The organism is Mesorhizobium sp. 1B3 (genome assembly GCF_050958605.1).
GTDB lineage: Bacteria > Pseudomonadota > Alphaproteobacteria > Rhizobiales > Rhizobiaceae.
The window spans coordinates 54415-284437 of record NZ_JBJHDO010000007.1; the positions used below are offsets into that span (position 1 = coordinate 54415).

Here is a 230023-nt window from a genome sequence, read left to right on the forward strand (position 1 = left end):
AGCAGGTGCTAGCCCCACGGCCCGCGCTGCTGTGCAGTTCGGCGACGCGGCCAAATGCCAGAATGCATCCCCGATAGAGCTGATGCGAACCGACTGAAGCGGCTTCCAGAGGATCAGCGCCACCACCGAGATCATAGCAACCGCAAAGCCGAAACGGGAGAGCGGACGCTTTAGGTGGCTCCATCGCTCCGCCCACCGACGGTGACGACGACGGCGCGCCGCAGCCTCGATGTTCAGTATGTGCGCGCCGCCGCCGGCAGCTTTACCCCTCACCATCCCGCCAGCATTGCATGCAGGCGGAAAGCACGGGTTTATTGATTCCTGAGGACTTTACGCAATCGCCGATGGAAAACTGCGCCGCCTTGAGCCGACGAGCGAACGACAGGGCTTTAAGCGCTAGGTGCTCTGCCTCTCTACCGGAATCTCACAAATCAATTCTCGAGTCGATTTAGATTGATTAGAATATCTAAGTCTTTCTCGAAATGATCTATAATAATAATCCTCTCGATCTTCATAGATCGGATTTGGATGCACGCCATGCCTGACACGGAACAATTAAAGGGCAATCGATTAGAAAAAGCACAGCATTATTTAGATAATGATTTGCACAACCAACGCAGTTGGTATTCCGCGCGATCATCGTCATACAAGTTCAGAACACAGGTGCTCGCCTTCTCGATAATCGCGGCGGGAAGCGCGACGACTTTTGCGCAGTTATTCAAGGACTCGCCATGGGTACCCATTATCACGGCTGCCCTAGGGGCCTATATCGCTTTGGCTGAGGGCTGGCAGCGCATATCCCGTTATGGAGAAACTTGGCTCACCTATCGAATGGCTGCGGAAAAGATAAAACGCGAACAGCGTCTTTACATAAACGCAGCTGGCGCATACCGGGGACTGAACGATGAAGATGCCTTCGTTCATTTTGTGGAAGGCGTAGAGAGCATTGTTGCCGAAGAGCAGCAGATATACTGGCAAAGTCGCCACCTTCCGAATTCAGCTGTTCACATTGCAAGTATCCAGTCATGAGCGCACTGGATCGCGCCGTTATACATGGGGTTGAGTGCACGAGCACGGAGCTAAATCCAAGCAGCCGGCGGCAAGTCGGCACCGAAAAGTTCCGCATATTTCTCTCCTATTCCCGCAAAGACATCACTTTTGCCGATCAGCTGGCAACAGCGCTAGAAGCATTCACCTATGACGTATCGATCGATCGCAAGAGTATTCATGGGGCTGAGAATTGGCGCGAGCGCTTGGGCTCAATGATTCTTGAAGCCGATAGCGTCGTCTTCCTACTGACGCCGAACTCGGCCGGGTCCGATGTATGTAGATGGGAGATCGATAGAGCGCTCGAACTTAACAAACGGATTGTTCCCGCCCTCCTTGCGCCCTTGGGGAGTTCGAAGCTTCATCCCGCTCTGCAGCAGCTGAACTATGTTCGATTCTTTGCTGATCCAGCCGCGCCCGGATCTGGTTGGGGCTCAGGGTTGGCACAGCTCAACGCCGCGCTCTCTGTGGACGTTGATTGGATACGCGAGCACACGAGAGTGGCTGGCTTGGCAAGCCGATGGGAGAAAAGCGACTGTCACCCGGATCTCCTAGTGCGGGGATCAGAGCTGGTGGCACTGCGCCAATGGCGCAATACCATCCCATTGAAGGCGCCGGCCCTCACCCCTCTGCAGTCCGCATTTCTTGAGGCCAGCGAAACCGCAGAGGTAGCTCAGCAGAATTCCGAGCGCGAGCGATTGGCGGAAGTGAAAATCGCTCAAGACGCTCGAGCGGCGGCGTTGCGAGAGAAAGAGACAGCCTTGGAACAAGCAGCGGACGCCCATCGCAGGCGCGCACGATGGAGAAATCTCCTGTTTGCGGTGGTAACGGTAGCCGCGGCACTTACCGGATGGCTGTTCTTGCAGGCGCTGGATGAGAGAAGAGAAGCTGAAGCCTACTTTCAAAGGGCAACAGCAGCCGAGCTTGCAGCCCGTCGGGCCGAAGCCGAAGCTACGAAATCTGCCCTTCAGGCCGTGACTAATGAATTTATGACGAGCGTGGCGCTGCTGAACGCCGAGCCTTTTAACATCGCAAACCGGGACAACTATTTAGAGACTGGAGTTAGGCTCGGATTCGCGCTGATCCGGAACAATCGAAACACTGAAGCACTCCAGCAGTTTGAGACAGTACGAAGGAAGCTCGACGAACATTTCATCCGTGTCGATAAAGATTCCGAATCCTACTATTCTGCGCTAGTGAAGGTCGGTGCGGCGGCGGCCAAAATCAACCAGCAACCGCCAACTTCCACTGGTCGTGCATCGATCAACGACGAACTGTCCGGTGCACTAGCACTGATTAATAGTGTTGTTGGCAAACCAGATCTGGAAGCAAAGTGGGCTGAAGACCTGTTTCGCGCCTACTTTTACGTGATCAATTTCCAACTTGCTTCCGGCAACTACTCTGCGGCGTCTGTTCTTGCATCTGACATCGATGCTCGAATCTCTTTAAGCGCACCCATTCCCCGCCTTAAAGCAAGATCAAAAGGGCTTTTGGCTTGGTGCGCCATCCTTTCAAAAAACAAAGAGGAGGCAATGACTTCATCGTTAGACGTAATAAGATTTACTGACGAGCACAAAATGCATGACCTGTCCACCCTCCGATTGAACTACGCTCATGCACTACTTATTAATGGCGACGAAACGCAAGCAAGATTAGAATACATGAAATATCGGCCTGACGACGTCAAATCTGACTTTGAGCAAATGTTAAAAGCTGGTCTATGCTATCCTTTATTCAAAGAGTATTCCGAAATATCGCCAGCGTGCAAATGATGCTCTGGAACAAATGACGCAGTGAGGAACCATGATGCTTAATATTGAGAGAACCCTTTCTAGGTGTCGAAGGGCGAGCTTTGTGTTTTCAGTAGGTGTGCTGCTCGGGGGCCTCACTGAAACCGGACATGCCGAAACAAGATGCCGTATCGCCGACCCACGTGATCCAACTTTGAATGTCCGCGATGCACCTGGCGGCACAGTGATAAACAGACTCAAGAATGGACGCGTGGTTCGAGTCGACCAAGTCGAACAGGATTCGCGCGGTCGTAGCTGGGCCTTTGTGTCGGGCAGCTACAATGGCGAATGGCGAAATTGGGGGTGGGTTTTTCAAAAATCATTGCGCTGCAATTTGGACAACGCGCCTAGAGAAATAGTCTCCGTTAGAACTCTCCGTTCAGCTGGTCTCTCGCCTCAGAGCGCTTTCAGCTACACGCCATTCCCTATTAGCTGCGATATAGTGCCGAATGGCTGGGGCGTTACGATAAGTAAAAAACTGTACAATTACTACAGAAACAGAGGTTTTTCAGAACGCGCACTTTGTCTTGCGTTGGGGTCGAACGAAGTGCATTTCGATCCTGAAACGGGTGAGCCGTTGCCTCTCTATCAACTATCTGGCGATTGGTTAAAGCAGTGGTACCCTATGCATCTTCCAGATTGCTACAGGACGGTTGAAATTGTTCAAAGCGGACTGCCGGCCTACATCGTGGGTTGGAGACCAACTGGCTGTCGCATGCGCTACCACCCAGCGACTGGCGAGAAAATTAGTAATTCTCGCGTCGTCCAGCTTATGTCGGGTGGCGAGGCGGGCCCTGGAACTGACGAGGACAACCAAAGCAGCTCTGTATCTGAGGAGCGCCTCCAGGAGCTATTGCTTGGAAGGTAAGTCTGCGCCAGACAAACTTTAGCCGTCAGCTTCGCTATCTACTGGTTTCCCGTGTCGGCTTCTATGGCGGCGTCCGTCCGGTGAGTACCCGCCGCAGCTACAGCAGCTGAGATCAGTGCCAGCAGCTAACATGGATCGAGGCCGGAGCCGTTTGATCCCAGTTCATTCTAAGGCATAAGCCCCAGGACCAACTGCAAGCTGGGCACCAGCGCCTTCAACGTGGCGGGCTGGAATCGGGCGCAATAGCTCGGAGCAGAGCGTTTCAGAAGCGGCTTATTTGACGGATATTTGACGCTTTCGCGTCAGCCCAACGTAAGTGCATGAAAAGGTTGGTACGCCCAAGGGGAATCGAACCCCTGTTTGCGCCGTGAGAGGGCGCCGTCCTGACCGCTAGACGATGGGCGCGTTGGAAGCCGCTACATAGAGTGGGCTTTTTGAAAAAGCAACTCCCCGCAAGCGAGTTTCTTTCGATCCCCATGAATGTGGCGCGGCAGACGAAAATCGCACTGTTCAGAAGCTCTTCGCAGGTTCCAGCAGATCCCAGAGATTGCCGTAGAGATCGGCAAAGACCGCGACCGTGCCGTAGGCTTCGGTGCGGGGCTCCTCGCGGAAGCTCACGCCGCGCGCGAGCATCGCCTGGTGGTCGCGCTGGAAATCGTCGGTCTCGAGAAACAGGAAGACGCGGCCGCCGGTCTGGTTGCCGATGCGGGAGGATTGTTCCGCCCCCACCGCGCGCGCCAGCAGAAGCCTGGCGCCATGCCCTGAATCCCGGGAGGGCATCATCGTGACCCAGCGCTTGCCGTCGCCGAGATCGATATCCTGTTCTGGTACGAAGCCAAGCTTGTCCCCGTACCAGGCGATCGCCTCGTCATAGTCGCGCACGACAAGCGCAACGGTCGCCACCCTTCGCTTACCGGCGCCGCTCACTGCGCCTTCACCGGAAAGCGGCCGATGAGGCGGCTTTCCGCGATGTCGAAGAGGAGGATCGCCTGGCTGCCGTCGGAAAGTTCGGTCAGCAGCGAGATGCGGTTGCCGGAGAGCGATTGCGACAGGAGCTTCGCGCCGGCGGGCAGCAGAATGTCGCCCTGGAGCGTCCCGCCGGAAGCCGGCGCCTGGATCTCCGATATTTCACTGCGTGGTGCCTCGGCGGCGGGCGTGCGCGATTTGTAGACAATCGCCAACGCCACGGCCATAAGGGCGAGGAACAGCAAGCCGAGATTGATGCCGACGAAACGGACGAGCTTTCGCCTGACACGCTCGACGGCGGGGTCGAGCGGCTTTTCGTCCTTGTCGTCTTCGAATGCCGGTTTGGCCATGATCCCCTTGCCCGGAAAGAATGATGCGCGACCCTGATAACGAAGCGGACGGCCGAATGAAAGTGTTGCAGGCCGGACCCGACGCCGCAGGCGCACGGCTGGACCAATGGCTCGCCTCCGCCCTCGGACCCGACTTCTCGCGCAATCGCGTCCAGGCGCTGATCCGCGACGGCATGGTGGCGGTCGCGGGCGGGGCGGCGACCGAGCCCAAGCGCAGGCTCCTCGGCGGCGAGACGGTCGAGGTCGCGCTGCCAGAGCCGGAGGCCCCGGAACCCCTGGGGGAGGACATCCCGCTGGACATCCTTTTCGAGGACGCCTCGCTCATCGTCGTCAACAAGCCGGCCGGCCTGGTCGTCCATCCCGGCGCCGGCAACTGGACCGGCACCCTTGTCAACGCTCTCGTCCATCATTGCGGAGACAGCCTTTCCGGCATCGGCGGCGTCAGGCGCCCCGGCATCGTGCATCGCCTCGACAAGGATACGAGCGGGGTCATGGTCGTCGCCAAGACCGACAAGGCGCATCGCGCCCTCTCCGAAGCCTTCGCCGACCATGGCGTGACGGGCGACCTCCGGCGCGCCTATGCCGCCCTCGCCTGGGGCGTGCCGGCACGGATGACAGGCACGATCGACGCGCCGCTCGGCCGCGCCGCCGACCGCGTCCGTCGCGCGGTTGTGCCGGCCGGACGCGGCGACGCCCGCCACGCGGTGACGCATTTCGAGGTACAGGAACGTTTTGGCGAAATGGCCTCTCTGGTGGAATGTCGGCTGGAAACCGGGCGCACCCATCAGATCCGCGTGCACATGGCTCATATCGGCCATCCGCTCGTCGGCGACCGCGACTACGGCCAGGCGTTCCGCACCAAGGCCAACCGCCTGCCCGAGCCGCTCCAGACAGCCGTGAAGGCGTTTTCGCGCCAGGCTCTCCATGCCCGGCTGCTTGAATTCCGGCACCCCGAAACCCATATCATGATGCGGTTCGAAGCCCCGCTGCCGAGGGATATGGAGGCGCTGGTGGAGGGGTTCCGCAAGCTTTGAAGCGACGTCGAGGCCCGCCATCACGGTCGTTCACTTCGACGTGACACACTGTTTCGTGTTGAACGAATCTGTGTCTTTTCCTGTTTTGTTCCTATATAAAGAGATTGGCGCGAAGGTCGCTCGAGGGCTCGCGCCTTATGCCCGCCGGATTTCGGGGGCACATCAGAGAGAGGAGGGTGCTTTATGGCCCAGTCACTACCCAGTATCGTTTCAGGCGAAGGCGGCCTTGCCCGCTATCTTGAAGAAATCCGCCGTTTTCCCATGCTTCAGCCGCAGGAAGAGTACATGCTCGCCAAGCGGTATCAGGAGCATCAGGACACCAATGCGGCCCACAAGCTCGTCACCAGCCATCTGAGGCTCGTCGCCAAGATCGCCATGGGCTATCGCGGCTACGGCCTGCCGATCGGCGAGGTGATCTCGGAAGGCAATGTCGGGCTGATGCAGGCGGTGAAGAAATTCGAGCCGGAGCGCGGCTTCCGGCTGGCCACCTATGCCATGTGGTGGATCAAGGCGTCGATCCAGGAATATATCCTGCGCTCATGGAGCCTGGTGAAGATGGGCACCACGGCCAATCAGAAGCGTCTGTTCTTCAACCTGCGCAAGGTGAAGGGCAAGATCCAGGCGCTCGACGAAGGCGACCTGAAGCCGGAGCAGATCAAGGAGATCGCGACCCGGCTGAATGTCTCCGAGGAAGAAGTCGTGTCGATGAACCGGCGCCTCTCGGGTGACGCATCGCTCAACGCGCCGATCCGCGCCACCGAAGGAGAGTCCGGCGAATGGCAGGACTGGCTCGTCGACGACCATGACAGCCAGGAAGAGATGCTGATCGAGCAGGACGAACTCGAGAACCGGCGCGGCATGCTCGCCGGGGCCATGTCGGTCCTGAACGACCGCGAACGCCGCATCTTCGAGGCCCGGCGCCTGTCGGAAGAGCCGATGACGCTCGAGGAGCTCTCGACCGAGTTCGACATCAGCCGCGAGCGCGTGCGCCAGATCGAGGTGCGCGCCTTCGAGAAGGTGCAGGACGCGGTGAAGGCAGCCGCCAAGCGGCAGGCCCAGGCGCTGCGCACGATCGAGGCACAGCCGGCCGCGTAAGACCGGCCTACAGCGGACATAGCGAAGGGCGCTCCGAGAGGGGCGCCCTTTTCTGTTCGGAGAAACGTCTGAACTAAAGCGTGTCGCTGGTAATCGGATTCGGGTGACACGCTTTAGGTCTTTGTTTTTGCCGCATTCCCGCTACGCCGACCGAATCCGGTCGGCTGCGAAATGCTCTAGTGGGCTCCCGGCATCGGCGAGACTCAGTCGATCCGGGGATCAAGCTCGCTTCGCTGGGGTCGGAATGCGACTTCGTCCGTGCTGGCGCCGACCGTCAACCGAGTCGATCGGGTCAGGCCTCATCGCTTCGTCAGGCCGGCTCGAAAGTGTTTCGAGCCGGCCTGAATCGCTATTGATCCTCCCTGCGCGCTTCGTCGCCGGCCGCGCCCCGGCGCCAATAGGCGGCCACGAGATGGCGGTCGCGTGGCATCGCACGTTCCTGACGCAGGTAGCGCCTGATCGCGACGAAATCCCGGTGTTCGCATCCCGCCCAGGCGAAGACGGAGCGCTCGTCGCGCGGCCATTCCACCGAACGCACGGCATCCGCCAGTCCACAGGCGCCGCCAGCGGCGTTCCGGCAGAGCCATTGCAGGTCCAGGCTGGCCTTCGAACGGAGCGGCTGGATCTCGTCCCGATCCGCGATCTGGATACGCACCGCCGCATGGGCTGGAGGCGGCAATTCCTCCAGCATTCGCGCGATGGCCGGCAGAGCGGTCTCGTCGCCCGCGAGCAGATACCAGTCGGCGGCGGGCACGACGCCGCCGCCAGGGCCGGTCATGCCTACGACATCGCCCGGCCGTGCCTCGGCGGCGAACCGGGCCCCCGGCATGTCCGAGCCGTCATGCAGGACGAAGTCGATGTCGACCTCGCCCCTGTCGGCATCGACCCGGCGAAGCGTGTAGATGCGCACATCCGGGCGCTTGTCCAGGGATGGCCAGCACGGGCGGCCATCCTCGCCCATGACGGGCCAGGAGGGCGGAGCGGACCGGTCTTTGGGAATGAGCAGCCGCACGTGAAGCCCGCCCGAGTGAAAACGATGCAGATCCTCTCCCTGCAGCGTGAGGCGGCGCATGAGCGGCGTGAGGCTTGTCGCCGATTTGACCCGCATTTCGCGAAAATAGGGAAGAGGCGCCCCGGCCGCACCGTCGCCCTGCCAGACGATCGCGGGAGAACCATCGGCGAAATTCAGGACATGCTCGGCAAGGGCAAGCTTCACATAGGCGAGCGCAACCTCGTCCTTGCCTGTCGCGCATATCCTCAGGCACTTGCCGCAATCCTCCACGTCGGCGATGCCGAAACCCGTGTCGATGCGGCAGCAGCCTTGGCGCAGCTCGACTTCGCCATATTCGCTGAAATGGGCGCATAGCCGTTCCATCACATGCTGCGGCGATGGCAGAAGCACCTCGGTCGAGGCAGTGAAGATGCCCGATAGAGCATTCCCGCGGAAATGCTCTATCTCTTTGTCTTTACGCAATTCCGGACGCAAAGCCGCTTCACGCTCTTGCTGGGATTGCTTGATTTCAGACATTGCGCTGCACGCCTTTGGCAAGAAGGTAGATGAGATAGGGTCCGCCCAGCAGCGAAGCGAACAGCCCTACCGGAAGCTGGTAGGGAAACGCCGCCATGCGGGCCAGCCAATCGGAAACGATCATCAGCAAGGCTCCGAGAAGCACGGCGCCGATCAGATGCTGGCTTGCCCTTGTCAGCCCGAGCAGCCTTGCAAGGTGAGGCGCTATCAGCCCGACGAAGCTCAACGGTCCGACGAACAGCGCCGCCAGCGCCGTCAGGAGAGCGGAGGCGAGGATGAGCATAAGCCGCGCGCGTCGGACATCGACGCCGAGCGCCTGGGCGGCGGTCGCTCCCAAGGGGAAGATGTCCAGCCAGCGGCCAGCAAGGAGCAGCGGCGCCGTCAGGACAGCCAGGCCGGCGACGGCGACCCAGCCGTCCAGCATGGTGACCGAGCTGGTCGATCCGCTCAACCATCGCAACAGCATGTAGGACTGCTGGTTGCCGAGCGCGATGACGGCGGTCAGAACCGAGCTGCAAAGCGCATTGACGGCGATGCCGGCAAAGAGCAGTCGCTCCGGTCCCAGGCCACCCCGCGCCGCCAGCGCGAGGATGGCGAAGAGGGCGAAAAGAGCGCCGATGGCAGAGCCCGCCAGATGTCCGGCCAGGCTGGCCTGCGGATCGATCAGCAGGATCGCCGCGAGCCCCGCGCCGGCGGCCGTCCCGACGCCCAGTATTTCGGGGCTGGCGAGCGGGTTTCCCGAAATGCGTTGAATGATCACGCCGGCGGCGCCCAGCATGGCGCCGGCGCATGCCGCCACGATGAGCCGCGGCACGCGCAGGTCGAGCAAGGGCGCCAGCACGTCGCCGCTGGCAATGGTCCAGCCGTCCTGCCCCTTCCCGAGGACGAGCGCGGCGACCATCGCCAAGCAGGCGCAGACGGCGATCCAGGCCGATAGCCGCCAGGGATATTCAGCGCGCCGCGAAGCCGTCGTCGCCTCCTTGAAGGATGGCCATTCGAACAGGCGCAACCGCGGCAACAGCCAGATGAGAAGCGGTCCGCCCAGCAAGGCGGTCGCCGCTCCCGTCGGGATGCGCTCGCCGCCGGGGCCGGACAGGAATTGCACCAGCCCGTCGGTCAGCCACAGAAGAACCGCGCCGATCAGCGGCGCCGCGACCAGCCTTTGCCGCGGAGAACGCGCCCCCGAAAACGCCGCGAGCGCCGGGGCGGCAAGACCCACGAAGCCTATGACCCCGACCTCGGCGACGACCGTGGTGGCCATCCAGACGGCGATCGCGACGATCAGAAGCCTGCCCGCATGTGTCGCCATGCCGAGGCTGCGGGCGGCGGCATCATCGAGGCCCAGCAAGGCAAGCGGCCGCAACAGAAGCACGGATGCAGCGATGCCGATCAGAAGCCGCACGCCGATGGAGACGCTCGGTGCCCAGCTCTGCTGGACCAGCGAGCCGCCGCCCCAGATGAAGAGCGAAAAAAGGTACTCGCCATTCGCCAGGATGAGCGTCGCGCTCGCCGCGTTCGCAATGAGCGCGATCATCATGCCGGCGAGCACGACCGAAACCGGCTCGAGGCCGCGCCGCCAGGTCAGCGCCAGAACGAGTGCGACAGCCGCCACGCCGCCGAGAAAAGCGACGGCCGCGACGGAGTACTCCATCGCAGCCGGCGCATGGAGCGCGGCGACCGCCATTGCGAGCTGCGCGCCTGCCGAGATGCCGAGAGTGGACGGCTCCGCCAGGGGATTGCGCAGCACGCGCTGCAGCAGGAATCCCGACAGACCGAGCGTCGCGCCGGCCAGCAATGCCACGGCGGCACGCGGCAGAACGCTGTAGGTCAGGATGATGCGATCGAGGCCCAGCCCCGCCCCGTCTTCAAGGGACCAATAGGCCGCGATCTGCGTCGCGAAAAGCACGGCAGCCACAACGGCCCCACCGAACCACGCGAGGGCTGGATAGACCGACCGCTCAGCCATCGCCGGTTCCGAAGCCATGATGGAGCAGCCGCGCAAAACGACGGGCGGAGGGCAGCCCGCCGAAATGGTTGATCGGCTCCAGCATCGCCACCCGCCCCTCCCGCACCGCCGGCAGCGCGTTCCACAGCGCATTGCCGGGCAGTGCCCGCTTCACCTCCGGAGGAATCGGGCCGACGACGGCGATCGACGCATCGGGCACGCGCGCGAGCGCTTCGAGCCCGACCGGCGCAGCGGCGCTGTAACTCGTCGGGTCGGTCCATGCGTTGGAAAGGCCGATCCGCCCGATCACGTCGCCGAACATGGAGTCGGCGCCGAAGGCCCGGAAATGACGGGAATCTCCGAGGCTGATGACGAAGATCGGGTGCTTGCGCAGCCACGCCAGCCGACGGCTCGCGTCTTCCAGCTCCAGGGCCGTGTCTTCGATGTATCGCGTGGCCTCGGCCTGGCGTCCCAGCCTTTCGCCAAGCGTCTTTGTGGAGAACGAAGCCAGCTCATATGGCGGCCGTCCGGCTTCATAGATCGGCAGCGCAAGCACTGGCGCAATGCTCTCCAGTTGGGCCCGCTGATATTCGTAGAAGCCGGAAATCAGGATCAGCTCCGGCGCGAGTATCCGAAGCAGCTCGATATTCGGCGTTCCCCTGAGCCCGAGGTCCACGACGCCGTCCGGAACCTCCGGCTCGACCACGATCTTTCGGAACTGGATGAGCTCTGTCGCGGCTGCCGGCACGATGCCGATGGCAAGGCACGTTTCGAACAGGCCCCAATCGATCACCGCCAGGCCTCCGCTTCGTGCGAAGGCAGGCCTGGGCGCCAGAACGGCGGCGCAACCTCCGACGATGAGGCCGCGGCGATTGATGCTGGCGGTCATGACGTTTGACCGATCGCGTTGCCCCTCATCGGCCTGCCGGCCACTTCTCCCCGTAAGAAACGGGGAGAAGGACGCTGTCATATCCGATTTCGCCAGTCGCCAGCGTTTCGCGATTGGCGAAACCCGAGCGGCAAGCGTCTCTCTCCCCGCATCTTTTCTGCGGGGAGAGATGTCCGGCAGGACAGTGAGGGGCCGGCGCAAGCTGTCGATCATTGGGACTATCGGTCGGCCTTCACCAAGTCACATGCGCCTTCAGCTTGAAAGAACGTCCCTCGCCGTAGCTGCACACATCGACCCCTTGGCAACCCGACACGTAGGTCTTGTCGAAAAGATTGGTGACATTGAGGTCGACGCCCCAATTGTCCTTCTCGTAGCCGAGCCTCAGATCCGCCAGCGTGACGGCGGGAACCTTCAGCGTGTTCTGGTTGTCGGCCCATGAAGAGCCGACATAGCGCAGGCCGCCGCCGATTGTGATGCCGTCATACCAGCCGCCCCGGAAGGTATAGTCGGCCCAGGCCGAAGCCATCACCTCGGGAATGAGGAAAGGTGTCTTGCCGACCACCGTGGGGTCGGTGTCCTCGGTGGTCTCCAGGTCGAGCGCAGTGAACGCGGCCGTGAGCCTGAAATCCTCGGTCACGTTCACCTTGCCCTCCAATTCGATGCCCCGCGACCGCACCTCGCCTGTCTGGATCTGCGCGAAGGGATCGTTGGGATCGGCAACCGCGACATTCTCGCGGGTCAGGTCGAAAAGAGCGACCGTGAAGAGGCCATCGACAAAGGTTGGGCGATACTTCACGCCGATTTCGTATTGCGTACCCTTTTCCGGCTCGAACAGTTCGCCGTTGGCGAGCGTGCCGATCGCCGGGTTGAAGAAGGTCGCGACGCTGGCATAGGGCGTGACGCCGTTCGCGAATTCGTAGGCGATGCCGGCACGACCCGAGAAGCTTCCGTCGTCGCGCGACCTGGCTGTCGTCGCATCCGTGAATGCCGTCGGGCCGTCGGTGGTCTCGAGCGTCGACCAGTCGTAGCGGCCGTTGAGCGTCACCAGCCAGCCATTGCCGAAGCGAAGCTGGTCCTGTGCGTAGAGCCCCAGGCTTTGCAGCGTCATGTCCTGGTTGAGGTAGGTATCCCGCGGCGTGAGCGGCCTCCCATAGACGGGGTCGAAGGGATTGATGGTCGGCGTGGAGCCGAAGGGGGCCGATGCCTGCTCCTGGTCGATGTTGTAATATTTGTAGTCGAGGCCGGCGAGGATGGTGTGCTCGACCGCACCGGTCTCGACTTTCCCTTCGATCTGATTGTCGGCCAGGAAGGTCGAGACATGGGAGTCGTGGGCGAAGTCGATGCGGGTCAGTTCATTGGCCGATGCCCAGCCGAACGGATAGACGGTGACCTCCTTGATGTCGGCTGCGCCGTAGCGGGCATGGGATCGCACCGTCCACTGATTGTCGAATGTGTGTTCGAACTCGTAGCCGATCGATCCCTGTTGGCGCTCGTAGAGATCGACACTCGGCTCGGTCGGATTGAAATCGCGGCGGATGCGCCCGTAATTCACGCCGCCCGCGACACGGTCGACCACGGTGCCCTCGTAAGGGAGAAAGCTGCCGCCATTGTGGTTCTCGTCGATATGGCTGTAGTTGGCGAGAATGGTCAGACTTGTCTGCTCATCGGGCTTCCAGGTGATGGACGGAGACAGGAAGCCGCGCCAGCCGTTCTGGAAATCGCTATAGGTGTCGCCGCCCGCGATCCGCCCTGTCATCCGATAGCTGAGCGTTTCGTTGGCGACGTCGCCGATATCGAAGCCGAAATAGGCGTTGCCCGCATCGTTGACGCCGGATTCGACATAGCGCCTGCGCTCGAAGGTCGGCCGCTTGCTGACATAGTTGATCAAGCCGCCGGGATTGGTGCCGCCATAGAGCACGGAGGCCGCGCCCTTGAGGACCTCGATGCGCTCCAGGCCGAACGTATCGACATAGAAGCCGCCAAAGGCGTGGCTGTAAAGCTGCAGCCCGTCCATGTAGGTTCCCGTTGCGCTTGCCTGGAAGCCGCGGATGAATACCCAGTTCGTGTCGCTGTCCGCCCCGAATGGCTGCGCGAAGACGCCAGACGTGTAGCGCAGTGCTTCGTCGGCCTTCTGGGCACCCTGCTCGTCCATCTCCTCACGGCCGATCACGGAGACCGCCTGCGGTATCTCGGTGATATCGGTCGCCGTCTTGGCGCCCGTGAGCGTCTCCCTGGCGACCACGCCGTTTACTGGGCCCGTGGCAGCGTCTTGGGAACCGGCGGTATCCTGGACCACGATCGCCTCGAGTTGCGTGGCCCGCTCTTGCGCGGCCGCCCAATCCGGCGCAAAAGACGCCATCGCCGAGACAGTGCCTGCCAACAATGGTAAGCGAGAGGAGAGAATCGGCATGCATACCCCCGGGTAATGCGGCCTCGCCCCTCGGGCCGCCAATACATGACCGATTATATCAAGTTTTCTCTCGACGCTTGTACGATCTTGGCGCGATTTGTCTTATCTTGGTCCTTTGTACCAGCGGGCATGATGGATGGCTGCTCGCGCAGACCATCGATCGTCACGGCCCCGGCCGCGCGTTGCGCCGCCATTCGGCCGGCGTGATGCCGACCACACGCTTGAACATACGCGTGAGGTGCGCCTGATCGGCAAATCCCGCGGTGGCGGCTATCTCCGGCAGCGGGGTCGTGCCGTGGCTCAGCAGTTCCTTTACCCTGCCGATCCGCGCATTCATCTGCCATCGTAGCGGGGGTATGCCGGTCGACGCCTTGAAGGCGTGGCTGAAATAGGTCTCGGAAAGCCCCAGACGCGAAGCCAGTTCGTGCAGGCGGATGGTTTCGAAGCAGTGGTCTTCGATGTAATCGACGCTCTGGCGAAGCTGGCCGCGCGACAGGCTCGGACGGGACTTGCGGTGCTCCCTGCGCGTCTGGAACAGCGCGCTCAAAAGCGCGTCGATCAGGCCTTCGCCATATCGATCGTGGAGCGGATCCTTATTGACGCATTCCTCGGCCAGCAACAGTGCTATTGCCGCTACCCGGGCGTCCTCGAACTGAAGCCGCAGGCAGTTGACGCGATCGAGGTCAAGCGATCTGCCGAACTTTCGGGTGAGAGCCGCTTCCGGAATATGGAGATCGAGATGCTTCAGCCGGCCGAGGCCGATTGCCCGACTGCGGATGGCGACGCCGGCAGGAATGTAGGCAATCGACAGGCGCTTCTCATGACGGGCCGTGGAAGCGCGATCGACCGTGCTCAGCTCGAGGACACCCCCGTCGGCAATGTCGAGGACCATGAAGAGCCGCGGATCCGGAGAGAGATACCACCCTCCCGCATCGGCGGCGCAATCCACATGCCACAGATCGGCGACCAGCCCGCCCCAGCCGCGCCAGCTCAACTCGTCCACGATCGTGAAGCCGTACGGCTCGCTTTGCATTCGCGGGACGAAGGCGGCGCCAGTGTTCATGCCGGTGCCCGCAAGACCCCTATCCCGCGCTGGCGTTTTGCCAGGCCTTCATGGCCTCCTCGAAGACCTTCCCGCCGGGGATGCCCTTTTCCAGGGTGATGAGCGCGCGGCGGCCGTTCTTGTAGGTGACCGGCACGTCGATCCAGTCCTCGTTGCGCATCAGGTTCAGGTTCGCATCCATGTCGGCCTTGGATTCATTGAGCGCGACGAGAAAGAAACCATCTGCGATCTTGGCCGGAATGCCCCTCAGCGCACTTCCAGGCGCCTCTTCCGTGCCTTTCAGCGCGAAGCGCAGGATGTTGTCGATGCCGCCGCCGCCGAAACCGTCGGGCGTGAGGAAGATCAGCTCGATGATATGGCTGGCAGGCAAGGTCTGGTCGGCGTTGCGGCGGATGGTCATGCGCAGTTGCAGGTCCTTGCTCGGAATCGTCGCCTCGCCGCGGATGGCGGGCTCTGGCGGCAGGTCGTTGCCGGGCGATTCCTGGACCATCGACCACACGACAGAACCGGATTCGGCGGAACCCGGGGCGGAGCTGGTACGCTCTTCGTAGAAGATCGCCTTCTGCCCCACGGCCACCTGGGCCGCCGGCGGCTGGGCCGGCGCCGCACCCGGCGCCGGCGGCGGGGTGGCTTCGCCCGGCGCGCCCGTCGCTGCCGTCTGGTCGTCGGGTGCGGGAGACTGCGCATCCGGCCCGGCGCCAGGCGAGGTCGCCGCGGCGACCGACGTGCCCTCGCCGACGCTCGCCTCCCCGCCGGCGGGGCCCGGATCGGTCTCTGTGCCGTCGGAATTGAGGCGTTGCGTGAACTTCGGCGTTTGCGGCTCGCTGCTCGACTGCGGCGCGGCGGGAGGCGTTTCGGGCGGTGGCAGGACGCCGGGGCCCGTCTCTTCCTCCGCGGGTGGTGTTGCGGCGAGCTGGCTCTCCCCGGATTTCACCAGGGCAATGATTTGATCCTTGTTCAGCCACGCGGCGTAACCGCCGCCGCCGAGCACCGCGAGTGCGAGCACCGCGGCGATCAGCTTGCCGAAGCCGCGCCGGCGCGGCGCGGCTTCGTCTTCAAGATTTTCGTCAGCCGGGCGCGGCTTGCCGAAATCGCGTTCTTCAGATGTTTCCTCCGCGGAATCCGTCGGCAACGACATCGGATCGAACTCGTCATGCGCGACACGCGGCTTCTTGTCCGACGGGGCGGGATCCTCCTGACGTGCGGCTGGCTCCTCGCGCTTCATGAATGGCGGCGGAGGCGGAGGCGACTGGTTGGTCGCCCCTCGGGCCGGTCCAGGCTCTGCCGTCGGCGCTACCGGCGTCGATGCCTCCGACTTCGGAGCCTCGGGCGTTCCGACTTCCGCCTTGGGCGCGTCGGCGACCGGCTTGGGCGTGGCCATCGGCCAGGGCTTCGGCTCCTCGTAAGAGGCGTTCGCCGGCGACGGCGTGGCAGTTGGCTTCGCCCTCAGCGACGCGAAGACGTTCTCAAGTTCTGCCAGCGGATCGGAAGGATCCGGAGCGGGTGGTAGAGGCGGAGGCGGGAAGCTCGCCTCGATCTCGGCGATCGCATTCTCCAGCGCCTTCTTCTGCCGTTCGGCCACGGCGGCCGGAGGCTGTGGGTTGAGCGCTGCAAGCTTGGCGGCCACGGTCGCCCGGGCCTTGTCATAGACCCTGCGCCGCATTTCCGGCGTGGTGTCACCGAGCCCGTCGATCGTCTTTCTTAGAACCGCAACGAAATCTGCCATGCCTTACTTTCCTGGCTTCCTGTCCCTTGTCGCGCCGGCCCGCGGAAGATCCGGCGCGAGGGCGGGCGAATGGAACGACAAGCGGAACTGGCCGGTCGTTCTACCTGCCCTTACTTGCTCTAGTCTTGAAACGGATCCGTCACAAGTATCGTGTCGTCCCGCTCCGGGCTGGTCGAGAGCAGCGCCACCGGTGCGCCGATCAGCTCTTCGACATGCCGGACATATTTGACGGCCTGCGCCGGCAGGTCGGCCCAACTGCGGGCGCCGCGCGTCGTGCCCTTCCAGCCCTCCAACGTCTCGTAGATCGGCTCGACCCGCGCCTGCGCGCCCTGGCTCGCCGGCAGATAGTCGATGATCTCGCCGTCCAGCCGGTAGCCCGTGCAGACCTTGATCTCGTCGAGTCCGTCGAGCACGTCGAGCTTGGTCAACGCGATGCCGTTGATGCCGTTGACCGCGACCGCCTGGCGCACGAGCACCGCATCGAACCATCCGCAACGACGCTTACGCCCTGTAACTGTGCCGAATTCATGACCGTGCGTGCCGAGAAATTCGCCGATCTCGTTGTCCTGCTCGGTCGGGAACGGCCCCTCGCCCACCCGTGTGGTGTAGGCCTTGGTGATGCCGAGCACGTAGCCGATGCCTCCGGGGCCGATGCCCGAGCCCGCCGCCGCCTGGCCCGCGACCGTGTTGGAGGAGGTCACATAGGGATAGGTGCCATGGTCGATGTCGAGCATCGTGCCCTGCGCGCCTTCGAACAGGATGCGCTCGCCGGCGCGGCGCTTGTCGTCGAGCACCTTCCAGGTGCGATCCATGAAGGGAAGGATATCGGCCGCCACCGAAGTCAGTTCGTTCATGATCGTCTCATGCGCCACCTCGGGATGACCGAGCCCGCGCCTGAGCGCATTGTGATGGGTGAGCAGGCGGTCGACCTTGAGAGGCAATGTCTCGGGGTCGGCGAGGTCCATGACCCTGACGGCGCGACGGCCGCCCTTGTCCTCGTAGGCGGGCCCGATGCCGCGCCGGGTCGTGCCTATCTTGGTGCCGGAATTGGACGCGGCATCCTCGCGGAAACCGTCGAGCTCGCGATGGAGCGACAGAATGAGCGCCGTGTTCTCCGCGATTTTCAGGTTCTGCGGCGTGATCGCCACACCCTGCTCCCTGAGCTTGCCGACCTCGGCCACGAAGGCATGCGGATCGAACACGACGCCGTTGCCGATGATCGACAGCTTGCCTTCCCGCACCACGCCCGACGGCAACAGGGAGAGCTTGTAGACCTTGCCGTCGACCACCAGCGTGTGGCCGGCATTGTGGCCGCCCTGGAAGCGCACGACGACATCGGCGCGCTCGGACAGCCAGTCCACGATCTTGCCCTTGCCCTCATCGCCCCATTGCGAGCCGACGACCACTACATTGGCCATTCCACTTTCCTTCCGAACGAAGCGACGCAGCGGCGCCGCCGAAAAAGACAGGCCTCTATACCCTCAAGGAATCCCGAGCGCGACCTTTCTTTGCCGGAAAGGAATGTCGCAGGCACAATAATTTGCGGGCGGCGGGTCATTTACTGTCGCCGCCGAGGGTTCTACCAGCGGTCTCTCCATTTAGCAGGTTTAGCATATGGCAGGACCTTCGATGCATCACGGCCGCGCCTACGCCCTTCTTCTCGCCACGATGATTTTCTGGGGCGGCAACGCGGTCGCCGGCAAGCTGGCGGTCGGTCACGTTTCGCCGATGCTGCTCACCATGGCGCGCTGGGGCCTGGCCTTCGTCATCCTGCTCGTGCTGGGCTGGCCGCGCCTCAGGGAGGATTGGAACGTCGTGCGAAAGCATGTCCTGCTGCTCTCCGCCCTCGGCATGGTGGGCTTCACCGTCTTCAACATCGCGCTCTATTGCGCCCTGCTCTACACCACGGCGATCAATGTCAGCATCGAGCAGGCCGGCATGCCGATGCTGATCTTCCTCGCCAACTTCCTGCTCTTCCGCCAGCATGTCAGCGCCGCCCAGATCGCCGGCGTGGTAATCTCGGTGGCGGGGATCGCGCTTACCGCGAGCCATGGCGACCCGATGCGGCTTCTCGCTCTCGACGTGAATTTCGGCGATGCGCTGATGCTGCTCGCGGCGATCCTTTATGCCGCCTACACGGTCGCGCTGCGTTTCAAGCCGCGGCTCCACTGGCAGAGCCTGATGATCATGCTCACCGGCTCGGCCTTCGTCACCTCCATACCCTTCGTGGCAGGGGAATTCGCCTATGGCGCGGGCATCCTGCCCGACACGCGCGGCTGGATGGTGATCGTCTATACGGTGATCTTCCCATCGATCCTCGGCCAGATGTTCTATATTCGCGGCGTGGAGCTGATCGGCGCCAACCGGGCCGGGCTCTTCATCAATCTCGTGCCGATCTTCGGCACGCTGCTGTCGATACTGCTGCTCGGCGAGAGCTTCCACCTCTATCACGCTGTGGCGCTCCTGATGGTGCTGGGCGGCATCGGGATGGCCGAGCATAGCGGGCGCAAGATGGCCCGGCGGGTATGAAATCGTGAAGCCTAATCCGACCTTTAACGACCCTTATCCGGTCCGGATGCCTGTCCTCGGGCTCCGGAGCAAGACCTGTGGGGCCATACTTCTCCCACACAAAGAAGAAGGAATGGTTGGCATCGACGGTGGTGCAAACCGCCCAAGTGGAGGTTGGCAGCGGCTTTCTTGCAGCGCTCCTCCCAACTGCATGGAGAATCATGCGCCCGCAATTTGCTCATACTCCGCCGCACGGCGGGCAGGCACCGACACTCGGCTCTACAAGTGTGCCGCTCGCGAGCTCGGAAGTGACGGAATAGCCGCATTTTTGTCGCGAGATCGCGCGACACCTTTGCGTGCTCAGACCCGGAAAGCTTTTTACAGACCTGTGTCAGGTCGGCTTACCTGCGACGGGCTCGACACTGCCTGGCCCAAGTCCAGCAAAGCGGGCGCCAGGCGAGTACGCGCCTCTTCCACTGTGCATTGTGTGGTAACGACGGCTGTGCCGACGGCGGCAATTACGTTGCCCGTTGGGCCAAACACCGGAGCAGCTAAGGAAATCTCTGTTTCGAAGGATTCGCGATGCGTCATGGCGAAACGATCCGCCCGGATCGTCTCGATGCGCTTCTCCAGCGCGTCGCGCGTTACCAATGTATGGCTGGCATAGGCGACCGGATTCGTCGCTGCAAGGATGCGGGCACGCTCCTCCGCGGACTTGTAGGCGACCATCGCCTGCCCCAGGGCGCTGATGTACCATGGAAACTTCGATCCAGCGACGATGGTCGGGCTGACGACGTGGCGGTTCCGATAGCGAACGAGAAAGATCACGTCCGTTCCATCCATCTCGGCTAAATTGACCGCCTCGCCGTGGCGGCTGTTCCACTCCAGCATATACGGGGTCGCCCGTTCCAGCAGGGTATGGCAGCGCAGATAATTGGCGCTGAGCTGTAACACCCGGGAGGTGAGGCTGTATTGCCGCGTCGCCTGATCCTTCCGCAGGTAACCCAGGGCGACGAGCGTCGCCGTAAAACGCTGAGCGGCGCTCTTCTCCAGCCCGGTCACGGCTGCGACCTGCGTCAGCGTCAGGCTGGGGCGGCCGTCGTCGAAAGCCTGGAGGACACTCAGTCCCTTCTCCAGCGAGGAGTTGAAAAGGCCAGACTCGCCTGAAGAATTACTCTTTTTCTTGACGGGTTTGTCACTGGTCATGCCGAGCCCCTAGCTTGGAAAATCAGTCATATCTTCCTATGGCTGGCGAGACCATGAATAGCAATATGCGACTCTTGGTATCGGCATGTGCCGACGCTTCTCGGTCAGGATACCGCCTTCGCGAGCGTCTCGTGCTGCTGTTCGGCATCCCAACTTCCTGCCGTCGAGAGCGGCAGTTCCGCTTTGCGAATGCGCTGTGTCGGCCCGCGCGGAAAATCCGACACGATCTCGATGAAGCGCGGCACCTGATAATAGGCGAGGTGTTGCTTGCACCAAGCCAGTATATCTGCGGGCGCTACTGCAGCATCGGGTGCGGGGCGCACGAAGGCCTTGATGTCCTGCTCTCCCATTTCGGAGGGAACGCCGATCACCGCAGATTCCTCGACCGTCGGATGGGCGTTGATGACCCGCTCGACCTCCCAGGCCGAGACGTTTTCGCCGCGCCGGCGCAGACTGTCTTTCTTGCGCCCCGAGAAATAGAAGTGGCCCTCCGCGTCGCGATAGCCGAGATCGCCGGAGAAGACGCAGCCATCGCGCAAGACCTCGGCCGTCTTGTCCGGTTTGCCGAGATATTCGAGCATGGTGATGCCCGGCCCCTTCGGCCGTAGGACGATTTCGCCGATGGTCCCATCCGGGACGGGCTCGTCGGTCTCGCCGGCGATGAAGGCCTCGAACTCCGCGACCGGTTTCCCGATAGACCCGATTGGCCCGTCATGGTTGAGCATGGTGAAGTTGCCGGCCTCTGTGATGCCGTAGCCTTCGCGGATCGACACGCCGAACCGTGACTCGAAGGTCTTCCAGCTCTGCGTCGGCGCCGCCGCTCCCCAGGCGATGCGGACCGGATTGTCGGCGTCGTCTGGCCGCTCCGGCTGTTTGAGCAGCAGGTTCATCGCTCCGCCGAGATAGTGGAACTGCGTGGCGCCGTAGCGGCGCATCTGATCCCAGCATTGCGAGGCGCTGAAACGCTCGACCATGCCTATACGCACCCCGTGCTGGAGCCCCATCAACACGGTCATCCAGCCGGCAACGTGGAAGAACGGCTCCCAAAGGAACAAAACATCGCCCGGACGAACCTCGGCGAGCAAGCCTGCGTTCTTGGCGCCGATTTGGAACCAGCGTTCGCAGAGCACGGCACCTTTTGGCTCACCGGTCGTGCCCGACGTGTAGGAAATCATGCAGCGCCGGTCGAGACTTCCGGCCGCGTGCGGAGGAACCGGCCCGCTCTTCGCCATCGCCTCGGCCAGCACCACGAAACGCGGATCGTCGGCCGGTGCGTCGCCGCGCCAGAGCACGCCCTCCACGCTGCTATTGTCGGAGAGCGCATCGGCGAGCTCCGAGAACGCACCATCGGCGATAATGAAACGCGGCTGCGCGCTGGCGAGTTGGGTCCGGATGCCCAGTGCCTTGAGGTGGATGCTGATCGGCACGGCGACCGCATCGAGCCAGACCAGAGCGAAGAACAGATAGATGTGCTCGGGCACTGTCGGCAGCATAAGGCCGACGCGGTCGCCCGGACGGATGCCATGGCGCAGCAGCGCCGCCGCCCGCGCATCGATGCACGCCTTGAACTCGCCGAAGGTAACGCTCTCGTCGCCGAACATCAGGAAGACGTCCGCCCCATTGGTGGCGGCCCGCCTCTCCACCAACTGCCTCAGCGTCTCGTTCATCGAACCTTCTCCTTGAGCCATGGCTTGCAGATGTGCGGGTCAGGCGGACTTGCGCGCGGCGCGGATGCGGAAGAATTCTTCCATGCAACGCTGCGGCTCGCCGGATGCGAAAGCCTGCCTCTGAGCCTCCTCGGCGATCTGAAAGGCGCGGTCGAAGGCCGGCTGCGTCGCTTCGCGATAGGCCCGCTTCGTCAGACGCAGGGCGACCGGCGGCTTGCTCCCGAGCTCGCGCGCCAGCGCGATGCTCCGCGGCAGGACTTCGGCGGGCGACAGTATCTCATTGAGAAGGCCAAGCTGGCTTGCTTCCTGGGCGTCCATCATGCGGCCGGTCAGGATGAGGTCCATGCTGCGAGCGACGCCGATCCGCTCCGCAAAGACACCCCAGGGACCCACGACGCTGGGGATGCCGTTGTTCAGCTCCGGCTGGCCCATCGTCACACCGGCATGGCCGACGCGATAGTCCATCAGCAGCGCGACCTGGAAACCCGAGCCCGCCGCCAACCCATTGAGGGCGGCCACAGTTGGCTTTTCGATGCCGCGGATGATCTCATAGAAGCTCTTCACGGCGGCGAGCCACCGGTCACCATCGGCTCCACCCTCGAAATTCTGCGACTCGGTAAAGTCCTGCCCCGAGCAGAAGGCCCGGTCGCCCGCCCCGGTGACCACCACGGCCTTGACGGCATCGTCCGCGCCGAGCTGCTGCAGCATCCGGCCGAGCGCCGCTCGCATCGCGCTCGTCCAGGCATTCAGCCGCTCTGGCTTGTTCAGCGTGATGATCGCGACGTCCTGATCGTGGCGCAGAAGGAGTTCGGTATCGGTCATCACAGCCCTCGCTGATTGCGCGGACGCACGCTTGTGCGTCGCTATCATATATTGATAATAAATATCATAATACGACTTAACTTGCGAATTGGGCAAGCCGAAAATCACGGCGAGAGGCGAAAGCTTCCAGTTCTATGTTCGACTCTGTTTCCCTCGCGCCAAGCCGACATAGCCGTTGACAATCATTATTCGATACTTCTAATCATTATTAGATATTTCAATGATGGAGTCGGGGATGACCAAGATCGAGATCGAGGAACTCCGGGCGGACTGTGGTCTTGCCGCGAAGTTTTGGGGAAGGACGTTCGGGGCCATAGGAGCCATCGTCTTCCGCGAGAAGGGCGAGGACGCGATCAAGCGGCTATGGCAACTGATGCTCCACCAGCACCAGCAGGGATTCTATCAGCAGGGGCTGCTCAAGCTGGGCATCTCGCCCGACGAGCCGCCGGCGGTCGCGGCCGGCAAGTACCATTGGTACACCAACCTCATCGGGGGCCTAACGATGGAATATGTCGAAGAGACCCCGAAGAAGGTGTGGATACGCTATACGGCGCCCATGTGGACCTATCCGGGAACGTCCATGCTCGCTATGCCGGCCTCGCTGAGGCGGACGATCTTCTCGATCTGGCACCCTGCCAACGGACGAATGATGGGCAACAAACGGCTCGGCTGGGTCGCCACCAAGTTCGTCATGGAGGGCGATCCCTATGACGAGGGCTATTTCTTTGAATACGACAGGGACCTCGCTCCAGGTGAGGAATTGCGCTTCGAGCAGGTGGCGCATACGCCGGAGTTCGACCCCGCAAACGCCCCGCGCCTCGACGAGAACTTGTGGCCTGAGCCGCGCATGCTCAAGGCCCGGCGCAACTGGTCGCGGGAATATGTCGCCACCACGCTTGACTGCCTTCTCCAGATGTATGGCCCGCACACCACCAATTATCTCTGGGAGCAGACGATGCGCGGCATGGCCGTGCAGTATGCCGGGGAACTCAAGGTCGATGCCGGCGTGGACGGCAACGACGCGGAGGCAATCGCCACGTTCTTCGTGCGATTGCTCAAGGCCCAGGGCCAGACCTTCGAGCTGCAGCGACTGAACGACGATCGCTTTGCCATCACGCTTGCTTCGTTCCTGCCTTTTGCAACCGACGCACCGGAGGCGCTGCGCCATGCAAGTTTCGCCTTCCAGAAGGTTGCGGCATGGACGCTGAACGGACGCGTGGCAGTGTCGCGGCAACCGAGTCCCGATGCGCGTAACCCGGTCGGCGAAACCTGGGAAATCGTCAATACCGGCCGCTGGCTGTACTGACGCCCGCCAAGACCAAGGTTTGCAGATCATGGACCACATCGACACTGGCCTGTCGGTCAGCGATCTCCTCGACGCGCGCGTCAGCGAGCACGGGGAGAGGATTTTTTGCATCTGGCAAGAAGAGCGGATCACCTATGCCCAGCTCGGAGAGAAGGTAGACCGGCTCGCCAATGGATTGCTAGCGACAGGCGTCGCGGCGGGAAGCCGCGTCGCCGTCATGCTTTCCCACCATCCCGACCATATATTCGCCCTGCTCGCCTTGCTGCGCATCGGCGCGGTCGAAGTTCCGATCAACACCCATTTGCGCGGAGAGGGGCTGCGATACCAACTCGATCACAGCGAGGCGCAGGCCATCATCGTCGACGAAGAATTCGCAGAGCAACTCCTGCCGGCGCTCGACGCGACCGGCAAACCGGTGACGCTGATCTGGCGCGGTGCCAACCCGCCGTCGCATCCGGCCGCGCGGGCGATCGCTTTCACGCAGCTTGCCAATGCTCCCGCGGGTCGGCCCGCTCATCGGGCGGGGCCCGGCGACATCGTCGCCATCTGCTATACTTCAGGCACAACCGGAGCGCCGAAGGGCGTGCTGATGACCGATGCGATGTATCGTGCCGCGGCCACCAGTTCCCTGTTGCTGTCGGGAATCCAGGAAGGAGACACGCCGCTCTTCTGGGAGCCGATGTACCATCTGTTCGGTATCGAGGTCGTGGTGCTCGCCTTGTACAGGCCGGTGACACTCGCCATGGTCGAGCGTTTCAGCGCCTCGAACTTCTGGCGATGGGCGCGCGAGAGCGGAGCAACCCATATCCACTATGTCGGCGGCGTGCTGCAGCTTCTGCTTCGCCAGCCGCCCGGGCCGGACGACCGCCGTCACGGCATCCGCATCGCCTGGGGCGGCGGCTGCCCGACGCAGACCTGGCACGCTTTCGAGGAGCGCTTCGGCATCGAGATGCGCGATAGCTTCGGCATGACGGAGACGGCCGCGCTCAACATCGTCAACACCCGCGGCATCCCGGGAGCGCTCGGTGTGCCCTTGCCCTATTTCGAAGCGCGCGTGATCGATGAGGCGGGCCAGCCCGTTGGTGCTGGCGCGATCGGCCAATTGCTGATCCGAGGCAAGCAGCCGGACATCATCACGCCAGGCTATTTCCGCAACCCCGACGCGACGGCCTCGACGATCCAGGACGGCTGGCTGCGTACCGGCGACCTAGTGCGTCAGGACGAAAGCGGCGTCTTCTGGTTCTTTGCCCGGCAGAAGGACAGCATCCGCAGACGCGGCGAGAACGTTTCGGCCTGGGAAGTTGAGCGCGTGATCAACGAGCATCCACAGGTCGAGGAAAGCGCCGCGATCATGGTGATCAACGAGTTCGGCGACGAGGACCTCAAGGTCTTCATCAAGCCGGTCGGCGCTCCCTTCGCGGTCGAGCCCTTTCTCGCTTGGTGTCGCGAACGCATGGCAAAATTCCAGGTGCCTCGTTTCGTTGCCTTCATCGACGATTTCCCGCGCACGCCCACCCAGCGCATCCGCAAGCATGAGCTCAGCAAGGCGCTCGACGATTGCTGGGACGCAGAACAAGTGCCGGCGGTCCAGAGAGGGCAGTAGGAATGGCAGGTGCGGAGGAGATTGGATTCGGCCCCGCTTCAGGCGCCTTTCGGCGCTCCCATTCGCCCAATCACAGATGATCGTTGACTTTCCCGACCATTGTGCAACGATATAAGATATAAGTTATCAATATATGATAAGGAGGAGAGTATGGCCAAACAACGCAAACTGCCGGCGATGACCGACCGTCGCCGCTTCCTCGGCGGACTTGCCGCGACCGCCGCATTTACGGCCTATGCGCCGGCAATCATTGGTGCCCGCGCCCAGACGGGGCCTCTGGTGATGGTCAGTTACGGCGGCTCCTATGCCGAGGCGTTGAAGGAGGTCATCGCCGATCCCTTCACCGAGGCAAGCGGCATCCCAGTTCAGATCCTGAACACGCCCGACCTGGCGAAGGTCAAGGCACAGGTCGCCTCCAACAATGTCGAATGGGACATCTTCGACGCATCCGGCCCGCTGATCATGGCCGGCTCCAACAACAATTACTGGGAAGACATCGACACCTCGATCGTCAATACTTCGGCGATCGTGGGTGGCGTTGGTCGGGACAGGGTTCCGAACTATATCTTCTGTGGCGGCATCGCGTGGAACACCACCGGCAACGCGACCAAGCGGCCGCAGACCTTCGTGCAGCTTTGGGATACCGACGCCTTTCCCGGCCGCCGAGCCTTCCGCAACCGCATTTCGGAAACGCTCGAGGTTGCGCTGCTAGCCGACGGCGTTCCCGCCAAGGATCTCTATCCGCTCGACGTCGAGCGCGGCTTCAACGCACTGGAGCGCATCAAGCCGCATGTCCGCAAATGGTTCGAGCAGACCCCGCAGATGGTTACGCTCATCCAGAGCAACGAGATCGACTTCATCTACGCCTACCCAAACCGCATTAGGGCGGCCGTACAGACGGGTGTGCCCCTGGCCTTTTCCTTCGAGCAAAACATCAACGCGTTCAACTATATGGCGGTCCTGAAGGGTTCCAAGCGTAAGAAGGAGGCGATGGAATATCTGGCTTTCGCCCTGCTCCCCGAGACGCAGGCGAAGCTCGCCGAGAAGCTCAGCCTCGCCCCGGTGCTCACCGAAGCGACGAAGCTGATGTCGGAGGAGTCCCGCAAGTGGCTGCCGAACGTCACGAGCCCGACCAACGCCTTCATCGACGACGAGTTCTGGGGCAAGAACTACGACACGCTCGACAAGCGTTTCAAGGAATGGCTGCTGCTCTGATCGCCAGGGTGTTGGCGGGTTCGATCCGAGCCTCTGCTGCAGTAGAATTAACGCGAGGGCTGTCTCAGACGACAGCCCTCTTTTTCATGACCGGTAGGAAGGGCCTACTGCCAACCGGCCCCGCCTGAGACTGAGGGGGATACGGCTCGCTCCGGCGCCTGACGACACCGGGCTTCGACTCAGGACTTGACCGCAAGCAGCAGCGCATCCTTCGGTTCCCAACCGATGCGTGCGGTCGAACCGACCGTGCGTTCCATGGCCAAGTTGCTCGCCGGAGCCTTCACGGTGAAGGCCTGTGTTCCGGAGCGAACCGTAAGGCGCATGGTCTCGCCAACGAACGCGATCTCCTCGATCTCACCGGAAATCTCGTTGGGACGGCTATCGCCGTCGTCGAGAACGGCGATCTTGTCGGGTCGGATCATCAATCGGTTGGCCGCACCAGCGGCGTCCTGAGCGATGCGGATGTCCTGTCCCGAAGCTTCGAGGCGCACACGACCGGGCGCGACGACATCACAGGCGAGCAGGTTGGATTCGCCGATGAAATCGGCAACGAAGGCATTCGCGGGCCTGAAATAAAGTTCCTGCGGGGTGCCGAGCTGCTCAATCCGACCCGCATTCATCAGGCAGATCCGGTCGGAGAGATAGAGCGCCTCCTCCTGATCGTGGGTTACGTAGAGGATGGTGATGCCCATCTCCTTGTGAATGCGCCGGATCTCCTGCTGGAGCTGCTCGCGCAGCTTCTTGTCGAGCGCGCCCAGCGGCTCGTCCATCAGGATCACCGGCGGTTGATAAACCAGGCATCTGGCGATCGCGACGCGCTGCTGCTGCCCACCCGAGAGTTCGCGCGGCTTGCGATGGGCGATGTGCCCGAGTTGTACGATGTCCAGGATTTTCTCGACACGGCTCTTGATCTCGGCCGACGCCATCCGCCGGATGCGCAGCGGAAAGGCGATGTTGTCGAACACCGACATGTGCGGCACGAGCGCATAGCTCTGGAACACCATGCCCAGGCCGCGTTGGCGCGGCGGCACGTAGGTAACGTCCCTGCCGCCGATCGACACGGTGCCACGATCGGGCGAAATCATGCCGGCGACAACGTTCAAAAGCGTCGTTTTCCCGGAGCCGCTGGCGCCCAGCAGCGTGAGGAACTCGCCTTCGGGAACGAGCAGGTTGACTTCGTTAAGGGCAACGAAACTCGCATAGCTTTTCGCAATCCCGCTCAGTGCCACCGTGCTCATGCTCGATCCCTCTCTGCGCGGCTCTTGACTGCCGCATGGACGGGCTAACCATACCGCCGATGATCGGTATTGTAAATTGATAAGAGATAGCACATAGTGATATCAACTTCCCGAACACCTGAGGCCGCAATGATCGCCAACGGACGTCCCAGCCTGCTGCCATCACTCGCGCTTTTTGCAGTGCCAGCCGCGCTCGTCGCACTCTGCCTGTTCGTGTTTCCAATGATCTTCATCGCGTCTTACACTGTTGGCGCGGAACGGGGCCTTATGGACGGCTTGCGCGAGGTCGCCGGGTCGAATCTCGTTTTCCGGGTGTTCCTGAACACGGTGCACATCAGCCTCACGACCGCCGTCGTCAGTGTGCTCCTGGCTTATCCGGTGGCGCTGCACGTGATGCGTCAGAAGAAGCTCTGGAAAGCTGTGTGCCTGACACTGGTCCTGGTGCCATTCTGGACCAGCATCCTGGTGAAGAGCTACGCCTTTATCATAATTCTCGGCGAACGCGGGGTGATCAACACGGCCTTGCGAGCCTGGGGGTTGGAAGGTCTGGACATGATGTTCAACCGCTTTGCGGTCATCGTCGGCATGAGTAACGCGCTTATTCCCTTTGCGATTTTTCCGATTCTCGCCAGCCTTTCGGCGCAGAATCAGTCGATCCAGGCCGCGGGGGAGGTGATGGGCGCTTCGCCGACGCGGGTCTTCTGGTCAATCACCTTCCCGCAAAGCTTGCCAGGCGTGCTGGCCGCCCTCCTGCTCTGCCTCGTTCTGTCGATGGGGTTCTTCGTCACCCCGGCTCTGCTCGGCGGGCGCCAGGACATGATGATGGCGAACGTTATCGACCTATACACGCGCGAGGTCCTGGATTGGCAAAGCGCCTCGATCATAGCGCTCCTGCTGCTACTGTTTTGCGGCTTGTTAGCCGGCGTGATTCTGAAACTGCAACTACGGGTGGGACGCTAGGAATGACGGTAACGACAGCGAAAGGACGCGTTTGGAGCGGGCGTTTGCCATGCGCTTCGACCGTGCTGGCAATCCTCGTTTACGCCTATCTGGTCGTGCCCAGCCTGGTGGTCATGCCAATCTCGCTGTCGGAAGCCGGCGAGTTCACGCTCGATCGGGCACGCCTGTCGCTAAATCTTTTCCGGCAGTTCTTCGCCTCCGAGGCTTGGATTACGGCGCTGTGGAACAGCTTCCAGATCGCGATCGCGGCGTCGGCTCTGGCCACGCTCATCGGAATACCCGCCGCTTACGCGTTTGCGCGAGGGCGGTTCTACGGCCGCTCGACAGTCCAGATGCTGGTGATCTCGCCGATGTTCGTGCCTGTCATCGTTATTGCGCTCGGCCTCTATTTCCTGGCTGCGGCGACCGGACTGCAGGGGCGGTTCGCCACTCTGGTCCTGGCCCACGCCATGTACGGCCTGCCCTTTGTCGTGATGCTGGTGCTCAGCGGCATGACCCAAGTCGATCCAGCTCTCGAGAAAGCGGCGATGCTGATGGGCGCCTCGCCGCTGCGCGTCTTCGTCCAGATCGTCCTGCCGCAGCTCAAGATCTCGATCTTCGCAGGCTTCCTCTTTGCCTTCTTGGCGTCATTCGACGAGGTTGTCATCGCTTGGTTCCTGAACGGGCCGTCTACGATCACGCTGCCAGTGAAGATGTACAGCAGCATCATGTGGGAGAACACGCCCGTGATTGCCGCCGTGTCGACCATGTTGACGGTCCTCTCCTTCGCAGTCTGCTTGCTGACGATGGTCCTAGGCGCAAATCCTGGTGCGAAGAATACCGACGCACCATGACAGCCGTCGCGCGGCTCGTTCGGCCGCGTCGGCCAAATGTCTTGGCTGTCGGCTGTGTTCGCCAATTCGGCGAAAGGGGTCATGGGAGCGGGCATCCCTTTGGTTCGACCGCAGCGACCATTCCTTTGTTCCGACCTCACGGCATTTTCGGCCAGCTCAGCGCGGTTCAAGGCTGACCGCATTTCTGGGCACTCGTCCGTCAATTGGAGAAACGAACCAGATGGAAACCGTCAGACAGGAAGCAAGCAGGGAATCAAGCGACTATACTGTCTTCGACCGACTTGCCGAAGCGCGTCGCAGCTGTCGTGCTTTCTTACCCGACCCATTGCCGGAAGAAATGATCGGTCGGGTCCTCAGAACGGCACAACGAACTCCATCCTGGAACAACGCCCAGCCCTGGCAACTAATCATCACACGTGGCAAAGGCACGGAACGATTCCGTCGGATGATGCAGGCCAAAGCTGTTTCTTCCGACGCTTCCCGACGCGATTTTGCGTTCCCTCGCGAGTATGCGGGAGAATATCTGACGAGACGCCGTGCCTGTGGCTTTCAGCTCTACGCGGCAGTTGGCATCCAGCGTGGTGACAAAGAAGGCTATGCGCGCCAGACGATGCGCAATTTCTCCTTCTTCGATGCTCCCCATGTGGCCATCGTAACCAGTGAGGAGGCGTTGGGCGTATATGGCGCCGTCGATTGCGGAGGCTACGTCTCGCATTTCATGGTGGCGGCCCAGTCGCTTGGGATAGGCACGATCGCGCAAGGGGCCCTTGCCGAATATGCCGCCGACATCCGCGAACATTTCAACTTGCCCGACAACCGACGGGTGGTCTGCGGCATTTCGTTTGGATGGCCCGATCACTCCCATCCAGCGAACAGCTTCGCGACGGAACGAGCCACGCTATCGGAGGTCGTCACATGGGTCAGCAGTTAAGGAGGTCGTCTTTGAGCCGCCTCGATCTCTTTTCTGCAGGCAACCACTGAGCTGCCGGACCAACTGGCGATGGGCTCGCGCTACATTTAGCTCCACGAATTCGGGGCGTCTCCGCGGTCGGATCAACCGCGCCGCACTGCCACGATCGCGGCCACGTCGATTTCCTTCATGGTCATTACGGGATCAAACGCGCGCTTTGCTTCGTCGCCGCCAGCCGCCAGAACCTCGGCCAGGACACGCGACGTGATTTGCCAGAAAAAATACCATCCCACTTGTCCTTACGCCGTACGCGCTCCTAGGTGGCCCGAAGGGCCAGATGAGCGAGGTGGGCCGCGAAGCGCGCCGATATGCCAATGTTGTCAAATGGCAGCAAATAGCCTATATACTGCCATTATCGGAGACTCAGCATGTCAGCCCTGTTGCCGTTGGACACCGCCGCGCGGGATTTCACGCCGCAACCCATCACCGACGGTGAGGCGGCGGCGATGTTCCGAGCTGCCGTCAATCTCTTCCGGCTGTGGAACCTCACCGACGAAGAGGCTGCGACGCTGCTCGACCTGCCCGTCCGCACCTACCGGCGCTGGAAGGCGGGCGAGATCGGCCGCATCGATCGCGACGGGAAGGCGCGGCTCTCCAATATCATGGGCATCCACAAGGCGCTGCGCATCATCTTCCGCGAGCCGCAGCGCGGCTATGCCTGGATCGGCGCCCCGAACGAGGCTTTCACAGGCCGCTCGGCCCGCGAGGTGATGCTGGGCGGGGAACTGACCGACCTGATGCGGGTGCGCCGCTATCTCGACGCGGAGCGCGGCGGCTGGTGAAACCGGCGGAGATCCCGGTTTCCGATGTCGCCTGGCGCGGCGCGGTGCGGATCATCCGCTCGAGCTTCCCGCCGATCGATCTTTTCGAGGACATCGCCGACCCCGCCGACTGGCCGCTCCTTATCTCGGCCGAGATGAAGACCAACCCGCGTCTCATGGAGACGATCGGCAATCTCGATCTGGTCCCGCCGGAGCGGCGCGTTTCCGGCCCCGGTGCGAGCTATCTCATGGCGCCCTTCACCCATGTCAGCACCGACCGGCCGAGCCGCTTCAGCGACGGAACTTTCGGCGTGCTCTATGTGGCCGCGGATTTCGAGGTGGCCCTCTTCGAGACCATCCATCACCATGCCCGCTTCATGGCGCGCACGGCGGAAGCGCCCGGCTGGACGTCGCAGTTTCGCGAGATCGTGCTCGACGTGGAAGCCCGCCTCCACGACGTGCGCGAAGGCGACGAACGCTACGCGCCGCTTCTCCACCCCGACGACTATTCGGCCGGCCAGGCGCTCGGCCGCGCGTTACGACAAGTAGCTTCGAACGGCATTGCCTATCCAAGCGTGCGCAAGAAGGGTGGCGAGTGCGTCGGCCTCTTCTATCCCGACTGCGCCTCCTCTCCCGTCCAGGGCCGCCATATCGACTATCACTGGAACGGCTCGCGCGTGGACCTCTATCGGGATGCGAGCAGCGGGCAGGTGTATCGCATCGTGTGAGGGTCGGCCCGCACCGCAAGGCGACACCCTACAATCCTGTTGCCCGCTACAGCGCATCTCGATCTTTCAGAGCGCGTCGCGTGAATCCTTTTTCACGCGACGCGCTGTAGAGGCTCGTCAGACTGCGAGAGAAAGAGACGAAATCGGCGGAAAAGGGAAATCTTCAGATAAGATCGAACATAACAAGAGACGATCGTTCTTGATCCATCTCGGAAATTACAAAAAATCATTTTGACGATTCTTGGTTCATGGCCAACCAAAACTGGAGTATCATCTCCTTCTCCTAAGCGGAGCCGTCCATGGCAGAAGTTGCACTTCATTTCCAGGAGGGGTTTTCTGGTGAAACAGTCCAGATCCTCGTAAACGGCGAACCAATCGGCGAACGGTCGCTCAAGACCCGGAACCAGATCGGACTTGCCCATATGGAAACGATTGAAGTCTCTTCCGGCGACCAGATTGAGATAAAGATCGCTGGTCTATCTGGTGCAAAAGTAAAAATTGTCTATGCCCCCTCATCCATTAAGATAAATTTGGTCGACAAAAAACTTATTGTAGAGCAGACCAACGAAGAATTGCGATATCTTTAGAGACGCCACATAATTATAATTGTCACCGCTCCCTCCCGCGAAGACGACTCGAGCGGCGTCCCAATCTCAATTGGAGATCATCATGGCTACTCTAGACAAGCCAGCGGCTCGCCGCGGCAAGAAGAAATCTTTGCGTCGAGAGACAATCGGTTCTGCCGCGGTACTCGACGACGCACGGCATCCAGATTTTGTGAATGGCATCATCGATGAGGCCGCCGGCTCGATCGGGGCTTTCACGCCGAATCCGGACGATCCGATCACGATTCCAGGAATCCCCGGCAACATTCCGGGTCTGCCGATACCCGAAATCCCAACCCTGCCGGTGCCGCTGAACATCTGCGGCCCGCTAAGCGGCCGGTACAAGCGCGTCTGGCCTCCCATCCTGCAGCCGATGCCGACACCGGTCGGCGGCGCAGTCCCGATCCTGCCCGCGCTCACCTTCTGGACCGTGCGCGTCGACGTCGATCGCTTCTACCCGCAAAAGCGCATCAGCATCGAGGCATCCCGCCTGTTTCCCCGCAAGCTGGAACATGTCATCGCGGAAGTGACGCTGGACAAATGCCAAGGCTTTTTCAGACGTCGCATCGAGGCGAATATCACCTACCGCGAGGGGGACAGCGGCTTGATTCCGGAAGGCAAGCTGGTGTTCGAAGCCAAACGGGCATCGGGCAGCCTGGGCTACGGCTCCTATCAATTGTCGTTTCTGCAGAGCGACGGGACCGTCAAGAAGTTCGATCTCACCTTTCATTCCCCACAATTCGACGACGTCGAATTCGAGGTGGACCAGGTGGCGAACGCCAGTCCGGTCGTCACCAGCTACGACACCGGCTCGCATCCGAACCGGCCGGCTTCGCTGGCACTCGAAACAATCACTCTGGAGACGACGTTCCGACGCGCCGGCTTCAACGTGTCCATGTCGCCGAACGCCTCGACGATTCCGATTGCCGACGCGGGCGCGAATGGCACCTGGAGCGATGCCGAAATGCATAATGCGATGGTGACCTATTGGTCACGTTTCGCAGACAAGCCACAATGGGCGATGTGGGTGCTGTTTGCCGCCCGTCATGACATCGGCCGCGATCTCGGCGGCATCATGTTCGACGATATCGGGCCGAACCATCGCCAGGGCACGGCCATCTTCACGGACAGCTTCATCGTCGACGCACCGGCGGGCGACCCCAACCCGCAAGCATGGATCAACCGAATGATCTATTGGACGGCCGTGCATGAGATGGGGCATGCCTTCAACCTTGCGCATGCCTGGCAAAAGACGCTTGGCAGTCCGTGGATTCCGCTCGCCAACGAGGAGAATTTGCGCTCCTTCATGAACTATCCATTCAGGCCACCGTGGAATCAGCACACCTTCTTCAGCGGGTTCGAGTTCCGTTTCTCGGACAGCGAATTGCTCTTCATGCGCCATGCGCCACGACGATTCGTGCAGATGGGCAACGAGAACTGGTTCGACAACCACGGTTTCGAAGCACCGCCGCGGGATCCGGGCCAGAGCTTCGAATTGAAGCTGCGTCCGAACCGCGACATCAATTCGTTCGACTTCCTCGAGCCGGTGAAGCTCGAACTCAAGTTGACGAACACGTCTGGTTCGGCGGTCACTGTCGATGCCGCCTGCATCGCGGATGGCGACCACGTCGCACTGCTGGTACAGCGCGACGGCGGCGTGACGCGCCGCTGGCGGCCCTTCGTGACGCACTGCGACAAGCCGGAGTTCAAGCCGCTGGGCAGCGGCGAATCGCTTTACGCATCCCATTTCGTGGGCGCTTCGACGCAAGGCTGGCTGATCGACGAATCGGGCTTCTACACGATCCAGGCGGCAGTCGATATCGAAGGCGAGATCGTCGTCTCCAATCCGCTCCGGATCTATGTGGGCCCACCGGCTTCGAAAACCGAGGAGAAGCTGGCGCCGGACTACTTCAACGAGGACGTTGCCCGCGTTCTGGCCTTCTATGGAGCGCCGACGTTGGACAAGGCAAACGCTGTGCTGCGCAAGGTGATCGATGAGGCTCCATCCAACCCGGCCGCAACACATGCTGCCGTGGCGCTGAACGATCCCGCCAAGGATCGCTTCAAGGTGCTGGAGATCGGAGCCACGAACGGCGACCTGCAGATCCGCTCGTGCGACCCGCAGGTCGAGAAGGTGATGGCATCGGAAGGCTCCGTTCTTGTCGACAGAGCCGACGAGGCAGCGAGGACGATGGGCCACATCGACTACCGCAAGAAAGCGGAGAGCCTGGCGACAGCACTGGCCAAGGCCGACGACAAGGATGCCGCGGTGAAGGTGCAGAGGACAATGGTCGAAACGCTTGCCAAGCGCGGCGTGCTGGCAAGCATCGTTGCCTCATCGAAGCGGACGCTTGAAAAGCTGCAAAAGTAGGCTGTCCGCCCTCTTCAGGAGCCCGCCGCCGGCGGGCTCCGTCCTGCGTTAGGCGGCCGGCGACATGCGCGAAAACAAATACTTAAATTGTGTCGGCCGAATCCGATTGTCGGCGACACGCATCAGCAGCCGGTCCCGCCTTCCGATACAAGGCTCGAATGGCATCGCCCGTCCCGGCACGCCATACGACGATGACTTTATTTGCTTCACCATCAGCCTCGACAAACCTCGCGCCTCCTCCGAACACGCGAACTACAGAAAGAAAAAGATCTATCCAGGTATTGTCGAGCTTAAGCTTGTTAATAATCAAGTCTTACCCTTGGCGCAAAAGCGGGGTAATCTGATTTTTCTTTGAGGACAGCAAAGCGATCCTATGGAGCGCCGCCTGACAGCGATCCTCGCCGCCGACGTCGTCGGATACGCCGCGTTGATGGAACGCGACGAGGCGGGAACGTTCGAACGGCTGAGGGCCGGCCGGAAGGAATTGTTCGAACCTGAAATCGACAAGCATCACGGCCGTATTTTCAAGCTGATGGGAGACGGGTTGCTCGCCGAATTCGCCAGCGTGGTGGGCGCGGTGGAATGCGCCGTTTCGCTACAGCGCGGCCTTGCCGATCGCAATGCCGGGCTGCCGGAGGAGGAGCGCATCCATGTGCGGATCGGTATCAATCTGGGCGAGGTGATCGTCGACGGCAGCGATTGCTACGGGGATGGCGTGAACATTGCCGCGCGTCTCGAACAGCTCGCCGATCCCGGCGGCATCTACGTCTCTGCCAAGGTGGTGCAGGAGGTCGAGAGAAAGCTGGCCTTCGCTTTCGAACCCATGGGCCACCACCGCGTCAAGAACCTGGCCTCGCCGATTTCCGCTTTCCGCGTCGTCCTGGATGGCTCGGCCAGTGCCCGCCCTTGGCATGAGCCAATGACGGTGCCCAGCAAACCCTCGGTCGCGGTGCTACCCTTCGCCAATTTGAGCGGAGGTGCCGAGCAGGAATATTTCGCCGACGGGCTCGTGGAGGACGTGATCACCAACCTGTCCAAGATTCCCAGCCTGTTCGTCATCGCGAGGAACTCGACCTTCGGCTACAAGGGAACGGCGGTGGATATCCGCAAGGTCGCCCAGGAACTCGGCGTCCGCTACGTGCTTGAGGGAAGCGTTCGCCGAGCCGCGAACCGGCTGCGCATCACGGGGCAATTGGTCGAAGGGAGCACCGCGACCCATGTCTGGGCCGACAAATTCGAAGGCCCTGTTGAAGACGTCTTCGAATTGCAGGACCGGCTCACCGAGAGCATCGTCGGAGCCATCGAGCCGTCCATCCGGCGAGCCGAGATCGAACGGGCACGCAGCAAGAGGCCCGACAAGCTGGATGCATACGACTTCTATCTGCAAGCGCTACCTCACGCCTACGCCAATACCCCTGCCGGCAATGATCGCGCGCTGCGTCTCTTGGAGGAGTCCCTGCGGCTTGACCCAACCTACGCAAGCGCTCACGCCTTCGCTGCATGGTGCCGCGAGCAGCGGTTCCTGCGTGGGGGCTTTCACCCCGAGGACAGGGCCGCGGCCCTCGAGCATGCTCGGGTCGCGACCGGCGCTGGAACCGACGACCCACAGGCTCTCTCTATCGGGGCCTTCGTGCTCGGCAACATTGCCCACGATTACGAGAGCGCGATCGTGTCGCTCGACCGGGCGATCGAGGCGAACGGAAACTCGGCCCTGGCCTACGGCTTCAGCGCCCTTGTGAACGCTTTCATTGAACGTTATGAACGGGCGAGTGACCATGCCCTGAAGGCGCTCCGCCTAAGCCCATTCGACCCGCTGAACTATCATCCGTATCTGGCGCTGGCTCATGTCCATCTCTTTACCGATCGCCCGGCGGAAGCTGTCGGTTACGCCAGGCTCGCGATCCAATCGAATCCCGGCTTCACCCTGCTTCACGCGGTGTTGACGGTCAGCCAGGTGGAATCCGGCGATCTCGATGCTGCGCGCGCGGCCGCCGGACGGCTGCTGGAGATCGCGCCTGCCTTTACGATCGACGGCTTCGCCCGTATGGGCGTCTACCACCAGCGCCAGATGGAGCTTCTGGCAGCCGGCATGCGAAAGGCCGGACTTCCAGATTGAGGCCCGCGGCCGCCCCCTCAGGCTTTTGCCGCCTCCACCCTGGTCTTCGGCTTGAGCAGGATGATGAGAAGCAAGCCGGCGATGATGAGTGCCGCGCCTTCGAGATGATAGGGTTGCAACCGTTCGCCGAGGATCAGATAGGCGAGCACGGCGATGAAGATCGTCTGGATGTAGAGAAACACGCCCGCCCGGCTCGCACCCAAGGCCTCGATGCTGCGATTGAAGAGGTAATACATGAGTGCCCCGCCGGGGATCGCCACATAAGCGAGCGCGATCAGCCCGCTACGGTTGAGCGTCGAGCGTTCGTCGGCGGCGAGCTCGAAGAGGTAGAAGGGTAGAGCCGTGAGCACAGCCGCCCCGAGAAGCAGCACCAGGAGCGGCAGGCGCTCCACCTCGAATTTCGCCCGGCGGAGCAGGACGGTATAGAGGCTGAAGCAGAACGCGCCGGCGACGATCCACAGTTCCCCGGGATTGAAGTCGAGACGCATCAGCGCCGCCGGGCTGCCCTTGATGATGATGACCACGATTCCGAGGAAGGCCAGGATCGACCCTATCGCCTGCCAGAGTCCCATCGGTTCGGCGAGGATCACGCGGGCAAGGATCATGGTGATGATCGGGATCAGGGCGATGATGATGCCGGCGGTGGTGGCATCGGCATGTTCGAGGCCGACAAAGATCATGCCCTGGCAGATCGCCAGTCCGATGCCGCCAATGGCAAGCAGTTCGAAGGGCCGAGCCCGAACCAGCGCGGCCATGTCGCCGAAATGCCGGTGCACGATCGGCAGCAGGATCGCGCAGGCGATCAGCACGCGCCAGAAGCAGAGCGCCCAGGGCGGCATCTCGGAAGACACCCATTTCGCGGCGATGTAGACGCCGGCCGACAGCAGCCAGCAGAGGACCGCCACGGAATAGGCGGCTGCAAGCGAATCGCCTGCTGCCTGTCCCGTCCCGACTGTGTCGCGATGAACCGCCAACACATTTATCGCCATGGCTCCACTATGCCACAATGCCCCTGAGCTGCACAGACGAAGGCGATAGCGCCTGAGGCATTCCATGGATGGGAAGCCCTTGTGGCCGAGCCGCCATTAAGCGGATCGTTGCCTCGGTGAAGATTTTTCGATGCCAGCCGTGGCGCTACGGTGGGCGGCTGGGCCTGTATCGGCTCGCGTTGGAAAAGCCTTTACCAAACGTCGGGCCTCCGAGCATCGGGCAGCGGAGGCGGATATCCCTCCGGTCGCTCGTGGAATCAGCGATTCAGCCTCAAACCCAGGAGGCAGGCGACCGCCGTTCGGACCAGAGTCGGGATGCTTCCTGCTTCAGATTGGACCATTCGGCCAGCGGCGCTTTTCTCAAGGTCATGAGCGCGAGGGCGGCGGTATGCACGACCGTGTTGATCGGCGCCTCGTCACGTGCCTGCCCGAGCCAGATCGCCTTCCAGTACTCAAAGCTCGACAACTCGATCGGACGTCCGAGCGTATCCGCCTTGGACGCGGGGACCAGGATTTCCGAGGGCGCACCGGCGATGCTGCGAAGGATCGCCGTCGACCGGAGAGGAGTCATCTCGGCCACGTCGCGGTTGGTGCACGTCACCGAAAGGTTTTCCCACCCCAGCAACCCTGCTGCTTCGCGGGGAAGATCCTTGTGGGCGGATCGGAAAGCACCCAGCATCAGCGTTCGGGCATTAAGCGGGTTGATGAGATGTACGGCCTGGTTGAGCGGGGAGCGCATCTCGAAGAGCCGATAGAGACCGATCAACGCTGTCAGTTGGTCCGAAAGGGTCGGGAAAGGCAGGAATGCGATGCCTTGCCGGGAGATCGCCGCCTTCGCTTTCTCGATGCCGTCGGCCACCGGTATGCCGAGAAACCCCGCCGCCGTTCCCAGCCCCTCGCCTTCGGTCACGAGACCGGTCCCGCCGTGAACCAGGACCCGTACACCGGCATGGCTGACGAGCTTTGCGGCCATCATGAACCAGGGTTGAAGCGGAATTTTCGGAGAGAGATATGCCGGCCAATCGAGCTGCAATTGGTCTCCCGGTTCCGCAGACACACCCAGGTGCTCACGCAGGGCAAGCGCCATCCCGGCCAATTCCGGAGCGGTGGCGTGGCGAAATTGGAGGACGGCAAGCAAAGCCCCGACCTGGATAGGATCCGCGCGACCGGCAAGGATATGCCCGAAAGCCTCCTCGGCTTCGTCCATTGTCAGCGGGCGGGAGCGCCCTGCCCCCATGCCGATCGTCGCAATTGCCTTGGCAAGCCGTTGCCGAGGCTCTGCACAGAGCCCGATGGCATTGAGTTTTGCAGCAAATTGTTTTGGCGTCGGTCCTCCGATATCGATAACGGGAGCCAGCGATAAAGACGGCGCCGCCGAAACCGGAAGCCTGTTTGTCCCTCTCGCCGCCTTCTTGGGCGTGTCGGATTCGTGAGCCTGCAAGAGGTCCGATGCCTCCTCGACCAGGGCGCGGATGCGCAACCGAAGCTGCTCGGCGAACACGGTCGGCACCATTCCGCGACCAGTCTTGCGAAGAATCGGGTCGCCATAAATCTCGCGTATCTGCTTGAGCAGACGGCTCATCGCCGGCGCGCCCAGGCCCATTCGCTCGGCCGCCTGGCCCACCGACTGCTCTACAAGCAAGGCGTCCAGCGCTACCAGCAGGCGCAGCCGCGATAAAGGCGAGGCCTCTCCCGAAGTCGGGCGTTCGGTCTGGTTTTCCGTTTCCGCCCGACGTTTATCACCTGCGGTGGATACTGTTCGTCCGATTGGCATCTTGCAGTTTTCTGAATTTGGAATGGCTCAAAAACACGCCGATTGACCCTCGGTTCCTGCTACATAAGAAGACTCCATTACTCAAGTTTTGGATAGGTGAGATGGGGATCACTTTCGAGGCATCGATCGTAGCAGGGCGCCGGGGGACGCTGCTTGGCACCTGCGCGCTCATCTTGTGCTGTGGGCAGGCATGGGCGCAAACCGTTGCGCAAGCGCAAACAGCCGCGCAAACCGACGAAGAAGCCGCCGTGGATGCCTCCGGCGCTACCCAACTGGGACAGATCGTCGTCACCGCGACGGGTTTCGAGCAGAACGTCAAGGATGCTCCGGCTTCCATTACGGTCGTCACCCGCGAGGAACTTGAAAGGGGCAGCTTTCGCAACCTGACCGACGCGTTGCGCGAGGTTCAGGGCGTTACCGTCACGGGCGTCGCGAACGAAAAGGACATCTATATCCGCGGCCTGCCCGGCCAATACACGCTGATCCTCGTCGACGGCAAGCGCCAGAGCACGCGCGATGCGCGCACCAACGGCAATGCAGGCTTCGAACAGAGCTTCGTACCGCCGCTCTCCGCCATCGAGCGGATCGAGGTCGTGCGCGGACCGATGTCGTCCCTGTACGGCTCTGATGCGATGGGCGGCGTCATCAACATAATCACGCGCAAGGTCAGCGCCGAGTGGATGGGCTCGATCACAGCCGACGCCACCCTGCAGGGCGACAAGAAGTTCGGCAACTACGGCCAGCTCTCGTTCTACGGCGCTGGCCCCCTCATCAAAGACAAGGTCGGCCTGCAGGTGTGGGGACGCGGCATGCGGCGGGAGGAAGACGCTTTCCTGGCCGGAATCACCGGGTCTGAAGAAAGAGATATCACGGGCCGTTTGACGTTCACGCCGAACGAAGATCATGACATCCTGCTCGAGGGCGGCACGACCCGCGTGAGGCGTGAAGCCAATCCCGGACAGACGCTCGCGGAAACGGCGAACGGCACCTATAACCACAACGATCGCGACCATTGGTCCATCACCCACACCGGCCGATGGGGCTGGACGACGTCGGAGTTCTCGCTCTCGCAGGAATGGGCGGAGCGGACCAACTTCACTTGGACGCCAAAGCAGAGTGCTTTCGTCGAGAATGTACGCTCGCCGGAGATCCGCAACACTGTGCTCGACGGCAAGTTCATCACGCCTTTCAGCGCCGTCGGCGATCATACCCTGACGGTTGGCGGGCAGGTGTTCGACGCGAAACTGACCGACCAGAATCCCGGTAAACGGGAGGGCGTGGACGAGACTTTCGGCGCGCTGCAATGGGCGCTGTTCGCCGAGGACGAATGGCAGATGACCGAAACTTTCGCGCTGCATGGCGGCCTGCGGTACGACAAACATGAGTTCTACGACGCGCAGGTTAGCCCTCGGCTCTACGGCGTCTGGAACCCCCTGGAGCAGCTGACGGTAAAAGGTGGCGTTTCCACCGGCTTCAGAGCGCCCGACATTCGCAGCATTTCGCCGGGCTATGCCTACACCACCGGCGGCGGAGGGTGCTCCTATGAGGGCGGAACATGTGGCGTCATCATCGCCGACCCGAATCTGAGGGCCGAAACCAGCACCAGTTACGAGATCGGCGCGATCTGGGACAACTATGCGGGCTTCACGGCCGGAGCGACCTACTTCTACACCACCTTCACGGACAAGATCACCAATGCTCTCGTGCTTGACGAAAATGGCGGCTACGTCCGCTGGGAGGACGACCCGAACTACCGCCTGTGGTACAACTACAATATCGACGACGCCGTCATCCAGGGCGTGGAACTGACCGCAAGCTGGAACGTGACGGACACTATCAGTCTTCGCGGCAACTACACCTACACCCACTCGCGTCAGAAAACCGGTGACTTCGCAGGCTTTCCGCTTGCCCGCACGCCGGAACACGCCGGTAGCCTGCGCGCCGACTGGATCACGCCCTTCGACGGATTGCAGGCGTGGGGCCTGGTCACCTATCACGGCGAGGAAATCGCCTCCGGGGCACGCATCGGCAGCAACGGCACGCCGGTCGTGATCGATGGTAAGGCCGGGCGCAAATACGACGCCTATACCACCCTCGACGTGGGCCTTTCCTACACCTTCGGCGAGAATGACAATGTCGTGCTGAACGGTGCCGTATACAACGTCTTCGACAAGCAGCAGGACGCCACCGACTTCAATACCGTGGGCGAAGGCCGGCGCTTCTGGGTAAGCCTGACCACCAATTTTTAGTATTGCAGCGAGAGCGGGCCTCAAATCCCGCCGCCGCTCCAGACAAGGATAGATCCATGATCAATCGCCGCACGATATTCAGTGCCACAATCGCAGTGGTCGCCATGTTCGTTGTTCCGGCATCCGCCCTGGCGGACGAAATCCGCATCGAGCACGCCAAGGGCGAGACAGTGCTGCCCGACCGGCCCAAAAAAGTGGTCGTCTTCGATCTCGCCACCCTCGACACGCTGGATGCTCTCGGTGTCGAGATCGCCGGTGTACCGAATGCGAAATTTCCCGCGTATCTTTCGAAGTATAGCGGCGATGCCTATGCCAAGGTGGGCTCGCTCTTCGAACCCGACCTCGAGGCGATCAATGGACTGCAACCCGATCTGGTCATCGTTGGCGGACGTTCGAGCGCCAAATACGACGCAGTGGCGGCTGTCGCTCCGACGATTGACCTGACCGTCGACCCCGGCAACTTCGTCGCGAGCGCCAAGAAGAACGTCGACACGCTGGCGGTTCTTTTCGGCAAGGAAGCCGGGGCCAGGGAAAAGCTGACTGAACTCGATGAAGCCATAGCAGAAACCCGCGAGGCGGCCGCGAGCGCAGGCAAGGGGCTGATCGTGCTGACCACCGGCGGCAAGATGAGCGCCTATGGGCCGGGCTCCCGCTTTGGGGTCCTGTATTCGGACTATGGCGTCACGCCGGCTCGCGAAGACCTCAAAATCTCCAACCACGGGCATGCCGCGTCGTTCGAGCTCATACTGGAAACCAATCCTGACTGGCTGTTCGTGATCGACCGAGATGCGGCGGTGGGACGTGAAGGCCAGTCAGCGGCCCAGTATCTCGATAACGAGCTCGTCGCGCAGACGACCGCATGGAAGAACGGACAGGTCGTTTATCTCAACCCAGCCAACTGGTATCTGATCGGCGCTGGCCTGCAAGCCATGCAGCAGAATGCGGAGCAGATCGGCAAGGCGCTTCGCAAGGAATAGGCGAGACGTCATCGCGTCATGCCCGGCTGCCCCGCCCTTCCCACGGTGTGGGCAGCCTCTTTTCACGCAGGTCGAATGAAACCCACGCAAAGGCTCCAGGTCACGAGGCACGGTGCAGAGCGCATCTGGCTCTGCGCGGCGGTGATTGCCTTGCCGATGCTCGCCGCGACGAGCCTGTTCGTGGGGGTAAGCAATGTCTCTATCGGAACACTCCTTTCCGATGACACCTCGGCCCACGCGGCACAAGTGCTGATCATCAGCCGCGTGCCTCGCACGCTCGCGCTGTTGCTGGCCGGAGCCGGAATGGCGGTTGCAGGCGTAATCATGCAAATGCTCGCACGCAATCGCTTCGTCGAGCCTTCGACCGCCGGGACCGTGGAATCCGCGAGCCTCGGCATCCTCGCCGTCATGCTGCTCGCGCCGGACATGCCGGTGTTTGCGCGGATGCTGGTCGCATCGCTCTTCGCATTGGCCGGGACATCGCTCTTCCTGGCCATCCTGCGCCGTATCCCGCTGCGCTCGGTTCTGGTCGTGCCGTTGGTCGGCATAATGCTGGGCGGCGTCATTAGCGCGGTGGCGACCTTCTTCGCCTATCGATACGACATGCTGCAATCGCTCAACGCCTGGACCACCGCCGATTTTTCGGGGGTTCTGCGCGGCCGCTACGAACTGCTGTGGATTTCCTTTGCGCTGACCCTCACCGCCTATGTGGCTGCCGACCGTTTCACGGTTGCGGGAATGGGCGAAGCTTTCGCGACCAACATCGGATTGAACCACCGGCGCATAGTTGCCCTGGGTCTGTTTATCGTTTCGATGGTTACGGCAGCCGTCGTCGTGACGGTCGGCATGATCCCGTTCCTGGGTCTGATCGTGCCCAATGTCGTCAGCCTCGCAATGGGCGACAACTTGCGGCGCTCGCTACCCTGGATCGCAGTCGTTGGCGCGGCATTCGTCCTGGTTTGCGATATCGTCGGGCGGCTCGTCCTCTACCCATACGAGGTGCCGATCGGCGCAGTCATCGGCGTGGTGGGGAGCGCTCTGTTCCTTTACCTGCTTCTTCGAAAGGGCGCCCGTGTCGGTTGAGGCTCCGGTTTTGCAGCGCTTGCGGCCTTCAGCCCTCGGGCCACGCGCCGTGCTGGTCGTGCTTGGTGTGCTGGCGCTCACGGCGATCGTCACCTTCATGACCCTCGGAGTGAACGGACGCTGGGATTTCGTCTTGCCTTTCCGCGGCGCCAAGCTGGCCGGCATGCTGCTCGTCGCCTATGCCGTCGCGACATCGACGATCCTGTTCCAGACCGTCGCCAACAACCGGATCCTGACGCCTTCCATCATGGGTTTCGACGCGCTCTACGGGCTGATCCAGACGGTGCTCGTATTCCAGCTCGGTTCGAAGCTCGTCGAGAGCATCGACCCGCGGCTGCTTTTTCTCGGCGAAGTCGCCGCCATGGTGATGTTCTCCGGGTTCCTCTACCGGTGGCTCTTCGCAGGCGAGCGGCGCAGCCTGCACCTCCTGCTGCTTGTTGGCGTGATCGTCGGCGTTCTGTTCCGGTCCCTCTCGGGCTTCCTGCAGCGTGTCATCGACCCGAACGAATTCGCCATCCTGCAGGACCGGCTGTTCGCAAGCTTCAACATCGCGCAGACCGATCTGCTCGGCGTGTCGGCATCGTTGATAGGGTTGGCCAGCGTCGTTGGATGCCGCATCCTTCACAGGTTCGACGTGCTGGCGCTGGGCCGCGACACCGCCGTGAATTTGGGCGTGGACCACACCCGGACCGTCTCGATCGTCCTGGTCATCGTCGCCGTGATGGTGTCGGTTTCGACGGCCTTGGTGGGGCCGGTCACGTTCTTCGGATTGCTCGTGGCAAGCCTCGCCTGGCAGGTGATGCCGAGCGCCCGCCATGTCCACATCCTGCCCGCTGCCTTTCTGATCGCGACGATCTGCGTGGTGGGCGGGCAGGTCGTCCTGGAACGCGTGCTCGCCTTTGATTCCGCCCTGAGCATCGTGATCGAATTCGTGGGCGGGCTCCTCTTCATCGGGCTGGTTCTGAAAGGTGCGGCTCGATGATCGACATCAAGCAGGTCTCGAAATCCTACGGCGACGAGCTCGTTGTGGACGGCGTAACGCTGACCCTGCCCAAAGGCGGCGTGACGTCGATCATCGGCCCGAACGGGGCGGGGAAATCGACGCTGATGTCGATGATCAGCCGCCTCCTCCCGATGTCCGAAGGCGAGATCAGCGTGGACGGCATGGACGTCACCCGGACAAAGGGCGATGTGCTCGCCCGAAGACTGTCGATCCTGCGCCAGGACAATCACCTGACAGCCCGGCTGACGGTGCGCGATCTCGTCGCCTTCGGGCGCTATCCTTATTCGAAGAATCGTCCCACGCCAGAGGACAAGGTTCACATCGACCAGGCTCTGGCGTTTCTCGATCTGGCGCCGCTGGCCGATCGTTTCCTGGACGAACTGTCCGGCGGCCAGAGGCAACGCGCTTTCGTCGCCATGGTGCTCTGCCAGGATACCGACTACGCCCTGTTCGACGAGCCGCTGAACAATCTCGACATGCGCCACGCGGCGGCGATGATGCGCATCCTGCGCCAGGCTGCCGACCGGTTCGGCAAGACGATCGTGCTGGTTCTGCACGACATCAACTTCGCCTCCTGCCATTCCGACTACATCGTGGCGATGAAGGACGGCCGTGTCGCTTTCCAAGGCACGCCCGAGGAGGTGATGCGCAAGGATGTGCTGACCGAGATCTTCGGCACGGAGGTCAGCATCCACGAAATCGACGGGTTGCGGATCGCGGTTTTTTACTAGCTCCTGCCACCCATTGTGAGAACGACCAGAAGGAACAATCCAATGATCGAGACGCAAACGCGTGTGATCACGCCCAACGGAGCAAAATACGCTCAGCAGCTTTGCAAGCATTTCGCGCACAAGATACCGGCGACGTTCAGCGACGGCCATGCAGAATGCCGCTTCGACGCCGGCACCGCTGTCATGGATGCCGATGGCGATGGGCTGACCATAAAAGTGAGCGCAACCGACTCCGGCGGAGCCGAACGCGTTCAGCAGGTCATCGAGAGCCATCTGCTGCGCTTTGCGTTCCGGGAACAACTCAGTGCCTTCCAGTGGGGCCCTATCCAGTAGTGCGATAGGCGGAAGCCTGCGTCAGCCACCGGAACGCCTCTGCTTGGCAGGGCAGCCAGCACGTTCACACGCGCAGTAAGGGCCATAGCTTCCCTCGCAAGCTTCCCGTCCCATCTCGGAGCGAAGGGTTTGGCACAGATTCTGCGGGATCTCGCCCGCCGACTGAGGGAAGCGACCACACCAGGGCTTGAAATATTGGCGTCGATGCGTTCCTTTCGCGGAACGATGGGCAAATCAACTGGCAGAGATAATCCAGGGCAAAGCACGACGGAGGGCGGATTGTTTCTCTCGACCGAGATGGTCGAGCCATCCCAGAGAACGGAGGCGTGGCGCGAAATCACGCGTCCTTTTTTTGAAACTTGCCCCAAGGCCAGAACCGGTTCGCTGGCAGGTTCGTTGACGTCACATGCCGTAGGCACGGTACTCATCGGACCGACGACGTTCAATCATCAGCAATATATCCGCGATCGACGGCTCCTTGTGCAAAGTGGCCTCGATCACTACTTCGTTCAGCTCTTCGTTGCCGGATCGTTGCAGGGAGATTGCGAAGGTATGGCGATCTCGGTCGAGCCGGGCGATATCTGCGTCTTCGATCTCGGCCGGACGTTCACAAGCCGTGTGACCTCGGGCTCGACGATCTCCGCCATCTTGCCGCGGGCCCGGGTAGACCGGGCTGCCAATGGACAGCGGCTGCATGGAACGGTTCTTAAAGACGGCGCGCCTGTAACACGACTGCTGGCCGATTTCTTGATCAGCCTTTCCAAGATTTCTGCAGGAATGAAGTGTGAGGACGCCTTGGCGGTCGAGGATGCGGCAATCGCCCTTCTCGTCGCCGGCCTCTCCAGGGTGAGGGCACTGGATGCCGTCGATGACCCCTCGCTCATCCACATTCTACGGCGGCGCGTTCTGGAATTCATCGACGCGAACCTTTCGCAACCCGAACTCGGCCCTGCCGCGCTGTTGCGGCGCTTCAACGTCTCGCGCGCCCATCTCTACCGGATGTTTGCGAATGACGGAGGCGTGGCAAAGGTCATTCGCGAGAAGCGGCTCGATGCGGCCTATCGCGAACTCACCAAACCCGGAAATTCGACCCGCTCGATCACCGAAATTGCCTATGGCTGCGGCTTCTCGGGCAACACGCAATTCCTGCGCGCCTTCCGCGCCCGTTTCGGCATGACGCCTACGGATGCGAGGCAGGAAGGCCTGCTCCTGGCGCTGGCCGACAGCCGTTTGTCCAGTCTGCAGTCGCGTTTTGCCGACTATGCGGAGCGGTTCTCGCTCTCCGCTTGGAACGCACCAGATTTCAGCCGAACGGTCTCCTGACGACGGGTTCCAGGTTGAGGTCTTCGAGGCCTCGCATTGGAACGTCGAGACAAATCGATCAGTCAAACGGGACGCATGGCAACGCCCGTACCGTTCAAGTCTGCTACCCGCCCTTGGTGGTGTTCTTGCCGCGGCTTGACGCCGTCGTTGGTGCGGGGGTGAACTTTGGGTTGGGCGTATCGGTCCGCAGCCGGCGCTTGCGCGTGGCTTCTTCTGTTCTTCATGATCCTGGCCGCATCGGCGCAAACGGCTCCCGAAATCGCGAGCATCTCCCCGATAAGAGGCGCGGGGTACGGCGACACTATGGTCACCATCACCGGCACCGGGTTCACCGGCACGACCGGCGTGACCTTCGGCGGCATGGCAGCGACGAGCGTCACGGTCGTCAACGACAGCACGATCACCGCCTGGACGCCCGCGCATCCGGAGGGCACGGTCGATGTCGTTGTGACGACGCCGGCCGGCAGCGCGACGGCGGACAACGCCTTCACCTATTGGGCAACACCCGTGCCGGAGCTGTCGATCGACGACGTCTCCATGGCCGAAGGAGATTCAGGCAGAAAAAGTTTCATCTTCACGGTAAGGCTGAGCAGATCTGCACTGTTCGCCGTGAGTTTCGATGTCGCAACCTCCAGCGGCTCGGCCAGCATCGGCAGCGACTACGATCCAATCAGCCAGTCCGGCCTCACAATTCCCGTCGGCAGCAGCAGTCGCACCGTCTATGTGTCGGTGATTGGCGACACGGTTCTGGAGCCGAACGAGACCTTCTTTGTCAACGTCACCAATGTGTCAGGCGCAACGGTGGTCAAGGGCCAGGGCGTGGGCACGATCATCGACGACGATGATGCGCCCCCGACGATCGCAAGCATAGCGCCGAACAGAGGCCCGACAACCGGCGGCACCTTTGTCACCATCAACGGCACCGGCTTCACCAGCACGACCAGCGTTGCCTTCGGCGGCACGGATGCGGCAAGCTTCAGGATTCGCACTCCCACTAGGATTGAAGCGGAAACGCCGGCGAATGCGGCGGGAGCGGTCGACGTTGCCGTCACGACGGGCAGCGGCAAGGCGACGCTGACCGGAGGCTTCACGTTCGAACCGCCTCCCCCTGTCATCCAAACGCATCCGCGGAACAGCACCGTTCTCGCTGGCGAAAATGCTGCGTTTTCGGTCACTGCGGCCAATGCCAGCAGCTACCGATGGCAGGTTTTGACCGACGCGGGCTTTGCCGACATAGTGGATGGCGGCGTCTATTCGGGGGCAAGGACCCCGACGCTTGCCGTCACCGGCGCGACCCAAGCCATGAACGGCTACATGTATCGCGCTGTCGTCACCGGGCCGGGCGGCGAGGCGCGTTCGAACAGCGCTACCTTGACGGTCGTCGCACCGCTCACCCTTGCTCCTGCGGAAGGCACGATCCTGGCCAAGGGACGGGTCGGCACGGCATACAACGAGACCTCCATCAGCGCGTCCGGCGGCATCGGTTCCATCGGCTACAGTGCGACCGGGCTTCCGGACGGACTCTCCATCAATGCGGACACCGGCGCGATCTCCGGCACGCCGATGGCGGCCGGAATCATTTCGTTTACGGTAAGGGCGACCGCATCGCATGTGGGCGGCCAGGTTTCGTCCGGCTACGTGATCGAGATCGAACCGGCACCGCCGCTCGTCCTGAATCCGCCCGATGGCCAGACCCTTACGCAGGGCAGGATCCATAGCATTTACACTTACAATTTCATCTCCGCTTCGGGCGGTGTCGGCGACATCGCCTTCAGCGCCACCGGTCTTCCGGCGGGCCTTGAGATCGATGGGGCTGCCGGCGTGATCCACGGCAAGCCGACAGAGCGCGGAACCTTCACGGTCACCGTCACCGCAAAAGCGGCAGTCGTCGGTTCGGCTTCGGCAGACTACACCCTGACGATCACCGACATGCCGGTGGTACCCTCCCCGGTCTTCGAAGACGTGGAATACGGCAGCGCCGCGAACGAAATCGAGCTGATGATGAGCGGCGGCACACCGATATCGGTCGCCGTCGTCGACGCTCCCGGCCACGGCACAGCCACGGCCGTCGGCACGTCGATCACCTACACGCCGAACGCGGGCTATGCCGGGCCGGACGCGTTCACCTACACCGCCACCAACGAAGCGGGAACCTCCTTGCCGGCGGTCGTCAGCATCAACGTTCGCCCGCCCTCCTTGAGCATGACTCCCGCGGCGGGCCCGCTGACGCTGGACTACGGCGTCGCCTCTAGCCAAACCCTCAGCGCCAGCGGCGGCGCAGAGCCCTATGCCTACGCCCTGACTTCCGGAACCCTGCCTGCCGGGCTTCGCCTTGACGCGGCGAGCGGTACCTTGTCGGGTACGCCGTCCCAAGTCGGCAACTTTCCGGTGACCATAACGGCAACCGACAGTTCGCATGGCAGCGCCGCGCCATTTTCGACGTCCGCCAGCTATACGCTGCAGGTCAATCCGGCGACCATCGCCATCACCCCGGCCAGCCTGCCCGCCGGCACTACAGGCACGGCCTACAATGAAACCCTGTCCGCCACCGGCGGCATCAAACCTTATACGTTTTCCTTGAGCACGGGGTTGCCGCCCGGCCTGAACCTCAGAGGCGTGGTCCTGTCAGGCGTACCGACCGAAAGCGGCAGATACGACTTTGCGGTGTGGGTGCAGGACGCCAATGGCCAGGTTGGGGCCCGCACCTATAGCCTGGTGATTGACGCTCCTGCACTGGTGCTCACCCCCGCAAACGGCGCGACGCTGACGGCCGGTCAGGTCGGTGAGGCTTACAACGAGACGGCCATCGCCGCGTCGGGCGGCGCGGGAGCGATCACCTTCGCCGCAACCGGCCTGCCTGCCGGCCTCTCGATGGACGCCTCAAGCGGTGCGATCACAGGGACGCCGGCCGCCTTGGGGACCTTCAGCGTGGTCGTCACGGCCACCGGGGCAACCTCCGGTTCGACATCAGCCAGCTATACCCTGGTCATCACGGCTCCGGCCGTCGTGCTGACCCCGGTCGATGGGGCGACCCTTGCCGCTGGGGAAGTCGGCTCGGCCTATAATGAAACGGGAATCTCCGCCTCGGGTGGCGAAGGGGCCATCACCTTCGCCGCGAACGGCCTGCCCGCTGGACTGGCGATCGATTCCGGCACGGGGGCGATCACCGGAACGCCTGCTGCCGACGGAACCCTCACTGTCGTCGTAACCGCCACCGCCGCCACTGCGGGCACGGCCTCAGCGAGTTATACCATGGTGATCACCGCCGCGCCGGTGGTCTTCACCATTCCCGACGGCTCGGCCCTGACTTCCGGTATGGTGGGTGTCGCCTACAGCGATACCTCCGTCTCCGCCTCGGGCGGCTCGGGCGCCATTTCCTACACCGCTATCGGCCTGCCTGCCGGTCTCTCCATGGATTCGGCTACTGGCGCGATCACGGGCACGCCGGCGGCGGACGGCATCTTTACGGTCGCCGTCACCGCGACCGCCGCAACCTCCGGCTCCGCTTCGGCAAACTACACCCTGGCGGTGGCCGCACCGATCGTGCTCACGCCCGCCGACAGAACGACGCTCCCGGCGGGAGAGGCCGGTGCGGCTTATTCGCAGATCTTCACCGCTTCGGGCGGCAGCGGCAGCTACACCTTTGCCGTCACCAGCGGCGCGCTGCCGGCCGGGTTGACGCTTTCGGCCGACGGCAGCCTCTCGGGCACGCCAACGGCGGTGGAGACGGCCAGCTTCACCATCACCGCGAGCGATGCGGGCGCGCCGGGCAACAGCGGCAAAGCCGCCTACACGCTGGAGATCGAACCGGCGCCTCTTTCGACAAACGCCGAACTGGCAAGCCTCCTGCCGGGAAGCGGCATTCTCGAGCCCGGCTTCAATGCCGGGACGCTCGCCTATGTTGTCAGTGTCGGCAACGAGGTCGAAACGATCACCGTCACGCCGACCGCGGCCGACACCAAGGCCTCCATCACGGTAAACGGGCAAACGGTCACTTCGGGGACCGCAAGTCAGCCGATAACGCTCGCCGTCGGGCTGAATCCGGTTCAGACCGTGGTGACCGCGCAAGACGGCACGACCATCCGGACCTATACGGTCTCAGTGACACGCGCCACCATCGTACGCCCGGATCCATCTCTCGATCCGGAAGTCGTCGGCGTCATCAACGCGCAGGCAAACACGGCCGCGCGCTTTGCCCAGAATCAGATGCGCAACTTCCACAGCCGCCTCGAGCAGCTTCACAATGAGGGCGACCGGCGCGCTTCGAGCATCGATGTCCGCCTCGGCATCACGCAGAACGACCGCACAAGTGCGGCCGAGCGGGAGATTGACCAACTGGTCGCCGACAACCATTCCGCCGTTTCTGCGCCTCCTGGGGCTGCGATGCCGGGCATGCTCGCCTATGGTGCCGACGGCGCACACACGCCGGACGGAGCAAGGGCGGAGGAAGGCCGCGCCTCGCCCTTCATCGGCCCCGACCTCGGGCCATTCGCGGCCTGGTCCGGCGGCTTCATCAATTTCGGTGAGCGCGACAGCGGCGGTCTCGATCTCGATCACACCATGATCGGCGTCTCGGGCGGGATCGACTATCGCTTCTCCGAGCAGTTCGTCGGCGGCTTCGGCATCGGCTATGGCCGGGACCGCACCGACGTCGGCGAGAACGGCACCGAAAGCCGGGCCAGTGCCATCAGCGCGGCGCTCTATGGCAGCTACAAGCCGATCGACAACCTCTTCATCGACGGCTTGCTGGGAGGGAGCCGGCTGGACTTCGATTCCACCCGCTTCGTCACTGCCAATGGCGAGTTCGCCACTGGCAACCGGAGTGGCAAGCAGATCTTCGGTTCCCTCACGGCGGCCTATGAGTTCCGCGACGAAACATGGTTGATCTCGCCCTATGGAACGGTCGAGGTCTCGCACTCCCGGCTCGGCGGTTTCGCCGAGACCGGTGGCGGCATCCATGGGCTCACCTATAGCGATCAAACGGTCGCCACGCTCTCTGGCATCCTCGGCATCCGCGCCAACTATGCCTCCCGAACGGATTGGGGCGTTCTGACGCCGGGCGTCCGGGCCGAATACACGCACGATTTCGCGGGATCGTCACGAGCCAGCCTTGGCTATACGGATCTGGGCGGCCTGCCATATGCAATCGAGGTCGATCCGGAGGCGCGCGATTTCATGACGCTGGGCCTTTCGCTCGATATGCGGTTCGAAAACGACTGGAACCTGGGCTTCGATTATCGCACGGCCTTCGGCACCAATGGCGACAGTCAGGACCATACATTCGGAGCCAAATTCGGCGTGAGATTCTGAAGCCGGCCCATGGCCGGGACGCAATGGACGCACTTCAAGCTTGAACCCGACCCGTCACAGTTCAGGTCGTGTCGAAGCGAATTGGAGGTGCGGCGGTACTGGCAAAAATAGAAGGCGATACATTGGGCGCCGCTGACACAGAGCAGCTCCCGGTCAGGTGGATCTGGCGGGCAAGCGCACATAATCCGCGTCGTTCTAAGCCGAGCGCCTGGCTTCTTCCGCCAGCGGTCTCCCAATTCCGATGAAGGAAGCCGCCATTCCGCTGCCGACCTCCCCACCAGACGATTGTTCCCATCGGCCAGCGCCGTACCATGTCGCAGCTCGAAGATCGGCACCACGATCATGCCGGGAGGGATTTCTGAACCCCCGAACTGACGGGGAGGAATGAGCGTCTCCTGACGGGCGGCTGTCAAGAAGCCTCGCGCCGGCCGCGTCGCTTTCCAAGGCGCGCCCGAGCAATCTGATGATCGAGACGCAAACGCTGGTCATCACATCCTACGGCACGCCGCCGCCCGGGCTCTTAAATGCATGTCGCCCAAATGTGCAGCGGTTTTGGGCAAACGACATGCATGACAACGACAGCTAAAGCAGGTTGGGCGCGACATGCTTTACTCTGGTCGTTGCGGCCCTCAACACCTTGGAACCTAACATCCTTCCATCCATTGTGCTTGAACGCTTCCGCCTGCCAAGGCTGCCGACGGCAGGCGAAATGAAGTTGGAGTATGCTGGCCCTGGGGGCGAGTTATGGCCGAACGACGGATTCGCGTTCTAAATGCGCCTCCAAAGGACGCGCCAAGCTTCGAACGCCTGGAAAAGCCTCCAACACGCAACCGCAATGTCATTGTGATCGGCGCGTCGGCCGGCGGGGTGGAACCCTTAAAACAGCTTGTCGGCGACCTGCCGCCCGACCTCATGGCGGCGGTGTTCGTGGTGCTCCATGTCGGTCCGACAAGCTACCTGCCGGAAATTCTCCACCACGCCGCCTCTCTGCCGGCCTGGAAAGCCGAAAATGGCGCGAAGTTTGAGGCCGGAAATATCTATGTCGCTCCGCCCGGCTTCCATCTCTTGCTCCACGACGACCACATGATGCTTCGACGCGGCCCGCGCGAAAATCTCGCTCGGCCCTCGATAGACCCGCTTTTTCGCTCGGCGGCATTGAGTTACGGCGCGCGGGTCGTCGGCGTTCTCCTCTCGGGAGCGCTCTCCGACGGCACCGCGGGTCTGCGGGCCGTCAAGGCCGTGGGAGGGCTGGCGGTTCTCCAGCATCCGAAGGACGCGGCCGTGCCGGATATGGTGAAAAGCGCGCTGCGCTACGTAGAGATCGACCACTGCGTGCCGGCCGCCGAACTGGGCGGCATGTTAGGAAGACTAGCGGCCGAACCGGCGGGCGAAACGCTGCCCGCCCCTCCCGGTATCAGGCTGGAAGCGGCCATCGCCGCACAGGAGCATTCCACCATGAAAGACGAAGATCGGCTTGGGCAACTGTCGGTGTTTACATGCCCGGAATGCCACGGGCCTCTGTGGGAGATCGAGGACGGTGACATGCTCCGGTATCGGTGTCATACAGGGCATGCCTTCACATCGGAAGCAATGATGGAGGCCCAGTCGGCGGAGGCGGACGAGATATTATGGAGCCTGCTGCGGGCGCATCAGCAGCGAGCCGAATTTACCCGGCGCATGGCCGAACGGGAAACGAAGAGGGATCGCTCCGAACTCGCCAAGCAATTGCGTGAACGGGCCAAGGAGTACGCGGCGGATGCCGAGGTGATCGAGCGCATTCTCGAGAGCAGGCGAACAACGGCAGCAAGCAATGATGCAATCGAGGAACAAGGCGCTGGAAAGTGACTCGCAGGCCGACCAAGGGGACAAATCCACGGCGTCGGCCGACGTTTCCTGCCCGATTGTCGCCATCGGCGCATCGGCAGGCGGCATAGCGGCGCTGCAAAGATTTTTCCCGGCGGTTCCGCCCGACAGCGGTATCGCCTATGTTGTGATACAGCACCTCGACGCCGATCACGAAAGCGTCCTGGCGAGCATAATCCAGCGCAGCACCTCCATCGAGACCCAGACGGCGGCTGAGACGTCCGTCATGGGGCCGAACAGGATATTTGTGATTCCTCCAGGCGTCACGGCCACCGTCAAGGACTGCCGCTTTCACTTCGTGAAGATGGCGACCACGCGCATCAAGCGAACCCCCATCGACGATTTCTTCATTTCGCTCGCCGAGGACCAGGGGGAAAATGCTGCGGGTGTCATCCTTTCCGGAACCGGCAGCGATGGCACAATCGGGCTGAGGGCGATCAAGGAACATGGCGGGCTTACCCTCGCGCAGGAGGCCGCCGAATATGACGGCATGATGCGCAGCGCCGTTCAGACCGGCCTCGTCGACATGGTGCTCCCCGCGGAGGACATGGCCGCGAAGCTGGTCGACTACTTCAGGCACGGCAATTTTACGGTAGCCGACGGCGAACGGGACCGGCGCAAGCGCGACATCGCCGAACAGCTTTCCCGGATCGCAGCTTTGCTCCGGGCGCGCACCGGTCATGATTTCAGCGGCTACAAGGACAACACGATTTTGAGGCGCATCCAGCGCCGCATGCAGGTGCTGCAGATCGAGAACCCTGCCGCCTTTTACGAAAGGCTGCGCGAGGAGCCGCAGCAGGTCGATCTCCTGTTTCAGGACCTGCTGATCGGCGTCACCAGCTTTTTCCGGGACCCGCAGGCATTCGAAGTCTTGGAACGCCAGGTTATTCCGAAGCTTTTCGAGGGCCGCAAGCCGGACGACACTGTGAGGGTGTGGGTGCCGGGCTGCGCCACCGGCGAAGAAGCATATTCGGTCGCCATGCTTCTCAAGGAGAACGCTCCGCGAGGCGCAGCCTCGCCCAAACTGCAGATATTCGCCACCGACATAGACGAGCGCTCACTGGAAGTGGCACGTGCCGGCCGCTATCCGGCCGCTGTCGCCAGCGACGTCACGCCAAAGCGATTGAAGGAGTTCTTTACCCGCGAGGACGGGACCTACCGTGTCTCCTCCGATCTGCGGGAGATGTGCCTTTTTTCAGCGCACAACTTGCTCCGGGACCCCCCCTTCTCCAAGCTCCACCTGATCACCTGCCGCAACCTTCTCATCTATATGGGGTCGGAGCTTCAGGAAAAGATCATCCCCATTTTCCACTATGCGCTGCGCAACGGGGGCTACCTGTTTCTAGGGTCTTCCGAAAACGTCACCCGCCACGCCCGCCTGTTTTCGACGATCGACAAGCCGAGCCGCCTTTTTCAGAAGCGTGCTGGAGCCGTCGCGCAGAGGCTGCCGGAATTTCCTCTGGCAGCAGCGTCCAGGCACGCGCCGCATCACCCCCGCCCGCGGGCGACGACGGGAACCTTGCAGGAGACAGCGGAGCGTCTTCTTCTCGACCGCTACTCCCCCGCTTATGTCGTCGTCAACGCGGCCGGCGAACTGGTGCACAGTTCGGGAGGCACCGGGAAATATCTCGAACTGGCGGCCGGCGCACCCGACAACAATATCTTCTCGATGGCGCGGCGCGGCCTGCGCATGGATCTCAGGGCGGCCCTCCACAAGGCGGTCAGTACCGGGCAGCCAGCGGTCCAGAACAAGATCACCATCGGCACCAATGGCGGACGCCAGACCATCAGCCTCGTCGTGCAGCCGCTCCCCAACGACGGCTCGTCGGATCCCCTTTACATGCTGGTGTTCAGGGATGTCGGCGGCATCCAGCCCGAGTTCGACGGCGAGCCGGCGCATATCACTGACGACGTCGAGAGCGCCAATGTCAGCCAGCTCGAAAAGGAGCTGAGGGAGACCAAGGAACGGCTGCAGATCACGACGGAAGAGTTGGAATCCTCCAACGAGGAGCTGAAATCGTCCAATGAGGAGCTTTCGTCGATCAACGAGGAACTGCAGTCGTCCAACGAAGAACTCGAGACCTCCAAGGAAGAGCTGCAGTCGATCAACGAGGAGCTCCAGACAGTCAACTCCGAGCTCAACATCCGCGTCGACGAGTTGAGCCGCGCCAACAACGACATTGCCAACCTCCTGGAGAGCACCCAGATCGCGACCGTCTTCCTCGACCGCGATCTCTGCATCAAAAGTTTCACGCCGACGGCGCGCGATCTATTCCGTCTCGTGGAGAGCGATGTCGGCCGACCGCTGGCCCATGTCCGCCCGCGTTTCGCCGCCGACAATCTGCAAGCCGACATAGAGCAGGTTCTACGCCGACTCGGCACCATCGAACGCCGGGTCGAGAGCTTCGAGGCCGACACACGCTACATGATGCGGGTGCTGCCTTACCGCACGGTGGAAAATGTCATCGCGGGCGTCGTCGTCACTTTCGTCGACGTCACGCGCATCGTGCAGGCGGAGGAGCGCATCGATTCGCTCAGCCATGCGTTGCGCAACCGCATCGAAAGCCTGGAAACGCTATTGGATCTCGTGCCGGTCGGCATCGTCATTGCTGAGGATGGCGAGCGCCAGGAATTTCGGGCCAACCGGCGAGCCGCGGAACTCGCCGGTCAGTCTTCGACGGGCGCAAGGGTGACATTCATTCCCACTGCCCTTGCTCTTGTGAGAGGTGGGAAGGCCGTGGACGCCGAGGATCAGCCACTTGCCAAGGCGATCCGAAAGGGCGAGACGATCCCGCAATACGAGGCGCGGATCGAACGGCCGGGCAGCGAAGGAGTCGACGTCGCGATTTCCGCGACGCCGCTTTTCGACGAATCCGGCAACGTCCGGGGAGCCATCAGCACGTTGGTCGATATTTCTCGGCACAAGCAGGCGGAGCGCGCCCAGGAGCGATTGCTGCACGAACTGCAGCATCGTGTGAAGAACATCCTCGCCACCATAACCGCACTGACCTCCCGGATGGTGCGCTCGTCGAGTTCCATGACGGATTTCTCGGCGGCCTTTCAGGAGCGCCTGCAGGCGATGGCCCGCACCCATGAGCTTCTGTCGTGGTACAATTGGGGTGGAGCGGAGCTTGAGGAACTGCTGCGGGCGACGCTCTCCCCCTATGCGGGCGAGGAACGGCGGAACGTCGTCATGAAAGGGCCCCCACTCCAACTGAATGCGAACGCGGCGGCGACTTTGGGCATGGTGTTTTTCGAGCTTGCAAGCAACGCCGCCAAATATGGTGCGCTTGCCGTCGACCAGGGCCGTGTAGAGTTAACCTGGCGTGTCGAAAAGCCCCATTCGCTGTCGATCATCTGGAAGGAAATCGACGGTCCAGCCGTTGAGAAGCATCCGAAACTGAATTTCGGAACCACCTTCATCCAGCAGAGTTTGGAGTATGAACTGGGCGGAAGCGCCGAGTTGAAGTTCAAACGGACCGGCTTGGAATGCGTTCTTGAAATTCCGCTGTCCAAGACCGAAGCTTTTGAACGCTTGTCTCTGGCTGCTTCCGGTAAAGGATGAACGAGCAATCGCCACTCGCAGGTCTTCACATTCTCGTCGTAGAGGATGCGTTTCTGGTCGCCCTGGATCTCTCCGATCAATTGACAGATTCCGGGTGCGAGGTGATTGGCCCCGCCGCGTCGGTGAAACAAGCATTGGAAAAGATGGACGGCGTGGCTCTGGATGGGGCAGTACTTGACGTAAATCTGGCGGGGGAGCGCAGTTTTCCGATAGCGGAGGTCCTTGCCTCGCGCGGAATTCCGTTCCTTTTCCTGACCGGCTACGACAGTTCGACCGTTTTTCCAGATGAGTTCCAGCAGGCGCCGAGGCTATCGAAACCTGTCAATGCCAACGCGCTCAAGAACGCGGTCGCCCATTTCCGCCATAGGTGAGAGCTGCGCACCCAGAACTGCCTTTGCGCATCTCGGGTGGGAACAGTGGTTAGAAATCAAAGGTGGATACGAATCCCGTCACACTTGTAACTCTCACCCGGCTTTCCGCCTGAGATAGCGTCTTCGTATCGTAACCGTTGGAACAGCGGCTTCGACGGAGAAGCAGAAATGACGATGTCTGCAGCAACAGGGAAGGTCGCATCATTGCTTGGGCCAGCGGTCGATATAGCCCGTCGGCTCGGGCTCGCAGCTGCCCCGACCTTCGCGTTGATGGCCTGGATTTCTGCCGTCGGGTCGCTGGGCATGACGATGTGCTCTGCCGACCCGGCTTTCGTGCCGATCAACGACATGGCGCTGATGTACCTGCTGATGAGCTTCTTTCACCTGTCGCCGTGGCTGAAGCTCTTTTCCGCTCGTTCACAGCGCCGCAACACCCCCGTCACCCAAACCGGAGACTGACAATGCAACACGCTGTCGTGTCACGCGATGACTGGCTGGCCGCCCGCCGGGATCTCCTGAAAGCGGAGAAGGAACTCACTCGTATTCGCGACAAGGTCGCCCAAGAGCGGCTCGCCCTACCCTGGATGCGCATCGACAAGGAATACGTGTTCGACACGCTGGATGGCCCGCGCACGCTCGCCGATCTCTTCGACGGTCGATCGCAACTTCTGGTGCAGCATTTCATGTTCGCGCCGGGATGGAAGGAAGGCTGCCCGAGCTGCTCCTTCATGGCCGATCACACCGACGGCATGAACATGCATCTCGCGCACCACGACGTCACGATGATCGCCGTTTCGCGCGCGCCGCTCCCCGAGATCGAGCGCTACCGCAAGCGCATGGGTTGGCAGTTCAAATGGGTGTCGTCCCTTGGCAACGACTTCAACTACGATTTCCGGGTCAGTTTCACGCCCGAGGAAGTTGCCAGCGGGCACATCGACTACAACTTCGGAGAATGGCGGGAGACTGGCGAGGAATGGCCTGGCGTGAGTGCTTTCTTCAAGGACGACGCGGGCGAGGTCTTCCGCACCTACTCCACCTACGGACGCGGCGTTGAGGCGATGATGGGCACCTACGCAATGCTCGATCTCGCTCCGAAGGGCCGCAACGAGAAGGCGGGTATGGAATGGGTGCGCCGCCACGATCGCTACGAGTAGCCGCCCCGGGGAGCAGTGGCATGTGACCGCTAGCAAACGATAAATGAGGTGATTGCCGGCCACGAGGGTCCCGGCAATTCGCCTTTCGTTTCTGTGACCTGCTGGCTCGGCCTCGCGCTGGACGTTGTGTAGCCACGTCTGTGGACGGGTGAAGCACTGAACGAGTTTAGCACGCGGGGTCAGTAAGGAAGGCATGATGTCCACGCCGTCTGCCTTTCGCATCACCAATGCCTGAAGCGGCCTCGGGTCATGTTCGGCCTGTGGCATAATTCCGTCCTGCCCCGGAAGCAGTGGTTGGTGCTCGGCAGCGACTGTGGTATGCGGCGCGCTCACAGAGGGCGCGACCATGATGCCGACCGACGCCGCAACCTTGCCGGCTGCAATCCACCCCGCCCTCGCTTCCGCGCTTGCGGCGAGGGGCTACAGCCAGCTGACACCTGTTCAGATGGAGATGGCGAGTGGCGGGCACGGCGAGGCCGACCTCCTGGTCTCGGCGCAAACCGGATCCGGGAAGACGGTCGCCTTCGGCATCGCCATCGCCTCGACTTTGCTCGGAAACGCAGAGCGTTTCGACACGGCCGGCCGGCCGCTGGGCCTGGTCATCGCCCCGACGCGCGAACTGGCAATCCAGGTGCAGCGGGAACTCGACTGGCTCTATGCGGAGGCTGAGATCCAGACCGCGACCTGCGTGGGCGGAATGGACATGCGCAAGGAGCGCCGCGCCCTCGATCGCGGCGCGCATCTCGTCGTCGGCACGCCGGGACGCTTGCGCGACCATATCACCAAAGGCGCGCTGGACCTGAGCGCGCTACGCGCCGTGGTGCTCGACGAAGCCGACGAGATGCTGGACCTCGGCTTTCGCGAAGACCTCGAATTCATCCTCGGTGCAGCTCCGGACGACCGCCGGACTTTGCTGTTCTCGGCAACAGTTCCGCGCGGCATCGCGGAACTGGCCAAGACCTTCCAGAAGGATGCGCTGCGTATCGCCGCAACCGCGTCCACCGACCAGCATGCCGATATCGAGTACCAGTTGATGCTGGTACGGCGAGACGAGCGCGAACACGCCATCATCAACACGCTACTGGATTCCGACAGCACGAGCGCGCTGGTGTTTTGCCATACGCGCGAAGCGGTTCGCCACCTCACTGCACGCCTCGCCAACAGAGGATTCTCGGTCGTTTCGCTTTCGGGCGAGATGGCCCAATCCGAGCGCTCCAACGCGCTGCAATCCATGCGGGACGGCAGGTCCCATGTCTGCGTGGCAACCGATGTCGCGGCGCGGGGCATCGACCTTCCGAACCTCGATCTCGTGATCCATGCCGACGTGCCCAGCAATCCCGCGACCCTGCTGCACCGCTCGGGCCGTACGGGGCGCGCCGGACGCAAGGGTGTGTGCGTGCTCATCGTCCCCGAGAACAGGCGGGGTGCGGCGCAGCGCGTGCTTGCGATGGCCAAGCTGACGGCCACCGTGCGTTCGGCCCCCGGCATTGCCGAGATCGAGGCGCGCTACCGCAAGCAGATCCTCGATGCCGCTCTCTCCGCCGCGGAGCCCGACGAAACCGAAGCTGCTTTCGTGGCCGAGTTGCTGGGCAAAGCCGCCCCGGAGCGGATCGCTGCCGCCTTTCTTCGCCAGCAACTCACCGCCCGTCCTGTTCCGGAGGAACTTTCTCCCCTCCCCATCGCCGCGATGCAGGCCGGGAGGCCCAAGCGCGACAGGCGATTCGAGGAGGATCGCGGTCCGGCACCGGCTCGCGAGCCCCGTGGTCCGGATATGGAAGGCGGCGTCTGGTTCACCATTTCGCTCGGACGCAAGCAGCGCGCCGACCCGAAGTGGCTGCTGCCGATGATCTGCAAAGCCGGCGGCGTAACGAAGCGCGACGTGGGCTCGATCCGGATCGACGACACGGAGACCCGCTTCGAGATCTCCGCCGACAGGGCCGCCGACTACGCGGAGCAGCTCAAGCGCCCGGGCAGTATGGAGCGAGGCGTCGTCATCGCTCCGGCCGGCGAGATACGCGGGAAGCCCTGGCAGGCGAAGCCAAAGTTCAAGAAGGGCGGCAAGCCGGGCCACAAAGGCGCCACCACGGAGCGCGGCTTGGCGCGCAAGCACAAGGGCGGGAAGCCGAAGCGCCCTGCCTGATCTGACCGGGCGATGCTCCGCCGGGGTTTCCTGGCGAGCGGACGCAAAGGGCCTGCCACCTGTGACGGTCTATGACGGCGGTTGCAAAAAAAGCTGATCGCCCATGTCGAATCGACCAAGCCTCATTCGTCATTGGAGCATGGATCGGCAGTCACAAGGAGAAACGACATGCCCAGCACCGTACGCTTGCACCGCGTCCTGGCGACCAGTCCGGAGAAAGTCTATCGCGCATTCCTCGAAGCGGACGCGCTGGCGAAATGGTTGCCGCCCAACGGCTTCACCTGCACGGTTCATCATCTGGAACCCAATGTCGGCGGCACGTTCAGAATGTCCTTCCGCAATTTCACGACGACCGACAGCCATGCATTCGGTGGCGAATATGTCGAACTCGTTCCGGGCGAACGCCTGCGCTACACGGACAAGTTCGACGATCCGAACCTGCCCGGCGAGATGCAGGTGACCGTGATCTTGAAGAAGGTATCGGTCGGCACGGAACTGGATATCACCCAGGCAGGCATTCCGGACGCCATTCCGGCCGAGGCCTGTTATCTCGGCTGGCAGGAATCGTTGCGAAACCTGTCAAGGCTCGTGGAACCGGAGATCAATCAATAAAGCATCGCCGCGGAAGCGGATGCCGCGGCCAACGCTTACGCGCGCTTGGCCGCGGGCCTTCGCCGCGCTCCGCGAGGCATGTGAGCTCTCTCCCCCGAAAGGAAGAGAGCTACCCCTCACCTCACGCCGCCGCGACGTCGAAGCGCAGCCGCTTGGCCGAGTCGATCTTCGGATTGGCGCGCAGCGCGGTGAGCGCCTTTTCCGGGAACGGCGCGTCGAGATAGAGCAGCGCGATGGCGTCACCGCCCGGCCGGTCGCGGCCGAGCTGGAAGTTGGCGATGTTGACGCCGTTCTCGCCGCAGATCGTGCCGAGCAGGCCGATGATGCCGGGAACGTCGGCATTGGTGGTGTAGAGCATGTGCTGGCCGACCTCGGCGTCGAGGTTGATGCCCTTGATCTGGATGAAGCGCGGCTTGTGGTCGGAGAAGCAGGTGCCGGCGATCGAGCGCGTCATGTGCTCGGTCTTGACCGTCAGCTTGATATAGCCGTCGAACACGCCTGACTTGTCGCGCTTGACCTCCGATAAAATGATACCGCGCTCCTTCACCATGATCGGCGCCGACACCATGTTGACGTCGGAGACCTGCGGTCGGATCAGGCCGGCGAGCGCGGCGGCGATGAGCGCGCGCGTGTTCATCGTGGCGGTCTGCCCGTCGAACAGGATCTCGACCTCCTTGATCGGATCCTCCGTCATCTGGCCGACGAAGGCGCCGAGCACTTCGGCGAGCTTCACGAAAGGCTTGAGCTTCGGCGCCTCCTCTGCGGTGATGGAGGGCATGTTGATGGCATTGGAAACGGCGCCCTTGATCAGGTAGTCCGACATCTGCTCGGCGATCTGGAGGGCGACATTCTCCTGCGCCTCCGTGGTCGAGGCACCGAGATGTGGCGTGCAGACCACGTTCTCCATGCCGAAGAACGGGCTTTCCTTAGCCGGCTCCACCTCGAACACGTCGATACCAGCACCGGCCACCTTGCCGCTCTTCAAGGCCTCGACGAGGTCGTTCTCGACGATCAGGCCGCCGCGCGCGCAGTTGATGATGCGCACGCCCTTCTTCATTTTGGCGATCGACTCGGCGTTGATGATGTTCCTGGTCCGGTCGGTCAGCGGCGTATGCAGCGTAATGAAGTCGGCGCGCGCGAAGAGCTCGTCGAGCTCCACCTTCTGGATGCCGAGTTCGACCGCCCGGTCCTCCGACAGGAAGGGGTCGTAGGCGATCACATGCATCTTCAGGCCGACGCCGCGCGTGGCGACGATCGAGCCGATATTGCCGCAGCCGATGACGCCGAGTGTCTTTCCGGTGATCTCGACGCCCATGAAGCGATTCTTTTCCCACTTGCCGGCCTGGGTCGAGACATTCGCCTCGGGAAGCTGGCGGGCGAGCGCGAACATCATGGCAACGGCGTGCTCTGCCGTGGTGATCGAGTTGCCGAAGGGTGTGTTCATCACGATGATGCCCTTGCGGGAGGCAGCCGGGATGTCGACATTGTCGACGCCGATGCCGGCGCGGCCGATCACCTTGAGATTCGGCGCGGCGTTGATCAGCTTCTCCGTGACCTTGGTGGCCGAGCGGATGGCGAGACCGTCATATTGGCCGATCACTTCGAGCAGCTTTTCCTTGTCGGCGCCGAGCTCGGGCAGATAGTCCACTTCGACGCCGCGGTCCTTGAAGATCTGCACGGCGGTGGGAGAGAGTTTGTCGGAAACGAGAACGCGAGGCATGGTTCCATCCTTACTTTGAGGATTTGAGCCCGTTGGCCGCTAGCAGTGCCCCTCACTGTCCTGTCGGACATCTCTCTCCGTGCACGGGGAGAGAGTCGCCGTCCGCATCGGTTTCGCAAGCCGGAAACGCCGGCGATTGGCGAAAGTCGGGATGCATCGTCTCTCTCCCCGCATGCGGGGAGAGATGTCCGGCAGGACAGTGAGGGGCCACCAAGAGCGGTCGACCATTGGGCTGGTGGTATTCGTCAGACCAGTTCAGGCGGCCGCTTGCAGCGCCGCCAGTTCCTTGGCGAAGGCCCAGTCGAGCCAAGGCATGAGCCTCTCGACGTCCGAAGCCTCGACAGTCGCGCCGGCCCAGATGCGCAGGCCCGCCGGGGCATCGCGATAGGAGCCGATGTCATAGGCGACACCTTCCTTCTCGAGCACCGACACGATCGCCTTGGCGAAGGCGGCCTGTTCGTCTGGGCCAAGTGCGGTCACGGCAGGATCGACGATCGAGAGACACACCGAGGTGTTGGAGCGCGTCGCCGGATCGACGGCGAGATGGGCGAGCCAGTGCGATTGAGCCACGAAACCGTCGATGACCGAGAAATTGCGGTTCGCGCGGGCAACGAGCGCATCCAAGCCGCCGATCTCCTTGGCCCAGAGCAAAGCATCGATATAGTCCTCGACGCAGAGCATGGAGGGCGTGTTGATGGTCTCGCCCTTGAAGATGCCCTCGATGAGCTTGCCGTTCGAGGTGAGGCGGAAGATTTTCGGCAGCGGCCAAGCGGGCTTGTAGCTTTCCAGCCGCTCGACGGCGCGTGGCGACAGGATGAGCACGCCATGCGCGCCCTCGCCTCCGAGCACCTTCTGCCAGGAGAAAGTCACGACATCCAGCTTCTCGAAATCGAGGCGTTGGGCGAAGGCCGCCGAGGTGGCGTCGCAGATGGTCAGGCCCTTGCGATCGGCCGGGATGAAATCGCCGTTGGGCACGCGCACGCCGGAGGTCGTGCCGTTCCAGGTGAAGACGACGTCGCGGTCGAAGTCGAGCTGCGAGAGGTCAGGCAGTTCGCCATAGGGCGCGTTGAAGGTGCGAACGTCGGCGAGCTTCAGCTGCTTGACGACATCCGTCACCCAGCCGGCGCCGAAGCTCTCCCACGCCACCATGTCGACGCCGCGGGCGCCGAGCAGGGACCACAGCGCCATCTCGACGGCGCCGGTGTCGGAAGCCGGAACGATGCCGATGCGGTAGTCGGCCGGAACCTGCAGCACTTCGCGCGTCAGGGCGATGGCCTGTTCGAGCCTGGTCTTGCCGATCTTGGCGCGGTGCGAACGACCGAGCGGTGCGTCGGCGAGCGCCTGGAGCGACCAGCCGGGACGTTTTGCACAGGGACCTGAAGAGAAATTGGGATTGGCCGGATGCTGGTCCGGCTTCGTAAGAGCAGTCATCGTGGTCTATCCTTCCAGATAGTAAGCCCCTCGGTGGGGAGGGGTGGCCCACGGACGCCAATACTTTAAAGCCTCTGTCCGCGCAAGCGGGTCGAGAGAGCAAATTTTCGCTCCCTCGAAGAATGGGAAGAGACTTTGGCCTCATCCTACCGGGGCGCTACATAGCTCCAATTTGAGATGCCATGTACGCGCGGATCGGGCAGCTTCGCCTTCATGCGAACAGAATCCGTGTCGAAGTTCGATACAGAACCGGGTGAATACCTGTAGCCCTTCGGTATCCCCATCGGAACGGACCGCGATCAGATCGCCCTGTCGGCAAGCACCTTTGATCAGTTCAATCAATTTCTGCTCATCGAATACCGAAACGGACGAACCAATACGCCTGCCCACTTCATTGTTCACATATCCTTGTAGACGTCCCACGATTCCTTTCTCAGCTTATTTTCGCCTTTGGGAGACTCCCTGTATTCGCGCTCATCGCCCAACGCCTTGGCCGCAGGCACACCATAGAGCTGTGCAACCTTCGCGCTCATATAGGCATGTGTGATGGCATTGTTCGAGGCCAGCAGAGGGTCACCGTATTTCTTATTCTGCGGCAACGGCAGCGGACTTTGCTCTTTGTACACCAAGTCAAGAGATCGCGTTATATCTGCGGCCTCCTGCTGCCATTTTTCGTAAGGCGTCAAAGAAAAGGAAAGTTTTTTTCCATTATCAAATGCTCTCTCGCCTAATACGGAGAGAATTTCCTTGAGATTCATAATTATTTCTTCTGCCCCTCAAATGTAAAAATTTCCTTTGTGCCATCATCAAATTTCAACGTCATTTCTCTTGAGCAACCTCCATGATTTTCATTCACATCGAATATGTTAAGCTCAACTATCTCGGCAGTTTTATCCCTGTATACTATTGAGACATAAGATCTGTTGGATTTCCAACCAAAGCGTCCAAGAAAACCAAAAGAAGAATAGTCTATATTATAGGATTCTATTCCACGCTCCATTAGCAAAGCAACGGGATCCACTTCTCGACCTGATACGCAAAAGTACTCCGCATCATCGAAGAATTCTATAAGCTTTATTTGTCTATAAATTGCGATATTGCTATCTATTTCTTCCGAAGCAAGCCGCGCGGACTTGCTGGTAGCTATATAATCAAGCTTCTCAACATCGGTCGCAAAAAGATATACCTTGAAAAATATTTCATATGAGATGATAGCGATCGCCGCAGTAATTAGAAAGCGCCTCATATCACCCCCTTCACACGTGTGCATCATGGATATACACGTTTTCCGAGTAGGAATCAATTCCTGTAAGGCTCGTCAGGGTGCGTAGATAGGGAGTGAAGGGGCGACAACACGGACATGCAGGTGCCGCGCTACACTCCAACCGAACGAAAACGAGGCCCTACAAAGCCCACAGCCCGCGCTTGAGGGAAAGCGCGGGCTGCCGTTAGGACGGAGAGAACCGTGGAGGGGAGACGGTTCCGGCAGAAGAAACCACCTAGCGCCGGAAAGGTTCCGTAAGCCTCGGGATTTGCCTCATGCCCCTGCGCGGCGCTTCCTCGATGGGATGCGTGTTCACGGCAACTAACCCGCGTACACTCATTTGTGATCGACTGGAAACTGCTTTCTCGAAAGAAGCTATTGCCGGATCGCAACGGAACCACAAAGCTATCTGATAGTTGATTCTCGACAGGGCTTACTCGTGAGGAGCCCGGCATTCCCCGGGCCTGCAGAAGAGGGCACAATGGGCGGGAACGGAACCGACGTCTTCAATCTCTTTTCGGAGATTTACACCAGCAGCGCGCAGGAGGAGATGAGCCTCCAGGAATATCTGCTGGCCTGTCGCGACGACCAGTCGCTCTACGCGACCGCGCCGGAGCGCATGGTCGAGGCGATCGGCGAGCCGAAGCTGATCGACACCAGCGCCGACGAGCGGCTCGGCCGGATCTTCGCCAATCGCACCATCAAGATCTATCCGGCCTTTTCGGATTTCTACGGCATGGAAGACACGATCGAGCGGATCGTGGGCTACTTCCGCTACGCTTCCCAGGGTCTCGAGGAACGCAAGCAGATCCTCTATCTGCTCGGGCCCGTCGGCGGCGGCAAGTCGTCGCTCGCCGAGCGGCTGAAAAAGCTGATGGAAAAGCGGCCGATCTACACGTTGAAGATCGGAGATCAGATCAGCCCCGTATTCGAATCGCCCCTCGGCCTTTTCCATCCCGATCGGATGGCCGACCTGCTGGAGGACAAATACGGCATCGCCCGGCGCCGATTGAACGGTCTGATCTCGCCATGGGCTACCAAGCGTCTGGACGAACTCCAGGGCGACATATCGAAGTTCAGCGTCGTCAAGCTGTTGCCCTCGCGGCTCCGCCAGGTCGCCATCTGCAAGACTGAGCCCGGAGACGAGAACAACCAGGATGTTTCGGCGCTGGTCGGCAAGGTCGACATCCGCAAGCTGGAGCATTTCAGCCAGCACGATCCTGACGCATATTCCTACAGCGGCGGCCTCAACCGCACCACGCAGGGTCTGCTGGAATTCGTCGAGATGTTCAAGGCGCCGATCAAGGTGCTGCATCCCCTGCTGACCGCCACCCAGGAAGGCAGCTACAACGGCACGGAGAATCTCGGCGCCTTCCCCTATCAGGGTATCGTGGTGGCGCATTCCAACGAATCGGAATGGCTGCACTTCAAGAACAACAAGAACAACGAGGCCTTTCTTGACCGCATCCTCGTCGTGAAGGTGCCCTATTGCCTGCGCGTCACCGAGGAGAAGCAGATCTACGAGAAACTGCTTCGCGAGAGCGAACTGGCCAACAATCCTTGCGCGCCGGAGGTGCTCGAGATCCTGAGCCGTTTCACCGTGTCGACGCGACTCGCCGAGCATGAGAACTCGCCGCGCTACACCAAGATGCGCGTCTATGACGGCGAGAACCTGAAGGAGATCGATCCCAAGGCCAAGTCGGTGCAGGAATATCGCGACGCCGCCGGCGTCGATGAGGGCATGACCGGGGTCAGCACGCGTTTTGCCTTCAAGATCCTATCGCAGACCTTCAACTACGACACCAAGGAAGTCGCCGCAGATCCCGTGCACTTGATGTACATCCTCGAACAGGCGATCAAGCGCGAGCAGTTCCCCAAGCAGACGGAAGCCGCCTATCTCGATTTCATCAAGTCGGAACTGGCCACCCGCTACGCCGAATTCATCGGGCATGAGATTCAGAAGGCCTATCTGGAATCCTACAGCGAATACGGCCAGAACCTGTTCGACCGCTATATCGCCTATGCCGACGCCTGGGTCGAGGACCAGGACTACAAGGATCCCGATACCGGCCAGATCTTCAATCGGGAAGTGCTCGACAGCGAGCTTTCGCAGATCGAGAAGCCGGCAGGCATCGCCAACCCGAAGGACTTCCGCAACGAAGTGGTCAAGTTCACCTTGCGGGCGCGCGCCAAGAACAACGGACGCAACCCGTCCTGGACGAGCTACGAGAAGCTGCGCGAGGTCATCGAGAAGCGCATGTTCGGCCAGGTCGAGGACCTGTTGCCCGTCATCAGCTTCGGCTCCAAGAAGGACAGCGTGACCGAGAAGCAGCACAGCGAGTTCGTGCAGCGCATGATGGAGCGCGGCTACACGCAAAGGCAGGTCCGCCGCCTCGTTGACTGGTACATGCGGGTGAATAAAGCCGGCTGATACAGGCCGCGGAGAGGTATGCGTATCGACCAATGCCGAGTTTCATCGATCGGCGGCTGAACCCGCAGGACAAGAGCCTTGGAAACCGCCAGCGATTTCTGAAGCGGGCTCGCGACGAGCTGAAACGCAGCATCAAGGAGAAGATCAAGTCCGGCAAGATAGCTGATGCCGATGCCGAGCACGCCGTGCCCATGCCGGCGCGCGGCACCGGCGAGCCCGCCTTCCAAAGCGCCCCCGGCACGGGCCGGCGCGACCATGTGCTTCCAGGCAACAAGGAATATCAGGCGGGCGACCGCATCCCCAAGCCGTCCGGAGGCGCGGGTGGCGCGGGGAAGGCGGCCACGGATTCACAGGAGACGGAAGACGATTTCCGTTTCGTGCTGTCGCGAGAGGAGGTGCTGGACCTCTTCTTCGAGGACCTCGAACTGCCCGACATGGTGAAGCTCAACCTGAAGGAGGTCGTGGCCTTCAAGCCGCGCCGGGCGGGCTTCGCCAAGACGGGCACGCCGACGGGCATCAATGTCGGGCGCACCATGCGCAACAGCTATGGCAGGCGTATCGCGCTCGGCCGGCCCAAGCAGGGAGAGGTCGACGCGATCATGGAGGAGATCGCCGGGCTGGAGGCCGAGAAGAAACCGAGCGCCGGCACGCTCGAGCGGCTGGCCTTATTGCGCGCGGAGCTGGAGCTTTTCGAGCGCCGCCGCCGGCTGATCCCGTATGTCGATCCCATCGACATACGCTTCAACCGCTTCGATCCGCAGCCCTTGCCCAACGCAAACGCCGTGATGTTCTGCCTGATGGACGTCTCGGGCTCGATGGGAGAACGCGAGAAGGATCTCGCCAAGCGATTCTTCGTGCTGCTCCATCTTTTCCTGAAGCGACGCTACGAACGAATCGACATCGTCTTCATCCGCCACACGCACGAGGCGCGGGAGGTGGACGAAGAAACCTTTTTCTACAGCACCCAGAGCGGCGGCACGGTTGTCTCCACGGCGCTCGAGGAAATGCAGCGTATCGTCGAGGAGCGTTATCCCAGCAAGGAGTGGAACATCTACGCTGCCCAGGCCTCGGATGGGGACAATTTCGCCAATGATTCCGAACGCTGCGTGACGCTGCTCGACAAGACGATCATGCCGCTCTGCCAATATTACGCCTATATCGAAATCATCGACGAGCGCGAGAGCCATATTTTCGGCTCGACCGACAACGGCACTTCATTGTGGCGTTCCTATCGGATGGTCGGCAACAAATGGCCGAACTTCCAGATGACCCGCATTGCGCGGCCGTCGGAGATCTACCCCGTCTTCCACGAGCTTTTCTCGCGCGATTCAAATCTGCGCAAGCTCGGCACGAAAGCGAGATGAAACCCATGGAGGCAGGGTCCCCTTCCCGCTTGCTGTTTGCGGATTCCGACTGGGATTTCGCCAAGCTCTCCCGCACCTATGAGGCGATCGAGGAAATAGCCGCCGACGACCTTCGCCTCGATACATATCCCAACCAGCTCGAGATCATCTCGGCCGAGCAGATGCTCGACGCCTATTCCTCGGTCGGAATGCCGCTGATGTACCGGCATTGGTCGTTCGGGAAGCATTTCCTCTACGAGGCCCAGCTCTATCGCAAGGGGTTGCGCGGCCTGGCTTATGAGATCGTCATCAATTCCAACCCCTGCATCGTCTATCTCATGGAAAGCAACACCATGGCGCTCCAGGCCGTGGTGACCGCCCATGCCGCTTTCGGCCACAACCACTTCTTCAAGAACAACTATCTCTTCCGCCAATGGACCGACGCCGGGGCTATTCTCGACTATCTGGATTTCGCCAAGAGCTACATCGCCCGTTGCGAGGAGCGGCATGGGCTGGAGGCCGTCGAAGCCGTGCTCGACGCCGCGCACGCGCTCATGGACCAGGCCGTTTTCCGCTATCGCCGTCCGCCGCGACTGTCCTCCGAGAAGGAGCGCGAAGGCCTGCGCGAGAAGCTCGAATATGAGGAACGGACCTACAACGACCTCTGGCGGACGCTGCCGGTCCCCAAGAACGAGGAGGAGAGAGAGGAGGCCGATCGCGGCGCCGCCGAGCGCAAGAAGAAGCTGAACCTGCCGGAGGAGAACCTTCTCTATTTCCTGGAGAAGAACAGCCTGGTGCTGGAGCCCTGGCAGAGAGAGATCCTGAGGATCGTGCGCGTGATCGCGCAGTATTTCTATCCGCAGCGGCAGACCCAGGTGATGAACGAAGGCTGCGCCACCTTCGTGCACTACACGATCATGAATGCTCTTTACGACAAAGGCCGCATCGGCGACGGCGCCATGCTGGAGGTTCTTCAGAACCATTCAAATGTGGTCTTCCAACCCTCCTTCGACGATCCGCGCTACGGCCGCATCAATCCTTATGCTCTGGGCTTCGACATGATGCAGGACATCTGCCGCATCACCACCGACCCCACAGACGAGGATCGAGACTGGTTTCCCGACATTGCCGGCAACGGCGACTGGCGCGCGACATTGCTCGATGCCTGGGCCAACCATCGCGACGAATCCTTCATCCTTCAGTATCTGAGCCCCGCCTTGATCCGGAAGTGGCGCATGTTCGTGCTGGCCGACAACGCCTCCGAAACCCACTACGAGGTGGCCTCGATCCACAACGAACGCGGCTATTCAAAGATCCGATCGGCGCTGGCGCGCAGCTACGACATCGGCATGAGCAGGCCCGACATCCAAGTTGCCGACGTCGATCTTCTCGGCGACCGCCATTTGCGGCTCGAGCACAATGTGAAGGACGGGCTGCTGCTCGACGACGCCACCCGTGACCAGACGCTGCGTCACATCCGCAGGTTGTGGGGTTATGCGGTGAGCCTGGCCGGTGTCGATGCCGAGACCGGCGCCCTGCTTTACGAGCGCTCTTCGAACCAGATCACCGACTGATGCCCCGGACCAGCGCCGGCTTGCTCGTCTATCGGCGCAAGGCCTGCCGGTTGGAGGTGCTGCTCGTCCATCCCGGCGGACCGTTCTGGATGAAGCGTGATGTCGGCGCGTGGTCGATCCCAAAGGGAGAATATGAAGAAGGCGAAGACCCCGAAGCCGCGGCACGCCGTGAGTTCGGGGAGGAACTGGGTGTCGACGCGCCCGCGTCTCCTCTCCGGTCGCTCGGCGAAATCGTCCAGGCAGGCGGCAAACATGTGGTGGCCTTCGCGGCGGAAGTCGATCTCGACACAGCCGCGATCAGAAGCAACGAATTCGAGATGGAGTGGCCACCGAGAAGCGGCAGGCGTCAGCGCTTCCCCGAAGTCGACAGAGCCGAATGGTTCGGCCTCGCCGAAGCGCGGGAAAAGATCATCCCCGGCCAAGCCCCGCTGCTCGACCGGTTGGCTGCCGCGGATGCTTCATCTGCGCGGAAACAATGACGGGTGCATTCTTGACTGTGAGCGAAGCGGGCCTCGAAGGACGCGCGAACTGATCCTACACAACCGGCACGCCGCCGGGATGCTTGGCCTTTTCCTCGGGCTCGACATGGATGGTGATGATCGCGCCCTCGACGCCTTTTCGGAGAGCTCCTTCGATGCGGTCGCAGACCGAGTGCGATTCCGACACGCTCATCGTTCCGGGAACGACGAGATGGAATTCGACGAAGGTGACGCGGCCGGCCTGTCGGGTTCGTAGATCGTGCGCTTCGATCGCGCCCTCCGCGTTGGCGGAAATGAGTTCCTTCACGCGCGCCAGCGTCTCCTCCGGGAGGGCTTCGTCCATCAGGCCGCCGATCGACTCGCGCATCAGCCGCCAGCCCGACCAGAGGATGTTGACGGCGACGAGCGTGGCGAGGATCGGGTCAAGCTGCAGCCAGCCGGTAAGCGGCACAAGGGCGACACCGACGATCACGCCGGCCGAGGTCACGACATCGGTCCAGAGATGCCGGGCATCCGCCACCAGTGCTGGCGAACGCCAGAGACGGCCGTAGCGAAAGAGGATGACGCACCAGATCGCGTTGACCGTGCTGGCGGCCCCATTGATCAGAAGGCCTCGCAAGGGAGCTTCCAGGGGCCTGGGCGCGATGAAGCCCTTATAGGCTTCGTGCATGACCAGAATGGCGGCGATGACAATCAGAACGCCTTCGAGCACCGCCGATAGATATTCGGCCTTGTGATGGCCATAGGGATGATTCGCGTCGGGAGGCGTCGTACTCCAGCGGATGGCGAAGAAGGCCGCGATCGCCGTCGCGACATTGACTGTGCTCTCGAGCGCATCCGAATAAAGCGCGATGCTGCCCGTCACCTTGTAGGCCAGATATTTGAGGCCGAGCACCAATATGCCGACGGCTATGCTCCCCAGAGCGAGCTTCAGGGTCTTGTCCATGACACGTTCCGCTTCGTGGCTGCCGGGGCAATGCCTACCAGCCGGTGCCATAGGCGGTCGGAGCCGCGCATGCAAACAATATGTTTGATACTGAAAATCATTCGCAATAACAGCCGCTTATGCGAATGACTGTCAACAAGCCCGGCTCATTCGGCGACTGGGCACGTTCGACAGGCCCGGCCCTGAAAGCGCCGCTCACCGGCGACCGCCGACCTCGTCGATATGGTTGAGCAGGTCGGCCGGATCCTCATAGACGCGGATCGCGCCGGCCTGGCGCAGTTCCTCCGAACCATAGCCGCCGCTCAGCAGCCCGACGCCGAGGGCCCGGCATCGGGTCGCAGCCAGCATGTCCCAGATGGCGTCACCCACGACCATGGCGGTTTCGATGCGAGCACCGAGGCGGTCGGCGGCGGCGAGGAAGAGGTCCGGATCAGGTTTTGCGTAGCGGACCTGGTCGCGGGTCACGACGGGCACCACTCCAGGGTCGACGCCGAGTGCAGCAAGATTGACCGCGGCCGTCTCCATGCGTCCGCTTGTCGCGATCGCCCAGGGGATGCCGGCATCGGTCAGGAAAGAGAGCAGTTCCCGCGCGCCGGGCAGCGGCCGGATGCGGTCGGCATATTGCCGATAGGCTTCGGCGTGGGCGAGGCGAAGCCGTTCGACCCGTTCCTCGCTGATATCCAGTTCGGTCTCGCGCAGAAGCTGGTTGGCGAACAGACCGCCGCTCATCCCCACTTTGCGGTGAATGCGCCAGACGGATAGCTCGATACCCTCGGCGTCGAGCGCCTCCCGCCAGGCGAGGACATGCTGATAGACGCTGTCGACGAGCGTGCCGTCGAGATCGAATAGAAAGACAGGATCGATGCGCATCGCGGTTCTCCTATCGCCGGTGAACCATGGCGCCAGTATGGACCCTTTGGTCCATCAGACAAAGCACTCGATCGTCTTGAAAAGAGGTCTGCTTACGACGCGCCCAGGGCCGTGGTGATCCGGGCGAGTATGTCCTTGAGAGGGAGCGTCCCGTCCAGCGTGAGCGCCGGCTCGCCGGTGGCCGGCGGTTCGAGCGTGGCGAACTGGCTGTCGACCAGGCTGGCCGGCATGAAGTGTCCTTTGCGCGAGCCGACGCGCCGGCGTGCCGTTTCCTTGTCGATCGCGACATGGACGAAGAGGATGCCTTCGCACCAGCCGCGCAGTCGGTCGCGATAGATGCGCTTCAGGGCGGAGCAGGTCGCCACCACGCCCTGGCCCTGGGCGACGACCGTGGCGATGTCCTGCCCGATCGCGTCGAGCCAGCCCTGCCTATCTTCGTCCGTGAGCGGTTGGCCGGCCGCCATGCGGGCGACATTCGCCGGCGGATGCAGCGCGTCGCCTTCGATGAAGCGCCAGCCTAGGTTCCTGGCGAGTGCCTCGCCCACGAAAGACTTGCCGCTGCCGGCCACGCCCATCAGGACGATTGCCTTCGGCGCCTCGCTCCTGAATTCGGTTCCCATCTTGCGATCAGGACTTGCCAAGCTCGGCAAGGCGGTCGAGCGCGCCTGCAAGGCCGGCCAGCGAAATTGAGAAGCTGATGGGCTTGCCGCCGTCCGCGACGGCCTCGAGCTGAAGCTGCTTGCCACTGCGCAGGGCGGTGATCATGGAAGCATCGAAGGAGACCGGCACGACGCAGCCGGCGGGAAGGCAGGTACGGAAAGCGAGCGATGGCAGGGGCTTGCCCTCGTCGACGCGCAGCACCACGCCCTTTTCGAGCGCCAGCCCGAACGGCAAGACGACAGCGCCTTGCGTCTTTCCATCGGCTATCGCGCCGAGCTCGATGGCGACCATGCGCTGGCGGCTCTGGGCATCCACCTGCTGCTGGGACAGGGTGCAGCGCTTGTTGTTGTCCTGCACCATGCAGGCGACAGTCCAGTCGCCATGGGTCTCGTTGAGCGAGGTGGCGCCGCCGGGCAATGTCGGAGCCTGCTGGGCATGGGCAGCCAGCATGCCAGCGCAACAGACCGTGAGGAAAGCCGATATTCTGGCAGAAGTCCGGTAGGGTGGTTTCACGCGCATGGATTCCTCAAATGAACAGGTCGTAGCCGCCGCGTCGGTGGCACGAGCAGGCCGCTTGATGTTCCGAAGCAGGTTGGCGGTGAATTTGCAAGGGCGGCGTAGTCGAACCTCAGCATGTCTCCCGAAGGGCGCAGCGGTTTCGGGAAACTGGACGTGAGCAAACCAAGAACCTGCAGCGTGTCGCGTGATTGTTTAACGCGATGCCTCTTTTTGGGCAGATTTCAACGATCGCACCCCTTCCGACAAACCTGCGGCAAAGGAGAAACGAAGCACGTGAGACGCGCGCAAGCCAGACAAGCCCGATCGGCCGAATATCGTACCTCGCGGCGGGACATCGGGCCACGTTGACGTGATGGGCGCGAAGCCCGATTCTTCACGAACATGTCTCATTTGTCGAAGGCGAGGTGCCGATGCGCCTGTTGCCCAGCATTAGCTTTGGCACCGAAACCTATCCGGAACGCGTCGCGAGACGACTGCGGATCATGAACATCGTCGCGTGGCTCGTGGCCGCGCTCTCGGCGTACTTCGCATTGGCCGGCCTTTCCAGCCCACCCGGTGTCAGGGCCGTGGAGGTGCCGGCCAACGGCGCCGCGGCCCTGTGCTTCGCGATGCTTCCGCTGCTGCATCGTTTCGGTCCGTTGGTTGCGCCGCTTGCATTCGTCGGCTTCGCCTACGCCTTCATCTTCTGGGTCGTGCTCGGTGTAGGAACGGGTGGAGGCGCCTGGCTTGGTTATCTTACCGCTGTCCCGCTCGTCGTGATAATCTTCGGCCCCCAATATCTCCTTCTGAATGCAGCCTTGACCGCCATTGCGGCCACGCTGATCATTATCCTTCACCTGATCGCGCCCGCCAGCACCGGCGTCTTGTCTGCCCATGCCTTGTTCTACGGCAATTTCGTCATAAACGTCGCGGTCGGCGTCGCCCTCCTGTTCATCGTCGTCAACTACGCAGCCCACCAGATCGCCAGGGCCGAAGCTGCCGCCGAGCACGAATATGCGAGGTCGGAGAATCTGCTGCTGGAGCTTCTTCCGCCGGCGATTGCCGAACGCCTGAAGGATGCCGAACCCGTCATCGCCGACAAATATGAGACGGCGTCGGTCCTGTTCGCAGACATGGCTGGTTTCACTGCCCGGGCAAGCGATCTTTCGCCGGAAGAGCTCGTGCGCTTCCTGAACCGCGTGTTCACCGAGTTCGACGGGCTGGTGGAGAAACATGGGCTCGAGAAGATCAAGACCACGGGCGACGCCTATATGGTGGTGAGCGGCGTCCCGAAACCGCGCCCCGACCATGCAGAGGCGCTAGCCGACTTCGCTCTCGACATGCGCGACACCGCGGCCGCGTTGCGCGACCCCCAGGAACGGCCGGTGCGGATCCGCATCGGCATGGCCAGCGGCCCGGTCGTCGCCGGCGTCATCGGCACGACGAAGTTGTTCTACGATGTATGGGGCGACGCGGTGAACGTGGCCTCGCGCATGGAGGAAACCGACGAGGCCGGAATGATCCAGGTCTCGCAGGAAACCTACGAATCGCTGAGCGGCAAGTTCGTACTGGAGCAGCGCGGCCCGGTGGAGATCAAGGGCAAGGGCCGGATGATCACCTGGCGGCTCATGGGAAGAGAAGAGCGCGCGGAGAGGGGCGGCGTGAGGTCCGCGACCGTGTACTCGTCTGATTAATCATTTCGCAATCGGCGAAGGTTGGAAAGTCGAAGTTGCCGGCTCGAACCGAGGAAGAGCCTGATAAAAATACCTACCTTGCCGACACCTGTCACTGCCCAGCTTGGCTGTACCGAACCTATTGCTCCTCACCATCGTGTCTATGGGGGAAACCAAATATCGATGTCTGTATCGCACCGGCAAGGCCAATCAACGATGCGTACGAGCGTTTGGTCTCGTCCGAGAGATTGCGGCGCAGGTGGCCGGTGTCCCGGTAAAGAAACTGGCGGTTTAACGACACGACGCAGCGGCCGTTGCGGCAAAGAGCGTCACCGGGCAACACCGAGACAGTGTTGGACGAATGCTCTTTCGCAATCGACGCAACCAGCTTGGTGGATTGAGCCATCGACCCATGATAGTGGGCGGCGGTTAGCTGACCGAGATCGCCACAGTCTCGCCGCAGCAAATTCAGAGGGCCGGCAAGAATGCACGACGTGGGCTGTACGGGAATACTTGGCACCTGGGCCACTACAATGAATCGCCGCCCAGGTTGCTCCGTGTCGCGGATCACCTTGCTTATCCCGGCCGATATCAGCCCCGGCCCGTCCAAGCTTTGGGGTAGAGAACCGTCTTGGTAGGCCAGAGTTTCCAGTGGCACCCATGCAGCCGATAAAACTACCAGACGGATAGTGGGATTGGCGCGGAGCCACCGAACGACATTCGTCCTTCTATCAGCACAGGTTGAATTGTAGTCGGGGTTTTCACCAATATCCCGGCGTATGTGTCCATCGAGGATAGCCGGGCAATAGGGATAGAGCAGGACGGCAACAGACTTCCCCTTAATCGCGGCCTCAACGAGGGGTGCCATATGCTCCGCATGGCTGTCACCCCAGATCACGCCCCTGATCTCGGCGCCTTCCCACGGGGCACCGAACGTACAGAAACTTCCCCCAAGTTCGGTGATGTAGGCCTTTCTCGGGCATTCCCATTCCCACATCCGATCGAGACTTGCCATCTTCGCCGCGTCCCCCGACAGACGATTGCTGAACCCTCCGGTCACGCCAACAGCGAACCCTATTATTGCTATAAGTCCAGCGGCTGAGAGGCCTGCCCCGATGGCGATGACTGGACGTGGCCAGGGGCGTCGAATCGGCTTTTCCACAAACTTCCATGTCAAAAACGCCAGTCCAATCGAACCGCCTAAAATCCAAACGGCCTCACTTGCTGTGGGAACTGCCCCATTCGCGTAATGCCTGAAGAAGACCAGGACCGGCCAATGCCAGAGGTACAAACTATACGAGATAAGGCCCACCCATCGCATGGGCGGAAGAGACAGTACCCATGAAGCTAGCGATGGCTGCCTTGGCCACACAAGAAGAACAGACCCTGCGACGGCGGGCATCACGTTCAGGCTAGCGATCGGCCAACTGGTGATGAAGAGACCTGATCCGATTAATCCCAACCCGACAAGGCCCATAGTCTCCGAGGCCCACCGGTTTTTTACTGCCGGCACAAAGATCAAAAGGGCTCCGACGGCCAATTCCCAGGCGCGAGCGTGTGGTTGATAAAACGCATAATTAGGGCGATGCCCCAATTTGTAGAACCAGACGCACCAGCTTACTACCACTACCGAGCCAACCACCGCCGCAATGATCGAACGGCGTTCTTTGGCAAGCCAGAAGCCCGCCGCGAGCGCAGCAGGCCATACGAAATAGAACTGCTCCTCGACACCAAGCGACCACGTATGTAAGAGGGGCTGTAATTCAGCCGCAGGATCAAAATAACCAGTGTTCTCATAGAAAAAGAAGTTGGCGAGCCCGAATGCTGCAAAGGCAGAACTCTTACCCATAATGGCATAGTCGCCCGGCAAAAGAATGAAATACCCCGCCGCTAGCGAAGCCGCCAGGACAACAAATAGCGCGGGCATTATCCTTCGCACCCGCCTATAGTAGAAGCTGGTGAGCGAAAGACCTTTGCCCTCGATCTCTTCAACTAGACCTTTTGTGATAAGATACCCAGAGATAACAAAGAAGACGTCAACCCCGGCGAAGCCACCTGGAAGTGCAGCCCCCCCAGACGTGAAAAGTTAGGACCGCCAGGACTGCGATCGCGCGAATGCCATCGATGTCGGAACGATACTTCATTGCTGGGCGGTTAGAGTGATCAGGTCTCAACGCAATAGGTTAGATGTGTTGAAACCGCAATCATCCCGTGTTCCCTTTAATGGACACCCAGATCATGCCAATTACACCGGCAATTATTATGCCGACGGCAGTAATGATCCCCTGCTTCTTGACCGTTTCGACCGATTCCCGCCACGCCCTCAGGTGCTGCATGTCACGTTGCAGTTCTATGGGGTCAGTCGAGTCGATTCCGAGCTTCACGAGGGTTTCGGCCACTGTCTCAGCGACAATCTTCCGAATATCGGCTTGTGTCATCGGCAATAACTTTCATAGCCCGCATTGTGGCGGCGCACCTGCATGATCGTCTCCGGTGTATCCCGGCTCGAATAGGTGATCGGCGGGAAGATCGCACATACGGCCTTAGTCCCGCCGGTACTTGTCGTCTGGCACGCCGTGACGACGGACAGCATTGCGAGCGCCGGCAGCCTCGGCAATTTCCTGGAGGTGCTTTTCATAGATATCGGCTTCCCTGGCCCGATTCGCGTTGTGTTCGGCTCTGGCTCCAGTGAGCCGGCCCTGGATAAAGCTGAAAAGGAAAGCGATGGCCGCACCGGCAGCGGCGAGCAGCCACGCGGTCATTTGGACCACCCAAATCGGCGTGCGAGAAGATACCAGCCTTCCGCAGCCAGCGGCGCGAGAAAGCCCAGGCCGGTGCAGACATAGCCGACCAGATCGGGATCGGCGATGATCGCCTGTTGTTCTTCCGGCAGGATCAGGCCCATGGCCAGCAGCGGGAGCGTAACGTATCGCAGGAAGATGCGAATGAAGGGGGCCAACTCAGGCTCCTTTCGAAATACGGGTGAAGCCCGAGACAAGGACGGCAATCAAGCGTGCGAGCCATCCGGTGGCCACAGCCGGCGATGGCCGGGCCTTGTTTTCCGCGTAACCGGACTCGAGCAGCGCCGCTTCGAATTGACGGGCAAAGCCGGCAATCAGGTCCGCACGATCGATGCCGTTCACCACGCGCCGCGCGTTGACGTGGTCGCTCTTGTCGAGATTGACGAAATCTCCCAGCTTCCTCCCCGTGAACGTGCCGAGCATCATGCCGTCGACGAGGATCCGGACGGCGATATCCGGACGCGCGGCAAGCTGCGGCTCTTTCAGCAAGTCGAGCCCGAGACGGCGGCTCCAATCCGCATAGTTTCGCCGGCCGGTGATCTGGACGAGGCCGCGTCCCAGGAACTTTTTACCGTCGCCCGCCACGACATTGCCGAGATCCTTGCGGCCTTCGTAGCGCTTCTGGGCGGCGGTCGGCCCCCAGATTTCTCGCATATATTTGTAGCGGCCGGTCTCGTGCCAGGCGGTGGCAAGAATATACGCGCACTGGTTGCGCAGAATGCCTCGCTTGAGACATTCCGAGATAATAAGGGGCGTGTGGCCCTGCTTGAGGTCCATGAAAACTTCCTTCGAATGTGAGAGGGATTGTGGGCCCCGAGCCGCCCGATGGATCAGGCTGCGGTCGGGACGATACCGGGAACTTCGATCACCTGCAGGCTTTCCCATCTGTGCTGGGCAGGCATCGTTTCCGCCACATGCGCGCGGATCGCGTCGAGCTGATTGCCCAGCACGGCGGTCACAGCAGCCTCGACCTGAGCTTTCGTGGCGGTGGCTGCAGGTATTTCCACGCCCTGGATAGTGATCCCGCTGGAAATGATTTGCGTGCCTGGAAAATCCGGGTCGGTCCAGGTGATGGTCCATTCGACGGCCCGAATTGTCCCGCTGTCGCCCTTCACCCTGGCGAAATCCCACGTGGCATTCAGCGCCATGCTTGATGTCTCCTCTCTATGGGCCGATCCGGGTGCGCCACACGCTGTAACGACTGAAAGTGGTGTCGCGTAGCGAGCCGCGGAAATACGTCCAGACATCCACCGTGTGACTGGTGGTATTTACGGGAAGCCCGCTGGCAGCAGTTATGCCGCCCCAGCGGATTGTGCCGTTGCCGCCGAAAAGCTGCCAGAACGTATTACCGTCGAAATATTCTCCGCTCGCCGGTTCCCTGATGATGGCGCTCTTGCCGTGGAACTGGCTCATGGAATAGGCCGTACCCGAGCCGCCCGCCCCGGCAAGCCACCGCAGAGGCCATTCGTCCATGCTGGCCGGTTGGGTCGCCGGACGGCCGAGTTCCACATTGGCTTGAGCGATGCTGACGGGGCCGCTCGCGGGAAGCGTCATCGATCGGCCTCCAGGGCCTCCACGCGCGCAGTCAGTTCTTTGATGGCCTCGATCAAGACGGGAACGAGCTTGTCATAGTCCACTGTGCGCCAACGTTCGTCGCCGTTCGCCGCATCCTCGATCGATCGGCCGACGATCTCCGGAAGGACCGCCTCGACCTGATCGGCAAGCACTCCGATATCACGCTTGCCTGGTTGGCCAATGAGCGCCGTCCTGCCATTCCATGTGAATCGCACCCCATCGAGCCGGTGGATGATCCAGAGAGCGTTTTCGATGCGCTCCACATCGTCTTTGAGGCGGGGATCTGAATAGGCAGTGACATTGCCCGCCGAAACGAGACCACCATCGGGGCCCTGATAGAGCCGCCAAGCGTTGCTCGACCAGCCGCCCCAACCGAAGAACCCGTCTGGGCGAAGGTGAAGCTTGATGCCGTAGGCCCCCTGGCAGTGGAACGCTATCGAGGCCACAGCACCATCACCAGCGCCACTCACATTGCGAACCTCAAAGGACCCGCTGCTGTCACTTGCGGCTGTACTGGCGTTGACGCCGTAGCCGGTCAAACGGCCAGTCATCGTGCCACCAGAGAGGTTCAGCTTGGTATTGAGACCAGCGACCGTCGCGATCTCCTGTCCGAAGACGTAGCCCTTGCTAGAATCACCAGCCAACAGAAGCGGGTAGTTTCCAGTATTCCACGTTATGTCCCGATTGCGGTCAGCCAAAATATAGAAATTATTGTAAGCGGCGTGGAGAAAGAAACCATACCCAGTGTTGCTGACCATATAAAAATTCACGTAGTCAGACGGGGATTGGACAGTCAAACCATTCTCAAAGCTACCTTGGAGCCTCGAATTGATCACCAGCTTATTGGCGGCGACCGAGCCGTCCGCCCGCAGGAAGGATGCGGCGTCACTCTTGTCGACCTTCTGATCAAGTTGTTCCGAAAAATCGACGGACACATTGGCGATGGCTGCGTCGGCCTGAGCCCTGGTATAGGCATCGATGATGCCGTAGCCGGCAAGCGTTGTCGCCTTGCCGGCTTTGCCCCGCAGTTCCTTGTCGACCTCGTTGCGCCAATCGGCCGAGAACACGGACGGCATGGTTCAGCCCTCGAGGAGCGGCGTCGGCGCGCCGTGCATCTGCGCCAGCAGTACTTGCTGATTCATCTCGTTGGCCTTCACCATCTCGTTGCGGAAGCTTTCGACCGCCGCGCCGGTCTGCCGCTGCTGCCCGCTGCTTTCGATCAGCAGCAGCGGCAGGAAGGCGATGGCGCAATTCCACTCCTCCACGTCTTTGCCTGTGTTGGTGTCCTTGCCCTGTATCTTGCAGAAGAACTTGCATTGGAGTTGAACACAGTTCTTGCCGATGAGCGGGCAGAAGTCGCCGACCTTGAGCTGCATAGTCACGCCGCCTTTTCGCAGATGATCACGTCGACATACTGAACGGCGAGGTCGGTCGTGTGCGAGTGCGCTTCGCCGCTGAAAGTGTGGGTGTGGGGTTGGTTCTCGCCCTGTGCATCGGTTGTGCCGGCATTCATATAGGCTTGGTGGGTGTGGTTGCCCTGGCTGTCGGTCCAGCCATTGATGTTATGGTTATGGGCCCCCGCCGGTGCGACTCCCGACGTTCCGGTATTGCCATTGCCTCCGCCCTGTACGAATAGATTGCTGCCACTCTGCATCCAAACTAATGGGCTACCCTGCGCCATGTTGTGGCTATGGCTGCCCTGAACGTCCGTTGAACCTGCCACATTGTGCGCGTGGGTGCCGGTAGCATTTGTTGCTCCCCGAAGGTTACCAGGTCCATGTGTGTGAGAAGGCATTTGCGCGACTGTAAGCGCCGTACCGCCCACTGTCCCGCTCTGAATGACGCTTGTGGTAGGCGTTGCACTCGAAAACACCGCGGTGAAGGTGACAGAGCCACCTGTCGTCACCGTGCCGTTGACGAGGCGCAATGCCTTGTTGTCATGCGACGTATCCTTCGTCCAGCCGGTCGGCGCGGTCGATTGCTGGAAGAGCAGCCGAGTGCCAGCCGGGAAGGCGTCGATCTGGTTCCCATCGAGCACCTTGCTGAATGGCGCGAACAGTATCCAGGCGCCGGCGCCACCGTTGGCCGTGGCCGAGTAGACGACGGTGTACACGCATCTGGCCTTGAGGTCGTTGGCAGCAAGATCGACATCGGTAGCCGCCCCCATGGCCCGGACAGCCTTGGAACCGAGACCATTGACATTCAAGGTCACGGCAGCGGTATTGTTTGCCGACGTGCGAAACGTGAGCATCCGGCCGTTAGCCAGCGACGTAAAGGCCGAGTTGGCCATCAGCATGATCGCGTTTGCCGTTCCTGCGGCGGTTAATGTACCGGTGATGTCGTCGCGCCACTCGGCATTGCGACCCATCATCTGCCGTGCGCTATCATTCACCGTGTCGGGGAACTGGCCTTCGCGCCAATCGATATCGCCGTCGGCCACATCGTTCTCGCCGGCGAGCTTGCTCCAACTGTAGATACTTCCCGGCATCATGGCCTCCTAAATTATCCCTTGGCTGCCGCCAGCGCGATGCCGTCTCTCCAGAAACTCGGCGACGTGCTGGTGCAGGGGCGGCACTATCCTGGGGGCCGGCGGCATCGGCCTTGGTTCGGGCGAGCTTCCCGCCGCGGGCGTCATTGCCGAGAGCAGCGGGCTCAACCTCTCGTCAGCGGTCTTCAGCAGTTCGAACAAGCCGTTCCGTTTGACATCGGCTTCTCGCAGCCCCTCCCAGCGATCCTTCGGAGCCTGCAGCGTGGCGGATGCACGGGAAGTCGGGCTGTTCCCGGGCAGGTCTGGCGGAGCTGCAGCCCTGCCTGTCTGTGTTTGTCGGGCCCGTCGGTCTTCGAGTGGAAAGGTCAGTAGAGAGGTCATGTCGTTTCTCCGAAGAGGGAAAGAGTGGCTGGCACGGCGAACGGCCGGCACGATGGAGCAAGCCGTTGCGGAGCACTCGCTCGCCTTGTCTTTTCTCTGGGAAAGATGAAAGCAAGCGCCCTTAAACGTGCGGCTATCTCACCGCCATCTCGTAGTTTACCGCCTTGATGCCGCCTTCCGTCTCCACCACCGCCTCGGGGTGCAATTCCTCCACCTCGTCGGCCATCAGGCCGATCTGCATGGCCGGCTCGCCCTTGTAGCGGTAGGCGTAGACGGGCAGGCCGTTATCCAGCATGCCGACCCGGCGGATGTCCTCCTTCAGCCGGCGATCGGAATGCACGAGCTTCGCCAGGCCGCCGAGAATGCCTCCGATATCCAGAGGCTGCGTCGACTTGGTGGTCTGCGTGCCCCAACTGCCGGCCGTGCCGGTGCCGGTGGAGAGAAGTCCGCCGAGGCGCTGCCAGGGCGACATGTCGGTCTGGGTCCACTGGTTGATCAGATCGGTGAGCCGCTGCTGCGTGCGCTGGTCGATCTGGTTGCCGATTCCCATCTGCTGCTGCGCGTCGAAGATCTTGTTGTTCTGGATATTGCCGAGCTGGCCGATCATGCCGAGCATGTTGTTGAAACCCTGGTTCTCGAGGCCGGCGGCGCCCATCATGTTGCCGAAGCGCTGCTGCCCGAGCTGGCCGAGTTGCCCCGCCGCGGCGAGCCGATTGGCGATATTCTGCGACTGCGCATTCATGCTGTTGCCGATGTTCTGGCCCTGGATGCCGGCAAGGCCGGAAGCCGCACTGCTCTGCAGGCCGAGCCGGGCCTGCTGGGCGTTCTCCAGCACGCCCGCCGCCTGGATCTGACGGTCGCGCTCCTGGCTGTAGTTCTGGTTGCGCAGCTGGTTGGCGTAGTTGGCGACCGAGTCCGACACAGTCCCCTGATGCGCGGCTGAGCCATAGCGTCCGCCGGCTGCGAACATCTGGTTCGTCTGGGTCGCGACGTCCTGGGCTCCCTTGGCGACGATATCGTCGAGATAGGGCGAGCCGCCAAGATACTGCCCCTGGGCGGTGCCCTTCAGATATTGCTCCGCCGCGCCGGGCTGCCCGGCCTGGTTATAGATATTCTGGTAATTCTGCTCGCTCACCTGGCCGGGAACATTGATCTGGGCGGGGTTCTGGAATTGGCTGGCGGCCTGGTTCATCCAGTCGTTCGAACCACCGCCGTTCATGATCTGGCCAATGACGTTCTGGGTGGTCGCACCCTGACCGCCCTGCGCGATCGTCTGATTGGCGGCGGCAATCGGGGCCGTCTGAAGCTGCCGGTTCATTTGGTTGTAAGCTTCCGACCCGGGCTGGCTCCATGCCGGCTGGCCGGTATTGGTTGCCGTGCCGCTCGCCTTGCCTTGCGTCGAGTTCGTTGCGTTGCCCATGCTATCGACCTCCCCCGCCGCGACTGCCGGGCTGTTCCATGTCCCATTGCAGGGGCGTGAGCCCCGGATTGTTGTAGTTCATCGCCATCCACCGCTCGGCCTGGGATTTCAGGATGGGGTGATCGGACTGCTGGTAGCCGCGGACCCATGCCGGTATGAATCGATCGAGATCGGCAGAGGCTGACTTGCCCGGTCCGGCGATTGCCTGAGCATTGCGCTGAGCAGCCTGGTCGATCATCGGCTTGATGTTCGGCACCAGGGCATCGATCGACTGGTTGGAAATCGGCGTGCCGCCATAGCCGGTGGCGGCCAGCAGCGAATTCATGCCGCCCAGCGTCACGTCCGAGAGCGGCGCCTGCGTCGGCCCGTCATAGACATTGTGGCCGATGCCGGCATCGTAGAGCCGCATGCCCTCGGAAGCGGCCTTCGTCAGCAGGGGCTTGGCCCATGCCGGCGGTTCGCTTGTCTGTTTGGAAGTCGTCGATTTTCCCATGTCACAATCCCTTGCGCCAGATGACAGCGGTTTCCCGGTAGCCGAGCGGCTCCATCAACCGTTTCCAACCCTTGCGACCGACGAGCTGAGCTTCCGTGGCCCCATGCTCCCGCGCCGCCCATTCCTCGATATGCAGGAGAAGCGGCATGCATTCGGCGAGCCGCTCGCCACCGACCTCCGCCAGCAGCAATTGTTTCTTTCCGGTGGCGTCGATCGTCACGATCTCCGTTACCGGCGTCAGGATCACCCGGCCGCTCTCGTCCGTGACGATCCAGAGCTGGCGGCGGCCCTCCGCGCATTGCTGGAGGATATGCGCGACGCTCTCCTCCTCGGCAAAGCGGCGGCAATATTTCTCGAGACAGCCGACGATGCCCGGCCACAGCGGAGCGATCTCCGCCGCTGTCATGGTGGTGGAGAGACGGATGGTCAGCACAATAGGCTTCCCCTCTCGAAAACGAGGTGGTTCTGCTAGGTTTCAGGGTTCACGGAAGTGCCGTCTGCACCCTCGGGATGACCTTCCCGCAGACCAAAGAATTGCTGCGCCTGTTCCTGCGTAAGTAGGCCGGCTGCAACCGCGCCACCGATGCCGTATTTCTGTCCTTCGGGACTCCTCAGAAAATTCATGATTCTCTCGAGCCACTGCTGATCGGCGAATTGCCAGACGTTGCCTAGCAGCATTGAACGATCAGCATAGGCCCGGTTCTCGCGAACAGGGCGTGTCGCCGCCCAGTTGGGAAACATGATCTCGCGTGGGATCGGCTTCATGAAGCTGCCGAGATAGATCCCGGGTAATGTTGCATTGTAGGTCGGATGCGGCACCAGTGGCTTCGTGTTAATTCCTGCCCCCGGAAAGACTTGTGCGATGGCAGATCCCGAGGCTCCGGATAAACGGTTGAGCAATTCAGGTTCTGTCAGCGCGTACCGCGTCGAGGCAATGTCTGGGAAGCCTAGCTTCTGGAATCTGTCCTGAGCCATCAATTGCGCGAGATAGGTTCGCGCGTCTCCCGGTTTTGCCATCCATTGATCCGTCAAATTGTCGACACCCGGAAAATCCGGATATCTTAGCCGCATATCAGCATCAAACGATGTCTTGGCCAATTTTGTCACTGGAGCCAGCTTCATCTGTTCACGGATCGCCTCCGTCATCATCCGGCTGTAGTCAAGCGAGCGTGGGCCCATCGACGTGTACATCAGATAAACTGGAACGCCTGCCTGCCCTGCCCAATCGATACGGTCGGAGAGCCGCGAAAGCGCGCCTGCTTCCGATGCCCACACATCCGGATTGTCGCGCATGAGTTTGAAACCGCCCTGCAGGTTGACCGGCTGTTCAAACCGGTAACCATTGATACCGGCCAATTCCTTTCCAGCGATCGTGCGGTCACCGACGGCAGGGATGATAATGCCGCCCTGAAGCCTTTCCGGCCAAATGATCTCGTCGGGCTTCAAGATCCGCTCGTTGCTATAGATCGCGTTCATCTCTTCGAGGGGGCGCTTCAGCTTGGTTAGGCTGATCGGATGGCGGAATGTCTTGGCAACCGCATCACCCACCTTGCCGGCTGCGCGGCCAAGGTTCGGGATTAAGCCAGCCCCGGATAGCATAGCGGTGAGGATGTCCCCGCGCTCCGCGGCGCGAGCCGACTCTTCTTTCGCGGTCAGCGTCCCGAACGGGGTGATCCATTCGAGCAGATCTCGCGTGCGGCGTCCGAAGTCTTCGGCGAAGTATTTTGGTGCACCCAGCGCCTTCAGCCCCGAGCCGATACCGACCGCGACGTTCTCGGAAAGAGTCGGCATGCGGGAGTCGATGCCGTATTTCCCCTTATAGACATCCTCCAGCGAGGTGGTGAAGAACCGCTGCAAGGCGGGGAGCCAGCCGCCGTTCTGTGACCCAGCCCGAGGTGGATCGCTCCGCGGCGACAGCCCATCAGGCTGCTCGCCTTCCCGCAACAGGTCGAAAATGCCCGCCATTAACCCGATCTCCCCGGTACGTCTGAAATGGACAAGATGACGTCGAGCGCGTTCGCCGTGCCCGCCTGCACGCGGATCTCGTCGTTCTCGGCGAGTGCGAAGGCTTCGAGCGGCAGCCAGAGCTGGCCGTTGGCGGGCACGACATGCTGGAAGAGCAGCCGGTATTCCTCCTCGGCGCCGGCGCTGAACCAGCTCACCGTCGCAACGGCATCCGTGCCGGTCACGTTGGTGAGCCTGAGCCCGATCACCTGGATGTATCCGACCGCCCTGAACATGGTGGTGTTGGTCGTCGTCGCGAGATGCCCGCCGACCAGCCGGCAGGCATCGGAAACGAAATTCCCGCTCATTTCTGCCCCTCGGATTGTTGCTAAAAATCGTTCCTGAAGCGGCCCGGTCAGGCCCTGAGGCTCGTTGGATTGCCATCCCTCAATGAGAAAGGGAGGTGCGGAACCCTCCCTTCAGTCATAGGCCATCTGTTCAGGTCGTCGCTCGGCCACCAAGCCCCGCCAATGAGCTAGGTGGTCCTGATCCCTATCACTTGGAGCTGACCGCTCTCATGAACGCAGTGATGTTGGCGGTCGCTGTCAGCACCGATCAGACGGCAGGCATCGGAAACGCAATTCCGCTCATCGCTTGTCCCGTTCGGCGAGGTAGCCCATCAGACCGACCGGGGCCAGCGCCGCGGCAAGGCTGTTGAACTGGATGATGTCCTTGAACAGAGGATGGGTGTTGACGCGCTCCCTCCACCATTTCGCGGCCTTGGGAGCGACTGTCTTGACGTAGTTCGGGTCAGCCAGATAGGCCCGCCCAAGTTCGGCGGCGAGTTCCGCGTCGGCCTCCGGCCCCGGTTTGTAGCCGAGTTTTTCCGGCTTATACCTTGTAGACCTTGCGTGGAGTGCGTTCGAAGTCAACGCCACGTTGACGGGCCATATTGAGGTCGGGATTGTTGAGGTCGTTATAGACGAAATTGAGTTCGGACCTCGCGCCCTTGGGAATATTGGCCTTTGGGTCTGATTTCCATTCGCGCGCCAAGCTGTCGAACATGTGACCCATTTCGTGGGCCGTCACCATGTCCTTCTTCTCGGGAGGAAGTGTCTTGAGGACGTAAATGTCGCGCTCAGGATCGCCTGTGGGAGAATAACGTTCGCGATACGCTCCTACTGTTCCTCTTGGAAGCGCTCGCGCCTCAACTGCCTCAGGCCGCGAGCCAATCGTTGCCTCTGTGACGGCGTCATATTGCGACGGTGGGAGGGGGACATCTTCTCCGCCCACCGCTCTTCGGCCGACAACTCTTTCGGCGGTGAGGGGTCGACCGTCAACGTCTTCGAGGAGTCTTCCGGTTTCATCCGCTTTGGCTCCGGAGGGGTAGTCGAGCTCGAATGCCCTGGCTGGTTTGACCGGCGGAGCATAGACGCTCACCGAGCGGCTCGCCAGCTTTTTGATGCCTTTGCCGGCAAAATCTCCGGCGATGGGCGCCAATCCAGCAAGCGTTCCCAGCCCAAGCAAACCGGCCTCGATATCGCTCCCCCTGTTCCACGCTCGCCTGGTTTCATCTGCCTCCGCCCCTTCGCCGACAAATGGTATGAAGTCGACAAATTCACCGACTGCGCGCGAAATGTCCTGTTGGCCATATCGACCGACGCCCAATGCAGCCGCCAGGTCGGCCTCGCCCCAGCCGATGCGCTCGCGCAGAGACGGATTGTAGGACGTCAGTTCACCGAACGGCCTTGGCTCTATTTCTGCCATCTGTCGTTGCTTCCCTGTCATTGCTGCCCTTCGGGTTGGGCGTCAGGCTCGACGCCATGCACCGCCGTCCATTGCTGGCCGGATGGGATCGTCACCTCGAAACGATGGAAACGGCCGCTGGAGCGCGCCGGAATGAGGCCGGTACGTTCCGACAAAATGGCTGGATTGCTCCAGCTCGACGGCCCACCTGCCCTGTCCTTCACCGCAATCCGGCCCGAGGCGGTCGAGGCATCGCACAGCGGCGTGAAGCCGTTGACGAAGCTCCGCTTGCCGGTCGTCAGCTGGACATCGCCCGTCTGCAACGTTGCCGGCAGCGGATCGCCGGAGAAGAAGCCGAGGCGGAAATCGGTGTCATAGGCGGCGATCGTCGGCGTGCCGCCGCTCCAGGCGCGGCTGTCGAGCGAGAACGGCAGTTGGTCGAGCGGAATTCCAAGCGATCTCAGGCTCTCCAGCGTGTAGCCCGGCGTGGTCGCATCGATCAGGCCGGTCATGATCCTGTTGGGTTTGAGCAGCGACCAGCGGTCGACGCCATAGTGGTAGAGCAGCACCTTGTCGAAGGAGTTCTCGAGCGTGTTTCCGATCGAGCGATAGGCCCAGTAGACGATCTTCCGGTTGGGGTCCTCGCTGCCATAGACATTGTAGATCTCCTGGCGCGAGATGTCGTCGATGAAGGAATTGTCCACCCGCTCGATACCGATGCCGACTGGCGGAACGCCGTAGCGGTAGAAGCCGTCGTCCGACAGGTAGAAGATGCCGCTGCCGGTCGCCACCACCGACCGCGGCGCCATGCAGCCATGGTTGGTGAGCGTCTGCTGGAAGGTCATGACCATCGGCGTTTCCAGTGCCAGCTTGCCTTCCCGGACGCTCTCGGCATGGAAGATCACGCAGCCGTTCACGCCGCCGGCGAACCCCATGATCTCGCCGCCGTCGGGGAATGCCTGGAAGTCGGAAGACCTCTGCCGCGGCGTCCAGAATTGCGGCTGGTTGAGGCCCGACCACTGGACCATGCGCTGGTTTGTCGCTAGATGCGCCAGCATGACGAAATCGCCCATCGAACCCACGAATTTGGCGCGCGGCGCGTCCTGCGCGAGATCAGCGAAGCGCACGGGCGAATTGAGGTCGATATACTGCACGGGATCGACGCCGTTGGTCGCGATTAGCCACGAGCCGTATTGAGCGAAGGACCAGCGCTCGGAAGCTGGCGTCAGATAGCCGCCGGCTCTCGACACGTCGATCCAGGCGAGCGTAGCCCCGTCGAACTTCATGAGCTTTGTGGCCGTGCCGGCAAATAGCAGGTAGTTGCCGTTGACGACATAGGCGAGATACGAGCCTTGCGGACGCTCCGGCAACGGCTGCGAGAGCGCCGTGAAAGAGGGGAACGGCCCATAGCCGCCATGAATCGGCAGCACGTTTTCCAGTGAATCGGCAACGTCCGGATCGAAGGACGAACGGTCCGGTGCATAGTTGGCGAAAGAGATCAGGGCCATTCGACATCCGCCGCGTTATAGCTTCCGCGCAAGGGTTGGCCGATGCGCTGCAGCATGGGATCGACAGTGAGATTGCCGCGCTTCGAGCGGGCGATGGCGTTCTTCACCTCGGGCAGGCCGGCATTGAGCACGGCTTGGAACTGGGCGGCGTAGGGGCTGTCGCGGATGAACAACCCGCCCCAGACCAGCACGGCTGCGAGATAGATGTCGGGGTGGTTGGTGAGCAGCCAGTTGGTCGGCGAGCTCTCCGACAGCCGATGGAATTGCGAGAAATGGAGCCGGAAGGGATAGTCTGCATTCAGCGGCCGGTCGAAGCCGATGGCCTCGCCTTCCCTCGCCCAGAAGCGAGGGCGGCCGGGGATAGCCACCAGCGGAAATGTGCCGGAAGCCTTGGGTGTCAGTTCCACCTCGTTGGCGCCGGGCCGCGCCAGGAACAGCGAGATCGGGTGCTCGCAGGATAGCGACGAGATGTCGATGCTTCGCGAGCCTGCGACCCCCGCCAGCGAAGTGTCGAGCCGCACCGGATCGAGCTCCCGGTTGAGCCGCGCCTCGGCGAGCGCGATGAAGTCAGCCGCCTCGCCCGTCAGATCGGCGCGCGCCATCCAGTTGGCGACGGCCGCCTTCAGCTCGGCATGGTTATTCAGCGCCATCGGGCATCACCTTGGCTGGGGTATCCACGAATCCGTCGGGAATGATCTCGCCCGCTTCGAACAGGCGCGCGCCTTCCGTCGAATACATCCAGGTTGCGCAATAGGCCGTAGTGACCGAGTTCGTCGGTTCCTTGCGGCAGGGACGGCCCGAAGGCCGCCCCCTTTTTCGTTCGGCGGTCAAGCCGGCGCCCCGCCGCTCATGCGGGTGGCAAGGCGCGGATCGACCGCCTTCACGCCGTAGAGCACATCAAGACGCCATTTCGATACGTCGTTCACCCCGTCATAGACGGGAATGACGCGCACGCGCGTGCCGTTGTAGGCGCGGCGAGCGACCTCGACGGCGCCGGGAGGGCTTTCGAGGTCCACCATTACAAGCGAGAAGGCGTTCTTGTGGAAGGCGAGATTCTGGCGAAAGGTGCCGCCGCCCGCGCCCGCTACGGTGATCGCCGCATTGTCGGCGGGCGCCGCGCTGACCGTCTGGAAGGCGCCGCCGTCGATGATGGCCGGGCTGATGGTCAACGACGCATTGCCCGCGCCATCGGAATCGGCGTCCGACACGATGACGAACTGGCGCAGGAAGGGCAGCCTAGCCTTGGTCACCGGATTGACGGCGAAGACGCCGGCAATGGTGAACACGTCGCCTGCCTTCAAAATGCCCGCCTGGGAGGCCGTCCAGCCGTCGGTCACCAGCGTCTGCTGGTTGCTATCCTTCACCGCGGCATAGCTCGACTTCTGGTCGGGGCCGTTGACCAGCGGTGTGCCGGTCGCCACACCCACCGAATGGGTCGGCACGTTCTGCGACATATAGGTGTCGAGACCGCCGATGGTGCCGAGCGAGCCGTTGCGATAGGCGCCCTTCGCCGCGTCCTGGATGTAGAGGGCGGTCTGCGAGCCGAGCAGGCCCCAATGATCGGCGGGCGAGAGGATCGCGCAACGCTCGTCGGTGGGCACTGCACCCTCGTCGAGACGTTCCGGCGCCAGCGCGAAGTCCTTGTAGTTCTTCACCGTCGCCCCGGGCGTGCCGACCCAGGAGGGCACGGAAGCGTAGAGCGCCATCAGATCCCGATCGATCTGGTTGGCGAGCTGGATCAGCGCCGGCTTTATGACGCGCTCGGACAGGTCCTCGATGCGGAGCGTCAGATCCTGCGACGTGAACTGGAAGTCGACGCCCTTGAGCTTGTTGACGACGATCTGGGTCTTGCCCTCGATCACGTCCTGAGTGGACATGACCGGGCCGTCGCGCACCGTAAAGTCGGCCGGCTTGCGGATGGAGATCGTGTCGCCGACCTTGTAGCCGTTGATGCGCTTCGTGAAATCTTCTTCGTAGCCGCGAAACACGTTCTTGGCCATGACGAGGTTGTTATCGAGAACCATCACCGCCTCCTTGGCGACGATGTCCGCTGTCAAAGTGGTATTTGCCATTCAAGAGATCCTTTCAGCGAGGTCGCCGCCTCGCCGCATTGGGTTTGGGTCTAAGCAGATTCGGAAAAGTGTCCCGCGGTTTTCCGGACAAAACCTGCGGCAAAGAAGAAGCTAAGCAGGTGAGGCGTGGGCGAAACCACGCAAGCCGGCTTAGCGGCCCCGGCGCATCTGCGACGTGCGGTGCTCGGCGTATTCCTCCATCGACATGTCGTGCAGCGACTTGCCGGCGGAGGGGCTGGAACGGCCGCCGACCATGGAAAGCGGTCGGGCGGTGCGTGCTGTCAAAGCCTTGGGGGCGGTGGCTTTGTTGAGGGCCTGTTCGCCGATACGGGCGAGATGGAGGAGGTTGTAGACCAGGGGGGACATGGCATCCCTCAGGTTCTGGTCTGTCGCTCCTTTCGACCGTGCGAATTCGATGATCTGGAGATCGAGCTCCGGCGACCATCCCTTGATGTGCCTGCGGGCAAAGTCCTGGGTTTCCTCGAAGCGCCTTGCAGTTTCCTGTTGCGCCATCTGGGTCCGCCAACCCTGCCGGTGGTGGAGATCCTCCGCGAGCTGGCCGCGCTGTTCCTTCAAGGTCTGGTAGCGCATCCAGTGCTGCTGCGCGCCGCTCGGATCGTTGGCGGCGAGCTGGTTCCAGTCGAGCTGGGCGTATTGCTCGAGCGCCGTATCGAGGGCGACGAGCGCCGCGCGCGACGTGATTTCCTCGTCGCCTGCCTGGGCCTGCTGGCGGATATGGCTCGCCACATCCTCCAGTCCCCGGCGCTGCTCGGCGAGCTCCTGCGTCTTACGCGTATAGTCGGCTTGCATGAGAAAACCGCCCTTGAGAGCGGCCGGCACCTGATATTGCTTGCCGTCGAATTCGATGACCTCGAATTCCTCGACGGGTTCCGCCTGCTCCTCCTGGTGGTTCTCCAGGCCGGGTTCGATCGGCTCGTCCGCCTCGATTGCTGGGGCCTCCAGTTCGTCGGCAAAAGGATATTGCTCGTCGGTCATGACGATCATCACTCCGTTTCGGTTGGTGAAATTTGGGAGGTCTTGAAGCGGCTTGTCGCGCCGCCGGGGGATTTCAGAACTGCTGACCGCCCGCGTGAGATTCTTGCTTTTCCCGAGGCATCAGGTAGGGAGCCAATGTCACGCCGCCTAAGGTAATAAGCGGGAGTTGGCCACGGATGGTTCGCTTGAATACATCGCGAGGGTCCATTTTTTCCTTTATAGCCGTCAACAGCAGGCTATCTTTGTAAAAATCCATGAGTTTCTTCGAGGGGTCGGAGCGTAGACCGGTAAGTTCGGCGCCACCCAGCCATGCCGATGCCTCCGCCTGGGCGGGCGTCATTCCCAACTCGCGGGCGATGCCCTGAAAATACTGCTCCATCGCTGGATATTCATTTCTCCTTGGTGCCGGTGACCAATAGGAGGGTTGACTCAGTTCCTCGGGGCTAATCAGTCCGGCGTTATATTCTCTCCTGATGTTGCGCGAACCGCCCGACTTTATCGGTAGGAACGTGGTGAGAAAACGCGTGTCACCCGATAGCATCGCCGCCTGTCGAAAAATGTTCGAATCGACGGTCACCGGGAGATAGTTGCCCTTCGCATTCGCGCTTATGGATACCGATTTCGGAAATCTGAGCGGATCGAGTCCCCCGCTCCACACCCGCTCGACGTTCCTGCGGTGCAGCGCCTGGGCCCGATGACCGTAGGGATACGGGTTAACGTCCGGCAGCCGCCGATCGCTCAGAGTATAGTAGAACGAAGTATTGCGAAGGTTTTCCCGCGCCCTGGAGAGGGCAGTCGTGGCGCCAAAGAGATCGAAGAAATGATCGAAGCGCTGGCCGCCCTCCAAGTCTTTTAGCTCGTCGATGAATGCCAGTCTGAGCGGTTCCGCATTGAGCCAGTCCGGTCCGCCCATGCGGATACCGCGCTCTATATTCTCGATGATCTTGTCGCGCACGTAGCGATTGGCGGTCAGATCGGCGATACGCGACGGTACGCCCCGAGGAGGATCGTAGCGCGGGATTGGCGTTTGCGCCACTTGCGGGTGAACACCTTCGCGGAACAGTCCCGCCAATTCGCTATAGGGCGTCTCCGATGCTGTCCCAGGCTTCGGCTGCGCTGGTACGGACATCAACCTGTCCCGCTTTTGGGATGGCGTCGTGATCACACGCACCTTCTCCGGCGCATTGTTCGGCACGTTCGCTACAACATGGCCCTCGCGTGACACCATATCGGCATCGGTGGCGGTCCGATCTGGAACCGTGTGGGTGGGGGCGTTGCCCTGCTGGTCGATGATTGCCCGTGGCTTGTTCTCTACCGGATCTGAAACAGGCGGCAGCTTACCACGAACCGGATGATCGCGGGGTATTGGACTGTGCGGTACTGTCGGCTGAACACCGTCGCGAAGTATTCTCGCCAGTTTGCTGTTGGGCGGCACCGAGGGAAAACTTTGCTGCGGCGGTGCTGGCAAAGAGCCCACCCCGTCCACCACACGGGATGTCATCGGCTCCACTTTCACCTGCCGCTCGGCATTCGTACCTGCATCCTCAACGATAGAGGCTTCGCGCATCACGATCGGTGACACCACATCGGCATCGATGTCTGACCTCTCCGGACCGGTTTGTGGGAAGGTGCCCTGCTGCTCTGCAATCGCTCCGGGATTGCCTTCGATAGGACCTCCCACCGCATATCGCGTCCCCTCGCTTTCGGTTATCTGTCCAACCGCGTCCGGCGCACTCTGGGGTTGTAGCGTCTCGGCTCGGACTGGCGCGCGAAGAGCATGCGGACCAGTAGTCATGCGCAGGATGCCGCCAGGCAGAAACTCTGCACCCAACCCCAATCCAAAGCGAACATGCGGCTCGTATTGCGGTATGGTCCGCCGTGCTATCTGGCCGCCGGTTTCACTGAGAAGTGCCGGAAGCAGCCATTGTATGCCCTTGCGGACCGGACCGCCTCCCACTAACAGTCCCGGTAGGAATTCGGCGGCCGTAGCCGTATATTCTTCAGCCGTGGTTTTTGGTTTGTATGGTGCGCCAATGACCTTCGTCGTGGCCGCGGTCACTTCCTCGGCTGTCGGCACAGAACGGAACTGGCGTGCTTTATTGATCCCGTCGATGGCGGCCTGCGCGCCTGGCGCATTCAGCCAACGCGCTATCGCTTCAGCGGCTGCAAACTGTACTTCGCGGGCAGTCCCGGGAAGGCTGGGTATACCTTCGACCAAGCGCCGCAAGCCGGTACCTACGGCCGCCAAATGCCCCCCGGCCTCCTCCCTAGGCTCGCCCTCCTGTGCGGCGAGCGCTTTGCGAGCAGCCGCCTCGTCAGGAGCTGTGATCCGGTGGCGGGTCCCATCCTTGGCGGTTAGGACGAAATCAGGCATTCAAGCATCCTCTCGATTTTTATGGCTCTGTCGTTCGCCCGCATTCGTGGCGGCCGTGCCGAGGTGCGGCACTGGGGAGATGACAAACGGGGACGATAGCGCTGCGAAGGGCCTGTTGAGCCGCTTCACCTCGTTGGCTGCCGCTGACGTGGATCGATTTCACCGTCGGGCAGCCGGCCGCCTGGGAACGGAATGGGATACTCGGATCACCTCGCCGCCACTTCGCTCGGCTCGGGTCCGAATATGACGAAGCTTCGCTGGCAGCTGCCAGTTGTCAGCGCTGGCGATTTTGGAAGCCGTAAATGCAGATCGTCATCCACGGACCCGCAGGCGAGCGAAGCGAAGCCGAAGGTGATCCGTGGATCCATTCCGTGCCTAGGCGGCCGGCTGCCCCACGGTGCAGAACTCTCAAGAGCGACAGAGCAGCAGGAACGTTCGGAATAGCGTTAGCGCGATACTGCGATTTGTAGATCGCCTACCCCCAGCGGGCTTCATCGACCATCACTCTTTTCCGGTGTTCTACCCTCTCTCGTGCACTGCAACTCATGAAGAATGCACGCTATCGCAGGCGTTGAGCAGGTGACCCCTCCCCACTCCCGCGTGCAAATGGAACAACCGTCAGTGAAATCAATGCATGTCTTGTTCTCGTCGAAAAACTTCTCGACGATTTGCCCTACAGTCTCAGGAGGGGTGTTCTCGCCTTCTTCCGGGAAGGCTCGGCCAAGCATCACAGCCGAAGCCAGCATGATCGTCAATCCAACCCAGATGCAACGGCCCGTGCGCGCCGCCATCCGATAGTCCCGCCGCAATCTATTTGCTCTCGGCATCGTCCTGCTCCCCACCGGCTAGATTTTAACACGCAACAGTAGCACCATTAGATTATAAAATCTATAGTTGTAGTCAACGATCGATGATCGATACGCCAGGATCCATCCGAACGGGCTCGCCCGCCTTCTTCTCCGCCGCCAACTCCGCCTTGTACGCCGCAATGCGCGCATCCGATTCCGCCTTCATCATGGCAATCCGCGCATCGGCCTCGGCCTTCAGCGCCGCGACGCGCTCGTCGCTCTGGATCTCCATGATCTTCATCCGCTCCTGGGACTGGATGAAGGCCTGGCCTTGACTCTGATCGGCCTTGAGCTGCGCGTTCTCCTGTTCGAGCTGGGCAAGGCGCTGCTTGCCGGCCTCGATCTGCTGCTGCACTTCCGGCGGCAATTGTCCCGACGCCTGCGCCTCCATCTTGTCGGCGATCCTGTCGGCGCCCGGCCAGTCCAGATTCTTCGCGAGTTCCGGTCCGACGATCGGCGCCGCAGGCGGGAACGCCCGGATCAGCTCGGTCATGGCGACCGCCGCCTCTTCGCGCCGCGTCGTGTAGCTCGGGCCGGTCGTCACCGTCAGATCGTATTTGCCGGCATTGAGATCATGGATGGCAAGCACCGGATTGCCAGCCATGTCCTGGATCGGCTGGCCGGTGCGAGGGTCGAGCTGCGGATATTGCTGGTTCACCGGCCGGTTCTCCACCTTGCCGTTCTCGCCGAGAATGCGCACGATTCTCGGGCCGTTGTAGATATGCGGGATCAGGTCGATCAGAATGCGGCCCGTATGACGGATTGCGCGCGCCAGATTGTCGATGAAGTGGAAGGTCGAGACATCCCCTTCCCTCTGGCGCGCCAGGATCGCCCGCCCGCTCGCTTCGTTGGAGCGCGCGCCGAGAGAGGCGTCATGCATGCCGATGATCGACTTGATGTCGTCATTGGCATTCAGCGCCTCCTGCAGGCTGCCGGCCGCCGCACCCATGTCCAGCGGCTGGCGCTGCGGCATTTCCGGTCCTTCATATTCGAGATAGGCGTGGCTGCGCGTATTGGCCGTCTGCCATCGTTCCTGGTCGTGGTCGAAGGCGCCTTTCCTGCCGATGAACGGCACTTTCGGCGCCAGCGCCACGAGCTCGGTCGCGTTGGTGCGCCAATAGTTGAACATGCGTTGCGCGTCGATCGCATTGTGGATCAGCGAGCGGAAGTAACGCCGGCCTTCTATGTCGAATTCGTCGCCATAAACGGGCACGATCGGGATGTAGCGGCCGAGCCAGTCATTGTCCTCAAGCACCTCCAGGCCCGACATGATGCGCTGGCGCACCTTGTGGGACTTCGCCATGCGCTCGCTATGGATCTGAAGCGCGCCCGTCGCGGCGAGCGCCTGTAGGTCGGGATCGCCCTCCAGCGCTTCGCGCGGCAGCACCGTGCCGTCCTGCAGAAGCACGATGGGCCGCTCGATCTCCTCGCGCGTCCAATATTCGGCGACGAGCACATGGGCATCCGTGCGCCAATCCGTGCCGATGAGGCCGTTCCAGGCGTCGTCGTCCCAATTCACCCGGGCGCTGTTGCCATATTGCCGCCTGAACTGCCCTTCCGACAGCCGATCCACCACGAAGGCCACGTCCCAATCGGAGGAATCCGCCTCGGAGCTGTTGGGGTCGCCATATACCGAGAACGGGTTGGAAACTCGCTTGATGGCGAGGTCCATGTCGAAGGCATCGTCGAAGGAATATTGCGTCACGATCCGCCAGTAGCCGAAGCCGCCGGTCACCGCGCTCTCGATCGCCGTGTCATAGGCGACATCGGCATTGGAGGTGTATTCGATGTTGCGGATGATGCCGTTAATCACCTCGGCCGTGCCGGGATCGGCCCGGCTGTCGGCCGGATGCACCTTGATCGCCGGCTTGTTCTGGCGGCTGTCATTCACCACCTGGCGGATGAAGGCCGGCAGCTTGTTGATGGTCAGGCATGGCCGCCCTTCGCGGATGCGCTGGGCGCGGATATCAGCCGGCCATTGCTCGCCCTTGCGCGCGAAGAGCACGTCTTCCAGCGCGGTCCGGCGATTGTGCTGCTCCGCGCTCTTGCACTGCTCATAGGCCTGGCGCGCGTGCCTGATGAGATCGTCGTTGTTGGTCATCACCCCATCCATGCTCCGGCGCTGTTCTGGAATACCGACCTCGGACGCCTCTCGCGGGGCGCCTCATAGGCCACGCAGAGAAGCCCGAAGGCGTCGGCCGCGTGGCTCGACCAGTCATGTTCCGGTCCCAGCCCGATATTGCGGGCCTCGTCCTGCTTCTCGTGGTACCAGCCGAGCGCGTCGAGCCCGGCCGAGCATGTCGCCTCGTTGAAGAATATCCCAGGGAAGAGCCGCCTCGCCGCCTCGACACGCTTCAGCGCAGCACCCTTGCCCTGGTTCGGAATGGTTTCGACCTTGAACCCGGCGGCGGCGATGTGATCCTCGAAGCGCACCGCCGTCACCGCATCCCCGCGATTGCCGTCATGCGGCAGGATGCATTCGGCATTGCCCCAGCCCTTCGACCGCAGCCATTCCAGATGGACCGCCAGCGGCTGGCCGGAAGCCTCGTAATAATCTAGCACGCGGATCTCGCGGCCGACGAACTGGGCGATCCAGATGGCGGTGGCGTCGCGCACGCCGATGTCCCAGAAGGCCTTGACCGGCAGCAGCGGGTCGCGCGGCACGAAGCCGATGCGCCCCTCGATCCGAGCCTGCGCCAAAGCCTCGGCGTAATAGGCGCCCTGCTGCACGGTGGCATAGCCGCCTTCCCAGATATGGTCGTACTGGTCGGGCGAAGCGCGCAGGCAATCCCTGCGCTCCTGTTCCAGCACGGCGGGAAACCACGGATTGTCCGACCAGTTGGCCCGCACCACGACGGCGCCGGTCGGCAGTTCCGCTCCGCGCAACAGCCTGTCGATTGGGTCGGATTTGCGTCGCGGGTTCCAGCTCGCCCAGATCTCCGATCCTTCGGCCCGGATCGTCGGGCGCAGAAGACCGAGCGAGCGCGCCGACAGCGTTTGCGCCTCCTCGATCCAGGCGCGCCTGAAGCCCTCGAACGACTTCACCGAATCCGCCGTGTGGTCCTGCATGCCGTGGAAGGCGATGAGCCCGTCGCCCGGTGTCTGGATCACCTCGCGGAACACCTTGAAACCGTCAGCTTCGCCGAGGCCGAAGTCGGCAAGCTTGGCTTCGATCAGGCGCTTGGCCGATTGCTGCAGGCTCTTCTGCACCTCGCGGATGCAGAGCGAGAGCAGGCCCTTCTCGGCCAGGCTGTCCTCGATCAGCAACCCGGCGAAGAAATGCGACTTGCCCGAACCGCGCCCGCCATGGGCGCCCTTGTATCGAGCAGGCTGCAGGAGCGGCCGAAAGATCCTGGCCGTCTCGATGCGCAGCGCCGGGCGTGCCGCCGGCTGCGGTCCTTCTTCCCCGCTAGTCGCGGGCGTCGCGAGGGTCGACGATTTCGCGGACGATCTTTTCGACGGCATGGGCAAAGCTCTTCTCGGGCCCGCTACCCAGCGAAATGCTGGCGAGATCGGGCAGGGTTTTCTTGAGCAGCATCTCGATGACCTTGAGCTTGGCGGCATCGAGCTCGACCGGGTTGCCGGCCTCGTCATTCTCGCCGAGCACGTAAAGCTGAAGCCGCTTGACCAGCTTCACGGTGTCGATCGCCGCGCGCGCCTGTTCGCCGGGGTCAGCCCCGGCGCTCTTTTTCCTTGCCATCGGCCACCGGATGAGTGGGATCCCTCGAGGCCCGCTTTGCGGGCACCTCAGGATGAGGAGTTTGGTACCAAGCGTCCTCATCCTGAGGTGCGAGCGAAGCGAGCCACGAAGGACGAGATGCCCACCAATCGGATTTGAGGAGAAAGAACGCAAAACCCGCCGCGACGGATCGGGCGGGCGCAATTCTTCGAAAGTGAAACAATGCGTCATTAATTCATCCGTGGCGAAAGGTTTGTCAATCGCAATCCTGGGTAGTCAGAAAAATGTGATCGATGGGCGGTCACATGCCTGACAGCACGCCGCCACTTGATCTACGCATCTTTCCGAAATCGATTTTCGGGCCGATGCGTTAGCGCGAAGCCAAGCGGCCTGGATGGGCCGCGCCGGCGATGGCGGCCCCGGATCTGTCAACATCCAGTGCCAGTGGTGATGACATGGGGCGGGCATCTCGGCCACCGCCACCCTGCGCCGCAAAGGCTCACTTAGCGAGTTGGCCGCCTATCCGAGGCGACTACGACGACCGGCAAGGGCCTGCCCGCGGCAACACCTTGCGGGAAGTTAAAATCAAAAGCCTCTGCTAAACAGCCTCTTAGTATAAAAGATAACAAGAGCGTATGTTGCGATCAGGCACAAAGTGCCAGGCTTAAGCGCCGCAAACAGGGCTGCAACTATCGAATCTTCCCAATCAAAGTACTTCCAGCTAGTGAACCTAAGCGCTGCAACCGCGCCAGCGACGCCAAACACTAAGAAATCAAAAAAATTCTTGTTTTCAGACTCGAAACCGCAGGAACGATGACGATCGACGCATATGCCATCGACAGATGCCAGAACGAGTTCCATCTGGGATAGGGCAGTTGATCCCAAAAGAACACAGCGCAAAAAACCAGATATCCGATAGCCGCGGCCAGCAAATGCTGCACAAAACGGATTGTGTAGCCGATATACGCACCAGACACTCTCATTACTCCCTCCGCAACCATTTCGCAGAACACAACCTGAGATTGAGGCATTTCTGATATCTGCAGGCCTGAAGCGTTGCGGCCGGTTACTTCAACGGCACGACCAGCTTACTGTCTCGATCGCCGCGCGCCTGTTCGCCAGGGTCAGCCCCGGCGCTCTTTTCCTTGCCATCGGCCACCGGATGAGTGGGGGAGAAATACAAACCCGCCGCGATGGGATGCGCAGGAACAATTCTTAAAATATGAAAGAATGTTTAAGTAATTCGTCGATATCTAAAGGTTCGTCAAACGCAATTTCGCGTTTTTATAAAAATGTCAACAGGAACAATCGACACCAATAGAACAGAACAACTACCAGCGTAGCGCATCGATTCGTTCCGAGACGCTTGGAATTCTACCCTTCCTGGCAGAGGTCTTCACGCCGGTCGGCAGAAGACGGCTTGTTATTACCAATGCCTCGTCAACATTCCTTAACAAGCGCCTGTTTTTCATGGACTCGGCTAGAGCGGAGCGAGGATCACTTCCCTTGGGCAGGCCCTCCACGGCTTGGAGGCCCTCGCGATTGGACCAAAGATCCATGAAATGTTCATTGAAATTGTTCGTAGCCGATCTCTCATGTGCGTCAGCCTGCCGCTTGGCTGCAGCCGGATCGCGTGGGGCCATGAGAGCCACCCAGAGTGCATGACGATAAGCATCGCGGCAATCATTGTGCGGATCCCGCCCTGGATCATAGTCGACGCCCGGTTCGCATCCAGGGATGTCGAGATTCAACGCCTCCTTTCTGGCGGCCTCCGCATCCTGCTGCGCTTGCTCGTACCAGAGCCCGTCAGGTGCATTTGCAGCCGTGTTGATGAGCGCGGCCGTAGCGTCGCCGATGCCATTGGAAGTCCAACCGAACTCCCTTTCCAAGACCTCCCTTTCAGGAGCGTGCAGCTTGGACGTGAAAGCGTATACGTTCCTTGGGTGGTATTTGGGATTGTCGAGAAATCTGCGATGGTCTGCCATCTGCATTCCTTCTGAGCATGTTGCACTGCCGATGATTTTGGGTTGCCCAAGGAAACTTCGACCGGGAGTCGCGCTCGATCTCAGCGACGGCGGATCCGTGAGAAAGCGCTCGAAGCAGGCCCACGCGCAAAAGAATGCGGCGAAGGCGGTTCCGTCCTAGTGTCCGCGGCGCAAGCCCATATCCGAGCCCTGGCGATCCTCTGCCGCCAAATCAGAGCGCCGCTCCCGGGTGCCCTCACTCACGGACGGTTCCGATCAGCTTTGTTCCATCATATATGACGTCATATGATTTAATTTGCTCATACAAATATTCGCTTAACATAAGATCATCTCGGCCAGATACTTTTATAATCATATAGTATGTGCTATCTGCCTGTGCGACGTATCTTCTACTTGAGTAGGGATGAACGTTGATTTGTGTTACTGTTCTGTAATTTAAACTGTTTTCTATATGAAATTCGACGTTTATCTCGTCTTTTGTTTTGTTTTGGACGTTCATTTCAATCATATAGTACGGAGGCGAGAAGATTGACCCGACAAAATATCCGAAAACTAAAAACGAAATTGCTATCGCAACGTAACGCATAGCAAATAGATACTTCATTACGTTCCAAATCCGATCGAGAAGCGGCGCAATTCCTCAGAACTTGGTTACCACAGACTGCTGTGCCCGTAAAGGTAGAACATCTACCTTATGCATCTTTTAATTGCAGGACCTGAGACGACGGCCACGCGGCACGGCAAAGCCCTTGTCGGGCCTGCCAGCGCAAACACTTGCCAGCCGACTGTCCGCAGCGAAGTCCGGAAATCTTTGTGGAACATCGAACTCACGGGACGATTGCAATCGCAATCCTGGGCGGTAAGAAAAATGTGATCGACTACCGACACACGTTGTCCCGTCTAACCTGCTTCCGCCAGCGACATCGGCCTGGGCGGCATTATTTCCTGGAGTTCCTGGGTACTGCCTGCAGAAGGCTATCGACGATTATCTTCTCCAACAGCCTTCGATCCGTTCGCTCGGCACGAACGCCGGGCCTGTATTTCTGAACATATGTCGGCCGCTCTTCCAGATGCGCATCGAAGGCACTCGGCATGCGCATGCTTTCGACATCCCTGAATGGCCCGATGCCGCCGATGGCCTCGGCGATGTCCCGGGTACAGGAAAGCCATCCGCCACCACCGATGGTGTCGATCCTTTCCATGATCTGCTGTTCTTGCTCAGGAGTGGTGTCGTACCGACGTACCGTGACATCCGGTCCATCCTGCAGCTGGTTTCTTTCGTAGTCTTCCCAGCGACACATCCGGGCCGATCAGGAACCGGCCGCTGCCAATATCTTTCGCTGGATAGGCCCCGTTGGGATCGTAAAGGGCGTTGTATTCCGGATTTCCGTCGTCGGAAAGGATTGCGAGGCCTGTGTGTGTGCCTATCCAGGGAATGCCACCGGGCCGGTTGTTGTTCGAAATGATGTATGTGTCGGCGACCCGCACTGGCCTCTCGGAAAATGCGGGACGACCGGGGAACCATTGCCCGAGGTCCCGGCTGGCGCGCAAAGTCGGCAAAGCCGCTCTTCGGCTTCGTTCAGGGCGCCCTGCGTATTCTGGCGCTGTCGAATTGTATCTCATGTGAGTTTCCTTCAACCTGAGCGACGCATGGCGTAACACGGCCGCGAGCTGGACGACGAGGCTTGCGCGTCCAAGCAGGCGGGTCCGAAGCAACCCACTTCGCAGACTAATGATGAGCGAAGGCGTGAAAGCCGACGGCACCTCGCGAGAGCCGAAAGACCTTGTAGAAAGTCAGGTCCTTGCGCCGAGCAACGTCCTAGTCACCAGAATAACAATCAAATAAACTGCGACGAACAGCAGAGAGAAAGGGTTTAGAGCTGCAACCACTGCGGAAAAAATTGCATCATCCCAGGTAAAATACTCCCACCCTGTGTAGAAAAGTGGCGAAAAAGCACCAAAAACAAGAAAGAGCGAGAATATGATGACAGCCCTCTTTTTCAAATTCGGTGTTTGAGGAACAATTACGATCGAAGCATATGTCATCGTGAGGGCCGAGAACATGTTCCATCTGGAGGGCAGCTCACACCAGAAGAACAATGCGCAAAAGGCCAGATATGCGAGACCCGCAGCCATGAGATGTTGGGCATTTGCAGGGCCAAGACGCGCTCTAGGCATCGCCGTCAACCTGTGTTTGTATGAATTTCGATATATGCAATCATCGATTGCGGTAATTTCAAGGCCTGATAAATCTATCACGATGCAGGGGAAAGACATTTTCTGCCCAGCTTTGGCCAAAAATACAAAGCCCGCCGCGGTTGGGACCAGGCGGGCGCAATTCTTCGAAAGTGAAACGATGTGTCAGAAATTCGCTGACTTGCCCCCCGCTTGTCAAGTGCAATCCAAGGTGATCCGCAAGATGCTGACGTCTCATGCCATGGTTGAACTCCCTATGCCGAAAAGCACGAGGCAGCCGTGCTGCGACAGCCCCGCAATAGGAGCCGACCGAGACCGGCCGCTCCCCGGCGCAAGGCTTCGTTTTTCAGCGCGATTCCGGGAACGCTCTCTGTTTGGCCGCGTTTGCCACTCAGGGAAGGAGCAAGCCATGGAAAGGACCAAGCCAGAACGCAAACCACCTCTGTCCTTCATCAACCGCGGCGGCAAGCATGCTTCGGGCGTTGCCGTCGGCGACGAGGATCCCAATTACAGTCCGATGGACGACCGCAGGACGGCGCCCCCGGCCGGGCACAAGATCAAGTCCGCAGAGAAAGGTCGCGGCATTCGCAGCAGTCGCATTTGACGCATCTGCCAGCCGGAACAGCCATTTCTGACTACAATTGCGATTCGATCGGCAGCAGCCCGATCGTCCAGGCCATCAGGCGGCGGGACCAACCCGCCGCTGGCTCGCGACCTGAAAGCGTTGCCGTACCGTCCCGCCAGACCACCCTGCCCTCTTCGACCATGAGGCGATAGCTCGCGCCCGGCGAGGTCTGTCGCTGGAATTCCTTGCGGATCTCCGCCACGAGGTCGGCCTGTTCGAACAACACGCCCATTTCCGTGTTCAGCGAGGCTGAGCGCGGGTCAAAATTGAACGAGCCGATGAATCCCAGCCTGTCGTCCACCGTGAAAGCCTTGGTGTGCAGGCTGGCGCCCTTCGAGCCCATGACGGAGATATCGCCGCTTCCCGCATAAGGTCTGAGCTCATAGAGGCGTATGCCGTCTTCGAGCAGCGGCAGCCTGTATTTCGAATAGGCGCCATGCACGGCCGCGACATCCGTGGCAGCCAGCGAGTTGGTGAGAACGGCCACGTCGACGCCGCGATGGGCAAGCGCCTGAAGCCGGGCCGAGCCCTCCACGCCGGGGATGAAGTACGGGGATGTGATCTCCAGGCGACGCTCGCTGGACGATATCGCCGGCGTAAGCTCGGAAAGGAGCCAGTTTTCGCGCCTTTCGCCTGCCGCTTTCTCCGGTGGATCGGAAATCACGGCGGCGGACGACGTCCAGTGGAGCCGGCCCTCTATCATGCTGGCGACCGACGCATTGCGCCGCACCCGCTCGAAATAGGGATGGGCCGCGTTGCTCTCCATGAGTTTTGCCAGCGATTTCCTGAGTCGCCGCAGCCGATGCTTGCGCAGCGGGGCAAGCGCGCGGATCGGGATCGCCGCGTCGCTGTTCCAGAAAGCGTCGAAGATCGTCCGCGTCTCCGCCACCGTCTCGCCCACCAGGAGGACATCGAGATCGCGGAAGTTCGTCTCGGCCGCATCGAAGTATTCGTCGCCGATGTTGCGCCCGCCGACGATCGCCAGCGCGCCGTCGGCAATCCAGGCCTTGTTGTGCATGCGCCGCGTGACGGAAAACGCCCGCAAGGCCATTTCGAGGCCACGCTGCAGTGCCCCTTCCCGGGCTCGGCTCGGATTGAAGATCCGCACCGAGATGTTCGGATGGCTGTCGAGGGAAAGATAGGCCGCGTCGCTGCCGCGCGTGTTGATGTCGTCGAGCAGCAGCCTCACCCGAACGCCTCTGTCCGCCGCCTTCACCACCTCGTTGGCGAGCATGCGGCCGGTCAAGTCGTTGTGCCAGAGATAGTACATGAGATCGAGGCTCGAGCCGGCATGGCGCGCCGCCAGCGCCCGGGCCGCGAAGGCGTCGAGGTTCTCCGGCAGCAGCACCAGGCCGCTCGCGCCCTCGCGCCCTTCTGCCAACCGCAAGGCTGTCCGGCCGATTGCGCTCTCCTCCCCGGCCGGCGACAGCGCGAATGACGGTTCGCCCTTCGCATGGGCGGCGAACAGCCCGTAGGAATAGACGGCGAGGAAGGAGGCCAGGCAGAACAGACCGAGGATGATCGCGACGATCAGGAGGATGAGCATCACACCATTTGCTGCGAGGGCGCGAGATCGACGCGCGCCTTTAGCGGCAGATGGTCGGATGCCATGCGAGCCGTCGGCGTGTCATGGGTCTCGATGCTGGTGATGAGGTCGTGCGGGCTCGCCAGGATGCGGTCCAGCGCAAGCAGCGGAAAACGCGAGGGAAAGCTCGGTATGGCCGCCTCGATCGGCCCGAAATCGGGTAGCAGCGTTTCCAGCGACGAGCGCCGTCCGACCCGCCATTCATTGAGGTCGCCGAGCAGGATGGTCGGCCGGTTGCCGGCGACCGCATGCTCGAGTAGGTGGGCGGCCTGGAGGGCGCGCGAATGGCGCAGCAGCCCCAGATGCGCCGCGATCACCCGGAACTCCACGCCCTTGCGCTCGATATCCACCACCAGCGCCCCGCGTGGCTCGACGCCCGGCAGCTTCAGATGTTCGACCCTCCGGATCGCACCTTCGCGCACCAGGAGCACATTGCCGTGCCAGCCGTGACCGGTGGAATGGCGGGGCGGCTCGACTGGGACGAGATTGGTGTCGCGCTGGAGGCGGTGAAGGTCGAGCAACCCCGCCCTGCGGCCGAAGCGCTCGTCGGCTTCCTGCAATGCAACGATATCGGCATCGATCTCGCTGATCACGGTCGCCACGCGCTCGGGGTCGAACACATTGTCGACGCCGACACATTTGTGGACATTGTAGGACGCAACCGTCGTGCTGGCGCTTGGCGTCCCGGCCTTTGCGTAGCGCATCGGCGTCTTCTGCAGCGCCGCCACCAGCGACTTCGGCAGGGTTCTCGGTCTTTGTTCGATGTTCATGCGAAGCAATAGATAATCAATCCCCTCAAACCTGCCATAAGACTTTCCGGGTGGCCCCAATCTGAAAGCACGCATGTTGTGGCGGTTTGTTGACCTCTCCTGCGGAGAAACGACGCGTTCACACGGAAGTTCCCTCGGCAGCACGCGTTGTGCGCTCATCGAGGGAGTCACCCCTCTTCTCGAACAAGCAGGCGCCGGGCGTCGTGGATGAGCGACTTGAGCTCGGGATCGTCGATCAGCAGTTCCGCCTCTTCGGGAGCGAGCCAGCCCCGCTCGCGCTGGCCCTGCTCACGGAAGCCCTGTACGTCCGCCTCGACCTCGAGGGCGAAGACGGCCACGGTAATCGGTACGAAGGAATCCGACAGCCTCTTCCAATACCGATACCGTCCGATCGGCTGCTTAGCCACCCGCCCCGTTACACCGGCTTCCTGCTCGGCTTCTTCGGCCGCGGCTTCCGCGTCGGACATGCCCTTTATCGGCCAGCCCTTGGGGAGAATGAAGCGCCCCGTGTTGCGCGAAGTCACAATCATGAACTCCACGGCCCCGCCGGCGCCGCGACGATAAGGCAAAGCCGCCACTTGGCGGATCGGCTTTCCCTTCCGCGCCCTTGTTTTTGCCTTCTTCTTTCTCATGCCGCCGAACGACCCAAACCGCCGAACCGTTCCCGGCCGGGCGCGCCAAGCAGCTATATAGTCATTGCGACCAGCAGATAACAAAGCCAGGCGATCAAGGCGGCGACGGGCAGCGTGATCACCCAGGCCACCACGATGTTTCCGGCGATGCCCCAGCGCACGGCCGTGGCGCGTCGCGCGGCTCCGACGCCGATGATCGCGCCGGTGATCGTGTGCGTGGTCGAGACGGGGATGCCGAGCCAGGTAGCGGCGAAGAGCGTGATCGCGCCGCCGGTCTCGGCGCAGAAACCCTGCATCGGGTTGAGCCGCGTGATGCGCGAGCCCATCGTATGCACGATCCGCCAGCCGCCGAGCAGCGTGCCCAGCGCCAGCGCCGCCTGGCATGTCAGCACGACCCAGAGCGGCACGTAGAATTCGGGCCCGAGCATGCCTTGGGAGTAGAGCAGCACGGCGATGATACCCATCGTCTTCTGCGCGTCGTTGCCGCCATGGCCGAGCGAATAGAGCGAGGCCGAGACGAACTGCAGGACGCGAAAGACCTTGTCGACCGCAAACGGGGTCTGCTTGACGAACAGCCAGGACACGGCGAGCACGAGAAACAGGGCGAGCACAAAGCCGGTGAGCGGCGAGAGCACGATCGCGGCCGTCGTCTTCGCCAGTCCAAAAACCACCACGGAGCTCGCCCCCGCCTTGGCCACGCCCGCACCGACCAAGCCGCCGATCAGCGCATGCGAACTGCTAGAAGGAATGCCGAAGATCCATGTCACCACGTTCCAGACGATGGCGCCGACCAGCGCGGCGAAGATCACCGCGGGATCTACGATGCCGGGGTCGATGATGCCGGTCCCGAGCGTCTCGGCTACATGCAGGCCGAAGAACAGGAAGGCGATGAAGTTGAAGAAGGCCGCCCAGCCGACGGCGTAATGCGGCCTGAGAACGCGCGTCGAAACGATTGTCGCGATCGAGTTCGCGGCGTCGTGGAGCCCGTTGAGAAAGTCGAACAGGAGGGCGACGCCGATGAGCCCCACGAGGATCGGCAGCGAGAGCACCTCCATCTAAACGTTCTCGATGACGATGCCGCTGATCTCGTTAGCGACATCCTCGAACCGATCGACGACCTTCTCCAGTTCCGAATAGATCTCGCTGCCGATCAGCCAGGCCATCGGGTCGGTCCGGCCGACCTTGCGAAAGAGATCCTTGAGGCCCTGATCGTACAAATCGTCGGCGCGCCCCTCAGCCAGGATCATCTCCTCGGCGAGTTGAGCGAGGCGCGCGACGTTCCGGCCCGGCTTGTCGAGAAGCGGCACGGCCTCGGCCGTCAGCCGCGCAGCCTCCGCGATGATATCGCCCATCTCGCGCATGCGCGGCTCGAAGCTCTTCTGCTCGAAAAGCGTCACGGTCTTCACCGTCTTGTGCATCATGTCGATCGCGTCATCCATGGACTGGATGAGATCCTTGATGTCGCCGCGATCGAAAGGCGTGATGAAGGAGCGTCGCACCGCCAGCATCACCTCGCGCGTAACGTCGTCGGCCTGGTCCTCGAGTTCGACGATGGCCCGGCCATGCCTCTCCACGGCGTCGCCGCCCTCGAGCAGCGCTCTCAGTTCGCCGGCGCCGGAAACCAATATGTTGGCGTGTTGTTCGAAAAGTTCGAAGAACTTGTCCTCGCGGGGCAGCAAGGCCCGGAACCAGCCCATCATCGGTCGTTCCTTTGCGTGCGAAACTTACCCGGCTCAAAATAGAGCATTCCCGGGAAAAGGAGACAACCGTTTAGGGAATTGGGATGTTTCCTTGACCGTTCGCGCGGCACCACTGCGAAAAATGGACAGGGCGGCGGGTCCGCCCCCCGCGGAAACCTGCCGCCCTGTCTTCGCGCCACAGCTCAGCCCGGCCGCGCTGTCCCCAACCCTCAGCGTCAAACTCGAGCAGACTCGGCGCACCTTCATTCGGTTGCATATGGCATCAAGCGCAACATTAGGTTTAGTTAAAAATACAACCTTCTGTCAAGTGCAGGAGCAACGCTTGCGCCCGCGAAGGGTACGGAGCCTATTTCCGGAAATGCAGCGCCAGGGCGTTGCAGAGCACGCGCGTGGCGCCGAGGAGATTGAAGATCGGCTGTTCCTGGATCACCACGAGGTCGAGAGCGGCCCAGAGATTCTCCGAGCGTGTCGCGTTCTGGGCTTCCTGCACCGCGTTTCGCGCGGCGGCGTAGCGGGCCGTCGCATGGGCGCACCAGCGTATGTAATCGTCACTTACCGCATCGCTCGGGCGGCCGGTTGACTGGTTGTCGACCACGGCGTTGGGCGCCTTGATCGCTTTCAGATAGTCGCTGCGCACTTCCCGAAATTCCAGCGCCGCCTCGTATTGCGAGGCCGACAGGCCGTCGGCGCGGCCGAGCATTGCGAGGTAGCCGAGGAAGGACCCGGCGCGTTGATCCCTCGCCCTTTGCTCGGAAATGCCCAGCATCTTCGCGCGCACCTGGATGGCAAGCTTGTCGATCGGGTCTTCGGCGCGGGAGGCGCGCCCGTTCGGCTCACGGAAGGGAACGTCCTTGCGTGGGCGGCCCCGTTTCGCGGCACGCTTCTGCGCTTGGCTGCGAGCCTTGGCCTTCTGGGTTTTGTCCTGTTGCCCGTCCTGGGCGGCTGGACCTGCGCCTGCGGGCTCCCGGATTTCCGTGCGGCCGGAGCGTCTGGTCTTGCGATAAGCCACGGTGAACATTTTGTGTCTCCTAGGATTGTCCGCGACGACGCATTTCGCGGCGCTTGATGAAGTCGAGCATGGCAGTGGAGACAGAGGTCGGCTCCGTCTCGGGATGGAGGGCGCCTACTGGAGCAAGGGGCTTCTGTATTCTGATTCTGGATTCTGTATATGGGGATACATTTCGATGATTTTCCTTGATTTCATTTAGTTTTTCGGCGCGATTTCGACGAGTTTTTTTTCCACTTTCGCGACGAGTCTCTCCCGCTTTTCGATCTCTTCCGAGACAGCTCGCGAGGTCAGGAAACCGGCTTCGAGCGAAAGTTTTCCGCGTGCGATCAGCGCATCGAGGGCCTTGCGGAAGGTGCCCTCTCGCATGCCGCATCGGCGCGCCATGACCCGCACGTCGAGCGGCGCGAAACCGTCATTGTCGTAGAGTTCGCACAGCACGGTGATGTAAACTGCGATCTCGCTGGGCGAGAGGCCCGTCGTGCCCTTGAACCACGCATCGATGTGGAAACGGAACCAGCGCTTCTTGCTCATGTGCCAGCCTCCTTCGCCGCGCCCTCGAGACGCCGCAGGATCCGCAGCCGCCCCTTGGCGCCGGACCGGTCGCACTCGAGCCGTTCGACGAATCCCTTGGCGATCAACTTGCGCAACGCCACGTAGACGACGCCGTGCTCGTGGAGGCCGAGGTCCCGCGCGGTCGTGGCGCAACGGAACTCGAAAGGCTGGCCGACGGGGGCCAGCCCTTGCAGATAGGACAGGAGTTCCTCCTGTCGCGGCCCGAGCGCGCATCGCGCCGGGACCGTTTGTTTTTGTGGTGCTTTGCTGGACATTCCCTATCATTCATAGGAATTATTTCCTTAGTCAAGAGGAAACTTCCTATTTGACAGGCAGGAAGAAGCATGAGAATGATAGGAAATGAATGAGATCCGTCAGCGTATCCGCGAGGCGGTCGACGCAAGGTTGACGACCTACAAGGATCTGTCGGCCGCGATCGGCCGGAACCACGCCTATGTCCAGCAATTCGTGGAGCGAGGAACGCCCCAGGAACTGCGCGATCGCGACCTCGACACCATCATGGGGGTGATCGGGCGGGCGGCCGAATCCGGCCCTCGCCAGAGAGCCCAGGGTTTTGCGCCGGTGGTCATTCCCGGCTCCAGTCTTGTCAGGCCGGAACGGACATTACCGCTCTACGCCGCCGCGCGAGGAGGCGACGGCCATGTGATCGTCAGCTTCGACCCGATCGAATATGTAAAGATGCCGACGATCCTGGAAGGGGTGAAGGGCGGCTATGGACTTCTGATCACCGGCGATTCCATGGTGCCGGCCTATTGGCCGGGCGATACGGCGTTGATCCATCCCAACTTGCCGCCGCAGCGCGACACCGACGTGGTGCTCTTTCACACGCCGCCCAAGTCGCTCGGTGACGAGGAAGCGGTCATCAAGCGCCTTGTCGGCATCAGCGACCGCGAGTGGACGCTCGAGCAGTATCACCCCGCCAGGACCTTCAAGGAATTCCGCGCCGACTGGCCCATCTGCCATCGCGTGGTGGGGAAGTATAATTCGCGCTAACAATAGCCAATAGTCAGAAACAAGGTAGCACAGAAGCGCGAAAGCTTTTTCTTTCCACTATTCGCCACTCGCTTGCTCCTCATGGCTCACCAATTCCTAGACTCCCGTAACTCGCGATAACCACCGGCTCCTCGAAATCGCCCGTCGCGGGGTCGCCCCTTCGCGCAAAAGCGACCACTCCCGCCTTGCAGCGCGACAGCCGCTCGGCCATCCGCGTCGCCTGTTCGTAACCCTGCGTTTCGATCGGCTGATCCGCGACCAGAGAGCCTTTTCTGCCGCGCTCGAAGCTCTGGACGACGAAATATGTAAGCAATCCTGCCTCCGCTGTTTCTCCCGACATGTGACTCCAGATTTCGAACAAATCAAGAACATTTACGCGCGCGAGTCTCGCAGATAGGTATATTCCTATTGACAATAGGATAGGAAGTTTCCTACGAACAATGCAACGGGAGGTGGTGGGGTGCGGTTGTTCCTTCGCGATATCCTGGCGGAAAAGCGCCGTCGCGGCGATGCCGATACGGAGTTGTTCCGCCGCGTTGCGTCCTACGAATTCGCCGCCGGCCTTAACGCAACGGCGGAAGGCGCGGCCCGGGCCATGCGCCGCTGGGTGGACAGCCGCCCCGCCTGGGTGAGCGATGCCCAGCAGGCCGGTCGCGTTGCGATGTTGGCCGCCATCGAGCGGGCCTTCGATCACGATCGTCGCGAAGAAGGCACTTCTGCGTCGTTGGGCGTACGACACAATCTCACGGACGAACGCCCGACGCTTCAGACCCTCCCCCTCACACCGCCGTGTAGCCGCCTTCGATCATGATCGTCGTGCCGTTGATCAGGTCGGAAGCCGGCGAGGCGAGATAGAGCGCGCAGTCGGCCACCTCGACCGCCTCGCCGAAGCGCCCGGCCGGCGTGCGCGCCAGCATGGGGTCGCGTTTTTCCGGCGCGCTCCAGATCTGGCGGCCCATCGGCGTCAGGATCACGGTCGGGCAGATCGCGTTTGCCTGGATGTTGTGACGCGCCCATTCGGCTGTCATCGACTTCGTCAGCGCATTGAGTGCCGCCTTGGAACTCGCATAGGCGGCGTGGTCATCGAGCGCGATTACCCCTGTCTGAGACGAGATGTTGATGATCTTCCCGCCGCCGCGCTCGATCATGCCCGGCGCCAGCGCCTGGGCCAGCAGGAAGGGCGCGCGTACGTTGATCGCCATGCTCCTGTCCCAGTCCTCGACGGCCGCCTCCGTCAGCGGCGCGATCAGCGCGACGCCGGCGCAATTGACCAGGATGTCGATCCTGCCGAAACGGGCGCGCGCCGCGGCGGCGGCCGAGCGCGGACCTTCCACCGTAGCGAGGTCGGCCTCGATGGCCAGGAACGATCGGCCCGCTGCCTCGGCCTTCCCGGAGAGACCCTCAAGGCCGCCGGCATGATGGGCCACGCCGGCAACGTCGGCCCCCGCATCCAGAAACACCTCGACGATCTCGCGCCCGATCCCGCGCGAGGCGCCGGTCACCAGGGCGCGCTTGTCTTCGATCGAGAAACGCTTCTGCCAAGCGGCCATGATCCCGCCTATTCCAGATTGGTATGGCGGGCCCGCATCGTCTCGGCGGTCTCGCCGAGCTTTTCGCGCAGGCGAAGCACCAGGAGTTCGAAGGCGACATATTGCACGCCCTCGAACAGGCTGCCCATCGGCAATACGGAAGTCTTCCCGCCGCGGTCCCTGACGCCCGTATCGTCCGCCATCGTTTGGGCGGGCAACACCAGCACCGCATCGCAAGATCGAGCCACCTCGCCGTCGTCGCGCGCGCTGACGCAGAGCGTGCACGCTCCGGCTGCGCTCGCCACCCCGACAAGCCCGGCCACCGTCGAGAAGTAGCCCGGCCCGGCGCTGACGATGAGCAGGTCCCCCTGGCCGATTGGCGGCGTCGTCATTTCGCCCACCACATGAACGTCGAGCCCGAGATGGAAGAGCCGCATCGCCAGCCCCTTCATCATCAGGCCTTCGCGGCCCACGCCGTAAAGAGCGATACGCCGGGCGTCGGCAATGACAGTTGCGGCCGTCTCGATGTCGGCCGGGTCGACACGCGCCAGCGCCGCGGCGATCTCCGCTGTCGCCTCCGCCCCGAGCGTCGAGAAATCTTTCATGCCGCCTCCCCCTTCCCCGCATAGAGCGCATGCCCGTCGGGGAAACTCTCCGTCACGGCGCGCTCGAGAAGCCCTGCTTCGGCCAACAGGTCGAGCAGGGTGTAGCGCTTGCGGATATAACGTGCCTTCAACACTGTGGCGCGATGGCGCGCCGCCGACAAGCCGATTTCGCCGACGGCGACCGGCGCGCCGGCCGCGGCAAGCAAGTTCCGCATCTGGCTCTCGCGCATGAGATGATCGGAAAGGCGTTGCCTCAGTGCCGGCCAACTCCGCTTGAACCGCTCCAGCCTGGCGGCCAGCGCCGCCCGCTCGATGCGCTTGCCGCGCATCTCGGCGATTGCCCGTTCCGCCACTTCGCCGCGGCCGAAGGCGATGCGGATCGTCGCTTCGGTCTCCTCCCAGTCGGGTGCCGCCCGGCTCGCGGCTGCGGGATCGAAATTTGAGAAGTCGCGGGCGATCAGCCAATCGTACAACGCCAGCATGCTGAGGCAGCCGATCGCCACACAGGCGCCGTGCGAGGATTTTTCGCCGCGATGGGCGAGATGCTCCATCTCCCAGATATGAGCGATCTGGTGGTCGGCGCCGGAAGCCGGGCGCGAGGAGCCGTGTAGTTCCATGGCGAGGCCGGTCACGGCGAGTCCGACGAACAGCCCGGCAATGGCGCCGACCGCGCCGTCCCGCACCCCGGCCGGGTCGGCAAGCCAGCCCTTGAGGTTGTCCTGAACCAGCGGCCAGGCCGTGTCGTCAACCGGTTCGACGCCCAGCGCGTCGGCCACCAGCCAGTCGCCGCCGGCCGGCATCTTGCCGGCGAGATCGCCATAGCCCCAGCCGCTCATTTCCGCAGGCGCGGCGGCTATTACGTCGAGATCGGCGAGGATCACGCGCGGTGGTGCGCATTGCAGGGTGATCTTGAAGCCCTTGTCGGAAAGCGGCGCGCCGGCGCTGGTGTAGCCGTCCATGGAAGCAGCGGTCGGCACGCTCATGAAATGGGTGCCGGCGTGGAAGGCGGCGTAGCGTGTCAGGTCGTGCACGACGCCGGACCCGACCGCAACCGCGATCGGCGTTTCTTGCCGGGCCGTGCGAAGCCGCTCTACAAGTTCCTCACCGATGGTGCGCTCGGGTTGCAGGCGTGGCTTTGCCGGCAAAACATGCCGGTCGACATCGATGCCCGCCCCCGAGAGGGTGGCCGAGACACGCTCGCCCGCTAACGCATAGGTCGTCTCGTCGGCGATGACCAAAGCCGGCCTGTCGTGGAAATGGCGGCGATACACGGTGCCTGCAGCGTCGAGGCAGGAAGGCGCGAGAATCACCTCGTCTATCGATGTCGACCGCGCGACCGCCGGCAGCACCGTGCTTCGAAAGCTTTCCTGCCAGTCCGTCATGGTCTGCCCGTATCGCCTATGGCCTACTGGATGAGCGCCTTGCCGGAGGCGTCGAAGACGTGAAGCTTCCTGGGCTGGATCGACAGAGCGACGGTGTCGCCCGCTTCGATCGGCGTCTCGCTTTCGACCCGCACCGTCCATCGGTCGGCGCCGATATCGACGTAAAGGATGGTCTCGTCCCCAAGCGTCTCCTTGACCGCCACGCCTCCCTCGACCGTGCCGGCAGCAGGCCCACCGCCGGTCGCCTTGGTCGCCTTCACATGTTCGGGACGCACCCCGATGGTGATCGCCTCGCCCTCGGCGACCGGCTCGGCCGCCGGCAGCGGGACGACGAAACGTCCGTAGCGGGCGGCACCGTTCTCATGCGCGGCACGGAAGAAATTCATCGCCGGCGAGCCGATGAAGCCCGCCACGAACTGGCTGGCCGGGCGGTGGTAAAGATCGAGCGGCTTGCCGATCTGCTCGATCCTGCCCTCGTTCAGGACGACAATCTTATCGGCCATCGTCATGGCCTCGACCTGATCATGCGTCACGTAGATCATCGTGGCGCGCAGCTGGCGGTGCAACGCCTCGAGCTCCACCCGCATCTGCACGCGCAGCTTGGCGTCGAGATTGGAGAGCGGCTCGTCGAAGAGAAACACCTGCGGCTCGCGCACGATCGCGCGTCCGATGGCGACGCGCTGGCGCTGGCCGCCGGAGAGGGCGGCCGGCTTGCGGTCGAGATAGGGTTCGAGCTGCAGGATGCGCGCGGCGTTGGCGATGCGGGCGTCGCGCTCGGCCTTGTCGACCTTGTTGACGCGCATGCCGAAATCCATGTTCTGGCGCACCGTCATGTGCGGATAAAGCGCATAGGACTGGAACACCATGGCCACGCCCCTGTCGGAGGGCGCCGCGCGGCTCACATCCTTGCCCCCGATCGCGATCGAGCCGCTGAAGCTCCCCTCCAGCCCGGCGATGGTGCGCAACAGCGTGGATTTCCCGCAGCCGGACGGGCCGACGAACACCACGAACTCGCCATCGGCGATATCGAGATCCACCGCGCGCAGCGCCTGGAAGCCGCCGTAGAATTTGTCGACCTTCCGGAGTGTCACAGACGCCAACGGGCGGTCCTCCCCCACTTGCCGCCGGCCTTTCTCCTGCGTGGCCTGGCGTTCCCTGATTGTCGCCCGCGAGGGGCCTCCGACCTGACCTTGCCGGCAGCGACCGGATTGACTTTTACAAATGTAAATGAAACGATATAAATGTAAAGGTGAGTTTCGAACTGCTCTGGGAGGAAAGACATGAGCATGCGAACGACCGTGAAGGCGCTGCTTGCCGGCGCCGCGATGACCTGCGCCCTGTGGTCCGCGCCGGCCTCTGCCTGGACGCTGGAGGAAGCCGCGAAGCCCTATGCCGGCACGACGCTGGACATGGCCTTCCTCACCCGCCCCGGCTACGATGCCGCCAAGAAGATGATCCCGGAATTCGAGGAAAAGACCGGCATCAAGATCAACATCACCGACCTTCCCTACGAGAACGCGCTGGCCGAGCAGGTGCGCGACTTCGTGGCTGGCGGCGATCTCGACATCGCGCTGATCGATCTCGTCTGGATCGGAAATTTCGCCGAGAACAACTGGGTGGTGCCGATCGACACCTTCACCGCCAAGCCGGAGCTCACCGATCCCGATCTCGACCTGAAGGATTTCTTCCCGCTCGTGCTCGATGCGTTCGGCTCGTGGAACGGCAAGGTCTACGGCCTGCCCTTCGACAACTACTCCGGTCTGCTCTTCTATAACAAATGCATGCTGAAGGACGCCGGCTTCGACGGCCCGCCGACCACCTGGGAGGACCTGAAGGACAAATACGGTCCGGCCCTCACCAAGGACGGCAAATACGCCTTCGCGCTCCAGTCGAAGCGCAACGAGACCCAGTCGGCCGACAGTTTCGCGCGCGTGCTGTGGCCCTTCGGCGGGTCCTTCCTCGATAAGGACTTCAAGTCGAACCTGATGTCGCCGGAAAGCCAGGCCGGTCTCAAGTTCCGCCAGGACCTGATGAAATACATGCCCCAGGGCATCGTCGCCTATGATCATTCGGAAGCGGTCAACGCGCTCGCCCAGGGCGACGTCGCCATGATCACCGAATGGTCGGCCTTCTACCCCACGCTGATCGACCCGGCGACCTCCAAGCTCGGTGATTGCCTCGGCGTGGCGCCGGAGCCCTCCGGGCCGGCTGGCCGCAAACCCGCGCTCGGCGGCTTCTCGCTCGCCGTGGCCTCGCAGGCGGACGAAAACGAGCAAGCCGCCGGCTGGCTCTTCATCCAGTGGCTGACCTCCAAGGCCAATGCCCAGCGCTACCTCGAGCTCGGCGGCGTGCCCGCCCGCCAGTCCGTCTATCAGATCCCCGGCATCGCCGAGAAATACGCCTACGTGCCGGCCCTGGTGGAAAGCTGGAAGGAAGGCGTGCCGGAATTCCGCCCGCGCTTCGCCGAATGGCCGGAAATCACCGAGATCGTGCAGGAATGGGGCACCAAGATCATGCTCGGAGAAGTGTCCACCGAAGAGGGCGCCAAGCAGATCGGCGACAAGATGGAGGCCGTTCTGCAGAAAGCCGGCTACTACGACGGCAAGAAGCCGCTGGCGCAGTAGTGGATCGTGGGCATGCCCCTCACTGTTCTACCGGACATCTCTCCCCGCATGCGACCGCATGCGGGGAGAGAGAAGCCGGCCGCTTGGGTTTCGCCAATCGCAACCGTCGAAGGTTGGCGAAGGCCGAGGAGACATCGTCTCTCTCCCCGCCTGCGGAGAGAGATGTCCGGCAGGACGGTGAGGGGCGGTCACCTTCCCAAGTAAGAGCGAGATGCCATGGCCGAGAGCGTCGCGTCATACACGGCTGAAAACGCCGAACGGATCGTGCCGAAGGGCACGGTGACGCCAGGCGTGATCCTGAGCTTCCTGCTCCCGGCCACGCTCGCCCTGGCTGTGATCGGCATCGCGCCGCTCCTCTTCGCCGCCTGGACGTCGCTGCACGACTACAATCTCACCAAGCTCAGCAGTTCGGCCTTCATCGGGCTTTCCAACTACGGCGCGGTGCTGACCGATCCCGTCTTCTGGCAGGCCATGGGACGGACATTCATCCTGCTCGGCATCGCGCTTCCCACCCAGCTCGCGCTCGGCCTCGGCATCGCGCTCCTCCTCCATCAGCCCGGCCTCGGCTTCCTCCGCACCCTGGCGCGGCTCTCCCTCGTCCTGCCCATGGCAACCACCTATGCCGTGGTCGGGCTGCTCGGCCAGATCATGTTCAACCTGAAATACGGCGTGGTGAACCAGCTCATCGGTTTCGTCGGCTTCCAGCCCGTCGACTGGATCGGCGACCCCTTCAACGCCTTCGCCGCCATCGTGTTCTGGGACATCTGGCAATGGACGCCGTTCTGCGCCCTCGTGCTGCTTGCCGGGCTCACCACCGTGCCGGGCGAGATCGAGGAGGCGGCACGGCTGGAGACCAAGAGCTGGCTCACGATCCTGCGCCACGTACAGCTCCCCTTCCTGTGGCCGGGCCTGACGGCGCTCCTCATCCTCAGGACCGCCGACACGCTGAAGCTCTTCGACATGGTCTTCACCATGACGCGCGGCGGCCCCGGCTCCGCGACGGAGCTGATCAGCCTGCTCATCCAGCGCATCGGCTTCCGCGTCTTCGACCAGGGCCTCGCCTCCGCCCAGGCGATCGTGCTGCTGGTGATCACGATCGTGCTCAGCCGGCTCTACATCCGCGTGTTTTACAGGGAGGTTTAGGGTGGATAGGAAACGCCATGAGACCCCCCTCTGTCCTGCCGGACATCTCCCCCTCATGGGGGGAGATTGGCAGCTTTGGTCTCGGCCCCTCACCTGCTACGTCGGCGATTGGCGAAATCATGCGAGACAGCCAATCTCCCCCCTTGAGGGGGAGATGTCCGGCAGGACAGAGGGGGGTGCGACGGCACCCAGAAGGCCCACGCGATGACCCGCGGCGACACCACCTCCCCCGCCTCGCTCACCGCGCAGGTCGTCCTGCTCGCCCTCATCATCCTGTTCTGTCTTTTCCCTTTCTACTGGATGGTCTCGACCAGCCTGAAGGATCAGATCGTGGCGCTCCAGGCCCCGCCCGCCTGGACCTTCGACGTCACTTTCGCCAATTACTTTGACGTCCTGTTCAAGGACAAGGTGGGCACGAGCCTCGTCAACTCGCTGATCATCGCCATCTCCACCACGTTCATCGCTCTGGCGCTCGGCACGCCGGCCGCCTATGCGCTCGCCCGCTTCGAATTCCGGGGCAAGCGCGACCTCTGGTTCTGGTTCATCACCAACCGCATGGTGAGCCCGATCGTGCTGGCGCTGCCCTTCTTCCTGATCGTGCGCAATCTCGGGCTGCTCGACACCCATATCGCGCTGATCCTCATCTATCTCACCTTCAACCTGCCGATCGTCATCTGGATCTGCACCGACCAGTTCCGCTCGATCCCGCGCGAAATCGACGAGGCGGCCCTTCTCGAAGGCGCTTCGCACTGGCGCATCTTTCGCTCGATCTGCCTGCCGCTCGCCGCGCCGGGCATCGCGGTTTCGGCCATCTTCTCCTTCATCTTCTCCTGGAACGAGTTGATGTTCGCGCTGGTCCTCACCCGCAACAACGCCAAGACCGCGCCGGCCATCGCCGTCTCCTTCATGGAGGGCTACAACCTTCCCTACGGCAAGATCATGGCGACCTCGACGCTGATCGTCGTTCCGGTCATCGTCTTCGCTCTCATCGCCTCGAAGCAACTCGTGCGCGGCCTCACCATGGGGGCGGTCAAGTAATGCACCCGCTCCGCGCCTTCCCGGCCGAGGAGCGTTCCGCCGTCACCTGCGTGCTGACCGACATCGACGACACGCTCACGACGGAAGGTCTGCTTCCGAGCACCAGCCTCGCCGCGATGGAGGAACTCGTCATGGCCGGCCTCCACGTCGTGCCGGTGACCGGTCGCCCGGCCGGCTGGTGCGATCACATCGCCCGCATGTGGCCGGTCGACGCCGTGATCGGCGAGAACGGCGCCTTCTGGTTCTCTTACGACCGCGAGGCACGCCGCATGAGAAGCGGGTTCGCCAAGCCTGCCCCTGAGAGGCGCGCAGACAGGGCTCGACTTAACCGTCTGCGGGAGACAATCCTGGCCGAGGTTCCGGGCGCGGGTGTCGCTTCCGACCAGGATTACCGCGTCGCCGACCTCGCCATCGATTTCCGCGAGGACGTCGAGCCTCTCGGGAAAGAGGCCGTCGGCCGTATTGTGAGCCTGTTCGAAGAAGCTGGCGCCACCGCCAAGGTCTCCTCCATCCATGTCAATGGCTGGTTCGGGCATTACGACAAACTCTCCATGACCAGGCAGTGCCTCGCCACGGTCTTCGGCTTCGACATCGACGATCCCTCGACCGCCGACCGGATCGTCTTCGTCGGCGACAGCCCCAACGACCAGCCCATGTTCGCCTTCTTCCGCAATGCCGTCGGCGTCGCCAATGTCGCTGAATTCGCTTTGGAAACGCCGCCGCGTTGGGTTACCAGACGCAAAGGGGCGGCGGGGTTCAGGGAGCTCGCCGACAGTCTTCTGGAGCATCGCGCCGAAAGGCAAACGCCGGCTTTCGGCAAGAGCGATGCGAGAACTGACGAGGCACGCAGGTGAGCGAATTGGCGGCATCGGATCTGTTGGCTCTGGACGACGAGGCGCATTTCGTCGCGCGCGTCGCCTGGCACTATTACGTCGAGGGCATCAACCAGCAGGCCATAGCCGACCGGCTCGCCACCAATCGGTTGCGTATCAACCAGGCCCTGCGCGACGCGAGACGTGACGGCGTGGTACGCATCAACATCGAATCGCCATTCGTGCACGCCGTCGAGTTGGAAAACGCTGTACGCGAAAGATACGGGTTGAAGCGCGCCCGCGTCGTGCCGAGCCCGCGGGACCCGACCAAGGTCCAGACCACGGTGGGCGCCGCGCTCGCCATGGAGCTTGCGTCCATCCTCGCCGACGGTCGCATCAAGCGCTTCGGCCTCACTTGGGGCAACACCATCTACAATGCCTCGCGCTACCTGAAGCCGGTCTCCCGCGCCGACCTCGAATTCGTCTCGATGCTGGGCGGCATCTCGCAGGGTTCGGATGTCAACTCCTTCGACATCGTCAAGGCCTTCGCCTCGCAATACGATGCCAAGCGCACCTATTTCACCGCGCCGATCTATGCGCCTTCCAAGTCGGCGCGCGACGCCATCGTCGAGACCGAATTCTTCGACGATCTCCTGCGCAAGATCCGCACCGTCGACGGCTGCGTGCTCGGGGCCGGCGACATGTCCAAGAATTCGTTGCTGATCCGCTACGCAGTGCCGTCGGATATCGACATCGCGGAACTTGTCGAGGCCGGCGCGGTGGGCGACATCCAGGGCCAGTTCCTCGACGCGCGTGGCGAAATCATCGACCACCCCCTCAACGAGCGGGTCATCGGCATCGGGCTTGCCGACGTACGTGCACTGTCCGGGGCGATCCTTGCCGCAGGCGGTCCGGGCAAACGGCCGATCGTGCGCGCCGCACTGCTCACCGGCGCCTTCGAGTGCCTCGTCACCGACGAGGACACTGCCCAGGCCCTGCTCGCCGACCTCGCCATCTGAGGGGAAGTATGTACGCCGGGATCGATATCGGAACTTCCGGCGTCAAAACGGTCCTCGTCGACGAAGACGGGCATCTCGTCGCTTGCGCAACGGCGCGGCTGACAGTCAGCCGGCTGCATGACGGCTGGTCCGAACAGCATCCGGAAGAGTGGTGGCAGGCGGTCTCGGCCACGCTCGACGAGCTTGCCGCGCATCATGGCGGAGCGATGTCGGCTCTTCGGGGCATCGGGCTTTCCGGCCAGATGCTCGGCGTCGTTCTGGTCGACCGCTCGGACAAGCCGCTCAGGCCGGCGATCCTCTGGAACGATGGCCGCGCCGTCGAGGAATGTGCGCTTCTCAAGACCCGCCTTCCCGACATCGGGAGGCGTGGCTGCGCCGATCCCGATCCCGGCTTCGGCGCGCCGAAACTTCTTTGGCTCGCCCGGCATGAGCCGGAGGTGATCGAGCGTACCGACTGCCTGCTGCTTCCCAAGGATTATGTGCGGCTCAAGTTCACCGGCGAGCGCGGCACCGAGCCGAGCGACGCCAGCGGCACGTTGCTCTTCGACAATGGCCGACTCGACTTCGCGCGCGACATGGCCGATGCGGCGGGCTTCCCCATGGCCAAGTTGCCGCCGCTCGGCCGCGCCTGGCAGTCGATGGGCATGCTGCGCCCGCAACTCGCAAGGCGCTGGGGCATCGCAAGTCCGGTCGTCGTGGCCGGGGGTGCCGGCGACAATCTCGCCTGCATGCTCGGTATCGGAGCCGCCCGGCCGGGACGTGGCGTGCTCACTCTCGGCACATCGGGTGTGCTCTGCGTGGCGACGAGCGACTTTCGGCCCATCCCCGGGCGCGGCGTGCAGACCCCGCCTCATGCCGCGCCCGGCCAATATTCCTCGCAAGGCGTGGTGATGAGCGCAACCAGTGCACTGGAATGGCTGGCCGCGCTGACGGGGGCGGGTGCCGGGCAGCTCGACGCCGAGGCGGCGGCCCTCTGGGACGATCCGGCCGGGCAGGAGAGCGCGGCGGCCGCGCCGGCTTTCCTTGCCTATCTCGATGGGGTTCGCACGCCGCACGCCGATACCGGCCTGCGCGCCGTCGCCGATGGCCTGTCGCTATCGACCACGCGGGCCATGCTCGCCTGGTCTGTATTCGAAGGCGTCGCGCTCCATCTGGCCGAAGTGGCCGAGACTCAGCGCGCCCACGGTATCACGCCGAGCAGCCTCCAGCTCGTCGGCGGCGGCGCACGATCTGCGATCTGGCCGCGCATGATTGCCTCTCTGCTGGGCGTCCCGCTCACACTCTCCAAGGGCCGCGACAACGCCGCGGCGACGGGAGCCGCGCGCCTCGCCATGACCTCCGTCCAGGGCGGTGATCCGCTGCCGGTCCTGGAAGCAGAGCCGGAGAGGGAGAGAGTCGTCGAACCCGACGATGCGCTGGCCGCATTTCTCCATGAACGCATGGCGCGCCAGGCGGCGCTACGGGTGCATGCCATGAAGGCCAACGACTCCTCACGCTACCACAGCGCGTAGCGCAGGCCGATGCGGACCTCGTGGGTGCGGAACCCCGGATCGTTGCCCTGGATGCCCGTCGCGCCTGCAAGCTGCGAGGCGCGGTCGAACTCGAACATCTCGCCGCCTTCGATGTCGCGGAAGCGATAGCCCAGATCGACCTTCAAATTGTTGGAGATGTCGTAGGCAAGGCCCGCCATCAGCGCCCAGGTGAAGCGCCAGCTCTTGCCGCCGTCATATTGCGTGCCCGCCTGGAAAGCTCCGGGCGGCGGGCAGGTCGCGCCGACGCAATAGGCGTTGCTGCCGAGCGTGTCCCAGTTGACATAGGTGGCGCCGAGGCCGGCGCCGATATAGGGCGTGAAGCCCACATAGGTGCCGAGATCGACATAGGCATTGGCCATGACGCTGTAGGCCGTTGCATCCGCGGAATCCTCGCTGCGGCATCCAGTTCCCGCGAAATCCGGACCGGGAGCGCAAGCCAGCGGCGACGAGGTCGTCCCGTCGAAGGAGGTGCGGAAAACGTCGAAGGTCGCGTCGGCGCGGAAGTAGTCGGTGAAGTTGTAGCCGAATCCGAGACCGCCGGAGATGCCCGAGCCCAGGGAGCCGGTGTCGAACCTTTCCGCGTTGTAGGTGGCCGTCAGCGGATCGAAACTGCGATAGGTGAAGTCGCCCTTCGACTTGACCGAGAAATTGTAGCCGATATCGCCGCGCAGGTACCAGCCGGAGCCGACCTCCACCGGCACATATTCCTCGATCGGCTGGTCGGCATAGATCGGCGGCTCGTAATCCGCCGCGAGCGCCGAGGCCGAGGCCATCGTTGTGATGCCTGCGATTGAGAGAAAACGTAGGAAAGACATGCCCGGATAACCCCCAACGGTTGATCGGCGAACCGCCCGCCTTGCAAGCAAGAGTTAACCATGTTGGTTAACCCGCGGTTAATCATGACGGTGGCGGCAGCACCCCCCTCTGTCCTGCCGGACATCTCCCCTTCAAGGGGGGAGATTGGCTGCGGCTGGGCATGGCGCTTGTTCTGCGACGTTCCCGATTGGCGAAAATCAAGCGGTCGGCCAATCTCCCCCCTTGAGGGGGAGATGTCCGGCAGGACAGAGGGGGGTCCGAAAGTCCAACCGCCCTTTACCCCTGCGCGCTTCGCCTGGCCCCCCTAGTAGAACGAATACCGCACGCCGACTTTCAAATCGTGCGATGTAAGATCGTTGAACCGGAAGCCGTCATTGGGCAGCGTCCAGGCCGGATCGTCATTGGTGAGCGGTCCTGTCCTGGCGTCGCCCAGCGAGACGAAGCTGTAGCCGAGATCGATCGTGGTGCGATCCGTCACAGCGATGCCGAGGCCGGCATGCAGCGCCCAGGCGAGGTTCCACTGCGAGGCCTCCGGCGCCCAGGCCGCGCCGTTCCTCAGCTCGTTGACGTCCCGGAAACCGGAGATCGTATTACGCGATGCGCCGATGCCTGCGCCGATATAGGGCGTGATGCCATTGAAATTGCCGAGATCGGCATAGGCATTGGCCATGATCAGCCATTCCGACTTCTGCGCCCCGTATTCATTGGTCTGGAAGCTGCCATCGGTGAAGTTGATCCAGTCGAGCGCACGGAAGTCCGACTTGCCGCGATATTCGGCCGTCACGTCGGCGCGGAACCACTCGTTGAACTGGTAACCGATACCGCCACCGAAAAGCGGCGAGGAATCGAAATTGCCGGCATCGTGCCAGCCATGCGACGCGATACTCGGATCCCGGTAAAGATCGATATCGAGATTGTCGAGTGCCTGGTTGGTCATGCCGATATGACCACGCAGATACCAGCCGCCGAAGACCGGCGCGGGCTGCACCGGGATCGGATCAGGAAGGATGTCGGCGGCAAATGCCGGCATCGCGGAAAAAATCATCATGGCGCCGACGAGCGTCGGCTTCGTAACCCCAAACATGCCCCTTGCTCCGTATGACCTGCCAAGTAAGCCGGAGGATGCACGGGAATGGTTAAAAGCAACTTAACCGTGTTTCTTAACCACGTTTTCGCGTCGACACGCATCGGGCAGCGCTATTACCCCCTCTGTCCTGCCGGACATCTCCCCCACAAGGCTACGACATTCACACATCTCACGGATCGTCGGCGGTCTCTGGAACACCCCTTGTATGAGGCGATTGTGCTAGGTTGAGGTTGTTGGCCGACCAGGGGTGGCCACCCCTGGTCGGCCAACAACCTCAACCTAGCACAATCGCCTCATACAAGGGGTGCTCCAGAAAGCTCCGCCGGATGTGTGAATCTCGTAGCCTCGTGGGGAAGATGTCCGGCAGGACAGAGAGGAGTGCGGCGCGCCTCACGCCGCCGTCTTGGCTTCCCCGATAACGCCGATGATCTCGTTCACCACGGCCTCAACGAGCGCCGGATCGTCGGCCTCGGCCATGACGCGAATGAGCGGCTCGGTGCCGGAGGGACGGATCACCAGTCGTCCCTTGTCGCCCAGCCGGCTGCGTGCGTCCTCGATCGCGGCCTTGACCGGCGCGCTCTCCAGCGGCTTGCCGCCGGCGAAGCGCACATTCTTCAGAAGCTGCGGCACCGGCTCGAACTTCTTGGCCACTTCGGAGACCGGCTTGCCCGCGCGCTTGACGCAGGCCAGCACCTGCAAGGCGGAGACCAGCCCGTCGCCAGTGGTCGAGAAATCCGAAAGTACGATATGGCCGGATTGTTCCCCACCGACATTCAGGCCATGGGCGCGCATATGTTCGACTACGTAGCGGTCGCCCACCTGGGTGCGGTGGAGCTGCAGGCCGATACTGGTCAGGAAGCGTTCCAGCCCGAGATTGGACATCACCGTCGCCACGACGCCCCCACCGGCCAGGCGCCCGTTCTGCAGCCAGGCCTCGGCGATCATCGCCATGATCTGGTCGCCATCGACGATCTCGCCATGCTCGTCGACGATCACCATGCGATCGGCGTCGCCGTCCAGCGCGATGCCGACATCGGCGCGCACCTCGTGCACCTTCTTCTGCAACGCTTCCGGATGGGTGGAGCCGCATTCGCGGTTGATGTTGAAGCCGTCCGGCTCGTTGTTGATGGTGATGACTTCGGCGCCGAGTTCCCACAGGGCGAGCGGCGCCACCTTGTAGCCGGCGCCGTTGGCGCAGTCGACGACGATGCGAAGGCCCGCCAACGACATCGAGCGCGGCAGCGTGCGCTTGGCGAATTCGATGTAGCGGTCATGCACGCCGTCGATGCGCTTCGCCCGGCCGAGCCCCTCGGCATCGGCCAGCTTGATGTCGATCTCGCCGTCGATCAGGGCCTCGATGCGGGTTTCGATCTCGTCGGACAGCTTGTAGCCGTCCGGGCCGAACAGCTTGATGCCGTTGTCGTGATAGGGGTTGTGCGAGGCCGAGATCATCACGCCGATATCGGCGCGCAGCGAGCGTGCGAGCATGGCGACCGCGGGCGTCGGGATCGGGCCGAGCAGGAAGACGTCCATGCCGGCCGCGCAGAAGCCCGAAACCATGGCGTTCTCGATCATGTAGCCGGAGAGCCGCGTGTCCTTGCCGAGAACGACGCGATGGCGGTGGCTGCCGCGCTGGAAGGACATGCCGGCGGCCATGCCGACCTTCATGGCGACTTCGCCGGTCATCGGAAATTTGTTGGCGCGCCCGCGGATCCCGTCCGTTCCGAAATAACGTCTCGACATGCTGTTCAGGTCCCCGAAAGACTCCAGGCTTCTCTCTCCCCGCTTCTGGTTTGCCATATCAGCGAGGAAGAGCGCATCACTTTCTGCAAGTATTTATTACGAATTCTTAGGAATCCGTTCAATTCCGCCATTTTGGGATCTGGCAGGGTGCGGCTGCGTTGGCAAGCCGGCTATCGCATAGCGGCGATCCATTCCCGAAGCAAGGCCACCGCGTCGGGATCGCCGATATGCCGCCCGAGTTCGGGCATCATCACGCCAGGTTCGGTACTTTCGACTCGGTAGGGCAGGATCGAGCCGTCGGGATCGCCGGGCAGGATGTCGAACTGCCGGCCGCCCGAACCTTTGCCGGCGGCGACCGGACGTTTCCTTACCCCGATCTTGACCGGGTCCTTCTCTCCATAGGTGAGCCAGAGGCCCGAATTGCTGGCCGGCCCCTCCTTGCGGTGGCAATGCGCGCAATTGACGTCGAGCCATGTGCGCGCCCGAGCGTCCAGCGACGCTCCGGCGTCGCGCCAGTCCGGCACGGTCGGGGCGGCTTCGGGCGCCGGCGCGCCCGACAACATCCCAGCCGCCGCCCAATGCGCGATCTGATTTTCGTTTCCGCCATCGTAGGGGAAATTATGATTGAGATTGCGAGCCTTGGGGCCGAGCGGCACGATCTCATCGTTGAAGGCGTGGCAGGCCTTGCACTGGTTCTTGTTCGGCACGGCATAGGTGAAGGCGAGCGGCTCTCCGTCCGCGGCGATCGTGGCGATGTTCACCTTGGCGCCGGCGATCTTCAGCACGGCGTCGGTCTGCTCCTCGTTCCAGAGATAGGCCCAGGCCTGCCAGCCATCCGCTTGGCGCAGCAGCACGCGCGTTTCGATCAGGCGGATAGCCTTGTCGGGCGCGCGCTGGTCGGCGGCAAAGGCGAAGGTCTTGATGAGCGCGGTGCCTTCCGGGAAATCGAAAGCCTCGCTCTCGTGAAAGGCGGCGGACTTGCCCTTCGGCACGTGGACGAAACGATATTTCAATGCCCCGTCGGAAAAGAGCGGCGTGGAGAGGTCGAAGGGGATGACGCCCTCGGCCGGCTTCTGCGCGCGTGCGTCCTCGAAGAAGCCGAATTCGGAAAGCAGCTTCGGTGGGGATTTGGCGAGGATCGCTTCGTTGGAGACGGCGTGGGCGGGGCGGACGACGCAGAAGAGGAGGACGGCGAAGAGCATGAAAAAATGAAGGGCCGCGCTCCACGGCGCCCCCCTCTGTCCTGCCGGACATCTCCCCCACAAGGGGGGAGATTGGCAGCTTCGCTGTGATCGCCTTTCCTGCAACATTGCTGATTGGCGAAAGCCTTGGAGACAGCCAATCTCCCCCCTTGTGGGGGAGATGTCCGGCAGGACAGAGGGGGGCAACATAGGGCTCCGTCCCATACCATTAGCCGCCATCACAACCCCTACGCCCCGCTCTCCTGCGGCAACCTCACCGGCTCGGGCTCGGGCAAACTGCCCTTGTAGGCGGAGATGTCCATATCCGGCCACCATCCCCAGGGCAGGAGCAGCTGCGAGATCATCTTGAGGTTGACGAAACTCGTGCCTTCGGCCTCGTCGATGTAGACGCGGTTTTCGGCCGCGGTCCAGGAGAGGTATTCGGGGATCGTCGTCACGCCGTCCCAGACGATATCGGGCACCGGCGTTCCCGAAACATCGGAGATCGTCTTGCCCACTTCGCCGTCCGGCGCGTCGCCGCCTTCGCCATAGGTGTTTCCATGCACGAACACACCGCGCGGCACGAACATGTACTTGTCGTCCTCGTAGTCGTTCGGATAGGCGGCGATCAGCACATGCGTCGTGCCGTTGCCGTCCAGCTTGTTGTTGAAGACATGGACGTTGCGGTTGGCCATGACCATGATACCCATGCCCTTCGGCACGATCGCCACAATGTTGCCTTTCGGCGCGAAATTGGGCGTGTCGTTGTTCACCACCTCGTTGTCGAACACCCTGATGTCGTGGCCGCCCTGCACGGGCAGGTTGGGCAGGTCGAAGACCAGGATGCCGCCGGTGTTGCGGGTGGCGACATTGTTGTAGACGTCGGCCTTCATCGAATTCTCGATCTCGATGCCCGCGACGTTGAACTCGGCGCGCGAGTTGCGCACCACGATGTTCTCGCTCTGGCCGACATAGATGCCGGCATCGGCCGCGCCCTTCACCGTCACGCCGTCGATGAGCACGTTCTTCGAGGACACGGGATAAACGCCATACGCGCCGTTCTTGGCGTCAGGCCCGTTGGTCCACTCGACGCGGAGCTTGCGGAAAGTGATCTGGTCGGAACCCTTCGACTTCACGCCGTCGCCCTTGGTGTCCTCGACGGCGAAGTCTTCCAGCACCACGCGGTCGGAAGTAACCAGCAGTCCCTCGCCCGACCCGGTCTGGCCCTTGAACGAGAGCACCGTCCGGTCCATGCCGGCGCCCTTCACCACCACGTCGTCGACATCGAGCGACAAGCCCTCCGTGAGTTCGAAGCGGCCTGCCCCGATCCGCACCGTGTCACCGGGCTCGGCCATGATGAGCGCCTCGGTCAGGCGCTCGGCCGCGCCCTCTCCGGCTTCCACGGCGACCTCCGCGGCCAAAGCCGGCCCGATCGCCGACACACCGAACAGAGCGGCCCACAATATCGGTGAAGCTATGCTGCGCATGCGACGTCTCTCCTCCCGTCGGTGCTTCCACAACCAGACGATGCGCCTGCGCTCTGGCCCTGTCAACAAAAATGAAATAGTTTCACTTTCTATGGATGACACTTCTCCAGACATAGGCTCCGGCAAGATCCTGCCGATCCAGGACCGCGCCTTCCGGACCCGCACCGCCCTTCTTGCCGCCGCCGAGGATCTTGTCGCTCGCCAAGGCATAGAGGCAGTCACCACGACGAGCGTTGCGGTGGCGGCGGGATGCTCCGTGGGAACGCTCTACCGCTACTTCGCCGACCGAGAGGCGCTACTGCTTGCCGCCTACGACGCGACGGTCCAGCGTATCGTCGCGCGCTGCGCTGCCGAACTCGCCGCGCTGCCCGCCGACACGTCCGCGCCGCAAGCCGCGCGTTTTCTGCTGGGCGTCTATCTGGAAGCGGCCGAGGCAATCCCCGCTCATTCGGGCCTGCTCAAGGCGATGCGCTCGATCAGGCCGATCGAGGCCGAGGAGGGCGGCGACCGCAATCATATCGTCCACGACATCGTGGCGCCCTTCCTTGCCCGCTTCGCGCGCAATCGCCCCGCCGACCCGCTGCGGCTCCATCTGCTCAACGTGCTGCTGGGCACGCTGGTCGACCTCTATCTCGTGACATCAGACCCGGCTGCCCGCGCACGCCTGAAGCAAGACGTCGAGGCGCATATGCTGCTCGCGCTGGAGAGGGCGCTGCAATCGGAATCGTAGGCACTCGGCCGAGGCGTAACGGAATGGATCCTCGGGTCATCCTCGCCCTTCGGGCTCAGGCCCGAGGATGACGAAGCTGCTATGGCGATGTCAATCGCCAACGATGGCGATTGGGGTGGGCCCTCAACGCAATCGTCATCCACGGACCCGCAGGCGAGCGAAGCGATGCCGAAGGTGATCCGTGGATCCATTCCGTAACCTCTCGGCCGGCTGCCCAACGGTGCAAGATGTTCCCTAGCCGCATACCAAAAAGCCGCGGCGTTTCCGCCGCGGCTTTCATGTTTCGGACCTAATCCGCTCAGCCCTGGGGCTGGGGCTCCATGCCGCCTTCCGGCTCGGGGCCCTTGCGCTTGCGGCCGCTGGCGCCGCCGGCCTTGGGCACGGCCGAGCCGCGCGAGGTCGGCGTGTCGTCGCCCAGGTCGCGCGATGGCTTGGAGCCGGCGAGCAACTGCCTGATCTCGTCGCCCGACAGCGTCTCGTATTCGAGCAGGCCCTCGGCGAGCGCGATCCAGTCCTTTTTCTTCTTGGTCAGGATCTGCCGCGCGGTCGTGTAGGCGTCGTCGATCAGACGACGCACTTCCGCGTCGATGAGTTGCGCCGTCTCTTCCGAGACATTTTGCTGGCGCGCCACCGAATGGCCGAGGAAGACCTCTTCCTGGTTCTCGCCATAGGCGACCTGGCCGAGCTTGTCGGAGAAGCCCCAGCGCGTGACCATGGCGCGCGCCAGCTTGGTGGCCTGCTCGATGTCGGAGGCGGCACCCGAGGTGATGTTCTCCTTGCCGAACTTCATCTCCTCGGCGACGCGGCCGCCCATCATGATGGCCAGGCGCGAGATCATGTATTTGTAGCTCATCGAGTAGCGGTCGCCCTCGGGGAGCTGCATGACCATGCCGAGCGCGCGGCCGCGCGGAATGATGGTCGCCTTGTGGAGCGGATCGGCCGACGGCACGTTGAGCGCCAGGATAGCATGGCCGGCCTCGTGGAAGGCGGTGAGTTCCTTCTCGGCCTGGGTCATGGCGGTGGAGCGGCGCTCCGCGCCCATCATCACCTTGTCCTTGGCGTCCTCGAACTCCTGCATGGTGACGAGCCGCTTGTTGCGCCGCGCCGCCATGAGGGCCGCCTCGTTGACGAGGTTCATGAGGTCCGCGCCGGAAAAGCCGGGCGTGCCGCGCGCCACCACCTTGAGGTCGACATTCGGCGCCAGCGGCACGTTGCGCACATGCACCTTGAGGATCTTCTCGCGGCCGTTGATATCCGGGTTCGGCACCACGACCTGCCGGTCGAAACGGCCGGGACGCAGGAGCGCTGGGTCGAGCACGTCTGGCCGGTTGGTCGCGGCGATGAGGATGATCCCCTCATTGGCCTCGAAGCCGTCCATCTCGACGAGAAGCTGGTTCAGCGTCTGCTCGCGCTCGTCATTGCCGCCGCCCAGGCCCGCGCCGCGATGGCGGCCGACCGCGTCGATCTCGTCGATGAAGATGATGCAGGGCGCGTTCTTCTTGGCCTGGTCGAACATGTCGCGGACGCGGGAGGCGCCGACACCGACGAACATCTCGACGAAGTCCGAGCCGGAGATGGTGAAGAAGGGCACATTGGCCTCGCCCGCGATGGCGCGCGCCAGAAGCGTCTTACCGGTTCCGGGAGGGCCGACGAGCAGCACGCCGCGCGGGATCTTGCCGCCCAGCCGCTGGAACTTCTGGGGGTCGCGCAGGAATTCGACGATCTCCTCGAGATCCTCCTTGGCCTCGTCGACGCCCGCCACGTCCTGGAAAGTCACGCGGCCATGCGCCTCGGTGAGCAGCTTGGCCTTGGACTTGCCGAAGCCCATGGCGCGCCCGGAGCCCGACTGCATCTGGCGCATGAAGAATATCCAGACGCCAAGGATGAGGATCATAGGCAGCCACGATATCAGATAGCCGAAAATCGAGTTCGATCCGTCGGTTTCGGGACGTGCATTGATGATGACGCCCTTGTCCTCCAGGCGGCTCACCAGGGTCGGGTCGCCCGGCGAATAGGTCTGGAAGCCGGAGCTGTTGTCGACAAAAGTGCCGCTGATGCGGTCGCCGGCGATCGTCACCGACTTCACGCGGCCGTTCGACACGTCCTGCAGGAATTCGGAATAGGCGACCTCACGCGAAGCACCGCGCTGCTGCGGCGTCTGGAAGAGATTGAAGAGCGCGATCAGGAGAACGGCGATGATCGCCCAGAGCGCGAGGTTACGATAGTTCGGATTCATCGAGAGTCCTGTTGGTGTCCGTGGCTGGACACGAAGTCCGCAGGGATTATCACGGCTAACATAGGGAGCGCGCGCGCCATTGCCAAGCGCGACCCGCCGTCTGGGTTAAGCTTCTATGGCAATGTGGCCGGCAAAGGGCGACGCCGGCATCTTCGGCGCGCCGACCAGTTCCGCGACGGCCCTGGCCGCGGCAAGATCGAAGGAAGGCAGGAACCGGACCCAGGGCGAAAGCAGAGGCGTCGCCGACGGTCCTTCCCTTGGCACGGGAGGCCCGAGCGGCACGGCCTCGCCCGCCTCGTTCCGCATGGCCGGCCAGGCAGCCAGCGCGGCGCGAACCAGGCTTTGCGGTGTCTGCATGCTATCTCTTTGTTGTTGCCGCATTTGTGTCATGTCAGGCGTTTCCACCTTCCGCATTTGCGCGCTCTCCAGCGCATCGGTTTGGCCGCCCGCCACGAACGCCCGTGCACGGTCCGGGCCGAACGGCTCGAGCGTGCCGCCCTCGCCCGAAACGAGGAAGCGTCCGTCCCAGATCGTCCCGCTGCGTAAAGGCGTGGGCGCTGGCAGTCCCCTTCCTTCCCGATGAAGGAAGATGCCGCCGCGCCGGACATCCACCATGCAGCGCGACAATGTGGCGCGCCGCGGTTCAGCGAGACCTGCGAAAAGAGCCGCGGTCCGACCGGCGTCGGCGAGATGCTCGCCGCCTCCCATCACGGCGAGCAGGATGCGCAAGGCCTCGATCCCGGCTTGCTTGTCGTTCCCGGCGAATTCCGGCGCGAGCCGCACGAGGCCGGGCGAGACGAGGACGGCACGTTGCCTGACAAGCGCCGCCACGCGTTCCGACAAGGCCACGCGCTCCCGTGCCGCCCGCGCGATATCCTCGCCACTCATCGCGACACCCGTGGCCCGCGTGCGGGCCCGCTCGTAAGTCGTGTCCCGGTTGGTCGGATCGTCGATCCAGTCGATGCCCCTGCCTCGCAGGAACGCCCGAAGGTCGTCGCGTCGATTGCCGAGCAACGGGCGCGCGATCCAGGTCCTTCCGGCGTAAAGCGTGGCGGGTGCCATGCCGGCAAGACCACGCCCCTCGCCGCGCCGGCGTCGCATGGCGATCGTCTCCGCCTGGTCGTCTTTCGTATGGCCGGTGAGGACGAGGTCCGTGTCGGCTTCATCGGCGGCCTGCGCGAGTAGCCGATAGCGCGCCTCCCGCGCGGCCGCCGGGATACCGGTCCCGGGTTTCGGCCCTGTCCAGCGAAATGTCCGGTGCTCGATCCCTTCGGCCGCGCAGAGCCGCGCCACGCCCGCCGCCTCGTCGGCCGATTCCGCGCGCAGGCCGTGATCGATGGTGACGGCGACCAGTTTCGTTCCCGTTCGTTCGAGATGAGCCTTGGCAAGGAGGAGGAGAGCAACGGAATCGCTGCCGCCGGAGACGGCGGCGATCACGGCGCGCCGCCCGGTGCAGTCGAATTTCGGCAGCAGAGTTGAAAACGGCAGGCTAGCCATGGGGATCAATTCAGATACGGTCCGTGGAGGTGGCACCGGCCGGCCCGGATGACCGCATGTGGATTGACCCCGGCTAGCAGCCCACCGCCGCCTGCTCCTTCTTGACCCGTTCCTTGAGCTGGGCGGAGGCATTGGGATAGCGCTTGGCGACCTCGCCGAAGGTTGCGCAGGCGACGTCGCGCTGCTTCAGGCCGGAAAGCGAAATGCCGAGCTTGAGAAGCATTTCGGGGCCCTTTTTGGAGGAGGGATAATCCTTGCTGGCGGCGAGGAAAACCTCGGCTGCGTCGCGGTACTTCTGCTGCCCGAGCAGGGATTCGCCCAGCCAGAAATGCGCGTCGGCCGCCTTGGGATCGGCCGGGAAGCGCGAGATGTGGTCGCGGAAACCGGCTTCGGCGGTCTTGTAGTCTCCGGAGAGGATGAACTCGTAGGCGTTGCGGTAGAGCTCGTCAGGGTCATCCGTGGACGGAAGGGCCGCCACCTGGTCGCCGCCACTGGCGGGCGCGCTGTCCTGGCCCGCGGCGGGCGCGCCGGCCGACATCTGGTCGCCGATGCTGCCGCCCTTCACATTGCCGTCGGCGTCGAAGACGATCGTGCCGAAGTTTTTCGGCGGTTCGCCGCGACCGCCTTGCGCCTCTCCAGGGGCAGCGGCCGTGGCGTCCGGCCGAACCTCGTTCGGGGTAGTCGCTGGATCCGCCGCGCCGCTCCCCGTGGAGGGTCCGGCCGCAGCGACGGACCGGTTGGTGTCTCCGGTCCGCGCGCCCGACTTCTTCTGCTCCAGCTCCTGGAAGCGGAACTCGTTGTCTTCCTGCATCTTGCGCAATTGTTCCTGCATCTGCAGGACCTGGAAGTTGAGTTCCTCGAGGGTTCCGTTCAACTGGCGAATCTGCTCTTCGAGCGCTGTGACGCGTGGATCCCCCGCCTGGGCAAGGCGAATTCCTTCGCTATCGTTGCCGGAACCGAAGACGCCGGGCAAGCCGACCTGCGGTACCGGGACGGTGCGGGCGGGGTCGGGCACGCGGCTCTCCTGGGAAAGCGCACCGCCTCCCGACAGAAGCAGCAACGCCAAGCAGGTTCCGGAAAAGTGTCCGGCGGTTTTCCGACAAGAACCTGCAGCAAGGAAAGAAGCCAAGCAGGCGAGGCGTGGGCGAAGCCACCCAAGCCTGCTTAGCGTGCCGCTGATGATGGTTCGCAAATGCATGTCTGTCTCGCTCTGGATTGCACTGCGGGCGTTGCGACGCCCCGCCTGCTCATATCAGGACGCGCGACTTCGGCCAAATTTTGTTTGACTGACGCTGAGCGCCCCCTCGGCCCGCAGACCACGGGAATACCGAATGTTCCAACGCCAAAAGCGGCCCCCATGGGAGCCGCCATTTCAACCTTGAAGATCGGCAAGAAACCGCTTCGAGAATTCGCTCCGGTGCGGCAGGTGGCGCGGTTTTCGAGAACCGGAGCGGAGCGGACATTCGGTCCGTGAGCACCGGAAGCGCAGAAAACCGCGTCAGATGCCCACCGGAGTAGAATTATCGAGGGGTTTCTCAGCTCCCGGCGCCGCCGAGCACCGTGACGGCGCGACGGTTCTGCGACCAGCAGGAGATGTCGTCGCAGACCGCGACCGGGCGCTCCTTGCCGTAGGAGATGGTGCGGATGCGGTTGGCCTTGACGCCGCGAGCGACCAGGAAATCGCGAGCGGCGGCGGCGCGACGGGCGCCGAGCGCCAGATTGTATTCACGGGTGCCGCGCTCGTCGGCATGGCCTTCGACGGTGACGGAATGGTTGGTGTACTGGTTGAGCCATTGGGCCTGCTTGGAAAGCGTCTGCTGCGCGTCGGCGCGGATCACCGTGGAGTCCGTATCGAAGAAGATGCGGTCGCCGACATTGACGGTGAAGTCCTGCGCAGAACCCGGTGTCGCGGCGCCGAGGCCGAGATCGGCCGCGCTGTTCGGCGTCTTCTTGGAAGCGCAACCGGCAACGGCCAGCGTCGCCACCAGCGCCAGGGCGATCGGGTTGATCTTGAGTGCTGCGATGCGGCGCATCCCGCCTCTCCTTCGCAATATGAGTGATTTCGTTGATCCTCCAGTAACCACGTTGAGGTTAATGGAGCACCAACGAATACGGTTAAAAATTCCTTGCCGGCTTCCGTCCCCGGTTCGGCGTCCCTTTCCCGGGATTACCCCAGAATTGCGGGCGCACCCTAGGCGGAAATGCGGCCAAAACGCGGCATTTCGACCGATTTTCGGCAAGTTCCGGCCCCGCGACCGGCACAAACAGGTCAACAAAAAGGGGCCGGTTGCGGCCCCTTGAAGTATACCGGTGACGGCGCTCGGCTACTCGAGCAGCGGCGACCAGGCCGGATCGGACGCGAAGTTCGAAGTCGGGATCTGCTGTTCGTTACGGCCGGTCAGGTCGATCGAGTAGAGGCGCGGACCGCCGGACCCGGCCGCCTCGCGGAAGAACATGAGCACGCGCCCGTTCGGCGCCCAGGTCGGGCCTTCCTGTTGGAAGCCCGTGCTCAGGATCCGTTCGCCCTGGCCGTCGGTCCTCATGACGCCGATCTGGAACTCGCCGCCCGATTGCTTGGTGAAGGCGATCATGTCGCCGCGCGGCGACCATACCGGCGTGGAGTAGCTGCCATTGCCGTAGGAGATGCGGCGCTGGTTGGAGCCGTCGGCATTCATCACATAGACCTGAGGCTGGCCGCCGCGGTCCGAGGTGAACACGACCTGGCTGCCATCAGGAGAATAGGAAGGCGACGTATCGATCGAATTCGAATTGGTCAGCCGGGTCGTGGTGCGGCTGCGCAGGTCCATGGCGAAGATATTGGAGTTGCCGTCGTCGCGCAGCAGGCTCATGATCACCTTCTGGCCGTCCGGCGAGAAGCGGGGCGCGAAGGTCATTCCGGGGAAATTGCCCACCAGCTCGCGCTGCCCGGTCTCGATCTGCAGGAGATAGACCTGCGGCTGGCCGCGCTCGTAGGACATGTAGGTGATTTCCTGCCGGGTCGGCGAGAAACGCGGCGTCATCACGATCGACCGTCCATCGGAGAGATGGCGCACGCCGGCTCCGTCCTGGTCCATGATGGCGAGGCGCTTCTTGCGCTGGTTCTTCGGGCCGGATTCGTCGACGAAGACGATGCGCGTGTCGAAATAGCCCTTCTCGCCGGTGATCCGCTCATAAATGGCATCGGCGATGATATGAGCCACGCGCCGCCAATTGGCCTTGTTGGCGAAGAACTGCTCGCCGATGAGCTGCTGCCCGGCAAAAGTATCCCACAGGCGAACCTCGGCGCGAAGCCGGCCGTCGGCTTCCTGCGTCACGCGCCCGGTGACCAGCGCTTGCGCGTTGATCACCTTCCAGTCGTCGAAGCGCGGGGCGACATCCGGATTGGCGATCTTCTCGATGAAGGCTCCCTTGTCGATCGGCGCGAAGAGGCCGGACCGCTTCAGGTCGGCCGCGACCACGCCGGCGATCTCGACGCCCATCCCATCCTGCGACACGAAGTCGGTGATGGCGATCGGCAGCGGCTCGACAACGCCCTTGTTGATGTCGATCACCACCTCGGCTTTCGCCGGCGTCGCCGCGAAAGCGGCGACGCCGGAAGCGAACGCGCCGAGGAGGAGAAAGGTCGTCATCAGTTGTTTCATGCGTAAAACCTCGTGGTCCCTTGGGGCGAAGGATCAGAACATTTCGCTGGGGTCGAAATTGACGGTGACGTCCGCCCATGTCTCGTATTTCTCGGCGGGAAGCGTGTAGGGCGCGCAGCGAACCACGGCGCGGCGGGCGGCTTCCGCGGCGGCGCGTTGGACGCCGCTCGCTCCGCCGCCGTCCACCACCTGCGGACTGCCTTCCAGCTCGCCGGCCGGCGTGAGCTTGAACTTGACCGAGACCTTGAGCGTCTCGCCGTCCATTGCGCCGGCCGGTATGTTCCAGCAGCGCTGGATCTGGCCCCGCAGGGCATCCATCTCGCTCTGCGACAGCGAGGAGCCGCTGGTTGTCTTCTTGCCGCCCAGCGCCGCCTGCTCGGCAGAGCGCTTGGCGCCGCCGCCGGCCGCCTTCTCCTTGTTGAGGAGGGCCGCGACTTCGTCGGCATTGAATTCCTTCTCTTCCGATTTCGGCCGGCTCGCCTGCTCCTTGGCCGGCTTCTCCGCCTCCTTGCGCTCAGGCGCCTTGGCGGTCTGGGCTTGCGGCGGCTGCGGGCGCGCCTGGGGAGACGGCACGCTGTCGGGCAGCTTCACGCTCTCGGCCTCGGCCATCTCCGACACAGCCGTCTCCGGCGCGGCGTCGGGTTTGACCTCTTGCTTGGGCTGCGGCTCGGGCGTCGTTTCCGTCGCCGGAGTCGGCTCGGGTTTTGCTTCCGGCTGCTTGGCGGGTTCGGGCTTCTTGTCCTCGACGGGGCGCGGCGTCGGCTCGGGCGACGGCGCAGGAGCGGCCGCCGTCTCGACCGGCTTCGGCTTTGCCTCCGGTGTCGGCGGCTTGTCGGTGTCGATCGTGTTGTCGCCCACCTTCTGGGCGTTCTCGACAATGTCCGGCTTCTTGGTCGGCACCGGCGCCGACTTTTCCGCCTTGGGCGCCTTCTTGTCGCCCTGCTGGATCTGGGTCATGGATTCGACCGGCACGATTTCGACCGGCAGCGCTTCGCTGTCGGCCATTTCCAGGGCGCGCGGTGACGACAGCGAGACCAGGCCGAAGCCGATCACCGCCGCATGCAGGACGACCGATGTGGTGAGGCCTGCTTTCATCTCCATTTCGGCGTCACTTGTCCTGTTCTTGCAAGGTGATGAGGCCGAGATTGCGGTAGCCCGCGGCCGAAATGCGCGCCATCACCTGCATCACCGTGCCGTAGTCCGCGGCCTTGTCGCCGCGCACGAAGATCCGCTCCTCGTAGCCGGTCTTGGAGATGGCCTCGAGCTTGGGCACGACCTCTTCGAGAGCGATCTCCGTCTCCTGCAGATAGATCTGGCCGCCCGGATTGACCGAGATGGTGATCGGCTGCGTCTCGGTGTTGAGCGCCTTGGCCCGGGTTTCCGGCAGATCGATGGGCACGCCGACCGTCATCAGCGGCGCCGCCACCATGAAGATGATGAGCAGCACCAGCATCACGTCGACGAAAGGCGTGACGTTGATCTCGGACATCAGGCCGTGATGCCGGCCCCTGCGCCTGTGACCCCGTCCGCCGCGGCCGCCGCTCTGGCCGATTGACATTCCCATCGCGCTAACCCCTCAGGCCTTGGCCGCTACTTTTTCATCGATTTGGCGCGAGAGTATGGCGGAGAACTCGTCCGCGAACCCCTCCATCCGGAGCGCAAGCTTGCTCGCATCCGATGACAGCTTGTTGTAGGCCATGACGGCGGGGATGGCGGCGAGCAGGCCGATCGCCGTGGCGAGCAGCGCCTCGGCGATGCCCGGCGCGACGACGGCGAGATTGGTCGATTTGGAGCCGGCGATGGCCTGGAAGGAGGTCATGATACCGACCACCGTGCCGAAGAGGCCGATGAATGGCGCCGCGGAGCCGACCGTAGCCAGGAAACCGAGCCGGCCCTCCAGCCCTTCCATCTCGCGGGTAAGCGCGAGGTCCATGGCCTTGTCGATACGTGTCTGCAAGGCAAGCGGCGACTTCGCGCCCTTCTCGAAGCTCTTCTTCCATTCGCGCATGGCCGCCACGAAGATCGAGCCCATGCCGGTGGTCTTGCGGTCTGCCAGCGTGCGGTAGAGCTCTTCCAGGGACTGCCCGGACCAGAACACCTGCTCGAACCGGTTGAGCGCGCTCTGCATGCGCCGGTATGCGATGATCTTGTCGATGATGATGGCCCAGGTCCAGACCGAGGCGGCCAGCAGCCCGAGCATGACCAGCTTCACGATCCATCCGGCCTGCCAGAACAGGGCCCAGACGGAAACAGCTGCGCCGGGCTCGGCGAGAGATAGGTTTTCCATTGCAACGAATTCCCTAAAAGATTCCGGGCTCTCGCTCGCCGCGCGCCCTTGCGCATCATCCCTTGTCGCCCGCGGGCTTCAGCCTCGGAACGCTCCGAATGCGCCTTTCCCGGGCCTTTTCGGAGCCAAATTTGGTGAAAGGAAGGCGTCTCCGCTTTCTTCGAACTTTCACCAAGCTCCTTCATGGACCGTTAAGGTTAAGGATGGGTTAGGGCCGCCGCGACGACTCGTTATTGAGAGGGGTAACGTTCCCGTCATTGCTTGCACCGCTATCGCTCCGGGAGGCGACGCCGAGGCCGGATTGGCGTAAGTCGCGAAGCGAGACTTCGATTCTGCGCCGTTGGGCCCATGCCGGTACGAAACGGAATGGATTCTCGGATCACCTCGCCATCGGCTCGGGTCCGAGAATGACGAAGTTTCAATGCCTGCGCCAATCGCAAACGTTGGCGATTGGCGCAGGCCTTCGATGCAGATCGTCATCCTCGGACGGGAGCCCGCGCCAGCGGGCGAGCTGATCCGAGGATCCATTCCGTTCCATGGCGGCCGATCGCCCGACGGTGCGGAATCCGGTCACACCGGCGCATTCCTATCCGCCGGCAGGAACACATCCAGCCATTCCCTGGGAAAACGGCGGGGCCGGCCATTGGCGCCGATGATCGCCGCCTCCACCCTGGCCTCGATCAGCACGTCATCGCCGCGGCGGATCTGCTGGGCCATGAAGATGCGCGCGCCGGATATGTCTTCCGTGCGGGTATCGATGGTGAGGATGTCGTCGATTCGCGCCGGTGCGCGGAAGTCGATCTCCATGCGCTTCACGACCCAGACCAGCGCCTCGCCATGCTTGCCGTCGGCGAGCTCGGTGTGGTGGACGCCGGCAAGCCGCAGGAAATCGGACCGGCCGCGTTCCAGGAATTCCAGATAGCGGGCGTGATAGACGACGCCTGAGAAGTCCGTGTCGGCATAATAGACGCGCGCCATGATCCGATGGCCGAAAGGCGTCAGTGCCCCCGACAGCCCAGCCACCAGAACATCGGATTCACCATGATCGGCCATCGCGCTTTCCTTTTCATCGCCGGACTGACACTTGTTCCTGCTGGGGGATGGCATCAATGGCGGCGGCGATCAAGAATTGGCTTTTGGGCTTGGCGGCCTTGTTCCTGCTTGCGGCCGGGGGCTTGGCCGCACAGGCGGCGGAGTTTTCCGTGAAACGCGGCATCAATCTGGACCAGTGGACCACCTGGCCGGACGAAAGCCGCTGGAACGAAGCCGACGTGCTTCTGCCTTTCCCGGAATGGCGGCGCACGGTCGGACAGCCGGAGCTCGAAGCGCTCAGGGGAATCGGCTTCGATTTCGTGCGCATGCCGGTCGATCCCTCCCCTTTCCTCTCCGCGCAAGCCAGCCGCCTTCACGAGCGGCTGTACGATGAGGTGCTCGAATCGGCCCGACGGATTCAACAGGCCGGCTTGAAGGTCGTGGTCGATCTCCATCTCATCCCGGCCGGTGGCAATCGCTCGATCGGCATGGGCCAGGTGATGGACGACCCTGCCCTGTTCGACCGCTACGTCGGTCTCGTCGGGCGGATGGCGCGCAGCCTATCGAAAGAAGACCCCTCCCGATTGGCGCTCGAACTGATGAACGAGCCTGTGACGGAGTGCGAGGGCGCGGCGGCCGGAGCGTGGACGGAACGGCTCAAGCGGCTCCATGCGGCCGCGCGCGAAGCGGCGCCCAGGCTGACGCTGGTCCTGGCCGGCGGCTGCTGGGGCAGCGCCGAGGGCCTCGCCGCGCTCGATCCCGCCGAGTTCGGCGACGACAACATTCTATGGACCTTTCACTCCTACGCCCCCTTCCTCGTCACCCACCAGGGCGCGACCTGGGCCGGTGACTTCATCCGCTACGTGAACGGCATTCCCTATCCGCCGCATGCAGTGCCCGCGCCGGAGATGGAGCGCATGCTGGAAGGGGTCCGGCATCGCATCCGGGACGAGGCGCCCTGGTCGCGGCGATCGGGCATGCTGGCCTATCTCGACGAGGAAATGGCCAAGCTCGATACGGCGGAGAAACTGCAGGCCGTCATGGAAGAACCTTTTTCCGTGGTGTCGGCCTGGGCTAGGCGGCATGGCATCGAGCCCCCGCAGATCCTGCTCGGCGAATTCGGCATGATCCGGCAGGAATATGGCGGCGAGTTCGTCATGCCCGCCGCCTCCCGCGCGGCCTATGTCCGCGACATGATCGACATCGCCGAACGCCATGGCTATGGCTGGTCGATCTGGTCCTATGGCGGGGCCTTCGGCGTGGTCGAGGAATTCGAGAGCCGCAAGGCAGAGCCCGACGTGCTGGAGGCCGTGCGTAACTTGCCGTGACCCGCTGGCAGGGTGAGCAAGGCCGGACGAGGGGTTCCTAATCCCCCTCTTCGAACAGATTGATCTGCTGCTGCGCAAGCTCGCGCGGGGCTTCGAGGCCGAGATGCCGCCAGGCATTGGCGGTCAGCACACGGCCGCGCGGCGTGCGGTTGATGAAACCCTGCTGGATCAGATAGGGCTCGATGATGTCCTCGATGGCATCGCGCGGCTCCGACAGGCCGGCCGCGATGGTTTCGATGCCGACCGGCCCGCCGCCGAAATTCATGGCGATCATGGAGAGATACCGCCGGTCGAGTTGGTCGAGGCCGAGCGCGTCGACTTCGAGCCTCGACAACGCTTCGTCCGCGATCACCCGCGTCACATGGTCGGCACCGGCGACCGTCGCGAAGTCGCGCACACGCCGAAGCAGCCGTCCGGCGATGCGCGGGGTGCCGCGTGCGCGCCGCGCGATCTCCAGTGCGCCGTCGTCGCCCATGGGCAGGCCCAGGATGCGTGCGCCGCGGCGCACGATCAGCTCGAGCTCCTCGACCGTGTAGAAATTGAGCCGCACCGGAATGCCGAAACGGTCGCGCAGCGGATTGGTGAGAAGGCCGAGCCGCGTCGTCGCCGCAACGAGCGTGAAACGCGCGAGGTCGATCTTGACGGAGCGCGCCGCGGGTCCCTCGCCGATGATCAAATCGAGCTGGTAATCCTCCATGGCTGGATAGAGGATCTCCTCGACCGCCGGGTTCAACCGGTGGATTTCGTCGATGAAGAGCACGTCACGCTCCTCGAGATTGGTGAGCAGCGCCGCGAGATCGCCTGCCTTGGCAATCACCGGGCCGGAGGTGGAACGGAAGTTCACCCCCATTTCGCGCGCCATGATCTGGGCGAGCGTCGTCTTGCCGAGACCGGGCGGCCCGACGAAGAGCACGTGGTCGAGCGCCTCGCCCCTGCCCTTGGCCGCCTCGATGAACACTTTCAGATTGGCACGCGCCGCCGCCTGGCCGACAAAATCGTCCAGCACCTGCGGCCGCATGGAGGGATCCACGTCTTCGCCGCGCTTATCCGGGGAAATGAGGCGCGAGGGAGAAATCACGAAAGAGGCTCCATGGAAGGAATGCGGGCGAAGCTCGAGTCGGAGCCGCCGATCATTGGCCGGGACGTCACGGAATGGATCCTCGGATCACCTCGCCTTCGGCTCGGGTCCGAGGATGACGAGGATGGAACGTCCATGTCAAACACAAGCGTTCGCGATTTGCGAAGGCCATACCCACCGTCGTCATCCTCGGACCCGAGCCGAAGGCGAGGTGATCCGAGGATCCATTCCGTGACCGCGCGGCAGTCGCGTCGCCGAAGGGAGATCTCACCGCGCCAGTTCCTTCAGGCCCAGCCGTATCAGCTTGGCCGAATCGGCGCCCTCGCCCGCCGCCTTCATTGCGGCGGCGACCGCGTTGGCCGCGATGTCGCGGGAGTAGCCGAGATTGGTCAGCGCCGACACCGCATCGGCGACCGGAGCCGGCGCGACGCCCTCGCCGAGCTCCTGCTTCAGCCCGATCGTGCCGGAGGCAGCACCCGCCAAGGCGGGCGCCTTGTTCTTCAACTCGGTGACGATACGCTCGGCCACCTTCTTGCCGACACCCGGCGCGCGCGAGACCATGGCGATGTCGCGCAGCGCGATCGCGTTGGCGAGGTCGGATGGCGACAGCGTCGAAAGCACGGCGAGCGCAACCTTGGCACCCACACCTTGAACGTTGTTCTGCAGCAGCCTGAACCATTCGCGCTCCAGCGTCGTCTGGAAACCATAGAGCCGGATCATGTCCTCGCGCACGAAGGTCTCGATGAACAGCACCACCGCTTGGCCCTCGCCCGGCAGCGAAGCCAGGGTGCGCGCGGAGCAATAGGCGACATAGCCGACGCCATGGACGTCGACCACGCAATAGTCTTCGCCGATCTCGTCGATCGTCCCCTTGAGCTTGCCGATCATGGATGCGTATCCGGTGCAATGAGTTCAAGGTCTGGGAAATAGGTACGATAGCGGGCGGCATCGCGCGAAAGGAGCCGGTATGCCTTAACCGCCGCATGGGCTCCGATATAGAAATCAGGCAATGGCGACCGGCGATCTCCACCTGCTCGTCGGTAGTTGAGATAGGCCTTACCGGCAAGAAAAGCGGCACTCCATGGTAAGTCCTCGCGCTCCACCAAGGCCGGTGACAGCGTTGCGTTGAGCAGCTCCATGTTCGGGAAACCAGCGGCGAGTTCGGCGAGGATGATGGGGTTGATGACGACGGGTCCGAGACGCTTGGCCTCCTCGAGGCGTCGGTCGCACCATCGCTGCCAGGGAGAGGATGGTTGAAAGAAATCGATCAGAACGTTGGTGTCGACGATCGTCGCCTTCATGTCAGTCGCGCAACAAGGACATGAACTCGTCGGTCGAGAGACCGCCCAGATCCATGACGCCAATGAAACTGCGCATATGGTTCATGAAGGCCGCCACTTCCTTTTCTCGTTCGTCCGTCTCCGGCTCGACCCGTCGCAGCAATGCTTCGCCATCGCGAAGGACAAACTCCACCTCGCTGCCGGGCTCGATGCCCAGGCTGCGGCGAACCGGCTTTGGAATGGTCACTTGTCCTTTTTCGGTTACGCGCATGGTAATACCCCTTTGGTATTACTTATCGACCACTCCAGAACAAGTCAAGAACAGACGGCTGTCCTATCCAGCCAGCGCCGCCAGCCTTGCCGGTGCCGATTGCCTATGATGGGCGTGGCAGATGGCGATGGCGAGCGCGTCCGCGGCATCGTCCGTGTCGAAGGCGGATTTCGGCAGCAAAACCTTCACCATCATATGGATCTGCTTCTTGTCGCCATGGCCGACGCCGATCACCGTCTTCTTCACCGCGTTGGGAGCGTATTCGGCCACCACCAGCCCGGCCCTGGCCGGTACCAGCATGGCAATGCCGCGCGCCTGGCCGAGCTTCAGCGTCGCTGTCGCATCCTTGTTGACGAAGGTCTGCTCCACCGCCGCTTCGTGGGGCATATGGGCATGCAGCACCTCGGCGAGCCCGTCATGCAATTGGCACAGCCGCTGCGCCAGCGATGCCTTGTCGTCCGAACGCACGGTGCCCGAGGCCACGAAACGGAGGGAATTGCCCAGTGTCTCCACGATGCCCCAACCGGTGCGCCTCAGCCCCGGATCGATGCCGACGATGCGAATCGTGTCCCTCATTTGCCTCACTCTAACCGCGCCGGAACACGAGACCAGCGAAAAGTGAACAAAAGGGAAACAGGGTTACCATCCGTTGGGAATCCGGGATGGGTCCTCGCGGCAGCGCTCCCGACGACGCAGAACCTCGCCAGCGACACTACGCCCTTGCGAAAGCCGTGTTGAGCAGCCTGATCTGGTCGGAAACCGGGTTGGAACGGCGCATCACCTGGGGCGACGGCGAGCCGTTCCGGCCGTAGATCTGATCGTCCATCCGGCGCACCAGGCCCTGCAGGCGCAGCGAGCGGGTTACGAGGTCACGGAATGTTTCCGGCAGGTCCGCCCAGCCTTCCGTGCTCTCGCTCACGGAAGCGGTGTCGAGCCGCACCTTGGACTTCTCGGAGGCGACCTGGTCGCGGGTCATCTCGCCGGAATTGGCGGCGCGCTGCAGGAGCAGCCACGAGGCGACCTGCATGAGCCTCGTGGTGAGCCGCATCGATTCGGCGGCGTAAAGCGTGGCGGCCAAGCGCGGCAGCTTCCTGGCCTCGATCCGGCCCTGGCCATCCAGATATTCGGCGGTCTGCTCGACCAGGCCCATGCCTTCATTGTACAGAGGCTTGAAGGAATTCGAGAAAACCCGGCGCTCGGCCAGGCTGATCGTCACCGCGCTTTGCCTCGACGGCTCACTCATTTCGTACGCCCCTGAACTGCCACTCGACTGCCAGGCCTTTCCCGGCCTTGTCCGATGTCGCCCGCCTATACGACAGGGGCCGAAAATGCTCCAAGGCCCCGGCGAAGGCAAGCTTATGTTTAACAGAGGGTTAATTTGGGCGATTTCGAGCCGAAGACAAAAAAAGAGCCGCGGAAAGCGGCTCTCAGAAGTTTAACAGGGAGGCGTCAAACAGAGTGGCTCCAACCACTCGGTAAGAATCCAGATCACTGGATGCCCACAGTAAACACCTGTAAAGCTTAATGGACGGTTAACGCCGCGGACGATTTTCGAACCGCCGAACCCGTTCTGTCCCGTTAAGGCACAGCGAATCGCCTACTTCACCATTCTCGGTTGCATAAGAAGTGATTCTGCAAATTATTCAGCGTTCTGCGAAGATAACGGAATGGATCCTCGGGTCACCTCGCCTCGCTTCGCTCGGCTCAGGCCCAAGGATGACGAAGCTCAACCGTTCATGCCAATCGCAAACGTCGGCGATTGGCGCAGGCCTCCAATGCAAATCGTCATCCTCGGGCTTGAGCCCGCGTCAAGCGGGCGAGGATGACCCGAGGATCCATTCCGTGACATTCCCGAAATCCGCCACGCTGCACCATCGAGACCGACCGCGCCGCAAGCATCGGGCTCACTTCTGCTTCGCCATCTCCCGCAGCACGAACTTCTGGATCTTGCCGGTCGAGGTCTTGGGGATCTCAGCGAAGATCACCGCCTTCGGCACCTTGAAGCGGGCGAGCAGCGAGCGGCAATGCTCGATGATCTCCTCTTCGCTTGCCGTCTTGCCCGGCTTCAGCTCGACATAGGCCACCGGCACCTCGCCCCATTTGTCGTCGAGGCGCGCCACCACCCCGCAGGTGGCGACGGCCGGGTGCTTGTAGAGCGCGTCCTCCACTTCGATCGAGGAGATGTTCTCGCCGCCGGAAATGATGATGTCCTTGGACCGATCCTTGAGCTGGATGTAGCCATCGGCATGCATCACGCCGAGATCGCCGGAATGGAACCAGCCGCCAGCAAAAGCCTCCTCCGTGGCGGCCTTGTTCTTGAGATACCCTTTCATGACGATGTTGCCGCGGAACATCACCTCGCCGATCGTCTCGCCGTCGGCCGGCGTTTCCGTCATGGTTTCGGGATCCATCACGGTGAGCCCTTCCAGCGCGGCGTAGCGCACGCCCTGCCGCGCCTTCCGTGCGGTGCGCAGGCCCTTGTCGAGGTCGTCCCACTCGCCGTGCCACTCGTTCACCACGGCCGGGCCGTAGGTCTCGGTGAGGCCATAGAGATGGGTGACGGCGAAGCCGGCGTCCGCCATGCCGGCGAGTACGGCTTCCGGCGGCGGCGCGGCAGCCGTGTTGAAGGTCACGACCTGCGGAAAGCTCCGCTTGTCCTCGTCCTTGGCGTTGATCAGCGTCGACATGACGATCGGCGCGCCGCAAAGATGGGTGACACCGTGATCGGCAATGGCCGCGTACATGGCCCTGGCCCGCACCCAGCGCAGGCAGACATGGACACCGGCCTGCACGGCGAGCGTCCAAGGGAAGCACCAGCCGTTGCAGTGGAACATCGGCAGCGTCCAGAGATAGACGGGGTGCTTGCCCATGCTTGCATGGATCGTGTTGGTGTAGGCCATCAGGGCGGCGCCCCGGTGGTGGTAGACTACACCCTTCGGATTGCCAGTGGTTCCCGACGTGTAGTTGAGGGCGATGGCGTCCCACTCGTCGTTCGGCATGGACCAGGCAAAGGCCGGGTCGCCCGCGGAGACGAATTCCTCGTAGTCGATCGTGCCGATGCGCTCGCCCTTTTCGTAAGGTGCGTCCGCGTCATATTCGGGATCGTCGAAGTCGATCACCAGCGGCTTCACCTTGGCGATGGCCAGCGCCTCCTTCACCACCTTGGAGAACTCGCGGTCGACGATCAGCACCTTGGATTCGGCATGATCGAGCTGGAAGGCGATGATCGTCGCGTCGAGCCTGGTGTTGAGCGAATGAAGCACCGCCTTCACCATCGGCACGCCGAAATGGGCTTCCAGCATCGGCGGGGTGTTGGAGAGCATCACGCTCACCGTGTCGCCCTTGCCGATGCCTTTGGCGGCGAGCGCCGAGGCGAGCTGCAGCGACCGTTCCCAGAAACGGCGGTAGGTGGTGCGTTGATTGCCATGGATGATCGCAAGGCGCTCGGGATAGACCTTGGCCGTCCGCTCCAGATAGGTGAGCGGCGTCAGCGGCTGGTAGTTGGCGGCGCGCCGCTCGAGATCCTGCTCATAAGGGTTAGTCATCCGGTCCTCCCGTTCTGGAGCTTGCCCTCAAAATCTTTCACCGCTCAGCGCAATACAAGATCGAAGATTCCGTCATAGACGAGCTTCACGGCAATGAGCCCTATGTGATGTAGGAAAAGGCGTGAAAAAGATCCGGCCGCACGCGCTGCACAAGCCGACCAGCGTCGTCGCGCTTGCCGCGGCGATCATGAATGAGGGGTCGGAGAGAAGTGTGGAGATCAAGGCGAGAAGGCTCTGGTCGGAACCGGTCCTCTACACTTGAAAGCCTGGTCGTGGCGAGGAGTTTCTGGAGCGGTCGTCGGAGTTCGCCTGTTCAAACGGTCGCGGGTCGTCTATGCCCCATTCCAACCAAGATCGGCCTGCATAGGCATCGGAGCCGACGTGGCTTCCGGTTTCGGGATGATCCGATGCGAGGCAAGAAGAGCTGAACCTGGATACCAGCCACATGAATGAACAAAGCCCACCCAATCGCTGCCGCCTCGTGCTGATCGCGCCGCCCGACGCGGAACCCGAGCAATTCGAGACGGAACTCGATGCAGCGCTCGCCGCCGGCGACGTCGCGTCGCTCATCCTGCCGCAATACGCCATGGACGAGGACCGCTTCCAGGCTTTCGCCGAGCGCGCCGTTCCGACCGCACAGCAGCGCGGCGTCGCCGTGATCATTGCCGGCGACAGCCGGGTCGCCGGCCGCGTTCATGCCGACGGCATCCATATCGAGGCCGGCAGGCAGGAGCTCGCCGACGCGATCGTCCGGCTGCAAGGCCGCATGATGGTCGGCACCGGCGGCGCCAAGACCCGTGACGACGCGTTGGATCTCGGCGAGCTCCGGCCCGACTACCTGTTCTTCGGCCGCTTCGGCTATGACAGGGATGCCGAACCGCATCCGCGCAACCTGACGCTGGGCCGCTGGTGGGCCGAGATGATCGAGGTCCCCTGCATCGTTCTCGGCGGGACGGACGTCGCCTCGGTGGAGGCGGTCGCGGCGACCGGCGCCGAATTCGTCGCACTCTCCGCCGCCGTATTCGGCGGCGACGCGGCGAAGGCCGTAGCCGAGGCCAACGCCATCCTCGACCGGACCGCACCGCGTTTCGAGGAGTGATGCGGTGACGTTACGACCTCTTCTCGCTGGCCTTGCCGCCGCGCTTCTCGCGACGTCTGTCCTGGCAGCGGATGGCGACCGTCCGGGCAATGCCGCCGACAAGGTCGACCCGCAGCGCTTCACCAAGAAGCTCGACCCGGCTTACGGCGCCTTCCAGCGCGGTCTCTATCGCACAGCTTACAATCTGGCGCTGGAGAAGGCCAAAGAGGGCGATGCCCCATCCCAGGTGCTCGTCGCAGAGATTCTGGCGCGCGGCCTGGGCCTTCCTCGCAACGAGACGGAGGCCGCCGACTGGTATCGCCGCGCCGCCGAGCAGGGCGTTCCCGAGGCGCAGTTCCAATACGCGCTGCTTCTGGTCGATGGGCGCTTCGTGAAAAAGGACAAGAACGAGGCCTTCGCGCTGATGGAAGCCGCCGCGGAGGCTGGCAACGCTCTGGCGCAGTTCAATTTCGCCCAGATGCTGGTCGAACGCGATCCCGGCTCCAAGGGTATGACACGCGCCGTAGATTACTACCAACGCGCGGCCGAGGCCGGCCTTCCCGATGCGCAATATGCCATGGCGCGGATCCATGCCGACGGGGTCGGAGGCCAGCCGAAAGACGACACGGAGGCGCGGCGGTGGCTTACCCTCGCCGCCCGACAGAATTTCGACACCGCCCAGCTCGATCTCGGCACCTGGCTCGTCCAGGGCCGCGGCGGCGACAAGGACGAGAAAGGCGGCTTCCGAGTGCTCAAACAGGCGGCGGAAGGCGGCAACGTGGCGGCGCAGAACCGCGTCGCCAAGCTTTATCTCAACGGCATCGGCACCGATCCCGACTCCATCTTCGCGGCCGCATGGTACATCCTCGCCCGCCGCGCCGGCCTGGTCGATCCGATCATGGAGGATTTCATGAACGGGCTGACCGATGCCGAGGTCAAGACGGCGGTGGTGCGCGCCAACAGGCTGCGGTGAGAAAGGAGCGAGTGGCAAATAGCGAATAGCGGAACGGGCCGCTCGAATTCTCGCTCCCCATTCGCTACTCGCTTGACCATTCACCGCATTTTGTGGTCTTGGAGGCCCGATAGCGCCGTCGCGGCGAAAAATCTCTTCCGGAAAGAAATCATGGCCAAGATCAACGGCAACGAAATCCGTCCAGGTAATGTCATCGAACATCAGGGCGGCCTCTGGGTGGCGGTGAAGACCAATGCGGTCAAGCCCGGCAAGGGCGGCGCCTACAACCAGGTGGAACTGAAGAACCTCATCAACGGCACCAAGCTCAACGAGCGCTTCCGTTCGGCCGAGACGGTCGAGAAGGTACGGCTCGAGCAGAAGGACTTCTCCTTCCTCTACGAGCAGGGCGATTCCCTGGTGTTCATGGACACCGAAAGCTACGAGCAGCTCGAGCTCAACAAGGACTTCGTCGGCGAGCGCGCCGCCTTCCTGCAGGACGGCATGATGGTCACTGTGGAACTCTACGAGGAAAAGCCGATCGGCATCTCGTTGCCCGACACCGTGGTGCTCACCATCACCGAGGCAGATCCCGTCGTGAAGGGCCAGACGGCCGCATCCTCCTACAAGCCGGCTGTGCTGGAGAACGGCATCCGCGTTCTCGTCCCGCCCTTCATCTCGTCGGGCGAGCGCATCGTCGTCGACACCAACGAGATCACCTACATCCGCCGCGCGGATTGAGCGGGTCCTGCTTCGCAGGGCAGTGAATGGTGAATAGGCGTTTTCCATTCACCATTCACTATTTACCATTCACTGCCGCAGGCCAGGAACAGGAGTAACATCGCATGGCGCGTTCAGCGATCCTCAACGTGATGGTGCAGGCGGCCATGAAGGCCGGCCGTTCGCTGGGGCGTGACTTCGGAGAGGTGCAGAACCTCCAGGTCTCGATGAAAGGCCCGGGCGATTATGTCAGCCAGGCCGACCGCAAGGCCGAGGAGATCATCCATGGCGAGCTCGCCAGGGCGCGGCCCGGTTACGCCTTCCTGATGGAGGAACGCGGCGTGGTGGAGGGCGAGGACGCCCAGCACCGCTGGATCGTCGACCCGCTCGACGGCACGACCAACTTCCTGCACGGCATTCCGATATTCTCCATCTCCATCGCGCTGGAGCGTCAGGGCCAGATCGTGGCGGCCGTTATCTACAACCCGGCGATGGACGAGCTCTATACCGCCGAGCGCGGCGGCGGCGCCTTCCTGAACGACCGTCGCCTCAGGGTCGCGGCGCGCTCCAAGCTCACCGACGCGGTGATCGGCACCGGCGTGCCGCATCTCGGCCGCGGCCATCATGGCAACTATCTGATCGAGCTGCGCCACGTGATGGGCGAGGTCTCCGGCATCCGGCGCATGGGTTCGGCCGCGCTCGACCTCGCCTACGTCGCGGCGGGGCGCCTCGACGGCTTCTGGGAAAGCTGGCTCGCGCCGTGGGACATGGCCGCCGGCATCCTCCTGGTGCGCGAGGCCGGCGGCTTCGTCAGCGACCGCGAAGGCGGCCAAGGCATGCTGGAGAATGGCACCATCGTGGCCGGCAACGAAGCGATCCACCGCACGCTGCTGAAGACAGTCAACAAGCCGCTGCCGGTAAGGTGATCCAAGGGCAAGGGCACGTCCTTCGCGCCCCTCTGTCCTGCCGGACATCTTCCCAAGGGGGAGATTGGCCTTCATATCTGATTTCGCCAATCGCCAACGTTGCCCACCGAGCGCCATCGCAAGTGACAGCCGATCTCCCCCACACGGCTACGACATTCACATCTTGGGCGGTACGGACGGTGGCCGCTGTCACTTGCGTTTGGCTGCCTCGTTCTGCATCGCCGGGCGGCCGGCCGCAATGGAACGGAATGGATCCTCGGGTCAGCTCGCCCGCTGGCGCGGGCTCCCGCCCGAGGATGACGATCTGCGTTGAAGGCCGGCCGCAAATCGCCGACGTTGGCGATTGGCATCGCCATAGAGGCTTCGTCATCCTCGGGCCGGCGCCGAGCGAAGCGATGGCGACGTGACCCGAGGATCCATTCCGTTAGGTCTCGGAAACCCACCCAACGGTGCAGAACGAAGTGGCCAAACGGCAGTGAGAGCAGCCATCATCCGATCCCTTCCCTGCCGCCCGAGATGTGCGAATCTCGTACCCTCGTGGGGGAGATGTCCGGCAGGACAGAGGGGGGGCGACGTCGAGCACCAACCGTGCCTATCGAGCAACCGGCAGTCCCCGCCCATGAAATCGCCTCTTTCCCCTGCTGATTAAAACCAAGGGACCGAAGAGACGGCAATCATGACGCGTGAGACGGGGCTCCCCGAAATCCCATTCATGGGACGTTATCGCCACACACGGGCCGAGCTGATCGCCGACGGCATCGTGCATGCGGTGGGCATCGTGCTTGCCATCTCCGCCGGCTCGATCCTGCTCGCCTTCTCCGTCTTCCATGCCGGCGTCTGGGAATATGTCGCGGCCGTCTTCTACGTCGTGTCGCTGCTCACGGTACTGTCGATCTCCTGCGCCTATAATCTGTGGCCTATCTCCCGCGCCAAATGGATTCTGAGGCGCTTCGATCACGCCGCCATCTATCTCCTGATCGCCGGCACCTACACGCCCTTCCTTGCGCAGCTCGACAATCCGGCGACGGCGTGGCTGATGATCGGGCTCGTCTGGGGAGCGGCGGCCGCCGGCATGGTGATCAAGCTCGCGCTGCCCGGCCGCTTCGACCGATTGGCCATCGTCTTCTATCTCGCCATCGGCTGGAGCGGCCTCGCCATCGGCCACAGCCTGCTCGACACCCTGCCGGCCTCCACTCTCTGGCTGATCGTCGCAGGCGGGATCGTCTATTCGAGCGGCGTGGTCTTCTTCGTCTGGCAGGGTCTGAAGTTCCAGAGCGCGGTCTGGCACGGCTTCGTCGTCGTCGCCGCCGGCCTGCATCTCGCCGCCGTCATGGACCTGCTCGTCGTCAACCGTATCTAACTCCGGACGACCCTCGTCCCGGGCAACGATTTCGGCGCAGCCGAAAATCGCAAGGGCGACCGCCCGTCGCGCCTGATGGCGCGCAAGCCAAGCGCACGGATGCGCGCGCCGGCGCTTGAGGCAGAATAAGAAACAGACCAATCGCTCACGAGCGATTGGTCTGTCTTTCAATTTGGGCACAATTCCGTTTAGAGTCCTGCTTCAATCGGGAAGCGGGATCGCTCGAGGCTCAGGAATGGCATTGTTCAAGACTTACGGGTCGGACGTCAGCGTTGGGGAAACCGGCTACGATCCGCAGAAGCTGTCGAGCCCTCAGGTCTTCCTGCTCTCCATGCTGGTCTTCCTGGCCATCGTCGGCTTCATCGCCGCCATCCTTTACCGCCAGATATCGTCCGCCTTCGTCACCAATCCCGGCCTCAACGGCCTGATCCTGGGCGTGCTGATGGTCGGTATCCTGCTCGCCTTCCTGCAGGTCATCCGCCTTTTCCGCGAGGTTCGCTGGGTCAATTCCTTCCGCGCCGGCTCCGAAAGCACCGAGCCGGTGCTGCTTGCGCCGATGAAGGCGCTGCTCAGCCGCTCGTCCTCGATGGCGCTGTCGACCAATTCGATGCGCACCATGCTCGATTCCATTGCCAACAGGCTGGACGAGACGCGCGACATCACACGCTACCTGACCGGCCTGCTGGTCTTTCTCGGTCTGCTCGGCACCTTCTGGGGCCTGCTCCACACCATCGGCTCGATCGGCGACACGATCCGCGCGCTCGATCCCGGTTCGGGCGACGCGGCCGACGTATTGGAAGCGCTGAAAGCCGGCCTCTCCGCTCCGCTCGAGGGCATGGGCACGGCCTTCTCCTCCTCCCTCTTCGGTCTTGCCGGATCGCTCGTCGTCGGTTTCCTCGACCTTCAGGCCGGCCGCGCCCAGACGCGCTTCTACACGGAGCTCGAGAACTGGCTCTCCTCGGTCACCGATCTTTCCTCCGATATGGCCGTCGATCCATCGCGGGCGGGCTCGGCGGAGGACGTGCGCCTTCTCTCGGAGCGCATGCGCAACATCCAGGAAGCCGGCGGCTCCAACCAGCGGGTCGCGACCGCCATGGCCAATCTCGCGGACGGGATCTCCGGGCTTGTCAAGAACATGCGCAACGAGCAGCAATTGATGCGCGATTGGGTCGAGGCCCAGTCCGAAGAGCAGAAGGCGATGCGCCGCACGCTGGACAAGCTCGCCGAGGCGCTCAAGAAATCGGAGCCCACCTGATGGCTCTCGCCCGTTCGCGGCGCGACCGCCGTATCGACTACTGGCCCGGCTTCGTCGACGCGCTCTCGACGCTCCTGCTCGCCATCATGTTCCTTCTTTCGGTCTTCGTGCTGGCCCAGTTTCTGCTGAGCCGCGAGATTTCCGGCAAGGACGAGGTGCTCAACCGGCTGAACTCGCAGATCAACGAGCTCACCCAGCTTCTCGCGCTCGAACGCGGCAACAACCAGGATGCGCAGGACGAGCTCGCCAATCTGCAGGCCTCCCTGGGCGCCGTCGAAAGCGAGAAGTCCAGGCTGGAACAATTGCTGGCGCGGGGCGCCGGCTCCGATCAGGCCGCGCAGGAACGCATCGGCGCCTTGAGCGGCGAGTTGGAAAACGAACGCCAGCTCAGCCAGCGCGCCATGTCGCAGGTCGAACTCCTCAACCAGCAGATCGCCGCCCTGAGAAAACAGATCGCCGCGTTGGAGGATGCCCTTCAGGTCTCCGAGCAGCGCGATCGCGAATCCAACACCAAGATCGCGGATCTCGGCCGCCGCCTCAACGTAGCGCTCGCCCAGCGCGTTCAGGAACTCAACCGCTACCGTTCCGATTTCTTCGGCCGCTTGCGCGAGATCCTGTCCGACCGCGAGAACATCCGTATCGTCGGCGACCGCTTCGTGTTCCAATCGGAAGTCCTGTTCCCTTCGGGCTCCGACGTCATCAACGACGCAGGCCGTGTCGAGATGAAGAAGCTCGCTGATGCGCTGCTCGAGCTGCAGAAGGAGATCCCGCCGGAGATCAACTGGGTGCTGCGTGTCGACGGGCACACCGACAACCGGCCACTCTCCGGTTCCGGGCGTTACCGCGACAATTGGGAGCTCTCCTCGGCGCGCGCGACCTCGGTGGTGAAGTTCCTGATCGAGAACGGCGTGCCGGCCAACCGCCTCGTCGCCGCCGGCTTTGGCGAATACCAGCCGCTCGACGGCGCCGACACCGACGACGCCCGCGCCAAGAACCGCCGGATCGAACTGAAGCTGACGGAGCGGTAGGCTTGCGCGCAAGCCCCTCATCCGCCTGCCGGCACCTTCTCCCCGCAGGCGGGGAGAAGACCGTTTTCATTTCCGCTTTCGCCAATCGCCCAACCCTGGCGAACTGACGAAACCCAGACGGCCGGCGTCTCTCTCCCCGCGTGCGGGGAGAGATGTCCGGCAGGACAGTGAGGGGCGACTCGCGACAGGTCAAAAATCGTATTTGGTGGTCATACGGCCCTATCCCGAGGCGCCCGCGAAGCGGGCCTCAAGGCCTATTCCGCCGCCAGCGCCGGACGATCGAGCTCGACCGGCTCGTCGCCGATTGCGGACGCTTCCTCGGGCGCCGCCTTCTTCTTCTCCCTGCCGAAGAACAGCGCGTAGCCGGCGGGCAGGACCAGGATCGTCAGCACCGTGGCCACGAGGATGCCGCCCATCATCGCATAGGCGAGCGGGCCCCAGAAAACGCCGCGCGAGATCGGGATCAGCGCCAGGACCGCCGTCAGCGCGGTCAGCATGATCGGCCGGAAGCGCCTGACCGTGGCGCCCACGATCGCCTCGTGGCGCTCGATGCCGGCGGCGATGTCCTGATCGATCTGGTCGACAAGGATGATCGAGTTGCGGATGATGATGCCGAGCAGCGCGATGACGCCCAGTATGGCCACGAAGCCGAAGGGCGCGCCACTGATCAGCAGCGCCGCGGCGGCGCCGATGATCCCGAGCGGACCCGTCGCCAGCACCAGCATCGACTTTCCGAAATGCTGGAGCTGCACCATCAGAAGCAAGACGATCGCGAGCAGCATCACCGGCACCTTGGCGGCGATGGAGAGCTGGCTTTCGGCCGCATCCTCGGCCCCGCCCTGGATCTCGATCCTGTAGCCGGCAGGGAGGCCCGCGCGCAGATCGGCCATCTGGTCGTAGAGCTTCATCGTCACGTCGTTCGCCTGGATACCGTCGGGCAGCGTCGCGCGCACAGTGATAGTCGGTAGGCGGTCGCGCCGCCATTCGATGCCCGGCTCCATCGCGGGGACGACGCGAGCGATCTGCGAGACCGGCACGAAGTCGCCGAAATCGGTCGGAACATAGACCGAATCGACGGCCGAAAGCAGGGAGCGGCTCGCCCCCGGTTCGCGGGCGACAATCGAGACCGTCTCCTCGCCGTCGCGGAAATCGTCGAGCGGCATCCCGGACATGGCGGCCTGCAGCATCTGGCGAACCCGCTGCGAGGTGACGCCGAGGGCGCGGGCACGATCCTGATCGATCACCAGCTTCATCGCCGGAACCGGCTCCAGCCAGTCGTCATGGACGGCGCCGAGAAGCGGATTCTGGTGGAATCTCTCCTTCACCGCGTCGGCGATGCGGCGCACTTCCTGGCGGTCGGGACCCATCACGCGAAGCTGAACCGGCCAGCCGGTCGGAGGCCCAAGGAACAGCCGGTCGACCTTGGCGCGGATCGAAGGGAAGTCCTCTGCGAGGATCGTCCGCAGTTTGCCGATCAGCCTTTCGCGGGCCGGCTCGTCATTGGCCATGATCAGGAGCTGCGCGAAGTTGGGATTGCGCAGTTGCTGGTCAAGCGGCAGGAAGAAACGGGGAATGCCTTCCCCGATATAGGTGGCGATGAACTTCTTGTCCGGGTCGTCCATCATCCGCGCCTCGAGTGCCTGCGCCTGCGCCTCGACCTCCTTGATGCTGGTGCCTTCCGGCAGCCAGAGATCGACGAGGATCTCCGGGCGCTCCGATTGCGGGAAGAAGTTCTGCGGAATGAACTGGAAGCTCCAGAGGCTCGCAGCGAAAACCGCCAGCGTCGCGAGAAGGACCAGCACGCGACGCCTCACCGCCCAGCGCACCGTCGCGCCGAGCCGACGGTAGAAGGGCGTGTCGAAGACGTCGTGATGCTCGCCGGCATGGTGGCGCTGCTTCAGGATCATGTGGCCGAGCCAGGGCGTGAAATAGACGGCCACGAACCAGGACACGACCAGCGCGATGCCGACGACGTAGAACAATGAGCGGACATATTCGCCGGCGGCCGACTCCGCGAAGCCGACCGGGATGAAGCCGGCCGTGGTGATGAGCGTGCCGGTCAGCATCGGAAAGGCCGTCGAGGAATAGGCGAAGCTGGCGGCCTCGAGCCGCACCAGACCTTCTTCCAGCTTGCGCTCCATCATCTCGACCACGATCATCGCATCGTCCACGAGCAGGCCCAGCGCGATGATCAGCGCGCCGAGCGAGATACGCTGCAGGTCGATGCCGAGTTGGTACATGATGGCGAAGGTCGCAGCCAGCACCAGCGGAATGGTGATCGCGATAATGATGCCCGAGCGCCAGCCGATCGACAGGAAGGAGACGACGAGGACGATGACCAGCGCCTCGGCCAGCACCTTCATGAACTCGCCGATCGCTTCGGTCACGACGTCGGGTTGATTGGAGATCTGGTCGACCGAGACTCCGTAAGGCAGGGAATCCTCGAAGCGTTGATAGACCGCCTCGACGTCCTTGCCGACATCGGTCACGTTGAAGCCCTTGGCCATGACGACGCCGATCTGGACGCTTTCATGCCCGTTGAAGCGGTACTTGCGCTGGTAAGGGTCCTGCAGGCCTTCCGTCACCGTCGCGATGTCACCGAGGCGGGTCACCTGGTTTCCCGCGCGAAGGCCCAGCTCGCTGATATCCGCCGCGCTCCGGACGTCGCCCTCAACCGAGATGCGCACCGAGCGCGTGCCGGTGTCGACGGACCCTGCCGGATCGACATTGTTCTGCCCCTTGATGGCGTTCTGCAGATCGGCGAGCGTCAACCCGCGCTCGGCGAGCGTCTTCGAGGAGACATCGATATAGATCACCTGCGGCTGGTCGCCGAGCACGACGGCTTTCTCGACGCCCGGCGTGGTCAGCAGCATATCGCGCGCCTGGATGGCGAAGGCTTTCAGCTCCGGATAGGTGTAGCCGTCGCCGCTGAGCGCATGCATGGTGATGAAGGTGTCGCCGAATTCGTCGTTGAAATACGGCCCCATCAGCCCGTCGGGCAGTTCGCTTTCGATATCTCCCACCTTCTTGCGCACCTGATAGAAGGCGTCGGCCACCTCGTCAGGCGTGGTGTCGCCCTTCACCTGCAGGGTGATGATGGCGCTGCCGGCGCGCGCATAGGAGCGAACGAAGTCGAGATGCGGCGTCTCCTGCAGCTTGCGCTCGATCTTGTTGACGACCTGGTCCTGCATGTCCTCGAGCGAGGCGCCCGGCCAGACCGCCTGGATCACCATCACCCGGAAGGTGAATTCGGGATCCTCGCGCTGGCCCATATTGACCAGGCCGAGCGCGCCGGCGACCAGGATGAGCCCGAAAAGGAAGCGCGCGATGCTGGGATGGCCGATCGCCCAGCGCGACAGGTTGAACGGTCTCTTCTCCTGGGAGGAAGTCGTCATGGGACGTCTCGATCTCGTTTGGGTTGCCCGGTAGCCGGGTCAGGCTCAGCGGGTCGTCTCGGCCGTCTCGAGCGGGACGGCCGCGCTGTCTTCCGGCAACTTGACCTTCAACTCCTCGGCCATGAACTGCGTGCCGGCCGCGACCACGATGTCGCCCGGCCGCAATCCTTCCGTCACGCGGACGCCGTTGGCGGTGAAATCGGCAACCGCTACTTCGCGAGAATGAACGGTGGCGGTGGGGCGGTCGACGATCCAGACGATCTTCTTGCCGTCCTTCTCTGCGAGTGCCTCCAGCGGCACGGAGACCATTTGCTCTTCCGTGTCGATCGCCGCCCTCACCGTTGCCGTCATGCCGAGGAGCACGCGCGGATCGTCGGGCAGGCTGATGCGGACGGAGAAGGTGCGCGATCTCGGATCGGCGCTGCCCGCGACCTCGCGCACCTTGCCGTCGAGCCGCAGCCGGTCGTTCGTCCAAAAGCCGACGGTCACAGGCTTCCCCGGTCGGAAATGCGCAACATCGCCCTCGGGCACGGCGATCTGTATTTCTTTCTCGTCGTCGACGGCGACCGTCACCACCGGCGTGCCGATCGCCACGACCTGGCCGCGATCGGCGCCGAGCGCCGTCACGATGCCGTCCCGGTCCGCTTTCAGCTCGCCATAAGCGACCTGGTTCATCGCCTGCTGCAGGGACGAACGGGCTGCGTCGCGGCTGGCGACGGCCTGCTGGTGGCTGAGCACCGCCTCGTCGACATTGGCTTGCGAGGCCACCTTCTTCGCGAAGAGCTGCTCGACGCGCTGCTTCACCAGTCCTGCCGTCTCGACCTGCTTCTCGGCCGCGACCAGATTGGCCTCCGCGGTCCTGACAGCCAGTTCGTAGTCCGTGGCATCGATACGCGCCAATACCTCGCCCGGCTCCACCCTGTCGCCGATATCGACCAGCCGCTCGGTGATCTTGCCCGCGACGCGGAAACCGAGATTCATTTCCGTGCGGGCCTTCACCGAACCGGAATAGTCGAGCTTCCGGCTTTCGCCGCCATTCGCGATCTCCACCACCTTGACGGGGCGGACGACCTCGCTGACGGTCTCCGTCTTTGCCTCGGAGCAGGCGGAAACTGCGAAGCCGAGCGCTGCGATCACAGCGAGGGTTGCGAAAGGACGCAATGTCCCCTCGAAGGTCTTGAACGAATTCATCGTTCGCACTCCTGAAAAGCTTCGGCTATCGAAAGACGACCCAGCGGCCGCCGTTACTTCTTCAGCGCCCTGATCGCGAAATCGATCAGTTCGTCGGGTGTCGCGCGATTTTGCTTCGCGAGGCACTGAGCCACCAATTGCGGGTGGCAAAGGATGACGGTGCTGGCGCCGAAGCATCTGGCGGCGACAACGGCATCCTGCTCGGCGAACTCGCCGGCCTCTGTTCCGTCGCGGATGATTTCCGCGAAGACCTCGTTGATGCGGTCGATATGCTTGTCGATCACATGCCAGTCGCGCTCGAGCGCCACGACCACCATCTCATGCACTTTCTGCTCGTCGAGCATCTGCTCGAGCGTCATGCGGTGCAGCGCCATTATTGAGCGGCGCAAGCGGTCGGAAGCGGTCGCCGGTTCCTTGGAAATGGCCACGACGAGTTCGTAGCCGGCGCCCAATATGCGGCCGCAGATCGACTGGTGGATTTCCTCCTTGGAGGAGAAGAAGCGGTAGATATTGGCGGACGACATGCCGAGGTCGCGCGCGATGTCGGCCACGGTGGTCTTGCTGTAGCCATAGTGCCGGAAAAGCCGCTCGGCGGCCTCTAGAATGCGTCCGACATTCTCCTGCCGCGCGATGTCAAGGCTGTGTTCGACTGTGTCGCTCATCGGGGCCATATATTACGACTGACGATTTTCTATTTTCGTCACTCGTAAACCGTAACCGAGGCGAGGTCAATACCCGCCGGGAGGTGATTGATAGGCGAACATCACGGAAGGGCCAGCGGACGGCGGTCGCAATCCGCCGGGCCTGTGTCGTTTCAGGCGGTGGCGCCTTTGATCCATTGCGGCGTGATCGCGCGGAACTCGGATGGCTCGACCAGAAGCGCCGCGGTTTCCCGCTCGTAATCCGCATACCAGGGCTGTTTGACGAAATCGTCCGACCCGGTCTCATCGGTGTAGAGCTGGTAGGCTACGATCACGTCGGGATCATTGTCGTCGAAGCCGTAGACATAGGCGATCTGTGCGCCATTTCCATATGCGCCTTACCTCCTCGCGTTTGCCGGGCTGCGCCCTGTGCCTGATGTAGAGTGCTGTCTTGCTCATGATCGTCTCCTCAAAGCCGCGCGGCCCGCAGCCGCTGATGATCGGGCTTCTGCCCATGCAGTCGTGACGATCGAGAAGAGGCGTTTGTGACATGCAGCGACTTGTCAGGTGGATTTTGGTTCATCGGTATCGAGGCAACGACGGTGTTCCGTGGCGCTGCGCTTTTCCGGCCTCCCCTCCCGCGCCAAAATTCCGCTTGATCCAGTCACACGGCCCGGTCGATCCTGCGCCCCGGGAAGAACAATGAGGGGAGGATGGGAATGGCTCAAAGCGCGGATGCGATCGTCGTGGGAGGCGGGCTTGCGGGGCTCGTTGCAGCAGCGGAACTGGCCGACAGGGGTCGGCGCGTCATCATCCTTGAACAGGAAGGCGAGAACTCGCTCGGTGGACAGGCCTTCTGGTCGCTCGGCGGGCTGTTCTTCGTCGACAGCCCGGAGCAGCGGCGCCTGCGCATCAGGGACAGCCGCGAACTGGCGCTGCAGGACTGGCTGGGTTCGGCGCAATTCGACCGTGCGGAAGACCACTGGCCGCGCAAATTCGCCGAAAGCTTCGTCGATTTCGCCGCCGGCGAGATGCGTCCCTGGCTCCACCAGATGGGCATGCGCTGGTTTCCCGTCGTCGGATGGGCCGAGCGCGGCGGCGGACAGGCGCACGGCCACGGCAATTCCGTGCCGCGTTTCCATATCACCTGGGGCACCGGGCCGGGCGTGCTGGAGCCGTTCCTGCGCCGCGTCGGCGAGCAGGCCGCGAAAGGGCTGATCACGCTAAAGTTTCGCCATCGCGTGAGCCGGCTCGTCAAGACCGGCGAGACCGTGACCGGCGTTGCCGGCGAGATCCTGGAACCATCGACCGTGGAGCGCGGCCAGCAGTCCGGCCGCGTGGTGGTCGGCGACTTCGAGCTCGCGGCCGGCGCGGTGATCGTCGCTTCCGGCGGCATCGGCGGCGATCTCGCCCTGGTGCGCCGCAACTGGCCGGTCGGGCGCCTGGGGCATCCGCCGAAGACGATGGTCGCAGGCGTGCCCCACCATGTCGACGGGCGCATGATCAATATCGCGCAAGAAGCCGGCGGCACGGTGATCAACGGCGACCGCATGTGGCATTACACCGAAGGCGTGCGCAACTGGGCCCCGATCTGGCCGAACCACGGCATCCGCATCCTGCCCGGCCCCTCCTCGCTCTGGTTCGACGCGCGCGGACATCGCCTGCCCGCGCCCTGCCTTCCGGGCTTCGACACGCTGTCGACGCTGAAGCACATCCTGTCGACCGGCTACGACTATTCCTGGTTCGTTCTCACCCAGAAGATCATCAAGAAGGAATTCGCCCTTTCCGGCTCCGAGCAGAACCCGGATTTCACCTCGAAGCAATGGCGCGCGGTGCTCAAAAGCCGGCGCGGCGCCGGCGCCCCGCCGCCCGTCGAAGCTTTCAAGGAGAAGGGCGAGGATTTCGTCGTTCGCAATAATCTGCGCGACCTCGTGGCGGGCATGAACGCGCTCGCCGATGAGGCGCTGATCGACCACGACCGGCTGTTCGAGCAGATCGCCGCCCGCGACCGCGAGATCGACAATCCTTTTTCCAAGGACGCCCAGATCACCGCTATCAACGGCGCCCGCAACTATCTCGGCGACAGGCTGATTCGAACCGCCAAACCGCACCGCATCCTCGACCCCGCGAACGGTCCGCTGATCGCCGTCAGGCTCCACATCCTCACCCGCAAGACGCTGGGCGGGCTCCACACCGATCTCGACGCGCGGGTGCTCGATGCCACGGGCAAACCGATCCGTGGCCTCTATGCGGCAGGCGAAGCAGCCGGTTTCGGCGGAGGAGGCTATCACGGCTACAACGCCCTGGAAGGCACCTTCCTCGGCGGCTGCATCTTCTCCGGCCGCATCGCCGGGCGAAGTGCGGCGGGTAGGTAGTTGTTCCGGTTTGTTGCCTTCCCACCCCCCTCTGTCCTGTGTCCAGCCGGTAGATGGGTAACATCGTGGGAGGATTCGTTAGGTCGCGCAATGCGTGGAAGCTCGGGAGGGATGGCTTCTGGTACCAGCCCGGTCACTTCGTTCTGCCCCGTTGGGTGGGATCGCTCACATGTCACGGAATGGATCCTCGGATCAGCTCGCCCGCTGGCGCGGGCTCCCGTCCGAGGATGACGACTGCATTGAAAGCCTGCCCCCAATCGCCAACGTTGGCGATTGGCATCGACCTGGAAGCTTCGTCATCCTCGGGCCGGCGCCGAGCGAAGCGATGGCGGCGTGACCCGAGGATCCATTCCGTGACCTCTCGGCCGGCCACCAACGGGGCAGAACGAGGGGCGCGACCGGGCTCGGCCGATCCGATACCCCTACTCCGCCGCTCCCTTGAACGCCGTCGCCCCGGTATCGAACTGCAGCCTGGCAAGCCGCGCATAAACGCCGTCTCTCGCGACAAGAGACTGGTGCGTGCCTTCTTCCACGATACGACCGTCTTCCATCACCAGGATGCGGTCGGCCTTGAGCACGGTCGCCAGCCGGTGCGCGATGACGAGCGTGGTTCGACCCTGCATCAGATCCTCGAGCGCCGTCTGAACCAACGTCTCGCTTTCGGCGTCGAGGGCCGAGGTCGCCTCGTCGAGAAGCAGGATCGGCGCGTCGCGCAGGATGGCGCGGGCAATCGCGATGCGCTGGCGCTGTCCGCCCGACAGGGTGACACCCCGCTCGCCGACTTCGGTCGAGAATCCCTCCGGCAGCTTCTCGATGAACTCCTCGGCATGCGCTGCCCGAGCGGCCGCTGCGATCTCCTCCGGGCCGGCTCCCGGCCGGCCGAAGGCGATATTGTCGGAAACGCTGGTGGCGAAGATCGTCACGTCCTGCGGCACGATGGCGATGCGCGAGCGTAGGTCGGCCGGATCGGCTTGGCGCAGATCGACGCCGTCGACTAGCACCGAGCCGCGGTCGGCGTCGTAGAAACGCAGGAGAAGGGAGAAGACCGTGCTCTTGCCCGCACCGGACGGGCCGACGATCGCGACGGTCTCGCCCGGCTTGACGGTAAAGTTCAGGCCATGGAGAGCCGGCCTGTCGGCACGGACGGGATAGGCAAAATGCACATCCCGGAACTCGACGAGGCCGCGTGTCTTGGCGGGCAGCGGCTTGGGCGTGGGGGGTGCGGCGATCGTCGGCCGCTCCGCCAGGAGATCGGTCAGCCGCTCGGCGGCGCCGGCGGCCTGCGCGAGTTCGCCCCATACTTCCGAGAGCGCGCCGAGCGCACCGGCGGCAAGCACTGAATAAAGCAGGAACTGGCCGAGCGTGCCGGCCGAGAGCGTGCCGGCCAGCACGTCGCGCGAGCCGAACCACAACACCGCCACCACAGAGGAGAAGACGATAAGAATGGCGAAGAAGGTCAGGAAGGCGCGGGCGAAGGTCGAAGCGCGAGCCGCCCGGAAGGCGCTTTCGGCGGCCGCCGAAAAACGGCTCGTCACCAGCTTCTCATTGGTGAAGGCCTGCAGCGTTCGCACCGCGCCGATCTGCTCGCTGGCATAGGCGTTGGCGGCGGCAAGCTCGTCCTGCGCGGTCCGCGACTTCTTGCGCACCGAGCGGCCGAAGGCGACCAGGGGCAGCACGACCGCCGGGATCGCGGCGATGACGAGGCCGGAGAGTTTCGGGCTGGTCACCACCATCATGGCAATGGCGCCGAGCCCCATGATGAGGTTGCGCAGGGCCTGGGAGGCGGTAGAGCCGACCGCGGCCTTGACCTGCGTTGTGTCGGCGGCGAGTCGCGACACGATCTCGCCGGACTGCGCGTTGTCGAAGAAGGCAGGCGACAAGGTCGTCACATGGGAGAAGACGTCGCGGCGCAGATCCGCGACGATGCGTTCGCCGAGCGTGATGACATAATAATAGCGGCACGCCGAGGCCAGCGCGAGCACCGCCGCGATCACCACCAGCATCGAGAAATAATTGGCGATGAAGGTCGAGTCGGGCGAGGAAAAGCCGTGGTCGATCATGCGCCTTACCGCCAGCGGCAAGGTCAGCGTCGTGGCGGCGGCGAGCAGAAGGAAGAAGAGCGAGGCCAGCACGAGGCCGCGGTAGCGCCCGACATAGGGGGCGAGTCGCCGCAAGGGGCCGATCGAGCGCCTCTTGTCGCTGTCCGCTTCGATGAAAGCCTCGGCCATATGCATTTCCCCGGCCGGACTGCGGCCTTAGTCTTTGAGCGCTGCCCCGAAAATGCGGACGGCGCGGCCTTGTGCTTCAATGTCGGCTGATGTATAGGCACGCCGACCGTTTTGGAAGCCGTGGCATCAATAGCTGCGGCTTCGCCATTTCAAAGTGGGCGCATCGCCGCAGGCTTGGCGCCGCTCCAGGCAGGAACAGACCGATGAAGACCGATATCCATCCCGACTACCACATGATCAAGGTCGTCATGACCGATGGCACCGAGTACATGACTCGCTCGACCTGGGGCAAGGAAGGCGACACGATGAATCTCGACATCGATCCGACCACCCATCCGGCCTGGACCGGCGGCCAGCAGACCCTGCTCGACCGCGGCGGTCGTCTGTCGAAGTTCAAGAAGCGCTACGAAGGCCTCGGCATCTAAGCCCACGCTTCGTCGCAGCGAATACAAAAGGCCCCGCCACCGGCGGGGCCTTTTGCTTGTGTAGTGTGCTTCGCGGCGCGGGCCGGTGCACATCCGCCCGGACCCGCACCGGTTCTACCGTCAGCGGGCGGTCAACAGTTCCACATGGCGCTTGGCCTGGCGCAGCGCCGAGATCAGCCGGTTCTGGCCGCGCACGAGCTGCGTCTTTGCAAAGCCTAGCGTCTCGTCGTGCTTGTCCAACTCGGCCGCGACGGCGATCGAGGGGAGAGCCGGGATCGTCAGCGCGGGATCGTGGCGGAAGCGGTTCACCCGCGTGAAGTTGATCGGGACGAGGATGCGGGCAAGGTCCTGGATGACCGCGTTCGCGACCTTCGGCTGGACGCTGCCGGCCGCGACCGCTGCGTAGAAGCCATCCAGCGTGGTCGTCAGTTCGCCAACGGCCTTCTTCGATGCGCCGAGATCGAAGCGCGCTCCCGCCTTTTTCTGATAGTCCTCGATGGTCTCGTTGAACTCACGCATCGTGGCGCGCCAATCGAACGGAAGGATCTTCGCGTTGGCATTGCGCACCACCGCCAGCAGATAGACCTTGATGTCGCGGAGCAGGATATCCTTGTCGGCGATTTCGAGCGTGTCGTTCTCGGTGTGCCAGGCGATGTTGGCCCCGCAGCCGCCCACCGTGTAGTAGCCCTTCTCCTCGCGCAGGATGTCGGGCATCGTCGAAGACAGCATCAGGTAGCTTGAGATGCCGATGTTGTTGAAGGAATAGTCGCCGGCGCGGTGGGGGCGCTCACCCTCCATCGGCTTGCCCGCCACTTCCTCGACGACACCTGCGAGGAAATCCTCGGTCTCGCTCATGCGGCACAGATTGATGAACTCGGTCGCCCAGCGGCAGCCGGGGCTGTCGCAATTGACCTGCGCGACCGCATTCTGCTCGAGGTCGAGAGCGAAGTTGTCGGAGAACCATGTCGAGCCGGCATAGCGCCCGGTCGAATGGCCGGGCCACCAGCAGATGCGCACCGAGCGCTTGAGCTTGTCCCGGTTCGCCCAGAGAATCCGCGCGATCTCCAACATGGTCGCGTCGCCTGTGGCGTTGTCGCCCACGCCGACATCCCAGCTGTCGAGATGACCATGCAGGAACACGTATTTCTCGGGCTCTTCGGTGCCCTTGATGAAGACTTCCGGCAGCTTGGACGTGAACCAGCCTTCTTCCATCTCGGTGAACAGGGTCACCCGGCCGCCCTTGTCGGCGATGTCGGCGAGGGCTTCGCCGTCGGCCTTGTTGACCGCCGCCGCCGGGATCTTGGGCTTGCGCGGCAGATCGTCGAGATCGGGCGTACCCCAGATGGTCGTGCAGATGCCCCAGTGGATGTCGACGCCCGGATTGATCCCGATGACGCCGATCGCGCCGATTTCCTCGAATTGCGACACGAGGCCGGGGCTGGCGAAGCCCTCGGAGATGACGATCTTGCCGCGGACGCGATCGGCCAGTTCTTGCGTCGTGTCCACCTTCTGCTCGAACATGTCGGTGATCATCGCATTGTGGCGCGCGCCGACATAGACGATCTCGCCGGAAACGCCATTGCGAGCATCGGTGCTGTAGGCCGGCGGCTTGGCGCGGAAGGTCCTGCCTTCCGCCTCGACCCGAGCCGCGCCCGGCAGGCTGAGGTAAAGGCTCGGCTCGTGCACGGTGACCTCCACCCCGTGCTTGCGCAAGCGGGCGACGACCTCGTCCATGCCGCGATTGACGTCGGTGGGATGCTCTCGCTTGAAGGTCGCGAAACTCTCGACGAGACCCCAGGGTTCATCGAGCGAGACCCCGGAGAGGATGGCGGTTTCAACCTGGTCCATGAACGGCTCCCGAGTGTTTTATTCAGTGAAACGATGTTTTATAACAAGCAAACGCTAGCAGACGACTTCCGCTCCGGCAAGGGCGTGGTAGCGGACCGCTCGCAGCGAAACGCGAAGACGCCCGCGACGGCGGGCGGCGTGGGCGAAGCAAAGTCACGAACGACATCGGCGGGAAAAGACTTGACCAATCGCGCAAGCCCCTCATCGGCCTGCCGGCCACTTCTCCCCGTGGAAAGACGGGGAGAAGGACGCTGTCGTCTCCATTTTCGCCAATCGCCGGCGTTTCCGGTTGGCGAAACCCGAGCGGCCGGCGTCTCTCTCCCCGTTTCTTTACGGGGAGAGATGTCCGGCAGGACAGTGAGGGGCCCTTTTTGACTTACAATCAGCCCACCGACTTGGCCGCTCGCGGCGGCGCGCTCGGTTCCGCGCCGTGGATGGAGAGCTTGGAAGAAATCTCCGCAGCAGCTCCCAGTGCCGCCGAGATATAATTCTCCCTGCGCTCCTCATCGAAACGCACCATGGCCCCGGCCACCGAAATCGCCGCGATCACCTCTCCGTTGGCGCCGCGAATGGGGGCGGCGACCGAGAAGGCGCCTTCGTCGAGATCGTTGAGGGCGATGTTGTAGCCGTTCGTCCGGATGCGGGTCAGGATCTGGTTCAGCTTCTCGCGGTCGGTGACGGTATAGGATGTGAACGCTTCCAGCGGGCCGGCCAGGACCGCGTCGACCACGCTCTGATCCGAAAAGGCCAGGATGCAGAGAGATCCGCCGCCAGCATGCAGCGGCCCGTTGCGGCCGGCTTGCGCATAGAGGCGTATCGAATGGTGGCCCGCCCGGGTTGCGAGGACCAGAGAACGCAAGCCTTCGCGGATGACCAGATTCACGGTCTCCGAGGTGCTGTCGCGCAGCGCATCCATGACCGGCCGGGCGGCGAAGAGCAGGCTGCCGTCCCGACCGACGCGCTCGCCAAGCACGCCGATCCTGTAGCCGAGCGAATAGACGCCGAGCTCCGGGTCGCGGAACACGAAGCCACGGTCCTCGAGCGTCTGCAACAGGCGGAACACGATCGACTTCGTCAGGCCAAGAGACTTGGACAGCGCGGTCAAGCCCTGCCCGGGCTTGTCCCCCAGCGCCTCGAGCACGAGCAGCGCCCGGTCGACCGCGGCGATCGTATAGTCACGGCCCTTTTCGGTGCCTTCCATGGATGAACCCCTTTGCCCGATTATCGACAGCGGATCGGCTGTTGCAATCTTTGGATTTTGTGATTTACTCGTCTAAACAGAAACGAAGTTTCAGCTAGTAAAACATTGAGGGGTTGTCAATGCGGATTGCATATGCCGTTCCCGGACCTATGTCCAAAGGCCCGATGGGCCTCAAGGAGATGCGTCGGCGGGAGGACCTGCTGAATTCCTGGGCGTTTGCCGGAACCGAGGTGAGCGTGATCGACGTACCGGAAGGTCCGGCTTCGATCGAGTCGGCTTATGAGGAAGCGCTCTGCGTGCCCGCGACCATCGAACTTCTCATGAAATGCGAGCGCGAAGGCTTCGACGCCGCCATCATCGGGTGCTTCGGCGATCCGGGACTGGAAGCGGCGCGCGAACTGGTGAACATACCGGTGGTCGGCCCCTGCGAGAGCTCGCTTCTTCTGGCTTCCGGCCTCGGCCACAAATTCTCGGTGCTCACCATCTTCGACAGCATGGTCGCGGGGCAGGAACTGCTTGCCTACAAGGCTGGCGTGCTGGCCAAGCTGGCGTCGGTGCGCGCGACGGGCATTCCGGTGCTGGAGCTGATGAAGGATCCGGAGAAGACCAAGGTCAGGCTCGTCCAGGTTGCCCGGGCATGCGTCGAGGAAGACCGCGCCGACGCCTTCCTGTTCGGTTGCATGACCATGTCGTTCCTGAACATGGCCGAGGAGATATCGGCCGCGGTTGGCGCCCCGGCCGTTAACGCCGCGAAGGCTGCGCTGAAGAGCGCCGAGGCGCTCGTGTCCATGGGGCTGGCGCACTCCAAGAAGGCCTATCCGACTCCGGCCAAGATGGTGGCCGGAACGTCGTTCGAAGCGATGCGCGTCGCCTGACGCGGCGCGGCGAACCCATAACCACAACAATAAGCCATCCAGAGGAGAACCGAGCATGAGACCCAGATTCAAGGCGATCACCGCGACCGCGATCCTGGTGCTATCCGCATCGCAGGCTCTCGCGGGCGACCCCATCCGCAAGATCGAGATCCTGAGCCGCCCCCAGGCTTCCCAGCCCCAGGAGTTCCAGTCGGTCCAGCTCATTGCGCAGCAGTGGCGCAAGCTCGGGCTCGACGTCGAGGTGAAGGTCATGCCCTGGGACCAGATGTCCGACGTGGTCTGGTATCAGCGCGACAAGTGGGACGCGACGGCATGGCAGATGGTGGGCCGCCCCGAACGTTCCGACCCGGACGAGATCGTCTACAACCTCTTCCACTCCTCAACCGCCGACAAGGGCTACAACTTCATCGGCTACAAGAACCCGGAATATGACGCCGTAGTCGAGGCGCAGCGCGTCGAGATCGACCCGGAGAAGCGCAAAGAACTGGTCCACAAGGCACAGCAGATCCTCGCTAAGGACCAGCCCAACATGATGCTGGTCCATCCCAAGCAGACCTTCGCCATCGACAAGACGGTCTGGGACCCGGCCTCCCTGGTCAACCAGAGCGGCATCGGCATCCGCAACACCTGGACCTTCATGGCGCTGACGCCGCTCGGCGAAAAGAAGGACATCATCCTCAACTCGGGCGATAACGTCCAGGCGATCAACCCGCTGTACATTTCGGGCGGCGTCGACAGCTGGATCTTCGAACTGGTCTATGACCGGCTCCTGCGCGTCGGTCCCGACGGCTTGCCCAAGACCTGGGCGGCGGAATCCTACGAGTGGAAGGGCGACAAGACTATCACCGTCAAGCTGCGCGAAGGCATGAAGTGGCACGACGGCAAGCCCGTCACGCCGGAGGACGTGAAGTTCTCCTTCGAGGCTGCCGTCAGCGGCGAAGCCCCGATGTACGCGCCCTTTGCCAGCAACATCGACAAGATCGACATCGCCGGCAACGACATCACCTTCACCCTGAAGAAGCCGTCGGCCTCCTTCGTCACCTCCAGCCTGGCCAAGATCAATCTCATCCCCAAGCATGTGTGGGAACCCATCCTGGCCGATCTGAAGACCAAGGACGAGAACGCCGAAAGCTACCAGGAGAAGACGCCGATCGGCTCGGGCCCGTTCAAGTTCGAACGCTGGCTCACCAATGAAGAGGTCGTGCTGGCGGCGAACCGGGACCACTTCAACGCTCCCAAGGCCGACCGCTGGATCCTGCGCATCGTTCCCAACGTGGAAGCGGCCCTCGGCATGCTGCGTTCGGGCGAAATCAACTTCATGGCCGAGTTCTCCGGCGATCCGCAGGTGCTCATCAAGGCCGCCGAAGAGGACGGGGATCTCGAAGTCGTCTCGACGGTCGAGATGGGCTTCCGCTATATCGGCTTCAACGAAAGGCGCCCGCCCTTCGACGACCCGGCCTTCCGTCGCGCGCTTTCCGCCGCCGTCGACCGCCAGTTGATCGTGAAGGCCGCCTTCCGCGGCTTCGCCGAGCCATCGAACTCGGTCGTCTCGCCGGCGCTGGAGTTCTGGTACGACAAATCCGTCATGGACAATTTCCAGACCGGCGGCGAAGTCGCGGCGAAGATCCTGGAAGATGCGGGATACACGCTGGAGGGTGACGTCCTGCACTATCCCGGCGACCAGAAAGAGACGATCGCGCAGTAGGCCGCGAGGCCGGTCCGCCCGGCCATGGCTCTTGCCTTCCGGGTCGTTCCGGAAGGCTGCTCCTGATTTCGCTGAGACGAGGACCTTCGACCGATGCACCACCTGAAGGCGGCGATGAGCCGGACACTTCAGCTCGCCTTCGTCCTCTGGGCGATCGTGACCATCCTGTTCTTGATGTTCCGCTTGATGCCCGGCAATCCGCTCGCCGCCTATATCGATCCCACCTTCACGGTGGAGCAGCAGGAAGCGCTGATGGCGCAGTTCGGTCTGGATCGGCCGCTCTGGGAGCAGTACTTCATCTATCTCGGCAATCTGCTGCAGGGCGAGCTCGGCCAGAGCTTCCGCTATCGCGAACCGGTCGCGGAGCGCGTGCTCACGCTGTTGCCCAACACGCTCGTCCTCACATTCAGCTCGCTCATCATCGCCTATGCGTTCGGAATCCTCGCCGGCGCGTATCTCGCCTGGAAGCGCGGCAGCTGGGTGGAGACAGCGGCGATCCCGCTGGTGCTGACCACGCGCGCCATGCCCGAATTCTGGCTCGGCATGGTGCTGCTGGCGGTCTTTTCCTTTCATCTCGGCTGGTTTCCGGCCGGTGGCACCCGCTCCGCAGGCGCCAGCTACGACAGCCTCTGGGCGCTCTACACCTCCTCCGAATTCCTGAGCTATCTCGCCCTGCCCGCCCTTACTCTGGCGATCTACAGCCAGGGCCTGCCGCTCCTGTTGATGCGCTCCAACATGCTGGACGTCATGAAGGAAGACTTCGTGACGATGGCGAGGATCAAGGGCCTGTCGAACTGGACGGTCGTTGTCCGTCATGCCGCGCGGAACGCGCTCCTGCCCGTCATGACCTCCTTCGCCATCGCCGTCGGCTACCAGTTGCAGGGGAATGTCGTGGTCGAATCCGTGTTCTCCTGGCCGGGGCTCGGACGGGAGCTCGTCGGTGCGGTCTCCGCTTCGGACTATCCCCTCGCCCAGGGCGCGTTCCTGATGATCGCCGTCGTGGTCATCCTGATGAACCTGATCGCGGACCTGCTCTACGCGCTGCTCGATCCGAGGATCAGCCATGCTTGACGTAGCCGCCACGCCTCGCAAAAGCAATGTGATCGCCCGCTTCTTCCGCGGCCTCCGCCTACCGCTCAACGATCCGTTCGCGGTCGTCGGCCTGCTGATCTATGCCGTCTTTGTGCTGACGGCGATCTTCGCCGACAGGATCGCGCCCTACGACCCGACCGAGATCCTCTATACCGAAAGCTACGACCTTGCGGCCGACCTGCGGCCGGGCCAGCAAGGCTTCATCCTCGGGACGACGAGCCTCGGCCGCGACGTCTTCTCCCAGATCGTCTACGGCACGCGCTCGGCCCTGCTGATCGGCATCACTGCAGCCTTCATGGTGGCTCTGATCGGATCGATCGTCGGCCTGGTCTCCGGCTATTTCCGCGGCTGGGTCGACACCGTGCTGATGCGGCTTGCCGACATCGCCTTCGGCATACCCTTCCTACCCTTCGTCATCGTGCTCGCCGCCTTCCTCAGGCCGTCCATATGGAACGTGGTCATCGCCATGGCGCTGGTTCTGTGGCGCGATACCGCGCGGGTCATCCGCAGCCAGGTCCTGACGCTCCGCTCGCGCGGCTATGTGGATGCGGCCCGCGTCGCCGGCTCCTCCGATTTCAAGATCATCCTGCGGCACATCGCACCCAATATCCTGCCGCTTTCCTTCCTCTACGGCTCCATAGCGATCGGCTGGGCGATCCTGACCGAGGCCTCGATCTCCTTCCTGGGCTTCGGCGATCCGCGGTCGATAAGCTGGGGCTACATGCTGCAGGACGCTTTCGCCAGCCAGGCGCTGGCCAAGCAGGCCTATTACTGGTTCGTGCCGCCCGGCATCTGCATCATCCTCGTCGTCGCCGCGGGCTTCTTCATTACGCGCGGCTACGAGAACATCCTCTTTCCGAAGCTTGGCCGATGACAGAACCTCTCCTCTCCGTCCGCGACCTGAAGGTCAGCTACGAGGTCGGCTCGGCCCGGATCGACGCTGTCGACGGGGCAAGCTTCGACGTGCCGCGCGGCACGATCATGGGACTGGTCGGCGAGTCCGGCTGCGGCAAGACCACGGTCGCGCGGGCGCTGACGCGCGTCATCGCCGACAATGCCTCGATCAGCGGGGGGCAGATGCTGTTCGAGGGAAAGGACCTCGTCTCCCTGTCCGAGAGACAGATGAACGCGCTGCGCTGGCGCGAGATCGCTTTCGTGCCACAGAGCGCGATGAACTCGCTCGATCCGGTCTATACGGTGGAATACCAGCTCAACGAGGTCCTGCGGCGTCGCGGCGGACTCGACAAAACCCAGGCACGCCGGCGCTGCGAGGAACTGTTCGAGATGGTCGGCATCGAGAAGGGCCGCCTGTCAGACTATCCCCACCAGTTTTCCGGCGGCATGCGCCAGCGCGTGGCGATCGCCCTCGCCCTCGCTCTCAACCCGAAGCTGGTGATCGCCGACGAACCGGTCACCGCGCTCGACGTGATCGTGCAGCGCCAGATCCTCGACCAGCTGCGCGAGCTGCAGAAGGCGCTCGGCATCTCGGTGATCCTGGTGACGCACGATATCTCGGTCGTCGCCTATGTCTGCGACCGCACGGTGGTGATGTATGCGGGCAAGGTCGCGGAGTCGGGCTCGATGGAGAGCACGCTCATGCGACCGGTGCACCCCTATACGATGGGTCTTCGCAATGCCTTTCCCGACCTTCAGGGCGCGGCGTCGGGCACGCTCACCCCGATCGAGGGGGCGCCGCCCAATCTCGCCTTTCCGCCTCCGGGATGCCGTTTTGCGGAGCGATGCCCGTTCTCGATCGACGTCTGCCGCACGACCCAGCCGCCTCTGCGCGAGATTGCCAGCGGCCACGAGGTCGCCTGCCATCGCGCCGGCGAGGCCACGCGACTGCGGGAGCTTGCCGCGCGTACCGAGACATGGATCACAGCCGCATGAGCACGATTTCGCAAGCACTCGCGCCGCTGATCCGCGTCGAAGGAGCCGAGCTCCACTATCGCGTGGGCGGCGCCCTGTCGGCGCTGCGCGGCCATGCGCCGGTGGTAAAGGCCGTGGACGGCATCTCCTTCCAGATCCGGCGCGGCGAAAGCGTCGGCCTGCTCGGCGAATCCGGCTGCGGCAAGACGTCGATGGGCAGGCTCCTGCTGAAGCTCGAGGAAGCCACGGGCGGCTCGATCGTCTTCGACGACGAGGCACTGTCGTCACTCAAGGGGACGGCCCTCAAGAGCTACCGGAAACGTGCCCAGCTCATCTTCCAGAACCCCTTCGACGCGGTGAACCCTCGCTTCACCATCCGCCGCACGCTCTCGGAGCCCCTGGAGAATGCGGGCGTGCCGGCTTCGGAGCGCGAGGGCCGCATCATCTCCGCGCTCGAACTGGTGCGGCTGCCGGACCCCAGGCCCTATCTCGACCGTTACCCGCACCAGCTTTCCGGAGGCCAGCTGCAACGCGTCGTGATGGCGCGGGCGCTGATCCTCGAGCCCGATTTCGTGGTTGCGGACGAGCCTGTCTCGATGCTCGACGTCTCCGTGCGCGCCGGCGTCCTCAACGTGTTTCGCGACGTCCGCGACAGGCTGGGGCTGACCGCGATCTATATCAGCCACGATCTCGCGCTGGTTCGCTACGTCTGCGAGCGCACCATCGTGATGTATCTCGGCCGCATCATGGAGGACGGTCCCACAGAGGACATCGTCCACGAGCCGCTGCATCCCTACACCAGGGCGCTCGTCGCGGCGGTGCCGGTGCCGCACCCCGACCAGAGCCACGCTCCCCTGCCCATCGGCAAGGGGGCGCCCGACCCGCGCAACCCGCCCTCCGGTTGCGTGTTCCGTGACCGCTGCCCCCGTGCCTTCGACCGCTGCGCACGAAAAGTGCCACGATTACGCGCCGTTGGGACGCGCAAGGTCGCCTGCCACCTTTTCGACGAGGACAACTGATGCACTGCGCCTTCTACACACGCACCGGAGTCGCGCCGGAGGTCCTCGAGCTGGGCGAGCGCGCCGATCCCAGGCCCGGCGCCGGAGAGGTGCTCGTCCATGTCCGCGCCTCGGGCATCAATCCGGCCGACGTGAAGCGTCGCGCCGGCTGGCTCGGGGCGGCCATGAGCCACGAGCTCGTCATCCCGCATTGCGACGGGGCGGGCGAAATCCTGGCCGTCGGCGACGGCGTGGAAAAAACGCGTGTCGGCGAGCGCGTGTGGCTGTGGAACGCGCAAGGCGGATACGGCACCGCCGGCCGGGCCTTCGGCACGGCCGCCGAGCTCGTCGCCCTTCCATCCGAGCAGGCGGTGCGCCTTGCCGACGAGCTATCCTTCGAGGAGGGCGCCTGCCTGGGCGTTCCCGCCATGACGGCCTATCGCGCCGTCTTCGCCGACGGTCCCGTCTCCGGCCAGACCGTCCTCGTCAACGGAGCGGCCGGCGCAGTGGGCCATTTCGCGGTTCAACTGGCTTCGGCCGGCGGGGCGCGCGTTATCGGCACCGTATCGAACGAGGTCGCCGCCGCGCATGTGCGTTCCGCCGGCGCGGATGCCACGGTCGACCGCAAGCGCGAGGATGTCGCGGCGCGTGTCATGGAACTTACAGGCGGCCAGGGCGTCGACCGGGTCATCGAGGTCGATTTCGGCGCCAACCATGCTCTGGATATCGCCGTTCTCAAGGTCAACGGCACCATCGCATCCTATTCGTCGACCAGCCAGCCACAGCCGGTCTTCCCCTACTACGCCTTCGCCAATAAGGGCGCCAATCTGCGCGTCGTGCAGGGCTTTGCCATTCCAGGGGAAGACCGCCTTCGCGGCGAGGCGATGCTGGCGGAGCTGGCCGCCAAGGGTCGCCTCAAGGCGGCCATCGCCCAAACCTTTCCGCTCGCCGAGATCGCCGCCGCCCATCTCGCGGTCGAGCGGGGCGGCAATCTCGGCAACATCATCGTCATCCCCTAAACCGGCAACAAGAAAGCGCATTCGATGCTTCAATCATCAACGGCTCGAAAGGCCGAGGACCGAGCGGATGGCCCCGCACGCGCGTGCGATGCGATCTCGCTCGAAATCATCCGGGGCGCCATTGCGGCCGCGCAGTCGGAGATGGAGGCGCTGCTCGAACGCACCGCGATCTCGGCCTTCATCCGCGAGAAGAAGGACTTCTACACGGCCCTGTTCGACGAGAACGGCGTCATGGCGGTAGGCTCGATGGTGCCGATCTTCGGCGATATGACGAGCCCCGTCTTCGAGAGCTTCCCAGCCGATGACATGAAGCCCGGCGATCTCTTCTGGTACAATGACTGCTATGGCTCGCGCGGGGCCGTCTCGCATTCCAACGACCAGGTGCTGCTCGCCCCCGTCTTCAAGGACGGTCGCCGCTGCGCCTTCGTCATGAGCTGGGCCCATTTCGCCGACATTGGCGGCCTGCGGCCTGGCTCGATCAGCCCGGATGCCACGGAGATCTATCAGGAAGGGATCATCATTCCCGTCACCAAGCTCGCCGACCAGGGCAAGGTGAACGAAGCAGCGTTGACGATCTTCCATCGCAATTCGCGCTTCCCCGAGCAGAGCAACGGCGACATGCGCGCGCTGATGGCGAGCGTCGAGCTCGGCGTGAAGCGTGTCGGGGAAATCCTCGACCGGTTTGGCGCCGATGTCGTCTCTGACGCCTTCTCCCAGCTCCTGGAGCGCACCAGGCGCCTCGTGCGCGAGCGGCTCGCCGAGACCTTCGACTACGGAACCCATTCCTTCACCGATGCGATCGACGGAGACGGGCACGGCAACGGCCCGTTCAAGATCCGCTTCTCGCTGACCCGCGAGAAAGGTGGGGATGGCGAAGACCGCTTCCTCTTCGATGCAAGCGAATCCGACGACCAGGCGCCGGGCCCGGTCAACTACATCATGAATCGCGGCGTGCCGGGCATGGCCCTCGGCCTCTACTATCTCGGCGGCGATCCTTCGCAGGTTTGCAATGCCGGTGGCCCGAACGCGCTCGATGACGTGCGGCTGCGCGAGGGCTCGTTGCTCCAGCCGCGCTTCCCGGCTCCGCTCGGAATGCGCGGGCTGACGACCATGCGCGTCATCTCCGCCATCAACGGGCTGCTGAACGTGGCGAATGGCGGCGCACCCGCGGCCAACTCCGCCTATGTGATCTCCATCATGCGCGGCAATTTCCGCGCCGAGGACGGGCAGCTGCAGCGCTTCCTGCTCGCCGACGGCATCGGCGTCGGCTACGGGGCGCGACCGAATGCCGACGGCATCGACGCCGTCTATTTCGTGGCCCAGGAGAACTATCCCGTCGAATTCCTCGAGCTCGGCTATCCCGTGCGCCTGCGTACCTATGGCGTCGTGAGCGATTCCGGTGGAGCGGGGCGCTACCGTGGCGGCTGCGGCATCGTTCGCGAGTACGAAGTGCTTGCCGAGGATGCGATCCTGGCCATCCGCATCGACAGCGTGAAGAATCCTCCCTGGGGCATCGACGGCGGCATGTCCGGCGGGACCGGGCGCGCCATAATCAATCCGGGAACCGACCGCGAGCGCATCCTGGCGCCGCTTTCCGACGGCAACCGTCTGGTGCGCGGCGACATCCTGCGCATCGAAACCGGCGGGGGCGGCGGTTACGGGCACCCCTTCGACCGGCCGGTCGCGAAGGTACTGGAAGACGTGCTGGGCGGCTATGTCAGCAGCGAAGCGGCGCGCTCGCTCTATGGCGTCGAGATCGTCGCGAGACGCGTCGACGAGGTCGCCACGCAGCGCCTGCGCTCCAGCCGTCCCGCCACGCGCCGTTTCCACCGCAAGGACTATGTCGATGCACTTGACTGATTCCCCTTTCTCTATCGCCGTGGACATCGGCGGCACTTTTACCGACATCTCCTTGCTCGACCGCGCCAGCGGACGGGTCTGGCGCGCCAAGACGCCGAGCGTGCCGTCGGATCCCTCCGAAGCCTTCCTGAACGGCATCCGCCTCGCCCTGGCGGATGCCGGGGTGCTGCCGTCTGCCCTGAGCCAGGTCCTGCACGGAACGACCGTCGCCACCAATATGATCCTGGAGGACAAGGGCGCGCGCACCGCCCTGGTGACGACCCGCGGCTTCCGCCATGTCCTGGCGATCGGCAGGCAGGACATTCCGCGCAAGGCCAACCTCTACACCTGGGTGAAGCCCGAGCGACCGGTGCCCGCCTCGCGCATCGTCGAGGTCGACGAGCGGGTCGCCGCCGGCGGCGCGGTTCTCGAGGCGCTGGACGAGGGGAGTGTGGAGCGCGCCGCAGAGGCGATCGCCGCTATGGACGTCGAGGCGATCGCAGTCTGCCTGCTGCACGCCTTCGCGAATCCGCAGCACGAACGCCGCGTGGCGGAGATCCTGCGCGCGCGCCTTCCCAGCCTCGCCGTCACCACTTCGGTCGACGTGCTTCCGGTCGTACGCGAATATGAGCGCTCGCTGACCACGGTGCTCAACGCGACGGTGATGCCCGGCGTGACGACTTATGTCGGGCGGCTCGAGAAACGTCTCGAGGACGAGGCCGTCACGGCGCCCCTGCTCCTGATGCAGTCGAATGGCGGGGTCGCAGGGGCCGCGGCGATCCGCCAGGCACCGGCGCTGACGTCGCTGTCCGGACCCGCCGCCGGCGTCGTGGGCGCCCGCGCCACGGCCGCCGCCTGCGGGATCGAGGACATCATCACCGTCGACATCGGCGGCACCAGCGCCGACATCTGCCTGATCAAGGGCGGCCGTATCGGGCTGACCCAGCATGGCAAGGTGGGCGAATGGCCGCTGCCGCTGCCGATGGTCGACATGGTCACGATCGGTGCCGGAGGAGGCTCCATCGCCACGGTCGACGACAGCACCCTCACCGTCGGGCCAAGGAGCGCGGGCGCGCATCCCGGTCCCGCCGCCTATGGCAAAGGTGGCAAGCAGGCGACCGTGACCGATGCGCATGTGGTCCTCGGCCACCTGCCCGCCAAGCTCCTTGGCGGGCGCATGGGCCTCGATGTCGACGCCGCCCGCCACGCCGTCGCGGAGAATGTCGCCCAGCCCCTCGGCCTTGCCGTCGAGGAAGCGGCACGCGGCGTCCTAGCGATCGTCGACAACCATATGGTGGGCGCGATACGCGTCGTCTCGGTGGAGCGTGGCCACGACCCCAGACAGTTCACGCTCGTTCCGTTTGGCGGGGCCGGCCCGCTGCATGGTTGCGCCCTCGCTGAGCTTCTCGGCATCACACGCATCATGATCGCCCCGGCACCCGGCGTGCTCTGCGCCGACGGGCTGCTGGCCGCCGACCTGAAGGCGGAGTTCAGCCGCACCCTGCCGCGCGCCGGCGCCATCGATGCCGCTGCCGCGACGGCCGTCTTCGAGGATCTGGAGAAGCAGGCGGCCGAATGGTTCGACGAGGAAGGCGTTCCCACGGAGAAGCGGGCCAGCCAGCGCACGGCGCTCTTGCGCTACCACGGCCAAGGTGGAGAGATCGCCGTTCGCTGGAAGGATGGCAAGGACGCGCTCGAAGCTGCCTTCGCCGAGGAGCATCGCTCGCTCTATGGCTTCACGCTCGACGCGGCCATCGAGCTCGTCACCCTGCGCGTCGAGGCCACGGGCCTGACCGCAAGCCCGCCGGTGACCACGATTGCCCCGGGAAAAGCTGTCGCGGCCCATGACGAGACAAAAGTTCACTTCGCCTCCGGCCAGGTTGGAGTTCCCCTCGTCGACCGTGCCACGCTGGGCGCCGGCGCCGCTTTCGCCGGACCGATGATCATCACCCAGCTCGACACCACGACCTTCGTCGCGCCGGGCTGGTCGGGTCTCGTCCACGAAACAGGCGCCCTCATTCTGACGCGCACGGAAGGATCCATTCAGTGACGGACATCGCCAGCCGGCTGGAGCCGGTCTTTGCCCATATCGAGGCCAATCGCGACAGCTTCGTCGAACGGGTGATGGATTATGTCCGCCACCCGTCGATCAGTGCCCACAATCTCGGCATCCGCGAAGTGGCCGATCTCCTGGTAGGCATGCTGACGAAGCTCGGCTTCGAAGCCGAGACCGTGCCGACGCGCAACCACCCGATGGTGCTCGGCAGGCGCACCGTCTCGCCGGACAAGCCGACGGTGCTTCTCTACGGGCACTATGACGTCCAGCCGCCGGACCCGCTCGAATTGTGGGACAGCCCGCCCTTCGAGCCCACCATCCGCAATGGACGCATCTATGCGCGCGGCATCGGCGACAATAAGGGCCAGCACTTCGCGCAGCTTCTGGCGCTGGAATCGCATCTTGCCGTCCATGGCGATCTGCCCTGCAACGTGGTCTTCCTGCTGGAAGGCGAGGAGGAGATCGGCAGCCCGCACATTGCAGAGTTCGTGCGCGAGCATGCCGGGCGCCTGGAGGCCGACCTGGTCGTCACGTCCGATGGCCCCCTGCATGAAAGCGGCCTGCCCGTCGTGACCTTCGGGGTTCGCGGCGTCGCGTCTTTCGAGCTGCGCGTGCGGACGGCCTCGCGGGACGTGCATTCCGGCAATTTCGGCGGCGTCGTGCCGAATGCGATCTGGAAACTCGTTCATCTCCTCGGCACGATGAAGAATCCGGCCGGCGAGATCACCATCGAAGGGCTGACCGAACCGGTCGTCCCAGCGACCAATTACGAACGCGAGGCAGTGGCCAAGCTTCCGCTCGATCTCGACGCGGTCAAGGCGGAACTGGGTCTCGAGGAACTCGATCAGCCGCTCGAGCGCGGCTACTATGACCGGCTGATGTTTCACCCGACGCTGACGATCAACGGGCTGCATGGCGGCTATGGCGGGCCCGGCATGAAGACGGTGCTGCCCTGCACGGCCTTCGCCAAATGCGACATCCGGCTCGTCGAGCCGCTGACGCCGGAATACGTCTTCGAGAGGGTCGCCGCCCACGTCGCCCTCCATGCCCCCGACGTGGAGTTCGTGCCGCTCAACGGAATGCTCCCGTCGAAAACCCCGATGGACTCGCGTTTCGCCGAGCCCATCCGCCGAGCGGTCGTCGCCGCGCGTGGCGTCGAGCCGCTGCTTTATCCGACCGTCGGCGGCAGCCTGCCGGACTATGTCTTCACGAAGATCCTGGGCAAGCCGGCCTTCGTCGTGCCCTACGCCAATGCCGACGAAGCAAACCACGCGCCAAACGAAAATCTCGAGATCGTCCGGTTCATCGACGGCGTCCGCACCGGCGCCGCACTACTGGCCGAGCTCGGTGCAATGGCCGGCGCGACACGGGACGGGGGCTGAAGTTATAGGGCGGTTCGCATAGCGCCCCCTCTGTCCTGCCGAACATCTCCCCCACAAGCGGCGAGATCGGCTGTCACGCATATTTTCGCCCAATCGTCGACGTGGCGGAGGAGGCGCCGACACCAAAGCTGCCAATCTCCCCCCTGGTGGACCCTTGTGGGGGAGATGTCCGGCAGGACAGAGGGGAGTGATCAAGGCGTCAGGACCTCGCCCCATCACCCAACCAACTCCCTCACCGCCATGCGCTTGTATGCCTCGACGATCGCGTCGCCCTCCCCACGGCCGACGGACACTGCGAGTCGCATCGTCGCTTCGCCGAGTTGCCACACCAGGAAGGCTGTGGCTTTCAATGCTTCCGGATCGCCCTCAGGCCGCAGCCTGAGCAGCAGGCTCGTCAGCAACTCTCCATTGGCGCGGCTGGCGGCGAGTTCCACGGCCGCCAGGGCCTTGTCGGCCTGCATGCCCGACCAGATGTCGCGCATCACCGGCTCGGCCAGGAAGATGCCGTAATAGATGTCGACGAGTTCCGAAAAAGCGCGACCCAGCCCGTCGAGGTCGCTCACATCCGCCAGCGCCTCCTCGATGCAGCTGCGGCTGTCGGCATGATAGCCCTCCGCCAGCGCCCGGATGATGGCGGCCTTCTCCGGAAAATATTGATAGAGCGAGCCTATGGAGATGCCGGCTTTTTCCGCTACGTGGCCCATGCGCAGCGCGTCGCTGCCCTCCGCCGCGATCAGCGCGCGTGCGGCATCGAGGATGCGCTGCATACGTTCGCGGCTGCGTTTCTGCACGGGGTCGCGGCGCGGCGCCAATGCGTGCCCCTGCTCCCTCGCCTCTGCACCTTCCATTTCATCCTCATTCTCGATTCTGCTTGACTCACAAAATATGAGGGTTTATCACGTTTTGCAAATGTGAGGATTACTCATGTTTGGAGGCGAAAATGACGATGGAAACTCTGATCACCGGCGGCACTGGAAAGACCGGACAACGGGTGGCCGAGAGGCTGAAGAAGCATGGCGTGCCGGTGCGGATCGGCTCGCGCGGCGGAACTCCGCCCTTCGACTGGGAGGATCGCTCGACCTGGGAGCCCGTATTGCGCGGTACACAGGCGGCCTATGTCGCCTATTTTCCCGACGTGGCCCTGCCCGGCGCGGCGGAAACCGTCGGGGCTTTCGCGCAAGCAGCTGTCGCGGCCGGCGCCAGGCGTCTGGTGTTGCTTTCCGGTCGTGGCGAACCGGGTGCCGAGCGCGCAGAGGAAGCGCTGAAAGCATCGTGCGCGGACTGGACGATCCTGCGTTGCGCCTGGTTCGCGCAGAACTTCAGCGAGGGCTACATGCTGGAGCCCATCCTTGCCGGCGAGCTTGCCTTGCCCGTCGGCGGCGTGTGCGAGCCCTTCGTCGACGCCGACGACATTGCCGATGTTGCGGCCGCCGCCTTCCTGGACGACCGGCACGTCAGGCAGCTCTATGAGCTCACCGGCCCGCGGCTCCTCACCTTCGCCGATGCGATCGGCGAAATCTCCGAGGCGAGCGGGCGACCGATCGCCTACCATACGATATCGATCGACGACTTCGCCGCCGGCCTCCGGGAGGCCGCCGTGCCGGAGGATATCGTCGGCCTGCTCACCTTGCTTTTCACCGAAGTGCTCGACGGCCGCAACGAACGTCTCGGCGATGGCGTCATGCGTGCCCTCGGCCGCCCGCCGCGCGACTTCCGCGATTATGCCAGGCGGACAGCAGCAGCAGGCATATGGAGCCTGAAATGACTGCCACCCTGTTTCATTCGCTCGTCTTCCTGGCCGCACTCGGCAGCGGCCTCGTCGCGGGTGTGTTCTTCGCCTTCTCGACATTCGTGATGGCGGCTCTCGCCCGCCTGCCGGTCCCGGCGGGTGCTGCCGCCATGAACGCCATCAACGTCACGGTGCTCACGCCGGCCTTCATGTCCGTGCTGTTCGGGACCGCCCTCCTTGCCCTGGCCATGTCCGTCCTGGCGTTACTAAACTGGAGTGCGAACGGCACGGCCCTCGCACTCGGGGGGGCCATTCTCTATGTCGCCGGCGTGATCCTGGTCACGATGTTCTTCAACGTGCCGCTCAACGATCAGTTGGCGGCGGTCGCGCCGGGCAGCGTCGCCGAGGCGGAGCTCTGGCAACGCTATCTCCGCGTCTGGGTCAACTGGAACCACGTACGCACCGTTGCCCCGCTCGCCTCTATGGCGCTGTTCGTTTTGGCGCTGCGGGGATGATCCAGGAAGCGCAATACGGGAAAATCCGAGCCCTAAAGCGTGTCGCTGGCAATCGGATTCGGATGACACGCTTTAGGTCTTTGTTTTTGCCGCATTCTCGCCACGCCGACCGAATCCGGTCGGCTGCGAAATGCTCTAGGAGTTCGGGAAGCCCAGCCACGGCTCTAGCGCCTCGAACGTCCGGTCCATGGCATAGTTGGCGGTCACAGGAAGCGGAATGTGACCGAAGCGAAGCGAAAATTGGCTCTCCGCGGCCGCCTCGCCGAGCTTGTCGACGGCGGCGAGGTAGAGCGCCGACGCAAGGCCGGTGCGGTCCGCTCCCCAATCGCAATGGATCAACAGAGGCTTTTCCGCCGTGGCGAGGACCGCGATCAGCTCCGCCGCTTCAGCCTGTGTGAGTTCGTGCCGGGCCGACATGCGAAAATCCACATGGGTGATACCGAGCCGGTCGGCCGCGGCGATCTCGGCATCGTACCACCCCGTACCCTTGTTCTCCCCGCGCAGATTGAGGATGGTCTTGAGGCCGTAGAGCTGTTTGTAACGCGCGATCTCCGCCGCAGTCGGCTGGCCCGAGCGATACACCTCGCCAGCGACCACCGTGCTGAAATTGCCGGTAAGACGAAGTACGCCGACATAGAGCCCGAATGCCAACGCCAGGGCCCCGAGACCGTAGCCTAGCCGCCTGAGCGTCCGCAGCCTTCTGCCCCTTGACGGGAACATGAACATGATCGCCTCCGCCGCCGTCCCCTTGTACTGGCGACTTTCTTGTATAGTGAAGTCCAATCGAAACCAATCGGGATCGGCATTGGCCGCGCTTGCCAAGCTCAGGAATTGGGCGCGAATTGTCAAACGGGACGTGATGGCGCTCTGGCTGGCGGCCCGGGATCCTCGTGTTCCCTGGTATGCCAAGCTCGTTGCCAGCGCGGTCGCGGCCTATGCTCTCAGCCCGATCGATCTCATTCCGGATTTCCTGCCGGTCATCGGCTACCTGGATGACGTGCTGATCGTCCCACTGGGAATCCTCTTGGCTGTCAGTCTGGTTCCGCGAGATCTCATGGCCGAATTCCGCAATGAAGCCGAACTTCGTGCCGCACGGCCGTCAAGCAGGGTAGGCCTCGCCATTGTCTTCGCGATCTGGCTCGCTGCCGCTATCGTCCTGGCCTGGCTGTTCTGGCCGGACGTTTCACGCTAACGTTCGCGCACCGCCGGTCACTCATGTCGCAGCGATCCGTGCGATGGCCTCCGCCAGCTTCGCCGTATCGCCGATGATGCGCAACGTCTTCAAGCGCGACGTCCCGCCAGCCACCATGCGCACGCTACCCGTCGGCATGCCGAACGCCTTGGCGACGAGCTTCTCCAGTGCGTGGTTGGCGGCGCCCTTCTCAGGCACGGCGCGCACACGGGCCTTGAGATGGGCACGGCCGTCCGCCGTTTCTTCGATACCCTCGATTGCGTCCTTCGCAGCCTTGGGTGTCAGCCGGACGAAGAGATCGATCCCTTCGGCGTGCGGACGGAAAACCTCGGCCATTCCCGGTCGAACTACAGAACCAGAGGCGCGACAGTGGTGAGAAGGAACTGGCGGATGAAGAAGATGATGAGAAGCAGGATGATCGGCGAGATGTCGATGCCGCCGAGATCGGGCAGGTAACGGCGGATCGGCCGCAGCGCCGGCTCGGTCACGCGGAACAGGAAATTGCCGATCGAGCCGACGAACTGGTTGCGCGAATTGACCACGTTGAAGGCATAAAGCCAAGAGAAGACCGCCGCGGCGATCAGCAGCCACCAGTAAATGTCGAGCGCCAGAACGAGGGTCTGAATGAGCGCGAGCATGCATGATCTCCGTTCGAGTCCGCGACATGTAGCCATTGGTTGCGAAGCGGGCAAGTCCATCGCGGTTGATTGCCGTCTTGAAGCGCTATGGGACCGCTTGACAGGCCCGACGGCCGGCCCTAACTACGCGCATCCGCTGAATGGGGCTGTAGCTCAGCTGGGAGAGCGCGTCGTTCGCAATGACGAGGTCAGGGGTTCGATCCCCCTCAGCTCCACCAGCGGATAGAAATCGGATAAATACCAGGGAATTTCAGATCCTTGGATGGAATGGCGCTCTCCGTTCCGACCGATGTCGGTGGGTTTTATACGCCCCGCGCGACCCGTCTCTTCCGCAGCCAATACGGGGATCCAGCTAAGCGCTGCCCTAGCGATCACATGCTGGCCTTCTTCGCACCGACAAGCCGGTTTCGGATCGCCGCGATCACCGGGAACAGAAGCACGCCGCCGATGAGTGTCGACGATGCCGTCACCATATCGAAACTATCCCGCATGGCGTTCATCCAAGCGACAAAGACAGCATAGCTCAAACCGTAAAGCGCAGACCTGCGCAAGCTCCAGCGAGCCACTACGGAGCTCTTTCCCATGGCTAGAATGCCTCCCCGAATACAATCTTTGCGCGAATGAACAAATCAAATTTCCCCTTTGCTGGCAAGGGTTGCGCTTGCTTCGGGCGGGATTTGCGCCACACTGATGGCCCAGACAGGCCGGTACATCTTCAGAGGATGCCCCATGGTCGACTTAGGCGAGGTTCTCGATCCCATTCGCAAGCAGGCGATCGACGTGAAGGACGCGCTCGCGCACGCCCGCTATCTCTACGACGCCCTCGACCTGCTGCTGGAGAATGTCTCGGACGCCAAGCTCCGCGGCGCTTCCCAGGAGGTTTTTGCCGTCGCAAGCGAGCGGATGAACGCCCTCGACGACATGCTGGACGAACTCTATCGACAGCTATCCGCAATCGATCGCGTGTTGGAAGCCCACGAGGCGGCGCTGAAGCGGAGAGATCCCGACCACGACTGACCGAGTGCCGACACTCGACCGCCCCTCATCCGCCTGCCGGCACCTTCTCCCCGTGAACGGGTAGAAGGAAGCTGTCATCCCCAGTTTCGCCAATCATCGGCGTTTGCGACTGGCGAAACCCAAGCGGCCGGTGTCTCTCTCGCCGCGAGTTCGCGGGGAGAGATGTCCGGCAGGACAGTGAGGGGCAACTCGCGGCGGGTCGAAGATTGACGCCCCTTCCGCTCACCCCTGCACGAAGGATTGCCAGCCCTCTTCGTCCGCGCCGACCACCTTCAATGCCGGGCTGCCGCGGCGCGCTGCGCGCTGCGTCACGTCGGAACGGTTTCTCCCCGCCTCCCCGCCGGTCACGGTGAACTGGCCGACCAGCCGGACCAGATCGTCGGATTCGCGCGACAAATTGTGGCTCGCCGCCGTCGTCTCCTCCACCATGGCGGCGTTCTGCTGCGTCACCTGGTCCATCTGGCCGACCGCGACATTCACCTCGCGCAGGCTGTTGGCCTGCTCGGTGGCCTTGGCGGCGATGTCGTCGACCACGCCGTTGATGTCGTTGACCTGAGCCACGATCTTGTCGAGAGCCTCGCCGGTGCCGGCCACCAGCTTCACGCCGGTGTCGACCTGCGCCGTCGAGTTGGCGATCAACTTCTTGATCTCCTTGGCGGCTTCCGCCGAGCGCTGGGCGAGCGAGCGCACTTCCGAGGCCACCACCGCGAAGCCGCGGCCGGCCTCCCCGGCTCTCGCCGCCTCGACGCCCGCATTGAGGGCGAGCAGATTGGTCTGGAAGGCGATCTCGTCGATGACGCCGATGATGGAGCCGATCTCACGCGAGGATTTCTCGATCTCGGCCATCGCGCCGATCGCCTGGCGCACGATCTCGGCGCTGCTCAGGGCATCGTCGCGCGTGTTGGCCACCACCGCGCGGGCATGGGTCGCGCCGTCGGCGGTCTGGCGGACGGTATCGGTGATGTGGTTGAGCGCGGCGGCCGTCTCTTCCAGGCTGGCGGCGTGGTGCTCGCTGCGCCTGGACAGGTCGTCGGAGGCCGAGGTGATCTCGCCGATGCCGGTGCGGATCGCGTCCGCCGCCTTGCGGATGCCCAGCATCGTCTGCTGCAGCTTCTCGATCGACAGATTGAAGTCGAGCCGCAGCTTGTCGGCGTCGTCGCTCAGCCTCGTCTCCAGGCGCTGCACGAGGTCGCCCTCCGCGAGGCGGTGGAGCCCCTGTCCGATCAGGCTGACCGCCTGTTCCGAAGCGCGCTGGTTCTCCAGCGTCTCGGCCTCGCGCGCCGAGCGCTCGATATCGATGGTACGGCGCGCCTCCTCGGTTTCTCCCTCGAGACGTTGCTTCTCGATACCGGCGGCGCGGAAGACGGCGAGTGCCTTGGCCATATCGCCGATCTCGTCGCGGCGGTTGCCATAGGGCACCTCGACGGCATAGTCATGGTCGGCGATCCGTCGCATCACGCTCGTCATGCGGCTGACAGGCTTGGCGATCGAGGCGCCGAGCCAGGCAAAGGCGACCAGGCCGAGAGCCAGGATGACCGCACCGCCGATCAGCATCGCGTTGCGCAACGCCACCGAGTCGGCGAGGAGCGTCTCCTCTGGCACGCCCACCAGGACGGTCCATGCTATGTCGTATTCCGGCAGGTTCAATGCGACCGAGGTCACCCGCCAATCCGCGCCTTGGACATCGACCGTATCGTGGAAGCCGCCTCGGCTGGCGCCGGCGACGGCCGCCTGCGCGGCGGCATCGTCGGCCGGCTTGCCGATCAGTTGGGGATCCGGCGGAACCACCCAGTTCTTGTCCTGGTTGATGACGCCCACCCACCCCGTCCGCAGGGGACGGTTGGTCCCGATCAGCGTGGCGAAGACGCCGCCATTGAAGTCCACACCCACCAGGCCGATTGCCTTGCCTTGACGATCGCGCACGATCGACGTGCTCGAAGTGTAGAGCATGTCCTGGTAGAGGTAGGGCCCTATCAGCGACTGGCTGTTCTTGGCGAGCGGGTCGAGGAACCAGCCCTGGAGACCGTTCTCCATGGAGACATCCAGATCGGAGAATCCGATTCCTCCGGTCTCGATGTTGCGCACGATGCTGGGGCCGAAATAGCCGTCCCCGCGCCCGAACCGGGAGTGCATGAGCGCCGGGTTGCTGGCCGTCGGAGAATCCTTGTTGAGCAGCACCCAGATGCCGACCGCGTTGGGGACGATCGCGATCTGCCGTTCCAAAAGATCCTTATAGGCGTCCGGTCCGACCAGCGGGTCCGCAATCATCGTGGTGACGGTCTGGGCCAGGGACTCCGCGACGGCGGAGTGTTCCTTGAGCAGGACGGCGACCTTCGCCGCTTCGGCCTCGGCAAGCCCGCTCAGCAATTGGTCGGCGCTGGCGAGATCGCTTTTTTCGGTCGAGCGCACGACATAGAAGAGCATGCCGGCAATGGCGATGGTGAAGACCGCCGCGGCGGCGAGCACGATCGTGCCCCTGAGCTTCAGGCGCGGCATCTTGAAGGCGGATCCGGCAGGCATTTTTGGTCGAGAGTCCCTCTGGATAGAAAGTGCTCTCGTAGAAGCACAAACAAGGTTAAGAGCTGGTTCCTTTTCTCCCGCTTTACGCAAATCCACCATCGCGTATCTTGGTACTTGGTCGACGGTCTTGAGGGGGAGAAAAATGCCGTTTCGTCTTGCCGCTGTCGTGACGTTCCTCGTCCTTGCTCTTGCCTGCCCATCCGTGGCGCAGACTCCGGCAGCCCCCGCGGCATCGCCCCAGCCCGCGCCCATGACGCCCGAGGCGATCCACGATCTCGCCAGCCGGATGAGCGAAGCCGAGTTCCGCCAGTTCGCGCTCGAACGGTTGGGCGTCCCCGCCTCGGCGGCATCGCAACCCGCCGCCCAAGCCGGTCTGGTTTCCACCGTCAGACAGCTCGCCGACGGCTTCGGCGATCGGGTGGAGGCCGCGGTCGTCGGCCTGCCCGTCATGTGGCATCGGATGGGAGACGCGACAGTGGCTTTCCTGGAGCGTCTCGGCTGGAATGGCCTGGGATGGTTCCTGTTCGGACTGGGCGTCGCGATCGGCGCCGGCATAGTCGCCGAGCTTCTGGTCGATCGGGTCGCTTCCCGGCTCCGCCGGCTCGCAACGCGATCGACCGACAAAGACACCCTGCGCGAGACGCTGTCGATCCTCGGCGCGCGATTGGCGCTCGACATGTTCGGCCTGATCGCCTTCCTTGTCGTGACCCGTGCCGTGGGCCGCGCGCTCATCGAACCCGAACTGCGCCCGCTGGCCGCACAGTTCTTCTTCTACTGCGTGGTCGTGCCCCGCTTCCTCGCCGCCTTCCTCCGCTTCCTTTTTGCCCCTTCGAGGCCCGCGCTCCGCCTCGTCAGCATCGACGACAAGAATGCGCTCTACCTCTATCGCAATATTGTCGGCATCGTCGTCCTCGCCGGCGTCGCCGTTTTCCTGACCAATTTCATGATCGCCAACGGCGTGTCTCTCGACGGCGTCGCGATCGGCTTCTGGCCCAATGTGATCATCTTCGCCTGGCTGGGCTGGACGATCTACAGAGCGCGAGCCGGGGTGGCCGTGATGGCAAGGGGCTGGGAAGCCGATGTGACGCCGGCGGAGGCGCGAGTGGCGCGGGCTTATCCGCGGCTGGCGCTGGCGCTGATCGCAGCGAGCTGGCTGGTCTTCGAGCTCATGGCGGTGGCCGGCAATACCGACGTGGTGCGAAGCGGCAAGCAATATCTGACGCTCGCCATCCTGCTGCTCGCCCCCACCATGGACACCATGATCCGTGCGCTCGTGCGCCACCTCGTTGCTCCCATGAAGGGGCAGGGCCAGGTCGCGGAGAAAGCCTATCAGTGGACAGTGCGCAGCTACATCCGCATCGGCCGGGTGCTGGTTTTCGGCCTCGTCGTCGTGGCCATCGCGGTGATGTGGGATCTCAGCCTCTCCTCCTTTACCTCCAACCAGCTCGGCCTGCGTCTCGCCGCGCGCATGTTCACCTTCCTGATGATCCTCGCGGCCGGCTATATTGTCTGGGAGGTCGCGACGCTGCTCTTCAACCGGCGCATTGCACAGGAGACGTCTCCGGAAGACATCGACCTCCAGCACGAGGACATAGGCGAGATCACCGGCACGGGCGGCTCGCGCCTCACCACGGTCCTGCCGCTCCTGCGCATGGCCACGCAGGCGGCGATCATCGTGCTCACCGTGCTGGTCGCGCTCAGCAATCTCGGCATCAACATCACCCCGCTGATCGCCGGCGCCGGCGTCGTCGGCCTTGCCGTCGGCTTCGGCGCCCAGACGCTGGTGCGCGACATCGTGTCGGGCATCTTCTTCCTGATCGACGATGCCTTCCGGGTGGGCGAATATATCGTCGTGGGCGACACCGCCGGCACGGTGGAGAAGATCTCGGTGCGCTCGCTGCAGCTCCGCCACGACCAGGGCGCTGTCCACACAATCCCCTATGGCGAGCTCAAGCGCGTCACCAACAACTCGCGCGACTGGGTTATCGTGAAGATGAAATTCACCGTGCCCTTCGACACCGACATCAACAAGATCCGCAAGATCTTCAAGCAGATCGGGGCGGATATCATGCAGGCGCCCTATGCCGGCGACATCATCCAGACCTTCAAGTCGCAAGGGGTGGGCGCCGTCGACGACGTCGGCATCATGGTTCGAGGCAAGTTCATGTCCAAGCCGGGCAAGCAGTGGGTGATCCGCAAGGACATCTATGCCCGCGTGCAGGCCGCCTTCGCCGCCGCCGGCATCGAATTCGCGCGCCGCGAGGTCCGCGTCAGCATGTCAGGCAAGGCTTACCAGGATCTCGACGAGAGCGAGCAACGGGCCGTCGCCGCTTCGGCCGTGCAGGCGGCGCTTCCCAAAGGCTGAGACTTGCATCCTTCTAAAAGCATGTCTCCCCCAGGGTTTGCAGCGGTTTCGGGAAAAAGACATGCGCAAAACAAGAACTTACAGCGCGTCGCGTGAATCCTATTTCACGCGACGCGCTGTAAGGAGCCCCGAGGCTTATCGGAGGGGCACTGCAGTGGGGTGATCCGATGTTCGGCGCCGCCCTTCCGCAGGCCCGATTAGCGAGCTCCTCAGGACGAGCGGCCATCGCACCAACTCCTCATCCTGAGATGCCCGCGGAGCCGGCCTCGAAGGCCGCACCCAAGCCAAGCCCAAACCGTGCCTACGGCTTCAGCGGCCGATACATGTCCCGCATCACGGCCGCGGCCTGTTCGCGCGGGAGCCCGGCGATGGCCTGAAAGAACGCGATCCCTCCCCGACAGAAGGCCTCATATTCGTTGGGCCTGATGTCGCGCGAGGTGTCGAGATAAACCAGCCACCGGTCGTCGGGTATCGCCTCGATGGCATTCGCCACGGCCGCATCCAGTATTGCCGGATCGGGAACCGGGCGCTCTTTCACCGTACGCAAGATCTTCTCGTAGATCTCGACCGTCCGCGTCTTAAGCTCTTGTGTCAAAACCAGATCGGGGAGGCCTCCACTCTGCGTATGTTCGAAGCAGGTGGCTGCGCCGTGCGTCAGCATCCAGGAGAGGCGGCTGGCAGTCAGCGCCGCGAAATCGACCAGCACCTCATCGTCCGCCAAGGGCAGATACGCCATAATCGCCTTTTCGACAGCCAGATCAAGCCGGTCCAGCGTGTCGCGCGACAGGGTGCCGGCGACCAATTCCTTGCGCAGCTTGACATAAATCTCCCGCGCGAGGTCCGGAGCAAGCTCATGAAGCGCGTCGATGAGTCTATGGTTCTCTCGAGCAATTGCCTCGATTTCGGCGAGCGTCGGCATGGCCTCGTTTCCGGATGTCTGGAAATTCTCGCCAGCATCGATATCGGTGACGATCTTGGCCCTTAAGAGTTCATCGACCGTCGGATACCACATTTCCTGAGGCGGAAGGGCCAGCACCTTGTTGACAAAGCCGGCATCGATGCCTGTATCCTCAAATCCGGCCATCCACTCCTCGTTGGCCTCGCGCAGTTCCTTGTCTCCGAATCCGGGGAAAACAGCTGGGTGGAAGCCCAGCCGCGCCGCATCGGAGAGCCACCGACGCTTGCCGGCCGCAAACACCAGGGTGCAAGCCGAGGCACATTCGTTGGAGACGTAGGTTTCCAGCCCGTGCTCCACGACCAGCCGGAAGAGCTTGATCGCCTCCTGGAGTCGTCCACCCTCGCTGGTCAGATGCAGGACGCGGATGTCTGGCGCCGTTTTGAGGATCCGTTCCAGCTCCGCCGCAACGCCATATTTGATCCCGCCGGCAAAGCTGAGTTCCGTTCCCCCGGCGAGGATCTTGAACTCGCCGTCCGAGATGCTCGGATCGCCTTCGATTGCTATCTCGTGCAACTCGGAGATTTGCGGTATCGCTGTCGTCGCGACATTCCCCAGAGCCTGCAGCGCGCCGACAACCGCCATTACCTTCGCCATGACCGCCCAAAATCGCGTCTTGTTCTGCGACTGTTGCCGACGCTCGTGCGCGCTCGCCGATCGCCACAGGCCGACGATCTGCCATACGACAATTAAGATGAGCGCAGCCCAGCCAAGGAACGTCACGACCAATGCCACGCCCGGACTTGTATCGGTGCTCACGAACGCGACCATCGCCTCGGAAACCAGCAGCGCGGCCCCGAAGACCAGAAGATTGACAACCCAATAGGCGACACCCAACGACAATTCGCCACGCCAATGACGGACGAAGAAGTTGCCGGCCGGCCGCACGTCCGCGCCGTCGCCCCTTTCGGTAACTGCCGTGTCCAAGATCCCCCCAAAAGCCCACGCCGCGGCGACGCTCGAAGCCTAACACTTCGCCGATGCAACTCCCGGCTGCTGATTATATGGACAAAACAGGAACATTCAAGAGGGTGCGCGCGCTCCGATGCACTGTGCCGAAAGGCGAATTTGGACGTTCGCCACTCAGTCGATTCTGCCTGAGTGCCTATCCGGCTCGGCGTCCTCGCCTTGCCTTGTCGCCTCTCTGCGCGACCCGGCTGGCGAACGGACCCTTGCGGGCTATAAACCGGGCCCTGGGCGGCGCCTCGGCAAAGATGCGGTTTTCGACGTGTGCCGTATGACCGGCGACGCTGGAATCATCGCCCCCGGAGCGTTTGCCGAGCTGGTCGCGGTAAGCGGCGATCCGCTCGATCAGCTCGAGATCCTGAAGTCGCCGCAGGCTGTGTTCAAAGAGGGCGAGCGCATCGTCTGATACTGTCGGCGGCCTGACACCCGACGGTGCCGAACCAGGCAATCCTGCTACCCCGCCCGGGACGGTCCGAACGTCCGATCCTCTCTCTGCCTCAAAGCTTGCGGATCGATCGGAGCTTGTTGTCCGCCCCGAGGATCAGCTCGTATTGGGCGAGATGCCGGATATCGTAGCAGGTGACCAGCACCACGCGTCGCTCCGGCCTGGATTGTCGTTTGTCTTCCCGCATGTCGGTGACGCGATCGCACCAGTGGCCGGCGTTTCGGATGGCCCTCGCGGTCTGCCGCTCGAGCATGTCGGCCTGTGCCGGAACGGCAAGCAGCATTATTGCCAGCGATAGAGTAAGAGCTTTCATATTCGTCCCGACTCCTGCCCCCGCCTTGGAATATCGGCGCGGAACGGCAAGCTGTCGAGCCTCGGCTTCGAATATGGTGATCGGCTCGACCCTGCTCTCTTGCTGCTGTCGGCCTGTCCTCGCCCTCGGGCGGGTCTTTCGGCTCCGGATTTCACCTCAGGGCGGAATTGAGCCACCGCCTTGATCCTTCGGTGCGACATTTCCGTTCTTGCTTCGGCGCGTGTTCGGCCTTTAAATGGCATCGTAAATACCACTTTTAAGAGGCCACATGCGCACCCCCTTGGCAGAGCGCCCGCGACCGGCGGAGGAAATGCCGCTGGAGCATCCGGATGTCGACCGTGCGTTCATCGGCAGGCTTGTCCGCGAATTCTATCGCAGGGTGCGCGCCGACCGCCGTCTCGGACCCATCTTTGCCGGCGTGATTGGCAACGAATGGGAGCCGCACCTCGAGAAGATGACCGACTTCTGGTGCGCTGTGATTCTCAAGAACGGTGCTTACAGCGGAAGGCCTGTCCCCGCTCATCTCAAACTGAAGCAGGTGCGCGAGGAAGATTTCGACGTCTGGCTCGGCATCTTCCGGCAGACTGCTGCGGACCTGTGCGAGCCGGAGATCGCGGCCGTTTTCGTCACGCGAGCCGAAAAAATAGCCCGCAGTCTGAAGCTCGCCATGTTCTTCCGTCTCCCCGCCGCCGGGGCAGCTACCACGGAGAGCTGAGGTGGCGACCGGCGCAGAGTGACCTATGAAACTGACCCTCTACACCGACTACGCGCTGCGCATGCTGATATTCCTCGCCGTTCATGATGGCAGACCGGCGACCGTCTCGGACGTTGCGAAGGCATACGGCCTTTCCCGCAACCACCTGTTGAAGGTCGCGCTGAACCTCGGTAGGCTCGGATATGTCAGAACGGTGAGGGGCCGCTCCGGAGGCATTTCCCTGGCAGTGCCGCCAGAAGATATCAATCTTGGCAAGGTCTTGCGAGCGATGGAGGACGGCTTTGCATTGGTCGAATGCCTCGGTCCCGGAGGTGGCGGGTGCATCATCTCTCCTGCATGCAGGCTGAAGGGTATCGTAAGCAAGGCCATAGAGGCTTTCCTCGCGGTTTTCGACACCCATACTTTGGCAGACCTTGTCGGGAACAGCATATTGCTCGAAGAGTTGCTGGAGATGCCGGGGAAGCCTGCGAGGGTCGCCTGAGGGGAGTTTCCCGGATCAGGATAGAGGGAACATGATCAGACAACTTACGTCCGCTGAACGGCAGGGTGCCGCTGTCATCCTTCTCGTCGTCGCAATCGCCGGAGCGGCCCTTTCGATACTCGGCCGCACGGATACGCTCGGGGTCCATGGCGTAATCGTCATGCTGTTCGCGGGCGGTCTGCTCTATCTCGTCCTATCCACATTTTACGAAGCCGAGCCGACCGAAGACCGGGAAGCTTCCTATTACGACGATCCGATCAAGGTCGGCATCGCGCTCGCGATGGCCTGGGCGGTGTTCGGCATGTTCATGGGGGTCTGGGTGGCCGCTCAGCTCGCGTGGCCGGATCTCGCCTTCGACGCGGCCTGGTCGAGCTTCGGCAGGCTGAGGCCCACGCACACCACGGGGGTGATTTTCGGCTTCGGCGGCAACGCCTTGATCGCCACCTCGTTTCACGTGGTCCAGCGCACCTCCAGGGCGCGGCTGGCCGGCCAGCTCAGCCCATGGTTCGTGCTCTTCGGCTACAATCTGTTCTGTGTGCTGGCCGTGTCCGGTTACCTGCTGGGCGTCACCCAGTCCAAGGAATATGCGGAAGCCGAGTGGTACGCCGACATCTGGCTGGTCATCGTCTGGGTAACATACTTCATCCTCTACATCAGGACGATCGCCCGCCGGAAAGAACCGCACATCTACGTCGCCAACTGGTATTTCATGGCGTTCATCCTGGTCGTCGCGATCCTCCACATCATCAACAACCTCGCTATTCCCGTCTCCTGGGGGCACGCCAAGAGCTACACCATATGGCCCGGCGTGCAGGACGCGATGGTCCAATGGTGGTACGGCCACAATGCGGTCGCCTTCTTCCTGACGGCCGGCTTTCTCGGCATGCTCTATTACTACCTGCCCGTCAGGGCGCAGCGGCCGATCTTCTCGTACCGGCTGTCGATCCTGAGCTTCTGGGGCATCACGTTCTTCTACATGTGGGCGGGGTCGCACCATCTGCACTACACCGCGCTTCCGCATTGGGTGCAGACGCTGGGCATGACCTTTTCTGTGATGCTGCTGGTGCCCTCCTGGGCGTCGGCGGGCAACGCGTTGCTGACGCTCAACGGCGCTTGGCACAAGGTGCGCGACGACGCAACGCTGCGCTTCATGATGGCCGCGGCGGTCTTCTACGGGCTGTCGACCTTCGAAGGCTCCTTCCTGGCGATCCGGCCCGTCAATTCCCTGTCGCACTATACCGACTGGACCGTCGGCCACGTGCATGCGGGAGCGCTGGGATGGGTCGCGCTGATCACCTTCGGGTCGCTCTACACGCTCGTCCCCGCCCTCTGGAAGCGTGAGCGCATGTATTCGGCGGCCCTGGTCGAGGTCCATTTCTGGCTGGCGATCGCGGGAACGCTGATCTACGTCTTCGCGATGTGGAATTCCGGCATCATCCAGGGCTTGATGTGGCGGACTTACACCGAACAAGGGGCGCTCGCCTATTCGTTCGTCGACTCGCTGGTGGCGATGTACCCGTACTACATCGCCCGCGCCTTCGGAGGACTGCTCTTCCTGATCGGCGCGGTGGTCGGCTGCTACAATATATGGATGACCGTCCGGAGCGTCCCCCTCGCCGCTCGAGCGGCAGACGTGCCGGCCACGCCCGCCGCCGTGCCTGGAGAATGATGGATGCCTGAACTCTTCCACCGCAAGCTCGAGCGTTCCACGATCGGCTTCGTGATCGCCATCATCGCGGCCGCGAGCGTGGGCGGCATCGTCGAGATCGCTCCCCTCTTCACCATCGACGAGACGGTCGAGGAGGCGCCGGACATGCGCATGTACACGCCGCTGGAACTCGCGGGACGCAACATCTACGTCCGCGAAGGCTGCTATGCCTGCCACAGCCAGATGATCCGAACCCTCCGCGACGAGGTGGAACGCTACGGTCCGTTCTCGCTGGCAGTCGAATCCCGCTATGACCGACCGATGCTCTGGGGATCGAAGCGGACGGGGCCGGACCTTGCCCGCGTCGGCGGCAAGTACTCCGATTTCTGGCACGTTGCCCACCTCACGAATCCGCGCGACGTCGTACCGGAGTCGAACATGCCGGCCTACCGTTGGCTCGCCCGCACGCCTCTGAGAACCGACGACCTGCACCTGCATTTGGCGGCGCAGCGCACGCTCGGCGTCCCCTATACCGACGAGATGGTGGAGAACGCGGCCCGCGACGCCTACGGCCAGGCGACGCCGGACACCGACTTCGCCGCCGGCGTCACGGAGCGCTACGGAGAAGAGACCCAGGTCAGCGCCTTCGACGGCGTCACCACGCAGCTCACCGAAATGGATGCGCTCGTGGCCTATCTGCAAATTCTGGGCCGGCTGACGAACGCTGCCTACGAGAACACGGCGGCTCCGGAGGAAAAGCCGGATCCCGAAAGCTGAGCGCGGAGGATACAGGATGGACCTGGACCACAACGCCGTCGTCGCCTTCTCCAAGAGCTGGGGCCTTTTTTACCTGATCGCGCTCGCCATCGGCGTGCTCGTCTACACGTTCTGGCCATCGAACCGGAAGCGTTTCGACAAGGCCAAGCACAGCATTCTCGACCGGGACGACAAGCCATGGCAGAAGTAGAACGCGACCCCTTCACCGGCCGCGAAACCACGGGCCACGAATGGAACGGCATCAAGGAGCTGGACACGCCCATCCCGCGCGGCGTGCTCATGTTCCTGATCGTGACGCATGTCTGGGCAATCCTGTGGTGGTTTCTGGTTCCGTCCTGGCCGCTGGGCAGCACCTACACCAGGGGGATTCTCGGGGTCGACCAGAGGACGACGGTCGAAGCGCGCGTCGTCGAAGGCCAGCAACAGCGCTCCGCCTGGACGAGCCGCATTGAAACCGAACCCTATGACGTCATCCTTGCCGACGAGGCCCTGATGGAGACGGTCCGCGCCACCGGGCGGCAGCTCTTTGGCGACAACTGCGCCGCTTGCCACGGCCGGGATGGCAAGGGCGGGGCGAACTATCCCGACCTGACGGACGACGACTGGCTGTGGGGCGGAGGACCTGAACTGATCGAGCAGACGATGCGTGTCGGGATCAACACACGCCATCCGGAAACGCGGATCGCTCAGATGCCCGCCTTCGGACGCGACGAGATGCTCGACGCGAGCCAGGTCAGGAACGTGGCGGCCTATGTCTACTCGCTCTCCCATCCGGACTATTCGACGTCGGCAAACCTCGACCGGATCAGTGCCGGGCGTGAAGTGTTCGTCACCACCTGCGCCGCCTGCCACGGTGAGAACGCCGAAGGCAACCGTGACGTGGGGGCGCCGAATCTGACGGACGCCTACTGGATCTACGGGGCAGATCTCGACACCATCATCGCTTCCGTGCACGGCGGGCGGCAAGGCCACATGCCGACATGGGACGAGCGGCTTACGCCGGCCGAAATCAGGACGCTCGCGCTCTACGTCCACGACCTCGGGACGCAGCAGCCATGACCGCGCCCGCAAAGCCGTTCCCCAGGAGGACCTGGCTTGCGTGGCTGCTCGTCCCGGTCGGACTGCTGTTGTTCGCCGGAGCGAACGCGCATCTCTTCTATGTGGCGGTCCAGTCGCAACCTGACTGCGTGGAACACTTGAAGGCCGCGGGCGACGGCGAGGGCTACCGCGCCGCCAAGTCGGCCTGCTGAGGAGGAACAGGATGGGTGAAACCGACAAGTCATACTGGCTGCTCAGCGAGACCTCGGGCATCGGCGAGACGCGCGACCCGCGGCTTCAGCGCCACCTGCCGCTCTTCGAAGGACTCCGCTGGCTCGCGGCCGGCTGGCGGGACTTCTGGACCCGACCCGGCCCCAGCCTGGCATACGGCCTCTGCGTCTTCCTCCTGTCGGCGGCTTTCGTTTGGACCCTCGCCGCTTTCGGACGCGACTACATTTTGTTCCCCTCGCTGGCCGGGTTCATGATCGTGGCCCCCTTCCTCGCGAGTGGCCTCTACGAGAAAAGCCGTGCGATCGCCGAGGGGCGGGAGGCCGGGTTCCGCTCCATGATCCGGGTGCATCCCAGCGCAGGCGCCCAGGTCTTCTTCACTGGCCTTCTGCTTTGCCTGTTGATGCTTCTGTGGAACCGGGCGGCAGTGCTGCTCTGGGCGCTGTTCTTCGGGGTGACGGCCTTTCCGGGCCTGGACGGCGTAGTGGGAGTGCTGTTCGGGACGCCCTACGGATGGGCGATGTTGCTGGTGGGGACGGCGATCGGCGGGCTTTTCGCAGCCTTTGCCTTCGCGATCAGCGTTTTCGCGGTACCGATGCTTCTCGACCGGCGCGTGGACGCGCTGACGGCCATGGGCACGAGCATGAAGCTGGTGTGGAACAACCTCCTTCCGATGGTGGCCTGGGGTGCGATGGTACTCGTCCTATTCGGCGTCTGCGTCGTCACGGGCCTCATCGGGATGATCGTGATCTTCCCTCTGCTGGGACACGCAACCTGGCACGCTTACCGAGCCGTGGCGCAGGCGGAGGGCTAGACATGAGCTGCTGCGCGCCGGGAGCGGAGGCAGGGCTGCTGCTGGCGCAGGGCGGCGTTTCCGAGCGCGAGATACTGCTCGGGAGCCGCCAACTCGGCGACGGCGTTTTTCAGACGGAGCTTTCGGTGCCGCAGGCCCGGTGCGGGGCCTGCATAGCGGCGATCGAAGGCGCCCTGCAGCGTCTCCGGGGTGTCGTCGCGGCGCGTGTGAACCTGACGTCGAGACGGGTAACGGTGCGGTGGCGAGACCACGGCGAGGTTCCTCCCATGGTCGAAGCGCTGAAGGCTGTCGGCTACGACGCGTCCCTGGCTGATATCGAGGAGGATGGGAGCGATCCGGAGATGTCGCGCCTGCTGCGGGCAACCGCCGTTGCGGGGTTCGCCGCCATGAACATCATGCTCCTCTCGGTCTCGGTGTGGTCGGGCGCCGACGCGGAGACGCGCAATGCATTCCATATGATCTCGGCCATGCTTGCCGTGCCCGCCGTCGCCTACTCCGGACGTATCTTCTTCGTCTCGGCATGGAAGGCGGTGAGAAAGCGGGTCTCGAACATGGATCTGCCGATTTCCGTGGGAATATTGCTGGCATTGGGACTGAGTCTCTACGACACCTTCGCAGGCGGGCCGCACGCTTATTTCGACGCGGTGACGTCGCTGATCTTCTTTCTTCTTGCCGGGCGCACACTCGATCATGCGATGCGGCGGAGGGCGCGGAACGCCGTCACCGGCCTCGCCCGCCTGATGCCAAGAGGAGTGACGGTGGTCGGAGCAGAAGGAGGACGCGAATTCCGCGATCTCAAGGAAATCGAAGCGGGGGACGTGATCCTGGTCGCTCCCGGCGACCGCATCCCGGTCGACGGCACCGTTGTCGGCGGCGCCGGCAGCCTGGACGTTTCGCTCGTAAACGGCGAGTCGGCTCCCGAGAGCGCGAAATCCGGCAGCGCCGTGCTTTCGGGAATGCTAAGCCTCGACGGTGCGCTGACCGTCCGTGCCGACAGGCGGGCGTGCGATTCCTTCCTTGCCGACATGGTGAGGTTGATGGAAGCGGCCGAGGGCAGCCGCGCCCGCTACCGCCGCATCGCCGACCGCGCGGCAGCGCTCTATTCTCCGGTGATCCACCTTCTGGCGCTCGCCACTTGCATCGGCTGGCTGCTGGCGACCGGCGATTGGCATCTCTCGGTCACGATCGCCATTTCGGTGCTCATCATCACCTGTCCATGCGCACTCGGTCTTGCCGTGCCAATGGTCCAGGTGGTGGCGGCGCGGCGCCTGTTCGACCTCGGCATCACCTTGAAGGACGGCAGCGCACTCGAGCGATTGGCCGAGGCCGACACAGTCGTTTTCGACAAGACGGGCACTCTGACCATGGGAGACATGCGCGTCTCCGGCCACACGGTCGAGCCGCCGGATCTGGCGGCTGCGGCCGCCCTTGCCTCCTTTTCCAGACATCCCGTCTCGCGCGCCGTAGCCGCGTCGACGACGGTGCGCGCGGAGGTCGACCATTTCCGCGAAGTGCCGGGATGCGGCGTGGAAGGCCGCGTGGACGGAAGCCTCTATAGGCTGGGGCGGAAGGAATGGGCACTCTCCAATGCACCCGGCGACTCCTGGGAGGCTACCGTCTGGCTTTCGAAGGACGGCAAGGGCGCAGGGTCGTTCGCGATCGCCGACCAACTCCGTTCCGGCGCGGCGGAAGCCGTCCGGAAGCTGGCCGGCATGAGAATGACTACCGAGGTTCTCTCGGGCGACCGGGCGGAGGAGGTCGGCAAGGTGGCGGCCTCACTCGGGATTAGCGAAGTGCGGCATGGCGCGTCTCCCGAGGACAAGGTGAAGCGCCTGACGGAACTGGCAGAGGCCGGCCGACGGGTTCTCATGACGGGCGACGGGCTGAATGACGCACCGGCTCTGACCGCCGCGCATGTTTCGATCGCGCCCTCGTCGGCGGCAGATGTGGGGCGGAACGCCGCTGACCTCGTATTCCTGGGCAAGAGCCTGGAGGCCGTCCCCCAGGCGATCGGCGTAGCCAGAGCCGCCGCTCGGCTCGTGCGACAGAACCTGTGCATCGCCGTCGCCTACAACCTTCTCGTGGTGCCCGTGGCGATTCTGGGCTACGTCACTCCCCTGATGGCCGCGGTCGCCATGTCGACCTCGTCCATCGTGGTGGTAGGGAACGCCCTTCGCCTTCCAAGGGGAACGCCTGCTGTGGCCTCGTTTTCGGCTCACGGGTCAATGCGCCTGGCGGGGGTCGCATGAGCTATCTGACCTGGCTCGTTCCCATAGCGCTGGGAATGGGCGTCGCGGGTCTGGCGGCGTTCCTTTGGTCGATGCGGAGCGGCCAGTACGAGGATCTCGACGGAGCCGCCGAGCGGGTCCTGCTCGCCGACGCGGCGGAGGCACCGCTCCGTCAGGACGGATGGAAAAACGAAGCGCCCGAAGAGGAGCGCTCGCATGGAAGGAACGCGCTGCCGGCCGACGGCGTTCGTTCAAAGACGGGAACTGAAAGGAATCCACGTGACACAAGCCTCTGACAGGCCCTTCGACTGGGTCGCGGCACTGGCATTGGCATCGGGAGCGGCAGTCATGATACCCAGCCTCGCCGCTTTGTCCGTAGCCCTTTTTGCGGTAGCCGCGGCATTGTTCTAAAGCCATGCCGAAAGGGTGAGTTTCGCGTCTCCTCGCCTGTGCCGCTTCATTCCGCGGCAATGCGAGCAAATGCCGTCTTCGCCGACACTTCCCCTGCTGGCGCCGGGCATCGTTTGGCGATAAGTCTGACGCCGATCATGGTTCAAGGTTCTCTTCCGACACGGGTTTTTCGCTCTTCCTCGCTCCCCCGCCGCGACAGGTTCGGTGCATGGAGCGAGCGCATGGCGACCATGTTCGACATACGTCCGACGCGCGACAGCGACGATTTTTCCGTCGATGTCAGGAGCTCGCATCTCGGGCAGATGATTTTCAGCACGATGCGGGTGGACGATTTCGTTTTCGAAAGGCCGCGCCGAAAAATCCGTTCCGACCTTCTCGACCACTTCATGCTGCGTTTCGACCTGCCGACCGGCAATGCGGCTATCGGCGGAGAACTGCTCGTCATCGATCTCGGCCAGCCCCTGGAGACGGTGCCAATCGCGCGTGAAAACATCTCGCTTATTCTGCCGCGCGAGCTGATGGCCGACGTTCTACCCGACGTCGAGCGGCTGCATGGGGCGGCGCGGCGCTCCGACATGGCGCGGCTGTTGGGCGATTACATGCGCTCACTGGCGCAAATCGTCTCGTCCATGGAAGCGGCCGAAGCCACGCGCATCGCCGATGCTACCCGCCATCTCGTTGCGGCCTGCCTCGGCACCTCTTCCGACGCCGTGGCCGAAGCTCGCCCGCAGATCGAAACCGTGCTCCTGTCGCGTGCCAGAAGGTTCATCGACGCAAATCTGGGGCGTGAAGAATTGAGCCCGGCCGGAGTCGCGGCAGCCTGCGGCTTGTCGCGCGCCTCGCTCTACAGGCTGTTCGAGCCGTTCGGGGGAGTTGCCCGCTATGTATTGGAGCAGCGGCTTGCCGAGGCTTTCGATACATTGGCGGATCCGGCGCAAACACGGCAGATCGCGCTCATCGCGCATGATCTCGGCTTTTCCAGCGAATCGCAATTCAGCCGGGCCTTCCGGCGCTTCTACGGAATGAGCCCAAGCGACGTGCGCGCGTCCGCACGTGTTGCAGCCGCGCCTTCGAGGGAGCACCGCCGGCACCCGCTCGAGACGCAGGAGTTCGGAACCTGGCTGCGCGTGTTGCGCTCCTGAACCGTTTTCCGGTTTGATCCCCATGCTTCGGCCGCGATTTTGAGACGCGACGTCAAGCATTTTCCCAGCCGCTGAGACGCGGCGACAAAAGGCTCTGCCGCTTCCCCGCTAAAACTCTGCCCCGATCACGGGTCCTCGGACAGAGGTCGGCGACGACACGCGAGCGCCCAACCCAATTCGCGGCGAAAATTGGCGGGCAATCCCATGACAGCATTCATGATCGGGGCGAAAACGGTTGACCAAGGCTTGCGCTCCTTCGCGAGGCTGTTGGCTGCGGTGTCATGCCTCCTGCTTCTGATGCCGCTGGCTTCGGCCAATGCGGCCTCGGTTCAGGTTTCCCCTGGCAACGTGACCCTCACCATCAATCAAGGCAGCTTCGACAGGAGCGAGTACGACTTTTTCGACATTTCGTGGAGTTGGGGCGGAGGGCTCTTCACCTATCGAATGGAGAAACTGTCGGGCGGGAATTGGGTATCGACCGACTATTCCACGGTCCAGGCCACGTCTGCCTCCTACACGGCGACGAGCTACCTGGAGTATGACGCGAACGCGATCAAGGCGCTGGCTCCCGGCACCTATACGACAGTCTTCCGGCTCGTGCACAACATGTCGTCGGCGTCGCCCAACGACAATGAGCTGACCGTCACTCTGACCGTGCTGCCCGAGGCGCCCTCCGCGTCCGACCATATGGCACCTGTCGTCGCCTATGAGGGCGTTGCCACCATCGACCTTTCTCCCTATGTGACCAATGCCGACGCAGTGCAGATTGCGTCGGGCCCAAGCCATGGCACGAGCTCCGTCACCGGCTTTCAGGTCACCTACACACCGTCTCCGGGCTATTTCGGGCCTGACAGTTTCACCTACCGCGCGGTCGGTCCGGGCGGCGTATCCGCACCCGCGACCGTCAGCCTGATAGTGTCGGCGCCTCCCGCGCCAACGGCTTCGCCCTACGGCGCAGGAACGAGCTTCGAAGCGCCGGCCGCCATCAATCTTTCCGCCGCCGTCTCCGGCGTCGCCACGGACATCGTCATCGTCCGCGCACCGAACTCCGGCGCGGCAGCGCCGGCGGGCATGACCGTGACCTATACGCCCAATGCGGGTTTCCACGGCACCGACACGTTCGAATATGCCGCGCAAGGTCCCGGCGGCATGTCCTCGCCGGCCGTGGTGACGATCACCGTCAACGCGCCGCCCCCACCCTTTGCTTCGGATACCAGCTCGAACGTGCCTTATGAAAGTGCCGGTACGGCCGTGGATCTCTCGGCCTCGATTGCGGGTGTGTACGACAGCGTCGTCATGACGGCGCCGCCAAGCCATGGCAGCGCATCGTTTTCGGGAACGGTCGCTACCTACATTCCCGCGCCCGGCTACTACGGACCGGACTCGTTTTCCTATGCGGCGGTGGGGCCGGGCGGAACCTCCGCCTCGGCAAATGTAAACATCGTCGTCGCGACCCCGGCGGCTCCGCTGGCGAGAGCCGGGTCGACGGCGACGGCCTTCGAACAGCCTGCCGACCTCGATGTCGCAAGCCTGGTCGATGGCGTGTTCTCCTCGGTCACGCTGTCGACCGGTCCTTCCCACGGCACTGCCGGCTTCAGCGGGACCATTCTGGCCTACCGGCCGGATCCCGGCTTCATCGGCGTCGACAGCCTGACCTACACGGCGAGCGGACCGGGTGGCACGTCCGCGCCGGCGGTGATCACGATCACCGTCGCGGCCCCGCCGCCGCCGGTTGTCGAGGCTCGAACGCTCTCGACTGCTTACGAGGCGCCGCTGAGCCGAGATTTCGCCGACGCCGTGAGCGGGGTCGTGGATGGGCAGTCGCTGACGATCGTGGCTTCTCCTTCCAACGGCACCGCCGGCTTCAGCGGGACGGTGCTGACCTACCGGCCGAACCCGAACTTCATCGGTGTCGACAGCTTGACCTACACGGCAAACGGACCGGGTGGCGCGTCGGCGCCGGCGGTTATCACGATCGCCGTCGCGGCCCCGCCGCCGCCGCAGAGCATCGGAGCGGAAGTGGAGGCTGCGTTCGAGGATGGTTCGGCGACGGTCGATCTCTCGGCGCTCGTGACCGGCGTCTTCGATTCGGTCGAGATCGTTTCGCAGCCCGCGCATGGCAGCGTGGCCATCCGCCAGGGCCTTGCCAGGGCCGCGGCGATGCGCATCGTGGCGATCTACACCCCCGCGCCGGGTTTCCACGGCGAAGACAGCTTCTCCATCCGCGCGGTCGGGCCTGGCGGCGCGTCAGCGCCGTCACAGGTGAAGATCAAGGTGCAGCCGCCACAAGTGATCGTCCGGAACCATTCGGTTGAGACGCTCGCGGGCGCCTCGGTGACGATTGACGTAGCCGAGGGCGCGCAAGGCGGTCCCTTTGTCGGTGCCGCGATCCTTGACGTCGCGCCGTCGGGAGCCGGCACGGCCACGACGACCGCCAGCCGCGTAACCTTCACTCCCGAGGCCACATTCGACGGCACGGCGACGCTGCGCTACGTGCTGAGCAACAGCTATGGGACGTCCGCGCCCGGCACGATCGTCATCGCGGTCGTATCGCGCCCCGACCCCTCGCGCGACCGGGAAGTCATCGGCCTGCTCGAGGGACAGGCCGCGACGGCGCGTCGCTTTGCCGACGCACAGATCCTGAATTTCAGTCAACGCCTGGAAACGCTGCGCCGCAATCGTCGAGGCGCCAATGTGCAGGGCATCCGCATCGGGCTGCCCGCCGCGGGGGAGGAACAACCAGACAGCGGCGAACCGGCACGGGAATTTTTCCTTGCACCGTACTCATCCGCAGGCCTCCTCCCGAAAGCGCCGAGAGGTCCGAACACGGAGCGCGAGCCATCCCCGCTTTCCATCTGGACGGGCGGCTACATTTCGCTTGGCGATTGGAAGGGCACCGCCACGCGCGCCGGCTTCGATTTCACGACCTCCGGGATCAGCTCCGGCGTGGACTATTGGTTCAGTCCGAATTTCGTCGCGGGGCTGGGCATAGGCTATGGGCGGGACGGCACGGAGATCGGCGGGAACGGGACCAGAAGCGATGCCGAAAGCTGGAGCCTCGCTGCCTATGGAAGCTGGCAAGCCGTCGAGAACGCCTATTTGGACGGCCTTCTCGGCTATGGCAGGCTCGATTTCGACAGCCGCCGCTATGTCACGGAAACAGGTGACTTCGCCGAGGGACGGCGCGGCGGCGACCAGTTGTTCGCAATGTTGAGGGCGGGCTACGATCTCCACGCCGGAGAAGCTTACATGTCTCCTTATGCGGGCGTGGAAATGTCATGGACGCGCCTCGACGCAGCCACAGAATCCGGCGGACATCACGCCCTGACATTTCAGCAACAGCAATTGACGGCTTTGAATGCCGTCCTCGGCGTCACCGCCGACTACGGGATAAACCTCTCCTGGGGGACGCTCACGCCGAGCCTACGAGCCGAATGGCGCCGCACCGTCAGCGGCACTGGCGCCGCGTCCCTGGCCTATGCGGACTGGACAGGAGGGCCTGTGTACGAACTGCGCGCCGGCAGCGAAAGCCGTGATCGCTTCCGCTTCGGCCTCGGCCTGGACGCCGATTTCGACCGGGGGCTTTCCCTGGGCTTCGGCTACGATGCCTCGCTCGCCGGCGGCGGCCCCATAGGGCACAGCTTCTCCGGGCGTGCCTCGCTGCGCTTCTGAAACACAGGGCGTTCCCGCGAACTCCCTCACGCGTTGCGGGAACGGCGCATTGAAGCGCCGTCCCGGCGGGGTCACGGATCACGGTTGGACCCAGCGATCGCGTCGCGGAGGATGGTCCTCACTTCGCTGCGCCGAGCGCCTTCAAGCGCTGGGCGAAGGGATCGACAGCGGCTTCAGACTGTTCGCCAAGGATCATGACTGCATGGCGGTCCGACGTGAAGGCCGGCCATTCCGGCACATCCTCCCCTTGCGGATTTCCGGTACGGGCGAAATTCGTCCAGGCTGCGCTCATCAGGTCCGCAAGTGCCTGATCCTTCTCGTCCGGCTCCCCGACCAGGGCTTTCGCCAGCGCCAGATTGTCGAAGGCATAGGCGATTTCGGCAGTATGCGGAACGTTGAGCGCCCCGTCTCGCGCGCCCTGACGCATGGTGAATTGATAGACGTAGGTCGGCGCTCCGATGTCCGCCCGCAGCTTCGCCGCTTTATCGACCACACGCGTCATCCAGGCGTCCGACGCGATAATCTGATAGATCTCGTGGTCAGGCGTTCCGGATAATTCCGCCCGATAGGCCGTCATCAGCTCGGGAATGGTTTCGGCGGGGATCTTCGCCGTGAAATTGCCCTTGGCGAATGCCTCCTTCAGTCCGGCCTCGTCTACCGCCGAGAGCGGTGTGGTGCTGAAAAAGGTAGCTTCCGTGAGATTGGAGCCGATCATAAGCGGAATGTCCTTGCCCGCCGGGTCGGCATCCGGGTCGAAGGGACTACGCGGCAACGACCGGCCGATCACGGGCCCCCAAGAACCCTTGGCATTCGTTATCGTGTCCGGGGCGGCGCGCTTCAGTGCCTCGATCGAATCGACCTTGAGTTCCGCTACTGCCGCCTCGGCGGTTTCGTGGGCCTTTTCTGCGGGTATGGCAGACATATTGATGCCGCTTTGAGCGATAGCCTTGTGGAACAGCCCTTTCGCCGCAGGCATCGACAGAAGCGTCGTTACCTTGCTGCCGCCACCCGACTCGCCAAACACCGTGACGTTTTCCGGATCGCCGCCGAACGCCGCAATGTTGTCGTGCACCCATTGCAGAGACTGCACGATATCGAGCATCCCGACATTGCCGGAGTCCGCGTAGGCTTCGCCTCCGATATCAGAGACGTCCATGAAGCCCAAGGCACCGAGCCGGTGGTTGACCGTGACCAGCACTACGTCCTTCCGCGCAACGAGGTTGGATCCCTCGTAACGAATGCTTCCGCCGGAACCGGAAGTGAAACCGCCGCCATGGAACCATACCATGACCGGACGCTTCCCCGCGTCGATCGTTGGCGTCCATATATTGAGAAACAGGCAGTCCTCGCTCATCGGCGACTTGTCGAGGTCCACGCCCTCCTCCTGCATCAGGAAAGGTGGGAAGCCGAGACCGTAACAGGCCTTGCCGTATTCTTTCGCTTCGTAAACCTCGGTCGCCTTCTCGGCAGGTTTCGGCGGCAAAAACCGGTTTTCGCCGCCTGTATCCGCACCATACCGGATGCCCTTGAAAACCGTCACGCCGGGGACATAGCTGCTTTCGACACCCACGACGGACCCGCTCGTCGTCTCGACAGGTTTCTGCTGAGCCGAGGCGAGGCCGGGCAGAACCAGGATACCGCACGCAGCGGCGGCAATGCTCAAAGACGTTTTCAAGATCCAATCCTCCCAAGCACAAATCGATCTGAAGCGCCATGGCGCTCGACCCCTAAGCGCTATTACGCGCAGCGACCTCTGGCCTGCACGAAATCGCCAGAAACATGATCGGTTTGTGTCTATCGGTCATCCTGCCTTCGACTTAGGCTGCAGTCGTGGAGGGGTTCGCACCGGGAATGGCTTTGACCGAAGGCGGTTCGTGTCGACACGACGCCTGCCCAATCGCGGTTCGTCCGACAATCCTTATTGTGAGGAGGAGGAGAGAGTTGAGAACCAAAATCAAGGCGTCGATTCTCGCACTGGCCGCGGGAATGCAGATGCTTGCTGCCGCGCATGGCGCCGAATTCGTTGGCTGGCTGGACAGGGGTGACGGCGGCGAGGCCTGGGCGCAAAACAAGGCCAAGCTTCAGACTTTCGGCGAATCTTTTGAAAGCTCGGAAGCCCTGTTCGAATTCCTGAAAGAGCATGCTGGCGGCGGCGACAAGCTCACTTGGGAGGACATGAAGAAGCCGGAATACGACTGGTCCGGCATCTTTACGCGGACTCGCGGCGGTCTCTCCTTCGATCCGGACGTCAAGGCAGACGTGTTGACGGCTAAGCTCACGCCCGAAGGAACAGCGGCCCGCCAGGCCAAGATCGACAATATAAAAAAGCACGGTGGCGAGTACGATCCGATCTCGGATTGCCGCCCGCCTGGGCACCCGCGCTGGGCCAGCGAGCCGTTTCTTCACGAATATATCGTGACGCCTGGCCAGACCTGGCTGATCAACGAGATGGTGAACGACGTCCGCCGCGTCTACACGGATGGCCGTGAGCACACGCCCGAGGAGGACGCCTATCCGAGTTGGAATGGCGACACGATCGGCTTCTGGGACGGCGATGTGCTGGTAACCCACACCAAATACCTGATGCCGGGTCAGTATCAGCGCGGCACCCAGCCGAACTATTCAGATCAGGTTCAGGTCGTCGAACGCTATCGAAAGACGGCGCATAACACGCTCGAGGCTGACTATTGGGTGTTCGACCCCGTCAATCTCGCCGAGCCCTGGTACACGCGCCAGAGCTGGGTCGAACTCGAAAATGAGGATCACTTCCTCCGCATCCGCTACTGGGATTGTCGTGAGAACAGCAACAACGCAATCACGGCGACCTCTGACGGATCCAGCCAGTTCACAGACTTCGACTTCGTCAAGGACGACGCAGCGGTAAGTTCGGACCCGAACATCAAGAATCTGAAGAAATAGCGGCCGTCAAAGATGAGGAGCCTGGTTATGAAGCTAAGATATCCGGCAATGAGCGCCGCGCTCGCGGTGGTCGTTGCCTCTCCGGCCATCGCGCACCATTCGGCCGCCATGTTCGACAATGAAAAGCTCGTGGAGGTCAAAGGCGTCGTCAAGGAGTTCCAATACACCAATCCGCATTCGTGGCTTCTCGTCGATGTGACTGACGAGGCCGGCAAGGTAACGACCTGGGGCTTCGAGGCGGAAGGCCCAAGCACTCTCATGCGCGCCGGCATCCGCAAGAGCCTGCTGCCGCCCGGAACCGAGATCACCATCCGCGGAAACCCCATGCGCGACGGTCGCCCAGGAGCGGCTTGGGTGGATGCGGTGGTGAACGGTCAAGCCATCAACCCGCGCAATGGCTTCGCGGTAAAGCCTGCGGGACAGTAATTTTATCAGGAGAGGGCGATCCGACCAGCCGCCCCTCCTCTTATTCTCCGGTAACCCGACATGATGGAATTCGCGACCTGGCTTTCTGGCACGGGCATAAGCCGCCTGATTCAGAGCCGCCTCTGGATAATTCCCACCCTTCAGAGCATCCATATCCTGGCGATAGCCTGTGTCCTTTCCTCGACGCTGTTCATCAATCTGCGCCTTCTGCGCCGGGTCGAGCGCGCCCACTCTCTCGAAGAAACAGCCCAGCGCTTTCTGCCGTGGATCTGGTGGGCGCTGGGTGTTCTGGTGCTTACAGGCGCCCTGCTCGTCGTAGGCGAACCAGTCCGCGAGCTGACCAGCATACCCTTCTGGATCAAGATGGTGCTTATCCTGATCGGCGCGTCGGGCACCTTATGGTTTCAGGGCACGTTGAAAGCACCTGAGGCAAGTTGGGAACTTGCCCTGTCGAAAACGCGCGTCCGGTTATTTGCCTTCGGCACTTTCCTGCTTTGGTGTGCTGTCATCACGGCCGGTCGGCTTATCGCCTATGTCTGAGCCTTTCAGCTCCGCAACTTCTGCAATCCTGGGAAGCCTCTGATGGACATTTGGAGCATTCTGAGCTCGTTGGAGACGACGCGCATCGGCGAGTTCATACAATTGTCGGACTGGGCCTTCCCGGCCGTAGAAGTCGTGCACGTCATCGCCATCGTGCTGGTCTATGGAGTAATCGCGATTGTCGATCTCCGGTTGTTGGGGCTGGCTGGCCGCGCCCGTCGATACGCCGATCTGGCGTCGGACAGCCTCCATTTGGTCTGGATCGCCTTCTTCCTGGCTGTCGTCACTGGAACGCTGATGTTCGTGGCACAGGCGACCGCCTATGCGAAGAATCCGTTCTTCCTCACGAAGATGGTTTTCATCGTGCTAGCCGGCATAAACATGCTCGTTATGGAGTTCGTTATCTCTCGCACCCACAACGAGTGGGGTGACGGCCAGCGAAGCATTCCGCTTTCCGCTCGGCTATGCGGTGCCCTATCGCTCAGCTTCTGGACGGTGGTCGTCGTTTGTGGCCGCTGGATCGGATTTACGATGTTCAATGTGCCTTTCTAGGCCTCGAGCGGAAAGGCGGAAAAGTGGAACCGCTCATGCTTTCCCGCGCGGTTGCGTGGCAGCCAGTCTTTGCAGATCAGGAAAGACACCTGTCCAGATTTGCGACCGTCGTAGCAATTGGTTCAAGTGCGCCTGAGAGGGGACCGGGATGAAAGCAAAGATGACACTCGCGGCGACAATGCTGGCCGGATTGGCCGTAGTGCCGGCACTTGCACAGTTCACGCAACAGCGATCGGGTTTCGCGCCGGGGCAAACGGATCCGTTCGACTCGATCCTGGCACGTCGTATCGTGATGACAACCCTGGGCCGCCAGAACGATCAAGTTCACGACATCATCGATGGTCCGGGAGAAGCCGAAGAGGCCGCCGCCCGCTTGCGGCTCGATAATATCGGCGTCTTTCTCCTTGGCATCCCGGAGATGTTTCCCGAAGGCTCCTACGTCTACTCGAAGGAGTTGGAAGAGGAGGACCCCTCCCGCGTCACCACCGCACTGCCTCAGCTCTGGGAGAATTGGGACGACTTCTACACACGTAGCCTCGTCGCCGCTGAAACCGCCTATCGCGCCGGACGGGCGGCCAGTTGGGAAGAACTCGTGCGCCTGACCGAAGACCTCGAGGGACAGTGCGAATCCTGCCACAATGAGTATCGGCAAAATCCGGAACCCATCAAATTCCCTCCCGAGCCTGCCCAATGAATCTACGCGGCCGGCAACACGTACTATTCAGAAATACCTAAAAGCATGTCGCCCAAAAGTGCGCAGCGGTTTTGGGATAACGACAAGCGAAAAAAAACACTTAAAGCGTGTCGGCCGATTGTCGGCGACACGCTTTAAGCGGTCGTCGCACCGAAGCCGCTACGTTTAGTTCCGTTTCGACTTGCGGTATGCGGCGGGCGTTGCTGAAAACTCCCGGCGGAACAGCCGCGTCAGGTGCTCCTGGTGAGAGAAGCCGCATTCGAACGCGATCTCGGCGATGGACTCGTTGGTTTTCTCCAGGAGATCGCGCGCCTTCTCCACGCGCAGCCGGATGAGATAACGATGCGGCGGTTGGCCGACTTCCGCTCGAAACAGCCGGGCGATATGACTGGGACTTCGATTGGTCGCTTTTGCAATGTCCTCCAGGTTGATGGCCTGATCGATATTGTCGTTCATGTATTCGATCGCCGTCGATACCGGTGCTGACAGCAGGCCGCCCCCGCTCTCGCTACGGGTGGCGCGCAGACGGCGCCCGGAATATCGTCGCACAAGATGCGAAGCGATCGCCCGCGCAAGATGGTCCGAGAACAGTTCCGAGCCGACCCCAAAATAATCGAGTGCGCCGGCAGCCGCCTCCAAGAGGCCATGCAAACAACGATCGGACTCAAGGATTTCGGACGGGATTTCGATGTGACACGGGTCACCATCGACCAGTTCCGAAGAAACTTCCTCGATGATCGCGTTGCGTATGTAGACATGGACGGTCTCCAGCAGGTTCGCAAGCCGCACGCCGAATTCCAGACCCGCGGGAATCAGGTGGATCCCGCCTGGAGGAACGACATGGCTTCCAGCAGCCCCGCAGAGCCGATCGACGCGGGCGGGGCCGTTCCGGTGAAGAACGATCAACTGATCCTTCGCAGGGTCGAATACTCCCTGGAACGGCGCTTCCCTTTGAACTGACACGTAGAGCGAGGTCCAGCGCAGATCGTCGCTGCTGGCACGGATCTGTGCAGTGGGCTCCATGAGCATGCCATGCGTTTCCTTTACGCTGAATGGCCGCAATACAGGCATCTATGTCTCCTCCTCTTTGCCCCGCCTGCGGCACTCCCCCGAAACTGCGCCCTAACAAGCGATATCCGCCCAGATGTGTCTTCGCCTCCTGAGACTTTGCGTTCCTGTCCTCCTCCGCTGCTCGCGAGATGCTCTACGAATTGCCTGCGGCCCGGTTCCTGCTGCCCTGCCCTTCTCTTGCCAGCACGAAATCGTGCTCGACCTCCCAGAAAGGCGATTTGAACTCGAGTTGGCGCGCGCGCGCGGCATCGTCCACGTGACGAAACTCTGCCAAAAGGCTTTCCTTTACTCCGAACACTGCATCGGAATTGATGTAGGGGTCGTCGGGATCGAAGATGTGGGTCGTGAGGGTCTCGTATCCTTCGGCCTTGATGATGTAGTGGAGATGTGCAGGGCGGTAGGGATGGCGACCGAGCGCGGCGAGCAGCTTGCCGACTGTCCCGTCGTCGGGGATCGGATAATATTTCGGCTTTACTGCCCGGAACCAATATTTCCCGTCGAATGCGGTCCGAAACACGCCACGCAGGTTGAAGTCGGGCTGGATGCCCTTCTGCTGGACATCGTAGAAACCCTCGTCATTGGCCTGCCAGACATCGAGCACGGCGCCCTCGATCGGTTTGCCGTCGGTATCGAGAATGCGGCCGGAGATCACCATGTCCTCGCCCTTGTGGTCGAGGCATATGTTGGCGCCCATCGGCAGCTCCGGTGCGTCCGCAACGTGGAACGGCCCGAGCACGGTGCTTTCGGAAGCCCCTGAAGGCTTACGGTTGTTGATCGCGTCGACCAGCATCGACACGCCGAGCACGTCGGAAAGCAGAATGAACTCCTGCCGCCACTCGTTGCAGAGATGGCCGGTCCCGGTCAGGAACATGATCGCCTTGAACCATTCCTCCTGGGTCGGCTCGAGCTCCTTCACCGCCTCGTGCAGCTTGCGCGTGACGACCTCCATCACCTGTTTCAGTCGCTCGTCGCCGGCGTTCCTGTTGCGGCCGGTCACCACCTCGACCGAATTCTCTTCGGTGAAGAACCCTTTCTCGTGAGTGTTCATGGCAAGCCTCACAGCGCCAGGACGGATTGCAGGACGCGGCCGAGTTCCGCGACGGGGTCGGCGGCGATCGTTTCCCTGCGCCAGCAGACGTGCTGGTCCGGCCGGGTGAGCACGATGCCGCTGTCGCGTACTTCGCGCAGCCGGGCCCAGTCCCCCGTCAGGTCCTGCCATTCCTGGCGCGGGCCAATGACATGGACTGTGATGTCGATGCCGAGCTCCCTGCCGAGCAGCTTCGCCGCATCCACCCAGCCCTTGCCGCCGATACCGGTGAAGACCGTGAAACGGCCCTTGCCGCAGAGATCGAGTGTCGAAACTTTTGCGCCGCGCTCGCCGAACAGCCAGGCATGCGGCAGGCGCGCGCCGGGCCATGTCGTCGGGTGGTAATGCAACTCATGATCCCTCTCGAATTCCGGCTCCTCCTGGCCGTCGGCGATGATCGCCTCCGACCTGTAGCGGTGGTTCATCTCCACGCCATGCGCGTCGAACTCGTAGACCTTGGCGGCGATCGTCTCGCGGATCTTCCTTCGCTGCTCCTCAGCCGCCGGCGTGTCGTCGCAGCGCGCATCCATGTTCTGCTGCATCTTCACCGGATCGATGGAATCGAGCAGCCCGAGCGCCTTGAAGATCGGCCCGAACTCGTCGATCGACTTGTTGGCGCGCGTGACGATCTGCTTGGCGATCGGCGCGCGCTCGAGCTGATAGCTGTCGAGCAGCTTGGGTCCGGCCTTGCCTTTCAGCACATAGGCGAGCTTCCAGGCGAGATTGAACGCGTCCTGGATCGAGGTGTTGGAGCCGAGCCCGTTGGACGGCGGATGGCGGTGCGTGGCGTCGCCCATGCAGAAGACGCGGCCATTCGACATGGTCGTCGCGTACATGTTGTTGACGGTCCAGGTCGACACCGACTGAATGTCCACCTCCAGCTCCGGATCGCCGACGAGGTCGCGCGCCACCTTCGTCGCGAAGGCTTCGTCGACTTCCGGAGCCGGCTGATTGATGTCGTAGCCCCACACGATCAGCCATTCGTTCCATGGCCGGACCATGCGCACCAGCCCCATGCCGATGCCGCCGACATCGGCGCCGGGCTGCACCACCCAGTAGAGCACGGAGGGACGATGCGCGACGTATCGGGAGAGATCGGCCTTGAACAGGATGTTCATGGAACCGCCGACGCCCATCCTGCCTTCGAACTGCAGCTTGGCGTCCTCGGCGACCTTCGAGTTGCCGCCGTCGGCGCCGACGAGATATTTCGAGCGGACCGTGAATTCCTTGCCGGTGAGGCGGTCGAGGCAGGTGGTGGTGACACCGTCCTCGTCCTGCGAGTGGTTGAGATATTCCGTCGACATGCGTGCCTGCGTCCCGCGCGAGCAAGCCGTCTTGAACAGAAGCGGCTCCATGAAGGTCTGCGGCAGGTCGTTCATGTGCGAGGGCGAGGAAAGCAGGTGCTCGGCGCGGCTCAGCGGATGCTTGCCCCAGCTCTTCATGCGGCCGATCTCCTCGCCGGCGAGCGAGGTGCAGAACACGTTTTCGCCCATCAGGTCCTGTTGCGTGGCGAAGAGGTAGGCCTCGTCCTCGACCTCCCGGCCAAGATCGCGCAGCACCTCCATCGTGCGCTGGTTGGTGATATGCGCGCGCGGCGTGTTGGCGAGCCACCGATAACGGTTGATCACCATGTTCTCGACGCCGTAGGTGGCGAGCAGCGCGGCACAGGCCGAGCCGGCCGGGCCCGTGCCGATGATGAGAATATCGGTTTCGATGTCAGCCATGCGGCCCTCCCTTGTCATTTCACTGGCCCTGGACGTTCACACATCCAGGGCGCCTCAATCGCCGGTGCGGCCCATCCGGGCCGCTTGGCTTTCGCGCTAACAAGCGCGGCGCGCGGTCGCGCGCTCCAACGGTCAATCTTATTGACCGTTGGCATCAGTCGATGGCCCGCCGGTCAGGATTCGCCGGACGGGAAAGAGCTGGATCCCGGTGCGATCGGCGAAGAGACCCCACAGCCCGCGCGGCGCGAAGAGCATGACCAGGATGCCGATCAATCCGAGGATGAGCAGATACCAGGAGCCGTAATCGGCCAGCAGGTTCTGCAGCAGGTAGAACACGATCACGCCGACGATCGGCCCTTCGATCGTGCCGATGCCGCCGATAACGACGATGAAGATCACATAGGCTGTCCAGTCGGTGACGGAGAAGGCGGCGTCGGGCGAGATGCGCGCCTTCTGGACATAGATCAGCGCGCCGGCGAGCCCGGTGATGAAGCCGGCCACGAGATAAACGACCGACTTCATCCAGCGCGGATCGACGCCGACCGCGCGCGCCGCCTCCTGGTTGTCGCGCATCGCTGCAAGGCCCAGCCCCTGCCGCGAGCGGAGCAGCCTGTAGATGAAGCCGATCGTTGCGACGGCCAGCAGCAGCGCCACCCAATAGCAGACGACGTCGACGGCTTGCGAGGAACGCATGCCGAACAGGTCCCCGACCCCCTGGACGCCCCACATGCCGCGCGCGGCACCTGAGGGCAGCGAGGTTCCCGTGCCGCCGCCGAGCGCCTTCCATTGCGCGAGCGACAAACGGACGACCTCGGCGATCACCCATGTCCCGATAGCGAAATAGGCGCCCTGCAGGCGGAACACGAAGAAGCCCGTTGGGACGGCGAGAAGCGCCGCGGCCACGCCGCCGAGAAGGATGCCTATGATTGGGTCGAGGCCAAGCAGGATGACTGCCGCGAACATGGCGTAGGCGCCGAAGCCGACGAAGGCCTGCTGGCCGACCGAGACCAGCCCGGCATAGCCGGCGAGCAGATTCCAGCTCTGCGCCAGCACGAGCATCGTCAGGATGAAGAAGAGGTCCTGGAGGATCGAACGTGACACGAAGAGCGGCGCGGCGAAGCCGACGAGCAATGCCGCCGCCGCAATCAGCAGAAAGACCGACGAGGCGCGCGTGCGGGTCTCGACCTTCCAGTTGGGGAGCGTTTGCACGGTCATCAGTCCACCGCCCGGGGAAAAAGCCCGCGCGGCCTGACGAGCAGCACGAGGAGGAAAGCGACGTGGCCGGCCAGGATTTGCCATTCCGGATCGATCGACGCTCCGACTGTCTGCGCCACCCCGATGATGACGCCGCCGGCCAGCGTTCCCCAGAACGAGCCGAGGCCGCCGATGATGACCGCCTCGAAGGCATAGATCAGCCGGGCCGGGCCGATGGTCGGATCGAAATTGGCGCGGGTGCCGAGATAGAGCGCCGCGATGGTGACCACGACCATCGCCAGCCCCGTCGCGGTAGCGAAGATGCGGTCGGGACGGATGCCCATCAGTCCGGCCGTGACCCGATCGTCCGACGTCGCGCGGAAGGCGCGGCCGAGCGCCGTGCGGTAGAACAGAAGGTTGAGCCCCACGATGACGGCGATCGCGGAGACGAAGGTGAGCAGCGGCATTGTGCCGACGGCAACCGGCCCGAGCTGCAGCGACGCCGTTTCCAGCGCGCCCGCCGAGATCCGTCGGCTGTCGGCCGAGAAGGTTTCGAGAAGCGCGTTCTGGATGACGATCGACAGCCCGAAGGTGACGAGAAGCGGCGGCAGGATGTCGGTGCCCAGAGTGCGATTCAGCACAACATATTGCAGCGCCCAGCCAAGGGCGAACATGATCGGCGCGGCCACGAGGACGGCGACGAACGGGTCGAGCCCCAGCGCCGAGACCAGCACCAGCACCAGGAAGGCCGCCAGGACGATCAGGTCGCCATGGGCGAGATTGACGAGCCGCATGATGCCGAAGACGAGGCTCAGGCCCGCGGCGAAGAGCGCGTAGAGCCCGCCGAGCAGGATGCCCTGGACGATCGTGTCGATAAGGCTCATCGCGCGCTCGCTCCGAAATAGGCGGCATGGATATCCTGCCGGCTGATCGAGGCCGGCGTGCCCGCGAGCGTCACGCGGCCTTCCATCATGCAATAGATCCTGTCCGCGACCTTCAGCGCCTGGCCGATATCCTGCTCGACGATCACGATCGAGGCGCCGGATGCTCTGATCCTGGGAAACGCGGCGTAGATGTCCCTTATGACGACCGGCGCCAGGCCGAGGCTGATCTCGTCGCAGAGCAGCACGCGCGGGTTCGACATCAGCGCCCGCCCGATCGCCACCATCTGCTGTTGGCCGCCCGACAGCGCCGTGCCGGGATTGTTGCGCCTCTCCCTGAGCACCGGAAACAAATCGTAGATCGCATCGAGCGACCAGGCGCCCTCGACCGAACGGCCGTAGCGGCCGATCAGGAGATTCTCTTCCACCGAAAGCGATGGGAAGAGCTTGCGTCCCTCCGGCACCATCGCGATGCCAAGCGCGACCACGTCCGGCGCGGGCAGCGCGCCGATCGCGCAGCCCTCGAACAGCACCTGCCCCGGCTCATTGGCGAGCACGCCCGAGATCGAACGCATCAGCGTCGACTTGCCGGCCCCGTTGGCGCCGATGATGGCAACGGTCTCACCCGCTTCGAGCCGGGTGTCGACGCCGAACAGCGCCTGGAAGTCGCCGTAGAAGGCCGTCAGCCCGTTGGTTTCGAGGAGCGGCATTAGACTTCGAGGCTCCGGGACGACCCCTCATCCGACCGCTTCGCGGCCACCTTCTCCCACAAGGGGAGAAGGGAAGTCTGGCCGCTACACCGAAGCCAATCGCCAGCGCTGGCGATTGGCAGAAGCCGAGATGCCAAGCTCCCCCTTCTCCCCTTGTGGGAGAAGGTGGCCTCGCAAAGCGAGGCCGGATGAGGGGTCGTCGGGTCTCGAATGATGGCCAGCATCACACCTCGATCCCCAGATAGATCTCCCGCACCGCCTTCGACGCCATGATCTCCTCCGGCTTGCCGATGCCGATCACCTTGCCGAAATCGAGCACGAGCAGCCGGCTCACCACGGCGTTGAGCGCATGCAGCACATGCTCGACCCAGATGATCGAGGCGCCGCGCCGGTGGATCGTGCGGATCGTCTCGACGAGCTCGCCGCATTCCCCCTCCGTCAGCCCGCCGGCGATCTCGTCGAGCAGGAGCACTTTCGGTTCGGTGGCGAGCGCGCGGGCGAGCTCCAGGCGCTTGCGCTGCAGGAGGCTCAGGCTTCCCGCCGGCTCATTGGCGCGGCGGGCGAGGCCTGTTTCGACGAGGATCTCCGCGCACCTGTCGGCGACATCGCTCTCGGCCTTCCGGGACCCGAAGGCGCCCGCCACCAGCAGGTTTTCGAAGACGGTGAGCTTCTCGAAGGGCTGCGGGATCTGGAAGGTGCGCCCGATGCCCGCCAGGCAGCGCGCCATCGGTGGCTGGCGGGTGACATCGGCGCCGTCGAACACGACGCTGCCCGCATCGACGCCGATATTGCCGGTGATCAGGTTGAACAGCGTCGACTTGCCGGCGCCGTTCGGGCCGATGATGCCCAATGCCTCGCCCTTCTCCAGCGAGAACGACACCGCCTGCGCGACCTTCAGCGCGCCGAAACTCTTCGAGACGTTGTCGAGGGCGAGGATGGCGCTCACGCGATCGGCTCCATCGTGCCGCCGGTCGGGATGTTCGGAGCCGTCTTGTTGTCGGTGATGACGAGGTCGTAGCCGCCGCCGTCCTTCAGGCGCCACTGACCACCGACCAGCGGCGTCTTGGCGACGTTCTTCGCGGCGAAGGGCGGCAGGTTGGCGCCGTCCCAGGCGACCGTGCCGACGATGGTGTCGAGCTTGGTCGCGGCGATCGCCTCGATCACCGCCGCTGCATCCGTGGGATCGGCTCGCTTCATCACATCCGCCGCGACCTCGAACAGCGCATGCACGAAGCCGATCGGCTGCGTCCAGGGCCGGTTGGTCGCTTTGGTGAAGCCTTCCGCGAGTTGTCCCGAGCTCTCCCCTGTCAGCGACGACTTGAAGGGGTGGTTCGGCGACCACCAGACTTCCGAGGAGAGATTGTGGCCCGCCTTGCCCAAGGCCTCCACCGCCTGCGGGAAGAGGATGGCCTTGCCGATCGACGCGATCTTCGGCTTGAAGCCCTGCTGCTGGGCCTGGTTCCAGAAGGTGGTGAAGTCCGGCGGTATCATGACGCCGGTGATGATCTCGCACTCGGCCGACTTGAAGGCATTGATCTGCGCGGAGAAATCGTCGGTTAGGTTCTGGTAGCGGCCGGGATCGGTAAGCGTGAATCCGGCCTTCTCCAGCACCGGCGGGAAGCCGACGACCTTGTCGCCCCAGGCATTGCCGTCGCCGTCATTGGGGAAGAGGCCGCCCACCTTCTTGTTGGTCTCGATCTGTGCCCACATGTTGGTGAAGACGGCGATGACATCCTCGAGGCCCCAGAAGAAATGGAAGGTGCTGTTGAACGGCTTCCACGAGGCGGGATCGCCGGGATTGCCCTGCTGGCCGATGAACCAGGGCTGCCACGGCGCCACCGTGGAAATGCAGGGCACCTCCTCGGCTTCGCAAGTGGTGGCGACGGGATTGGTCGTCTCCGGAGTCGAGGCGACCAGCATGAGGTTCACTTCGTCATTGACGATCAGTTCCTTGGCCACTTCCGCGGCGCGGTTGGGGTTCGACTGGCTGTCCTTGACGACGACCTCGTAATTGAGGCCCGCGGCCTTCGTGGCCGCCATGAAACCGTCGATGATGAATTTGTCGGCCTCCGCGAAGGCGGCCAGCGGTCCGCTCTGCGGACTGACATAGCCGAGCTTTACGGCGGCGCCTTGGGCGATCGCGGGCATGGCGAGGCCGGAGGTTCCGGCGAGCACGCCAGTCGCGGCGGCATGCTTCAGCAATTCGCGTCTTGTGATCATATCTTCCCTCCCATTGTTAGCTACATTTCGGGCCGCGAGCCCTCCCAGGCCTCCTGCAGGAGCAAGCGGATCGAGGCGCGGTCGATCGGCCGCGGATTCGGATAGGGGTTGGCCGTGGCAATCTCAGCGGCGCGATCGAGATCGGCTTCGATGAGGCCGAAATCCTTCAGGCTCGTCGGCGCGCCGATGGCCGCGGCGAATTCGTAGAGAGCCTGGCCTGCCGAACCGCCGAAAATGTCGGCCACCGGCTGCAGAAGCTCCGGCGTCGCAGCTGCGTTGAAGCCGATCGTGTGCGGCAGCATCACCGCATGGGTCTCGGCATGCGGCGTGTTGAAGGAGCCGCCGAGCACGTGGCAGATCTTGTGATGCAGCGCCATGGTGATCTGGCCGAGCACCGTGCCGCAGAGCCACGCGCCGTAGAGCGCCTTCTCCCGTGCCTCGATATTGCCGGGCTGGGCCACGATGCCGGGAAGCGCTTCCTTCAATGCGCGCATGCCCTCGGCCGCCATCAGCGTGGCGATGGGGTTCCTGTCCACCGCATAGAGGCCCTCGGCGGCATGGGCGATCGCATTGAGCCCGCTGTTCACGCTCATGCCGACGGGCAGACCGAGCGTCAGCTCGGCATCATAGATGACCACCTCGGGCAGGACCTTCGGGCTGCGCAGCGTCGTCTTGGCGCCGCCCTCCGTCTGGCCGAGGATCGGCGTCACCTCCGACCCCGCATAGGTCGTCGGGATGACGATCTGGACGATGTCGGTGCGATAGGCCATCGCCTTGCCGAGGCCGGTCGTCGAACCGCCGCCGAGCGAGACGACGCAGTCGGCCTCCAGTTCCTTCGCGCGGACCAGCGCCTCTTCGGTAACCTCGACCGGCGTGTGCATGACCGCGCCGGAAAACACCCCGACGGCCAGCGCGCCGAGCCGCCCGGCCAGAGCTTCGGCGTCTCCCGCTTGCTGAGGCGTCGACAAGATCAGCGCCCGCCGGCAGCCGGAGGCCTCGACCCATTCGCCGGCGCGCGCGCTGGCGCCTCGGCCGAAGACGATGCGGGACGCGCTGCCTTGATAGGAGAAGTCCAGCGTCATGCCGCCCTCTCCTTTCTTGCGCGCACCATCACGAAGGTGAAATCGAGCGACCACTGTTTGCCGTCCCATCCGAACGCGCCGACGAGTTCCTGCTTGACGCCGAAGAGAGCGTCCTCGCCGAGATGCGGATCGCTGCCGTCATAGATATGGGTGCTGATGGTTTCGAAACCGTCCGCCCGGATAAGGAAATGAAGATGGGCCGGACGGCGCAGCGGATAGCCGATGCGGCCCAGCATCTGCCCGACCGGGCCGTCGCCGGGCACGGCGTAGCCGCACGGCTTGACTGTGCGGTAGTGGAACGCCCCATCCGCCCCCGTCGTGAAGACGCCACGCAGATTGAACTCCGGCTGCAGGTCCGGTTGCTGGTTCTCGTAGACGCCTTGGGCGTTGGCCTGCCAGGTTTCGATCGTTGCGCCGGCGATCGGGTGGCCGTCGAGATCCCTCACCCAGGCGCGCACCTCCAGTGGCTCGCCGACCCCGTCGAGCGAGATGCTCGCGCCGAGCGGCAGCCGCGGGGCGTCGCCGCGGTAGAAGGGGCCGCGCACAGTATTGGGCGTGGCGCCTTTCGGCCGTTTCGAATTGATCTCCTCGACCAGCGCCGTGACGCCTAGCAGATCGGAAAGGAGCGCCCATTCCTGTCGGCGATGATCACTTGCGTGACCGACCTCGGTCAGGAACTCGATCGCCTGGCGCCAGTCGACGGCGGAGGGTTTCGTCTCCTTCACCAGGCGGTGCAGATGTTCCACGGCGGCGACGAGAAACTGAGGCAAGCGGCCATCCGCGCCGTTCCTCAGGCGCTCAGCGACGATCTCTGCCGAATTGCTTTCGCTGAACGACGGCGCTGCCATCCCGCTTCCTCCCATGCCACCGACATTACCCGGAGTTTGCGTAGCGGTTGATGATTTCTGGATCGATTAATATAACAGATCGCTATGAAGCTGGACGAACGTCATCTCATTCAATTGGCCGCCGTGGTACAGGCGGGAGGCGTGACGGAAGGCGCGGCGCTGCTCGGGCTTACCCAGCCTGCCGTCTCGCGCACGCTCGCCATGCTGGAAAAGCGCGTGGGCGAGCCTCTCTTCGTCAAGGGGCGCAGACCGCTTCAGCCGACGCCGCTCGGCCGCGCGCTGGCCGATCATGGCCAGGTGATGCTCACCGCCTCGCGCAAGGCATCCGAGATCGTCGATGGCTTCCGCCACGGCCGGGCCGGGCTGGTGCGGGTCGCCGGCACACCCTTTTTCGTGGACTCCCTGATCTCCGGCATGATCGCCGAATTCCAGAACCGGTTCCCCGACATACGCGTCGACCAGAGCTACGGCTATCTGCCGGAGCTGCGCGCCGCTCTGAACGCCGACCGCGTCGATCTCGCCATCTGCCCCATCGACATATTGGAGGAAGGCTCCGGCATGGAATTCCAGGAGATCCTGCCGGGCCGCAACGTGGTCGCCTGTCGCACGACTCATCCCCTTCTCATGCGGCGCAGGCTCGATCCAGCCGAGCTGCTCGACTATCCCTGGATCGCGCCGCCTCCAGGAAGCCCGCTGCTTGCCGATCTCAAGAGCCTGGTGCTGTCGCTCGGCGCGACCGAGATCAAGATCCGCTACGCCGGCGGTTCGCTGACCAGCGCCATGAACTACATGAAGGCAAGCGATGCGCTAACCGTCCTGCCGCACGGCGCCGTCTTCGCCTTCCGCAACGAAAAGACGATCACGGCGCTGCCGGTCAACATCCCGCATCCCGAACGGGCGCTGGGCCTGCTCCGCCGCGCCGACCGTCTGCGCGCCCCCGCCGTCGACGCCTTCGCCGCGCATATAAGCAAGAGCTTCGAGACGCTGAGACATCTGATCAAGCGTCACGAGCAGGCGGTCGTGTGGGGGGCTTAGGAAAGCTGGCGGGAGGCGGAGCCCTAGCGGGGCCTGTGCTCGTCAGCGAGGACAACCGTTTCCGACAAACCTTGGGCGTTGATCTGCCGACCTGCATGTCGGGGGAGTGCGGACGGAGCGACTGTCATACTAGTATTTCAAGGAGAACGACCAGGCTTTGAAGGAACGACCGCTCCGCACTGAAAACCGGCCTTGGGCCAACTGAGAAGTTGCCAGGCAATGTACCCATCGCAGTCAAGTGATTAGTCGCGGCTGTACAGCGACGAGTTGTGTCAATGACATGGACCAAGAGCCAACTTTACCCAGGGGCAGATTCGCCCTTTAGTTGCCGCTCCTGAATCGTGAACTCGGCGCGGGGGGCTCCAGCATCAGAGGAGGCTCACGAGAATGCCTTTCAAATTGTTTCAGAGATGTGCGCCGCCCATGCAAACGCGGTGCACCAAACTGAAATTGTTGGCCGCCGCTGCAACGTGTGCGGCAATTAGCGGCCTCGTCGCACCAGCGACGGCACAGGAAGGTTCAAACTGGCCGGAGGCATCGACTCCATCGGTGCTGCCGCGTCCCGACTTCCACTTCCCCGGTAACGTCGGTCGTACTATCGAGGACTCAGACGCGCCGCAGTTCCCGCAGCCGGTGCAGGCGCCGCAGGGCGCGCCTAACGTCGTGCTGATCCTGCTTGACGACGCGGGCTACGGCCAGTTCTCAACTTTCGGCGGCGGCATCACGTCGCCAACCATGGACGCGCTCGCTGCCGAAGGCCTGCGCTATACCCGGTTCCACACCACGGCACTCTGTTCTCCGACACGCGCGGCGCTTATCACTGGGCGCAATCATCACTCTGCCGGGACAGGCGTCATCGGCGAAGCCGCGACCGGGTATGACGGCTACACGTCGATCATTCCGAAGAGCGCCGGTACGATCGGCGAGGTGCTGCGCCAGAACGGCTACATGACCGCCTGGATCGGCAAGAACCACAACACGCCGGCCTGGGAAGGCAGCGCGGCCGGCCCCTTCGATCGCTGGGCCAACGGCCTCGGCTTCGACTATTTCTACGGCTTCAACGCCGGCGACATGAACCATTGGAACCCGGTCCTTTACGAAAATCGCAATCTCGTGCCGGCATCGGACGATCCCGACTATTACATGACGACCGACTTCGCAGACAAAGCCATTGCCTGGACCCGCAAGGTCAAGACCATCGCGCCAGAACGGCCGTTCTTCCTCTATGTCGCCCCGGGCGCGACCCACTCGCCGCACCAGGTGCCGGCGGAATGGATCAAGCCGTTCGAGGGCAAATTCAGCGAGGGCTGGGATGCCTACCGCGAACACACGCTCGCGCGGCAGAAGGAGCTCGGGGTGGTGCCGGAGAACACCGACCTAACGGTCCGCTCCAAGGGGCTGCCGGCCTGGGACACACTCAACGATGACCAGAAGCGGCTCTATGCCCGGATGATGGAGGTCTTTGCCGGGTACGGCGCCAACGTCGACCATGAGATGGGACGGATCATCGAGGCGGTGAAAGCGCTGCCCGGCGCCGACAACACCATCTTCATCTATATCGCTGGCGACAATGGCTCGAGCGCAGAGGGCGGGCTCGAAGGATCGACCAATGAGAACCTGTTTTTCAATGGGTTCCCTGAGACCTGGCAGGAGAACATCAAGGTCATCGACGAGCTTGGCGGGCCGAAGCACTTCAATCACTTCCCGTCCGCCTGGGCGCACGCCATGGACACGCCGTTTCAGTGGACCAAGCAGGTGGCGAGCCACTTCGGCGGTACCCGCAATCCGATGATTGTTTCATGGCCTGGCAAGATCACCGACACGGGCGGCGTGCGGGACCAGTTCACCCACACGATCGACATCGTGCCTACGCTCTACGAGATTATCGGCATCACCCCGCCGGAAGAACTGAACGGCGTGACCCAGAAGCCGATCGAGGGCACGAGTTTCGCTGCCAGCCTGCTCAATGCCGATGCGCCGGAGCACCGGACCAAGCAGTACTTCGAGCTTCTCGGCAATCGCGGGATGTATCAGGATGGCTGGATGGCGTCGGCACCGGCCTCCGCCCCCTGGATCTCGATCCGTGAACAATATGATCCCGACACGCAGAAATGGGAGCTTTACAACGTTGAGAAGGACTTCTCCCAGGCCCACGACTTGGCTGCGGAGAACCCGGAGAAACTTCGCCAACTCCAGGATCTCTGGTGGGCCGAGGCGGCACGCAACAACGTTCTCCCACTCGACGGCCGCGCGGTGGAGCGGCTGAATGCCGAGGCGATGGGTCGACCGGTCCTGTCAGGCAACGCAACCAGCTTCACCTATTATCCCGGTCAGGTTGGCCTGGCGGCCGATGCGTCCCCGCGCGTCCTCAACAAGTCCTGGACGATAACCGCGAACATCGAAGTGCCCGAAGGCAGCGCGGACGGTATGATCGTGACGCAGGGCGGACTGGTGGGCGGTTATGGGCTTTATGT

The 230023-nt window shown here is 63.1% G+C and carries 205 protein-coding genes, 2 tRNA genes and 3 pseudogenes (2 of these 210 running past the window's edge); 95 read left to right on the forward strand and 115 right to left on the reverse strand.

What is annotated here, in order from left to right:
• A protein-coding gene (locus tag ACCO56_RS19385; RefSeq protein ID WP_433642484.1) for an excalibur calcium-binding domain-containing protein crosses the window boundary here: on the reverse strand, window positions 1-276 show its 5' portion. 96 nt of this gene lie to the left of the window's left edge; only the first 276 of its 372 coding nucleotides appear in the window; the start codon lies at window positions 274-276; its stop codon lies beyond the left edge, outside the window.
• 261 nt (window positions 277-537) lie between these two features.
• Between ACCO56_RS19385 and ACCO56_RS19390 the strand changes: the two genes are divergently transcribed.
• Both ACCO56_RS19390 and ACCO56_RS19395 read left to right on the forward strand, forming a co-directional pair.
• Complete coding sequence (locus ACCO56_RS19390; RefSeq protein WP_433642485.1) at window positions 538-1029, forward strand: DUF4231 domain-containing protein; 492 nt, start codon at window positions 538-540, stop codon at window positions 1027-1029.
• Window positions 1026-2819 carry a toll/interleukin-1 receptor domain-containing protein gene (locus tag ACCO56_RS19395; protein ID WP_433642486.1) on the forward strand — a complete coding sequence of 598 codons (1794 nt, stop codon included), beginning with the start codon at window positions 1026-1028 and terminating at the stop codon, window positions 2817-2819. Before ACCO56_RS19390 ends, ACCO56_RS19395 begins: the two co-directional genes overlap by 4 nt.
• Window positions 2820-4035: 1216 nt before the next feature.
• On the opposite strand, the gene ACCO56_RS19400 is transcribed toward ACCO56_RS19395, so the two are convergent.
• The 3 genes from ACCO56_RS19400 to ACCO56_RS19410 form a co-directional block, all read right to left on the reverse strand.
• Window positions 4036-4110: transfer RNA gene (locus ACCO56_RS19400), tRNA-Glu, on the reverse strand.
• Between the two features lie 105 nt (window positions 4111-4215).
• Window positions 4216-4632, reverse strand: coding sequence for a VOC family protein (locus ACCO56_RS19405; RefSeq protein WP_433642488.1), 417 nt, complete (start codon window positions 4630-4632; stop codon window positions 4216-4218).
• Window positions 4629-5021, reverse strand: coding sequence for a fimbrial protein (locus tag ACCO56_RS19410; protein ID WP_433642489.1), 393 nt, complete (start codon window positions 5019-5021; stop codon window positions 4629-4631). The genes ACCO56_RS19405 and ACCO56_RS19410 overlap by 4 nt, the downstream gene beginning before the upstream one ends.
• A 56-nt stretch (window positions 5022-5077) precedes the next feature.
• On the opposite strand from ACCO56_RS19410, the gene ACCO56_RS19415 reads away from it, so the two are divergent.
• Window positions 5078-6055 (forward strand): RluA family pseudouridine synthase, encoded by a 978-nt coding sequence (locus tag ACCO56_RS19415; protein ID WP_433642490.1) that lies wholly within the window; start codon window positions 5078-5080, stop codon window positions 6053-6055.
• A 183-nt stretch (window positions 6056-6238) separates the two neighbouring features.
• Window positions 6239-7150 (forward strand): RNA polymerase sigma factor RpoH, encoded by a 912-nt coding sequence (rpoH, locus tag ACCO56_RS19420; protein WP_433642491.1) that lies wholly within the window; start codon window positions 6239-6241, stop codon window positions 7148-7150.
• Between the two features lie 349 nt (window positions 7151-7499).
• On the opposite strand, the gene ACCO56_RS19425 is transcribed toward rpoH, so the two are convergent.
• From ACCO56_RS19425 to ACCO56_RS19455, 7 genes are all read right to left on the reverse strand, one after another.
• Window positions 7500-8678, reverse strand: a complete 1179-nt coding sequence (locus ACCO56_RS19425; RefSeq protein ID WP_433642492.1) for a DUF2218 domain-containing protein — start codon at window positions 8676-8678, stop codon at window positions 7500-7502.
• Entirely contained in the window at window positions 8671-10644 is a 1974-nt protein-coding gene (fhuB, locus tag ACCO56_RS19430; protein WP_433642493.1) for a Fe(3+)-hydroxamate ABC transporter permease FhuB, read from the reverse strand. The genes ACCO56_RS19425 and fhuB overlap by 8 nt, the downstream gene beginning before the upstream one ends.
• Window positions 10637-11512 carry an ABC transporter substrate-binding protein gene (locus ACCO56_RS19435; RefSeq protein WP_433642494.1) on the reverse strand — a complete coding sequence of 292 codons (876 nt, stop codon included), beginning with the start codon at window positions 11510-11512 and terminating at the stop codon, window positions 10637-10639. The genes fhuB and ACCO56_RS19435 overlap by 8 nt, the downstream gene beginning before the upstream one ends.
• Before the next feature lie 232 nt (window positions 11513-11744).
• Window positions 11745-13871, reverse strand: coding sequence for a TonB-dependent siderophore receptor (locus ACCO56_RS19440; protein WP_433642495.1), 2127 nt, complete (start codon window positions 13869-13871; stop codon window positions 11745-11747).
• Between the two features lie 214 nt (window positions 13872-14085).
• Window positions 14086-14985: a helix-turn-helix domain-containing protein gene (locus tag ACCO56_RS19445; RefSeq protein ID WP_433642496.1), complete on the reverse strand. Its 900-nt coding sequence runs from the start codon at window positions 14983-14985 to the stop codon at window positions 14086-14088.
• A gap of 19 nt (window positions 14986-15004) precedes the next feature.
• Complete coding sequence (locus ACCO56_RS19450; protein WP_433642497.1) at window positions 15005-16711, reverse strand: hypothetical protein; 1707 nt, start codon at window positions 16709-16711, stop codon at window positions 15005-15007.
• 119 nt (window positions 16712-16830) lie between these two features.
• Window positions 16831-18129, reverse strand: coding sequence for an adenylosuccinate synthase (locus tag ACCO56_RS19455; RefSeq protein ID WP_433642498.1), 1299 nt, complete (start codon window positions 18127-18129; stop codon window positions 16831-16833).
• Window positions 18130-18325: 196 nt separating this feature from the next.
• On the opposite strand from ACCO56_RS19455, the gene ACCO56_RS19460 reads away from it, so the two are divergent.
• The gene (locus tag ACCO56_RS19460; protein WP_433642499.1) at window positions 18326-19240 is read left to right on the forward strand and encodes a DMT family transporter; all 915 of its coding nucleotides are present in this window, start codon (window positions 18326-18328) and stop codon (window positions 19238-19240) included.
• A 357-nt stretch (window positions 19241-19597) separates the two neighbouring features.
• Here ACCO56_RS19460 and ACCO56_RS19465 read toward each other — a convergent pair whose 3' ends face one another.
• The 3 genes from ACCO56_RS19465 to ACCO56_RS19475 form a co-directional block, all read right to left on the reverse strand.
• The gene (locus ACCO56_RS19465) at window positions 19598-20425 is read right to left on the reverse strand and encodes an IclR family transcriptional regulator (RefSeq protein WP_433642500.1); all 828 of its coding nucleotides are present in this window, start codon (window positions 20423-20425) and stop codon (window positions 19598-19600) included.
• A gap of 104 nt (window positions 20426-20529) precedes the next feature.
• Window positions 20530-22092 carry an AMP-binding protein gene (locus ACCO56_RS19470; RefSeq protein WP_433642502.1) on the reverse strand — a complete coding sequence of 521 codons (1563 nt, stop codon included), beginning with the start codon at window positions 22090-22092 and terminating at the stop codon, window positions 20530-20532.
• Window positions 22093-22131: 39 nt separating this feature from the next.
• Window positions 22132-22914: an enoyl-CoA hydratase/isomerase family protein gene (locus tag ACCO56_RS19475; RefSeq protein WP_433642503.1), complete on the reverse strand. Its 783-nt coding sequence runs from the start codon at window positions 22912-22914 to the stop codon at window positions 22132-22134.
• Window positions 22915-23149: 235 nt separating this feature from the next.
• Between ACCO56_RS19475 and ACCO56_RS19480 the strand changes: the two genes are divergently transcribed.
• The 3 genes from ACCO56_RS19480 (at window position 23150) to ACCO56_RS19490 (ending at window position 27038) form a co-directional block, all read left to right on the forward strand.
• A complete protein-coding gene (locus ACCO56_RS19480; RefSeq protein WP_433642504.1) occupies window positions 23150-24220 on the forward strand; it encodes a hypothetical protein in 1071 nt (356 codons plus the stop codon).
• Between the two features lie 28 nt (window positions 24221-24248).
• Window positions 24249-25823, forward strand: a complete 1575-nt coding sequence (locus tag ACCO56_RS19485; protein WP_433642506.1) for an AMP-binding protein — start codon at window positions 24249-24251, stop codon at window positions 25821-25823.
• Window positions 25824-25973: 150 nt separating this feature from the next.
• Window positions 25974-27038 (forward strand): ABC transporter substrate-binding protein, encoded by a 1065-nt coding sequence (locus tag ACCO56_RS19490; RefSeq protein ID WP_433642508.1) that lies wholly within the window; start codon window positions 25974-25976, stop codon window positions 27036-27038.
• 179 nt (window positions 27039-27217) lie between these two features.
• Here ACCO56_RS19490 and ACCO56_RS19495 read toward each other — a convergent pair whose 3' ends face one another.
• Window positions 27218-28276, reverse strand: coding sequence for an ABC transporter ATP-binding protein (locus tag ACCO56_RS19495; RefSeq protein WP_433642509.1), 1059 nt, complete (start codon window positions 28274-28276; stop codon window positions 27218-27220).
• A gap of 129 nt (window positions 28277-28405) precedes the next feature.
• Here ACCO56_RS19495 and ACCO56_RS19500 point away from each other — a divergent pair, with 129 nt between their 5' ends.
• The 3 genes from ACCO56_RS19500 (at window position 28406) to ACCO56_RS19510 (ending at window position 31000) form a co-directional block, all read left to right on the forward strand.
• Window positions 28406-29236 carry an ABC transporter permease gene (locus ACCO56_RS19500; protein ID WP_433642510.1) on the forward strand — a complete coding sequence of 277 codons (831 nt, stop codon included), beginning with the start codon at window positions 28406-28408 and terminating at the stop codon, window positions 29234-29236.
• Window positions 29237-29238: 2 nt separating this feature from the next.
• On the forward strand, window positions 29239-30069 hold the full coding sequence (locus ACCO56_RS19505) for an ABC transporter permease (protein WP_433642511.1): 831 nt from the start codon (window positions 29239-29241) through the stop codon (window positions 30067-30069).
• A 220-nt stretch (window positions 30070-30289) separates the two neighbouring features.
• Window positions 30290-31000: a nitroreductase gene (locus ACCO56_RS19510; RefSeq protein ID WP_433642512.1), complete on the forward strand. Its 711-nt coding sequence runs from the start codon at window positions 30290-30292 to the stop codon at window positions 30998-31000.
• A gap of 122 nt (window positions 31001-31122) precedes the next feature.
• On the opposite strand, the pseudogene ACCO56_RS19515 reads toward ACCO56_RS19510, so the two are convergent.
• Window positions 31123-31266 (reverse strand): annotated as a pseudogene (locus tag ACCO56_RS19515) (VOC family protein); the annotation flags it as partial.
• Between the two features lie 141 nt (window positions 31267-31407).
• Between ACCO56_RS19515 and ACCO56_RS19520 the strand changes: the two are divergent.
• From ACCO56_RS19520 to ACCO56_RS19545, 6 genes are all read left to right on the forward strand, one after another.
• Complete coding sequence (locus ACCO56_RS19520; RefSeq protein WP_433642513.1) at window positions 31408-31821, forward strand: MbcA/ParS/Xre antitoxin family protein; 414 nt, start codon at window positions 31408-31410, stop codon at window positions 31819-31821.
• Window positions 31815-32528: an RES family NAD+ phosphorylase gene (locus ACCO56_RS19525; protein ID WP_433642752.1), complete on the forward strand. Its 714-nt coding sequence runs from the start codon at window positions 31815-31817 to the stop codon at window positions 32526-32528. Before ACCO56_RS19520 ends, ACCO56_RS19525 begins: the two co-directional genes overlap by 7 nt.
• Window positions 32529-32827: 299 nt before the next feature.
• On the forward strand, window positions 32828-33115 hold the full coding sequence (locus tag ACCO56_RS19530) for a hypothetical protein (RefSeq protein ID WP_433642514.1): 288 nt from the start codon (window positions 32828-32830) through the stop codon (window positions 33113-33115).
• Between the two features lie 82 nt (window positions 33116-33197).
• Entirely contained in the window at window positions 33198-35504 is a 2307-nt protein-coding gene (locus ACCO56_RS19535; RefSeq protein WP_433642515.1) for a hypothetical protein, read from the forward strand.
• Between the two features lie 64 nt (window positions 35505-35568).
• Window positions 35569-35859 carry a hypothetical protein gene (locus tag ACCO56_RS19540; protein ID WP_433642516.1) on the forward strand — a complete coding sequence of 97 codons (291 nt, stop codon included), beginning with the start codon at window positions 35569-35571 and terminating at the stop codon, window positions 35857-35859.
• 18 nt (window positions 35860-35877) lie between these two features.
• Window positions 35878-37620 carry an adenylate/guanylate cyclase domain-containing protein gene (locus ACCO56_RS19545; RefSeq protein ID WP_433642517.1) on the forward strand — a complete coding sequence of 581 codons (1743 nt, stop codon included), beginning with the start codon at window positions 35878-35880 and terminating at the stop codon, window positions 37618-37620.
• 17 nt (window positions 37621-37637) lie between these two features.
• Here the strand turns inward: ACCO56_RS19545 and ACCO56_RS19550 are convergent, their stop codons facing one another.
• The gene (locus ACCO56_RS19550; protein WP_433642518.1) at window positions 37638-38609 is read right to left on the reverse strand and encodes a DMT family transporter; all 972 of its coding nucleotides are present in this window, start codon (window positions 38607-38609) and stop codon (window positions 37638-37640) included.
• A gap of 271 nt (window positions 38610-38880) precedes the next feature.
• The gene (locus ACCO56_RS19555; RefSeq protein ID WP_433642519.1) at window positions 38881-40383 is read right to left on the reverse strand and encodes a glycosyl transferase family protein; all 1503 of its coding nucleotides are present in this window, start codon (window positions 40381-40383) and stop codon (window positions 38881-38883) included.
• A gap of 101 nt (window positions 40384-40484) precedes the next feature.
• Here ACCO56_RS19555 and ACCO56_RS19560 point away from each other — a divergent pair, with 101 nt between their 5' ends.
• The 16 genes and pseudogenes from ACCO56_RS19560 to ACCO56_RS19635 all read left to right on the forward strand — a co-directional run bounded on the left by ACCO56_RS19560 (window position 40485) and on the right by ACCO56_RS19635 (window position 63097).
• Window positions 40485-42632 (forward strand): TonB-dependent receptor domain-containing protein, encoded by a 2148-nt coding sequence (locus ACCO56_RS19560; protein WP_433642520.1) that lies wholly within the window; start codon window positions 40485-40487, stop codon window positions 42630-42632.
• A 56-nt stretch (window positions 42633-42688) separates the two neighbouring features.
• Window positions 42689-43609, forward strand: a complete 921-nt coding sequence (locus ACCO56_RS19565) for a siderophore ABC transporter substrate-binding protein (protein ID WP_433642521.1) — start codon at window positions 42689-42691, stop codon at window positions 43607-43609.
• 156 nt (window positions 43610-43765) lie between these two features.
• Window positions 43766-44692: an ABC transporter permease gene (locus ACCO56_RS19570; RefSeq protein ID WP_433642753.1), complete on the forward strand. Its 927-nt coding sequence runs from the start codon at window positions 43766-43768 to the stop codon at window positions 44690-44692.
• A 19-nt stretch (window positions 44693-44711) separates the two neighbouring features.
• Complete coding sequence (locus ACCO56_RS19575; RefSeq protein WP_433642522.1) at window positions 44712-45674, forward strand: iron chelate uptake ABC transporter family permease subunit; 963 nt, start codon at window positions 44712-44714, stop codon at window positions 45672-45674.
• Window positions 45671-46426: an iron ABC transporter ATP-binding protein gene (locus tag ACCO56_RS19580; RefSeq protein WP_433642523.1), complete on the forward strand. Its 756-nt coding sequence runs from the start codon at window positions 45671-45673 to the stop codon at window positions 46424-46426. The genes ACCO56_RS19575 and ACCO56_RS19580 overlap by 4 nt, the downstream gene beginning before the upstream one ends.
• Before the next feature lie 42 nt (window positions 46427-46468).
• Window positions 46469-46759, forward strand: coding sequence for a DUF2218 domain-containing protein (locus ACCO56_RS19585; RefSeq protein WP_433642524.1), 291 nt, complete (start codon window positions 46469-46471; stop codon window positions 46757-46759).
• A gap of 297 nt (window positions 46760-47056) precedes the next feature.
• Window positions 47057-47530: pseudogene (locus tag ACCO56_RS19590) on the forward strand (helix-turn-helix domain-containing protein); the annotation flags it as partial.
• 6 nt (window positions 47531-47536) lie between these two features.
• Window positions 47537-48082 (forward strand): helix-turn-helix domain-containing protein, encoded by a 546-nt coding sequence (locus tag ACCO56_RS19595; RefSeq protein ID WP_433642754.1) that lies wholly within the window; start codon window positions 47537-47539, stop codon window positions 48080-48082.
• A gap of 222 nt (window positions 48083-48304) precedes the next feature.
• Window positions 48305-53392 (forward strand): putative Ig domain-containing protein, encoded by a 5088-nt coding sequence (locus ACCO56_RS19600; RefSeq protein WP_433642525.1) that lies wholly within the window; start codon window positions 48305-48307, stop codon window positions 53390-53392.
• Window positions 53393-54136: 744 nt separating this feature from the next.
• Window positions 54137-55237 carry a chemotaxis protein CheB gene (locus ACCO56_RS19605; protein ID WP_433642526.1) on the forward strand — a complete coding sequence of 367 codons (1101 nt, stop codon included), beginning with the start codon at window positions 54137-54139 and terminating at the stop codon, window positions 55235-55237.
• Entirely contained in the window at window positions 55203-58820 is a 3618-nt protein-coding gene (locus tag ACCO56_RS19610; RefSeq protein ID WP_433642527.1) for a CheR family methyltransferase, read from the forward strand. The genes ACCO56_RS19605 and ACCO56_RS19610 overlap by 35 nt, the downstream gene beginning before the upstream one ends.
• Entirely contained in the window at window positions 58817-59191 is a 375-nt protein-coding gene (locus ACCO56_RS19615) for a response regulator (RefSeq protein ID WP_433642528.1), read from the forward strand. The genes ACCO56_RS19610 and ACCO56_RS19615 overlap by 4 nt, the downstream gene beginning before the upstream one ends.
• A 168-nt stretch (window positions 59192-59359) precedes the next feature.
• On the forward strand, window positions 59360-59650 hold the full coding sequence (locus ACCO56_RS19620; RefSeq protein WP_433642529.1) for a hypothetical protein: 291 nt from the start codon (window positions 59360-59362) through the stop codon (window positions 59648-59650).
• A 2-nt stretch (window positions 59651-59652) separates the two neighbouring features.
• A complete protein-coding gene (locus tag ACCO56_RS19625) occupies window positions 59653-60345 on the forward strand; it encodes a DUF899 domain-containing protein (RefSeq protein ID WP_433642530.1) in 693 nt (230 codons plus the stop codon).
• Window positions 60346-60691: 346 nt separating this feature from the next.
• The gene (locus tag ACCO56_RS19630; RefSeq protein ID WP_433642531.1) at window positions 60692-62485 is read left to right on the forward strand and encodes a DEAD/DEAH box helicase; all 1794 of its coding nucleotides are present in this window, start codon (window positions 60692-60694) and stop codon (window positions 62483-62485) included.
• 168 nt (window positions 62486-62653) lie between these two features.
• Window positions 62654-63097: an SRPBCC family protein gene (locus tag ACCO56_RS19635; RefSeq protein WP_433642532.1), complete on the forward strand. Its 444-nt coding sequence runs from the start codon at window positions 62654-62656 to the stop codon at window positions 63095-63097.
• Window positions 63098-63218: 121 nt separating this feature from the next.
• Here ACCO56_RS19635 and serA read toward each other — a convergent pair whose 3' ends face one another.
• From serA to ACCO56_RS19655, 4 genes are all read right to left on the reverse strand, one after another.
• The gene (gene serA, locus ACCO56_RS19640; protein ID WP_433642533.1) at window positions 63219-64817 is read right to left on the reverse strand and encodes a phosphoglycerate dehydrogenase; all 1599 of its coding nucleotides are present in this window, start codon (window positions 64815-64817) and stop codon (window positions 63219-63221) included.
• Window positions 64818-65072: 255 nt separating this feature from the next.
• Complete coding sequence (locus tag ACCO56_RS19645; RefSeq protein WP_433642534.1) at window positions 65073-66248, reverse strand: phosphoserine transaminase; 1176 nt, start codon at window positions 66246-66248, stop codon at window positions 65073-65075.
• 398 nt (window positions 66249-66646) lie between these two features.
• Window positions 66647-67006, reverse strand: coding sequence for a hypothetical protein (locus tag ACCO56_RS19650; RefSeq protein WP_433642535.1), 360 nt, complete (start codon window positions 67004-67006; stop codon window positions 66647-66649).
• 2 nt (window positions 67007-67008) lie between these two features.
• Window positions 67009-67494 carry a hypothetical protein gene (locus tag ACCO56_RS19655; RefSeq protein WP_433642536.1) on the reverse strand — a complete coding sequence of 162 codons (486 nt, stop codon included), beginning with the start codon at window positions 67492-67494 and terminating at the stop codon, window positions 67009-67011.
• 499 nt (window positions 67495-67993) lie between these two features.
• On the opposite strand from ACCO56_RS19655, the gene ACCO56_RS19660 reads away from it, so the two are divergent.
• From ACCO56_RS19660 to ACCO56_RS19675, 4 genes are read left to right on the forward strand one after another with little or no spacing between them, the layout of a single operon-like run.
• Entirely contained in the window at window positions 67994-69943 is a 1950-nt protein-coding gene (locus ACCO56_RS19660; protein ID WP_433642537.1) for a PrkA family serine protein kinase, read from the forward strand.
• A 32-nt stretch (window positions 69944-69975) separates the two neighbouring features.
• The gene (locus ACCO56_RS19665; RefSeq protein ID WP_433642538.1) at window positions 69976-71307 is read left to right on the forward strand and encodes a YeaH/YhbH family protein; all 1332 of its coding nucleotides are present in this window, start codon (window positions 69976-69978) and stop codon (window positions 71305-71307) included.
• A 5-nt stretch (window positions 71308-71312) separates the two neighbouring features.
• Entirely contained in the window at window positions 71313-72860 is a 1548-nt protein-coding gene (locus tag ACCO56_RS19670; protein WP_433642755.1) for a SpoVR family protein, read from the forward strand.
• Window positions 72860-73339 carry an NUDIX domain-containing protein gene (locus tag ACCO56_RS19675; RefSeq protein WP_433642539.1) on the forward strand — a complete coding sequence of 160 codons (480 nt, stop codon included), beginning with the start codon at window positions 72860-72862 and terminating at the stop codon, window positions 73337-73339. Before ACCO56_RS19670 ends, ACCO56_RS19675 begins: the two co-directional genes overlap by 1 nt.
• Before the next feature lie 55 nt (window positions 73340-73394).
• Here ACCO56_RS19675 and ACCO56_RS19680 read toward each other — a convergent pair whose 3' ends face one another.
• The 4 genes from ACCO56_RS19680 to ACCO56_RS19695 all read right to left on the reverse strand — a co-directional run bounded on the left by ACCO56_RS19680 (window position 73395) and on the right by ACCO56_RS19695 (window position 76328).
• Window positions 73395-74285, reverse strand: a complete 891-nt coding sequence (locus tag ACCO56_RS19680) for a cation diffusion facilitator family transporter (RefSeq protein ID WP_433642540.1) — start codon at window positions 74283-74285, stop codon at window positions 73395-73397.
• A 195-nt stretch (window positions 74286-74480) separates the two neighbouring features.
• Window positions 74481-75155, reverse strand: coding sequence for an HAD family hydrolase (locus tag ACCO56_RS19685; protein WP_433642541.1), 675 nt, complete (start codon window positions 75153-75155; stop codon window positions 74481-74483).
• 92 nt (window positions 75156-75247) lie between these two features.
• Entirely contained in the window at window positions 75248-75775 is a 528-nt protein-coding gene (locus ACCO56_RS19690) for a gluconokinase (RefSeq protein WP_433642542.1), read from the reverse strand.
• Window positions 75776-75782: 7 nt separating this feature from the next.
• On the reverse strand, window positions 75783-76328 hold the full coding sequence (locus tag ACCO56_RS19695) for an invasion associated locus B family protein (protein ID WP_433642543.1): 546 nt from the start codon (window positions 76326-76328) through the stop codon (window positions 75783-75785).
• Between the two features lie 416 nt (window positions 76329-76744).
• Here ACCO56_RS19695 and ACCO56_RS19700 point away from each other — a divergent pair, with 416 nt between their 5' ends.
• On the forward strand, window positions 76745-78007 hold the full coding sequence (locus tag ACCO56_RS19700) for an adenylate/guanylate cyclase domain-containing protein (protein WP_433642544.1): 1263 nt from the start codon (window positions 76745-76747) through the stop codon (window positions 78005-78007).
• 118 nt (window positions 78008-78125) lie between these two features.
• Here ACCO56_RS19700 and ACCO56_RS19705 read toward each other — a convergent pair whose 3' ends face one another.
• The 29 genes and pseudogenes from ACCO56_RS19705 to ACCO56_RS19845 form a co-directional block, all read right to left on the reverse strand.
• Entirely contained in the window at window positions 78126-79001 is an 876-nt protein-coding gene (locus ACCO56_RS19705; protein ID WP_433642756.1) for an SGNH hydrolase domain-containing protein, read from the reverse strand.
• 165 nt (window positions 79002-79166) lie between these two features.
• Window positions 79167-80027 (reverse strand): annotated as a pseudogene (locus tag ACCO56_RS19710) (acyltransferase family protein); the annotation flags it as partial.
• A gap of 163 nt (window positions 80028-80190) precedes the next feature.
• Complete coding sequence (locus ACCO56_RS19715) at window positions 80191-80424, reverse strand: hypothetical protein (protein WP_433642545.1); 234 nt, start codon at window positions 80422-80424, stop codon at window positions 80191-80193.
• Window positions 80425-80529: 105 nt separating this feature from the next.
• A complete protein-coding gene (locus ACCO56_RS19720) occupies window positions 80530-80748 on the reverse strand; it encodes a hypothetical protein (protein ID WP_433642546.1) in 219 nt (72 codons plus the stop codon).
• Window positions 80745-80945: a hypothetical protein gene (locus ACCO56_RS19725; protein WP_433642547.1), complete on the reverse strand. Its 201-nt coding sequence runs from the start codon at window positions 80943-80945 to the stop codon at window positions 80745-80747. Before ACCO56_RS19725 ends, ACCO56_RS19720 begins: the two co-directional genes overlap by 4 nt.
• 1 nt (window position 80946) lies before the next feature.
• Window positions 80947-81564 carry a hypothetical protein gene (locus tag ACCO56_RS19730; RefSeq protein WP_433642548.1) on the reverse strand — a complete coding sequence of 206 codons (618 nt, stop codon included), beginning with the start codon at window positions 81562-81564 and terminating at the stop codon, window positions 80947-80949.
• Window positions 81565-81617: 53 nt separating this feature from the next.
• Entirely contained in the window at window positions 81618-81935 is a 318-nt protein-coding gene (locus tag ACCO56_RS19735) for a hypothetical protein (protein WP_433642549.1), read from the reverse strand.
• Between the two features lie 16 nt (window positions 81936-81951).
• Window positions 81952-82341 carry a hypothetical protein gene (locus tag ACCO56_RS19740; protein ID WP_433642550.1) on the reverse strand — a complete coding sequence of 130 codons (390 nt, stop codon included), beginning with the start codon at window positions 82339-82341 and terminating at the stop codon, window positions 81952-81954.
• Window positions 82338-83438 (reverse strand): tail fiber domain-containing protein, encoded by a 1101-nt coding sequence (locus tag ACCO56_RS19745; protein WP_433642551.1) that lies wholly within the window; start codon window positions 83436-83438, stop codon window positions 82338-82340. Before ACCO56_RS19745 ends, ACCO56_RS19740 begins: the two co-directional genes overlap by 4 nt.
• 3 nt (window positions 83439-83441) lie before the next feature.
• Entirely contained in the window at window positions 83442-83738 is a 297-nt protein-coding gene (locus ACCO56_RS19750; RefSeq protein ID WP_433642552.1) for a hypothetical protein, read from the reverse strand.
• Between the two features lie 2 nt (window positions 83739-83740).
• Window positions 83741-84853 (reverse strand): hypothetical protein, encoded by a 1113-nt coding sequence (locus ACCO56_RS19755; RefSeq protein WP_433642553.1) that lies wholly within the window; start codon window positions 84851-84853, stop codon window positions 83741-83743.
• 511 nt (window positions 84854-85364) lie between these two features.
• The gene (locus ACCO56_RS19760; protein ID WP_433642554.1) at window positions 85365-86651 is read right to left on the reverse strand and encodes a tail fiber domain-containing protein; all 1287 of its coding nucleotides are present in this window, start codon (window positions 86649-86651) and stop codon (window positions 85365-85367) included.
• Window position 86652: 1 nt separating this feature from the next.
• On the reverse strand, window positions 86653-87144 hold the full coding sequence (locus tag ACCO56_RS19765) for a hypothetical protein (RefSeq protein WP_433642555.1): 492 nt from the start codon (window positions 87142-87144) through the stop codon (window positions 86653-86655).
• Window position 87145: 1 nt separating this feature from the next.
• Window positions 87146-87577, reverse strand: coding sequence for a hypothetical protein (locus ACCO56_RS19770; RefSeq protein ID WP_433642556.1), 432 nt, complete (start codon window positions 87575-87577; stop codon window positions 87146-87148).
• 35 nt (window positions 87578-87612) lie between these two features.
• Window positions 87613-89109, reverse strand: coding sequence for a hypothetical protein (locus tag ACCO56_RS19775; RefSeq protein WP_433642557.1), 1497 nt, complete (start codon window positions 89107-89109; stop codon window positions 87613-87615).
• Window positions 89109-89456: a hypothetical protein gene (locus ACCO56_RS19780; protein ID WP_433642558.1), complete on the reverse strand. Its 348-nt coding sequence runs from the start codon at window positions 89454-89456 to the stop codon at window positions 89109-89111. Before ACCO56_RS19780 ends, ACCO56_RS19775 begins: the two co-directional genes overlap by 1 nt.
• A gap of 279 nt (window positions 89457-89735) precedes the next feature.
• Window positions 89736-90026, reverse strand: coding sequence for a hypothetical protein (locus tag ACCO56_RS19785; protein ID WP_433642559.1), 291 nt, complete (start codon window positions 90024-90026; stop codon window positions 89736-89738).
• Window positions 89980-90756 (reverse strand): hypothetical protein, encoded by a 777-nt coding sequence (locus ACCO56_RS19790; RefSeq protein ID WP_433642560.1) that lies wholly within the window; start codon window positions 90754-90756, stop codon window positions 89980-89982. The genes ACCO56_RS19785 and ACCO56_RS19790 overlap by 47 nt, the downstream gene beginning before the upstream one ends.
• A gap of 116 nt (window positions 90757-90872) precedes the next feature.
• Window positions 90873-92342 (reverse strand): hypothetical protein, encoded by a 1470-nt coding sequence (locus ACCO56_RS19795; RefSeq protein WP_433642561.1) that lies wholly within the window; start codon window positions 92340-92342, stop codon window positions 90873-90875.
• The gene (locus ACCO56_RS19800; protein WP_433642562.1) at window positions 92333-92992 is read right to left on the reverse strand and encodes a phage adaptor protein; all 660 of its coding nucleotides are present in this window, start codon (window positions 92990-92992) and stop codon (window positions 92333-92335) included. The genes ACCO56_RS19795 and ACCO56_RS19800 overlap by 10 nt, the downstream gene beginning before the upstream one ends.
• 177 nt (window positions 92993-93169) lie before the next feature.
• Window positions 93170-94414 carry a P22 phage major capsid protein family protein gene (locus ACCO56_RS19805; RefSeq protein WP_433642563.1) on the reverse strand — a complete coding sequence of 415 codons (1245 nt, stop codon included), beginning with the start codon at window positions 94412-94414 and terminating at the stop codon, window positions 93170-93172.
• Window positions 94415-94564: 150 nt separating this feature from the next.
• Window positions 94565-95419, reverse strand: a complete 855-nt coding sequence (locus tag ACCO56_RS19810; RefSeq protein ID WP_433642564.1) for a hypothetical protein — start codon at window positions 95417-95419, stop codon at window positions 94565-94567.
• A 64-nt stretch (window positions 95420-95483) separates the two neighbouring features.
• A complete protein-coding gene (locus ACCO56_RS19815) occupies window positions 95484-97784 on the reverse strand; it encodes a hypothetical protein (protein ID WP_433642565.1) in 2301 nt (766 codons plus the stop codon).
• A 900-nt stretch (window positions 97785-98684) separates the two neighbouring features.
• Window positions 98685-100733 (reverse strand): portal protein, encoded by a 2049-nt coding sequence (locus ACCO56_RS19820; protein WP_433642566.1) that lies wholly within the window; start codon window positions 100731-100733, stop codon window positions 98685-98687.
• Window positions 100733-102097, reverse strand: coding sequence for a PBSX family phage terminase large subunit (locus ACCO56_RS19825; RefSeq protein ID WP_433642567.1), 1365 nt, complete (start codon window positions 102095-102097; stop codon window positions 100733-100735). The genes ACCO56_RS19820 and ACCO56_RS19825 overlap by 1 nt, the downstream gene beginning before the upstream one ends.
• Window positions 102042-102332: a hypothetical protein gene (locus ACCO56_RS19830; protein ID WP_433642568.1), complete on the reverse strand. Its 291-nt coding sequence runs from the start codon at window positions 102330-102332 to the stop codon at window positions 102042-102044. The genes ACCO56_RS19825 and ACCO56_RS19830 overlap by 56 nt, the downstream gene beginning before the upstream one ends.
• Window positions 102333-103642: 1310 nt before the next feature.
• Window positions 103643-104296, reverse strand: a complete 654-nt coding sequence (locus ACCO56_RS19835; RefSeq protein WP_433642569.1) for a DUF6973 domain-containing protein — start codon at window positions 104294-104296, stop codon at window positions 103643-103645.
• Between the two features lie 938 nt (window positions 104297-105234).
• Window positions 105235-105498: a hypothetical protein gene (locus tag ACCO56_RS19840; RefSeq protein WP_433642570.1), complete on the reverse strand. Its 264-nt coding sequence runs from the start codon at window positions 105496-105498 to the stop codon at window positions 105235-105237.
• 592 nt (window positions 105499-106090) lie between these two features.
• Complete coding sequence (locus ACCO56_RS19845) at window positions 106091-106594, reverse strand: hypothetical protein (RefSeq protein WP_433642571.1); 504 nt, start codon at window positions 106592-106594, stop codon at window positions 106091-106093.
• A gap of 307 nt (window positions 106595-106901) precedes the next feature.
• Here ACCO56_RS19845 and ACCO56_RS19850 point away from each other — a divergent pair, with 307 nt between their 5' ends.
• The gene (locus ACCO56_RS19850) at window positions 106902-107096 is read left to right on the forward strand and encodes a hypothetical protein (protein ID WP_433642572.1); all 195 of its coding nucleotides are present in this window, start codon (window positions 106902-106904) and stop codon (window positions 107094-107096) included.
• Window positions 107097-107127: 31 nt separating this feature from the next.
• Here the strand turns inward: ACCO56_RS19850 and ACCO56_RS19855 are convergent, their stop codons facing one another.
• The 8 genes from ACCO56_RS19855 to ACCO56_RS19890 form a co-directional block, all read right to left on the reverse strand.
• A complete protein-coding gene (locus ACCO56_RS19855; protein WP_433642573.1) occupies window positions 107128-108663 on the reverse strand; it encodes a phospholipase D family protein in 1536 nt (511 codons plus the stop codon).
• Window positions 108663-109472: an endonuclease/exonuclease/phosphatase family protein gene (locus ACCO56_RS19860; RefSeq protein ID WP_433642574.1), complete on the reverse strand. Its 810-nt coding sequence runs from the start codon at window positions 109470-109472 to the stop codon at window positions 108663-108665. Before ACCO56_RS19860 ends, ACCO56_RS19855 begins: the two co-directional genes overlap by 1 nt.
• Before the next feature lie 167 nt (window positions 109473-109639).
• The gene (locus ACCO56_RS19865) at window positions 109640-110002 is read right to left on the reverse strand and encodes an NUDIX hydrolase (RefSeq protein WP_433642575.1); all 363 of its coding nucleotides are present in this window, start codon (window positions 110000-110002) and stop codon (window positions 109640-109642) included.
• A 155-nt stretch (window positions 110003-110157) separates the two neighbouring features.
• On the reverse strand, window positions 110158-111159 hold the full coding sequence (locus ACCO56_RS19870) for an anion permease (RefSeq protein ID WP_433642576.1): 1002 nt from the start codon (window positions 111157-111159) through the stop codon (window positions 110158-110160).
• Window positions 111160-111804 carry a DUF47 domain-containing protein gene (locus ACCO56_RS19875; RefSeq protein ID WP_433642577.1) on the reverse strand — a complete coding sequence of 215 codons (645 nt, stop codon included), beginning with the start codon at window positions 111802-111804 and terminating at the stop codon, window positions 111160-111162. It lies immediately after the preceding gene.
• 346 nt (window positions 111805-112150) lie between these two features.
• A complete protein-coding gene (locus tag ACCO56_RS19880) occupies window positions 112151-112822 on the reverse strand; it encodes a hypothetical protein (protein WP_433642578.1) in 672 nt (223 codons plus the stop codon).
• Window positions 112823-113008: 186 nt separating this feature from the next.
• A complete protein-coding gene (locus tag ACCO56_RS19885; protein ID WP_433642579.1) occupies window positions 113009-113344 on the reverse strand; it encodes a DUF1376 domain-containing protein in 336 nt (111 codons plus the stop codon).
• On the reverse strand, window positions 113341-113640 hold the full coding sequence (locus ACCO56_RS19890; RefSeq protein WP_433642580.1) for a hypothetical protein: 300 nt from the start codon (window positions 113638-113640) through the stop codon (window positions 113341-113343). Before ACCO56_RS19890 ends, ACCO56_RS19885 begins: the two co-directional genes overlap by 4 nt.
• Window positions 113641-113725: 85 nt before the next feature.
• Between ACCO56_RS19890 and ACCO56_RS19895 the strand changes: the two genes are divergently transcribed.
• The gene (locus ACCO56_RS19895) at window positions 113726-114379 is read left to right on the forward strand and encodes a S24 family peptidase (protein ID WP_433642581.1); all 654 of its coding nucleotides are present in this window, start codon (window positions 113726-113728) and stop codon (window positions 114377-114379) included.
• Between the two features lie 79 nt (window positions 114380-114458).
• On the opposite strand, the gene ACCO56_RS19900 is transcribed toward ACCO56_RS19895, so the two are convergent.
• The 5 genes from ACCO56_RS19900 to ACCO56_RS19920 all read right to left on the reverse strand — a co-directional run bounded on the left by ACCO56_RS19900 (window position 114459) and on the right by ACCO56_RS19920 (window position 118995).
• The gene (locus ACCO56_RS19900) at window positions 114459-115073 is read right to left on the reverse strand and encodes a hypothetical protein (protein ID WP_433642582.1); all 615 of its coding nucleotides are present in this window, start codon (window positions 115071-115073) and stop codon (window positions 114459-114461) included.
• 85 nt (window positions 115074-115158) lie between these two features.
• Window positions 115159-115929 (reverse strand): SDR family NAD(P)-dependent oxidoreductase, encoded by a 771-nt coding sequence (locus ACCO56_RS19905; RefSeq protein ID WP_433642583.1) that lies wholly within the window; start codon window positions 115927-115929, stop codon window positions 115159-115161.
• A gap of 8 nt (window positions 115930-115937) precedes the next feature.
• Window positions 115938-116513: an SIS domain-containing protein gene (locus ACCO56_RS19910; protein ID WP_433642584.1), complete on the reverse strand. Its 576-nt coding sequence runs from the start codon at window positions 116511-116513 to the stop codon at window positions 115938-115940.
• Window positions 116510-117895 (reverse strand): sn-glycerol-1-phosphate dehydrogenase, encoded by a 1386-nt coding sequence (locus ACCO56_RS19915; protein WP_433642585.1) that lies wholly within the window; start codon window positions 117893-117895, stop codon window positions 116510-116512. The genes ACCO56_RS19910 and ACCO56_RS19915 overlap by 4 nt, the downstream gene beginning before the upstream one ends.
• A 23-nt stretch (window positions 117896-117918) precedes the next feature.
• Complete coding sequence (locus ACCO56_RS19920) at window positions 117919-118995, reverse strand: ABC transporter ATP-binding protein (protein WP_433642586.1); 1077 nt, start codon at window positions 118993-118995, stop codon at window positions 117919-117921.
• Between the two features lie 180 nt (window positions 118996-119175).
• Here ACCO56_RS19920 and ACCO56_RS19925 point away from each other — a divergent pair, with 180 nt between their 5' ends.
• The 6 genes from ACCO56_RS19925 to xylB all read left to right on the forward strand — a co-directional run bounded on the left by ACCO56_RS19925 (window position 119176) and on the right by xylB (window position 126042).
• On the forward strand, window positions 119176-120519 hold the full coding sequence (locus ACCO56_RS19925) for an ABC transporter substrate-binding protein (RefSeq protein WP_433642587.1): 1344 nt from the start codon (window positions 119176-119178) through the stop codon (window positions 120517-120519).
• A gap of 216 nt (window positions 120520-120735) precedes the next feature.
• Complete coding sequence (locus ACCO56_RS19930; protein ID WP_433642588.1) at window positions 120736-121662, forward strand: carbohydrate ABC transporter permease; 927 nt, start codon at window positions 120736-120738, stop codon at window positions 121660-121662.
• 204 nt (window positions 121663-121866) lie between these two features.
• Window positions 121867-122700, forward strand: a complete 834-nt coding sequence (locus tag ACCO56_RS19935; RefSeq protein ID WP_433642589.1) for a carbohydrate ABC transporter permease — start codon at window positions 121867-121869, stop codon at window positions 122698-122700.
• On the forward strand, window positions 122700-123554 hold the full coding sequence (locus tag ACCO56_RS19940; RefSeq protein ID WP_433642590.1) for an HAD-IIB family hydrolase: 855 nt from the start codon (window positions 122700-122702) through the stop codon (window positions 123552-123554). The genes ACCO56_RS19935 and ACCO56_RS19940 overlap by 1 nt, the downstream gene beginning before the upstream one ends.
• The gene (locus tag ACCO56_RS19945) at window positions 123551-124531 is read left to right on the forward strand and encodes a sugar-binding transcriptional regulator (protein ID WP_433642591.1); all 981 of its coding nucleotides are present in this window, start codon (window positions 123551-123553) and stop codon (window positions 124529-124531) included. Before ACCO56_RS19940 ends, ACCO56_RS19945 begins: the two co-directional genes overlap by 4 nt.
• 8 nt (window positions 124532-124539) lie before the next feature.
• Window positions 124540-126042, forward strand: a complete 1503-nt coding sequence (gene xylB / locus ACCO56_RS19950; protein WP_433642592.1) for a xylulokinase — start codon at window positions 124540-124542, stop codon at window positions 126040-126042.
• On the opposite strand, the gene ACCO56_RS19955 is transcribed toward xylB, so the two are convergent.
• From ACCO56_RS19955 to ACCO56_RS19975, 5 genes are all read right to left on the reverse strand, one after another.
• Window positions 126027-126836, reverse strand: a complete 810-nt coding sequence (locus ACCO56_RS19955; RefSeq protein WP_433642593.1) for an outer membrane protein — start codon at window positions 126834-126836, stop codon at window positions 126027-126029. The two genes, xylB and ACCO56_RS19955, sit on opposite strands and share 16 nt — an antisense overlap.
• Window positions 126837-127183: 347 nt before the next feature.
• On the reverse strand, window positions 127184-127963 hold the full coding sequence (locus ACCO56_RS19960; protein ID WP_433642594.1) for an outer membrane protein: 780 nt from the start codon (window positions 127961-127963) through the stop codon (window positions 127184-127186).
• A 393-nt stretch (window positions 127964-128356) separates the two neighbouring features.
• Entirely contained in the window at window positions 128357-129709 is a 1353-nt protein-coding gene (glmM, locus tag ACCO56_RS19965; RefSeq protein ID WP_433642595.1) for a phosphoglucosamine mutase, read from the reverse strand.
• A 170-nt stretch (window positions 129710-129879) separates the two neighbouring features.
• Complete coding sequence (locus tag ACCO56_RS19970) at window positions 129880-130911, reverse strand: SO2930 family diheme c-type cytochrome (RefSeq protein WP_433642596.1); 1032 nt, start codon at window positions 130909-130911, stop codon at window positions 129880-129882.
• 227 nt (window positions 130912-131138) lie between these two features.
• Window positions 131139-132377, reverse strand: a complete 1239-nt coding sequence (locus tag ACCO56_RS19975; RefSeq protein WP_433642597.1) for a parallel beta-helix domain-containing protein — start codon at window positions 132375-132377, stop codon at window positions 131139-131141.
• Window positions 132378-132468: 91 nt separating this feature from the next.
• Here ACCO56_RS19975 and ACCO56_RS19980 point away from each other — a divergent pair, with 91 nt between their 5' ends.
• Entirely contained in the window at window positions 132469-133107 is a 639-nt protein-coding gene (locus ACCO56_RS19980; protein ID WP_433642598.1) for a TetR/AcrR family transcriptional regulator, read from the forward strand.
• Between the two features lie 298 nt (window positions 133108-133405).
• Here ACCO56_RS19980 and ftsH read toward each other — a convergent pair whose 3' ends face one another.
• The 9 genes from ftsH to ybgC all read right to left on the reverse strand — a co-directional run bounded on the left by ftsH (window position 133406) and on the right by ybgC (window position 143821).
• A complete protein-coding gene (gene ftsH, locus ACCO56_RS19985; RefSeq protein WP_433642599.1) occupies window positions 133406-135343 on the reverse strand; it encodes an ATP-dependent zinc metalloprotease FtsH in 1938 nt (645 codons plus the stop codon).
• A gap of 105 nt (window positions 135344-135448) precedes the next feature.
• Window positions 135449-136840: a tRNA lysidine(34) synthetase TilS gene (gene tilS / locus ACCO56_RS19990; protein WP_433642600.1), complete on the reverse strand. Its 1392-nt coding sequence runs from the start codon at window positions 136838-136840 to the stop codon at window positions 135449-135451.
• A 73-nt stretch (window positions 136841-136913) separates the two neighbouring features.
• Complete coding sequence (ybgF, locus tag ACCO56_RS19995; protein WP_433642601.1) at window positions 136914-137906, reverse strand: tol-pal system protein YbgF; 993 nt, start codon at window positions 137904-137906, stop codon at window positions 136914-136916.
• A gap of 469 nt (window positions 137907-138375) precedes the next feature.
• The gene (pal, locus tag ACCO56_RS20000; protein ID WP_433642602.1) at window positions 138376-138873 is read right to left on the reverse strand and encodes a peptidoglycan-associated lipoprotein Pal; all 498 of its coding nucleotides are present in this window, start codon (window positions 138871-138873) and stop codon (window positions 138376-138378) included.
• A gap of 291 nt (window positions 138874-139164) precedes the next feature.
• The gene (gene tolB / locus ACCO56_RS20005; RefSeq protein ID WP_433642603.1) at window positions 139165-140481 is read right to left on the reverse strand and encodes a Tol-Pal system beta propeller repeat protein TolB; all 1317 of its coding nucleotides are present in this window, start codon (window positions 140479-140481) and stop codon (window positions 139165-139167) included.
• Window positions 140482-140514: 33 nt separating this feature from the next.
• The gene (locus ACCO56_RS20010) at window positions 140515-141576 is read right to left on the reverse strand and encodes a hypothetical protein (protein ID WP_433642757.1); all 1062 of its coding nucleotides are present in this window, start codon (window positions 141574-141576) and stop codon (window positions 140515-140517) included.
• A 13-nt stretch (window positions 141577-141589) separates the two neighbouring features.
• Window positions 141590-142045 (reverse strand): protein TolR, encoded by a 456-nt coding sequence (gene tolR, locus ACCO56_RS20015; protein ID WP_433642604.1) that lies wholly within the window; start codon window positions 142043-142045, stop codon window positions 141590-141592.
• A 12-nt stretch (window positions 142046-142057) separates the two neighbouring features.
• A complete protein-coding gene (tolQ, locus tag ACCO56_RS20020) occupies window positions 142058-142768 on the reverse strand; it encodes a protein TolQ (RefSeq protein WP_433642605.1) in 711 nt (236 codons plus the stop codon).
• A 570-nt stretch (window positions 142769-143338) separates the two neighbouring features.
• Window positions 143339-143821 (reverse strand): tol-pal system-associated acyl-CoA thioesterase, encoded by a 483-nt coding sequence (ybgC, locus tag ACCO56_RS20025; protein WP_433642606.1) that lies wholly within the window; start codon window positions 143819-143821, stop codon window positions 143339-143341.
• Window positions 143822-143868: 47 nt separating this feature from the next.
• Here ybgC and ACCO56_RS20030 point away from each other — a divergent pair, with 47 nt between their 5' ends.
• On the forward strand, window positions 143869-145128 hold the full coding sequence (locus tag ACCO56_RS20030) for a glycoside hydrolase family 5 protein (RefSeq protein WP_433642607.1): 1260 nt from the start codon (window positions 143869-143871) through the stop codon (window positions 145126-145128).
• A 37-nt stretch (window positions 145129-145165) separates the two neighbouring features.
• Here the strand turns inward: ACCO56_RS20030 and ruvB are convergent, their stop codons facing one another.
• From ruvB to ACCO56_RS20065, 7 genes are all read right to left on the reverse strand, one after another.
• Window positions 145166-146206, reverse strand: coding sequence for a Holliday junction branch migration DNA helicase RuvB (ruvB, locus tag ACCO56_RS20035; protein ID WP_433642608.1), 1041 nt, complete (start codon window positions 146204-146206; stop codon window positions 145166-145168).
• Between the two features lie 267 nt (window positions 146207-146473).
• Complete coding sequence (gene ruvA, locus ACCO56_RS20040) at window positions 146474-147094, reverse strand: Holliday junction branch migration protein RuvA (protein WP_433642609.1); 621 nt, start codon at window positions 147092-147094, stop codon at window positions 146474-146476.
• Window positions 147091-147507, reverse strand: a complete 417-nt coding sequence (locus ACCO56_RS20045) for a type II toxin-antitoxin system VapC family toxin (RefSeq protein ID WP_433642610.1) — start codon at window positions 147505-147507, stop codon at window positions 147091-147093. The genes ruvA and ACCO56_RS20045 overlap by 4 nt, the downstream gene beginning before the upstream one ends.
• A 1-nt stretch (window position 147508) precedes the next feature.
• Window positions 147509-147757, reverse strand: coding sequence for an AbrB/MazE/SpoVT family DNA-binding domain-containing protein (locus tag ACCO56_RS20050; RefSeq protein ID WP_433642611.1), 249 nt, complete (start codon window positions 147755-147757; stop codon window positions 147509-147511).
• Between the two features lie 63 nt (window positions 147758-147820).
• Window positions 147821-148333 carry a crossover junction endodeoxyribonuclease RuvC gene (ruvC, locus tag ACCO56_RS20055; RefSeq protein ID WP_433642612.1) on the reverse strand — a complete coding sequence of 171 codons (513 nt, stop codon included), beginning with the start codon at window positions 148331-148333 and terminating at the stop codon, window positions 147821-147823.
• A 136-nt stretch (window positions 148334-148469) separates the two neighbouring features.
• Window positions 148470-149000, reverse strand: a complete 531-nt coding sequence (locus ACCO56_RS20060) for a DUF1465 family protein (protein ID WP_433642613.1) — start codon at window positions 148998-149000, stop codon at window positions 148470-148472.
• Window positions 149001-149661: 661 nt separating this feature from the next.
• Window positions 149662-151302, reverse strand: coding sequence for an acyl-CoA synthetase (locus ACCO56_RS20065; protein WP_433642614.1), 1641 nt, complete (start codon window positions 151300-151302; stop codon window positions 149662-149664).
• Window positions 151303-151423: 121 nt separating this feature from the next.
• Here ACCO56_RS20065 and ACCO56_RS20070 point away from each other — a divergent pair, with 121 nt between their 5' ends.
• The 8 genes from ACCO56_RS20070 to ACCO56_RS20105 all read left to right on the forward strand — a co-directional run bounded on the left by ACCO56_RS20070 (window position 151424) and on the right by ACCO56_RS20105 (window position 158618).
• Complete coding sequence (locus tag ACCO56_RS20070; RefSeq protein ID WP_433642615.1) at window positions 151424-151564, forward strand: hypothetical protein; 141 nt, start codon at window positions 151424-151426, stop codon at window positions 151562-151564.
• A 183-nt stretch (window positions 151565-151747) separates the two neighbouring features.
• Complete coding sequence (locus ACCO56_RS20075) at window positions 151748-152401, forward strand: thiamine phosphate synthase (protein ID WP_433642616.1); 654 nt, start codon at window positions 151748-151750, stop codon at window positions 152399-152401.
• A 61-nt stretch (window positions 152402-152462) separates the two neighbouring features.
• On the forward strand, window positions 152463-153353 hold the full coding sequence (locus ACCO56_RS20080; RefSeq protein WP_433642758.1) for a tetratricopeptide repeat protein: 891 nt from the start codon (window positions 152463-152465) through the stop codon (window positions 153351-153353).
• A 150-nt stretch (window positions 153354-153503) separates the two neighbouring features.
• The gene (gene efp, locus ACCO56_RS20085; protein ID WP_433642617.1) at window positions 153504-154070 is read left to right on the forward strand and encodes an elongation factor P; all 567 of its coding nucleotides are present in this window, start codon (window positions 153504-153506) and stop codon (window positions 154068-154070) included.
• A 104-nt stretch (window positions 154071-154174) separates the two neighbouring features.
• On the forward strand, window positions 154175-154975 hold the full coding sequence (locus ACCO56_RS20090; RefSeq protein WP_433642618.1) for an inositol monophosphatase family protein: 801 nt from the start codon (window positions 154175-154177) through the stop codon (window positions 154973-154975).
• Between the two features lie 676 nt (window positions 154976-155651).
• Entirely contained in the window at window positions 155652-156335 is a 684-nt protein-coding gene (trhA, locus tag ACCO56_RS20095; RefSeq protein ID WP_433642619.1) for a PAQR family membrane homeostasis protein TrhA, read from the forward strand.
• Between the two features lie 235 nt (window positions 156336-156570).
• A complete protein-coding gene (locus ACCO56_RS20100) occupies window positions 156571-157590 on the forward strand; it encodes a MotA/TolQ/ExbB proton channel family protein (protein ID WP_433642620.1) in 1020 nt (339 codons plus the stop codon).
• Entirely contained in the window at window positions 157590-158618 is a 1029-nt protein-coding gene (locus ACCO56_RS20105) for a peptidoglycan -binding protein (RefSeq protein ID WP_433642621.1), read from the forward strand. The genes ACCO56_RS20100 and ACCO56_RS20105 overlap by 1 nt, the downstream gene beginning before the upstream one ends.
• A gap of 254 nt (window positions 158619-158872) precedes the next feature.
• Here ACCO56_RS20105 and ACCO56_RS20110 read toward each other — a convergent pair whose 3' ends face one another.
• The 4 genes from ACCO56_RS20110 to ACCO56_RS20125 form a co-directional block, all read right to left on the reverse strand.
• Window positions 158873-162013: an efflux RND transporter permease subunit gene (locus ACCO56_RS20110; RefSeq protein WP_433642622.1), complete on the reverse strand. Its 3141-nt coding sequence runs from the start codon at window positions 162011-162013 to the stop codon at window positions 158873-158875.
• A gap of 45 nt (window positions 162014-162058) precedes the next feature.
• Window positions 162059-163204, reverse strand: coding sequence for an efflux RND transporter periplasmic adaptor subunit (locus ACCO56_RS20115; protein WP_433642623.1), 1146 nt, complete (start codon window positions 163202-163204; stop codon window positions 162059-162061).
• A 53-nt stretch (window positions 163205-163257) separates the two neighbouring features.
• The gene (locus tag ACCO56_RS20120; protein ID WP_433642624.1) at window positions 163258-163866 is read right to left on the reverse strand and encodes a TetR family transcriptional regulator; all 609 of its coding nucleotides are present in this window, start codon (window positions 163864-163866) and stop codon (window positions 163258-163260) included.
• A 152-nt stretch (window positions 163867-164018) separates the two neighbouring features.
• A complete protein-coding gene (locus tag ACCO56_RS20125) occupies window positions 164019-164180 on the reverse strand; it encodes a hypothetical protein (RefSeq protein WP_433642625.1) in 162 nt (53 codons plus the stop codon).
• A gap of 384 nt (window positions 164181-164564) precedes the next feature.
• Here ACCO56_RS20125 and ACCO56_RS20130 point away from each other — a divergent pair, with 384 nt between their 5' ends.
• A complete protein-coding gene (locus ACCO56_RS20130) occupies window positions 164565-166220 on the forward strand; it encodes an FAD-binding dehydrogenase (RefSeq protein WP_433642626.1) in 1656 nt (551 codons plus the stop codon).
• Window positions 166221-166642: 422 nt separating this feature from the next.
• Here ACCO56_RS20130 and ACCO56_RS20135 read toward each other — a convergent pair whose 3' ends face one another.
• Window positions 166643-168448 (reverse strand): ABC transporter transmembrane domain-containing protein, encoded by a 1806-nt coding sequence (locus tag ACCO56_RS20135; protein WP_433642627.1) that lies wholly within the window; start codon window positions 168446-168448, stop codon window positions 166643-166645.
• Window positions 168449-168651: 203 nt separating this feature from the next.
• Between ACCO56_RS20135 and rpmE the strand changes: the two genes are divergently transcribed.
• On the forward strand, window positions 168652-168873 hold the full coding sequence (gene rpmE, locus ACCO56_RS20140) for a 50S ribosomal protein L31 (protein ID WP_433642628.1): 222 nt from the start codon (window positions 168652-168654) through the stop codon (window positions 168871-168873).
• Window positions 168874-168993: 120 nt separating this feature from the next.
• On the opposite strand, the gene ACCO56_RS20145 is transcribed toward rpmE, so the two are convergent.
• Together ACCO56_RS20145 and ACCO56_RS20150 are read right to left on the reverse strand one after the other, a co-directional pair.
• Complete coding sequence (locus ACCO56_RS20145) at window positions 168994-170721, reverse strand: M28 family peptidase (protein ID WP_433642629.1); 1728 nt, start codon at window positions 170719-170721, stop codon at window positions 168994-168996.
• Between the two features lie 382 nt (window positions 170722-171103).
• Window positions 171104-171922 carry an IclR family transcriptional regulator gene (locus ACCO56_RS20150; RefSeq protein ID WP_433642630.1) on the reverse strand — a complete coding sequence of 273 codons (819 nt, stop codon included), beginning with the start codon at window positions 171920-171922 and terminating at the stop codon, window positions 171104-171106.
• 119 nt (window positions 171923-172041) lie between these two features.
• On the opposite strand from ACCO56_RS20150, the gene ACCO56_RS20155 reads away from it, so the two are divergent.
• The 10 genes from ACCO56_RS20155 (at window position 172042) to ACCO56_RS20200 (ending at window position 184757) form a co-directional block, all read left to right on the forward strand.
• On the forward strand, window positions 172042-172797 hold the full coding sequence (locus ACCO56_RS20155; RefSeq protein WP_433642631.1) for an aspartate/glutamate racemase family protein: 756 nt from the start codon (window positions 172042-172044) through the stop codon (window positions 172795-172797).
• A gap of 55 nt (window positions 172798-172852) precedes the next feature.
• Window positions 172853-174502, forward strand: coding sequence for an ABC transporter substrate-binding protein (locus ACCO56_RS20160; protein WP_433642632.1), 1650 nt, complete (start codon window positions 172853-172855; stop codon window positions 174500-174502).
• Window positions 174503-174616: 114 nt separating this feature from the next.
• On the forward strand, window positions 174617-175573 hold the full coding sequence (locus ACCO56_RS20165) for an ABC transporter permease (RefSeq protein ID WP_433642633.1): 957 nt from the start codon (window positions 174617-174619) through the stop codon (window positions 175571-175573).
• Window positions 175566-176468, forward strand: a complete 903-nt coding sequence (locus ACCO56_RS20170; RefSeq protein WP_433642634.1) for an ABC transporter permease — start codon at window positions 175566-175568, stop codon at window positions 176466-176468. Before ACCO56_RS20165 ends, ACCO56_RS20170 begins: the two co-directional genes overlap by 8 nt.
• On the forward strand, window positions 176465-177484 hold the full coding sequence (locus ACCO56_RS20175) for an ABC transporter ATP-binding protein (RefSeq protein ID WP_433642635.1): 1020 nt from the start codon (window positions 176465-176467) through the stop codon (window positions 177482-177484). Before ACCO56_RS20170 ends, ACCO56_RS20175 begins: the two co-directional genes overlap by 4 nt.
• Window positions 177481-178482, forward strand: a complete 1002-nt coding sequence (locus ACCO56_RS20180; protein WP_433642636.1) for an ABC transporter ATP-binding protein — start codon at window positions 177481-177483, stop codon at window positions 178480-178482. The genes ACCO56_RS20175 and ACCO56_RS20180 overlap by 4 nt, the downstream gene beginning before the upstream one ends.
• Window positions 178482-179480: an NADPH:quinone reductase gene (locus ACCO56_RS20185; RefSeq protein ID WP_433642637.1), complete on the forward strand. Its 999-nt coding sequence runs from the start codon at window positions 178482-178484 to the stop codon at window positions 179478-179480. The genes ACCO56_RS20180 and ACCO56_RS20185 overlap by 1 nt, the downstream gene beginning before the upstream one ends.
• Before the next feature lie 24 nt (window positions 179481-179504).
• Window positions 179505-181340: a hydantoinase B/oxoprolinase family protein gene (locus ACCO56_RS20190; protein WP_433642638.1), complete on the forward strand. Its 1836-nt coding sequence runs from the start codon at window positions 179505-179507 to the stop codon at window positions 181338-181340.
• Window positions 181327-183369 (forward strand): hydantoinase/oxoprolinase family protein, encoded by a 2043-nt coding sequence (locus ACCO56_RS20195; protein ID WP_433642639.1) that lies wholly within the window; start codon window positions 181327-181329, stop codon window positions 183367-183369. The genes ACCO56_RS20190 and ACCO56_RS20195 overlap by 14 nt, the downstream gene beginning before the upstream one ends.
• Window positions 183366-184757, forward strand: coding sequence for a M20/M25/M40 family metallo-hydrolase (locus tag ACCO56_RS20200; RefSeq protein ID WP_433642640.1), 1392 nt, complete (start codon window positions 183366-183368; stop codon window positions 184755-184757). Before ACCO56_RS20195 ends, ACCO56_RS20200 begins: the two co-directional genes overlap by 4 nt.
• Window positions 184758-184972: 215 nt before the next feature.
• On the opposite strand, the gene ACCO56_RS20205 is transcribed toward ACCO56_RS20200, so the two are convergent.
• Window positions 184973-185605: a TetR/AcrR family transcriptional regulator gene (locus tag ACCO56_RS20205; protein ID WP_433642641.1), complete on the reverse strand. Its 633-nt coding sequence runs from the start codon at window positions 185603-185605 to the stop codon at window positions 184973-184975.
• A gap of 92 nt (window positions 185606-185697) precedes the next feature.
• Here ACCO56_RS20205 and ACCO56_RS20210 point away from each other — a divergent pair, with 92 nt between their 5' ends.
• Complete coding sequence (locus tag ACCO56_RS20210) at window positions 185698-186522, forward strand: NmrA family transcriptional regulator (RefSeq protein WP_433642642.1); 825 nt, start codon at window positions 185698-185700, stop codon at window positions 186520-186522.
• Complete coding sequence (locus ACCO56_RS20215) at window positions 186519-187001, forward strand: DUF1772 domain-containing protein (RefSeq protein ID WP_433642643.1); 483 nt, start codon at window positions 186519-186521, stop codon at window positions 186999-187001. The genes ACCO56_RS20210 and ACCO56_RS20215 overlap by 4 nt, the downstream gene beginning before the upstream one ends.
• 135 nt (window positions 187002-187136) lie before the next feature.
• Here the strand turns inward: ACCO56_RS20215 and ACCO56_RS20220 are convergent, their stop codons facing one another.
• The gene (locus tag ACCO56_RS20220) at window positions 187137-187721 is read right to left on the reverse strand and encodes a tyrosine-protein phosphatase (protein ID WP_433642759.1); all 585 of its coding nucleotides are present in this window, start codon (window positions 187719-187721) and stop codon (window positions 187137-187139) included.
• A 139-nt stretch (window positions 187722-187860) separates the two neighbouring features.
• Here ACCO56_RS20220 and ACCO56_RS20225 point away from each other — a divergent pair, with 139 nt between their 5' ends.
• Window positions 187861-188193, forward strand: a complete 333-nt coding sequence (locus ACCO56_RS20225) for a YkvA family protein (RefSeq protein WP_433642760.1) — start codon at window positions 187861-187863, stop codon at window positions 188191-188193.
• A gap of 21 nt (window positions 188194-188214) precedes the next feature.
• Here the strand turns inward: ACCO56_RS20225 and ACCO56_RS20230 are convergent, their stop codons facing one another.
• Both ACCO56_RS20230 and ACCO56_RS20235 read right to left on the reverse strand, forming a co-directional pair.
• A complete protein-coding gene (locus tag ACCO56_RS20230) occupies window positions 188215-188529 on the reverse strand; it encodes a DUF167 family protein (RefSeq protein ID WP_433642644.1) in 315 nt (104 codons plus the stop codon).
• 11 nt (window positions 188530-188540) lie between these two features.
• Window positions 188541-188831, reverse strand: coding sequence for a YggT family protein (locus ACCO56_RS20235; protein ID WP_433642645.1), 291 nt, complete (start codon window positions 188829-188831; stop codon window positions 188541-188543).
• 142 nt (window positions 188832-188973) lie between these two features.
• On the opposite strand from ACCO56_RS20235, the gene ACCO56_RS20240 reads away from it, so the two are divergent.
• A tRNA-Ala gene (locus ACCO56_RS20240) sits at window positions 188974-189049 on the forward strand.
• Between the two features lie 153 nt (window positions 189050-189202).
• On the opposite strand, the gene ACCO56_RS20245 is transcribed toward ACCO56_RS20240, so the two are convergent.
• On the reverse strand, window positions 189203-189415 hold the full coding sequence (locus tag ACCO56_RS20245) for a hypothetical protein (RefSeq protein ID WP_433642646.1): 213 nt from the start codon (window positions 189413-189415) through the stop codon (window positions 189203-189205).
• A 145-nt stretch (window positions 189416-189560) separates the two neighbouring features.
• Between ACCO56_RS20245 and ACCO56_RS20250 the strand changes: the two genes are divergently transcribed.
• The gene (locus ACCO56_RS20250; protein ID WP_433642647.1) at window positions 189561-189848 is read left to right on the forward strand and encodes a hypothetical protein; all 288 of its coding nucleotides are present in this window, start codon (window positions 189561-189563) and stop codon (window positions 189846-189848) included.
• Window positions 189849-190070: 222 nt separating this feature from the next.
• On the opposite strand, the gene ACCO56_RS20255 is transcribed toward ACCO56_RS20250, so the two are convergent.
• A complete protein-coding gene (locus tag ACCO56_RS20255; protein WP_433642648.1) occupies window positions 190071-192368 on the reverse strand; it encodes a methyl-accepting chemotaxis protein in 2298 nt (765 codons plus the stop codon).
• A 142-nt stretch (window positions 192369-192510) separates the two neighbouring features.
• Between ACCO56_RS20255 and ACCO56_RS20260 the strand changes: the two genes are divergently transcribed.
• Window positions 192511-194733 carry a mechanosensitive ion channel family protein gene (locus ACCO56_RS20260; protein WP_433642649.1) on the forward strand — a complete coding sequence of 741 codons (2223 nt, stop codon included), beginning with the start codon at window positions 192511-192513 and terminating at the stop codon, window positions 194731-194733.
• Between the two features lie 301 nt (window positions 194734-195034).
• Here the strand turns inward: ACCO56_RS20260 and ACCO56_RS20265 are convergent, their stop codons facing one another.
• Entirely contained in the window at window positions 195035-196615 is a 1581-nt protein-coding gene (locus ACCO56_RS20265; protein WP_433642650.1) for a hypothetical protein, read from the reverse strand.
• A gap of 310 nt (window positions 196616-196925) precedes the next feature.
• On the opposite strand from ACCO56_RS20265, the gene ACCO56_RS20270 reads away from it, so the two are divergent.
• Window positions 196926-197060, forward strand: a complete 135-nt coding sequence (locus tag ACCO56_RS20270) for a hypothetical protein (RefSeq protein WP_433642651.1) — start codon at window positions 196926-196928, stop codon at window positions 197058-197060.
• A 91-nt stretch (window positions 197061-197151) separates the two neighbouring features.
• Here the strand turns inward: ACCO56_RS20270 and ACCO56_RS20275 are convergent, their stop codons facing one another.
• Complete coding sequence (locus tag ACCO56_RS20275) at window positions 197152-197412, reverse strand: hypothetical protein (protein WP_433642652.1); 261 nt, start codon at window positions 197410-197412, stop codon at window positions 197152-197154.
• 268 nt (window positions 197413-197680) lie between these two features.
• On the opposite strand from ACCO56_RS20275, the gene ACCO56_RS20280 reads away from it, so the two are divergent.
• The 12 genes from ACCO56_RS20280 to ACCO56_RS20335 all read left to right on the forward strand — a co-directional run bounded on the left by ACCO56_RS20280 (window position 197681) and on the right by ACCO56_RS20335 (window position 210566).
• Window positions 197681-198127, forward strand: coding sequence for a group III truncated hemoglobin (locus tag ACCO56_RS20280; protein WP_433642653.1), 447 nt, complete (start codon window positions 197681-197683; stop codon window positions 198125-198127).
• A 25-nt stretch (window positions 198128-198152) separates the two neighbouring features.
• Window positions 198153-198608 (forward strand): Rrf2 family transcriptional regulator, encoded by a 456-nt coding sequence (locus ACCO56_RS20285; RefSeq protein WP_433642654.1) that lies wholly within the window; start codon window positions 198153-198155, stop codon window positions 198606-198608.
• A gap of 31 nt (window positions 198609-198639) precedes the next feature.
• Window positions 198640-200277: a cytochrome-c oxidase, cbb3-type subunit I gene (gene ccoN, locus ACCO56_RS20290; protein ID WP_433642655.1), complete on the forward strand. Its 1638-nt coding sequence runs from the start codon at window positions 198640-198642 to the stop codon at window positions 200275-200277.
• 3 nt (window positions 200278-200280) lie between these two features.
• A complete protein-coding gene (gene ccoO, locus ACCO56_RS20295) occupies window positions 200281-201033 on the forward strand; it encodes a cytochrome-c oxidase, cbb3-type subunit II (RefSeq protein WP_433642656.1) in 753 nt (250 codons plus the stop codon).
• A 16-nt stretch (window positions 201034-201049) separates the two neighbouring features.
• The gene (locus ACCO56_RS20300) at window positions 201050-201223 is read left to right on the forward strand and encodes a cbb3-type cytochrome c oxidase subunit 3 (RefSeq protein WP_433642657.1); all 174 of its coding nucleotides are present in this window, start codon (window positions 201050-201052) and stop codon (window positions 201221-201223) included.
• Window positions 201211-202092: a cytochrome-c oxidase, cbb3-type subunit III gene (gene ccoP, locus ACCO56_RS20305; RefSeq protein ID WP_433642658.1), complete on the forward strand. Its 882-nt coding sequence runs from the start codon at window positions 201211-201213 to the stop codon at window positions 202090-202092. Before ACCO56_RS20300 ends, ccoP begins: the two co-directional genes overlap by 13 nt.
• Window positions 202089-202283 (forward strand): hypothetical protein, encoded by a 195-nt coding sequence (locus tag ACCO56_RS20310; protein WP_433642659.1) that lies wholly within the window; start codon window positions 202089-202091, stop codon window positions 202281-202283. Before ccoP ends, ACCO56_RS20310 begins: the two co-directional genes overlap by 4 nt.
• A gap of 11 nt (window positions 202284-202294) precedes the next feature.
• Complete coding sequence (locus tag ACCO56_RS20315) at window positions 202295-203113, forward strand: DUF2189 domain-containing protein (protein WP_433642660.1); 819 nt, start codon at window positions 202295-202297, stop codon at window positions 203111-203113.
• 2 nt (window positions 203114-203115) lie between these two features.
• Window positions 203116-205362, forward strand: a complete 2247-nt coding sequence (locus ACCO56_RS20320; RefSeq protein WP_433642661.1) for a heavy metal translocating P-type ATPase — start codon at window positions 203116-203118, stop codon at window positions 205360-205362.
• Window positions 205359-205637 carry a cbb3-type cytochrome oxidase assembly protein CcoS gene (gene ccoS, locus ACCO56_RS20325; RefSeq protein ID WP_433642662.1) on the forward strand — a complete coding sequence of 93 codons (279 nt, stop codon included), beginning with the start codon at window positions 205359-205361 and terminating at the stop codon, window positions 205635-205637. The genes ACCO56_RS20320 and ccoS overlap by 4 nt, the downstream gene beginning before the upstream one ends.
• 336 nt (window positions 205638-205973) lie before the next feature.
• Window positions 205974-206894: a helix-turn-helix domain-containing protein gene (locus ACCO56_RS20330; protein WP_433642663.1), complete on the forward strand. Its 921-nt coding sequence runs from the start codon at window positions 205974-205976 to the stop codon at window positions 206892-206894.
• 204 nt (window positions 206895-207098) lie between these two features.
• Window positions 207099-210566, forward strand: coding sequence for an Ig-like domain-containing protein (locus ACCO56_RS20335; RefSeq protein WP_433642664.1), 3468 nt, complete (start codon window positions 207099-207101; stop codon window positions 210564-210566).
• 118 nt (window positions 210567-210684) lie between these two features.
• On the opposite strand, the gene ACCO56_RS20340 is transcribed toward ACCO56_RS20335, so the two are convergent.
• Window positions 210685-212241, reverse strand: a complete 1557-nt coding sequence (locus ACCO56_RS20340; protein ID WP_433642665.1) for a carboxylesterase/lipase family protein — start codon at window positions 212239-212241, stop codon at window positions 210685-210687.
• A 182-nt stretch (window positions 212242-212423) separates the two neighbouring features.
• On the opposite strand from ACCO56_RS20340, the gene ACCO56_RS20345 reads away from it, so the two are divergent.
• The 5 genes from ACCO56_RS20345 (at window position 212424) to ACCO56_RS20365 (ending at window position 215697) form a co-directional block, all read left to right on the forward strand.
• Entirely contained in the window at window positions 212424-213485 is a 1062-nt protein-coding gene (locus ACCO56_RS20345) for a hypothetical protein (RefSeq protein ID WP_433642666.1), read from the forward strand.
• 27 nt (window positions 213486-213512) lie between these two features.
• Window positions 213513-213911, forward strand: a complete 399-nt coding sequence (locus ACCO56_RS20350) for a DUF6152 family protein (RefSeq protein ID WP_433642667.1) — start codon at window positions 213513-213515, stop codon at window positions 213909-213911.
• A gap of 60 nt (window positions 213912-213971) precedes the next feature.
• A complete protein-coding gene (locus ACCO56_RS20355) occupies window positions 213972-214451 on the forward strand; it encodes a DUF6644 family protein (RefSeq protein ID WP_433642668.1) in 480 nt (159 codons plus the stop codon).
• Between the two features lie 42 nt (window positions 214452-214493).
• Window positions 214494-215003 (forward strand): DUF6644 family protein, encoded by a 510-nt coding sequence (locus ACCO56_RS20360; RefSeq protein ID WP_433642669.1) that lies wholly within the window; start codon window positions 214494-214496, stop codon window positions 215001-215003.
• A gap of 160 nt (window positions 215004-215163) precedes the next feature.
• Window positions 215164-215697 carry a cytochrome c gene (locus ACCO56_RS20365; protein WP_433642670.1) on the forward strand — a complete coding sequence of 178 codons (534 nt, stop codon included), beginning with the start codon at window positions 215164-215166 and terminating at the stop codon, window positions 215695-215697.
• A gap of 165 nt (window positions 215698-215862) precedes the next feature.
• Here ACCO56_RS20365 and ACCO56_RS20370 read toward each other — a convergent pair whose 3' ends face one another.
• The gene (locus ACCO56_RS20370; RefSeq protein WP_433642671.1) at window positions 215863-216336 is read right to left on the reverse strand and encodes a helix-turn-helix domain-containing protein; all 474 of its coding nucleotides are present in this window, start codon (window positions 216334-216336) and stop codon (window positions 215863-215865) included.
• A 6-nt stretch (window positions 216337-216342) separates the two neighbouring features.
• Here ACCO56_RS20370 and ACCO56_RS20375 point away from each other — a divergent pair, with 6 nt between their 5' ends.
• Window positions 216343-216657, forward strand: a complete 315-nt coding sequence (locus ACCO56_RS20375; RefSeq protein ID WP_433642672.1) for a hypothetical protein — start codon at window positions 216343-216345, stop codon at window positions 216655-216657.
• A gap of 244 nt (window positions 216658-216901) precedes the next feature.
• Here the strand turns inward: ACCO56_RS20375 and ACCO56_RS20380 are convergent, their stop codons facing one another.
• The 9 genes from ACCO56_RS20380 to ACCO56_RS20420 all read right to left on the reverse strand — a co-directional run bounded on the left by ACCO56_RS20380 (window position 216902) and on the right by ACCO56_RS20420 (window position 226514).
• Complete coding sequence (locus ACCO56_RS20380) at window positions 216902-217816, reverse strand: intradiol ring-cleavage dioxygenase (protein ID WP_433642673.1); 915 nt, start codon at window positions 217814-217816, stop codon at window positions 216902-216904.
• An 8-nt stretch (window positions 217817-217824) separates the two neighbouring features.
• A complete protein-coding gene (locus ACCO56_RS20385; protein ID WP_433642674.1) occupies window positions 217825-219579 on the reverse strand; it encodes an FAD-dependent oxidoreductase in 1755 nt (584 codons plus the stop codon).
• A gap of 138 nt (window positions 219580-219717) precedes the next feature.
• Window positions 219718-220794, reverse strand: a complete 1077-nt coding sequence (locus ACCO56_RS20390) for a branched-chain amino acid ABC transporter permease (protein ID WP_433642675.1) — start codon at window positions 220792-220794, stop codon at window positions 219718-219720.
• Window positions 220794-221657 carry a branched-chain amino acid ABC transporter permease gene (locus tag ACCO56_RS20395; protein WP_433642676.1) on the reverse strand — a complete coding sequence of 288 codons (864 nt, stop codon included), beginning with the start codon at window positions 221655-221657 and terminating at the stop codon, window positions 220794-220796. The genes ACCO56_RS20390 and ACCO56_RS20395 overlap by 1 nt, the downstream gene beginning before the upstream one ends.
• Window positions 221654-222364: an ABC transporter ATP-binding protein gene (locus ACCO56_RS20400; RefSeq protein WP_433642677.1), complete on the reverse strand. Its 711-nt coding sequence runs from the start codon at window positions 222362-222364 to the stop codon at window positions 221654-221656. Before ACCO56_RS20400 ends, ACCO56_RS20395 begins: the two co-directional genes overlap by 4 nt.
• Before the next feature lie 223 nt (window positions 222365-222587).
• On the reverse strand, window positions 222588-223310 hold the full coding sequence (locus ACCO56_RS20405) for an ABC transporter ATP-binding protein (protein ID WP_433642678.1): 723 nt from the start codon (window positions 223308-223310) through the stop codon (window positions 222588-222590).
• A complete protein-coding gene (locus ACCO56_RS20410) occupies window positions 223307-224584 on the reverse strand; it encodes an ABC transporter substrate-binding protein (protein WP_433642679.1) in 1278 nt (425 codons plus the stop codon). Before ACCO56_RS20410 ends, ACCO56_RS20405 begins: the two co-directional genes overlap by 4 nt.
• A gap of 20 nt (window positions 224585-224604) precedes the next feature.
• The gene (locus tag ACCO56_RS20415; protein ID WP_433642680.1) at window positions 224605-225666 is read right to left on the reverse strand and encodes a maleylacetate reductase; all 1062 of its coding nucleotides are present in this window, start codon (window positions 225664-225666) and stop codon (window positions 224605-224607) included.
• A complete protein-coding gene (locus ACCO56_RS20420) occupies window positions 225663-226514 on the reverse strand; it encodes a dioxygenase (protein WP_433642681.1) in 852 nt (283 codons plus the stop codon). Before ACCO56_RS20420 ends, ACCO56_RS20415 begins: the two co-directional genes overlap by 4 nt.
• Before the next feature lie 84 nt (window positions 226515-226598).
• On the opposite strand from ACCO56_RS20420, the gene ACCO56_RS20425 reads away from it, so the two are divergent.
• Together ACCO56_RS20425 and ACCO56_RS20430 are read left to right on the forward strand one after the other, a co-directional pair.
• Window positions 226599-227549 carry a LysR family transcriptional regulator gene (locus ACCO56_RS20425; protein WP_433642682.1) on the forward strand — a complete coding sequence of 317 codons (951 nt, stop codon included), beginning with the start codon at window positions 226599-226601 and terminating at the stop codon, window positions 227547-227549.
• Between the two features lie 549 nt (window positions 227550-228098).
• On the forward strand, window positions 228099-230023 hold the 5' portion of the coding sequence (locus ACCO56_RS20430; protein WP_433642683.1) for an arylsulfatase. It continues 337 nt past the right edge of the window; the window shows 1925 of its 2262 coding nt (coding positions 1-1925); its start codon is at window positions 228099-228101; its stop codon lies off the right edge, out of view.

Excerpts from the sequence above, each read along its gene's own strand:
- ACCO56_RS19390 (WP_433642485.1), top strand. The coding sequence starts at position 538 with ATGCCTGACACGGAACAATTAAAGGGCAATCGATTAGAAAAAGCACAG.
- ACCO56_RS19395 (WP_433642486.1), top strand. The coding sequence starts at position 1,026 with ATGAGCGCACTGGATCGCGCCGTTATACATGGGGTTGAGTGCACGAGC.
- ACCO56_RS19410 (WP_433642489.1), bottom strand. The coding sequence starts at position 5,021 with ATGGCCAAACCGGCATTCGAAGACGACAAGGACGAAAAGCCGCTCGAC.
- ACCO56_RS19415 (WP_433642490.1), top strand. The coding sequence starts at position 5,078 with ATGAAAGTGTTGCAGGCCGGACCCGACGCCGCAGGCGCACGGCTGGAC.
- rpoH (WP_433642491.1), top strand. The coding sequence starts at position 6,239 with ATGGCCCAGTCACTACCCAGTATCGTTTCAGGCGAAGGCGGCCTTGCC.
- ACCO56_RS19425 (WP_433642492.1), bottom strand. The coding sequence starts at position 8,678 with ATGTCTGAAATCAAGCAATCCCAGCAAGAGCGTGAAGCGGCTTTGCGT.
- fhuB (WP_433642493.1), bottom strand. The coding sequence starts at position 10,644 with ATGGCTGAGCGGTCGGTCTATCCAGCCCTCGCGTGGTTCGGTGGGGCC.
- ACCO56_RS19435 (WP_433642494.1), bottom strand. The coding sequence starts at position 11,512 with ATGACCGCCAGCATCAATCGCCGCGGCCTCATCGTCGGAGGTTGCGCC.
- ACCO56_RS19440 (WP_433642495.1), bottom strand. The coding sequence starts at position 13,871 with ATGGCGTCTTTTGCGCCGGATTGGGCGGCCGCGCAAGAGCGGGCCACG.
- ACCO56_RS19445 (WP_433642496.1), bottom strand. The coding sequence starts at position 14,985 with ATGAACACTGGCGCCGCCTTCGTCCCGCGAATGCAAAGCGAGCCGTAC.
- ACCO56_RS19450 (WP_433642497.1), bottom strand. The coding sequence starts at position 16,711 with ATGGCAGATTTCGTTGCGGTTCTAAGAAAGACGATCGACGGGCTCGGT.
- ACCO56_RS19455 (WP_433642498.1), bottom strand. The coding sequence starts at position 18,129 with ATGGCCAATGTAGTGGTCGTCGGCTCGCAATGGGGCGATGAGGGCAAG.
- ACCO56_RS19460 (WP_433642499.1), top strand. The coding sequence starts at position 18,326 with ATGGCAGGACCTTCGATGCATCACGGCCGCGCCTACGCCCTTCTTCTC.
- ACCO56_RS19465 (WP_433642500.1), bottom strand. The coding sequence starts at position 20,425 with ATGACCAGTGACAAACCCGTCAAGAAAAAGAGTAATTCTTCAGGCGAG.
- ACCO56_RS19470 (WP_433642502.1), bottom strand. The coding sequence starts at position 22,092 with ATGAACGAGACGCTGAGGCAGTTGGTGGAGAGGCGGGCCGCCACCAAT.
- ACCO56_RS19475 (WP_433642503.1), bottom strand. The coding sequence starts at position 22,914 with ATGACCGATACCGAACTCCTTCTGCGCCACGATCAGGACGTCGCGATC.
- ACCO56_RS19480 (WP_433642504.1), top strand. The coding sequence starts at position 23,150 with ATGACCAAGATCGAGATCGAGGAACTCCGGGCGGACTGTGGTCTTGCC.
- ACCO56_RS19485 (WP_433642506.1), top strand. The coding sequence starts at position 24,249 with ATGGACCACATCGACACTGGCCTGTCGGTCAGCGATCTCCTCGACGCG.
- ACCO56_RS19490 (WP_433642508.1), top strand. The coding sequence starts at position 25,974 with ATGGCCAAACAACGCAAACTGCCGGCGATGACCGACCGTCGCCGCTTC.
- ACCO56_RS19495 (WP_433642509.1), bottom strand. The coding sequence starts at position 28,276 with ATGAGCACGGTGGCACTGAGCGGGATTGCGAAAAGCTATGCGAGTTTC.
- ACCO56_RS19500 (WP_433642510.1), top strand. The coding sequence starts at position 28,406 with ATGATCGCCAACGGACGTCCCAGCCTGCTGCCATCACTCGCGCTTTTT.
- ACCO56_RS19505 (WP_433642511.1), top strand. The coding sequence starts at position 29,239 with ATGACGGTAACGACAGCGAAAGGACGCGTTTGGAGCGGGCGTTTGCCA.
- ACCO56_RS19510 (WP_433642512.1), top strand. The coding sequence starts at position 30,290 with ATGGAAACCGTCAGACAGGAAGCAAGCAGGGAATCAAGCGACTATACT.
- ACCO56_RS19520 (WP_433642513.1), top strand. The coding sequence starts at position 31,408 with ATGTCAGCCCTGTTGCCGTTGGACACCGCCGCGCGGGATTTCACGCCG.
- ACCO56_RS19530 (WP_433642514.1), top strand. The coding sequence starts at position 32,828 with ATGGCAGAAGTTGCACTTCATTTCCAGGAGGGGTTTTCTGGTGAAACA.
- ACCO56_RS19535 (WP_433642515.1), top strand. The coding sequence starts at position 33,198 with ATGGCTACTCTAGACAAGCCAGCGGCTCGCCGCGGCAAGAAGAAATCT.
- ACCO56_RS19540 (WP_433642516.1), top strand. The coding sequence starts at position 35,569 with ATGCGCGAAAACAAATACTTAAATTGTGTCGGCCGAATCCGATTGTCG.
- ACCO56_RS19545 (WP_433642517.1), top strand. The coding sequence starts at position 35,878 with ATGGAGCGCCGCCTGACAGCGATCCTCGCCGCCGACGTCGTCGGATAC.
- ACCO56_RS19550 (WP_433642518.1), bottom strand. The coding sequence starts at position 38,609 with ATGGCGATAAATGTGTTGGCGGTTCATCGCGACACAGTCGGGACGGGA.
- ACCO56_RS19555 (WP_433642519.1), bottom strand. The coding sequence starts at position 40,383 with ATGCCAATCGGACGAACAGTATCCACCGCAGGTGATAAACGTCGGGCG.
- ACCO56_RS19560 (WP_433642520.1), top strand. The coding sequence starts at position 40,485 with ATGGGGATCACTTTCGAGGCATCGATCGTAGCAGGGCGCCGGGGGACG.
- ACCO56_RS19565 (WP_433642521.1), top strand. The coding sequence starts at position 42,689 with ATGATCAATCGCCGCACGATATTCAGTGCCACAATCGCAGTGGTCGCC.
- ACCO56_RS19570 (WP_433642753.1), top strand. The coding sequence starts at position 43,766 with ATGCTCGCCGCGACGAGCCTGTTCGTGGGGGTAAGCAATGTCTCTATC.
- ACCO56_RS19580 (WP_433642523.1), top strand. The coding sequence starts at position 45,671 with ATGATCGACATCAAGCAGGTCTCGAAATCCTACGGCGACGAGCTCGTT.
- ACCO56_RS19585 (WP_433642524.1), top strand. The coding sequence starts at position 46,469 with ATGATCGAGACGCAAACGCGTGTGATCACGCCCAACGGAGCAAAATAC.
- ACCO56_RS19595 (WP_433642754.1), top strand. The coding sequence starts at position 47,537 with ATGAAGTGTGAGGACGCCTTGGCGGTCGAGGATGCGGCAATCGCCCTT.
- ACCO56_RS19600 (WP_433642525.1), top strand. The coding sequence starts at position 48,305 with ATGATCCTGGCCGCATCGGCGCAAACGGCTCCCGAAATCGCGAGCATC.
- ACCO56_RS19605 (WP_433642526.1), top strand. The coding sequence starts at position 54,137 with ATGGCCGAACGACGGATTCGCGTTCTAAATGCGCCTCCAAAGGACGCG.
- ACCO56_RS19610 (WP_433642527.1), top strand. The coding sequence starts at position 55,203 with ATGATGCAATCGAGGAACAAGGCGCTGGAAAGTGACTCGCAGGCCGAC.
- ACCO56_RS19615 (WP_433642528.1), top strand. The coding sequence starts at position 58,817 with ATGAACGAGCAATCGCCACTCGCAGGTCTTCACATTCTCGTCGTAGAG.
- ACCO56_RS19620 (WP_433642529.1), top strand. The coding sequence starts at position 59,360 with ATGACGATGTCTGCAGCAACAGGGAAGGTCGCATCATTGCTTGGGCCA.
- ACCO56_RS19625 (WP_433642530.1), top strand. The coding sequence starts at position 59,653 with ATGCAACACGCTGTCGTGTCACGCGATGACTGGCTGGCCGCCCGCCGG.
- ACCO56_RS19630 (WP_433642531.1), top strand. The coding sequence starts at position 60,692 with ATGATGCCGACCGACGCCGCAACCTTGCCGGCTGCAATCCACCCCGCC.
- ACCO56_RS19635 (WP_433642532.1), top strand. The coding sequence starts at position 62,654 with ATGCCCAGCACCGTACGCTTGCACCGCGTCCTGGCGACCAGTCCGGAG.
- serA (WP_433642533.1), bottom strand. The coding sequence starts at position 64,817 with ATGCCTCGCGTTCTCGTTTCCGACAAACTCTCTCCCACCGCCGTGCAG.
- ACCO56_RS19645 (WP_433642534.1), bottom strand. The coding sequence starts at position 66,248 with ATGACTGCTCTTACGAAGCCGGACCAGCATCCGGCCAATCCCAATTTC.
- ACCO56_RS19650 (WP_433642535.1), bottom strand. The coding sequence starts at position 67,006 with ATGAATCTCAAGGAAATTCTCTCCGTATTAGGCGAGAGAGCATTTGAT.
- ACCO56_RS19655 (WP_433642536.1), bottom strand. The coding sequence starts at position 67,494 with ATGAGGCGCTTTCTAATTACTGCGGCGATCGCTATCATCTCATATGAA.
- ACCO56_RS19660 (WP_433642537.1), top strand. The coding sequence starts at position 67,994 with ATGGGCGGGAACGGAACCGACGTCTTCAATCTCTTTTCGGAGATTTAC.
- ACCO56_RS19665 (WP_433642538.1), top strand. The coding sequence starts at position 69,976 with ATGCCGAGTTTCATCGATCGGCGGCTGAACCCGCAGGACAAGAGCCTT.
- ACCO56_RS19670 (WP_433642755.1), top strand. The coding sequence starts at position 71,313 with ATGGAGGCAGGGTCCCCTTCCCGCTTGCTGTTTGCGGATTCCGACTGG.
- ACCO56_RS19675 (WP_433642539.1), top strand. The coding sequence starts at position 72,860 with ATGCCCCGGACCAGCGCCGGCTTGCTCGTCTATCGGCGCAAGGCCTGC.
- ACCO56_RS19680 (WP_433642540.1), bottom strand. The coding sequence starts at position 74,285 with ATGGACAAGACCCTGAAGCTCGCTCTGGGGAGCATAGCCGTCGGCATA.
- ACCO56_RS19685 (WP_433642541.1), bottom strand. The coding sequence starts at position 75,155 with ATGCGCATCGATCCTGTCTTTCTATTCGATCTCGACGGCACGCTCGTC.
- ACCO56_RS19690 (WP_433642542.1), bottom strand. The coding sequence starts at position 75,775 with ATGGGAACCGAATTCAGGAGCGAGGCGCCGAAGGCAATCGTCCTGATG.
- ACCO56_RS19700 (WP_433642544.1), top strand. The coding sequence starts at position 76,745 with ATGCGCCTGTTGCCCAGCATTAGCTTTGGCACCGAAACCTATCCGGAA.
- ACCO56_RS19705 (WP_433642756.1), bottom strand. The coding sequence starts at position 79,001 with ATGGCAAGTCTCGATCGGATGTGGGAATGGGAATGCCCGAGAAAGGCC.
- ACCO56_RS19715 (WP_433642545.1), bottom strand. The coding sequence starts at position 80,424 with ATGACACAAGCCGATATTCGGAAGATTGTCGCTGAGACAGTGGCCGAA.
- ACCO56_RS19720 (WP_433642546.1), bottom strand. The coding sequence starts at position 80,748 with ATGACCGCGTGGCTGCTCGCCGCTGCCGGTGCGGCCATCGCTTTCCTT.
- ACCO56_RS19730 (WP_433642548.1), bottom strand. The coding sequence starts at position 81,564 with ATGGACCTCAAGCAGGGCCACACGCCCCTTATTATCTCGGAATGTCTC.
- ACCO56_RS19735 (WP_433642549.1), bottom strand. The coding sequence starts at position 81,935 with ATGGCGCTGAATGCCACGTGGGATTTCGCCAGGGTGAAGGGCGACAGC.
- ACCO56_RS19740 (WP_433642550.1), bottom strand. The coding sequence starts at position 82,341 with ATGACGCTTCCCGCGAGCGGCCCCGTCAGCATCGCTCAAGCCAATGTG.
- ACCO56_RS19745 (WP_433642551.1), bottom strand. The coding sequence starts at position 83,438 with ATGCCGTCCGTGTTCTCGGCCGATTGGCGCAACGAGGTCGACAAGGAA.
- ACCO56_RS19750 (WP_433642552.1), bottom strand. The coding sequence starts at position 83,738 with ATGCAGCTCAAGGTCGGCGACTTCTGCCCGCTCATCGGCAAGAACTGT.
- ACCO56_RS19755 (WP_433642553.1), bottom strand. The coding sequence starts at position 84,853 with ATGATGCCGGGAAGTATCTACAGTTGGAGCAAGCTCGCCGGCGAGAAC.
- ACCO56_RS19760 (WP_433642554.1), bottom strand. The coding sequence starts at position 86,651 with ATGGGCAACGCAACGAACTCGACGCAAGGCAAGGCGAGCGGCACGGCA.
- ACCO56_RS19765 (WP_433642555.1), bottom strand. The coding sequence starts at position 87,144 with ATGGGAAAATCGACGACTTCCAAACAGACAAGCGAACCGCCGGCATGG.
- ACCO56_RS19775 (WP_433642557.1), bottom strand. The coding sequence starts at position 89,109 with ATGGCGGGCATTTTCGACCTGTTGCGGGAAGGCGAGCAGCCTGATGGG.
- ACCO56_RS19780 (WP_433642558.1), bottom strand. The coding sequence starts at position 89,456 with ATGAGCGGGAATTTCGTTTCCGATGCCTGCCGGCTGGTCGGCGGGCAT.
- ACCO56_RS19795 (WP_433642561.1), bottom strand. The coding sequence starts at position 92,342 with ATGGCCCTGATCTCTTTCGCCAACTATGCACCGGACCGTTCGTCCTTC.
- ACCO56_RS19800 (WP_433642562.1), bottom strand. The coding sequence starts at position 92,992 with ATGGCGCTGAATAACCATGCCGAGCTGAAGGCGGCCGTCGCCAACTGG.
- ACCO56_RS19805 (WP_433642563.1), bottom strand. The coding sequence starts at position 94,414 with ATGGCAAATACCACTTTGACAGCGGACATCGTCGCCAAGGAGGCGGTG.
- ACCO56_RS19810 (WP_433642564.1), bottom strand. The coding sequence starts at position 95,419 with ATGATCGTCATGACCGACGAGCAATATCCTTTTGCCGACGAACTGGAG.
- ACCO56_RS19815 (WP_433642565.1), bottom strand. The coding sequence starts at position 97,784 with ATGCCTGATTTCGTCCTAACCGCCAAGGATGGGACCCGCCACCGGATC.
- ACCO56_RS19820 (WP_433642566.1), bottom strand. The coding sequence starts at position 100,733 with ATGACCAACAACGACGATCTCATCAGGCACGCGCGCCAGGCCTATGAG.
- ACCO56_RS19825 (WP_433642567.1), bottom strand. The coding sequence starts at position 102,097 with ATGCCGTCGAAAAGATCGTCCGCGAAATCGTCGACCCTCGCGACGCCC.
- ACCO56_RS19830 (WP_433642568.1), bottom strand. The coding sequence starts at position 102,332 with ATGGCAAGGAAAAAGAGCGCCGGGGCTGACCCCGGCGAACAGGCGCGC.
- ACCO56_RS19835 (WP_433642569.1), bottom strand. The coding sequence starts at position 104,296 with ATGGCAGACCATCGCAGATTTCTCGACAATCCCAAATACCACCCAAGG.
- ACCO56_RS19840 (WP_433642570.1), bottom strand. The coding sequence starts at position 105,498 with ATGGAAAGGATCGACACCATCGGTGGTGGCGGATGGCTTTCCTGTACC.
- ACCO56_RS19850 (WP_433642572.1), top strand. The coding sequence starts at position 106,902 with ATGGAAAGGACCAAGCCAGAACGCAAACCACCTCTGTCCTTCATCAAC.
- ACCO56_RS19855 (WP_433642573.1), bottom strand. The coding sequence starts at position 108,663 with ATGCTCATCCTCCTGATCGTCGCGATCATCCTCGGTCTGTTCTGCCTG.
- ACCO56_RS19860 (WP_433642574.1), bottom strand. The coding sequence starts at position 109,472 with ATGAACATCGAACAAAGACCGAGAACCCTGCCGAAGTCGCTGGTGGCG.
- ACCO56_RS19865 (WP_433642575.1), bottom strand. The coding sequence starts at position 110,002 with ATGATTGTGACTTCGCGCAACACGGGGCGCTTCATTCTCCCCAAGGGC.
- ACCO56_RS19870 (WP_433642576.1), bottom strand. The coding sequence starts at position 111,159 with ATGGAGGTGCTCTCGCTGCCGATCCTCGTGGGGCTCATCGGCGTCGCC.
- ACCO56_RS19875 (WP_433642577.1), bottom strand. The coding sequence starts at position 111,804 with ATGATGGGCTGGTTCCGGGCCTTGCTGCCCCGCGAGGACAAGTTCTTC.
- ACCO56_RS19880 (WP_433642578.1), bottom strand. The coding sequence starts at position 112,822 with ATGTTCACCGTGGCTTATCGCAAGACCAGACGCTCCGGCCGCACGGAA.
- ACCO56_RS19885 (WP_433642579.1), bottom strand. The coding sequence starts at position 113,344 with ATGAGCAAGAAGCGCTGGTTCCGTTTCCACATCGATGCGTGGTTCAAG.
- ACCO56_RS19890 (WP_433642580.1), bottom strand. The coding sequence starts at position 113,640 with ATGTCCAGCAAAGCACCACAAAAACAAACGGTCCCGGCGCGATGCGCG.
- ACCO56_RS19895 (WP_433642581.1), top strand. The coding sequence starts at position 113,726 with ATGAATGAGATCCGTCAGCGTATCCGCGAGGCGGTCGACGCAAGGTTG.
- ACCO56_RS19905 (WP_433642583.1), bottom strand. The coding sequence starts at position 115,929 with ATGGCCGCTTGGCAGAAGCGTTTCTCGATCGAAGACAAGCGCGCCCTG.
- ACCO56_RS19910 (WP_433642584.1), bottom strand. The coding sequence starts at position 116,513 with ATGAAAGATTTCTCGACGCTCGGGGCGGAGGCGACAGCGGAGATCGCC.
- ACCO56_RS19915 (WP_433642585.1), bottom strand. The coding sequence starts at position 117,895 with ATGACGGACTGGCAGGAAAGCTTTCGAAGCACGGTGCTGCCGGCGGTC.
- ACCO56_RS19925 (WP_433642587.1), top strand. The coding sequence starts at position 119,176 with ATGAGCATGCGAACGACCGTGAAGGCGCTGCTTGCCGGCGCCGCGATG.
- ACCO56_RS19930 (WP_433642588.1), top strand. The coding sequence starts at position 120,736 with ATGGCCGAGAGCGTCGCGTCATACACGGCTGAAAACGCCGAACGGATC.
- ACCO56_RS19935 (WP_433642589.1), top strand. The coding sequence starts at position 121,867 with ATGACCCGCGGCGACACCACCTCCCCCGCCTCGCTCACCGCGCAGGTC.
- ACCO56_RS19940 (WP_433642590.1), top strand. The coding sequence starts at position 122,700 with ATGCACCCGCTCCGCGCCTTCCCGGCCGAGGAGCGTTCCGCCGTCACC.
- xylB (WP_433642592.1), top strand. The coding sequence starts at position 124,540 with ATGTACGCCGGGATCGATATCGGAACTTCCGGCGTCAAAACGGTCCTC.
- ACCO56_RS19955 (WP_433642593.1), bottom strand. The coding sequence starts at position 126,836 with ATGGCCTCGGCCTCGGCGCTCGCGGCGGATTACGAGCCGCCGATCTAT.
- ACCO56_RS19960 (WP_433642594.1), bottom strand. The coding sequence starts at position 127,963 with ATGTTTGGGGTTACGAAGCCGACGCTCGTCGGCGCCATGATGATTTTT.
- glmM (WP_433642595.1), bottom strand. The coding sequence starts at position 129,709 with ATGTCGAGACGTTATTTCGGAACGGACGGGATCCGCGGGCGCGCCAAC.
- ACCO56_RS19970 (WP_433642596.1), bottom strand. The coding sequence starts at position 130,911 with ATGCTCTTCGCCGTCCTCCTCTTCTGCGTCGTCCGCCCCGCCCACGCC.
- ACCO56_RS19975 (WP_433642597.1), bottom strand. The coding sequence starts at position 132,377 with ATGCGCAGCATAGCTTCACCGATATTGTGGGCCGCTCTGTTCGGTGTG.
- ACCO56_RS19980 (WP_433642598.1), top strand. The coding sequence starts at position 132,469 with ATGGATGACACTTCTCCAGACATAGGCTCCGGCAAGATCCTGCCGATC.
- ftsH (WP_433642599.1), bottom strand. The coding sequence starts at position 135,343 with ATGAATCCGAACTATCGTAACCTCGCGCTCTGGGCGATCATCGCCGTT.
- tilS (WP_433642600.1), bottom strand. The coding sequence starts at position 136,840 with ATGGCTAGCCTGCCGTTTTCAACTCTGCTGCCGAAATTCGACTGCACC.
- pal (WP_433642602.1), bottom strand. The coding sequence starts at position 138,873 with ATGCGCCGCATCGCAGCACTCAAGATCAACCCGATCGCCCTGGCGCTG.
- tolB (WP_433642603.1), bottom strand. The coding sequence starts at position 140,481 with ATGAAACAACTGATGACGACCTTTCTCCTCCTCGGCGCGTTCGCTTCC.
- ACCO56_RS20010 (WP_433642757.1), bottom strand. The coding sequence starts at position 141,576 with ATGAAAGCAGGCCTCACCACATCGGTCGTCCTGCATGCGGCGGTGATC.
- tolR (WP_433642604.1), bottom strand. The coding sequence starts at position 142,045 with ATGGGAATGTCAATCGGCCAGAGCGGCGGCCGCGGCGGACGGGGTCAC.
- tolQ (WP_433642605.1), bottom strand. The coding sequence starts at position 142,768 with ATGGAAAACCTATCTCTCGCCGAGCCCGGCGCAGCTGTTTCCGTCTGG.
- ybgC (WP_433642606.1), bottom strand. The coding sequence starts at position 143,821 with ATGGCCGATCATGGTGAATCCGATGTTCTGGTGGCTGGGCTGTCGGGG.
- ACCO56_RS20030 (WP_433642607.1), top strand. The coding sequence starts at position 143,869 with ATGGCATCAATGGCGGCGGCGATCAAGAATTGGCTTTTGGGCTTGGCG.
- ruvA (WP_433642609.1), bottom strand. The coding sequence starts at position 147,094 with ATGATCGGCAAGCTCAAGGGGACGATCGACGAGATCGGCGAAGACTAT.
- ACCO56_RS20045 (WP_433642610.1), bottom strand. The coding sequence starts at position 147,507 with ATGAAGGCGACGATCGTCGACACCAACGTTCTGATCGATTTCTTTCAA.
- ACCO56_RS20050 (WP_433642611.1), bottom strand. The coding sequence starts at position 147,757 with ATGCGCGTAACCGAAAAAGGACAAGTGACCATTCCAAAGCCGGTTCGC.
- ruvC (WP_433642612.1), bottom strand. The coding sequence starts at position 148,333 with ATGAGGGACACGATTCGCATCGTCGGCATCGATCCGGGGCTGAGGCGC.
- ACCO56_RS20060 (WP_433642613.1), bottom strand. The coding sequence starts at position 149,000 with ATGAGTGAGCCGTCGAGGCAAAGCGCGGTGACGATCAGCCTGGCCGAG.
- ACCO56_RS20065 (WP_433642614.1), bottom strand. The coding sequence starts at position 151,302 with ATGACTAACCCTTATGAGCAGGATCTCGAGCGGCGCGCCGCCAACTAC.
- ACCO56_RS20075 (WP_433642616.1), top strand. The coding sequence starts at position 151,748 with ATGAATGAACAAAGCCCACCCAATCGCTGCCGCCTCGTGCTGATCGCG.
- efp (WP_433642617.1), top strand. The coding sequence starts at position 153,504 with ATGGCCAAGATCAACGGCAACGAAATCCGTCCAGGTAATGTCATCGAA.
- ACCO56_RS20090 (WP_433642618.1), top strand. The coding sequence starts at position 154,175 with ATGGCGCGTTCAGCGATCCTCAACGTGATGGTGCAGGCGGCCATGAAG.
- trhA (WP_433642619.1), top strand. The coding sequence starts at position 155,652 with ATGACGCGTGAGACGGGGCTCCCCGAAATCCCATTCATGGGACGTTAT.
- ACCO56_RS20100 (WP_433642620.1), top strand. The coding sequence starts at position 156,571 with ATGGCATTGTTCAAGACTTACGGGTCGGACGTCAGCGTTGGGGAAACC.
- ACCO56_RS20105 (WP_433642621.1), top strand. The coding sequence starts at position 157,590 with ATGGCTCTCGCCCGTTCGCGGCGCGACCGCCGTATCGACTACTGGCCC.
- ACCO56_RS20110 (WP_433642622.1), bottom strand. The coding sequence starts at position 162,013 with ATGACGACTTCCTCCCAGGAGAAGAGACCGTTCAACCTGTCGCGCTGG.
- ACCO56_RS20115 (WP_433642623.1), bottom strand. The coding sequence starts at position 163,204 with ATGAATTCGTTCAAGACCTTCGAGGGGACATTGCGTCCTTTCGCAACC.
- ACCO56_RS20120 (WP_433642624.1), bottom strand. The coding sequence starts at position 163,866 with ATGAGCGACACAGTCGAACACAGCCTTGACATCGCGCGGCAGGAGAAT.
- ACCO56_RS20130 (WP_433642626.1), top strand. The coding sequence starts at position 164,565 with ATGGCTCAAAGCGCGGATGCGATCGTCGTGGGAGGCGGGCTTGCGGGG.
- ACCO56_RS20135 (WP_433642627.1), bottom strand. The coding sequence starts at position 168,448 with ATGGCCGAGGCTTTCATCGAAGCGGACAGCGACAAGAGGCGCTCGATC.
- rpmE (WP_433642628.1), top strand. The coding sequence starts at position 168,652 with ATGAAGACCGATATCCATCCCGACTACCACATGATCAAGGTCGTCATG.
- ACCO56_RS20145 (WP_433642629.1), bottom strand. The coding sequence starts at position 170,721 with ATGGACCAGGTTGAAACCGCCATCCTCTCCGGGGTCTCGCTCGATGAA.
- ACCO56_RS20150 (WP_433642630.1), bottom strand. The coding sequence starts at position 171,922 with ATGGAAGGCACCGAAAAGGGCCGTGACTATACGATCGCCGCGGTCGAC.
- ACCO56_RS20155 (WP_433642631.1), top strand. The coding sequence starts at position 172,042 with ATGCGGATTGCATATGCCGTTCCCGGACCTATGTCCAAAGGCCCGATG.
- ACCO56_RS20160 (WP_433642632.1), top strand. The coding sequence starts at position 172,853 with ATGAGACCCAGATTCAAGGCGATCACCGCGACCGCGATCCTGGTGCTA.
- ACCO56_RS20165 (WP_433642633.1), top strand. The coding sequence starts at position 174,617 with ATGAGCCGGACACTTCAGCTCGCCTTCGTCCTCTGGGCGATCGTGACC.
- ACCO56_RS20170 (WP_433642634.1), top strand. The coding sequence starts at position 175,566 with ATGCTTGACGTAGCCGCCACGCCTCGCAAAAGCAATGTGATCGCCCGC.
- ACCO56_RS20175 (WP_433642635.1), top strand. The coding sequence starts at position 176,465 with ATGACAGAACCTCTCCTCTCCGTCCGCGACCTGAAGGTCAGCTACGAG.
- ACCO56_RS20180 (WP_433642636.1), top strand. The coding sequence starts at position 177,481 with ATGAGCACGATTTCGCAAGCACTCGCGCCGCTGATCCGCGTCGAAGGA.
- ACCO56_RS20185 (WP_433642637.1), top strand. The coding sequence starts at position 178,482 with ATGCACTGCGCCTTCTACACACGCACCGGAGTCGCGCCGGAGGTCCTC.
- ACCO56_RS20190 (WP_433642638.1), top strand. The coding sequence starts at position 179,505 with ATGCTTCAATCATCAACGGCTCGAAAGGCCGAGGACCGAGCGGATGGC.
- ACCO56_RS20195 (WP_433642639.1), top strand. The coding sequence starts at position 181,327 with ATGCACTTGACTGATTCCCCTTTCTCTATCGCCGTGGACATCGGCGGC.
- ACCO56_RS20205 (WP_433642641.1), bottom strand. The coding sequence starts at position 185,605 with ATGGAAGGTGCAGAGGCGAGGGAGCAGGGGCACGCATTGGCGCCGCGC.
- ACCO56_RS20210 (WP_433642642.1), top strand. The coding sequence starts at position 185,698 with ATGACGATGGAAACTCTGATCACCGGCGGCACTGGAAAGACCGGACAA.
- ACCO56_RS20215 (WP_433642643.1), top strand. The coding sequence starts at position 186,519 with ATGACTGCCACCCTGTTTCATTCGCTCGTCTTCCTGGCCGCACTCGGC.
- ACCO56_RS20220 (WP_433642759.1), bottom strand. The coding sequence starts at position 187,721 with ATGTTCCCGTCAAGGGGCAGAAGGCTGCGGACGCTCAGGCGGCTAGGC.
- ACCO56_RS20225 (WP_433642760.1), top strand. The coding sequence starts at position 187,861 with ATGGCGCTCTGGCTGGCGGCCCGGGATCCTCGTGTTCCCTGGTATGCC.
- ACCO56_RS20230 (WP_433642644.1), bottom strand. The coding sequence starts at position 188,529 with ATGGCCGAGGTTTTCCGTCCGCACGCCGAAGGGATCGATCTCTTCGTC.
- ACCO56_RS20235 (WP_433642645.1), bottom strand. The coding sequence starts at position 188,831 with ATGCTCGCGCTCATTCAGACCCTCGTTCTGGCGCTCGACATTTACTGG.
- ACCO56_RS20245 (WP_433642646.1), bottom strand. The coding sequence starts at position 189,415 with ATGGGAAAGAGCTCCGTAGTGGCTCGCTGGAGCTTGCGCAGGTCTGCG.
- ACCO56_RS20250 (WP_433642647.1), top strand. The coding sequence starts at position 189,561 with ATGGTCGACTTAGGCGAGGTTCTCGATCCCATTCGCAAGCAGGCGATC.
- ACCO56_RS20255 (WP_433642648.1), bottom strand. The coding sequence starts at position 192,368 with ATGCCTGCCGGATCCGCCTTCAAGATGCCGCGCCTGAAGCTCAGGGGC.
- ACCO56_RS20260 (WP_433642649.1), top strand. The coding sequence starts at position 192,511 with ATGCCGTTTCGTCTTGCCGCTGTCGTGACGTTCCTCGTCCTTGCTCTT.
- ACCO56_RS20270 (WP_433642651.1), top strand. The coding sequence starts at position 196,926 with ATGACCGGCGACGCTGGAATCATCGCCCCCGGAGCGTTTGCCGAGCTG.
- ACCO56_RS20275 (WP_433642652.1), bottom strand. The coding sequence starts at position 197,412 with ATGAAAGCTCTTACTCTATCGCTGGCAATAATGCTGCTTGCCGTTCCG.
- ACCO56_RS20280 (WP_433642653.1), top strand. The coding sequence starts at position 197,681 with ATGCGCACCCCCTTGGCAGAGCGCCCGCGACCGGCGGAGGAAATGCCG.
- ACCO56_RS20285 (WP_433642654.1), top strand. The coding sequence starts at position 198,153 with ATGAAACTGACCCTCTACACCGACTACGCGCTGCGCATGCTGATATTC.
- ccoN (WP_433642655.1), top strand. The coding sequence starts at position 198,640 with ATGATCAGACAACTTACGTCCGCTGAACGGCAGGGTGCCGCTGTCATC.
- ccoO (WP_433642656.1), top strand. The coding sequence starts at position 200,281 with ATGCCTGAACTCTTCCACCGCAAGCTCGAGCGTTCCACGATCGGCTTC.
- ACCO56_RS20300 (WP_433642657.1), top strand. The coding sequence starts at position 201,050 with ATGGACCTGGACCACAACGCCGTCGTCGCCTTCTCCAAGAGCTGGGGC.
- ccoP (WP_433642658.1), top strand. The coding sequence starts at position 201,211 with ATGGCAGAAGTAGAACGCGACCCCTTCACCGGCCGCGAAACCACGGGC.
- ACCO56_RS20310 (WP_433642659.1), top strand. The coding sequence starts at position 202,089 with ATGACCGCGCCCGCAAAGCCGTTCCCCAGGAGGACCTGGCTTGCGTGG.
- ACCO56_RS20315 (WP_433642660.1), top strand. The coding sequence starts at position 202,295 with ATGGGTGAAACCGACAAGTCATACTGGCTGCTCAGCGAGACCTCGGGC.
- ACCO56_RS20320 (WP_433642661.1), top strand. The coding sequence starts at position 203,116 with ATGAGCTGCTGCGCGCCGGGAGCGGAGGCAGGGCTGCTGCTGGCGCAG.
- ccoS (WP_433642662.1), top strand. The coding sequence starts at position 205,359 with ATGAGCTATCTGACCTGGCTCGTTCCCATAGCGCTGGGAATGGGCGTC.
- ACCO56_RS20330 (WP_433642663.1), top strand. The coding sequence starts at position 205,974 with ATGGCGACCATGTTCGACATACGTCCGACGCGCGACAGCGACGATTTT.
- ACCO56_RS20335 (WP_433642664.1), top strand. The coding sequence starts at position 207,099 with ATGACAGCATTCATGATCGGGGCGAAAACGGTTGACCAAGGCTTGCGC.
- ACCO56_RS20350 (WP_433642667.1), top strand. The coding sequence starts at position 213,513 with ATGAAGCTAAGATATCCGGCAATGAGCGCCGCGCTCGCGGTGGTCGTT.
- ACCO56_RS20355 (WP_433642668.1), top strand. The coding sequence starts at position 213,972 with ATGATGGAATTCGCGACCTGGCTTTCTGGCACGGGCATAAGCCGCCTG.
- ACCO56_RS20360 (WP_433642669.1), top strand. The coding sequence starts at position 214,494 with ATGGACATTTGGAGCATTCTGAGCTCGTTGGAGACGACGCGCATCGGC.
- ACCO56_RS20365 (WP_433642670.1), top strand. The coding sequence starts at position 215,164 with ATGACACTCGCGGCGACAATGCTGGCCGGATTGGCCGTAGTGCCGGCA.
- ACCO56_RS20375 (WP_433642672.1), top strand. The coding sequence starts at position 216,343 with ATGCAAACAACGATCGGACTCAAGGATTTCGGACGGGATTTCGATGTG.
- ACCO56_RS20380 (WP_433642673.1), bottom strand. The coding sequence starts at position 217,816 with ATGAACACTCACGAGAAAGGGTTCTTCACCGAAGAGAATTCGGTCGAG.
- ACCO56_RS20385 (WP_433642674.1), bottom strand. The coding sequence starts at position 219,579 with ATGGCTGACATCGAAACCGATATTCTCATCATCGGCACGGGCCCGGCC.
- ACCO56_RS20390 (WP_433642675.1), bottom strand. The coding sequence starts at position 220,794 with ATGACCGTGCAAACGCTCCCCAACTGGAAGGTCGAGACCCGCACGCGC.
- ACCO56_RS20395 (WP_433642676.1), bottom strand. The coding sequence starts at position 221,657 with ATGAGCCTTATCGACACGATCGTCCAGGGCATCCTGCTCGGCGGGCTC.
- ACCO56_RS20400 (WP_433642677.1), bottom strand. The coding sequence starts at position 222,364 with ATGCCGCTCCTCGAAACCAACGGGCTGACGGCCTTCTACGGCGACTTC.
- ACCO56_RS20410 (WP_433642679.1), bottom strand. The coding sequence starts at position 224,584 with ATGATCACAAGACGCGAATTGCTGAAGCATGCCGCCGCGACTGGCGTG.
- ACCO56_RS20415 (WP_433642680.1), bottom strand. The coding sequence starts at position 225,666 with ATGACGCTGGACTTCTCCTATCAAGGCAGCGCGTCCCGCATCGTCTTC.
- ACCO56_RS20420 (WP_433642681.1), bottom strand. The coding sequence starts at position 226,514 with ATGGCAGCGCCGTCGTTCAGCGAAAGCAATTCGGCAGAGATCGTCGCT.
- ACCO56_RS20425 (WP_433642682.1), top strand. The coding sequence starts at position 226,599 with ATGAAGCTGGACGAACGTCATCTCATTCAATTGGCCGCCGTGGTACAG.